Annotated in this window: 189 protein-coding genes, 4 tRNA genes, 1 other RNA gene, 1 riboswitch and 5 other annotated features (2 of these 200 only partly in view); of the genes, 30 read left to right on the top strand and 164 right to left on the bottom strand. The window is 34.5% G+C overall.

Annotated features, from left to right (window positions below):
- Positions 1-1527, bottom strand: the 5' portion of a protein-coding gene (locus BLS22_RS09845; protein ID WP_090553564.1) for a B12-binding domain-containing radical SAM protein. 243 nt of this gene lie to the left of the window's left edge; the window shows 1527 of its 1770 coding nt (coding positions 1-1527); it begins with the start codon at positions 1525-1527; its stop codon lies off the left edge, out of view.
- A gap of 245 nt (positions 1528-1772) precedes the next feature.
- Between BLS22_RS09845 and BLS22_RS09840 the strand changes: the two genes are divergently transcribed.
- Entirely contained in the window at positions 1773-2363 is a 591-nt protein-coding gene (locus tag BLS22_RS09840) for a zinc dependent phospholipase C family protein (protein ID WP_090553563.1), read from the top strand.
- 135 nt (positions 2364-2498) lie between these two features.
- Positions 2499-2699, top strand: coding sequence for a hypothetical protein (locus tag BLS22_RS09835; RefSeq protein ID WP_090553562.1), 201 nt, complete (start codon positions 2499-2501; stop codon positions 2697-2699).
- A gap of 16 nt (positions 2700-2715) precedes the next feature.
- Here the strand turns inward: BLS22_RS09835 and BLS22_RS09830 are convergent, their stop codons facing one another.
- The 5 genes from BLS22_RS09830 to BLS22_RS09810 form a co-directional block, all read right to left on the bottom strand.
- On the bottom strand, positions 2716-3870 hold the full coding sequence (locus BLS22_RS09830) for a hypothetical protein (protein WP_090553561.1): 1155 nt from the start codon (positions 3868-3870) through the stop codon (positions 2716-2718).
- A gap of 90 nt (positions 3871-3960) precedes the next feature.
- A complete protein-coding gene (gene argS / locus BLS22_RS09825) occupies positions 3961-5661 on the bottom strand; it encodes an arginine--tRNA ligase (protein ID WP_090553560.1) in 1701 nt (566 codons plus the stop codon).
- A gap of 56 nt (positions 5662-5717) precedes the next feature.
- Positions 5718-5929, bottom strand: a binding site (T-box leader).
- A 65-nt stretch (positions 5930-5994) separates the two neighbouring features.
- Positions 5995-6450: a 2-thiouracil desulfurase family protein gene (locus BLS22_RS09820; protein WP_090553559.1), complete on the bottom strand. Its 456-nt coding sequence runs from the start codon at positions 6448-6450 to the stop codon at positions 5995-5997.
- Positions 6451-6471: 21 nt separating this feature from the next.
- Positions 6472-8847 carry an endonuclease MutS2 gene (locus BLS22_RS09815; protein ID WP_090553558.1) on the bottom strand — a complete coding sequence of 792 codons (2376 nt, stop codon included), beginning with the start codon at positions 8845-8847 and terminating at the stop codon, positions 6472-6474.
- A 192-nt stretch (positions 8848-9039) separates the two neighbouring features.
- Positions 9040-9933: a L,D-transpeptidase family protein gene (locus BLS22_RS09810; protein ID WP_090553557.1), complete on the bottom strand. Its 894-nt coding sequence runs from the start codon at positions 9931-9933 to the stop codon at positions 9040-9042.
- A gap of 110 nt (positions 9934-10043) precedes the next feature.
- Here BLS22_RS09810 and BLS22_RS09805 point away from each other — a divergent pair, with 110 nt between their 5' ends.
- From BLS22_RS09805 to BLS22_RS09780, 6 genes are all read left to right on the top strand, one after another.
- Positions 10044-14936, top strand: coding sequence for a cytidyltransferase (locus BLS22_RS09805; RefSeq protein ID WP_090553556.1), 4893 nt, complete (start codon positions 10044-10046; stop codon positions 14934-14936).
- A gap of 14 nt (positions 14937-14950) precedes the next feature.
- Positions 14951-16192, top strand: coding sequence for a lactate/malate family dehydrogenase (locus tag BLS22_RS09800; RefSeq protein ID WP_090553555.1), 1242 nt, complete (start codon positions 14951-14953; stop codon positions 16190-16192).
- On the top strand, positions 16189-17232 hold the full coding sequence (locus BLS22_RS09795) for a flavodoxin family protein (protein WP_090553554.1): 1044 nt from the start codon (positions 16189-16191) through the stop codon (positions 17230-17232). Before BLS22_RS09800 ends, BLS22_RS09795 begins: the two co-directional genes overlap by 4 nt.
- Positions 17233-17459: 227 nt before the next feature.
- Positions 17460-17648 (top strand): CooT family nickel-binding protein, encoded by a 189-nt coding sequence (locus BLS22_RS09790; RefSeq protein ID WP_090553553.1) that lies wholly within the window; start codon positions 17460-17462, stop codon positions 17646-17648.
- Positions 17649-17744: 96 nt separating this feature from the next.
- Positions 17745-18164, top strand: coding sequence for a DUF3842 family protein (locus BLS22_RS09785; RefSeq protein WP_090553552.1), 420 nt, complete (start codon positions 17745-17747; stop codon positions 18162-18164).
- A 31-nt stretch (positions 18165-18195) separates the two neighbouring features.
- The gene (locus BLS22_RS09780) at positions 18196-18477 is read left to right on the top strand and encodes a DUF8180 domain-containing protein (RefSeq protein WP_090553551.1); all 282 of its coding nucleotides are present in this window, start codon (positions 18196-18198) and stop codon (positions 18475-18477) included.
- A 16-nt stretch (positions 18478-18493) separates the two neighbouring features.
- Here the strand turns inward: BLS22_RS09780 and BLS22_RS09775 are convergent, their stop codons facing one another.
- From BLS22_RS09775 to cooS, 18 genes are all read right to left on the bottom strand, one after another.
- Positions 18494-19183: a DUF3786 domain-containing protein gene (locus BLS22_RS09775; RefSeq protein WP_090553550.1), complete on the bottom strand. Its 690-nt coding sequence runs from the start codon at positions 19181-19183 to the stop codon at positions 18494-18496.
- 18 nt (positions 19184-19201) lie between these two features.
- Entirely contained in the window at positions 19202-20377 is a 1176-nt protein-coding gene (locus BLS22_RS09770; protein ID WP_176762126.1) for a SpoIIE family protein phosphatase, read from the bottom strand.
- Position 20378: 1 nt separating this feature from the next.
- On the bottom strand, positions 20379-22100 hold the full coding sequence (locus BLS22_RS09765; RefSeq protein ID WP_176762125.1) for a [Fe-Fe] hydrogenase large subunit C-terminal domain-containing protein: 1722 nt from the start codon (positions 22098-22100) through the stop codon (positions 20379-20381).
- Positions 22101-22280: 180 nt separating this feature from the next.
- Complete coding sequence (acsV, locus tag BLS22_RS09760; protein ID WP_090553547.1) at positions 22281-24236, bottom strand: corrinoid activation/regeneration protein AcsV; 1956 nt, start codon at positions 24234-24236, stop codon at positions 22281-22283.
- Positions 24237-24486: 250 nt separating this feature from the next.
- Positions 24487-24864, bottom strand: a complete 378-nt coding sequence (gene gcvH / locus BLS22_RS09755) for a glycine cleavage system protein GcvH (protein WP_334292620.1) — start codon at positions 24862-24864, stop codon at positions 24487-24489.
- A gap of 59 nt (positions 24865-24923) precedes the next feature.
- Entirely contained in the window at positions 24924-27050 is a 2127-nt protein-coding gene (acsB, locus tag BLS22_RS09750; RefSeq protein ID WP_090553545.1) for an acetyl-CoA decarbonylase/synthase complex subunit alpha/beta, read from the bottom strand.
- Between the two features lie 25 nt (positions 27051-27075).
- Positions 27076-27861 carry a carbon monoxide dehydrogenase/acetyl-CoA synthase methytransferase subunit gene (gene acsE, locus BLS22_RS09745; RefSeq protein ID WP_090553544.1) on the bottom strand — a complete coding sequence of 262 codons (786 nt, stop codon included), beginning with the start codon at positions 27859-27861 and terminating at the stop codon, positions 27076-27078.
- 84 nt (positions 27862-27945) lie between these two features.
- Positions 27946-29316 (bottom strand): acetyl-CoA decarbonylase/synthase complex subunit gamma, encoded by a 1371-nt coding sequence (acsC, locus tag BLS22_RS09740; protein ID WP_090553543.1) that lies wholly within the window; start codon positions 29314-29316, stop codon positions 27946-27948.
- A 50-nt stretch (positions 29317-29366) separates the two neighbouring features.
- A complete protein-coding gene (gene acsD / locus BLS22_RS09735) occupies positions 29367-30311 on the bottom strand; it encodes an acetyl-CoA decarbonylase/synthase complex subunit delta (RefSeq protein ID WP_090553542.1) in 945 nt (314 codons plus the stop codon).
- A gap of 23 nt (positions 30312-30334) precedes the next feature.
- A complete protein-coding gene (locus tag BLS22_RS09730; protein ID WP_090553541.1) occupies positions 30335-31108 on the bottom strand; it encodes an ATP-binding protein in 774 nt (257 codons plus the stop codon).
- Positions 31109-31184: 76 nt separating this feature from the next.
- The gene (gene lpdA / locus BLS22_RS09725) at positions 31185-32558 is read right to left on the bottom strand and encodes a dihydrolipoyl dehydrogenase (protein ID WP_090553540.1); all 1374 of its coding nucleotides are present in this window, start codon (positions 32556-32558) and stop codon (positions 31185-31187) included.
- Between the two features lie 21 nt (positions 32559-32579).
- Positions 32580-33461, bottom strand: coding sequence for a methylenetetrahydrofolate reductase (locus BLS22_RS09720; protein WP_090553539.1), 882 nt, complete (start codon positions 33459-33461; stop codon positions 32580-32582).
- 19 nt (positions 33462-33480) lie between these two features.
- Positions 33481-34152, bottom strand: a complete 672-nt coding sequence (locus BLS22_RS09715) for a methylenetetrahydrofolate reductase C-terminal domain-containing protein (protein WP_090553538.1) — start codon at positions 34150-34152, stop codon at positions 33481-33483.
- A gap of 92 nt (positions 34153-34244) precedes the next feature.
- Positions 34245-35099, bottom strand: a complete 855-nt coding sequence (locus BLS22_RS09710) for a bifunctional 5,10-methylenetetrahydrofolate dehydrogenase/5,10-methenyltetrahydrofolate cyclohydrolase (protein ID WP_090553537.1) — start codon at positions 35097-35099, stop codon at positions 34245-34247.
- Positions 35100-35212: 113 nt separating this feature from the next.
- Positions 35213-35842, bottom strand: coding sequence for a cyclodeaminase/cyclohydrolase family protein (locus BLS22_RS09705; RefSeq protein WP_090553536.1), 630 nt, complete (start codon positions 35840-35842; stop codon positions 35213-35215).
- Positions 35843-35866: 24 nt separating this feature from the next.
- Positions 35867-37543: a formate--tetrahydrofolate ligase gene (locus BLS22_RS09700; RefSeq protein WP_090553535.1), complete on the bottom strand. Its 1677-nt coding sequence runs from the start codon at positions 37541-37543 to the stop codon at positions 35867-35869.
- On the bottom strand, positions 37543-38322 hold the full coding sequence (locus tag BLS22_RS09695; RefSeq protein WP_330386504.1) for an ATP-binding protein: 780 nt from the start codon (positions 38320-38322) through the stop codon (positions 37543-37545). The genes BLS22_RS09700 and BLS22_RS09695 overlap by 1 nt, the downstream gene beginning before the upstream one ends.
- Positions 38323-38485: 163 nt before the next feature.
- Complete coding sequence (gene cooS, locus BLS22_RS09690) at positions 38486-40453, bottom strand: anaerobic carbon-monoxide dehydrogenase catalytic subunit (protein WP_090553534.1); 1968 nt, start codon at positions 40451-40453, stop codon at positions 38486-38488.
- A 1176-nt stretch (positions 40454-41629) separates the two neighbouring features.
- Between cooS and BLS22_RS09685 the strand changes: the two genes are divergently transcribed.
- On the top strand, positions 41630-42016 hold the full coding sequence (locus BLS22_RS09685) for a hypothetical protein (protein ID WP_090553533.1): 387 nt from the start codon (positions 41630-41632) through the stop codon (positions 42014-42016).
- Positions 42017-42145: 129 nt separating this feature from the next.
- Here BLS22_RS09685 and BLS22_RS09680 read toward each other — a convergent pair whose 3' ends face one another.
- The 5 genes from BLS22_RS09680 to BLS22_RS09660 form a co-directional block, all read right to left on the bottom strand.
- Entirely contained in the window at positions 42146-45073 is a 2928-nt protein-coding gene (locus BLS22_RS09680; RefSeq protein ID WP_090553532.1) for an insulinase family protein, read from the bottom strand.
- Positions 45074-45195: 122 nt separating this feature from the next.
- Entirely contained in the window at positions 45196-45945 is a 750-nt protein-coding gene (locus BLS22_RS09675) for a response regulator (RefSeq protein WP_090553531.1), read from the bottom strand.
- A gap of 59 nt (positions 45946-46004) precedes the next feature.
- Positions 46005-47807, bottom strand: a complete 1803-nt coding sequence (locus BLS22_RS09670) for a diguanylate cyclase domain-containing protein (RefSeq protein ID WP_090553530.1) — start codon at positions 47805-47807, stop codon at positions 46005-46007.
- A 411-nt stretch (positions 47808-48218) separates the two neighbouring features.
- A complete protein-coding gene (locus tag BLS22_RS09665; protein ID WP_090553529.1) occupies positions 48219-49001 on the bottom strand; it encodes an undecaprenyl phosphate translocase family protein in 783 nt (260 codons plus the stop codon).
- A gap of 30 nt (positions 49002-49031) precedes the next feature.
- Complete coding sequence (locus BLS22_RS09660) at positions 49032-50069, bottom strand: serine hydrolase domain-containing protein (protein ID WP_176762124.1); 1038 nt, start codon at positions 50067-50069, stop codon at positions 49032-49034.
- 484 nt (positions 50070-50553) lie between these two features.
- Between BLS22_RS09660 and BLS22_RS09655 the strand changes: the two genes are divergently transcribed.
- Together BLS22_RS09655 and BLS22_RS09650 are read left to right on the top strand one after the other, a co-directional pair.
- Positions 50554-51663 carry a TMEM165/GDT1 family protein gene (locus tag BLS22_RS09655; protein ID WP_090553527.1) on the top strand — a complete coding sequence of 370 codons (1110 nt, stop codon included), beginning with the start codon at positions 50554-50556 and terminating at the stop codon, positions 51661-51663.
- 193 nt (positions 51664-51856) lie between these two features.
- Positions 51857-52024: a CDIF630_02480 family spore surface protein gene (locus tag BLS22_RS09650; RefSeq protein WP_090553526.1), complete on the top strand. Its 168-nt coding sequence runs from the start codon at positions 51857-51859 to the stop codon at positions 52022-52024.
- An 87-nt stretch (positions 52025-52111) separates the two neighbouring features.
- Here BLS22_RS09650 and nifJ read toward each other — a convergent pair whose 3' ends face one another.
- The 9 genes from nifJ to BLS22_RS09605 all read right to left on the bottom strand — a co-directional run bounded on the left by nifJ (position 52112) and on the right by BLS22_RS09605 (position 64687).
- A complete protein-coding gene (nifJ, locus tag BLS22_RS09645; RefSeq protein ID WP_090553525.1) occupies positions 52112-55642 on the bottom strand; it encodes a pyruvate:ferredoxin (flavodoxin) oxidoreductase in 3531 nt (1176 codons plus the stop codon).
- Positions 55643-55757: 115 nt separating this feature from the next.
- Complete coding sequence (locus tag BLS22_RS09640) at positions 55758-56240, bottom strand: peroxiredoxin (protein ID WP_090553524.1); 483 nt, start codon at positions 56238-56240, stop codon at positions 55758-55760.
- A 168-nt stretch (positions 56241-56408) separates the two neighbouring features.
- Positions 56409-57635, bottom strand: coding sequence for a uracil-xanthine permease family protein (locus tag BLS22_RS09635; protein WP_334292619.1), 1227 nt, complete (start codon positions 57633-57635; stop codon positions 56409-56411).
- A 684-nt stretch (positions 57636-58319) separates the two neighbouring features.
- A complete protein-coding gene (locus BLS22_RS09630) occupies positions 58320-59258 on the bottom strand; it encodes a sulfurtransferase (protein ID WP_176762123.1) in 939 nt (312 codons plus the stop codon).
- A gap of 239 nt (positions 59259-59497) precedes the next feature.
- Complete coding sequence (locus BLS22_RS09625) at positions 59498-59965, bottom strand: C-GCAxxG-C-C family protein (RefSeq protein WP_090553521.1); 468 nt, start codon at positions 59963-59965, stop codon at positions 59498-59500.
- A 347-nt stretch (positions 59966-60312) separates the two neighbouring features.
- Complete coding sequence (locus BLS22_RS09620) at positions 60313-60993, bottom strand: TVP38/TMEM64 family protein (RefSeq protein ID WP_090553520.1); 681 nt, start codon at positions 60991-60993, stop codon at positions 60313-60315.
- A 19-nt stretch (positions 60994-61012) separates the two neighbouring features.
- Positions 61013-61798 (bottom strand): heterodisulfide reductase-related iron-sulfur binding cluster, encoded by a 786-nt coding sequence (locus BLS22_RS09615; RefSeq protein ID WP_208974691.1) that lies wholly within the window; start codon positions 61796-61798, stop codon positions 61013-61015.
- Positions 61798-63609 (bottom strand): FAD-dependent oxidoreductase, encoded by a 1812-nt coding sequence (locus BLS22_RS15515; protein ID WP_208974690.1) that lies wholly within the window; start codon positions 63607-63609, stop codon positions 61798-61800. Before BLS22_RS15515 ends, BLS22_RS09615 begins: the two co-directional genes overlap by 1 nt.
- A gap of 103 nt (positions 63610-63712) precedes the next feature.
- A complete protein-coding gene (locus BLS22_RS09605; protein WP_090553519.1) occupies positions 63713-64687 on the bottom strand; it encodes a sulfurtransferase in 975 nt (324 codons plus the stop codon).
- Positions 64688-65370: 683 nt separating this feature from the next.
- Here BLS22_RS09605 and BLS22_RS09600 point away from each other — a divergent pair.
- The gene (locus BLS22_RS09600) at positions 65371-66270 is read left to right on the top strand and encodes a LysR family transcriptional regulator (protein ID WP_090553518.1); all 900 of its coding nucleotides are present in this window, start codon (positions 65371-65373) and stop codon (positions 66268-66270) included.
- Between the two features lie 110 nt (positions 66271-66380).
- Here BLS22_RS09600 and BLS22_RS09595 read toward each other — a convergent pair whose 3' ends face one another.
- Genes BLS22_RS09595 through BLS22_RS09550 form a run of 10 tightly spaced genes read right to left on the bottom strand, consistent with a single transcriptional unit; the run spans position 66381 to position 74277 of the window.
- On the bottom strand, positions 66381-67388 hold the full coding sequence (locus tag BLS22_RS09595; protein WP_090553517.1) for a phosphotransferase: 1008 nt from the start codon (positions 67386-67388) through the stop codon (positions 66381-66383).
- Entirely contained in the window at positions 67363-68070 is a 708-nt protein-coding gene (locus tag BLS22_RS09590) for a TIGR04282 family arsenosugar biosynthesis glycosyltransferase (RefSeq protein ID WP_090553516.1), read from the bottom strand. The genes BLS22_RS09595 and BLS22_RS09590 overlap by 26 nt, the downstream gene beginning before the upstream one ends.
- A complete protein-coding gene (locus tag BLS22_RS09585; protein WP_090553515.1) occupies positions 68070-68744 on the bottom strand; it encodes a TIGR04283 family arsenosugar biosynthesis glycosyltransferase in 675 nt (224 codons plus the stop codon). The genes BLS22_RS09590 and BLS22_RS09585 overlap by 1 nt, the downstream gene beginning before the upstream one ends.
- Positions 68745-68755: 11 nt before the next feature.
- On the bottom strand, positions 68756-69781 hold the full coding sequence (locus tag BLS22_RS09580) for an ABC transporter ATP-binding protein (RefSeq protein WP_090553514.1): 1026 nt from the start codon (positions 69779-69781) through the stop codon (positions 68756-68758).
- Between the two features lie 45 nt (positions 69782-69826).
- Positions 69827-70636 (bottom strand): ABC transporter permease, encoded by an 810-nt coding sequence (locus BLS22_RS09575; RefSeq protein WP_090553513.1) that lies wholly within the window; start codon positions 70634-70636, stop codon positions 69827-69829.
- Between the two features lie 4 nt (positions 70637-70640).
- Positions 70641-71516: an ABC transporter permease gene (locus BLS22_RS09570; RefSeq protein WP_330386502.1), complete on the bottom strand. Its 876-nt coding sequence runs from the start codon at positions 71514-71516 to the stop codon at positions 70641-70643.
- Positions 71517-71519: 3 nt separating this feature from the next.
- A complete protein-coding gene (locus BLS22_RS09565; protein ID WP_090553512.1) occupies positions 71520-72749 on the bottom strand; it encodes an ABC transporter substrate-binding protein in 1230 nt (409 codons plus the stop codon).
- A 31-nt stretch (positions 72750-72780) separates the two neighbouring features.
- Positions 72781-73305, bottom strand: coding sequence for a YeeE/YedE thiosulfate transporter family protein (locus BLS22_RS09560; RefSeq protein ID WP_090553586.1), 525 nt, complete (start codon positions 73303-73305; stop codon positions 72781-72783).
- A gap of 32 nt (positions 73306-73337) precedes the next feature.
- On the bottom strand, positions 73338-73565 hold the full coding sequence (locus tag BLS22_RS09555) for a sulfurtransferase TusA family protein (protein WP_090553511.1): 228 nt from the start codon (positions 73563-73565) through the stop codon (positions 73338-73340).
- A 16-nt stretch (positions 73566-73581) separates the two neighbouring features.
- Positions 73582-74277: a YeeE/YedE thiosulfate transporter family protein gene (locus tag BLS22_RS09550; RefSeq protein ID WP_090553510.1), complete on the bottom strand. Its 696-nt coding sequence runs from the start codon at positions 74275-74277 to the stop codon at positions 73582-73584.
- 308 nt (positions 74278-74585) lie between these two features.
- Between BLS22_RS09550 and BLS22_RS09545 the strand changes: the two genes are divergently transcribed.
- Complete coding sequence (locus BLS22_RS09545) at positions 74586-75482, top strand: nucleoside hydrolase (RefSeq protein ID WP_090553509.1); 897 nt, start codon at positions 74586-74588, stop codon at positions 75480-75482.
- A 178-nt stretch (positions 75483-75660) separates the two neighbouring features.
- Here BLS22_RS09545 and BLS22_RS09540 read toward each other — a convergent pair whose 3' ends face one another.
- From BLS22_RS09540 to infC, 14 genes are all read right to left on the bottom strand, one after another.
- A complete protein-coding gene (locus tag BLS22_RS09540; RefSeq protein ID WP_090553508.1) occupies positions 75661-76971 on the bottom strand; it encodes a glycoside hydrolase family 3 protein in 1311 nt (436 codons plus the stop codon).
- A complete protein-coding gene (locus tag BLS22_RS09535) occupies positions 76964-78259 on the bottom strand; it encodes an HD-GYP domain-containing protein (protein WP_090553507.1) in 1296 nt (431 codons plus the stop codon). The genes BLS22_RS09540 and BLS22_RS09535 overlap by 8 nt, the downstream gene beginning before the upstream one ends.
- A gap of 164 nt (positions 78260-78423) precedes the next feature.
- On the bottom strand, positions 78424-79650 hold the full coding sequence (gene tyrS / locus BLS22_RS09530; protein WP_090553506.1) for a tyrosine--tRNA ligase: 1227 nt from the start codon (positions 79648-79650) through the stop codon (positions 78424-78426).
- Between the two features lie 50 nt (positions 79651-79700).
- Positions 79701-79912 (bottom strand) — a binding site (T-box leader).
- Between the two features lie 65 nt (positions 79913-79977).
- Positions 79978-82437, bottom strand: a complete 2460-nt coding sequence (locus tag BLS22_RS09520) for a U32 family peptidase (RefSeq protein WP_090553504.1) — start codon at positions 82435-82437, stop codon at positions 79978-79980.
- Positions 82438-82543: 106 nt separating this feature from the next.
- Positions 82544-83113 (bottom strand): cell division protein ZapA, encoded by a 570-nt coding sequence (gene zapA / locus BLS22_RS09515; RefSeq protein ID WP_090553503.1) that lies wholly within the window; start codon positions 83111-83113, stop codon positions 82544-82546.
- A 266-nt stretch (positions 83114-83379) separates the two neighbouring features.
- On the bottom strand, positions 83380-85773 hold the full coding sequence (gene pheT / locus BLS22_RS09510) for a phenylalanine--tRNA ligase subunit beta (protein ID WP_090553502.1): 2394 nt from the start codon (positions 85771-85773) through the stop codon (positions 83380-83382).
- 178 nt (positions 85774-85951) lie between these two features.
- Positions 85952-86971, bottom strand: a complete 1020-nt coding sequence (gene pheS / locus BLS22_RS09505) for a phenylalanine--tRNA ligase subunit alpha (RefSeq protein ID WP_090553585.1) — start codon at positions 86969-86971, stop codon at positions 85952-85954.
- A gap of 68 nt (positions 86972-87039) precedes the next feature.
- Positions 87040-87261 (bottom strand) — a binding site (T-box leader).
- Positions 87262-87271: 10 nt separating this feature from the next.
- The gene (locus tag BLS22_RS15635) at positions 87272-87364 is read right to left on the bottom strand and encodes a YqzL family protein (protein ID WP_090553501.1); all 93 of its coding nucleotides are present in this window, start codon (positions 87362-87364) and stop codon (positions 87272-87274) included.
- A gap of 115 nt (positions 87365-87479) precedes the next feature.
- A complete protein-coding gene (locus BLS22_RS09495; protein WP_090553500.1) occupies positions 87480-88283 on the bottom strand; it encodes a TrmH family RNA methyltransferase in 804 nt (267 codons plus the stop codon).
- A gap of 80 nt (positions 88284-88363) precedes the next feature.
- On the bottom strand, positions 88364-89008 hold the full coding sequence (locus tag BLS22_RS09490) for a potassium channel family protein (protein WP_090553499.1): 645 nt from the start codon (positions 89006-89008) through the stop codon (positions 88364-88366).
- Positions 89009-89020: 12 nt separating this feature from the next.
- Positions 89021-90370, bottom strand: a complete 1350-nt coding sequence (locus tag BLS22_RS09485) for a TrkH family potassium uptake protein (RefSeq protein ID WP_090553498.1) — start codon at positions 90368-90370, stop codon at positions 89021-89023.
- 176 nt (positions 90371-90546) lie between these two features.
- Complete coding sequence (rplT, locus tag BLS22_RS09480; protein ID WP_090553497.1) at positions 90547-90906, bottom strand: 50S ribosomal protein L20; 360 nt, start codon at positions 90904-90906, stop codon at positions 90547-90549.
- Between the two features lie 28 nt (positions 90907-90934).
- Positions 90935-91126 (bottom strand): 50S ribosomal protein L35, encoded by a 192-nt coding sequence (gene rpmI / locus BLS22_RS09475; RefSeq protein WP_090553496.1) that lies wholly within the window; start codon positions 91124-91126, stop codon positions 90935-90937.
- A gap of 20 nt (positions 91127-91146) precedes the next feature.
- Complete coding sequence (gene infC, locus BLS22_RS09470) at positions 91147-91605, bottom strand: translation initiation factor IF-3 (RefSeq protein WP_456298987.1); 459 nt, start codon at positions 91603-91605, stop codon at positions 91147-91149.
- A 540-nt stretch (positions 91606-92145) separates the two neighbouring features.
- Between infC and ftsH the strand changes: the two genes are divergently transcribed.
- Positions 92146-93594: an ATP-dependent zinc metalloprotease FtsH gene (gene ftsH, locus BLS22_RS09465; RefSeq protein ID WP_090553584.1), complete on the top strand. Its 1449-nt coding sequence runs from the start codon at positions 92146-92148 to the stop codon at positions 93592-93594.
- Between the two features lie 57 nt (positions 93595-93651).
- Here ftsH and thrS read toward each other — a convergent pair whose 3' ends face one another.
- The 4 genes from thrS to BLS22_RS09445 all read right to left on the bottom strand — a co-directional run bounded on the left by thrS (position 93652) and on the right by BLS22_RS09445 (position 98404).
- Entirely contained in the window at positions 93652-95565 is a 1914-nt protein-coding gene (gene thrS / locus BLS22_RS09460; RefSeq protein WP_090553494.1) for a threonine--tRNA ligase, read from the bottom strand.
- Between the two features lie 52 nt (positions 95566-95617).
- Positions 95618-95836: a binding site (T-box leader), on the bottom strand.
- A gap of 98 nt (positions 95837-95934) precedes the next feature.
- Positions 95935-96540, bottom strand: coding sequence for a DUF445 domain-containing protein (locus BLS22_RS09455; protein WP_090553493.1), 606 nt, complete (start codon positions 96538-96540; stop codon positions 95935-95937).
- Positions 96541-96647: 107 nt separating this feature from the next.
- Positions 96648-97559 (bottom strand): putative sporulation protein YtxC, encoded by a 912-nt coding sequence (gene ytxC, locus BLS22_RS09450; protein ID WP_090553492.1) that lies wholly within the window; start codon positions 97557-97559, stop codon positions 96648-96650.
- 83 nt (positions 97560-97642) lie between these two features.
- On the bottom strand, positions 97643-98404 hold the full coding sequence (locus BLS22_RS09445; RefSeq protein ID WP_090553491.1) for a DUF6873 family GME fold protein: 762 nt from the start codon (positions 98402-98404) through the stop codon (positions 97643-97645).
- Between the two features lie 216 nt (positions 98405-98620).
- Here BLS22_RS09445 and BLS22_RS09440 point away from each other — a divergent pair, with 216 nt between their 5' ends.
- Positions 98621-99034 (top strand): RrF2 family transcriptional regulator, encoded by a 414-nt coding sequence (locus BLS22_RS09440; protein ID WP_090553490.1) that lies wholly within the window; start codon positions 98621-98623, stop codon positions 99032-99034.
- Between the two features lie 58 nt (positions 99035-99092).
- On the opposite strand, the gene hcp is transcribed toward BLS22_RS09440, so the two are convergent.
- The 18 genes from hcp to BLS22_RS09350 all read right to left on the bottom strand — a co-directional run bounded on the left by hcp (position 99093) and on the right by BLS22_RS09350 (position 115290).
- The gene (hcp, locus tag BLS22_RS09435; protein ID WP_090553489.1) at positions 99093-100745 is read right to left on the bottom strand and encodes a hydroxylamine reductase; all 1653 of its coding nucleotides are present in this window, start codon (positions 100743-100745) and stop codon (positions 99093-99095) included.
- Between the two features lie 259 nt (positions 100746-101004).
- Positions 101005-102672, bottom strand: a complete 1668-nt coding sequence (gene ilvB / locus BLS22_RS09430; RefSeq protein WP_090553488.1) for a biosynthetic-type acetolactate synthase large subunit — start codon at positions 102670-102672, stop codon at positions 101005-101007.
- A 48-nt stretch (positions 102673-102720) separates the two neighbouring features.
- On the bottom strand, positions 102721-103797 hold the full coding sequence (gene leuB, locus BLS22_RS09425) for a 3-isopropylmalate dehydrogenase (protein WP_090553487.1): 1077 nt from the start codon (positions 103795-103797) through the stop codon (positions 102721-102723).
- Between the two features lie 20 nt (positions 103798-103817).
- Entirely contained in the window at positions 103818-104306 is a 489-nt protein-coding gene (leuD, locus tag BLS22_RS09420) for a 3-isopropylmalate dehydratase small subunit (protein ID WP_090553486.1), read from the bottom strand.
- A gap of 15 nt (positions 104307-104321) precedes the next feature.
- Complete coding sequence (leuC, locus tag BLS22_RS09415) at positions 104322-105584, bottom strand: 3-isopropylmalate dehydratase large subunit (protein ID WP_090553485.1); 1263 nt, start codon at positions 105582-105584, stop codon at positions 104322-104324.
- 22 nt (positions 105585-105606) lie between these two features.
- The gene (cimA, locus tag BLS22_RS09410; RefSeq protein ID WP_090553484.1) at positions 105607-107196 is read right to left on the bottom strand and encodes a citramalate synthase; all 1590 of its coding nucleotides are present in this window, start codon (positions 107194-107196) and stop codon (positions 105607-105609) included.
- 5 nt (positions 107197-107201) lie between these two features.
- Positions 107202-108725, bottom strand: coding sequence for a 2-isopropylmalate synthase (locus BLS22_RS09405; protein ID WP_090553483.1), 1524 nt, complete (start codon positions 108723-108725; stop codon positions 107202-107204).
- Positions 108726-108757: 32 nt separating this feature from the next.
- A complete protein-coding gene (gene ilvC / locus BLS22_RS09400; RefSeq protein WP_090553482.1) occupies positions 108758-109750 on the bottom strand; it encodes a ketol-acid reductoisomerase in 993 nt (330 codons plus the stop codon).
- Between the two features lie 33 nt (positions 109751-109783).
- Entirely contained in the window at positions 109784-110266 is a 483-nt protein-coding gene (gene ilvN, locus BLS22_RS09395) for an acetolactate synthase small subunit (RefSeq protein WP_090553481.1), read from the bottom strand.
- Between the two features lie 199 nt (positions 110267-110465).
- Positions 110466-110718: a binding site (T-box leader), on the bottom strand.
- 300 nt (positions 110719-111018) lie between these two features.
- A tRNA-Cys gene (locus BLS22_RS09390) sits at positions 111019-111093 on the bottom strand.
- 12 nt (positions 111094-111105) lie between these two features.
- Positions 111106-111180, bottom strand: a tRNA-Gly gene (locus tag BLS22_RS09385).
- Positions 111181-111185: 5 nt separating this feature from the next.
- A tRNA-Phe gene (locus BLS22_RS09380) sits at positions 111186-111261 on the bottom strand.
- Positions 111262-111337 (bottom strand) — tRNA-Val (locus BLS22_RS09375).
- A 139-nt stretch (positions 111338-111476) separates the two neighbouring features.
- Positions 111477-112355, bottom strand: coding sequence for an Hsp33 family molecular chaperone HslO (gene hslO / locus BLS22_RS09370; protein WP_090553480.1), 879 nt, complete (start codon positions 112353-112355; stop codon positions 111477-111479).
- 183 nt (positions 112356-112538) lie between these two features.
- Positions 112539-112739, bottom strand: coding sequence for a cold-shock protein (locus BLS22_RS09365; RefSeq protein ID WP_090553479.1), 201 nt, complete (start codon positions 112737-112739; stop codon positions 112539-112541).
- A gap of 121 nt (positions 112740-112860) precedes the next feature.
- A complete protein-coding gene (locus BLS22_RS09360; RefSeq protein WP_090553478.1) occupies positions 112861-113067 on the bottom strand; it encodes an alpha/beta-type small acid-soluble spore protein in 207 nt (68 codons plus the stop codon).
- 67 nt (positions 113068-113134) lie between these two features.
- Positions 113135-114106 carry a type II CAAX endopeptidase family protein gene (locus tag BLS22_RS09355; protein WP_090553477.1) on the bottom strand — a complete coding sequence of 324 codons (972 nt, stop codon included), beginning with the start codon at positions 114104-114106 and terminating at the stop codon, positions 113135-113137.
- Positions 114107-114123: 17 nt separating this feature from the next.
- Positions 114124-115290 carry a M20 metallopeptidase family protein gene (locus tag BLS22_RS09350; RefSeq protein WP_208974689.1) on the bottom strand — a complete coding sequence of 389 codons (1167 nt, stop codon included), beginning with the start codon at positions 115288-115290 and terminating at the stop codon, positions 114124-114126.
- Between the two features lie 295 nt (positions 115291-115585).
- Here BLS22_RS09350 and dapD point away from each other — a divergent pair, with 295 nt between their 5' ends.
- Positions 115586-116323 (top strand): 2,3,4,5-tetrahydropyridine-2,6-dicarboxylate N-acetyltransferase, encoded by a 738-nt coding sequence (dapD, locus tag BLS22_RS09345; protein ID WP_090553476.1) that lies wholly within the window; start codon positions 115586-115588, stop codon positions 116321-116323.
- A gap of 34 nt (positions 116324-116357) precedes the next feature.
- Here dapD and hpt read toward each other — a convergent pair whose 3' ends face one another.
- Both hpt and BLS22_RS15130 read right to left on the bottom strand, forming a co-directional pair.
- The gene (hpt, locus tag BLS22_RS09340) at positions 116358-116897 is read right to left on the bottom strand and encodes a hypoxanthine phosphoribosyltransferase (RefSeq protein ID WP_090553475.1); all 540 of its coding nucleotides are present in this window, start codon (positions 116895-116897) and stop codon (positions 116358-116360) included.
- Positions 116898-117078: 181 nt separating this feature from the next.
- Entirely contained in the window at positions 117079-117225 is a 147-nt protein-coding gene (locus BLS22_RS15130) for a hypothetical protein (protein WP_176762122.1), read from the bottom strand.
- Positions 117226-117524: 299 nt separating this feature from the next.
- Between BLS22_RS15130 and BLS22_RS09335 the strand changes: the two genes are divergently transcribed.
- A complete protein-coding gene (locus BLS22_RS09335) occupies positions 117525-118913 on the top strand; it encodes a hypothetical protein (RefSeq protein WP_090553474.1) in 1389 nt (462 codons plus the stop codon).
- 152 nt (positions 118914-119065) lie between these two features.
- On the opposite strand, the gene BLS22_RS09330 is transcribed toward BLS22_RS09335, so the two are convergent.
- The 6 genes from BLS22_RS09330 to BLS22_RS09305 form a co-directional block, all read right to left on the bottom strand.
- Positions 119066-120316, bottom strand: a complete 1251-nt coding sequence (locus tag BLS22_RS09330) for an HlyC/CorC family transporter (protein ID WP_280139567.1) — start codon at positions 120314-120316, stop codon at positions 119066-119068.
- Between the two features lie 255 nt (positions 120317-120571).
- Positions 120572-121372 carry an ATP-dependent sacrificial sulfur transferase LarE gene (gene larE / locus BLS22_RS09325; RefSeq protein ID WP_330386499.1) on the bottom strand — a complete coding sequence of 267 codons (801 nt, stop codon included), beginning with the start codon at positions 121370-121372 and terminating at the stop codon, positions 120572-120574.
- Between the two features lie 90 nt (positions 121373-121462).
- Entirely contained in the window at positions 121463-122407 is a 945-nt protein-coding gene (cysK, locus tag BLS22_RS09320; protein ID WP_090553471.1) for a cysteine synthase A, read from the bottom strand.
- A gap of 275 nt (positions 122408-122682) precedes the next feature.
- Positions 122683-123549 carry a tRNA 2-thiocytidine biosynthesis TtcA family protein gene (locus BLS22_RS09315; protein WP_090553470.1) on the bottom strand — a complete coding sequence of 289 codons (867 nt, stop codon included), beginning with the start codon at positions 123547-123549 and terminating at the stop codon, positions 122683-122685.
- A gap of 88 nt (positions 123550-123637) precedes the next feature.
- Positions 123638-125824 (bottom strand): DNA topoisomerase III, encoded by a 2187-nt coding sequence (locus tag BLS22_RS09310; RefSeq protein WP_090553469.1) that lies wholly within the window; start codon positions 125822-125824, stop codon positions 123638-123640.
- Between the two features lie 23 nt (positions 125825-125847).
- Entirely contained in the window at positions 125848-127767 is a 1920-nt protein-coding gene (locus tag BLS22_RS09305) for an ABC-F family ATP-binding cassette domain-containing protein (RefSeq protein WP_090553468.1), read from the bottom strand.
- Positions 127768-128061: 294 nt separating this feature from the next.
- On the opposite strand from BLS22_RS09305, the gene BLS22_RS09300 reads away from it, so the two are divergent.
- Together BLS22_RS09300 and BLS22_RS15570 are read left to right on the top strand one after the other, a co-directional pair.
- On the top strand, positions 128062-129651 hold the full coding sequence (locus BLS22_RS09300) for an ABC-F family ATP-binding cassette domain-containing protein (RefSeq protein WP_090553467.1): 1590 nt from the start codon (positions 128062-128064) through the stop codon (positions 129649-129651).
- Between the two features lie 295 nt (positions 129652-129946).
- Positions 129947-130657 carry a M15 family metallopeptidase gene (locus BLS22_RS15570; RefSeq protein WP_208974688.1) on the top strand — a complete coding sequence of 237 codons (711 nt, stop codon included), beginning with the start codon at positions 129947-129949 and terminating at the stop codon, positions 130655-130657.
- Positions 130658-130893: 236 nt separating this feature from the next.
- Here BLS22_RS15570 and BLS22_RS09290 read toward each other — a convergent pair whose 3' ends face one another.
- Positions 130894-131688 (bottom strand): PIG-L family deacetylase, encoded by a 795-nt coding sequence (locus BLS22_RS09290; protein ID WP_090553466.1) that lies wholly within the window; start codon positions 131686-131688, stop codon positions 130894-130896.
- A 492-nt stretch (positions 131689-132180) separates the two neighbouring features.
- Positions 132181-133611 (bottom strand): DEAD/DEAH box helicase, encoded by a 1431-nt coding sequence (locus BLS22_RS09285; protein ID WP_090553465.1) that lies wholly within the window; start codon positions 133609-133611, stop codon positions 132181-132183.
- Between the two features lie 455 nt (positions 133612-134066).
- On the opposite strand from BLS22_RS09285, the gene BLS22_RS09280 reads away from it, so the two are divergent.
- Complete coding sequence (locus BLS22_RS09280) at positions 134067-135251, top strand: RtcB family protein (RefSeq protein WP_090553464.1); 1185 nt, start codon at positions 134067-134069, stop codon at positions 135249-135251.
- Between the two features lie 135 nt (positions 135252-135386).
- Positions 135387-135683: a DUF1292 domain-containing protein gene (locus BLS22_RS09275; RefSeq protein WP_244269518.1), complete on the top strand. Its 297-nt coding sequence runs from the start codon at positions 135387-135389 to the stop codon at positions 135681-135683.
- Positions 135684-135828: 145 nt separating this feature from the next.
- Here BLS22_RS09275 and BLS22_RS09270 read toward each other — a convergent pair whose 3' ends face one another.
- The 9 genes from BLS22_RS09270 to buk form a co-directional block, all read right to left on the bottom strand.
- Positions 135829-136077: a hypothetical protein gene (locus tag BLS22_RS09270; protein WP_090553463.1), complete on the bottom strand. Its 249-nt coding sequence runs from the start codon at positions 136075-136077 to the stop codon at positions 135829-135831.
- Positions 136078-136080: 3 nt separating this feature from the next.
- Positions 136081-137631 carry an HAL/PAL/TAL family ammonia-lyase gene (locus BLS22_RS09265; RefSeq protein ID WP_330386498.1) on the bottom strand — a complete coding sequence of 517 codons (1551 nt, stop codon included), beginning with the start codon at positions 137629-137631 and terminating at the stop codon, positions 136081-136083.
- A gap of 130 nt (positions 137632-137761) precedes the next feature.
- Entirely contained in the window at positions 137762-139312 is a 1551-nt protein-coding gene (locus BLS22_RS09260) for a BCCT family transporter (RefSeq protein WP_090553462.1), read from the bottom strand.
- Between the two features lie 416 nt (positions 139313-139728).
- Positions 139729-141390: a sigma-54 interaction domain-containing protein gene (locus tag BLS22_RS09255; protein WP_090553461.1), complete on the bottom strand. Its 1662-nt coding sequence runs from the start codon at positions 141388-141390 to the stop codon at positions 139729-139731.
- Between the two features lie 444 nt (positions 141391-141834).
- Positions 141835-142368, bottom strand: a complete 534-nt coding sequence (locus BLS22_RS09250; RefSeq protein ID WP_090553460.1) for a 2-oxoacid:acceptor oxidoreductase family protein — start codon at positions 142366-142368, stop codon at positions 141835-141837.
- Entirely contained in the window at positions 142365-143117 is a 753-nt protein-coding gene (locus BLS22_RS09245) for a thiamine pyrophosphate-dependent enzyme (protein WP_090553459.1), read from the bottom strand. The genes BLS22_RS09250 and BLS22_RS09245 overlap by 4 nt, the downstream gene beginning before the upstream one ends.
- A gap of 3 nt (positions 143118-143120) precedes the next feature.
- Positions 143121-144191 carry a 3-methyl-2-oxobutanoate dehydrogenase subunit VorB gene (gene vorB / locus BLS22_RS09240; RefSeq protein ID WP_090553458.1) on the bottom strand — a complete coding sequence of 357 codons (1071 nt, stop codon included), beginning with the start codon at positions 144189-144191 and terminating at the stop codon, positions 143121-143123.
- Positions 144192-144218: 27 nt separating this feature from the next.
- The gene (locus tag BLS22_RS09235; protein ID WP_176762121.1) at positions 144219-144422 is read right to left on the bottom strand and encodes a 4Fe-4S dicluster domain-containing protein; all 204 of its coding nucleotides are present in this window, start codon (positions 144420-144422) and stop codon (positions 144219-144221) included.
- 28 nt (positions 144423-144450) lie between these two features.
- The gene (gene buk, locus BLS22_RS09230) at positions 144451-145527 is read right to left on the bottom strand and encodes a butyrate kinase (RefSeq protein WP_090553456.1); all 1077 of its coding nucleotides are present in this window, start codon (positions 145525-145527) and stop codon (positions 144451-144453) included.
- 309 nt (positions 145528-145836) lie between these two features.
- On the opposite strand from buk, the gene BLS22_RS09225 reads away from it, so the two are divergent.
- Positions 145837-146757, top strand: coding sequence for a LysR family transcriptional regulator (locus tag BLS22_RS09225; protein WP_090553455.1), 921 nt, complete (start codon positions 145837-145839; stop codon positions 146755-146757).
- A gap of 78 nt (positions 146758-146835) precedes the next feature.
- Positions 146836-147014, top strand: a riboswitch (cobalamin riboswitch).
- A gap of 334 nt (positions 147015-147348) precedes the next feature.
- Positions 147349-147492 (top strand): energy-coupling factor ABC transporter permease, encoded by a 144-nt coding sequence (locus BLS22_RS15630; RefSeq protein ID WP_244269516.1) that lies wholly within the window; start codon positions 147349-147351, stop codon positions 147490-147492.
- A 135-nt stretch (positions 147493-147627) separates the two neighbouring features.
- On the opposite strand, the gene BLS22_RS09215 is transcribed toward BLS22_RS15630, so the two are convergent.
- The 3 genes from BLS22_RS09215 to BLS22_RS09205 all read right to left on the bottom strand — a co-directional run bounded on the left by BLS22_RS09215 (position 147628) and on the right by BLS22_RS09205 (position 151100).
- Complete coding sequence (locus BLS22_RS09215) at positions 147628-148650, bottom strand: nucleoid-associated protein (protein ID WP_090553454.1); 1023 nt, start codon at positions 148648-148650, stop codon at positions 147628-147630.
- 202 nt (positions 148651-148852) lie between these two features.
- A complete protein-coding gene (locus BLS22_RS09210) occupies positions 148853-150361 on the bottom strand; it encodes a DUF1846 domain-containing protein (RefSeq protein WP_090553453.1) in 1509 nt (502 codons plus the stop codon).
- Between the two features lie 448 nt (positions 150362-150809).
- Positions 150810-151100, bottom strand: coding sequence for a DUF2089 domain-containing protein (locus BLS22_RS09205; protein WP_090553452.1), 291 nt, complete (start codon positions 151098-151100; stop codon positions 150810-150812).
- A gap of 479 nt (positions 151101-151579) precedes the next feature.
- Between BLS22_RS09205 and BLS22_RS09200 the strand changes: the two genes are divergently transcribed.
- A complete protein-coding gene (locus BLS22_RS09200) occupies positions 151580-151915 on the top strand; it encodes a hypothetical protein (RefSeq protein WP_090553451.1) in 336 nt (111 codons plus the stop codon).
- A gap of 119 nt (positions 151916-152034) precedes the next feature.
- On the opposite strand, the gene BLS22_RS09195 is transcribed toward BLS22_RS09200, so the two are convergent.
- The 7 genes from BLS22_RS09195 to BLS22_RS09165 all read right to left on the bottom strand — a co-directional run bounded on the left by BLS22_RS09195 (position 152035) and on the right by BLS22_RS09165 (position 161273).
- Positions 152035-153357, bottom strand: coding sequence for a YheC/YheD family endospore coat-associated protein (locus tag BLS22_RS09195; protein WP_176762120.1), 1323 nt, complete (start codon positions 153355-153357; stop codon positions 152035-152037).
- A gap of 10 nt (positions 153358-153367) precedes the next feature.
- Positions 153368-154696, bottom strand: a complete 1329-nt coding sequence (locus BLS22_RS09190; RefSeq protein ID WP_090553449.1) for a YheC/YheD family endospore coat-associated protein — start codon at positions 154694-154696, stop codon at positions 153368-153370.
- The gene (locus BLS22_RS09185; RefSeq protein ID WP_176762119.1) at positions 154693-156057 is read right to left on the bottom strand and encodes a YheC/YheD family endospore coat-associated protein; all 1365 of its coding nucleotides are present in this window, start codon (positions 156055-156057) and stop codon (positions 154693-154695) included. Before BLS22_RS09185 ends, BLS22_RS09190 begins: the two co-directional genes overlap by 4 nt.
- Positions 156047-157333: a YheC/YheD family protein gene (locus BLS22_RS09180; RefSeq protein ID WP_090553447.1), complete on the bottom strand. Its 1287-nt coding sequence runs from the start codon at positions 157331-157333 to the stop codon at positions 156047-156049. The genes BLS22_RS09185 and BLS22_RS09180 overlap by 11 nt, the downstream gene beginning before the upstream one ends.
- Positions 157334-158023: 690 nt before the next feature.
- Positions 158024-158221, bottom strand: coding sequence for a cold-shock protein (locus BLS22_RS09175; protein WP_090553446.1), 198 nt, complete (start codon positions 158219-158221; stop codon positions 158024-158026).
- A gap of 587 nt (positions 158222-158808) precedes the next feature.
- Positions 158809-160197 (bottom strand): Mur ligase family protein, encoded by a 1389-nt coding sequence (locus BLS22_RS09170; protein ID WP_090553445.1) that lies wholly within the window; start codon positions 160195-160197, stop codon positions 158809-158811.
- Positions 160198-160202: 5 nt separating this feature from the next.
- Positions 160203-161273, bottom strand: coding sequence for a YheC/YheD family endospore coat-associated protein (locus BLS22_RS09165; protein WP_176762118.1), 1071 nt, complete (start codon positions 161271-161273; stop codon positions 160203-160205).
- A 145-nt stretch (positions 161274-161418) separates the two neighbouring features.
- Here BLS22_RS09165 and BLS22_RS09160 point away from each other — a divergent pair, with 145 nt between their 5' ends.
- Both BLS22_RS09160 and BLS22_RS09155 read left to right on the top strand, forming a co-directional pair.
- Positions 161419-162210, top strand: coding sequence for a HipA domain-containing protein (locus BLS22_RS09160; RefSeq protein ID WP_176762117.1), 792 nt, complete (start codon positions 161419-161421; stop codon positions 162208-162210).
- A 32-nt stretch (positions 162211-162242) separates the two neighbouring features.
- Complete coding sequence (locus tag BLS22_RS09155) at positions 162243-162965, top strand: YheC/YheD family protein (RefSeq protein ID WP_176762116.1); 723 nt, start codon at positions 162243-162245, stop codon at positions 162963-162965.
- Between the two features lie 216 nt (positions 162966-163181).
- Here the strand turns inward: BLS22_RS09155 and BLS22_RS09150 are convergent, their stop codons facing one another.
- From BLS22_RS09150 to BLS22_RS15505, 13 genes are all read right to left on the bottom strand, one after another.
- Complete coding sequence (locus BLS22_RS09150) at positions 163182-163508, bottom strand: DUF1904 domain-containing protein (protein ID WP_090553441.1); 327 nt, start codon at positions 163506-163508, stop codon at positions 163182-163184.
- Positions 163509-163534: 26 nt separating this feature from the next.
- Positions 163535-164734: a DEAD/DEAH box helicase gene (locus BLS22_RS09145; RefSeq protein ID WP_090553440.1), complete on the bottom strand. Its 1200-nt coding sequence runs from the start codon at positions 164732-164734 to the stop codon at positions 163535-163537.
- Between the two features lie 301 nt (positions 164735-165035).
- Positions 165036-165527, bottom strand: a complete 492-nt coding sequence (locus tag BLS22_RS09140; RefSeq protein WP_143011272.1) for a YheC/YheD family protein — start codon at positions 165525-165527, stop codon at positions 165036-165038.
- A gap of 236 nt (positions 165528-165763) precedes the next feature.
- Positions 165764-165895 (bottom strand): alanine racemase, encoded by a 132-nt coding sequence (locus BLS22_RS14855; protein WP_143011271.1) that lies wholly within the window; start codon positions 165893-165895, stop codon positions 165764-165766.
- Positions 165896-165910: 15 nt separating this feature from the next.
- Positions 165911-167089 (bottom strand): M20 metallopeptidase family protein, encoded by a 1179-nt coding sequence (locus BLS22_RS09135; RefSeq protein WP_090553438.1) that lies wholly within the window; start codon positions 167087-167089, stop codon positions 165911-165913.
- Positions 167090-167481: 392 nt separating this feature from the next.
- Entirely contained in the window at positions 167482-168513 is a 1032-nt protein-coding gene (locus tag BLS22_RS09130; protein ID WP_090553437.1) for a 5-oxoprolinase subunit C family protein, read from the bottom strand.
- Positions 168500-169255: a 5-oxoprolinase subunit PxpB gene (gene pxpB, locus BLS22_RS09125; RefSeq protein WP_090553436.1), complete on the bottom strand. Its 756-nt coding sequence runs from the start codon at positions 169253-169255 to the stop codon at positions 168500-168502. The genes BLS22_RS09130 and pxpB overlap by 14 nt, the downstream gene beginning before the upstream one ends.
- A 94-nt stretch (positions 169256-169349) precedes the next feature.
- Positions 169350-170552 (bottom strand): NRAMP family divalent metal transporter, encoded by a 1203-nt coding sequence (locus BLS22_RS09120; RefSeq protein WP_090553435.1) that lies wholly within the window; start codon positions 170550-170552, stop codon positions 169350-169352.
- A gap of 17 nt (positions 170553-170569) precedes the next feature.
- Positions 170570-171340 carry a LamB/YcsF family protein gene (locus BLS22_RS09115; protein WP_090553434.1) on the bottom strand — a complete coding sequence of 257 codons (771 nt, stop codon included), beginning with the start codon at positions 171338-171340 and terminating at the stop codon, positions 170570-170572.
- 218 nt (positions 171341-171558) lie between these two features.
- Complete coding sequence (locus BLS22_RS09110; RefSeq protein ID WP_090553433.1) at positions 171559-172947, bottom strand: sigma-54-dependent transcriptional regulator; 1389 nt, start codon at positions 172945-172947, stop codon at positions 171559-171561.
- Positions 172948-172977: 30 nt separating this feature from the next.
- Positions 172978-174747 (bottom strand): sensor histidine kinase, encoded by a 1770-nt coding sequence (locus BLS22_RS09105; protein ID WP_090553432.1) that lies wholly within the window; start codon positions 174745-174747, stop codon positions 172978-172980.
- A 98-nt stretch (positions 174748-174845) separates the two neighbouring features.
- Entirely contained in the window at positions 174846-176315 is a 1470-nt protein-coding gene (locus tag BLS22_RS09100; RefSeq protein WP_090553431.1) for a sodium:solute symporter family protein, read from the bottom strand.
- 1 nt (position 176316) lies between these two features.
- The gene (locus BLS22_RS15505) at positions 176317-176445 is read right to left on the bottom strand and encodes a hypothetical protein (RefSeq protein WP_280139566.1); all 129 of its coding nucleotides are present in this window, start codon (positions 176443-176445) and stop codon (positions 176317-176319) included.
- 793 nt (positions 176446-177238) lie between these two features.
- Between BLS22_RS15505 and BLS22_RS09090 the strand changes: the two genes are divergently transcribed.
- Positions 177239-178786 (top strand): Na+/H+ antiporter NhaC family protein, encoded by a 1548-nt coding sequence (locus BLS22_RS09090; protein ID WP_090553429.1) that lies wholly within the window; start codon positions 177239-177241, stop codon positions 178784-178786.
- Positions 178787-179123: 337 nt separating this feature from the next.
- Here the strand turns inward: BLS22_RS09090 and BLS22_RS09085 are convergent, their stop codons facing one another.
- The 7 genes from BLS22_RS09085 to BLS22_RS09055 all read right to left on the bottom strand — a co-directional run bounded on the left by BLS22_RS09085 (position 179124) and on the right by BLS22_RS09055 (position 188395).
- A complete protein-coding gene (locus BLS22_RS09085; RefSeq protein ID WP_090553428.1) occupies positions 179124-180479 on the bottom strand; it encodes a hypothetical protein in 1356 nt (451 codons plus the stop codon).
- A complete protein-coding gene (locus tag BLS22_RS15685) occupies positions 180472-181779 on the bottom strand; it encodes a DUF58 domain-containing protein (protein ID WP_090553427.1) in 1308 nt (435 codons plus the stop codon). The genes BLS22_RS09085 and BLS22_RS15685 overlap by 8 nt, the downstream gene beginning before the upstream one ends.
- Positions 181776-182750, bottom strand: coding sequence for an AAA family ATPase (locus tag BLS22_RS09075; RefSeq protein WP_090553426.1), 975 nt, complete (start codon positions 182748-182750; stop codon positions 181776-181778). Before BLS22_RS09075 ends, BLS22_RS15685 begins: the two co-directional genes overlap by 4 nt.
- Before the next feature lie 458 nt (positions 182751-183208).
- Positions 183209-184456 carry an MFS transporter gene (locus BLS22_RS09070; protein WP_280139571.1) on the bottom strand — a complete coding sequence of 416 codons (1248 nt, stop codon included), beginning with the start codon at positions 184454-184456 and terminating at the stop codon, positions 183209-183211.
- Between the two features lie 55 nt (positions 184457-184511).
- A complete protein-coding gene (gene pepD / locus BLS22_RS09065; protein WP_090553424.1) occupies positions 184512-185930 on the bottom strand; it encodes a beta-Ala-His dipeptidase in 1419 nt (472 codons plus the stop codon).
- 26 nt (positions 185931-185956) lie between these two features.
- Positions 185957-187291: a purine-cytosine permease family protein gene (locus BLS22_RS09060; RefSeq protein ID WP_090553423.1), complete on the bottom strand. Its 1335-nt coding sequence runs from the start codon at positions 187289-187291 to the stop codon at positions 185957-185959.
- Between the two features lie 15 nt (positions 187292-187306).
- Positions 187307-188395: a DUF917 domain-containing protein gene (locus BLS22_RS09055; RefSeq protein WP_090553422.1), complete on the bottom strand. Its 1089-nt coding sequence runs from the start codon at positions 188393-188395 to the stop codon at positions 187307-187309.
- Positions 188396-188605: 210 nt separating this feature from the next.
- On the opposite strand from BLS22_RS09055, the gene BLS22_RS09050 reads away from it, so the two are divergent.
- Positions 188606-189742 (top strand): PucR family transcriptional regulator, encoded by a 1137-nt coding sequence (locus BLS22_RS09050; protein ID WP_090553421.1) that lies wholly within the window; start codon positions 188606-188608, stop codon positions 189740-189742.
- A gap of 337 nt (positions 189743-190079) precedes the next feature.
- Here the strand turns inward: BLS22_RS09050 and BLS22_RS09045 are convergent, their stop codons facing one another.
- The 4 genes from BLS22_RS09045 to smpB form a co-directional block, all read right to left on the bottom strand.
- Positions 190080-192275, bottom strand: a complete 2196-nt coding sequence (locus BLS22_RS09045) for a family 10 glycosylhydrolase (protein WP_090553420.1) — start codon at positions 192273-192275, stop codon at positions 190080-190082.
- Positions 192276-192744: 469 nt separating this feature from the next.
- On the bottom strand, positions 192745-193464 hold the full coding sequence (locus BLS22_RS09040) for a CPBP family intramembrane glutamic endopeptidase (protein WP_090553419.1): 720 nt from the start codon (positions 193462-193464) through the stop codon (positions 192745-192747).
- A 475-nt stretch (positions 193465-193939) separates the two neighbouring features.
- Positions 193940-194291: a transfer-messenger RNA gene (gene ssrA, locus BLS22_RS09035) on the bottom strand.
- A 15-nt stretch (positions 194292-194306) separates the two neighbouring features.
- Entirely contained in the window at positions 194307-194774 is a 468-nt protein-coding gene (smpB, locus tag BLS22_RS09030; RefSeq protein ID WP_090553418.1) for an SsrA-binding protein SmpB, read from the bottom strand.
- Between the two features lie 191 nt (positions 194775-194965).
- On the opposite strand from smpB, the gene BLS22_RS09025 reads away from it, so the two are divergent.
- A complete protein-coding gene (locus BLS22_RS09025; RefSeq protein ID WP_090553417.1) occupies positions 194966-195652 on the top strand; it encodes a TrkA C-terminal domain-containing protein in 687 nt (228 codons plus the stop codon).
- 27 nt (positions 195653-195679) lie between these two features.
- On the opposite strand, the gene rnr is transcribed toward BLS22_RS09025, so the two are convergent.
- The 16 genes from rnr to BLS22_RS08945 form a co-directional block, all read right to left on the bottom strand.
- Entirely contained in the window at positions 195680-197797 is a 2118-nt protein-coding gene (gene rnr / locus BLS22_RS09020) for a ribonuclease R (RefSeq protein WP_090553416.1), read from the bottom strand.
- 183 nt (positions 197798-197980) lie between these two features.
- Complete coding sequence (locus BLS22_RS09015) at positions 197981-198295, bottom strand: DUF1294 domain-containing protein (protein ID WP_090553415.1); 315 nt, start codon at positions 198293-198295, stop codon at positions 197981-197983.
- 139 nt (positions 198296-198434) lie between these two features.
- A complete protein-coding gene (locus tag BLS22_RS09010) occupies positions 198435-200447 on the bottom strand; it encodes a sodium-translocating pyrophosphatase (protein WP_090553414.1) in 2013 nt (670 codons plus the stop codon).
- 44 nt (positions 200448-200491) lie between these two features.
- Positions 200492-200719 carry a preprotein translocase subunit SecG gene (secG, locus tag BLS22_RS09005; RefSeq protein WP_208974687.1) on the bottom strand — a complete coding sequence of 76 codons (228 nt, stop codon included), beginning with the start codon at positions 200717-200719 and terminating at the stop codon, positions 200492-200494.
- Positions 200720-200917: 198 nt separating this feature from the next.
- Positions 200918-202210 (bottom strand): phosphopyruvate hydratase, encoded by a 1293-nt coding sequence (eno, locus tag BLS22_RS09000; RefSeq protein WP_090553413.1) that lies wholly within the window; start codon positions 202208-202210, stop codon positions 200918-200920.
- A gap of 146 nt (positions 202211-202356) precedes the next feature.
- Positions 202357-203892: a 2,3-bisphosphoglycerate-independent phosphoglycerate mutase gene (gene gpmI, locus BLS22_RS08995; protein ID WP_176762115.1), complete on the bottom strand. Its 1536-nt coding sequence runs from the start codon at positions 203890-203892 to the stop codon at positions 202357-202359.
- Between the two features lie 47 nt (positions 203893-203939).
- The gene (gene tpiA / locus BLS22_RS08990) at positions 203940-204686 is read right to left on the bottom strand and encodes a triose-phosphate isomerase (RefSeq protein ID WP_090553411.1); all 747 of its coding nucleotides are present in this window, start codon (positions 204684-204686) and stop codon (positions 203940-203942) included.
- Positions 204687-204701: 15 nt separating this feature from the next.
- Positions 204702-205901: a phosphoglycerate kinase gene (locus BLS22_RS08985; protein WP_090553410.1), complete on the bottom strand. Its 1200-nt coding sequence runs from the start codon at positions 205899-205901 to the stop codon at positions 204702-204704.
- Between the two features lie 145 nt (positions 205902-206046).
- Complete coding sequence (gene gap, locus BLS22_RS08980; RefSeq protein WP_090553409.1) at positions 206047-207057, bottom strand: type I glyceraldehyde-3-phosphate dehydrogenase; 1011 nt, start codon at positions 207055-207057, stop codon at positions 206047-206049.
- Between the two features lie 112 nt (positions 207058-207169).
- A complete protein-coding gene (locus tag BLS22_RS08975) occupies positions 207170-208192 on the bottom strand; it encodes a sugar-binding transcriptional regulator (protein ID WP_090553408.1) in 1023 nt (340 codons plus the stop codon).
- Positions 208193-208362: 170 nt separating this feature from the next.
- Positions 208363-209742, bottom strand: a complete 1380-nt coding sequence (gene rpoN / locus BLS22_RS08970; RefSeq protein WP_090553407.1) for an RNA polymerase factor sigma-54 — start codon at positions 209740-209742, stop codon at positions 208363-208365.
- 133 nt (positions 209743-209875) lie between these two features.
- Entirely contained in the window at positions 209876-210814 is a 939-nt protein-coding gene (locus tag BLS22_RS08965; protein WP_176762114.1) for an ABC transporter permease, read from the bottom strand.
- Positions 210804-211949, bottom strand: a complete 1146-nt coding sequence (locus tag BLS22_RS08960; RefSeq protein WP_176762113.1) for an ABC transporter permease — start codon at positions 211947-211949, stop codon at positions 210804-210806. The genes BLS22_RS08965 and BLS22_RS08960 overlap by 11 nt, the downstream gene beginning before the upstream one ends.
- Complete coding sequence (locus tag BLS22_RS08955) at positions 211939-213444, bottom strand: ABC transporter ATP-binding protein (RefSeq protein ID WP_090553578.1); 1506 nt, start codon at positions 213442-213444, stop codon at positions 211939-211941. The genes BLS22_RS08960 and BLS22_RS08955 overlap by 11 nt, the downstream gene beginning before the upstream one ends.
- Before the next feature lie 258 nt (positions 213445-213702).
- Positions 213703-214764 carry a BMP family lipoprotein gene (locus tag BLS22_RS08950; protein WP_090553405.1) on the bottom strand — a complete coding sequence of 354 codons (1062 nt, stop codon included), beginning with the start codon at positions 214762-214764 and terminating at the stop codon, positions 213703-213705.
- Positions 214765-215208: 444 nt separating this feature from the next.
- Complete coding sequence (locus tag BLS22_RS08945) at positions 215209-215904, bottom strand: AroM family protein (RefSeq protein ID WP_176762112.1); 696 nt, start codon at positions 215902-215904, stop codon at positions 215209-215211.
- A gap of 176 nt (positions 215905-216080) precedes the next feature.
- Here BLS22_RS08945 and BLS22_RS08940 point away from each other — a divergent pair, with 176 nt between their 5' ends.
- Positions 216081-217727 carry a PucR family transcriptional regulator gene (locus BLS22_RS08940; protein ID WP_090553403.1) on the top strand — a complete coding sequence of 549 codons (1647 nt, stop codon included), beginning with the start codon at positions 216081-216083 and terminating at the stop codon, positions 217725-217727.
- On the opposite strand, the gene BLS22_RS08935 is transcribed toward BLS22_RS08940, so the two are convergent.
- From BLS22_RS08935 to grdD, 11 genes are all read right to left on the bottom strand, one after another.
- Positions 217724-218869 carry an amidohydrolase family protein gene (locus BLS22_RS08935; RefSeq protein ID WP_090553402.1) on the bottom strand — a complete coding sequence of 382 codons (1146 nt, stop codon included), beginning with the start codon at positions 218867-218869 and terminating at the stop codon, positions 217724-217726. The genes BLS22_RS08940 and BLS22_RS08935 overlap by 4 nt on opposite strands.
- Before the next feature lie 12 nt (positions 218870-218881).
- The gene (locus BLS22_RS08930) at positions 218882-220042 is read right to left on the bottom strand and encodes an amidohydrolase (protein WP_090553401.1); all 1161 of its coding nucleotides are present in this window, start codon (positions 220040-220042) and stop codon (positions 218882-218884) included.
- A 43-nt stretch (positions 220043-220085) separates the two neighbouring features.
- Positions 220086-221351 (bottom strand): M20 family metallopeptidase, encoded by a 1266-nt coding sequence (locus BLS22_RS08925; protein WP_090553400.1) that lies wholly within the window; start codon positions 221349-221351, stop codon positions 220086-220088.
- Between the two features lie 27 nt (positions 221352-221378).
- Entirely contained in the window at positions 221379-222347 is a 969-nt protein-coding gene (locus BLS22_RS08920) for an ABC transporter ATP-binding protein (RefSeq protein ID WP_090553399.1), read from the bottom strand.
- A gap of 1 nt (position 222348) precedes the next feature.
- Positions 222349-223356, bottom strand: a complete 1008-nt coding sequence (locus tag BLS22_RS08915) for an ABC transporter ATP-binding protein (protein ID WP_090553398.1) — start codon at positions 223354-223356, stop codon at positions 222349-222351.
- Between the two features lie 17 nt (positions 223357-223373).
- Positions 223374-224558: a M20 family metallopeptidase gene (locus BLS22_RS08910; RefSeq protein WP_090553397.1), complete on the bottom strand. Its 1185-nt coding sequence runs from the start codon at positions 224556-224558 to the stop codon at positions 223374-223376.
- Positions 224559-224594: 36 nt separating this feature from the next.
- Entirely contained in the window at positions 224595-225494 is a 900-nt protein-coding gene (locus BLS22_RS08905; protein ID WP_208974686.1) for an ABC transporter permease, read from the bottom strand.
- Positions 225495-226457: an ABC transporter permease gene (locus tag BLS22_RS08900; RefSeq protein ID WP_090553396.1), complete on the bottom strand. Its 963-nt coding sequence runs from the start codon at positions 226455-226457 to the stop codon at positions 225495-225497.
- A gap of 123 nt (positions 226458-226580) precedes the next feature.
- Entirely contained in the window at positions 226581-228203 is a 1623-nt protein-coding gene (locus BLS22_RS08895) for an ABC transporter substrate-binding protein (protein WP_090553395.1), read from the bottom strand.
- Between the two features lie 190 nt (positions 228204-228393).
- Positions 228394-229329, bottom strand: coding sequence for a DUF1177 domain-containing protein (locus tag BLS22_RS08890; RefSeq protein ID WP_090553394.1), 936 nt, complete (start codon positions 229327-229329; stop codon positions 228394-228396).
- Positions 229330-229656: 327 nt separating this feature from the next.
- Positions 229657-230686, bottom strand: the 3' portion of a protein-coding gene (grdD, locus tag BLS22_RS08885) for a glycine/sarcosine/betaine reductase complex component C subunit alpha (RefSeq protein ID WP_090553393.1). Its footprint extends 158 nt past the window's final position; 1030 of the gene's 1188 nt are visible here — the last part of the coding sequence; its start codon lies beyond the right edge, outside the window — the gene reads right to left on this strand; it ends in the stop codon at positions 229657-229659.

The raw sequence follows: 230686 nt of genomic DNA, 5'->3' as shown, positions 1-230686 counted from the left end.
AAATTTATGACATTTGTTCTTGAAATCTTTACCTTCCATTATAGGAAGAAATTTAGGGAGGGAGGAGGTTTTGTTGTGTTTAATGTAGTCAAACTTCAATACTTCTCTAAACACATCTATTCTATCAAAATTTTTGTAAGAATAAAAATCTAATAGGATTTCATATAATTTATTTCTACTATGGAACTGATGGTGATACCCCTTTTCTTCCCAGTATCGCCATAAATCTTCAAAAAACCTAAAGGTATTGGCATAATAGTTGGCTAAGATTAATTCAATACTGCTGTTAAACATGTTATTGTTCCAATAGGTTTCTACCATCTCTTCTATACCCTTTAATGTCATAACCTCTCCATAGGTTATGGCATCATTTTCCAACACTTCATAGGGTGGCTTATCATCATAAATATACCCATATTTATTTGCATCTCTTGTAATTCCAGCTCCTTTTAATAATTTTAAAAATCCTACCTGCAACTTTTCAGGCCTTAAGGCAAAAACATCATCAAAGGATTTTCTGAAGCTAAAATAATCTTCATAGGGTAACCCCACAATTAAGTCCAAATGCTGATGGATATTTCTCCCCTCAGATATTGTTTCTACAACTTTCTTTAAACGGGGAAAATCCATTTTTCTTTGTATAGCTTTTAAGGTTTCAGGGTTAGTTGATTGTACCCCTATTTCGAACTGAAATAGCCCAGTGGGAACACCCTGTAAGAAGTTTAGTGTATCTTCATCTACTAAATCAGCTGTTATCTCAAAATGAAAGTTTGTTTTTCCCTGATTATGTTCTAGGATATACTTCATAATTTCCATAGCATAGTCCTTTTTTGCGTTAAAGGTTCTATCCACAAACTTTACTTGTTTAACTCCTTGGTCAATAAAATATTTCAATTCCTTTTTAACTACTTCGATTGGCCTAAACCTAACTCCTTGAAAGGATGAGGATAGGCAATACTGACAATTATAAGGACATCCTCTAGAGCTTTCGTAATATACGATTTTATCTTCTTCTAGCACCTCTCCTTCATAAGGAAAAGGAAGTTCCTCCATAGATAGTGGAGTTGAAGATAGGTTGTTAACAAAAACCTCTCCTTTGGCTCGAAAAGCCAGGGCAGGAATCTGAGAATAATCTTCATCTTTGCCAATAATAGATATCAGTTCTTTAAAGGTTTTTTCTCCTTCTCCTAATATAATCATATCAATAGCATCATTTGCTTCCATAATTTTAGATGCTTCAAAGGAAACTTCAGGTCCCCCCCAAATAATTGTAACGTGGGGCATTACCTTTTTAACTAGGTTACTTATCTGGTGAATCATTTCAACATTCCATATGTAGCAGGAAAAGCCAATAATATCTGGTTGTATTTTATAGATTTCATTGACTATATATTGTTGGCTATGGTTAATGGTAAATTCAGCTATATGAACATCCTCATCAAGATCCTTTATGCTTTGTTTTAAGTACCTAATAGCCAAGTTTCTATGTATATACTTTGCATTTAATGTTGTTAGCAACACCTTCATGTATTTTGCCTCTTTTCTTTATCATTGTCATCATAGTGCTTAAAACCTATGTACATTATAGCATAGTTAATAATATATTAAAGAATATATTAACTATCTTAATATTGTAACCATGTTTTAGAAAAGTTAAAAAATCCTGTTATTGAATAATTGTAAATAATATGTAAACCCTATTGTATTATAAATCTTAATTCAATATAATACTATTGTGTAGAAATAATTTTTAAAGAAAGGCGGTTCATTTTTTGTTACCTCAAAGCCATATCATTATTGCAACTCACCTTCATGAAGCTATTAAAGAAAAATTCCTTGTAGATCTTGATAGAAAGAATTTGATTTACGGCAGTATTAAGCCTGACATCCCCTTACATCTATCAGGCATCCGACATTTTAAACCCCAATCTTTTCAGTATATATGTGATAAAATCCAGAATTTATCTCAATATCCATTAACTAATAATAAAGAACATATCAAATTTTTATCAACTCAAATTGGAATTGTCACTCATTTTATCGCTGATTATTTTTGTGTGCCTCATAATGATAGAAAAACCTATAAAAATCATTTTATTAGTCATGTAGCCTATGAAAGCAACCTTCATCAGCAATACAAAAAATATAATGAAAAAATTAATATTGCTAAATCTTTGTTTAATATAGATAATAAAACGCCTCATTCAATAAAATCCTTGGTAGATGATCTCCACAATAAATACAGCAATAAAAGCGAAAGTTATAAAAACGACCTAATAAGTTCTATGGAGGCCTCTATGGTTGTAGGGTTATATATCGTCTATCATAATATAATGAACAATGAATATATAAATGCAGCATAAAACTAACCTAGCAAAGATAAAGGTTCTTTCAATAGTAAGGACCTTTTAAATTTATTGTAAAATTTTGAAGGTTTTTCTACATTTATGTAGAAATAAATACTATATCTCTCATGAAATCAGGAGGCGAATACTATTATGGATGAATTCTCTAAAATATCCGTTCAGGAAATTTCAAAGCATGATATGTTAATGATTATTAAAGCTCTTGAATATACAGGTGAAAATGCAAAATTACCCTCCTTTATAGAGTTGAAGGATGCAATCGTAAAGCAATTAAGCCTATTATCCAATACTACTGAAGAAGAGTTTATTCGGTATTTAGAAAAGAGTTATTAAAGACAAGGCAGGACAGTTACTGTCCTGCCTTGTCTTTAATAAAGGTATATAGCCCTGCCTTGGTTTCCACAACTAATTGTAAATAGTTAGGACTTTCCACCCTGTCTTTAATCTTTATAACATTTAATATAGGATGTTTTGTTATATCGCCTTTTTCCAATTGAAATAAATCTATGCTCTTTTCTTGTCGATTATAAAAAGGTCTCTTTAATTGATAATCTCTTAACCTACATAAATAGTTGGCCATGTCATTGATAAAGTCTTCATCCTTCAATGTCTTTAAATTTCCATAGCTCTCTTTGGTATTTATACCCCAAAGACCATAGCTAATAGCAATCATTTCTTTATAATCATGTCTAGGGAGATTCTTCAACTCCACTTGTTCCCCCTCCTGTAGTCTGTAGAAGTTATTTAAGCTGTTAAAAAACATAATCTTGCTATCCCAAGAAGATACCTCTGGTAATTCGCTTTTTTTATAACGGTCTAAATCCAACAGGTAAAGAATTCTTTCCTTTTCAAATTGAACAGCATAATTAGTAGGTAACTTCATTTTTATATTTCTATTTAACTCAGAGAATTGCATATGAATAATATAATCCTTTAATTCCTGTATTAATTCTTCTTTAGGCAGAAATCCTTTTTCTAATAAAACATAAGCTCCTCTAATCAAAAGTAACCCTGTCAAGATCACTTGAGGATGCCTATTTAAATAAATAATATTTTTATAGGTTTCTTTTTCAGCCGCAGCATAGTTTTTATTGGCCATTAGGATGGGAAAAATTCTACTAATTCCATAGGCTTTCTGTTCCTTCCAATAAACCTCACTGTCGTAATAGCCTTTACTGTTCCTTAATTTATAAAGAATATGGGAAGGGGCTCCATGGCGGTAATATGTCCATACTTTTAATTCCTCGTAGAAACGCGGATAATCTACTATAACTTCTAGCTTAGGTCCATCATCTACTAAAGACTTGATCATAGCAATAATTAATTCTGTTATATAGCTGTATTGACCCCTTTGTTTTTGTATAATAATGTCTTTATTTTCATACCTATATAGAAAACCTTTTAGTATATGGGTTGGTGTATCAATGTTTTCATTTAAAAATCCTAGGGCATCTCCGTAAACCATCCACAATAAACTATTTCTTATTTTATTCTGGGTTGTCAAATTATCCCCACCCTTCTTTACAACGATGGTTTGATTATAGTATTAAACCTCATTTATACAAAAATACAGCGATATCGCTGTATTTTTGTATTACATTTTTTCTGGTGTCTTTATTCCTAATAAATTTAACCCCGTCCCAATAACTTGTCTTGTTGCTTTAACAATAGCCAATCGCGCTTTCTTTAACTCTACTTCGTCCACCAATACTGGATTGTCATGGTAGAAACGATTAAAGGCTTGGGCTACATGTATAATATGTCTTGTTATAATAGATGGTTCATTTTTCCTTTGAGCATCCTGTATGATATCAGGGAACTGTTGTATTGCCTTAATAACTGTCATGGTAGCATCATCTGTTATCAATGTGGTATTAATCTCTCCCTTTACTTCTATATCTGCTTTCCTAAGGACACTACTGGCTCTAGCATAGGTATATTGAACATAGGGTCCAGTTTCCCCTTCGAAATTTAAGACTTTATCCCATGAAAAGGTATAGTCTTTAATACGATTATTAGATAGTTCTTGGAATACTACGGCTCCTACACCAACTTCTTCTGCTACTTGATCTAGGTTGTCAATATTTGGATTCTTCTCTAAAATAATTGATTTTGTCTGTTCTATAGCCTTGTTAAGAACGTCCTCTAAAAATACTACTCTACCCTTTCTGGTGGCAATCGTTCCTTCTTCTAATCTGACCAGGCCAAAGGGTACGTGGATACAATCCTGTGCCCACTCAAATCCCATTAATTCTATAATTTTTATCCATTGTTCAAAGTGTAGATTTTGTTGTGATGCAACCACGTAGATGTTTTTATAAAAATCATAGGTTTCTTTCCTATAAATAGCTGCTGTAATGTCTCGAGTAATGTATAGGGTTGAGCCATCCTTTTTTCTAATCAACGCTGGAGGTAAACCATGGGGCTCTAGGTTAACAATTTCTGCACCTTGAGATTTTTCTAAAATATTTTTTTCCTCCATCATCTCTAAAACCCTAGGCATCTTATCGGAATAGAAGCTTTCTCCTGCTAAAGAATCAAAGGTAATATTTAATTTGCTATATACTCGATTAAACTCCTTTAAACTTACATCTCTAAACCATTGCCATAGTCTTAGTGCTTCTTCGTCTCCATCCTCAAGTCTTTTAAACCACATTCTTCCTTCTTCTTCTAACGTAGCATCCTTTTCAGCTTCATCATGGAATTGAATATAAAGCTTTAGTAAGGTTGGTATGGGAGCGTTTTGTACTTCTTCTTCATTTCCCCACCTTTTATAGGCTACAATTAGTTTGCCAAATTGCGTTCCATAATCTCCTAAGTGGTTGATTGCCACAGTGTTAAAGCCCAAAAACTTATAAATTCTATTGATAGAGCTACCTATAACTGTGCTACGAATATGTCCTATATGAAAAGGCTTTGCTATGTTAGGGGAAGAAAACTCTACGATGACAGTTTTATCTTTACCTAAATCACTACTGCCATATAATTCTTGTTTTTCTAATACTTCCTTGAGGGTTTTTTCTACAAAGACTGCTTTATGTATAAAGAAGTTTACATATCCACCAGCCTGTTCTACTTTTTGAAAGGCTTTATTTCCTTCAAGAGCCTTTACAATTTCTGTGGCAATTAATGGGGGTGCTTTTCGAAAGGTTTTTGCTAATCTAAAGCAAGGAAAAGCATAGTCTCCCATATTGGTGTTGGGGGGTATTTCTATCATAGATAAAATCTCTGATACTTCTAGGTCAGGTATATACTGTTTTAGTGCCTCAGCTACCTCCTGTTTAAAATCAATCATTCTATAACCTCCTATTGTTTTTTAATATACAAAAATAAAAAACCCCCATCTCTAAATTTAGAGACGAGAGTTAAATCCCGTGTTACCACTCTGATTGACACGATACTGTGCCCACTCTTATTCCAAAATAACGGTGGATACCGCCTTGTCCTACTTATTTCAGACAGGACCTCCAAGGTGCGCTTCAATGGAAATATGTGTCAGACTTCCACCAACTCTGACTCGCTGCAACAATCTTTACATTTACTCTCCTCATCATAGGTATATAGCTATATTCAATTATCTTGTCAATTAATATATCATATATTTTAACAACAATCAATAAATTTATTCCTATATTTTCTCTGAAATACTTTCTTCTGTATAAACTTCTATACCATGTTTCTTTAGAAGTGCGGTTGTCACCCCTTCTCCCTTTGTTAACCTTCCTGAAAAAGAACCATCATAAATGTCACCAGCACCACAGGAGGGACTTCTTGCCTTTAATACTGCAAAGTGAACATCCATATTTTTAGCAAGCTTTACAGTCTCCTCAGCTCCTCTAATAAATTGTTCAGTGACATCTTCACCCTCCACATTTATTACCTTTGCCCTACCATCTAATACGTCTTTTCCTTCTCCCCCTTGTATCTCAGCCGGGAGTCGTGGTGTTGTTAGCCCTCCCAGCTCCTCAGGACAAACAGGTAAAAAGCCTTTTTCTTCTAGTAGCTTGATTAATCTAGGATTTTCATTGTTTTTTCCATTATATTTACAGTTTATTCCCAATAGACAAGCACTTACTAAAATCACTTTTTCACCTACCTACTCTATCTATTTTAACTCCACAACCGTCACGCCAGCCCCACCTTCTCCATATTTACCTTCTCTAAAGCTTTTTACATGCTTGTGTTTTCTTAACATCTGCTGTATCCCAGCTTTTAAAACACCGGTGCCAATACCGTGGATAATGGTGATCTCTGTTAAGCCGGCTAAATAAACGTCATCTAAATATTTGTCTACCTCCATAAAGGATTCTTCTAGGTTTTTGCCCCTGATATCCAGTTGACTTTTCATGGTATTAGCCTTTGCCTTTACAATTTTTCCGACACCTGTTTGTTTTCCATCCTTTTTCTCTTTTATTCTCTCAAGATTAGAAATGGGTACATTCATTTTCATTATACCTACTTGAATGTATACTTCTCCACTGCCATTAGCAGGCTCTAGGACATGCCCCACTTGATTTAGGGATAATATTTTAACTGTTTCACCTGCCTTCAGGTTTTCTGGCGGCTTTCTATTGGTTTTAGTAAACAATTTTTCTTCAAAGCCCTCCGATAAGTCACCAAGCTTAGCATCCATTTTCTTTTTTGCTTCCTCTATTTTTCTGTTAGCTTCTTTTTCTTCTATTTCTATCCTTAAATTTTTCAGGACTTCAATCACTTCTTCTGCTTCAGCTTTTGCTTCCTTTACAATTTTAAAGGCCTCTTTTTTGGCTTCCTTAATAGTTTTTTCCCTCTGATGCTCTAACCTTTCTTTCTTTTCTAAATAATTGTTCAAAATATTTTGTGCTTCTAATCTTAAAGCTGCAGCATTATTTCTTTCCTTTTCCGCTTCAATTCTATTTTTTTCAATGTTTTGTAAAAGGTCTTCAAATTCAATGTTTTCATTGGTTAAGAGAGATTTTGCCTCCTCTATGAGACCAGAAGATAATCCTAATTTCTTTGATATCTCAAAGGCGTTGGATTTTCCAGGCACCCCTATTAACAGCTTATAGGTGGGTCTTAGGGTTTCTACATCAAATTCTACTGATGCATTTTCAACCTCTTCCTTTATTAAAGCGTATTGCTTTAACTCACTATAATGGGTGGTGGCTATAACAGAGGTTTTTAATGTTCTTAAATAATTTAAAATAGCCATTGCTAAGGCTGCACCTTCTGTAGGATCAGTCCCTGCTCCTAGCTCATCTAATAACACTAAGGAGTTGGGGGTGACCTCATCTAATATTTTTACAATATTGGTCATATGGGAGGAGAAGGTACTTAAGCTTTGTTCGATACTTTGCTCATCTCCTATGTCAGCATAAATGTAATCATATACTGCTAGCTTTGTTCCATAATCGGCAGGAACATGAAGACCACTTTGGGCCATCAAACTTAAAAGTCCCACTGTTTTTAAAGTAACGGTTTTACCCCCAGTATTAGGCCCAGTAATTACTAAAATACGAAAGTCTTCCCCTATCCAAATGTTGGTAGGAACTACCTCATCAGGGTTTAGTAAGGGATGTCTACCATTTTTGATTCTTATTTTTCCTTCTTGATTTAAGCTGGGTTCTATAGCCTTCATGGATAGAGACAGCTTGCCTTTAGCAAAAATAAAGTCGATTTCCTGTAATATACTTTGGTTACTTTTTATTTCTTCTGCTTTCTCTGCTATCGTAGCGGATATCTCCATCAATATCCGTTCTATTTCTTTTTGTTCTTTTATTTTTAACTCCTTTAATTGATTATTTAATTCTACAATTGCCATTGGTTCAATAAATAGTGTGGCACCACTAGAGGATTGATCATGGATTAATCCTGGAAACTGACCTCGATATTCCTGTTTAACAGGCACAACATATCTATCCTGTCTAATGGTTACGATGGCATCCTGTAAATATTTTTGAGAAGTAGTAGAGTTAATAATGCTATTTAGCTTATTTCTTATGGCATCATTCTTAGAGTGAATCATTCTACGAATATTTTTTAACTCTGCTGAAGCATGATCTGATACTTCTGTTTCACTTAATATGCACAAATCAATTTTTTCTTCTATCTCCCTAACGGTATTTAAACTTTTTATTAATCCCTGTAAAATAGGGCAAGAAGTTTCTGTCCTATCATCCTCTTTAAAAAACTGTTTCAATTTTCTAGCTGCACCTAATGTATCCTTTAAGTATAAAAGTTGTCCTGGATCTAAATAGGAGCCTATTTCTGTCCTTCTAACTAGGTGTAGAATATTATGGATGCCTCCTAAGGGAATATTACCCCTTTTAATTAAAGTGCTTTGTGCTTCACTGGTCTCTTGCTGTAAAATCTGGATTTTAGCAAGATCCTCTATAGGCTTTAATTGCTGGGCTACATCTTTTCCTAGGGAGGATGTGCATTGTTCTACTAATTTTTCAATGATTTTTGTATATTCTAATACTCTTAAGCTTTTGTCGTTCATTTATCTTCACCTCTTAAAGCTTTTTGGCTATTATATAAATAATTATAGCATTACCTATTTATTGTACCATATTACTTTTTTTTCTTCCATTCAAGAGTTTTAAGGACTAAAAGTAGATGATCTAAAACCTATGATTTCGTAAAAGTAGCTTCCACAGGATACAATAAAAAAAAGATACGGTTATTCCGTATCTTAGTAAGCATAGCTCTTATTATGAACTCCCCATTGTTTCAATTTCTCATCTGTTCCAATCCATACAGGAGTCTTTGTATTTACCAATTCATATAATTCCTCAACATCGGAATTAATCATTCGAACGCATCCTAATGAAACGTTGGTTCCTATAGATGTAGGTGAGTTGTTTCCGTGAATACCATAGGAACCACCTCCCTTATGGGAAATTCCCATCCATCGATAACCCAGAGGATTTTGAGGAGATCCCCCCGCTACAGGAGCTGATATACCTGCGCCACCCCAAGCAGGATTGACCAGTTTATTTACTATAGTAAATTTTCCTTCTGGTGTAGCAGAAGGGTGTTTTCCTTGGGCTATAGGATATTTTTTTATGACCTCATTTCCATAATAGAGGGTTAGAATTCTTTTTGTTTTGTTTATTGCTATCCAATGCTTGTCAGTAGGGGTATTTGTAATTACATCACTATGCCGAAACTCCTTATCTTGCAGACGTTCTTGTAGAGCTTTCGTTGACCTTGGTCCAAATGACCCATCTACTACAAGATTGTGTTCACTTTGAAACCGTAGAACTGCATTTCTCATATTAATGTCTTTACTGGCATGATCTTCTTTATAATAACCTAGCTCTCTAAGAGCTATGGTATAATCAATTTCTTTTTTTTCAGTGGTGTTTTTTTCTCTATCTTCTTTCATATGTTCGTCAAATTCTTCTATCGGTATATGCTCTTCTAGTACAGTATCCTCCTCCATTCCCATATAATGATTTTCTGCTGCATCGCCAATTACTGGTACCAACATGGTAGCAGCAATACATAATGACAGAAATTGCGTTAATATGCTATCACCTCCCTGCTCAATAATTTTTATTACAGGCTTGATTGGTTTATTCATACTTTAGTTAAGTAAAAGGTAATTTTTGTAATATTTTTCTAATTTTTTCTTTATTTTCGTATAGAATAAGATATAATTATTAATAAGTATCCTGTAGGAGGGGAGAATATATGAAATCATTACAGTTACACAGAGTATACAATGAAATATATGATTGTTTATTGTCAAAAGATTTTTTGAAAACCCATCATATTAAAGAAGATTTTATAAAAAGTCATCTCCAGTCTTCATCCTTTATTGATTTTTTAGAAGAAATGTTAGAAACCAATAATTATAGCTGTAAAGCTGTTTTCATGCTTTGTAAAAACATTCTTATGGATTTATGGGAGAAGAAGATTCCCCAGGATCCTCTTCAATACATCTATCAATTTACACTTAGTCTGTCCTTCCCCAATTCTGTTGAATTAGATTTAAAAAATTTTCTAAACAATGGATGTTTTCTCTATTTAAAGGTATTAAGAGTTATATCTCAACACCAAAAACTCTATGATGATAGTATGCAAAGTAAATATCCCTTAGACCTCCTACCTATTGGAGAAACAAATAATCTTATGAATGTTTCTGAGTATAAAAGTTTTGTAGGTGCTTTTTATGATGATTATATTTATGAAATGATGAAGCTTAATCATGAAGTTACAGGTCATAATACATTGGATCATATATGTGGGGTCCATCACCTTGCTGTTTTTATTGCAGAGCAATTGTTGTCTAAAAATATTCCTTTGGATTTAGGAAGGGTTTCTGGAGGAGCTGCTGGACATGATATTGGTAAATTTGGCTGTAGAAGCTCTGAATCTAAAAGAGTAGCTTATCTTCATTATTATTATACAGACCAATGGTTTAAAAAACATAATATACCTAATATAGGTCATGTTGCGTTGAATCATTCTGTTTGGGATCTTGAACTTGAAAATTTATCTATAGAATCCCTTATCCTTATTTATAGTGATTTTAGGGTAAAAAACATATCGGTGGATAACAATAGACCATCAATGAAAATGATCGGCCTTGAAGATGCATTTGATATTATACTAGGGAAGTTAGATAATGTAGATAAAAACAAAGAAAATCGTTATAGACGTGTTTATATGAAATTAAAGGATTTTGAAGACTTTTTACTAAGTATAGATATAATTATTGACCCACATATCCTTGTACAAGAAAATGTTGAGATAAGGAAAACCTATTATGCTTTAATGGAAGGAAAAGGAATAACTGAGCATCTAAAATATATTGCTATTCATCACAATATCAATTTAATGTACAAATTTAGAGATGAGACTTCCCTTAATGAGATTATTGAAATTGCCAGAGCAGAGCAAGATCCAAAGGTGCTCAGAGAATATTTAGATTTATTTGAAGAGTATTCTACCTATCTAACACAAAAGCAAAAAATTATTGCTATAAAATTTCTATACGAAAAGATCATTCATCCCGAAGAGGATATCCGTAGACAATGTGCCTCTACTATTGGTAGCTTAATAGCTACCTTCGATGAGAACTATCGCAAAGAAATTCCTGAAGGTTTAAAACTGGAGAAACCAAAGATAACAAGTTATCAGCTGTTACATCAATACATGAAGAGTTATATTTATCCTGACCATAAAATTATCCCCCTCCATCGCAGATGGATACGATATAGCCTAGCTACATTTATTGATGCTTTATTCATTAAATGCAAAGCTCAACAGGAGGACATCTATAAAGAAATCATTCTAAAATACTATAAGGAGGAGGGTTTGGAAGAAGATATTTATATTGCTCTAATCCAAAGCTTGAAATATATACCATTAAACAATGCATCTGCTTTCTTTAAGTATGCTGTCCATTATGTAATATCCTTTCTGAAGCATAAAGATGATGACATTAGGATTTCTGCTTTAGACACCCTAGGTTATCTAGCACAGAATATTTCTAAGGAATGTGAAACCCATGAATTAATCCTTAACCAGTTAACTGAAGTAAAGTTGTCATCTATACCGGCTGAAAACTTTTTATATTTAAAAATAGCAGAGACATTATGTGTAGAGGATACTATAATAGATAATTTAAAGAGTTTTTATAATCAAGACGTCAACAAAATCTCCAGTATGTTTTTAAACAATCTAAAAACAGAAATCAATTGGGTTACAAAGAAATTTCATATTAAGCTCTTATTGGAACATGCTCTTAAAAATACTGTTATTAATAAACTTTATATAGCAATGCATTTTTCTAACCTGTTAAAGGTTAGTGCTGTGGAAAATGTGAGAAGTGAAGCAGGAGAGTCATTGGTAGAAGTGTTTCCTCATCTTCCCATGGAGCAAAGAAATGATCTTGCTATTGAATTGCTACGAACCCTTGAAATAGAAGGTGCACAATTTACAAAATATATACCAAATTATTTAGGACAAATCATTATTTATCTAAAGCCACTGGAATTAGATGAAATTATTGAAGATTTAATAGAAAAAATTAAACATGCCAACACCCATATCAATTCCTTATTATTAAAAACAATCGGTGTGTTTATCTCTAATTACCCTAAATACAAAGAAATATTTAAAGAAGAAGATGTCCATTATAATCGTCGTTTGACAAAAATGCTAGGGATTTTATTAAATGGCTTAGTGCATCATAATCCTCAAATTAAGCAAGTTTCCTTCAGTGTTATTGGAAAGGAAGTCTTTGGTTTAAGTTTATTAACCTTAGAAGAAAAATATTATATATTCCAATTGGTAGGAAAAAAAGTATTAACACTTTTAACTGATTCAGAGGAAAGCGAGTTATTATTTCTTACTAACTCTGCTGGATTAAATCATATTTATCGTTTTATCTCAAGCTACAAATTTGCCTTCAACGATATTTGTGTAAAAACGCCGGAAAAAGTAGCCTTTTTTCCAGGCTCCTTTGACCCTTTTACCCTTGGTCACAAAGAAATAGCTAAAGCTATTAGAGACTTAGGATTTGAGGTTTATCTAGCAGTTGATGAATTTTCTTGGTCAAAACGTACTCAGCCTAATCTTCAAAGAAAAAACATCATTAATATGTCAATCGCTGATGAAATGGATATCTATTTGTATCCTGAAGATTTTCCAGTAAATCTTGCTAATCCTGAAAACTTAAATGATTTAAAGAATAACTTTTGTCACTCTAAAGTATATATTGTAGTAGGTACAGATGTAATCTTAAATGCCTCTGCCTATAAAAGAGAACTGAGCCAAAGTACCATTACTGACTTTCCTCACATTATATTTGAAAGAAGAAGTGATGATTGCGATGGGGAAAAGGCTTATGACATGGAAAAGATTCTTATTACTTTTAAACAGCCAGTTATAAAACTAAATCTTCCCCCACAATACGAAGATATTAGTTCTACACAAATTAGAAATTATATTGATGAAAATAGAGATATATCAAAATTGATAGACCCTCTTTCCCAAAAATATATTTATACTAACAATTTATATAGAAGAGAGCCTCAATATAAGTCATTGGTTCAAACAATTTCTATTGATATTGATGTTAGAAATAGCTTTAATTATGAGATAATCAATACCATAGCATCCATCTTCCATCCCAAAGATTATCATAAAACCTTTAAAAATATTGAAGCTATTAGTCAAAAGAAAAATGCAACCTTGATTTTAATTCGGGATGCAAAGGAGCATTGTAGGATTCTTGCTTATTCTATTTTTCACTGGCTACCCTCAGATTTAATTTATCAAGAATTTCAAGATAGTCATCTTTCCCAGTGTGTCCGTGAAAATTATACAGGCAGAATTATATTGTTAGATGGTATTTTTGTTAGAGAAGACATTCCTTCCGATAATATTCGTCAGATTATTTTGACAGAAACCTTGGCTTATTGTGTGAAAAATGATTATGGTTATGGTATATTTACTAATAAAATAGATGACCGTACATCGAGGGAGCTATATAAAATACTAAAGCTCCATGGGTTTCAAGAGCTGTCCCACTCCCCAAGCCATCCTCCTGTCTTAGCAGTAAATATGACAAACCCCTGTAGTTTAAATCTTGATATTCAGACATTTATTAAAGAACCCTTTAGAAGTAATGAAAATGTAAAAACCATCATATCTGCTACTAGAAAAAGGCTACAGGAAGCTCTTACAAAGCTATACCCTGGTCACTTAGTTCTTTGTTTTGATAGAGATATAGTAGAAGAAACCCTCGTGAAGAAAATTTGTCGTGAAAATGAAGTTCCTCCACTTCCTGTATATCCTAAGAAGTTAGGATCTTCTATGTGTGTTCCTTTTGGTAATATTTTAAACAGAGCCATCGTGCCAAATACCGTGACTAAAACCCTCCATACAGAGAAAATGTTTAACCCTAATATGAAACACTTTATAATAGGAGCTTTTCCCTATTACCTAAGCTTAGAAAAGCAAATTAGAATAATACATGCCTTCAATAAACCTGTTATTCTAATAGATGATCTTTTAAATAAAGGGTACCGTATTAAAGCCCTTGACCCTATACTGAAAAAAGAAAATATCCATGTGAAAAAGATTGTTGTGGGAATGTTGTCGGGTCAAGGTAAGGAATTAATGGAAATTCAAAATAGAGAAGTTGATAGTGCTTATTTTATCCCTAAGCTTCGTCATTGGTTCAATGAAGGACTCTTATACCCCTTTATAGGTGGTGACACTTTATGGCGTGGAATATACCCCCAAAAAAACTTACTTCCCTCTATTAATTTAATTTTACCCTACACTTCACCCTCCTTTATAAAGGGAGTCTCCAATGAAAGTCTTTATAATTTATCTTTAGTATGTATTCAGAATGCTTTAGAAATTTTAAAAGTATTAGAAATGACTTATCAAAAGACAAATGAAAGAAAGCTCACCCTTTCTTTACTTGGGGAGGTGTTTTTATATCCTCGTTGTCCAGATCAAGGAAAAAATTCCTTCTATGACTTTAATGTTAATCCTTCTACTCACCTTAATAGAGATTTAGAACTGCTTAAACGATTGGAATACAACTTTATTAAAAGCTCTTAAAAGGAGGTATTAAGATGTTTTATTACAAATTCCGTAATAAGTATATGTTTTCATTAAATAATTACCCCCAGTTTGAAAGGGTAGAGGAAGTACTAATAAAAGAGCATAATGAAATCATCTACTACCTATGCTCTTTAGATCCCTTCATATCTAGAAAAACCTTCTCTATTACCCATCCTTCTCTACTGTTTATAAAGAAAGAGGGTCTCAATTTATTGCAGGTTGATGGTAATGAAGTTTATGATTTACCAAAGTGGATACTAGAAAAAATAGAAGATAGGAGAATTATGGCTATTAATACTACCTTTCCTAATTGGCAAAATAAATTACTGGAGAGGCATCCCGCAAAATGGAGAGTCCATATAGCTGGACTAGGGGATGTGGGCAGTACCCTGCTAATAGGTCTTCGCCTGTTGGGAGGAGACTGTATTGATTCTATAGGTATCTATGATAGAACACCTGATAAACTCCAGCGTTGGTCCTATGAAATAAATCAGGTCTATTGCCCTGGTAATGAAGGGTTTCCAGAGGTGTATCCTATTTCTGAAAGTGAATTTTTTAATTGTGATATGTTTGTCTTCTGTATTGCTAAAGGTGTCCCCCCCGTTGGTAAGGATGTGAAGGATGTTCGAATGATACAGTTCCAGGAAAATGCCAATATTATTGAGACCTTTGCCAAGAAGGCTAGAGCTGCCGATTTTAAGGGTATCTTTGCCGTAGTTTCTGATCCTGTAGATTTGCTTTGTAAGGTTGTTTTTAACAGTAGTAATAAAGATTCCCAAGGCAATTTCGATTTTAAGGGTCTAGCTCCAGAGCAGGTTAGGGGATATGGTTTAGGGGTAATGCATGCCCGTGCCGCTTATTATGCAAAGGAAAATCCTAAAACCCTACATTATTTAAAGGAAGGTAGAGCCTTTGGACCCCATGGGGAGGATCTTGTTATAGCAGACAGTATTGAAGATTACAATGAAATTCTTTCTATATATTTAACAAATAAAGCAAAGGCAGGTAATCTAGAGGTTAGAAAGACGGGTTTCAAGCCTTATATCGCCCCTGCTCTTTCCTCTGGAAGCCTCTCTATTATTGCCACCATTAGAGGTGATTGGCATTATAGTGCAACCTATATGGGAGGGGTCTATATGGGATCAAAAAACCGCTTGTCTTCCTCAGGTACAGAAGTTGAAAGGCTGGAGCTGCCGGAGTTATTATTGCAAAGACTTCAAAACACCTATGCCAAGTTGGAGAAAATGGTATGATCCATTTAATTATGTGTGGAGAACCCTCCCTCCAGCTATCTAATATGGTTGCAGCGGCTACCCAGGGTTATGAGGTTACTGTTATTAAAACTCCAGATAATATACCAAATATGCAAAATAAAAAAATTTTATTTGCTATTGAGGTGGATCCTGTTGGCTTTAACATGCCTTTGTTTAAAATATTATCTTCTTTAACCAAAAGGGGTAATGGTGCTTTGAATGGTTCAACTGGTGGTTTGTTAATCCATAGTCCTAGTAACTTATATACAAAAACTCTTGCTAAATCTGTGGTTTTTGCTGCTAATCAACTAGGTTGTAGTTTTATAGGTCATTCTTTAGTAGAGGCCACAAAAAATCTAAGCAATTTTCTTACTTGGCAAAAGAAATTTGATATGTCCCTTGAGGAAATATCTTATGAGTTATCTTTTCGCTTAGGAAAGAGGTTGGTAGAAGACAGGCCCCCAGTCTTAGATAAATCAAAGATTGTGGTTTTACATTCTAGTTCAAAACAAACTTCCAATACTTTAATGTTATGGCATATGATAAAATACAATTTAATCAATTGTGAAATAGATGAATTGCATGTGGAAAACGGTACCGTTCTAGATTGTATTGGATGTCCCTACCAAACCTGCAAGCATCTAGGGATGCAAAATAGTTGTTATTATGGAGGAATGATGGTTAAAGAAATTCTTCCAGCTATTGAAAGGGCCGATGCATTGATATGGATCTGTCCTAACTATAATGATTCTATTTCTGCGAATTTGATGGCAGTTATCAATAGATTAACGGCTCTTTATAGGAAAATGAAGTTCTATGACAAAGCTGTTTTTGCCGTCATCATATCTGCAAATTCTGGAAGCGATGCTGTTGCTGGGCAACTTATTGATGCGCTAAACATCAATAAAGGCTTTAGACTTCCACCTTATTTTTCTATTATGGAAATAGCTAATGATCCTGGTACAATTGTTGAAGTGGATGGTATTGAGGATAAAGCTAAGACTTTTGCCATAAATATGATGTCTCATATCCATAGATAATCCTGTATCTTTTTTACTATTATATTGCCTTAGACTTTCACACCTGAAGATTTTCATTAACCCTATTTTTCTTTAGAAAAAACATATGCCAGCTAAGGATTTCCTTGTATGGTTTTAAAAACATTCATTGACGCATCTTGTAAAATTATGATATAATTTTAACAAAGATACATAAAATAAAACTTAATTCACAAGTGTACTTCAATCTACTAAAGGAGGTTTTTTAAATGTGTGAATCAACTGCTTATTTAATTACAGATAAAGGTGAAGAAAAGATTATGGAAAATGTTGTCTATATGAAGCCAGAAAACGGAAAAATATATTTAGCTGATTTGTTAGGAGAACAAAAAATAGTTGAGGGTAAGGTAAAGGAAATAAAACTAATTGACCATAAAATCATCATTTCTGATAAATAAAATGAGTCTGTAATCCTTGATCTAATGCTTTGAATTAAGAAGCGGCAATTTTGTGATACAGCCAAGATAAAATTTATAACATCGGGGGATTAAAAGATGATTATTGCAGTAATAGATGGTATGGGAGGAGGAATAGGTGGTCAAATTGTTGCCCATTTGAGGCAGGAGCTCCCCTCATACTTTGAAGTATATGGTCTGGGTACTAATTCAACTGCTACTTCTGCTATGTTAAAAAATCATGCCAACAAAGGAGCAACGGGAGAAAATGCTATAGTGGTATCTACAAAGAAAGCCAATGTCATTATAGGACCCTTATCCATCGTTATTCCTAATTCTATGATGGGAGAAGTGACAGATAAAATCGCAACCGCAGTTGCTGAATCTGAAGCTGTAAAGATTTTACTTCCAATTGCACCAGATAATTTTCAACTAGTAGGCTTAGAAAATAAACCTTTAATGCTATTAATAAAAGATGCCATTGATGTATTAAAAAAGGAGTTTAATGTTAAAAAATAAATTCTATCAATAATTAGGGAGGGAAATTATTATGTGTTGCTGTAATAAGGAAAACCATAACCATAGTCACGATCACAGTCACAATCCCACTGAATCCATCGATGATCCTACTTTGAGTCATGATGAAAAAACTTTGAGGGTATTATTAGTCCATTGGATTAATCACAATAAATCCCATCAAGACAACTTTTTAGAATGGGTAGAAAAATCGAAGAAAATGGAAAAACCTGAAGTAGCTGACTATATTAAAAAAGCAGTTGACTTTATGGACAAGGCAAATGAAATGCTGATAGAAGCGAAAAAACACATGTAGCGGAGAGATATCTCCGCTAGTTTTTATTTTTAACAGTTTGTTGTTGTTTTTGATATAACCCCTTCCAATCCGGAAGGTTTCCATGCCTTTTAAATATAGCTAGCGCCAATTCTCCTACCACCGCTAAATCCTCTGCATCAAAATAATAGGAAGTGTTTAAATCAAATAATATATTGGCGGTGGGAGAAAATTCTTCGTCCCCCTTCCAAACAATGAAGGTTAAATAAACATTGTTCAAAAACTGAAAGCGATACCCAGCATCTCCTGTTTTAATGGGTTCTCCATTTATTTTTTCTCCAGCAACAATAAATTCCTCTAGTTTGTTACCATAAGTTTTTGCCAATTTTAATATTGTCCTAGTATAAAAGTTATGATAATAAACATGACCTCCAGGTATTTCCTTATATGTAATGCTTTTTCCCGTGAGGGGTATACCTTTTGCATTTGCAAGATATCTTAAAAATATGGTTTTAATAGCATAGGATTCTATCTCTACTCCATCATCCTTTTCAAATGCTTCTCCTGTAGGATATTTTACAATGTAATCTCTACCCATCAGCTTTATAATGAAGATATTTTCCCTACTATCATAGTAGGTGCCTGATAGTTCAGCCATCTTCTCTGGGTCACAATTCTTAAATATATTTCTAATATACTCATAAGGAACCTTCCCTTGACGATCTTCTTTTATTGCTTGGATATCCATATCTCTCCCCCTTTTCCCTTAAAAATAATAGATACTAACAATTTTTCCTAATTTTCTTAAGCTATTAATTATTTGTCCTACCATCTTAAACTTTCTTTGCAGGTTTTGAGGAAAACCTTCGTTCCGATAGGCAGCGTTTAAACAATGGCCTAAGTAAAAATTAATATGGGTGCATTCATAAAGTAGGGTATTTGCCAAGATAGTAGCACCATTTTGTTCTTCTAATTCCCTTATGGTTCTGGAGGATACAGTATTGTTTAAAAATTCTCTTAAGTAGTTTAATGTTTGTTCCATTGTTAATACACCCTCAGTTATTAAATAGATCCCTTCCATATGGCATATGGGTGGGATTTTTTCTGTAACTGTGTCTACATCCATAACTAAATCTCTTTGTAGTTCTCGGGCTACAATGTTGGCAGCTGTTCCTCCACATATAATTTTTTTTCCAGGACTATCCATAAACTTTTCTACTAACACTGGATCCTTTTCTTTGAGTAATGGTGGTCCAGTAAACAAATCAAAAACTTGAGGCTTTTTCATTTTCATGGCTACAACAGTAGCGTCATCCCCGGGTTTGTCATTGTATAAATCATTACAGATGTTTGTTAAGGACTTTGAAATCATCATAGCATTCTTGTTTAAGCATATTCCTTGTAAATATTTAGCTACATGCTCCCATTCCCAGCCATAGTTAAGGACTTCCCCTGCTCCTGCGTGGATTATCCCATCAGAAACAGCAATAATACTGTCGTTTTCCTTTAAGTGACATTGGGCTTCTAGAACAATCCTTCCATTGATTGTTATTGTATTATACTTTAATTTTGATACTATATTTTTTTCTTTATTGTAATAAAAAACAGAGGGGTTATCGAACTCAACTATATAGGTATCACCTGTTTTTTTTGTATAGATAATAGTCAGGGTAGAGTAGGCAATTTCTCTCTCTTTACAAACGGGTAATGTATTAATGATTGTGTCAATAACCTCCGATAGCTCTTCCCCATTTTTTAACATAGTAATGGCAATTTTAGAAGTGAGGGTAGCTAATATATTCGCCTTTATACCACTCCCTAGCCCATCTGACATCACAGCTATAACCCCATCATCTGTCCTAGCAATCTCTACTCGATCACCACATATTTCCTCATTTTTTTTTGTTAATTGACTATAGCCTACATCAATAAAGTTATCCATTTTACTCATCACCTGACTTTTCCATAGTAAGGTCTAAGAATTTTTTAAGAGCAACCTTTGTTTCGGCTGTTGTTTCCCCTAAAACACTACAAATTTGTTGGGCAATTACCATTTGTTTTGTAATGACTTTTTGTACCATCTCAGCAGTATTCTTTTTAACTTCTATTAATTCCTTTTCCTTTTCTTCAGTTTTTGTAACGTCATTTAATATAGCTAAGATGCTATCTTGCTTTTCTATATATAATAGGTTTTGAATGATGGTAAGATTATGATCCTCTAGTCTAATTTTTTTGCCATATATACTTTTCTTTGTTTCAAAAACCTCCATATAATCTGTATAATCTAATATGGTTGCTAAATGTAAATCGTCATGCTTTTTTTCAACATTTAAATGTTGTATCCCCGCTGGATTTATGCTTAAAATTTTCAAATCCTTGTTTACTAAAAAAATATAATTAGGTGAGTACTCAAAAATTAAATTAGACATGGTCTCACTTTTATTTCGTATATAAGGTAAACACATATTAGGTGTATCCATATGATTATAAATGGCTACCGCTTTATCCCGACACGTTTCATAACCGCATGTGCCACAGTTTAGCTCATCTTTTTTATTAAATTTACCCATTTTTTTTAAAATTTTTCTTAGTTCTATATTACTGGGCTGTAAATTAAGCACCCTTTTATCATTAAATTCCCTATAAAATTTTCCTTTGATCTCCTCAGCTAATTCAAATAAATTGTTTTCTATAGCTTTTTTATTAGCATAATCACTAACCTGCTTTTTTCTTGTAAAGAGATTCACTTGACTATTATAAAAGGTAGGGCCATTAATACATCCATTTAAGCAAAAATTTATTTCAATAAATTTAGCATCTAATTCCTCTTGTGCTATACTTTCTAATACCTGCCGAATATTTTCACCACCGTTTACCTGAAGAAAATCCTCTGCAGAAGTTATACGGTCTGTCATTGATTTTAGTCCATCTACTGGAAACTTTTTAGCAATAAATGTTCCTTCTTGATCAAAATCCTCTTCTTCTAATTCTTCTAAAACGATGTTTTTTGACGTCATCCAATCCTTTAATTCATCAAAGGTTATAACAGCATCTATGGAGCAATCCTCTAGTTGTGTGTCTGTACATTCTATTTTTGAGGCAATACAAGGAGTAAAATAGACAACTTTGATATCATCTCCATATTTTTTTCTTAATAGCTTCCCATGAACCATCATTGGTGGGAGAATTGGAATCATATATTTGTTTAGATGAGGGTAATATTTTTGTATCATTAAATTACATGCAGAACAGGTTGTGGTAATATAATAGTTTTGTTTTGTTTGGTTATAATAATTTTTGTATTCTTCTAATACCCGATCTATCCCTACAGCTGTTTCCTCAACATGATGAAAGCCTAATTTTTTTAGAGCAGTCACAATAGTCTTCTCACTTTTTGGAAAATAGGCTAAAAAAGTAGGGTCTATTGATGCTACTAGTTTATTATTATTATTAGCAAAAGATCTTACTCTAATTAGATGATATTGAGGAGCTTTATCGTTTTGTGGGCATACAATAAAACATTTCCCACAGGCGATACATCTGCTGGCATCTACTTCTGTTTTATTTTCTGTTATGGCTATTGCCTTTACAGGGCAATTTCTGATGCATTTATAACAATCTTTACATCCATTATCTGATAGTGTCAAGGTATGTTTAATGTCCACGCTTATCCCCCTCCAGTGTATTATGACTTGTTTATTATATATCAATATTATCATATTGTTGTATTAGTTCCTATATGGACAATCAATCTTAAACATGCCTTTTATTTAAAAAAGATTTCTTAAAAGCATTTCTATAGCTTTAAAGAAATCTTTAAGTAGCACGAAGATTGTTTACCCCGTTTAAATGGCCCTGTTTGTACTATATTCTTCTAATATCTTTTCCACAGTGGGAAACCTATTGATATCCGTATGAGGTAAAAAGCAGGCAGATATAAATTCGTCCATATATCCTGGATAAACACTTAACTCTATATAGGTCATTTCCTTAGAAAACTCCTCCATCTTTCGTCTAGCGTCTTCACTCATAAGGGTAAGATAGCATCCCATAAGGGAACTGTTCCCTATATGCATAAATTTATCAAATTCTATATCTGGAAATAACCCTATCTCGATGGCTTTATCAATGGATAGACTGCTTCCTATCCCTCCTGCAATATATATTTTATTAATCATATCAAAGTCCATCCCTAAACTGTCAAGGAGTGTAGCAATTCCTGAATAAACAGCGGCTTTGGCTTTGATGAAGTTATCAATATCAATTTCTGTAATTGTTATATCTTCTTCAATGCCCCACTCATCTTTAAAAGCTACTACGTATTCTCCAATATTATATTCATCAAACCGAATTCTATCGGTATTTAAATCTCTGTTAATTTTTCCTCTTCTATCGACTAAACCGGTTTTTAACATTTCAGCAATTAAATCTATTATACCTGAGCCGCATATACCTTTGGGCTTTTCATTGTGAATGATTGTAAATTTTGGTATATAGCTATTGTTGTCTATTTCTATCCTTTCAATAGCTCCACCAGCTGCCCTCATTCCACAGCTTATTTCTCCCCCTTCAAAAGCAGGTCCAGCTGAACAGGCACAGGTAACTAAAAAATCTTTGTTGCCAAACACAATCTCTCCATTTGTACCTAAATCAATTAACAAAATGTTTTCTTCAGAAGCCCATATTCCTGAAGCCAAAACCCCTGCTGTAATATCTCCACCAACATAGCTTGCTATAGATGGAAGGATATATAAAAATGTTTCAGGATTTGCTTCCAATTCCAGTTCTGAAGCCTTAATAAAAGGGGCACCTGAAAATGTAGGTATATAGGGTTCTCGCCTTAAATAGTCAGGATAAATTCCAAGTAACAAATGGGACATAGTTGTATTTCCTGCTGCCACAAAAGCTGTTACTTCATTTTTATCTACACCTGCATCTTGATACATTTTTTTAAGTAGAGGGTTAATTGTTTCATGAATAATAGCATGGGTTAACTTTTCTAAGCCATTATTCTTTGTAGCATAAATAATTCTATGAATAACATCAGCCCCATATTTCATTTGGGCGTTTCCAGAGGATGCTTTTGCCAATAGTTTGCCTTCGTAAAGATCCACTAGACAGGCAGCAACTGATGTTGTTCCAATATCTAAAGCTACACCATAAAGCCTATTGGTGGTATCTCCTATTTCCATATTTATAATAGTTGTTCTATTGTCTCCTCTAGGTATGTGGGTTATGGTTATTTTGAATTCACTTTCCCTTAAGAGGGATGGTATTTTTCTTAACATAGGTAGTCTGCAAAACACCATTGAATACCCTAGTTGGTTTCTCAAATGTCTTTTTATTCTATCCCAATCAGAAATATTATCATCTAGAGTAGGTAAATCGATTTCTAGATAGTCCTTTTTAATATAAGAACAAAATTTCATCCCATTGTTTAAAACTTGATCTCTCGCCCGCTGAAAAATTTTTTGATCTCGAGGACCAGATAAATCTTCGATCTTCATACCATTCATATAGGAGGATTCACCTGAAGGAACTTCAATAACAAGGTCCTCAATTACCTTTGTATTACATGCTAGAACATAGCCTGCCTTCAATTCCCCATCTTTTATATGATGGTTATTTCCATTGAAATCTACTACTCCTCTTATGATCCTTACCTTGCATTTTCCACAGGATAAGCCTCCATTGCAAGGTGCGTCTATAAATATTCCATTCCTTCTGGCAACCTCTAATAAATTTTCTCCTACTCCTGCCCGTACATTTATATCCATAGGTTGAAACTTTATATTGATCATTTTATATTATCCCTCCAATGATATCTCCTGAGATAAGGTGAGGAAATATGTTGCAACGCAAAATAACTTTCTATAAGATTAAACTCCTCTGTTTTCTAGGAAAACTTTAACCTATCATAAGAGTTCTATTCTGCAGAAGTAAAATCCTTCAACTTTTATATTTTTCTATTTGATCTTGGCTATAATACTTAATATAGGTTGTTCTACAATTGAGAGGGGGTAGAAACCCCCTCTTTAATTAAGTTACATATTATGCCAATGCACCTTGATAGTTTTCAGCATTTAAAAGACCTTCTAACTCTTCTGCATCTGCTATTTTAACCTTAACAATCCAAGCTTCATAGGGTGCCTCATTAACATGCTCTGGCTCATCCTCTAGCTTTTCATTAATTTCTAATACTTCTCCAGATATCGGAGCAATTAAATCAGATGCTACTTTTGATGATTCAACCACACCAAACTCTTGACCTGCTTGAATTTCATCCCCCACCTCTGGCATTTCTACAAATAATACTTCTCCCAATTGTTCTTGGGCATAATCACTTATGCCTATATAAGCTGTATCTCCTTCTACCTTTACCCAAGTATGTTCACTATGATATTTAAGATTTTCTGGATACATGGCTATTTCCCCCTTTTATCTTGATAGAATACTCCCACTTAAATAAGTGGGAGTATTCTATTTAATTACATTAATGGATCCATAGTTAATGCTGGGTGTCCTTTTTCTGTTAGGAAGTTTAATACTTCTTCTGAATCTGTTGCAATTGTTTCATCACAAATCATGTCTGTGAAATTATCAATTCCATACATTTCTTTTGCTGTTTCATTTAATTTATCACTTACATAATCCTTTAGTTCTTTTGGCATCCATACAATACGTCCTGGTCCACCTTCAGCAGAGATAAACTTCTTAGAAGAAATAAAGTATCTACCGTGTCCCATAAATCCAGGTGTTTGAACCCCACCACCGGTCATGGAAGCAAGTTCACCAAAGGTCATACCAACAGGTGTTGTTGCACCAAATTCTCTATTTACAATAACAATACCATTAGCTTCAGGCATAATTCCTGCAATACACTCAAAGCATCCACAGGATGTCATAGGATCTTCCATTAAACTATACAGCGTAATTCTTTCTACAGCGCCTTGAGATTTTTCAGCAATATGCTCATTAACAGCACTCCAAACTCCCTTTATTTCGTCTTCAACACCTTCTTTAGCAATTGGCTGACATGGACCTGCAGGATCTAGTTCCTTTGTAGCCTTAGCATCTAACCAGCTTACAGCTCCACAAAGTCCCAATCTTTCTGGTGTTACAACACATACATGGGCTGGTGCAAAGGATTGACATAATAAGCAGGAGTAGAAGGTATCTACACTTTCATCGGTTAAGGATGCAAGTCTTTCATCTCTTGCATTATATTTAGGATATGCGTCAGCCTCCTTCATGGTAGCAACCTTCTCAGGATCAGTGATAATGGTAACTTGACATTTATCTACTACAGAGTCAAATTCATCCCTCATCTTAGCATATAAAACTTCACCAATATGCTTTAATCTAAAGCCACTATTAAAGGTATCATTATTAATACGAATCCAAGTAGTATCCCTTTGTCCTACGTGCATAACCCCTTCTGTGTAGTTCATGAAGTAGTGAATACGTCTTTCTAAAACAGGTTCAAAATCTTCCTGCATGTTTTTACCCGCTACCTCTACTAATATCGCTAACGGAAGTCTCTTTGGTGTTCCTTCTACTTCATCAATGTCAGGACCTATTATTTCTATTTTATGATCTTCTATATCTGCTAGATCCCTACTTCTAACAAGCTCCCAACATTCGGTTTTAGAGCCTCCAAATTCAACATTAAGATCATCTTTTCTAACCCTTTCACCTTCAAATGCTGCCGCAAAGCCTACTGGAATTGGAATTTCTGTTACTTTAATCTTAATATTTCTAGCCTCTAAAGAAGTAGCTGGGATTTTATCATAATCTTTTTGTGTCAATAATAATGTTGGTACCTCTGGTACTACTTGATCTGTAATAACTGGGAATCCAAGGGCGATAGCTCCTGCTCCTGCAGATACTACTAACTCACTTAATGGTCCGAAGGCATTTACAAAGGCTGGTACCCTATTTTTAGTGTATTCCATATGTTCAGCCAATTTGCCAGGCTCAACCCCACCAAAGATAAGACTTGCTCTGATGGCTACAGATACAACATGGATTACAGAGGTAACGTCATAGCCTAAAGGAATAACCCTTAGCTCTAGACCCATTTTTACATTAGCTTCTATAGCTTGATCAATGATGTCTCCAACTAAGAAGGTAAGTAATCCCTTAGATTGATAGTCTTTGATTACCTTTGCAGCTGTTTCACTATCAGGACATTTTCCTAAAACAACGGCTACACCTGGAATATCTCCAGTTACTAGAGGAACCCCTAAGGAACGGATAGTTGCATCTGTGATATGACCTGCACAAGGTGCATCATAGGGCGTCTCATTTAAGGCATATTTGATGGCTTCGATAATTTCTGCTGAAACTGCTGTTGCAAGACCTGCATTTAAAGCTTGCTCTAAACGTGGTTCTTCAACAATTAAACTTTTTACTACACCAATGGCTCCTTCTAAATCTGCTAAGGTTGTCATTTTCAAGCCTGTTGCTGCATAAATAATTGGCAGTGAATAAGCTGTTTCAGGAAAAACCACCTTATGATCTCTGCCTTTTTCTTCAATAGCTTGCTTTAATAAACCTTCTGCTGCACTTAATGCTTGATTAGAACCAGCATAAATAACATTAAATAAATTCATGCTTTTACCCCCCTATAAACTTTTTTTATAAATCTAGATAAGAATCAGCATATAAAATATTGTTTTTTATTACATCACAGGTTTTGATGGTATCCATTAATTCTTTATCACATGGATTAATGATGGCTGAAGAAAGTCCACATTGCATCGCCATAGCTGCAAAGGCTGCGTCCATAATTGGTCTCACATGCTTAGGCGCACCATTGGAAATATTACTTAATCCTCCAGTAGTTTTTAATCCCATCTCTGTAATTTGTCTAATTGCTTCTAAAACCTCTGATTGTTTCTCCTGCATACCCTTTACTACTAAGAATAATGGGTCAAATAAGATGTCGCTAGGATCCATTCCTAGTTCCATTGCCTTTTCTAGCATTTCTGTACAATAGGCAATACGCTCTTCACAATCCCTTGGAATACCTTCTTTAGCACATAAACCAATAATTTTAGCATCATATTGAGCTGCTAAATCAAATAAATCAATTCTAGGCCCAGCATCTGCTGAGTTAATAATAGCCTTACCCTTTTCATTGTTATACACCTTTAACCCAGCCTCGATTGCCTTTCTGTTTACAGTATCCAGTGCTAGAGGAACGTTGTCAAACTCTGACTGAATTAATTGAACAGCCCAAGTCATCAATTCTTCTCCGTCTTTTTCAGCAGGCCCTATGTTAACATCTACATAGTCAGCTCCAGCTTCTATTTGTTCCTTTGCTCTTTTTAAGATTGGCTCTGGGTTTCTTTCTGCTAATGCTTTTCTTATGACTGGTGAAATACAATGTATTCTTTCACCAATTACCAGAAACTTTTCCATATCAATACCCCCTATTTTATGTTTTATTTATCATAGAGGAAAGGGAAACCTTTCCTCTATTACCTTGTTAATTACCAAACTCTTCTATGCAAGAGCAGCTTCTTCACTGGCCTTTAATTCCTTTAAAAATTTTGGAAGATGCATTGCTTCCTCTGTTCCTACGATAATCTCCCAGCCTGGCAGCTCATCTTCAATTTCTCCCTTAAGAACAGCAACTAGTCCAGGAATAATTAATTTTCTAGATTTTGTTTTATCAGCTATGCCACTTTCTTTAATGAATTTAGAGATGCTAGAACCACCAAATTTACCGGCAGCCCATGCAGTAAGTACAGAATAACCTCCAGCATCGGGAATTGCTAACCATACCGGCACCTTTGATCTTTCTATTTCACCGGCTACAATAAAGTAGGTTAGGGCAAAGTCCACAGTCACTAGCACTGGTGCGTTTTCATCAGCGCCATTGACACTATAAACATCTGGTTCTACCCTCATTGGTCTTTGAGGATCAGTAAATGCATTTTGTCTTAAAGCAAACAATGGTAATGCCTTGCTATAATCAATATCATCTAATACGATAATTGAACCATACTTTAATGTGAATAGAGATGCTAAGGCAATCTCCATATTTTTGTCTTTATTAGCTAATTCATTAACAAATACAACGGAAGGATAACCAAACTTTCTATCCTGCTCCTTTAAAGCTGTTCTTCTTATCTGAACAACATTTCTAAAGGTTTCCTTAACTGTTCCACCTTCTACTGCCAATAATAATTCTTTATAATCTAATCCCTGCACTTTTTCTGCTAAATCATAAAGCCCTTCTAGATTTTCAGCCTTTATACCCAATGGAAGCTTGCTTCCTTTTGCTAATTCCACCATAGCCTCGTAGTTATCTTTTGTAGCACCATAGATAGCAGGGTTTTCATCTTTTACTAATTCTAAAGCTTCTTTAAGTACGTCAACATCTTCACAAATCAGCATATAAGCTAGGTTAGCACCGCTATCCTTCACTTTTTTAATTAAGTTTATGTATTGCTCTTTATTGGAGGTGTACTTTAAAGCAGCTATCTCTACCCCCATGTTTTCACCAATTCGTACATAGTTTACCTTTTTAATATTGGCTAATTTTCCATCAATTTCTTCTTCTGTCATAGCATCAGTAAAGATTACTGCAAATCTATTTCTATTAACAAAGGTTTTCTCATGACGGAAAAGAACCGTTTCTCCGCCTAATGTATATTCATTATCACCCTTACCTATTTTTACAGCCCTCATTGGAGGTGCTGTTGCTTCAGATAATTTTTCTAATGATTCTGGACTCATATGCGGACATTTTTCTATCTCCATTGCCCCAGCTGCAACCTTCATGGAAAATGCTAAGCAAGTTGGAAATCCACAATCTTTACAGTTCTTTTTAGGTGTTAACTTAAATATATCTAATCCTGTCAAAGCCATTTTTCCTTCCCCCTTTAATAATCCTTTTCATAAGCTCTACTTGGTTAATATTATGCTAAAGCTTCTACAAAGCTCTTGATTGTCTCTAATGATTTTGGATGCCGTACAATTACAGCGTCAGCTCCTACAGCCATAATGCTGGCTGCTGTTGAAATTTCCATCCCAATACCTCTCTCTTCTCTATCGCCCCACTCTGGTGCATCCTCTACTTCTGCAATAGATTCCTTCACATTCCATGTCTCAAAGGATACCGGTGTAATAATTGGCATTTGGAGGGTTTTATCATTTTGTCCTAGTGCTGCTAAACGAATTCTATCTATTGTTGATATTAAATATTCAAATCCATATCCTACGGATGAACAACCGATGTGCATAATTACATCTTCATATTTTACACCTAATTGTCCTAGTAATACGTTTAGTTGTTTTGCAAGGTTAATATCAACTGAGGATTCTGCTCCAACCTTTTGACCATAGGCTAATCCAGCAGCAGCTCCTACCGCTTTATAGTTTTCTTCTGTAGCAGCCAAGATAAGACAATTATGTCCTTCTACGCTAGCCGCAACCTTCTCAAAAACTTTAGCATCCTTATCATGATTTCCTGTTCCAGCAATAACCAAAGGTACAGTAATTGCTTCTACCACAGCCTTGGCAATTTCTCCACACGCCTCTGGAGATTTATCTAATCCATTTGGATCAGCACCTAAAAACCTTAAACAAATAAAATCAGGATTAAATTCTTTTTCCACATATTTAGCCCATTCTACAGGATTGACTGCTACATCCTTATACAGTTCCTGTAAAGAAGGTATCCATTCCTCTGGTGCAATATCTAGAATTTCAATTCCAACCTTAGGTGCATTTCCTGTGTCCCCATCAAAATCATAAAAAGCCATGGTTCCTGTCCCACCTAATTTAAAGGCCTTTTCACCTTTTCCTACTTCTACTTCATTAATTTTTCCCTTATAATCCTGTACTGACATTTTAAATGCCACTTCAATCGCCCCCTTAAGTAAAATTACTTTTTAAACTGGATTTTTGAAAATATATTATTCAATGCCCTTTTTGATATGGAATCCTCTGGTAAGGTTACTGTCGGCATACCCTGAGCATCATATTCATATATTTGTTGATCCATAGGTACTACCCCAAGTAGATTTAGTCCTTGCTTTTCTATCTCTTCTATTGTATCTTCTTTTAACTGTCCATTAGGTACTCTATTTACAATTAGATAAATATTTGCTACATTTAATTCTAGTTCCTTCACCAGTTGATTAATTCTAGCCACCGCTTGAATTCCCCGCCTTGATGCATCACTAACCAATAGTAGGGTATCGATATATTTTGTTGTTTTTCTGCTTAAGTGTTCCATGCCAGCCTCATTATCAATAACTAAGTATTTATAGCTATCGGCAAGGGAATCAATTTGCTCCCTTAACATACCATTTACATAACAGTAACACCCCTGCCCTTCAGAACGACCCATTACCAACAAATCATAGCCTCTACCTTCTATCATCCCAGCATTCAAGCGATACTTTAGATATTGGGCTTTTGTCATTCCACCAGGAAAATTGTTTCCTGTATTTTCTCGTTTACTAACCTCTTCTCTTATTTCTCCAATGGTAACCTCTACCTCTTCCCCTAGCACTTCATTTAAATTGGCATTGGCATCGGCATCCACCGCTAAAATAGGCTTTTCACCATTCTTTACTAAGTAGTCTATTAAAAGCCCTGTCAATGTTGTTTTTCCTGTTCCACCTTTACCTGCTACAGCAATTGTGTATCCCATAGTGTATCTCCCTCCTGTTTGTTGTAGACAAAAGCCTTGCTTTGAGGGGACAGGACTTTTAAATAGGCCCTATCCTCTATACTGCATGCACACAAGCCTTATGTATGTCATGTAATGCCTCCATAATACCCTCCGATAAGGTAGGGTGAGGATGAATTACATCTCCTACCTTTTCAGCTGTTAACTGTAACTCAACAGCCAAACTAAGTTCAGCTAAAAGATCGGTAGCATGGGGCCCTACAATGGCAGCTCCAATGATGATATCTTCATCATCCACCAAGATCTTTACAAAACCTTGGAAGTGCCCTATAGCCTGAGCTTTACCTAATCCTCTGAAGTCAAATTTTCCTACATGATAGATCATACCTTTGGCTTCTGCTTCTTTTTCAGTTATACCAACAGCAGCTACTTCAGGTCCAGTATAAATACATCTAGGTACTGCTCTATAGCTAACTGTTTTGTCCCCACCTAAAGCATTTTCTGCTGCTATTAAACCTTCTTTAGATGCTACATGGGCTAAGAATGGTGTATCTACAATATCGCCTATAGCATAAATGCCCTCAATATTTGTTTCCATCTTTTTATTGACGACAACCTTGCCTTTTTCTGTATTGACACCTATATCTTCTAACCCCAGATTTTCTAGATAGGGTTTTCTACCTACAGAAACCAACATCACGTCAGCTTCTACAGTTTTGTCTCCCTCTAAATATGCAACGACTTTATTGTCCTGTACTTCACATTTGTTAATCTTTTGTCCTGTTAACATCTTTATTTTATCTTTTTTGAAGGATCTTTCCAACTGTTTTGCGACATCCTTATCCTCATGAGGTAATAATTGTTCTGCCATCTCAACGATAGTAACCGTTGTGCCCATTTTACTGAAGAATTGTCCGAACTCACATCCAATTACACCGCCACCAACAATAATCATGGACTGTGGTACTTCCTCTAAGAAAAGGGCCTCATCACTGGTGATGATTTTTTTGCCATCATAAGGAAAGATTGGGGGAACAATTGGCACAGAACCGGTTGCTAAAATAATTTTATCGGCTTCAACTTCTTCTTTAGATCCATCCTCTTTTGTAACCTCTATTTTATTTTTATCAATTAGTTTACCGAACCCATTGATTAGGTTGATACCCTTTTTATCAAATAAAAACTCTATTCCCTTCACCAGCTGCTCTACAATTTTATCTTTTCTCTTCATCATAGCTTGCATATCTGGTTCAATGTTGCCATCAATATTTATCCCGTAACTTTTGGCATCTCTTACAACTCCAAGTGTATCTGAAGAAGCTAATAACGATTTGGTAGGAATACAGCCTACATTTAAGCAGGTTCCTCCTACTCTTTTTTTCTCAATCAAAGTAACATCTGCTCCGAGCATTGCTGCCTTGATAGCAGCTACATATCCCCCTGGACCACCACCGATTACTGCTACCTTCACTTCTAAATACCCCCTTTCATTTTATAATCCTGCTGCATCTAATATGGCAGGTACATTTTCTTCAGCACCGATAGCCATAACATGTACACCATCGCATAGATTTTCTTCTCTAAGCTGTTGAATAAACTCTCCTGCAATTTTTATTCCTTCTGCAACCCGTTGTTCCTTTGGCGTGTTTTTCATTCTTTCAATCAGTTCCTCTGGCACATAAATTCCTGGAACGTTGTTGTTCATAAACTTCGCCATTGCAGCAGATTTAAGAGGTATTATACCTGCTAAAACTTTTGTATCTAGATGCTTTGTTTTTTCTCTAAATTCCCTCATGGTTTCTATATCAAACACTGCTTGAGTTTGGAAGAATTTAGCTCCTGCGTTGATTTTCTTTTCCATTTTTAATATTTGAGCTTCTACAGGATCAAACCTTGGTGTCACACATGCCCCCAAGAAAAATTCTGGAGTTCCCTGCAGATCATTTCCTACTAAGTCTTTCCCATCCATCATAATAGTTGCCGTCTGTAAAATCCCAACACTATCTAAATCATAAACGGGTTTTGCCTGAGGATGATCCCCAACTACTGTATGGTCTCCTGTAAGGGACAATACATTTTTAATACCGAAAACCCCCGCTGCTAAAAATTCCCCCTGAATAGCTATTCTGTTTCTATCCCTTCCGGTCATTTGTAAAACTGGCTCTAATCCTTCATCCTTTAATAACTTACATGTTACTAAAGAAGTAGCTCGCATAACAGCCGATTGAAAGTCAGTTACATTTACACCATGGACTCTACCCTTTATAGCTCTTGCACACTCCATTAAATGATTCAAGTCTATTCCCTTTGGTGGAGCCATTTCTGCAGTTACAGCAAATTCTCCTCTTTCTAATACCTCTTTTAATAAACTCATATGAATACCCCCTTATCCACTAAGCTTCTACAGTTTGTTTGTTTTGTTCTTTTAGATTTATTTTTCTAGGACTATTTGATTTTTGGAAATCTTTTGGTGCCCTCATTTCCATCATGTTAGCTAATTCTCCAGATTCCTTTAGTTTTTCATAAATCATGATCCAAGCACAGTCATTCTCTGTACCAACTTCACACTTTCTATCCCTAGCCCCACCGCATGGCCCATTGATTAATCCTTTAGCACATTTTGTTATAGGACAAATGGATGCGGTCCAGCCTAGTTCACACTCGCCACAGGCTTTACAGGCTTCTTCAAATTGTCCAATTCTCTCTATCTCCCCAATAAACATAGTATCTGTTCCTGGATAAACATGAATCTTAGCAGCTTTAGCTATGGTTTGAGTACCGTCACCACAGGATAAGGAAAGTATAGCATCAGCTTCCTTTATTTCTTCTTTAAATTGCTTTAAATCTTTTCTTGTATTTAAAAAGTTACAGGCACCATCTAACACAGTAGTTCCTAAAATTTCTTTTCCCTCTACTTCTAAACGCTCCTTCATTTCCTGTACTTCTTCTTCTCCCCCTACCTTACATACAGAAGCACATTCACTACATCCTGTAATAATAACCTTGGAACTTTTCTCTAAGAACTTTAAAATTTCTTCCATAGGTTTTTTTTGTGAAATAATCATTTTCTATTCCCCCTTTTAACCAAAGTTTCTTCAGAAGCTTACCAGTAAAAAAGTTTTTTGCTCTTTTACTGGTTAAATAAGCCCTATTGTCCCTATAAATTATTTTGCTGTTTGCAAGCCTTCACTACATGTTTAGCTAATATAGATGTGGTAACAGATCCTACTCCACCTGGTACTGGTGTAATCATGGAAGTTTTATCTTTCACACCATCGAAATCTACATCCCCACATAGATTACCTTCATCATCTACATTAATACCTACATCAATTACTACAGCACCTTCTGCAATCCAATTTTCTTTTACTAATCTAGGTACTCCTACCCCAACTACTACAATATCAGCTTGGCTAGCCACCTTAGCTGAATCCTTAGTAAAGATATGACAAACAGAAATTGTAGCATTTTCATTTAATAATAATAAGGCTGCAGGTTTACCTACCACCATGGAAGCCCCTATAATAGCACAATCTTTACCTTGTAGTTCTACACCATAATGCTTTAGTATTTCTACTACTGCCGTTGGTGTACAAGGAGGAAATCCTGTATTGTCTCCCTCTGTCATCTTCCCAACATTAATTGGACTTAAGCAATCAACATCCTTCTCTGGTGCAATAACATACTTGATAACACTTTCATCTAAGTGCTTTGGAAGTGGTCTGAAAATAAGTATTCCGTTTACAGCCTTATCTTCGTTTAGTCTTTTTAACTCTTCTATAAATTTATCTTGAGTAATATCTTCCGCTAGTTCTATAACTTCTGTTTCGACTCCCACCTTCTTACATCGACCTAAAGCTCCCTTTTCATAGGCAAGGTCATCTGGTCTAGCTCCTACTCTTACAATAGACAATTTAGGTTGTATCCCTTTACCTCTTAATCCTTCAATTTCTCGAACCAAGTCTTCACTGATTTTATCAGCAACTGGTTTGCCTTTAATAATCTCTCCCATGTTAATCCCCCATTCCATATTTTTTATCTATGCTGAAATGTTTTGCTATTTATGAGTAGCCTTCTCTATATTTATATCAACAGGCATTGTTTATTACCTAACATTATCACTGCTTACGAAAGGATTGCTTCTACCTTTTTATACACCTCATCAGCAATTTTTGTTCCTTCTGCTACTAGAGTGTCGGTTTCTTCTTTAACCCTTTTCACATAGTCATCGTCTTTAATCATGCTAATGTTAATAATAACATTTAGTTGACCACTTATTAAAGCTGACCTTAAGCACTGTACCCCTACACCTACATCACTTATAGCTAATTTAGAGGCTTTGTCCACCAATGCTTCGTGGAGTTTGATAGCTTCATAGGAGGTTCTTACAATTTTAATAGGTACTTCACAAGCAATCTTTAAGGCTTCTTGTAATACTCTTTCTTTTTCAGCCCTTTCTTCCTCAGTGTTTTTGGGGAGTCCATAGGCTTTCGAAAGAGGTAAAAAGTTTTCTGCATCTTCGTCTATCATCTTAAGTAAATCTTCTTGTAATTCTTCTGTTTTCCTTAAAATTTCTTTAACTTCTTCTTCATATTGTGCATATTTTTTCTTGCCTATGGTTAAGTTGCAAACCATTCCTCCTAAAGCAGCCCCCAGTCCTCCTACTAAAGCTGCTGCTCCTCCACCTCCAGGCACAGCAGCTTTAGAGGAGAGGACATTAGTAAATTCCCTACAGCTTTTATCTACTAATTTCATTGTCCTTCCTCCCAGCATTTATTTTTAGAATAATCCTGTGATTACCCCTTCTTCATCTACATCAATTCTTTCAGCAGCAGGTACCTTTGGTAATCCTGGCATCGTCATAATCTCTCCTGTAAGGGCTACAATAAAGCCTGCTCCCGCCGATACTTTTACTTGTCTTACAGTGATGTTGAAGCCTTCTGGTCTTCCCAATAAGCTTGGATTATCACTTAAGGAATATTGGGTTTTTGCCATACAGATAGGTAACTTATCAAATCCTAATTTTTCTAGTTTATCCATTTCCTTTAAGGCTGCAGGTGTGAAATCTACCCCATCAGCACCATAGATTTTTGTTGCAATTGCTTTAATCTTATCTGCAATTGGCATATCTGATGAATATGTATACTCTAAAGTAGATTCTTCCTCCGTCAGTCTTAATACTTCCTGTGCCAGTTCTTCTCCACCTTCTCCACCTTTTGCCCATACTTCTGATAAGGCTACATTTACCCCTAATTCTTTACATCTATTTCTTACTAACTCTAATTCCGCCTCAGTATCTAATGGGAATCTATTGATAGCCACTACAGCCGGTAACTTAAATACCTTTGTAATATTCTCTACGTGTTTTAATAGGTTTGGCAATCCCTTTTCTAGGGCTTCAAGGTTTTCTTGGTTTAACTGATCCTTGGCTACACCGCCGTTGTATTTTAGTGCTCTTACTGTTGCCACAATGATAACCGCATCTGGCTTTAAGTCAGCCATTCTACATTTGATATCTAGGAATTTTTCTGCTCCAAGATCCGCTCCAAAGCCTGCTTCTGTTACAACATAATCTGCAAAATGCATTGCCATTTTAGTTGCTATTACAGAGTTACAACCATGGGCGATATTTGCAAAAGGTCCACCATGTACAAAGGCTGGTGTTCCTTCTAATGTTTGTACTAGGTTAGGCTTAAGTGCATCCTTTAATAAAGCTGCCATGGCACCATGGGCATTTAGATCTTTAGCTGTAATAGGTCTATCATCTCTTGTGTAGGCTACGATGATGTTACCTAATCTTTCTTTTAAGTCAATGATATTATTAGCTAGACAGAAGGCAGCCATAACCTCAGATGCTACAGTAATGTCAAAGCCATCCTCTCTTACAACTCCATTACCTCTACCACCCATACCATCAATGATGTTTCTAAGCTGTCGATCATTCATATCCATTGCTCTACGCCATGTAACTTTTCTATTATCTATTCCCAATTGGTTGCCATGGTTAATATGATTATCTAACATAGCTGCCAATAGGTTATTTGCTGCTCCTATAGCATGGAAGTCCCCAGTAAAATGAAGGTTGATATCCTCCATTGGAACTACTTGAGCATAGCCACCACCGGCTGCACCACCCTTTACCCCAAACACTGGACCTAAGGACGGCTCCCTTAAGGCCACTATGGTCTTTTTCCCTAGTCTTGCTAATCCGTCGGACACACCAATTGTAGTTGTGGTTTTTCCTTCTCCTGCTGGAGTTGGATTAATAGCAGTTGTTAAAATAAGTTTTGCTTTTTTTCCACCGTTTCCTTTATTCAGAAGATTGTAGTCTACCTTTGCCTTATACTTCCCATAAAGCTCAATATCTTCTTCTGTTAGGTCAAGTTTCGCTGCTATTTCTCTTATATCCTGCAGCTTAGCCTCTTGGGCAATTTCAATATCGCTTTTAAAGCTCATTATATAACCCCCTTTAATTTATTTGAAATACTACGTACTTCCTCCTTTATCTTATCATTCGCATCATAGGGTGATAGATTGCTTCTATCGGACTCTACTATGCTGGGGTTGTAGCCTATAAAGCCTAAACAACAATCTGCCTCAACTTCCCCTAGTATAAAGTTTTTGTCTTCTTCATTTCTTACCTTATTTCCCACTACAAATATCTTTTCCACCCCTATATCAGTAGCTAATTGCTTAACCTTTCTATAGGTTTGTAAGCTTCTTTCTCCGGGTTCCACTACAACAATAAAGGCATCTACATTTTTTGCTGTTCCTCTGCCTAAGTGTTCAATACCTGCCTCCATATCCATCACGATAACATCTTTATTTCCTAAAATGAGATGAGAGGTTAAAGCTTTTAGCAAAACATGCTCTGGACATACACAGCCAGAACCACCGGTATCTACTGTCCCCATAGTTAGAACCTTTACACCATTGTATTGCTTGCAATATTTTTCAGGTATATCATTGACTTTAGGGTTCATTTTAAACATGGTGCCAAAGCTGCCAGGAGTAGATCCTGTGCGTTCTGCCACAAGATTTTTCATCTCTGAAATTGGCGTTATTTCATCGATTAATTCCTTTGGAAATCCCAATGCTAAGGCAAGATTTGCATCAGGATCTGCATCTACACTTAAAACATTGTATCCTTCTTCTGCATATAATCTACTAACCATCGCTGCAAATGTTGTTTTTCCTACTCCACCTTTACCTGTTATAGCTATCTTCATCTTCATCACCCGTATTCCTAATTTTTTGTCTATTTTTTATCTTTAAAATTTCATGTTTATCAATGTCAAAGTCTTTATATATTGTAGTTAACACAATTGTCACTAGCATTGTAGCATCAATTGTGTTAACTTAAGGATTGAAACTCATTTAGGAAGATGCATAATAGTGTTATGCAAGCTCTTTAACGCCTTCCTCTTCCTCCTCTGCTCTAGTTATGCCATACTCTATTTCTTTTCCTAATCTTGCTTCTAATTTTGCTCTTTTTTCTTCTATTCTATCTAACATCATAGCTGACAATTTATGAGGATCTGTATCTATAAAGAATTTAGCTCCCGTCATCTCCTCAAGCTTGTTAGTTAACATATCTACAACTGCAGCAGAGCCCATTACTGGAGGTTCTACACCTAAGAATACATCAATACCACTTGCTATTACATAGTTAGCTATTGCTACAGCTTTTTCTGACATCCATTCTGGAGCTACGCCAACTACTGGTAAATCACAGTTGTCTACCCCCATGTGCTTAGCTGTCTCACCTACTAATGTTAAAATACGGCTAATATCTACACAGGATCCCATATGAAGTACTGGTGGAATATCTACCAATTCACATACCGCTTGAAGCCCTTTACCAGCTAATTTGGCAGCATCTTTACTTGTTAAACCTGCTTTAGCAGCAGCTTGAGCGGCACAACCAGTTGTTACAACGATAACATCGTTTGCAATTAATTTTTTCATGATTTCTATATGACTATAATCATGTTTAACTTTTGGATTGTTACACCCAACAATACCTGCGGCTCCTCTTAATACCCCTGCCTTAATAACATCTGCCAACGGCTTTACAGTTCCTTGAGGATCGATGTTAGAATTTACAACTCTGTCTAATTGTTTTATAATTGCTTCTACAGAGTAGCCTAGTGTGGCTTGGTTCTTTGTTTGTGGTATAAATACTTTTTCTTTCTTTCTATTTTTAAAGTTTTCTATAGCTTCTCTCACGATGCTTTTGGCTGACTCTAATGCTTTTTCTTCATTAAATTCTATATGGGTAGCACCTGTGATCTTAGCCTTTGGCGATGTGGTGATAAACTTAGTATGGTAGCAGTCTGTTATTGGTGTTAGTGATGGGAAAATACATTGAACGTCTACAATAACAGCTTCAATTACTCCCGTTAATACTGCTAATTCTTGTTGGAAGAAGTTTCCAGCTATTTTAACCCCATGTCTCATGGTTACTTCGTTACCAGTACAACACATTCCTGCTAAGTTAATACCTTCAGCCCCTACCTCTTCAGCTAATTTGATTATCTGAGGATCTTGTGCTGCCATAACAATCATTTCTGATAGACTTGGTTCATGTCCATGAAGTATAATATTTACTTGTTTTTCCTCCAAAACACCTAGGTTAGCTTCTGTTTCCCTTGGCACTGGAGTTCCAAATAAAATATCACTAAACACTGTTCCTATCATGGAACCTCCCCACCCATCAGCAAGGGCTGTTCTCATACCAATTTTTAGCAAAGATTCAGCATCACTGGTACATCCCATATGGGTAGAGTGCATAATAGTAGCGATTTCTCTATCAATAGCTCTAGGCTCAATATCTAATTCTCTCCAAATTTTCTTTCTTGGTTCAGGAGCTCTTTCTAGAAACTTTAATGTGCCGAAGGGTTTACCGAATTCATTCAATGCGATTTCTGCCACTTCATGGGCTACATCATAGATATCTCTGCCCTCTGTGTTTACTTCCCATTCTTCAGCTAATGACAATAATTTCCTTTCATCTTTAATGGTATAATTTCCATCTCTACTAGCCATATGCATAACATGGGCTATATCTCTAGCATGGTCAGAGTGGGCTGATGTTCCTGCCGCTATCATTCTTGCAAGATTTCTAGCTACGATTGTGTCGGCCGTAGCACCACAGATACCTCTTTGAGCCCCCTTGCCCTCCACTGGACTTACTCTACAGGGTCCCATGGCACAAATTCTACAGCATACTCCCTTTTCCCCAAAGCCACAGGGTGCCTTCATAGCTTTTTTTCTGTCCCACATAGTCTCTACGCCTTCTGCTTCTGCTTTCTGGATTAATTGCTCATCCATTTCATCAAGAGAAACCATTTTTGTTTCACTCATTTTTAATTCCCCCTATAAAAAATATATTTTGATAACACATAAAAACTTTTCGTTAAAATTGAATGATTTTTTGTATTTTTTATGTATTACATGAAAACCAGCCAACCTCCATGTCTTTTGTTTATAACACAACATTTCAATGTCGTAATTTGCAGAATATTGAAATAATGGGATTTGCACGTGATCCCCCAGTGTTACGCTTTAAATAATTCTTTGTACATAAAGAAACCTACTTAAATAATGGGATCGAAAATGGATTTTTCAGTAATTAATTGTAATTAATAGTAGTTATTAGAAACATCTTTAATTAATAATCGTTATTAAAATCTAAGGTATTTGAGAGTAATTATCGTTAAAAATATAACACTTTTAATTAATAATTATTATTAAATTTAGAGCCAAATAATAATTGTTATTGTTTTGAGCAATTCCTTTTTTATTGACTTTTACTTGGTTTTGCTAATGTTTTTATTCTATCAGTATGTAATTTACAGGTTTGTGATAATTTATTAACAAAATTCACGAAAAAAATATTCTGTTATATTGTTAATAAAATATCAATAAAAGTCAAAAAAAATGCTATTTTTTGTCACAATTTTATTTTGAACTTTGACTTCAGTGTACCATAATTTAATTACCTTTGCAATAAATATTTTGTTTTTTTCTGAAAAAAGGCACGACAAATAGGCCCTCTCCTATAAACGTTAGGTATAGTTAAGGACTTATATGAATTTTAATTTTTAGAAATTTTAATTTTGAAAATAAAAACCATAAAAGCAGCCCTAACTCTTCACAGTTAAGTGCAAACCTTCATGGTTTATTGTCATTAATATATTAATCTTTAAAAGATAGGTTATCATAGGTTTTTGTTGATGTCAATAATTTTTTTAAAAAAGCTAATAATCTTTTAGTAGATAAACCTTCTCACCCATAAATCTACATAAATTATCCCATAATTTTTAGTGTTTTATTTTATTAACATCGCTTTTAATATAGTAGATAAAAATCAAATAAATTATTGAATTTTCATACTATTTATGTTAATTTATTAATATTACTAGTATGTTTATTATATATTTTAATAGGTAGGTATTTATAGTTGAATTTTTGCACTAAATTGTGAAATTGTCTGGTATCAATAAAGAAGTTTTTGCAAATTTTAGGGAGGTACTGTCTATGCGTAAACTTCAGTTTAGATATCCTATAATGGTTTTTTTAAAATGTTCTTGTAGTAATCAAATACCCATTACCGAAATCCAGATCCGTCGTGAGTTAAATACTAAGCTGTTTTTGAGTTATAGACTGGGCTGTTCTATTTGTCAACATGAAATTCGTCAGACCCTTTATTTAACAACCGAAGAAACTGATTTGACAGATTTTATGAATGTTTTTAAGGTCATTCCTTCCATCAAAGATGAGTTAGCAATTATTAAACTAGATTGTGTAAAGGGTAAAGTGAAGGATGGGAATCCATATTTTTATGGTAGCTACTCTCATCTAAGATTTTGGGATAAAGTTATTCAACGGGATATTATCAAAATACCTTACATTATAGAAGAGTAGGGGCCCTATGGATCCCTACTCTTCTATAATAGTTTAGTTGTTTAATAGATTTTTTCTATTTTTATAAGTAGTTCAATCTTCATGCCTTTAAGCTATTAACTCTTTTAATCCCATCCTAACGTTGATTATCTACTTAAATACCTCTACTAGATTTTTAAAAATATGTTTGTTAGCCTGTATTTTTCCTTCATTCCCTAATACACAGTAATAATTTTTTTCCATAACATCTTTGATTAATCTAGCTAGATTTTTTATATCTTCAGGCTTTGTCCTTAACACTTCATCTCTTTCTCTTTGTATATCCTCTTGACTAATTTGACTTATATAGTAAGCAGTAGCTTCTTGTCCCTTCATGGAAGCAGTTAAAGGTGCATCTATTTTGCTAATAGTACCGATAATATACTTAGTCATTTCCCGTTCATCAGTAGAAAATTCACTTATATATTTATGGGCTTCATCATATACCTTTAATGTTTTATCTAAGTTTGGATCTCTATAGGAGGTGAAATATATGTTTCCATTTCTACTAAAGCCCGCCATAGCCCCATAGGCTCCCCCTGTGATTCTTACTTTGTTCCATAGATAATTTAAGCTAATAATTGTCTTCAGAACTTGCAAATGACCTGTGTAATCATATCCAAGCTTTTGAAAGTTATAGGCTTTAGCTACATATTGTACTTTGCTGGAGGTTAATAACCCTTCATTTTTAGGACCATAATCAAACTGATATTGTTGTTTGTCTAGCTTTTCATTGCCCATATAATTTATAAGAGATTTAAAGGCTTCTTGAAACTTATTATAATCCTTTTCCTCTATTGTTACACTTACCAACAAGTTATCTTGATTAAAAATCATTTTAATTAGCTTTTCTAAATTACTTTGTATTTCTTGAAGCTTATTATCAAAGTTTCCTTCTAATTCTTCAATAAATTCATAGTATGCAATCCCTGTACACATCTCTTTATATTGTCCTATTGGAGAAAAATAGGAGGTGGCTCTCCTTGCTGCCACAATATGACCATCCTGTAAAATATTCATTTCTAATCTGGACTTTACTTCTTGAATTATTTCTTTTAACCGTTTTGTTTCGTTAAACTTTGTAGCTCCTATTAATTCACCAATAATATGAAATAGCTTTGGTAATTGTTTTACTAAAGCACTTGATTGAATCATCAGTTTAGGGAAGTAGGTTCCATCATCATTTTTTAAAGAATAGGCTTCAACCTTAAAATCTATGCCCCCAGTGTAAATATTAATTTCATTAGATAAATCTTCATAATGATAGGTTTCCGTACTAACTTTTCCTAATATAAAGCTTAATAAGCTAACGTAGGGTATAAGCTCTTTAGGTACAGTTGTAGTGTCAAACAATAAATTTACATATGCTATTTCATTTGTAAACATCGGATGTAACAGTATAGGTAGACCATTTTCCTTTTTCTCTATTAGTAGAAGCTTCTCTGCCTTTTCTTCAATATCTTTTAACGAAAGTAGCGGTATTTTTTCTAAATCCTTAGAATCATTAGGTTCTTCTTGGTATCTTTTTAGCATAGAGGTGTTTTCTATTAACTGGTTAATTTCTTCTTTAGATAATTTTGCTTTGTAATTTGCTAGTTTTTGTTTAACTTCTTCTTCTTTTTCTTGGACTAGACCCTTTTTAGGCGTTACAACTAACAAAGATTGATGTTGATTGTTTAGTAAGTATTTTTCTATCAGCTTTTCAAAATAATTAGTTGTTAGGGCAGTTTTAATTTTTCCTAAAGCACTTTCGTAGGTTAAGTGTAGAACTGGATCCTCATCATAAAGCCAGCTTTCCATACTCTTCATACAGTAAATTAATCCCTTTGGATATCTTCCGTAATCTGCTTCCCTAAGCTTAAACTCGTAGATGTTAATAGATGCTTCAATCAGCTTTTTATCAATACCTTTATCTACTAGTGCCTTTAATGTATCATAAACTACCTGCTTAAACCTTTCCTGCTCCTCCTCATTAGAATTTTTAACAATAACACTCAATACAGGTTGGAGAATGCTATGATCATAGGAGCCAAACACATCTTTTCCTAAATCAGCTTCTAGAAGAGCCTTTTTTAGAGGTGCTGCTGGAGTTTCTAGTAATAAATAGGTTAGAATGTCAAAGGCCAAATGAAGCTCTGGATTTGTAGATTTTCCAACAACAAAATTCAAACTTAAAAAGGTTTTATCCTGTTCCCTTTCATTGGCTGATATAGAGTATTCTACAAAAGAGGTTTTGGGTTCTTTATAGGGAGTCTGTAAAGTAATTTCAGAATCTACTTTTATTTTTTCAAAATTTTGTAGATACTCTTCATTAATAAATTTTAGGTGTTCCATAATGTCGCCATCGCCATATAAATAAATATAACTATTAGCAGGATGATAGAGCTTTTTATGGAAAGCTGTAAATTCTTCCTGTGTTAATTCTGGGATAGCTTCCGGATCTCCACCAGAATCATATTGGTAGGTTGTATCTGGAAACAAGGATTCCTGAATTTTTCTAAATAGCACCTGTTCAGGGGAAGAAAAAGCTCCCTTCATTTCATTATAAACTACACCCTTATAGGTTATTTCCTCCTCTGGATTATCTAATTCATAATGCCACCCCTCCTGCATAAGAATTTCAGGTTTTTTATAAATGTTGGGATAAAAAACTGCATCTAAATAAACATCCATTAGATTAAGAAAATCCTTATCATTTCTACTAGCAATAGGATACATGGTTTTATCAGAAAATGTCATGGCATTTAAAAAAGTATTTAATGAACCTTTAGCTAACTCCACAAAGGGGTCCTTTGCAGGAAACTTCCTAGACCCACACAATACAGCATGCTCTAAAATATGTGGCAGACCAGTGCTGTCTGTAGGAGGAGTTCTAAAGGTAATAGAAAATACTTTGTTATCATCATCATTTGCTATGTGTAGTAATCTTGCACCACTCTTCTCATGTTCAAATATTCTTGCCATAGAATTTATTTCTTTAACTTTTTTTTCTTCCAATAGTTTAAAACCGTTATAGCTTGTGTTTACTGTAAAATTCATGGTTAAATACTCCTTTCCAACAAAGTTAAAAACACGGCTTTTTATTGCATTTTGCCCAAATTATAGCTTTTACATTCTTTATCTATGGATTTTTTAAAATATATAGTAGGAATTTACAGCCTCTAATCCTCCCACCGATAGTTTTCTAAAGCATCTTTTGTTATTTGATATTCTTTCTTTAATGCTTCAAATATCTCTACTATACCTTCATTACTAAGGGCTTTTCCACACTGTTCTAATTTGTAGGCAATCTCATAAATACCTTGTATTTGAAGACAAGCAGCAGCACCCTTGAGTTTGTGAGCTTTTTTATATAGTTTATTATAATCCTTTTGATTAATAGCTTCTTCAATTTCCTTTAATAATAATATCGAATACTCTTCTTCAATAAAATCCTCTATCAGCTCCTTTAATAGATCTTTATCTCCTTCTAAGTTAGCTAAGACAGCTTCTATATCTATGGGGCATAAGGGTCTTTTATATTTTGATAATAAGGTTTCTATCGTTTGATAAAGTTCTTCCGCCCTCAAGGGCTTAAGTATATAACTATCCATTTCTACACCTACGAATTTTTCCTTATCTTTGGGTATATCACTGGCAGACATACCTATGATAGGGGTGTACCTTCCTTGGTGTCTCTCTATCCTACGAATTCTGTTAGTCACTTGAAAACCATTGAGTTTAGGCATATGGATATCTACTAAAATTACATCAAAATCTTCTTGGTTGAACTTTTCTATTCCCTCTTGGCCATCTAGGGCTGTGATAATCCTCCATCCTCTACTTTTCAATAGTGATTGTGCTACCTTTTGATTAATTTTTTCATCCTCTATCAGTAAAATGTTAACTGGTCTACTGTTTTTATCCTTCATAATTTTTCCTCCTATAGGAAAAGGCCTTAACCCCCATGTTTTGGTGATAAGTGCCTTTATTATATTACCGTGTTTACATCCATAATCTTAATGAAAATTTCTACAAACTCTGGATCAAACTGTTTATTGGCACAATTTTTAATTTCTCGAAGAGCTTCACAAGAGCTTAAAGGATTTTTATAGAGTCGGCCACGGGTCATGACATCATAAGCATCTGCAATGGCTAATAACCTAGCTGTGATGGGAATATCCTTTTGTTTTACTCCTAAGGGATAACCCGTACCATCCCACCATTCATGGTGAAACAAAATAGCCTCTGCAATTGGAATTAAATTTGTGGAGGATGATGCAATTCTATATCCTGTAACAGGATGCTGTTTAATAATATCCCATTCTTCTTTTGTCAGGGTTGTCGGTTTATTTAATATTTTTTTAGGTGTTGAAATTTTCCCTATGTCATGGAATTCTGCTAATAACATCAGCTCATTCTTAACTTTTATAGATAGCTTTAAATAGTCTGCCATTAACAACAGTTTTTCTTTAATATTATTCATATGCTCTATTGTTTCATGGGTTTTGATGGTTAAATTTAGTTTCAAAGAATTAATAATGTTTTCATGGGCTTTTTTGCTTTCTAATAATTTGTTTTTATACATTTTATTTTCTGCCTCTACTAAAAGCCCCAAAATATCTTCTTCATCACTCTTAGTAACAAAGCCTAACGCTATACTTGTGGGAATTAAACAATCATCCTCCAGCCTACAGGCTTCTCTTATTCTAGCACAAATATCTTTAACGGCTTCTTCATCAGCTTTAGGTAGCAAAATAACAAACTCATCTCCACCCCATCTTGCCACTAAATCTTCTGAGCGACAGCTTTTTTTCAGCTTTTGAGCTACGTTAATTAAAAGCTTGTCTCCCTCCTTATGACCAAACACATCATTTGCTAGCTTTAGCCCATTAATATCCCCAACAATCACACTTAATGGCAGCTGTCTTTTTGTGTCATATCTTTTTAGTTCTTCTTCAAAATAAGCACGGTTATAAAGTCCCGTTAGTTTATCATAGAATGTTAGATATTTAAGTTTTTCTTCTGAGGTTTTTCTTTCTGTTATATTTGTCAAAAGTATAGAGAGGTAACCCTTTTGTGGAATACTGATAGTAATAGAAATCCACTTTTGTACTTTTTTAAAATAGTGTTCATGAATATGTAAATTTTTTTCCTTTCCTATGGCCTCTTGAAGAATTCCCATTTCATCAATAAAACCATTATTTTCATTAGATTCAAATACTTCCCTTATACTTTTTCCTATGATTTTTTCTCTTTCCACCTCTAAAAGCTTCTCAAACGCATCATTTACTTCAAGAAAAATATAATCTACAGGAATATTATTTTCATCCAATACAACTTTATAATAGGCAAAACCCTCAAACATATTGTTAAAAATATTGCGATATTTCACTTCATTTTCTTTGGCCTTCCTTTTCATTTTATGGGCATAGGTAATCATCTCTATATTGGCATATAAATCCCTTTTTCTAAAAGGTTTTATTAAATAAGCAAATCCTCCTGTTGCTTTAGCTCGTGTTAGGGTATCTTCATCAGATAAGGCTGTTAAATAGATGATAGGAATATCAAAGGATAACCTTATCTTATCAGCTGCTTCAATCCCATTCATATTTCCTTCAATTTCGATATCCATTAAAATCAAATCCGGTTTATGCAAAAAACAAGCATTTACAGCGGCTTCTCCCGATGTAACTATTTCTACAACTTTATAGCCTAGGCTTAATAAGCTTTTTTGAATTGTTTTGGAAGTAATCTTACAATCTTCTACAACCAAAATCCGTATTTTTTCCATTGTCACACCTACTTCAGGAAAATTATTTTGTATAGTGACTATAATCCTACAATAAAATTATAATACTATTACATTATTTTATCACATTATTTTATCACATTATTTTGGTTTTTCCAACATATAGAAAAGCTTAGCTATGTAAAAAGATAGTAATCTTACTATTATCTATATCTCCTTTATTTTCACTTATTTGTTTTGAAAAAGTGAAGAAACCTCGCTTAAATGCGAGGTTACAGGGGTGATTTAATAGTTTTGTTTATTTCCTTCTATTCTCCATGCCTTTAAGTATTTTCGTAAATCCTTTATCTTTCCTGCAAATACAAATACCTTCACCTTTTGCACCTCCACCCAATATCCTAGAGCCTTTTTATTATTGTATTTGCTTGTTCATAAAAATATGACAACATTATTTTATGCTCCATCTTCTCTAAGTTTATCGGATGAGTATTCTTTTTTACCACTCCATATCCATACTAAGGCAAAACCGGCGATAAAAATCAGTACAATAGAAGGTTTAAAGGAATAGGGTAGAAGAGCCCTTGAAGAACCAGCTATTAAACCTGCAAAACAGTAGGAAATGTAACTTCTATACTTTTCATATATTTTATTAATAAGGTTCACTAAAAGGAACATTCCTAACAGACTTCCAATTCCAAAAAATAATAGGTTTACTATTGCTAGCTCTTTTATATAATACAGCATATTATCATAAAGTCCCAAAGCAATCAAAACGGAGCTACCAGGTATACCAGGAATAATCATGGCGGCACTGGATATAGCTCCTCCAACGATTAGGAGGACCCAACTTACTTCTTCTCGATTCATCATAATACCAATTGGCTCTCCACCTACATAATAGCCCATTAAAAGTCCAGTTACTAAAAAAAGAAATCTTTTCAAATTTAACTTTGGACAGGAATTTAACACGGCTCTAATAGATGCTATCAAGCATCCCATCAAAAAAATAGCAGTTTCATCTCTAAAGGATTCAAAGAATAGTGCAAAAACCATTCCACCCCCCAAAATACCCACAAGGGCCCCCCCTAATAAAGGAAGATAGGGCTTTACATTAAGCTTTACTAGATCCTTTAACATACTTTCATATATGCCAAAAATAACAAATACCGTTCCCCCACTCATGCCTGGTAATACAATAATAAATCCTAAAATAATTCCTTGGATAATTGAATGCATGGTTTCCTCCACTTACTTTCTATAGTTTTTTTACTCCACACCTAATATAATATCAAATGCGGCTCTCATGATTCTTCTAGTGGATACATTGTCCATATTGGCAAATACACCAATTCCTAGAGATTGTTCAGGTATTACTCCAAAGCTTGTTCTAAAGCCTATATCACTACCTTCATGACCCTTTATATCGTACTGTCCTTGCTTACTCAAAAACCAACCTAAGCCTATTTTCTGTTCTTCTCCTTTTATGTTCATCGTGGGGGACCACATAAGCCTATAGCTACTCTCTCCTAGTATCTTCTTTCCCTGGAATACACCTCTATTTAAGTTAACTATTGCCCATTTGCTCATATCTACTAGATTTGAAGTAAGGGTTGAACTAGGGGCATGTCTGCGATTATAGGGGAAAACTTGGGATAGAACCACTTTTTTGTCTTGATTCTTGCTATGGGGCTTTGCCATTTCATCACTTTGGCTTCTAGAAAGCAAGGTGCTATCCTCCATTTCCAAAGGCTCTATAATGTGCTTCTTTATGTAATCTTCAAAGGTCATATCAGAAACTACCTCAATCAAGTAACCAAGTATTTCATAGGCTATATTACTATAGTGAAATTCTTTACCAGGGTCACTAATTAAGTGTATATCCTTTAAACCAGTAATATAACGTTTTAGAGCTTCATCATCATATTCTGGTCTATCCCATCCATAATCTTCACAATCAGGGATGCCGGAGGTATGACTTAGCATTTGGAGAACAGTTATTTTTTTATATCTTTTATCTTCTATGGAAAAATGTGTAAGATAATGGGTCACTGGTTTATGAAGGTCTATTTTTTCTTTTTCCACCAGTTGCATAATAGCTGTAGCAACAAAAAGCTTTGTAATCGAAGCCATATGGAAGATTGTTTTCTCAGTTACAGGCTTTTTAGATAATATATCAGTGATACCAAATCCTTTACTGTATATAATTTTGTTTTTATCTGTAATGACCATAGCAACCCCTGGGATATCTTGATAAAACATAGTTTTTTCTATATAATCTTCTAATTGTTTTTCTCTATTCCCCATCTTTATAAACCCCTTTTTTATTATAGTATGTTTTATTTTCATTCTATCATATTTTGTTTTGTATCAGAAGTATTCCTATCATTAATTATAGTAATAGTTGAACTTTTAAATTCTTACCTTTTACAAAAGTCTTCGTATTACCATTGCATTTATATAGCCTGTATGTTTTATTTGTCTGCCTAATCCATTTATGCTATACTATTGATATTATGAAAAATTGTTAAAGCTTCTCTAATACTATTCAGCAAAATATATTTAAAAACAACGAGACTAGGGTATCCATGTAGGAATATCACTGTGTCGTTTTTTATCGACAATTAATTTCTTAACCTTAGTAAAAAACACAGGTTCCTGCGCCCCAGCCCCTAGATATGGGACTAGAAGTTATAATCCCTTTTTCTAAAGGCTATCACTTAGTATTTTTCATTAAGATTTATGTTTAATCATTTATAAAGAGAAAATTGACCTAATAGGAGGATTAGTTATGATTACCGAACTTATTTATGCCTGTTTTTTTATCTTCCTTGCTGAAATGGGGGATAAAACACAAATACTAGCCATGACCTTTGCTACTAAATACCCCGCTAAAAAGGTTTTATTAGGAGTATTATTTGGCTCTCTAGCCAATCATGCTTTGGCAGTTTTTATAGGTTTTTATCTATCGAAAACCATCTCTTTAACTCTTATTCAACTAATAGCCGGTTGTTCCTTTATTATCTTTGGTCTTTGGGGACTAGTAGAAGATACTGAAGAAGAAAACAAAAAATCAACAAATAAATATGGTCCTATTTTGACTGTAGCCACAGCTTTTTTTATTGGAGAGTTGGGAGATAAAACCCAATTAACTACAATTGCTCTAGCATCACAAGCCACTTATCCCCATTTTATATTGATAGGTACAGTATTGGGAATGGTTTTAACCAGCGGTATAGGTATATGGATAGGTAGTAAGATAGGTAAAAATATACCTGAAATAGCAATAAAACTAGCATCATCTGGTGTTTTCCTTCTATTTGGTATTATGAAATTATGGGAAACAATTCCTCGTCACTATGTTACCATTACAAATACTACCCTATTTTTTATGACTTTAACAGGAATTTTGTTATATCTACTAAAACCTATGGTTAAAAATAGAGGTCATAAAAATACTCGATTAAAAGAAACAGCCCAAGAACTTTATTTAAACACTTTAAAGATCCAAGAATCTCTTAATTTTGTTTGTTCACAAGGAGATGAATGTCAAGCTTGCCAAAATCAACAATGTTCTATCAGCTTAGTAAAAGCTATGCTGAAGGAAGCTAGACAAAAAAATCAATATGTACTACCAAATAAAATCCACATCCAAGCAGATGTTCAAACGATTGATTTGGATAGAGACCAGTTAAAGCAAAGCCTATTAGTAACAATAGAGACCTGTCTCCATTGTTCTAAGCATGAAGAAAGGTGTGTAGGGAATATCGCAAGAGAGACTTTAGAGCGTCAATACTTTGGAAAAAGTTTGCCCTTTACTGGTGATGCTGCTGCTTACTATAAAGAAGTTGAGACATTAGAACAAAACTTTTTTACCAATAAACCTTCTTTATCCCACTAAATGTATAGGATGACCACAGTTATGTGGTCTGTTTTTTTTGATTATTATGTAGTTTATATTGTAAAAAATATCGCCCTTCATCTTTAACATCGTTTATGTTGAAATCCTAAATTTTTCAGATAAATTTTATACAATAGATTTAATCATAGATTTAGCCTTCATTGTGAATAATAAGTATTAAGGAGGGATTTTTATGGCTAAAAATAAGTTTAAGGAAAATCATAGGGATCGAACTATTGAAAATCATCAAACAGCTGCATGGGCTAATATTAAAGATTTAAAGCCCCAATCAAGAGTTCCTATTCCTGATGAAATAGAAGTGCGAAATGCTAAGGAGTATGTTGATACAAATCAAAAGTAAAAGGATATTTGGTAATATTAACCAGTAAATTCAGTATTGAAATTTTAGAAAAGGGACTAGTTTGTTAGTCCCTTTTCTATTACAGCTTTACTGATACTGCATTTCAGCTAATCGTCGATAGGTATCATATTTATCTCTTGCATTTTTCTCTGCTGCATCGAACAACTCTTCTGCAATATCAGGGAAGATATTCATAATCTGGGAATATCTTATTTCTCCTTCTATAAAGGCTTTAAAGGATTCTTTTGGCTCCTTAGAATCCAACACAAATGGATTCTTGCCCTGTTCCCTTAGCTCTGGATTATAACGATATAGATGCCAGTATCCTGCTTCTACCGCCTTCTTTTCTTGAGCTACAGTTGTACCCATACCGGTTTTAATGCCATGACTAATACAAGGAGCGTAACAAATTACCAGTGATGGACCTTTATAGGATTCAGCTTCGTTAATGGCTTTAATAGTATGGTTCATATTAGCTCCCATGGAAACTTGAGTAACGTATACATACCCATAGCTCATAGCCATCATCCCTAAATCTTTTTTTCTAATTTTTTTGCCTGATGCAGCAAATTTTGCAACAGCAGCGGTTGGTGTAGCCTTTGAGGCCTGACCACCTGTGTTGGAGTAAATCTCGGTATCCATAACAAGTATGTTTACGTCATCCCCCATAGCTAAAACATGATCTAATCCACCATATCCTATGTCATAGCCCCAACCATCTCCACCAACAATCCAAACAGATCGTTTCACCAGATAATCCTGTTTATCTAAAATCTCTTTAATTATTGGATTGTCATGATGTCCATGGGTTTTTATTGAATTAATTAATCTGACACTAGCTGTTTTTGATTTCTCTCCATCATCCATTGCTTCTAACCATTCTTTACAAGCATTTTTGCAATCAGCATCTAAATCGCTGTTTATAGCCTGTAACATTAAGTCTGCCAGCCTTTGTCTGATTTGTTTCGAAGCTAAGTACATGCCATAACCAAATTCAGCATTGTCTTCAAATAAGGAGTTTGCCCATGCAGGTCCTCTTCCTTCTGCATTGGTGGTATAAGATGTCGATGGTGCACTGGCTCCCCAGATAGAGGAACATCCAGTAGCATTGGCAATCAGCATTCTATCACCATAAAGCTGTGTTAAAAGCTTTACATAGGCAGTTTCTCCACATCCTGCACAAGCTCCAGAAAACTCTAGTAATGGTTGGGCGAACTGACTGCCCTTTACAGATTTCTTGTCCATCAAATAATCCTTGTAGGTTACATTGTTATGGGCAAATTCCCAGTTGTCTTTTTGTCTTTCAACTTCCTTTTCTGCATCCACCATCACTAACGCTTTTTTAGGTGCTGGACATATATCTGCACAGTTAGCACATCCTGTACAATCTAATGGTGTAATTTGTATGCGATATTCTAATCCTTCTAATCCCTTTCCTATAGCCTGTTTTGTTTCAAAGGCTTCCGATTTGTTTTTCATTTCCTCTTCATTTAATAGGAAGGGGCGAATAACGGCATGGGGACAAATATAAGCACATTGATTACATTGAATACATTGCTCTGTCTGCCATTGAGGTATCATAACAGCAATGCCTCTTTTTTCATAGGCTGTTGTTCCAAGGGGAAATGTTCCATCCTCCATACCCTTAAAGGCACTGACTGGCAGTTCATCGCCTTCATGTCTTGCTATAGGTCTTTGAATATTTTTTACGAAATCAGGCTCTTCCTTGATAGGTATGTTTTCATCTTTAGCATTTATCCAGTTTGATGGTACATTAACTTTAACTAATCCTTCCACCCCCCTATCTACTGCCTTATAATTCATTTCAACAATTTTTTCTCCTTTTTTCCCGTAGGTATCTTCGATTGCTTCCTTTAAATATTTTGCCGCATCTTCTATAGGGATTACATTGGCCAGTTTAAAGAAAGCAGCCTGCATGATCATGTTAATTCTGCCCCCTAAGCCTATTTCTTGAGCAATATTTACAGCATCAATTATATAGAAGTTGATATTTTTTTCTGCTATAAATCTTTTAATAGATGCAGGAATTTTGTCATCCAACTCATTTTGAGGCCATGGACAATTCAACACAAAGGTTCCGTTCTTCTTTAACCCCTTTAATAAATCATAATGATGTAAATAGGATTTATTGTGACAAGCAATAAAATCAGCATTGTACACCAAATAAGGAGATTTAATAGGCTTATTACCAAAGCGTAGGTGAGAAATGGTTGTACCCCCTGATTTTTTACTATCATAGGAGAAATACCCTTGAGCATATAAATCAGTTTTATCTCCTATAATCTTTATAGCCGTTTTATTTGCTCCTACCGTTCCATCGGAGCCTAAACCCCAGAACTTACATCGAATTGTACCTTCTGGAGATGTTTCAACAATATCTTCTTCAGGTAAAGAAGTATTGGATACATCATCTACTATGCCTATTGTAAAATGATTCTTAGGATTATCTTTTTTAAGGTTGTTAAATACAGCTAAAATTTGGGACGGTGTTGTATCTTTTGACCCTAAACCATATCTTCCACCTACAATAATAGGATTTTCTGGTCTATCATAGAAAAGATTTCTTATATCTTCGTATAGAGGTTCCCCTAAGGCACCGGGTTCCTTGGTTCTATCCAAGACTGCAATCTTTTTAACGCTTTTAGGAAAAACATTGAAAAAATATTTAGGAGAAAAAGGTCTAAATAATCTTACCTTTATGACCCCCACTTTTTCCCCCTTTGTCCTTAGATAATCTATGGTTTCTTCAATAACGTCACATACTGAACCCATTGCTATAATAATATTTTCGGGATTTTCATCACCATAGTAATCAAAGGGATGATATTCTCTCCCTGTGATCTTTTTAATCTTTTGCATATAATTTTCTACAATATCAGGTACTGCATCATAATAAGGATTAGCAACCTCTCTACCTTGAAAATAAATATCTGGGTTTTGTGCTGTTCCTCTTATTACTGGTGTTTCAGGTTTTAAGGCTCTATTTCTAAATTCTTTAATTGCTTCATAGTCCACAAGTTTATCAAAATCTTCATATTCTATTACTTCCACCTTTTGATATTCATGGGAGGTTCTAAAACCATCAAAAAAGTGTAGGAAGGGTACTCTTGCTTTAATAGCTGCTAAGTGGGCGATTCCTCCTAAGTCTATCACCTCTTGGACACTACTGGATGCCAATAGAGCAAATCCTGTTTGTCTAGTAGCCATGACATCTTGATGATCACCAAATATGGATAGGGCGTGGGCGGCTATAGCCCTTGCACTAACATGAAACACACCAGGTAACAATTCACCAGCCATTTTATACATATTAGGAATCATCAATAATAAACCTTGAGATGCTGTATAGGTTGTGGTTAAAGCTCCACCCTGTAAGGAGCCATGGACGGCTCCAGCAGCACCAGCTTCTGATTGCATTTCTACTACTTTAACTGTTTGTCCAAATATATTTTTTTTACCATGGGCAGACCACTCATCTACTCCTTCCGCCATCGAAGAAGATGGTGTGATTGGATAAATAGCCGCCACTTCTGTGAATGCGTAGGATACATATGCAGCAGCTTCGTTCCCATCCATTGTTTTCATTTTTTTAACCATAAATTTCCTCCTTTGCCTATATAAATACTTTTTAGGATGTTGCTAATATTATTACTCAAATCTTATTATTTAACTTTTTGGAAATATCATACATAAAAAAAAGCGGTTAAACCGCTTATTCTACGTTATCTTTTATATATGCTAATATTTCATCTACATGTCCCTTTACTTTCACACCTCGATATTCTTTAACTAAAATGCCCCCTCTATTAATAATAAAGGTTGATCTTTCTGTACCGAAAACCTCTTTCCCAAACATTTTTTTAGGCTTTAGAACTCCATAAAGCTTAAGTACATTTTTTTCTTCATCGCTTAGTAATGGATAAGGAAGATTTTGCTTATCTCTAAATTTTGCATGGGATTTTACACTATCCTTACTTATTCCTAAAACCATTGTGTCTAATTGTTTAAATTCATTATAGCGATCTCTGAACTCAGAGACTTCTGTAGTTCATCCAGCAGTATGATCCTTTGGATAAAAAAATACAACAATATTTTTGCCCTTAAATTCATTTAAGGACATTTCCTCCCCTATATCTGATGGTAAAGTAAAATCTGGTGCTTTCTTTCCTATTTCTACTTTTGTCTTCTGCTCCATTTTATTCACCTCTTAACATGTTTATTTTCTTCCTCTAATTATTACCCAGTATCAACAGTGATAATCAGTTAGTAGTCTTCGATTTTTTTTCAATAAAAATCTCCCTAGCAAACTCCAAAGTCCATATCTTAGAGTATCTAGAGAGATTTTATATTTATTATTTTATTATTATCTATTTAATACTGCATTTAATACAACACCTACGATTGCAGCAAGGCTTAGGCCTTCTATTTTTACAAGTTCAGTTATTGGAATACCAATTGATATACCTAAATACGTTTCAATATATCCTGACCCTAAACCTAGTATTAGTATAGTGGCCATAATTACTATATTTTTTGCATTAAAGGTTACATCATTGTTTTTTATAGTTTTTACACCTACTAAAGCAATCATACTAAAGAGCATCAAACTTATACCACCCATAACTGGTACTGGAATTGTGCTTAGGAAACCGCCCACTTTAGCAACAAATCCTAGAATTATGGCCAATACCGCAGCAAGTCTTAGAATAGTTGGGTCATAGTTCTTTGTTATGGCTAGTACCCCAGTATTTTCACCATAGGTTGTATTTGCAGGGCCACCTATAAATCCTGCAAACAAGGTTGCTAATCCGTCTCCTAATAAAGTACGGTTTAATCCTGGTTCTTCTATAAAGTTTTTACCTACAACTTGTCCGTTTGTTGTTATATCTCCAATATGCTCCATGAATACTGCCAATACTACTGGTGCAATAATTGCTATTGCTCCTAACTCAAACTTAGGTAGTGTAAAGTTTGGCATTGCTAAAATTTTTGCTTCTCTTACTGCTTCTATATTTACTAAACCAATATTTAATGAAAGTATATATCCTACTACTACGGCTATTAAAATAGATAATTGTTTTGAAAACCCTCTTCCCTTTAGGGTAACGGTCACGGCTGTAACTAAGGTGATGGCCGCCACCACAAAGTGAGCTGATGCCATATCATAAGCTACAGGTACTAGGTTTAAACCGATAACCATAATCATAGGACCTACTACTTGAGCTGGTAAATATTTTTTGATTTTCTCTACACCAACCTTTTTAACTGCAAAGGACATCAATATATAAATCAATCCTGCTACCACGATGCCTCCTTGGGCATAGGTTAAATCCCCACCATAATTTTGACTAACAGTAAGAATTACTGGTATAAATGCAAAGGATGAACCTAAAAATACAGGAATCTTACCGTAGGTAACTAGATGGAATAATAAAGTTCCTACCCCTGCTGATAGTAGTGCAATAGAAGGATCTAACCCTGTTAAGATTGGTACTAAAACCGTTGCCCCAAACATAGCAATTAAATGCTGGACAGCTAGTACCACTTTTTTTGCGTTTTCTAAATTCGTTGTGTTTTCTTTTACTTGCATAGTTGTTTTTGTTAATGTGTTTTCTGCCATCATAAAAACCTCCTTTGATTTGTGTTAAAGGAGAAAAGTGTTGTTTTCTCCCTTTTCAACCTCACTGGGTTGATTTAAAGGTATTACTTTAGAAAAGTAGATGACCCAAATCTTTGATTTGGTGTCAGTCACTTTCACAGAGTGCAAATAAAAAACTTCCTGCCTACTGGCAAGAAGTCATAGTAATCTTGTAATAATTATTACTATATATTCCGGTATCTTGCCAGCCTCTCTGGACTGAATTAAAGACTTTTTATTTTCATCTTAGTAAGTATATCATTTTTTTTGCCTACATGCAATAGATTATCAAAAAATTATATTTTCTAATAACTATTTAGAAATATGTTTCCTCTACTTGAATCAAAAACAATAATACCATCTAATTCTATTCCACCCAGTTGTCTAAATCATGCTTTATTTTACCATATTTAACTTCTTGATTTTCTTTATATGCTGTTATAATAAATGTATATATCTCCTTAAACATAGTGGTTCCCTTTTTGTATTTGATTTTTCTATCAATGTGACCAGTGGAATTTTTTCTAATATTATTCTAGCATATTTATTTATAAGGTATAATGTAATTTCCAAAAAATTCAGCCCTTCCTGAAGGAAAGGGCTACTGATATCAAATTGTAGATTTAGTTGATCTATTTATTTTTCTATAGCTTCACCTGATTTTTCATATTCTATCCATGAGCCATCATAGTTTCTTACATTTTCATAGCCTAGTAATTCTGTTAAAACAAACATGGTATGGGCTGATCTTACAGCTGCTCTACAATGGGGCATGATAGCTTCTTTGTTTTCTGTAATGCCATTGGACTCATAAAGTTCTCTTAATTCATTAGCGTTTTTAAAAGTTCCATCAGCATTTAGTGCCTTGGTCCATTCAATCCATACCGCCCCTGGAACTCTTCCATCATTCCATTCTCCTTCACTTCGGGTATCTAGTACCACTAAGTTGTCATTATCAAAACTTTCTTTAATCATGGCTAAATCAGCAATCATAGTTGTATTTGCTTCTTTAGCCGTATAGGTTGTGGCCTCTAAAGAATCCGCTGTCATCTGGGTTCTAAAGCCCGCGTCCCTCCATGCATCAGAACCACCTTCTAATATTCTTACATCTTCATGGCCGTATACTTTCATGGTCCACCATAATCTTGCAGCCCATAATCCATTATCTCCATCATAAATTACAACAGTATCATCGTTAGAAATCCCTGCACCTCCTAATAACCTTTCGATTATTTCTTTATCAGGAAGCATATTTGCTACACCCTCTATCTCTGCAAATTGCTCACCTCTCCCAATTTTAATAGCTCCTGGTATGTAACCCCCTGGTAAGGTAGCATCTCTAAAGTCAACGATAATCACATTTTCCATATTGTTTAATTCCTCTGCACTGACTAAGCTTTCTGGTCTTGCATAACCTCTGTCCTCTACTACTAGTTCTTCTGTGATTTCCTCTGTTTGCTCTTCACTTTCTACAACTGGTTCTTGAGCTGTAGGTTCAGAAGTGCACCCAACGACTGAACCTACTAGAATAAGTACCATCAATAATGCTACAATACTTTTAAATAATTTTAACATATACATCCCCCTTAACTTATATGTTTGTTAAATATTTATCTTTTATCTTCATTTTATCATAGGTTTTTCCATATTTTACATAAGGATTTGTTATGTAGTCATAACAGTATGTTATGGTTGCATAATCATACTTTACCCATCGATTACTGTTTAGTTGCAAAATTTAATTAGTAAAAGAACTTAATATAAAATTTTATATTTAAATAGACTCTTGATATTTTTTGACAAAATTATACAAATTAAAGAATTTTTGACAGCAAATTCTGATTGTCAAGAATTAATTTCATAACAATTTCACAAACATCTCCTGTAACCTTAGTACATCTTTCTATATGCTCCTTAGAAGCAAACTTATAATCCTTAATAAGAACCCTACAACAAGTACTACCATATTTTTCACGGAAAATATCATGTAATTCTTTGGACAGTTTCATAATCTTTTTATTGCTCCCACCAGGCTTTTTTCTTCCGTAGACCAATCCTAGTGCCACCTGGCCACCTGTCACTGCACCACAACTACAGCCTGCTCCCCCCATTCCTACAGGAAAACCTGATACCATTTTCACATATTCTTCTGGCATACCACATTCTAATACTTCATTTACAGAGGCTAGGATAGCTTCAGAGCATAAATATTTTCCTTTACTATAATAGCTTTCTGCTAAATATCTAGCTTCTTTGATTAGCTTATCACTACTTTTTTTCATAAGGTCTTTCCTCCTTCTATCTTTATTAAAATAGAATTTCTATTATTGTGTAATAAATCATTTCACATCATGATATCTACTTACTTGAGTATATCATGTGTTATTATTATTTTATGATAGAGAGTTTCTATATTTTTATTGCAGATTATTTATAATGCTAATATTTATTAAAAACCGTCTAGAAATTTCTAGACGGTTTTTAATAGATATATAAAATTGGGGGAAATAAAGCCTTATATTTCTACCTTGTTCTTTATTTTAAAAACATTTGCATATTAAGATTTCTTTTCAAACAATAGAAATTGAAATGTTTTTATAAAAAACCTTCATAAAAAACCTTCTTGATTTTATTTATTGATTGTTTCCATATTAATTCCTTTTCTCTTTGCAAATATTTTTGGAACTTGAGAAGCACCAAATAATACAATCCCTGCTATAAGTAATTTAATAAAAAAGGAAGTTGTAATACCATTTTGTGCAATTTCTCCTGCCATATATGCATATACAAACGCACCAGGGGCCATGGTAATAAAGGTAATAATAGCATAGGTAAATAAGTTAATATTTGTAACACCATAGGCATAATTTTGAATATTATAGGGGAAAACAGGTACCAGTCGAGTTAAAATTAAGAAATCCTTCCCATTTTTTTCAACCCCTTCCTCTACCTTTTGAAACATTGCATTCTTACCAAATTTGTCTACAATAAATCCTCTGGCAATATATCGAGCTACTAAAAATGCTGCAACAGCACCGATGGTTGCCCCTAATAGTGCTAAAAGTGCACCAAGTACTGGACCAAATACAATACCACCGCTAATGGTAATTACACTTGCTGGCAAAGAAAATACCGCTGCCACAACAAATATTAAGATATAAATAACATAGCCAAGAGAACCTGCATCTTTAATTAAGGCTTGGAATTTGTCAAAATCCTTTAGAGTATCTATCAGTCCTATTGAATAAATGCCATAAAAAACTAGGGCTAAAACAGCGATCATAATAATTGTCTTTAACTTCTTATTCATTTTATTTCCTCCTATTAAGTTATTTAACTACTTTAGCTATACCAACCTTAGATTTATAACGGTTAATCCAGGATTTAATCGGTGATGCCAACACATCTACTGGTGGCTCATCATTAAGATGCACTACAGGTCCCCAAACTAGATCTAAAATATGCCAGGCCTTTGAACCCCCTTTCAGAATAGAAGATCTACAAGCAGAACAGTAGACAACTACATATTCACTGTCTAGGGTTTCTACACGACGTTTCATAACTCTTTCAGCAACTTCAGGATTTGCAGGCACTACCATTCCACCAAAGCCACAACACCTTGTCTTTTCCCGAGAGCACTTTGATTCCACATACTTATAACCAAGTTCTGTTAGTATCCATCGAACACCATCATGGAGTTTAGTCATATGTCGAGTTGAACAGGAATCATGTATGGTAAATACTACATCACTGCCCTTTGCCTTCCCTCTTAGTTCTTCTGGAAGACCAATCAAAGGAAGGATTTCCCATAGGGAATGGGTTGGTGTTGTGCTTGCTTCATCAAAGGTTAGTTTGCAGCTTTGACAAGCTACAATCATTTCTTCAATATTTACATCGTCCATGTCTTTTTGTAGATCTGCAAACCTTTCTTTAAATAGATCATATTGTCCCACTGCTTTAGTTGGCTTACCACAACATTTTTGAACTGCTGAAAATCGAGGAAATACAGAATCTAAATAGGCTGTTGTCTTTGTTACTGCCTCTGGACTATAGGATGGCAAACTACATCCGGGCATAAATCCATAACGTTTATTCTTGTCTATTTTTATTGTCATTATTTCTTACCTCCTCGAACTTTAGTAGTAAATATCTTGGAAAAACCAAGTAGTTGATGGACTTTAATAGCTCTATGACCTTTCATTGGTGATTCGCCCTTGTTAGCTTTAACAAAATCTTTACGGGAACCAATAAAAATGTCCTTCATTGGTAATTCATGGGGACATACAATTGTACAGTTGTCACATGCATTACATGAGTATGCTAATAAAGCCTCCATCCTACCTTCTTTTGTCAACCCTTCTACAATATCCTTTGGACAACTTCCAAAATCATTCATCATAACACATTCCTTCATACAAAGCTTACATTCACAAGCTAAACAACGAGAGGCCTCTTCAATTGCTTGTTCCTCAGTAAAACCAAGGTCTGACTGATCAAAGTCCTTCTTCCGTTCTTCTGCCTGGCGCATATTAGTGTATAATCTTTGTCTATCCTCAGTACCTTCTGGTAGAGGTATATCTAATTTTGTTTCGTAGAACCACTCAAACTTAAAGCTCCTATCAGCCTTAAGGTCCTGTTTCTTTAGATATCGGTCGATACTGATGGCTGCTTTCCTTCCTAACGCCATAGCCTCAACAACAATAAATCCACCAGCTGCATCTCCTGCTACAAATACATTCTCCATATTGGTAGCAAGGGTATCTTTATCTACTTCATATCTTCCACCCCTTGTTTGTGGGAGGACACCTTCTGTGATGTCTTCTACAACTTGACCTGTTGCCATAATAATAGTATCTACTTCTATGATTTTTGATTTCCCTTCATATTGAGGATTAAATCGCCCCTCTTCATCAAAGATAGACTTTACTTTTTCAAGCTTAATTCCTGTTACTTTACCCTCTTTCTCAAAAATTTCAGTTGGACCCCATCCAGCATTAAATATTACTCCTTCTTCTAATGCCTCATGGATTTCTTCTTGTGATGCAGGTAAATTTTCTAGATCCTCCAAAGAACACTGATAAACTACATCAGCCCCTATTCTCCATGATGAACGGGCACAGTCCATAGCAACATCTCCACCACCGATTACCATTACTCGTTTTCCACCTCTAGGAAACTGTCTTGTAAGACTTATTTCCTTTAAGTATTCGGTTGCAGGATATACCCCCTCTGCTTTATGACCTGGCATTGGTATAATATTTCCCTTGTGGGCACCATGGGCCAATAATACTGCATCAAAACTTTCTGTCAATCCTTTAAAGCTAATGTCCTTGCCTACTTCTACACCAAGTTTAAATTCAACCCCAAGCTTATTAAGGTAACTATATTCATAATCAATAATATGTCTAGGTAGTCTGTATTCAGGAATGCCGACCCTCATCATGCCCCCCACCACATTTAACTTATCAAAAATAGTTACGGTATGGCCTTTTTTTCTAAGATCTATGGCAGCTTGGGCCCCTGCAGGACCAGCCCCAATGATGGCAATTTTTTTTCCCGTTGCTTTTTCTGTTGTTATATCCCAAATAGCCTCATCATCTGCCTTTTCAGCTGCAAAACGCTTAAGAGCAGCTATGGCAATAGGTTGGTTAAATTCCACCCCTCTTCGACAGTCTTTTTCGCATGGATGGGCACAAATTCTACCCAAGGTATTTGGTAAAAATAGCTTTTCACGAATAACTTTAATTGCTTCATCATACTTTTTTTCAGCTATTAAATTAACATATTTTTTTGCTTCCGTACCCATTGGACATCTACTCTGACAATATGCATCTTCAAGTCCCATGCAGTCATTTACTATTTTTTCAGCATTTTTAATAATAACTTCGCTAAAAACTACATTGTTCATCACAGTACTCACCATCATCATCCTTCCACGTTTTGATATATGTCTTAATTGAATAAGTAAAGACAAGATTAATCTAATCACATAGCATGATTAGATTAAGTTATCTTGTTTCAGTTTTTACCTAGTTTCCATTTTCTACTTGAGCTAGAGGATTATTGTTTTCATAATGCTCATAGCTCCACTCAATCCAAGATCCATCGTAGTTCATTACATCTTCATAACCTAATACTTGGGTTAATACAAGTAATGTATGGGCACTACGTACACCAGATTGACAGTAGGTAATAACTTTTTTATCCTCTAAATCACCATATAATGCTTGAAGCTGATTTTTTGATTTTAACGTAGTATCTTCATTTAAAGCTTCCGTCCATTCAATCCACACAGCACCAGGAATTTTTCCAGGTCCAAAAGCACCACTTAGGGTTGTACTCCCATCTTCTTCTTCAGCACCTCGGGTGTCAATAATAACAGTATCTGTTCCTAATGCTGCAACAACATCATCAAAACTTGCTATTAACATTTCTGAAGGATTTGGTGCTTTATAGTTTGTTGCTTCTACCGTTGGATTTCCACCACCAGTTGGATATCCTGCCCCTACCCAAGCATTTAATCCACCATCTAAATATCTAACATCTTCGTGACCTAATAACTTAAACTGCCACCATAATCTTGCGGCATCATGATGAGCGTTAGATGCGTATACAACAATGGTTGTATCAGGGGTTACTCCATAGCCAGAAAGAATGGCTTCTGTTTCTTCAATGGTATTTCTCATACCTCCAAAATCGTAAACACCTTGTGCCGCTGAATAGTCTGGTCGCCACATTGTGAAAGAACCTGCAATTGGCGCATCACCTTTAATAGGGTCCAGTGCTCCAATTACAACAACGTCCTCTTGGTTATCTATTAATTCTTTTAATTGTAGTGGTGTAATAAAAGCACTTGGATTGGCATATTCAGATATTTTATCCATTTGCTCCGATGCAGCAACTACCACTTTTTTAACACCAAACATTTGTCTGTAGCCATAATACCCCCCACCAACAAGAACTACTACCGCCAATAAAATAATCCATAATTTATTTTTTTTCACACAAATTCCCCCTTATTCTTCATTTTAGTTTTAATTAAGTATTTCTGTGAAATAAGTAACCCTTAACTTTAACACGTTATTTTACTTGACTGACTACCCCCTTTTATTTTAAATTTCCATTGTTTTTGTTTAGAAATAGTTTGTTAATTTCTTTACAACTTCATTATATAATAAAAATTGTTTGTCAAATAATAAACATTATTTATAATGTATAAGGATAATTTATTACAAGTTAAACATTTAACAAGTATTTTGTAATTTTAATTACAAATCTTCTTTATTCCTAAATAAGGCACATCAAGAATGATAGTCCTTTTCAGTATAGGTACTAACGTAATATCGTTATATTTGTTTTTACACTTAGTAATGGAATTCTTTGTTAACAATGGGTTGTTGTTGGGGGTTACTTTATACTTCTACCTATTTAGCTCAACGATTTATATTCCATAACTCCTTTAAGAAAAACTCTATTTCATTATCTTCATCTAGACTAATTAAGACAAACTGACTATTTTATAAGGAATTAATACAGGGATAGATCTCTACAGAACTAATGGTATAGAAGGTTTATAAATGACTTTATGTAGTTATGAAGAAAGTATGTCTATGTATGATAAACCCTTATATGATATAATAAATTATTAGGAGTATTCTAGTAAAAATAATTATAAATAGGTGATAAAATGAATCTTCAGTATCTAAAGGCTTTTTATGTAACTGTAAAGGTAAATAGCATATCAAAGGCTGCAAAGGTTCTCCACTTGACACAACCTGGCTTAAGTATGCAGATACAGTCTCTTGAAAAAGATCTGCAGGTTAGTTTACTGAATCGTAGCAATAAAGGTGTAGAATTGACAGAAGCCGGTAAGATTGTGTTTGATTATGCCAACACAATTCTATCCCTTCAAGAAAACATTGAAAGGGATCTTTTGAACTTAAACAGTGATAAGAAACAGTTATTGATAGGGTCTTGTAAGGCTGTAGGAGAATATGCTCTACCCTGTAGTATCTATATTTATAAACAGGATAATAAAGATGTAAATATTCACTTGGAAATTAGTAATACAAAAGATGTTATTGAAAATCTTCTTGATAGAACAATTAATCTTGGTATTGTCCATGGATGCTACAATTGTATGAACACTAACCAATTGACTATTGAGAAAATTACCAATAATTCTTTGCTATTAGTAACTTCCCTTCCTTTAATGAAAAATACTATAACCCTTAAGGAGCTTGACCATATACCTCTTATCTTTAGGGAGGGGGGTTCAGGCACAAGGCAATGTATTTTAGATACCCTTGAAACCCATGGAATATCTGTGGATGATCTAAATATTATTTATGAGTTGAATTCAATGGAGGCCATCAAATCCTCTGTTATTGCAGGAAAAGGGATTTCCTTTATTCCAGAATTATCTATAAAAAGAGAATTAAAAGATGGTATTCTGAAAAAAATTGACGTTGAAGGCCTAGAGGTTATTTCTGACTTTTATGTAGTCTATAGAAAGGACCACGTCTTAAGTCCCCATGAAATGGAGTTTATTAAATTTATTAAATCCTCAAAGCGTGGATTTTGTTAATATTAATATGATAGATTATACTAATATACATAAGGTAATGTAATTTTAGAAATAACGAAGGAGCTTCAACAGGTTAAAGCCCATAGTTTAAGCACACCCCATAGGTGTGCTTATTTATATTCTCTAAGTAGATTTTCCATAAAGTTTATATCTAAATAGGATTTTATTTTTCTAAAGGTATCCATATTTTTAATATCTTTATCAGGGTTTTGATATTCAAGCCATGCATAGGCGCACCAGGATAAAGCTCTTAAATATAGATAGGGAGTATACAAGTGTACCCTTTCACGAATGTCTTTATCCCCTTCTTGTAGGTTTGCAATATAGGTTTTAAAGAAAATCTCCTTCTCTTCTTTACTTAATATGGTTTCTGTCTTCCACAGGGTGGTGGTGATGGCTAAAAATTGGGTCAAATCCTGACAAGGATCACTAATAACCGGTTTTTCCCAATCTATTAAATAACTTCTTTCCTCTCCTATAATGAAGTTATGGGAGTTAACCTCAGTATTGTTAATAACATGCCATTTGTTATCTATAAAATATTTTTCCTTGTAGCTATTTTTTTCAGCCCATTCTATAAATTTATTAAAGAAGGCTCTTAGTTCTTTATCAACAATTGGAGATTGTAGATAATTCTTCAATAATCTTTTGCCCTCTACTATTCTATCGGAAAAAATATTTTCTTCTAAAATAAAAGGGTTATTTTTTACACTATTTGTAGTAAGAGAATGGATTCTACCAAAAATCTTAGCAGCTTTATTTAAATCCTTTTGATACTCCAATGGCCTTCCTTCAAGAAACTCCATTATTAAAACACCGTAGTCCAAGTAGTTTTTACTATCATCCACATAATATACTTTTGGGGTTACACCACTGATCTCCAGTGCCTTTAGCGCATTGTACTCATATTGGATTTGATTTTCTAGCTCCAATTGGCTACTGGTATTCACACGAAAAACATATTTTTTGTTACCCATTTTTATGGTGAAATTAATATTGTACTCCCCTTGGGCCAAAAAATCTACTTCCAGCTTATTATTTTGTTGAAATTTTTTTATTGGGGTATTATGGGCTAATAAATATTCTTGTATTTTAGACTTTAGCTTGTTTTTTAGCATAGTTTTCATCACTCCAGCAATTTTTAATAAATTGTATTGTATGTTGAGGAGCTATTTTATTCTGAAAAACCCCTAAATTAATTTTTTTAGTCAAGGCTGCTAAATCCTCCTTTGTATCTATATCTCTGTGTTTTTCTATCAAGCCCACCTGTAGCCCCAATCCATTAATAATATCTATTGTTCCCTCTAAAACCGATTTATTCCCCCACTTTAAGCTATCATTAAATATTTCCCTATGAATTTTCTTCATTCCAACAAGGTAATATCCTCCATCGAAGGTGGGGCCTAGGCATATATCATTGTTTTCTAAGACACTATAAGCTTCTTGGATATGTTGTGGCTGTATTTCAGGTATATCAGACCCCATAAGAAGAACTTTTTTATAGCCTTTTCTTAATAATTCTTCTATAGCATTTGCCATTTTTTCCCCTAATTTTGTACCTTTTTGGGGAAAACAGGCTATATCTTTAGGCAGAATATTGTCGATAATTTGAATAGCGTCATCAGGAGTATAGGTTAAAAATATATCAATATCCTTTTCTAGCATAGAAAAAACATAAAATAAATCCAAGAGAAAACATCTATGGATATCGGCACATTGTTTTCCTGATAAAATTTCCATTAATCGGGTTTTCGTCTTTCCAGGAATAGGTATTCTTGTCATCAAAATAAGTGCCTTCATTATCTAGCCTCCCTATATATTTTCACTAGCTTAGCAGGGGCCACCCCTAAAGTATACAACACTTTGATTTTATGCATCAATAGAAGGGTTTTTAATTGCCCCCCCTGCTTAAATCTTCTGCCAGAAGTTCCTATGGGGCTTTGTAGCATCTTCATTTTCCCAATTTCCCTTAATTTTTTTCCTATCTCCCAATCCTCCATAATGGCAATTTCAGGATATCCTCCTATATGGTGAAAAACCTCTTTTTTAATAAATATTCCTTGATCCCCATAATATAAGCCTAAATATTTAGCTCGCCAATTTGAAGTAATGGATACAAATTTCATAAAAGCAGTGGGGTAGTCATGAAAATACAGAGAAAATCCTCCACCGATATAGCCTTCCTTAATAGTATTTTCGATCTGCTGGATGGCGTCACCGACTATAACACTATCTGAATGAAGAAACCACAACCCCTCTCCCCTAGCTATACTGGCCCCTTTATTCATTTGGAGTCCTCTTCCTTTACCACTGGAAATAACCGTAGCATACTTTGAGGCAATCTCCCTTGTTTGATCTTCACTACCCCCATCTGCAACAATTATTTCCTTATCCCCCTTTAAAGTGTGCAGTTCCTTTAGAAGGTGATAAATATTTTTTTCTTCATTTAACACCGGTATAATAATGGATATCATCTTTATCACCTTCATCCTTCATAAAATACGATGTTATTCCCATTAATATTTAATGAAACCTCTTGACCTATATGAAAAATCTCCTTTGTCGCGGCAATACACTTTAATTCTATATCCTTTAATAAAATTCTATAGTGTACCCTATCCCCTGCATATCTTTTTTTAATGACTGTACCCTTAATGCCTGTCTTATACATTTGGGAAGAAATTTCAATTTTCTCCGGACGAATCATAGCTCTAACAGAGCTATGGTGGTTTATGTGGGTTTGAAATTTTCCTATGCTACTATTAAAGTATCCCTTTTCTATGGTGCCGGTAAGATAATTGGCCTCTCCAAAGAAATTTGCCACTTCCTCTGAAACAGGATTTTCATAGAGGTCTACTGGACTTCCAAATTGTTTGATTTCTCCCTCCAACATGACTGCAATTTTATCAGAGATCATCAATGCCTCTTCTTTATCATGGGTAACTAAAATTGTAGTAATATTTAATTTTTTTTGGAGACTACAAATAAATTCCCTCATCGTTTCCCTTAACCTTAAATCAAGATTAGAAAAGGGCTCATCTAACAAGAGTACCTTGGGCTCTACTGCCAAGGCCCTAGCAAGGGCAACTCTTTGTTTCTGTCCTCCAGATAATTGATTAGGATATTTTTCTTCTTGACCCTTCAGTTCCATTAGGTCAAGCATTTCCTGTACTTTATCTTCCCTATAATTCTTATCTGCCTTTGCCATTTTTAAGCCAAAGCCTATATTCTGCCTTATGGTTAAATGAGGAAAAAGCAAATAATCTTGAAATACAATAACTGTGCCTCTTTTTTCAATAGGTGTGCTTAATATGGATTGACCCTTCATTAAGATATCTCCCCCATCTGGCTCAATTAATCCAGCAATGACTTTAAGGGTAGTGGTTTTTCCACATCCAGAAGGGCCTAATAGGGAAATCATTTGTCCCTCCTGTACAGATAAATTAATTCCCTTTAGCACTTTTTTATTATTAAAATCCTTGGATATTCCACTTAATAAGATTTCTGACATTCTTTATATCTCCTTTTATGGATTCTACTGTTTTTTATGACTCATTTATAAGTAAAAATAATTTTTTGCTCCATAGTAGGATTTAATTACCTTCTCCATAAGGATTAATACAACTAATGTAGCTGCAACAAATACTAAACTATAGACGGATGCCATCATGCGATCACCACTTTGTATATAGGGAAACATCATCATAGCAAAGGTAATCACTCTCCCCCCTCCAATAAGAAAGGTCAAGAAGTATTGACTAAAGGAGACAATAAATACAAGACTCCCTGCCGATACTAAACCTGGAGCAATCAAGGGAAGAGTAACATAAGTAAAGGTCTGCCATGGGGTAGCGCCTAGAACTCTAGCCTGCATTTCCATTGATTCTCCAATGATTTCAAAGACATTGGTAAGAATTCTAATACCATAGGGCAAGCAGGGTATAAGGTGAACTAAAACAACTCCCCAAAAGGTATTGGCTAGTCCTAACCGAATAAAAGTTAAATGGATTCCCAAAGCTACTGCAACAGGTGGTACAATAATTGGTGCTAATATAAGGATTTTAAAGAATTCTTTTCCTCTAAACTTATATACCCCTAGAGCTTTTGCAGCAGGTATACTTAAAAGCAATGTAATTATTGTTACTACCATAGATAAATATATGCTGAATAGAAGATTTTTCAAAGCCCTGCTGGAGGGTCCCAGAAGGTGGAGTATACCTCTTAGCCCTAGTTCTTGAGGTAGCAAATAGGGCCAAGGCCAATTTTTAGCAAAGCTCCATATCACTAGGTTTAGTAGGGGAAACACTAATAAAAAGATAATACTATACATCATAATATCAAAAAATATGTTTGTAGTTTTTTTCATTTTCTCACCCATCATACTTAGAAATATATTTAACTGTTTTATGATAAATCCAAATAAACAAAAGAGATAGTGCTGTTAAAATCATGTTGATGGTCATGGTATAAGGACGATTAGTCCAATCAGGATGTGTATACTCTATAAAGGCTTTTACTGGTAAAGCCCTTGGATTTGTAGGACCTAATAAATAAGGCACTTCAAATGCTCCAAAGGAAAAGGCAAATATAATAATAAAGGAGGATAAAACAGAAGGCATGATTAAGGGTAATAATACATGCAAAAATACTTGCCTCTTATTTGCTCCTAAGTTCATAGCTACATCCTGCAATTTTTCATTAATATTGCTCAATACTGTATACACTACCATTGCAATAAATGGAGTTCCCTTCCATACATAAGCAAAAATAATCCCGATGCCGTTTCTATCAAATAAAAGGGCTGGAAACTGAAACTGCTCTTGAATAATGCCTACGCTATATAAAAATCTTGGCAAAATTCCACTTTGAGACAACAAAGTATAGATCAGTAACGCTGCCACAGCATGGGGAACAATGATAGGTAATTTATAAACTATTTCCTCTAATCCTTTTTTATATTTACTGACAACAATAGAGTAAGCTAATAGCACACCTATAACCACCGAAAGAAGCGAGGACATAAACGCAATCCATAGACTGAATTTTAAGGAGGATAAAAATCCTTCATCCATAATAACTTCTTTATAGTACTTTAATGTAATCTCCCGTAGACCTACTGCTGGAAAATAGCCTAAGCTTTGGAGCAGACCTAGGGTAAGACCAGCTACAAATATCCCTAAAATAATAATCATAGCTGGCATTAGCATAAGATATGGTTTAAGTTTATGATTCAATTTTTTCTTCACCCTTTATCTTCCTAATACATTTTCTTCCCAAATCTCTTCAATAATAGGCACAAAATTGGCTGGCATTTCTGGAACCCTGTGGTTAAGAAGTATGTCTTGTGGTAAAGCTCCAGGAGCTAAGTCAATGGCATCAAAGGTTTTTCTTTCCTCATTATTCAACTTGCTATTATCTAACACTGGAAGATCTCCCCAATTTTTCGGATCATACTTTGAGGCCTGAGCTTCTACACTTAAGATAAAATCAATAACAGCTAATGCTCCAGCCTTATTGGGAGCATTGAAGGGAATAGCTAGAAAGTGAGTGTTTCCTATAGTTCCCTTATCAAATACAAAGGTATTGGTGGTTGAAGGAAACTCACCTGTCAAAATTTTCCCTCCCGCTGAATTAGGATGGTAGCTTACACTCATAAATACTTCTTGATCAGCAAACATATTATCTAGCTGAGCAATGGTTGCAGGGTAAGTTTCTCCCCCTCTCCATAAATAAGGTTTTAACTCTACTAAATAGTCCATCGCCGGTTGAATTGCGTTAGAAATAATTTCCTTATCTGCCTCCATCGTGACAAACTGTTCATATCCTACAATATCGTAAATAATATTTCGAACAAAAGCACTCCCAGTAAAATCCGGGGGGGCTGGATAAGTAAATTGTGCGGGATTATTTTTTATTAATTCCATCAGTTCCTCATGGTTTCTAGGTACAAACTCTACCCTTGCTTTGTCATAAATCATAACCAATTGAGCCTTTCCATAAGGAGCTTCATATCCTTCTACAGGAAATCCAAAATCATATTTTACTTCTATGGACTCTGTATCAACATATTTTTCAAAGTTTGGTAGTTTTTCTACAAAAGGTCCGTATAATAGCTCATTGGTTTTCGCTGTATAAAAATTTTCGCCATTAATCCAAACAACATCAATGGTTCCTGAGGTATTTAATTGTTTTTCCCCCAACAGCTTATTTAAAATCTCATCAATGTTCATTGGTACTCTATTTAAAGTGATATCGTATTTTTCTTTTAACTGTACAGCTAAATATTGATCAATCCAATCATTGGTCATTTGACTCCCACCCCATCCGTAGAAGCTCACCTCCGTGCCTTTGATCTCTTCTAAAATCGCTTCCCAGCTTGATTCTAAAACATCTTCTCCTGCTACCGGGTTGCTTTGACCACAGCCTGTTAAATTTAATATAAGAATGAAAACAATAACTAATACCATCGTTTTTTTCATGTTTTTCCTCCTTAGTTAATTGATTTTTTCACTAATCTAAAATGTATTTTATTAATATTTTAGAACCTATCCAAGCACCTATAAACATAAAAATTGCAAATATCCATCCATGCAGGGAAAGTGAAGGTATGGCACTGAAGTAGCCTCCAATATTACAGCCAAAGCTTAGTCTAGTAGCATAACCCATCATAATGCCACCCATGAGGGCAAAAGAAAGTTGTTTTTTATTTTTTATTCTTTTCCATTTAAATTCCGATGCCAATAGGGTGGATATTAAAGCCCCTAGAATAATAGCTGTATTTAATAAAATATATGGGTTGGTTAAAAAGGTTTCACCATCTTTAAAATCTATACTTCTATAAACACTAAAATAATACCACTCAGATGGTTGAAATCCTAAAGTTTCCAATATATATGCACCAATAGATACGATTCCATTTGTTACCCTCCACATTCTTCCTGTTAGGAAAAACAAAAGGCTATTTAATAACGCTAGAACAACACCACCCGTTATATAAGGCCAAGGCTTTTTAAAAACTTTTTCATAAAGCTTCACCATGTTCTCCTCCAAACATTATTTTTAAAAACTTACTTTACCTTCTCAATAAAAATCTCCCATTCTCCTTCATTGATCTCAATATAATCCACATGATGACCTTGTTTTTTCACCCAATCCACTACGTTTTTTATAGAACAATTATGGTCTGTTTCTAAAATCAATACATCTCCCACCTTCATTTGCTGTAATTTTTTATGGGCTTTTAACAATGGGATGGGACATGCCTCGTATAAACAGTCCAGTCTAAATTCTGCCATTTTTCTTCCTCCTATGCTACATAGACATAATATTGTTTTTTTTATCATACCAATCAGCTAAAAAATATAAAAGTAGTAGTATTGCTATTTGTCCAACTACTGCAACAGGAAACCCTACATAATCTGGTATAAAAATCGTAGGAGATTTCGAAATCAAAGCTTTATCCCAAAATTCAAATTGCCATGTTCCCAAAAGAGCACCTACAAGAAATCCAAATAATACTACCAATTGTAATAGAAAACCTTCTCCTATTCTCATAAGAAATCCACTGGCGCATCCCCCAGCTATAACCATACCTACGCCGAATAAAATTGCTCCTATAGCTGTGTGTATGCCTACTGGGTATACCTGTCCCATAGTTTTAATTTTATCCAAGTCCCCACTATCTCCAACGGTTCCATACTCAATAGCAACAAAGCCTATGGTGGAAACAATCAGAGCTATCAATATTGCTTTTAAAATGTTGGTGCTTCCAACCAATACAGGATCCCTAAAGCTAGCAGCAAAACAAAGTCTTGATCTTTGCAAGGTGATACCTAATAATATACCTATAATCCAAAAAATACTCTGATTAGAATTGTTTTGTAAAAAAATACTGTATATTGCAACAGCTGCAATTATACAAATTATTCCATAGGACACTTGACTATTTTTCTTTTTAAATTTACCCTGCCTTTTTTGCTTCAATTCTTGTATAGCCTTACTTGTCATTTTCTCACTCCTTAGAGGAACGTTAATGTTAAAAAATAGTCAAACTCTACCTACTATTATTATATAATAGTTTTTCTTATTTTCTTATAGAGTAGCTTTATAGTGGATAACAATATTTTATACTTATTAAACCGATGTCATAAACCTAGGTTTTTCAAGTGTCCTATTCATTGTTTCAAATTTATCATTTTTTTATCTATTTCATCATAGCAATTTTTTTGTTACAATGTAACTGGAATTTTATATAAAGCGAAAAAAACTATAGGTATATAAGGATATAATAAAATTTTTCTATAGGAGCTGAAGACATGAAAAAGGTAATATTTGATTGTGATAATACAATGGGTGTGCCCAATAGAGATGTAGATGATGGATTGACCCTACTATATCTCCTAGGTAGAAAAGATATAAATATTTTGGGAGTTACTACTACTTTTGGTAACAGTACGATTGATATTGTTCATAGCAATACAATAGAAATGTTTCAAGAGTTAAATCTACAGCATATTCCCCTTCATAAAGGTGCTGCATCTCCAAGGAATCGCCAAAGTGATGCTTCAATCTTTTTATTAGAGACCGTTAAAAATAATCCTGGTGAGATAACATTACTGGCTACAGGATCCCTTACAAATTTATATGGTGCCTATCAATTAGATAATAAGTTTTTTAGCTATGTTAAGGAAATTGTATTAATGGGAGGAATTACAGAACCCCTCGTTATTAATGGAAAAAATTTAGATGAATTAAACTTTGCCTCTGATCCGGAAGCCTCCTATCATGTTTTAAGTTCTGGTGCCAAAGTTACTGTCTTAACAGGGCATATTTGTCTACAGGCCTTTTTTGGAAGAGATGAATATAAAAGATTAATGGAAAACCCCTCTATTAAAATTTATCAATATATTAAAGAAAAAACATTACCTTGGTTTGAATTTATTATGGAGGAGTTTGGTATAGAAGGATTTTATAATTGGGATGTTGTAGCAGCTGTCTATATAAATCATCCAGAAATTTTTGTTGAAAATTCTCTTCCTATTATCTCGTTGCCGCAGGATTTAAAAAGAGGTTTTTTAAAAGTAGATACTCTAGCTTCTAATAGCTACAGGGTTAATGTTCCTACTAAAATTCAAGATATAAACATCTTTAATGAAGTGGTTTTTAACAGCTGGGAAAATGCAGATATCTTTTTGAATACTGATAGGGGATAAGAAAAAATTCTATCCCTACTCTTATTTATTGATGACTTTATCGTTTTCCCTTCATAATGGTTACTATCAGTGGAGGTATGATAAATTTATTTTATGTGCTTAAATAAGCTTTGTTGGTTGACAGCGTAAAAAAGGATGCTAATAATATTATTTGCAGTTAATCCATAGGGAGTAACTGTTACTTACTGTCCTTAATTTGTTTAATAAGCTCTTGATGCTCCTGAGAACCTAATACCTTCTCCGGTATTAATTCTCTATCTACAGCCTCTAAAACACCCCGTTCATGTTTTACTGTTAAAATCCGCTTTATGGAGGCATTTAATCTTTCCTCTGTAATTCTTCCCTGCCCTACGGCATTTAATAGTGCTCCATAGGCCTCCTCTAGGGATTCTGGCATCAATAGTATATCAGCCCCTGCTTCAAATGCCAGGACAGCTGCTTCTCCAGGAGACCAATACCTTGCTATAGCCGCCATTTCTAAAGCATCTGTAATAATCAGTTTTTCGTGTTGCAGATCCTCCCTCAATATATCTGTTACTATTTCCTTTGAAAGGGTGGCGGGCAAAGGTTTTGAAGTAAGGTGGGGCACTTTAATATGTGCTAACATAACACCGTCTACATCCTCTTTAATGCTTCTTTTAAAAGGAAGAAATTCAACACTTTCTAACCTATCTCTATCATGGTGAAGGGTAACAGCCCTCTCATGGGTGTCAAAGGAAGTATCTCCATGACCTGGAAAATGTTTGACTACTGCACTAATGTTTTCCTCCTGTATTCCCCTTGCCATATTGGCCACCATTTCCCCCACCTTATAGGGATCCCTGCCAAAGGAACGGTTTCCTATAACAGGATTTTTAGGATTGGTGTTTACATCTGCAACGGGAGCTAAATTCATATTAAAACCTAATGAAGCTAATTCACGACCCAACAGTCTACCAATTTTATAAGCCAGCTCTACATCTCCCGTATCTCCTAATGCCTTGTTGCCAGGTAATCTTGTAGCAGGCATATTGGGACTGCTATTCAACCGACTTACTAGTCCTCCCTCCTCATCAATAGCTATAAATAATGGAATTTTACTTATCTCCTGCATAGCCCGAATTAGGTTTTGAGTTTGCTCTATTGTATCAATATTTTCTGCAAAAAAGATAATGCCACCAAGTTGATAGGTTTCAAGAGTTACTATAACCTCCTTATCTAAAGATGTAATTGGTTTATTATTTTTATTGTAGCGAAAAGCCTCCATGAACACTTGACCAATCTTTTCTTCCACAGTCATTTCTTGTATATATTTTTCAATAAGTATCTTTTTTTTGTCTTCCTCGTTAATATCTTCTTCTCTATCAACTAATTCTTTTTGTTTATATTGTTGGTATTTCTCCAAATGTGTTTCTATAGTAGGGGCTTTTTCTGCAGCGATATTACTACAGCCTACTAAATCTAAAAGGATAAAGATAAATAATAGCATATAAATGTATTTTTTATTCATAATATTGACTCCTTACCTTAGCAATTTCCGATGTAAAGTTTTGATATTGATAGAAGGCCTCCTGTTGGGCTAATAACCTCTTCTCATTTATTTGATAGTAGTGCTCCTTAAGTATAGATACTATATTGGCATCTAGTACTTCTTCTTTCCCCATCTTTTCTAAAACTTCTATTGCCCTTTTGGAGGTCATTCCTCTTCTATAGGGTCTATTTTCTGTAATAGCTGTAAAAACATCTGCAACCCCCATGATTCTAGCCCCCTCCGATAAAGCCTGTCCTGTAATATGAAAAGGATAACCTTGCCCATTTATTCTTTCATGATGGAAGGACGCATATTCATTAATTTCTTTTAATCCTTCAACATTATTTAATAAATGATAGCTATAATAGGTATGGGTTTTCATAATATTAAATTCTTCTTCTGTAAGTTTATCAGGTTTTTCTAATATTTCTTTGGGAATAGCTAGTTTGCCTATATCATGTAAATAGCCTGCAATCTTTAGTTTTGTGGACTCTTCTTCTGTCCAATGAAGGGTTTTTGCTAATGCTTCAGCAACTATTGCCACGCCACTACTATGTACAGAAGTAAACCTACTTCTAAAATCAATAATATGTGCAAAAACTTGGGTAACCTCCAGCAATTTTTCTAAGTCCAATATCCAACTATCTTCTTTTCCCATACACCTAAGTTTATTTTCAATATTAGAAGAGATAATATCTAGCCAAAAACTTTCTTTTATTTTTAGTCTTCTAAAGGCTTCTAGTATTTCTGGATGAAACATATTATGGTATTTATCTTCAACAAGAGCACTGATTGTTTTTGCTTGGGTTATAATTCCTGGATTCTTTTTTATTGAAACAGCGATTCGATCCCCTAAATGAATAATATGACTTTCCATGGGTACTGTTTCCCCCTGAAATTCCTTTCCCTTTCCATTTTCCCACGGTAAGTGATGATACTTAATTATTTTTGCAACTTCTTGAAACTCTTCGAGATTTCTTAACAAAAGATAACCAATTTCAGCATGTCTATAGGGATTCTGAGCTTCAAAGGCTAATGCTTCCAGTCTATCTTTAAGGGTCAATCCTCCAACATCATGTAATAAACCAGCTATGATTAAATTATTAGTGTTGATGGAGGGTAGGTTTAATTCCTTTCCTATACAAGAAGCTATGTAGGCCACTTGTTTTTGATGATTGTATAAGTCAGGGCTAATTAAGTCCACTGCATTTGATAGGGTTAAGGCCAAGTCAAAAAAAGATATTTTGTTAAAAATTTTATCCGTCATCTTTTCACCTCAAGAAAGTTTTAGTTTGCTATTTTTCTATATATGTCCAAATATTACAATAGTATTATACCATAAAAAAGATCCATCCAAAATATGGATAGATCTTTTCCCAAAAACCTTTAAGCTTTATATACTATAAAATCAGTTGCTCATTAGTAAGGGAACTAAGTAAGCTTTACTTGATGATACACCTTTTTACCTTTTTTAATAATAATATTATCATTTTCAAACTCCTTTGTTGTAACCACATAATTTAAGTCTTGTACTTTATTATCCTCAATAGAGATTCCCCCCTGTTGTACAAGACGTCTTCCTTCAGATTTAGAGGATACTAGACCCGTCTCTACTAATAATGTTAGAATATCCAATCCTTCTTCAAATCGTCTCCTGTCCATCTCTGTGGTAGGCATTGCTTCTGCCGAAGTACCTCCACTAAATAAGGCACGGGCTGCTTCTTGAGCCTTTTTCGCTTCCTCCTCTCCATGAACCAGCTTTGTTACTTCAAAGGCTAATATCTCCTTAGCCCTGTTGATTTCAGCACCCTCTAATGCACCTAATCTTTTTACCTCATCCATAGGTATAAAGGTAAGTAGTGATAGACATTTTTCTACATCTCTATCATCTACATTTCTCCAGTATTGGAAAAATTCAAAGGGGGATGTTTTTTCTGCATCTAACCATATGGCTCCTGACTGGGTTTTACCCATTTTTTTACCTTCGCTGGTGGTCAATAGAGTAAAGGTCATACCATAAGCGGCTTCACCTTCAACTCTACGGACAAGATCAGCTCCAGCGATAATATTGGACCATTGATCATCCCCCCCAAGCTGCAACCTACAACCATGTCTTCTAAATAGTTCTAAAAAGTCATAGGATTGCATAATCATGTAGTTAAACTCTAAAAAAGATAGCCCCTTTTCCATACGACTTTTGAAGCACTCTGCCGATAACATTCTATTAACAGAGAAGTGTTTGCCTATTTCCCTTAAGAAAGGTATATATTGTAAGTCCATTAACCAATCTGCGTTATTTACTAATATACCCTTATCCTCAGAAAAATCTAAGAATCCTTTGGTTTGCTCTATGAACCTATTTCCATTATGCATAATATCATCCTGAGTTAGCATTTGACGCATATCAGTTCTACCAGAAGGATCTCCTACCATAGCGGTACCTCCACCAACTAAAAAAATTGGTTTATGACCAGCTCTTTGCATATGGGCCATAGCTATTACTTGAAGAAAATGTCCTACGTGTAGGCTGTCGGCAGTAGGATCAAAGCCTATATAAAAAGTGACGGACTCTTTTCCTAAAAGCTCTCTTATTTCATTTTCATGGGTTGCCTGTTGTATAAAACCCCGTTCCTTTAAAATATCAAATACATTTTCCATAATAAAACCTCCTAATAATTTTTTCAAAAAATAAAAGAGTCTACTCATCACATAAGGACGAAGAAGACCCGTGGTACCACCTTAATTTACATCTAACCCAGTTAGATGTCTCTTAGTCAAAATATCGGTTGACAGCCGCAATAGTTTCCCATTGAAACTCCAGAGTGTAATTCACCCCTTTATGTACTACAGACTTTTCACCTGCCAGTCTGCTCTCTGAATTGTAACCATAAAGTGTTACTGACTCTTTCATCGTTAACAACAAAATATTATTTTTACCTATATTATTATAATGTCCTATATCTGTCAAGGACTACAATAAAAAAATTATTCTACCCCTCGATAATAATGACCCCTGGTAAAACCTTCTGACTTTGAAGGAGGTTTTACTAAATCTCCTCCTTGTAAAAGGACTTCTATGCTTTTTCTATACTCCTTAATAATCCTAATGACATCTTTGGGCTTTTCATCAGTAAATTCTAGTCTGTAGGAAGTAAGCCTAATATCCATTAAATCGTTAATTTTATCCATCATATACAAAGGCTTGGCATTGACTATAATTGTTTTACCTAAATAATCTTTAGTAAAGGGAAAAATAATGCCCTTCTCATCCTTCAAACCCCACTTATAGTGATACACTTCTTCTTTACACTTTTCACAATGATGATGACACTGATTAACACTAACCAATGGACAGGTTTCTGTTATCATTACTAATAACTTTCCGTAAACAACAATCTCTACTTCTAAGCTTCTATGGACCTTCAATTCCTTTATATTTTTTAAATCTAACTCTGTTGAAAGAGTAACTCCATTTGCCCCTAATTCTTGCAAAAAACCTATAGTGTTACTATTCAGCGTATTTAATGAAGTATCAGCTATGACAGTTTTACCTAAAGTGTTTTTAGTAAAATCTATCATCCCCAACTCTCCAGCCAAAATCCCATCTATCCTATGATTTTGTAGGACTTCTTGGATTCCTTCGTTTTCCTCATCCTTAATGATAGAAGGACTTCTGAAAAATATTTCTACTTCTTTAGCTCTACATAGTTCTATGGCTTCTTGAAGAGCTTCTATGTTTCCATAATACACCCTATCTATCTTTTCTTCAAGTGCTGCCTTTAATTGTTCTAATGTATCTACTTTTATTGATAGTTTTGGTATAGTAACTTGATCATTTTTTTCCCTCTTTAATTTTAAAAATGTAGGACAAAATATTTCTTTTTTGTTCGATATATATTTTCTTTTCCCTTTGTTTTTTCTAAGATTGATTAGTTCTTCTATTGCATCCCGTCGAACCTTATTGATGATGGAAAGAGATAGGGCAGTGTTATCCTCTAAGTCAACCTTCATATCCATTAACTCAAAGGGGGTGTTACCTAGTTTTCCTAAGCTTTCTCTAATTTTTTCTTTTGTTAAGGCTACCTTTTGAGCTTTTTCTACGGGTTCTAGACTTTCCTTATAGATATTATTCCCCTCTTCATCCCAAATATAGAGCTTTAATGGCATGCCATAATATAGCTTTACTTGTCCATAGAGTTTTACTTTTCTATTTTCTACATTTTTATTGTAGGATTTTTCTAAAGTCTTCATTAGCTGTAGATCTAATGTTTTATATACCTCATCACCTTTTTTGATATTACCCTCCAGCTGAATTTCTACTACTTCCCCTGCCTTTGCTTCATGGGTTAGCTTATTGTATAAAAACAGCTTATTGATAATCCCTCCAGTTCTATCTCTTATATCACCCCAAATCTCAATACCATCTCCCTGCCTAATGTCCTCAGCCAGTTTCAGTCGCATCCTCATTTTTCTACTATCATATTCCTCTACCTTCCCCAGAAATAAGCCCCTATTATTTGGCTTGTCTATATTCAATTTTTCTTTTTTAAAAGGATTTAAGATATATCCCTCAGTAAATTTACGATTAAACACCTGAGTTATCTGTTTTTCTATTTCTTTATCCTTTAACTTTTCTTTATAAAGTAGATAAGCATCTATTGCCCTTCTGTAAGCATTTACAATAGATACCACATATTGAGGTTTTTTCATTCTTCCTTCTATCTTAAAAGATGTAACACCACTTTCGATTATTTCTCCAACCTTCCCTAAAGTATTTAAATCCCTCATACTTAAATAATATAGGGCTGATCCTCTACTGTTGTTTTTATCTAATGACAAAATCTCATAGGGTTTTCTACAGGGTTGTGCACATCGTCCCCGATTGCCACTACGACCTCCTATAAAACTACTCATAAGACATTGCCCTGAATAACTATAGCATAGGGCACCATGGATAAATACCTCCAATTCCACGGGAGAGTTCCTATGAATTCTTTGTATATCTCCTAAAGACAGCTCCCTAGCTAAAACTACTCGTTTTACCCCCATCTCGTATAGTAGTTGGATACCCAAACTATTGTGTAGCGTCATTTGGGTGCTACAATGGATTTCTAGGTGTGGAAAATAATCCCTTAGGATTTTTACTACACCTAAATCCTGTACAATAACAGCATCTACCCCGATTTGATATAAGCTAGATACATATTGTAATAGTTCTTTCATCTCCGTATCCTTGATCAGTGTATTGATAGTAACATAAACCTTCACGCCTCGAATATGGGCATATTCTATCGCTTCCTCTAAAGCAGGAATATCAAAGTTTGAAGCATAGGCCCTAGCACTAAAAACCCTTCCCCCCAAATAAACTGCATCTGCCCCATTTTGCACCGCTGCCACAAAAGCCTCATAGGAGCCTGCAGGTGCCAACAATTCTACTTTCTTCATAAATCATAACAACCTTTCCTATTTATGTTTATAAAAATAAATATCTTTTGCAAAATAAAAAGTAGCAATATTATTATATCACTACTTTTAAAAAAATTTCATTTTCTTACTTATGCTTGTGGCTTTTTATTTTGGAAGTAACCTCTGTAGTGTTTACATATTCCTCTAAATCCTTCCGCAGTTGAACCAGCTTGATTTGGTTTTCAAAGAGCTTATTTTGAAGGTCATTGATAATTGTCTCAGCTTTAGACAAGTCTTCTTCTTTACTTATTAATTTTTCTTCAAGGTCTATTCTTTCTGCCTCTAGCCTTTCTTTGTAGCTAATCAACTCTTCTACTTGATTTTGTAAAAACTGTAGACCTTCCTTTTTTTCTTCTAACTCCCTTGCAACAAAAGTATATTGGTCTTTTAATTCTTCTAATTCGTTTAAGGGGTCAGTGTGCTCTCTTTTTACTGTATCAACATGGGCTTGTAGCTTCAAAAACTGATCTGCTATATTAATGGAGGTTAATACCGCAATCATAGATGTGCTTAATTTGTTATTGTGCTTTGCTACTTCATCCATTTGTTCATCAACAAAGCTTCCAACCTTTAATAAATAATCCTTAGGCTCTGCCCCTGCAATAGGATAATCTTGTCCATTTATTTTAACTGTAACCTTATTCTTTTTCTCCATAGTAAATCAACCCCTTACTGGACTTATGCAATTAAGTATTATATATGATTTCTGTATAAAAGAACAATATCCTTCAAGAAATTATAAGAAAAATATATTTTTTATTATAAAACAGTGTTTTAAAAAGATTTACCTTTCAAAGAACGTCTATGTTGAAACAAATAATTGAATTTATAAATTCTACAAAATTCCATAAATTTTATAATGGCTATTGATTAAAAAAGACAAACTATGGAATATTATGACTCCATAGTTTGCATTTTCTATTAATCTCTTAAGGTTCCCCCTAGGATTTCTTTGATGTTTACTAAAATCTTCTCATGTACTGTATTTACTTCTTCATCCTTCAAGGTTCGGTTCTTATGTCTATAGGTTAATGTATAAGCTACACTCTTATAGCCTTCAGCCACTTGGTTTCCTTGATAAACATCAAAGAGTTTATAGCTTTCTAACATTTCTCCACCATTTTTCAGGATAATATCTTCTATCTCCTGTACCAAGGTATCTTCCTTCACTACTACAGCAAAATCTCTAGTAATAGCAGGGTATTTAGGTAGTGGTTCATACATAGTATCCAATCTAGTTAATTGTAAAAGTAATTCAAAATCTAATTCAGCACAATAACACTTTTTGTTTATTCCATAGTTTTCCATAACCTCTGGATGAATTTCTCCCAAAATTCCAATCATCTGTTCACCGTAAATTATGTTTCCACATCTACCTGGATGGAAGGTCGGATGATGTTTTTCTACTTGATAGCTATGGCCTTTGATTCCTAGTCTTTCTAACAAACCCTCTACTACACCCTTTAAGGTAAAGAAATCTTCTTCCCCATACATACCAATTACTACATTTAATAACTCATGAGGTAATTTTTTGGAACCATCTGGTTTAGAAATAAAAATTCTTCCTAATTCAAATCCTCTAAATCCTTCTACCTTTCTATTAAAGTTCCTTGCCATAACCTCCAGCAAATTTGGGAGTAAGCTAGTTCTCATAACACTTGTCTCATCTCCAAGAGGGTTTAACAGTGTGATGAAGTTTCGCTTAATACTATTCTCCCCTAATCTAATTTTATCAGCACTTTTAGGGCTAATAAAGGAATAGGTTAATACTTCATTTAGTCCCATAGCATTTAATGCTTCTTTTGTAATATCTTCGATAATTTGACCATTTGTTTTTCTTCCAGCAACAATACTACCCTTTGCCATCGTTGCAGGGATGCGGTCATACCCAAATATTCGTCCTATTTCTTCTACAAAATCTGCTTCTTGATCTAGGTCAATACGATAAGTAGGAACTGTCACTACTAATGTATTCCCTTTATCCTCTGCTGTTATTTCTAAGGTTTTCAAAATATTTATCATTTCTTCATTGGTAAGCTCAGTGCCTAATAGATCATTAATTCGTTGAGGTCGAATATTTCTTTCAATAGCCTTTTTTCCCACTGGATAAACATCTACAGCCCCTCTTAAAATCTTTCCTGCCCCTAATTCTTCTATCAATTGGCAAGCCCTATCAGCAGCTAATCTTGCAATGTTAGGGTCCTGACCCTTTTCAAATCGTGCAGAAGCCTCTGTTCTCAGACCCAGCTGTTTTGATGTTAATCGTGTTGCTTCTGGATTAAAATAAGCTGATTCTAATAAAATATTTTTTGTATCATTTGTAATCTCTGATTCTTCACCACCCATTACCCCAGCAATTGCTAAAGTTTTGTTTGTATCACATATCATGGTCATAGAATCCTTTAATTTTCTTTCAATACCATCTAAGGTTTTAAAAGTTTCATCATTAGTGGCTTTTTTTACAACAATTGTATTGTTATCAACATAGTCCATATCAAAGGCATGGAGAGGTTGACCATATTCCAGCATAACATAATTTGTTATATCTACAATATTATTAATAGGTCTTATTCCTGCTTTTGCTAACCTTTTCTGCATCCATTGGGGAGATGGTTTTATAACAACATCTTCTATCACTCTAGCAACATATCTCTGACAACCCTCAGTGTCTTCTATAATAACCTTAGCTTTTGCTGATGCCTCTTCTTGGACTTCCGACACATTAACTTCAGGATATCTTAATGTTGAACCAATGGTGGCAGCCACTTCTCTAGCTATACCAATCATACTTAAGCAATCTGGTCTATTGGAGGTTATTTCAAACTCTATTATTTCATCTTCCAGGTTAATAGCCTTTACAAAATTTTCTCCTAAGGGATATTGCTGATCTAATATCCAAATACCATCCTTCATATCTTCAGGTATTACAGATTTAGATATTCCTAGTTCATCTTGAGAAATAAGCATTCCTTCAGAAGCCTCTCCTCTAAGCTTACCCCTCTTTATTTTTACACCTCCAGGAAGGTTAGCGCCATTTAAAGCTACAGGCACATAATCTCCTACAGTTATATTGGTGGCTCCTGTTACAATTTGTAGTTTTTCATTGCCAACATTTACTTTCGTAACAACTAGCTTATCAGCATTGGGATGGGGGGCAATTTCCTCGATCACACCAATTACAACCCCTTTAATACCAATACCTATTTTTTTAACTTCTTCCACCTTTGAACCAGACATCGTCATTCTATCACAAAGTTCTTTTGTTTCCATATTTATATTAACATACTGTTTTAGCCATTCTATGGGTACCAACATAAGTAAAATCCTCCTTCTTTCTTCTATGCTATTTTTTATTAAATCTCTGTTAAACGCTATTGTTGATTTTCACATTCTATGAATTCTTGACTTCTGTCAGCTCAGAGTGACAATCCCTCAATATCTTGCCATAGTTTTATTTATACAATATGAACATCTATCTTTAACATAGCCTTTATTAAAATTGATTTAAAAATCTCATATCATTTTCAAAGAACAATCGAATATCATCTATACCGTATTTCAACATAGTCAAACGGTCAATCCCCATCCCAAAGGCAAATCCACTATATATTTCTGGATCTATCCCACAATTTCTAAGAACATTTGGGTGTACCATCCCAGCACCTAATAGTTCAATCCAACCACTGCCCTTACAAAATCCACATCCATCCCCACCACATTTAAAGCAGGAGGCATCCACCTCAGCACTGGGCTCTGTAAAGGGAAAATAATGGGGTCTAAATTTAATTTCTGTATGACTTCCAAGAAATGCTTTAGCAAATACCTCTAAAGTTCCCTTTAAATCTCCTAATGTGATTCCCTTGTCTATTACTAAGCCCTCCAGTTGATGAAACATAGGGGAGTGGGTAGCATCTGGGGTATCATTTCTGAAACACCTTCCTGGAGAAATAATTCGAATAGGTGGTTTAATTTTTTCCATAACCCTTACTTGTACAGGAGATGTCTGGGTTCTTAAAATAACATCTTCATTGATATAGAAGGTATCTGTCATATCCCTTGAGGGATGATTGGCTGGTGCATTTAACGCATCAAAGTTATAATAAACAGTTTCTACCTCTGGGCCTTCTGCAATCTTGAAGCCCATACCAATGAAAATATTTTTCAACTCATCCAGTCCCTGGGTTAAGGGATGCTTCTTGCCCAGTTTAATCTCTTTACCCGGCATAGTAATATCAATTGCTTCGGCTGCCAATTGTCTTTCTAAATCTTTTGTCTTTAAAAGACTTTTAGCTTCTTCTAGTAAAGCTTCTATCGTTTCCCTTACTTCATTAGCTACTTTTCCTATTTTAGGTCTTTCTTCTGGAGATAAGCTTCCCATCCCCCTAAGTACTTCTGTTAATTCACCTTTTTTTCCTAAATATTTTACCCTAGCTTTTTCTAAGGCCTCCATTGAATTTGCAGCAGCAATTTCATTTTTAGCAGTTTCCTGCAGTCCTTTAAGCTTATTTTCCATCATAATACTCCTTCCTAATTATTATTTATTATTGTAGTATGCAAAAAAATAAAAACCTTCATCCCACAAAAAGGGACGAAGGTTTGCTCCGCGGTACCACCCTAGTAGTATCCTTTTGGATACCTCTCTAAAAGACATTAACGGTGTCTTGCCGATAAAGCCTACTGTTTTCCTTCAGCTCTATAGCTCTGGAGGGAACTTCTGCTATAGGTTTCGAAGTGCTTTCAGCCTGCGGCAGCTTCTCTCTTGTAAATATTGTATAGCATACTTTACTCCATCTTAGCTAATTTTATTATATATTTATTGATTCATCCTAAGTTTTTTATACATCATATAGGCTTTTATGGAGCCAGTTAGTTCAAATATTCTCCAAAAGGTATCTGCTGTCTTCAACGAACCACACCCTTCCCTAAGCCATTTATTGTAGATTTATTATAGCATAGGTTTTGTGTGGAAACAAGGGTAAATAGGTGAAATGTAGATCATTTTTTGAAATCTCTATCAATTTCTAGAGCCCCTTTGCTTCTACCACCTTATAGATTAAAATAGCAGCAGCTACTGATGCATTTAAGGACTCTATTTTCCCTAGAATAGGTATTTTTACAAGTTCATCTGCCTTTTCCAGTAAAGTCTCATCAATACCGTTGGCTTCATTGCCAATAATGATAGCAATCTTATTTTTATAATCCACATCTAAGTAGGTTTTTGGGGTGTCTAAATCACTGGCTATCAATTTCACACTATTATCTTTTAATATGTTAATCCATTCCTCATTACTATTTGTTTCAATAACTGGAATATGCAATAAAGCTCCCATTGTAGCTCTAATCGTTTTACTGTTATAGGGGTCTACACAACCCTTTGTTAAGATGATTCCATCTGCTCCTGCAGCCTCAGCTGTCCGAAGAATAGTACCCATATTTCCAGGGTCTTGGACTCTATCCAATATAACAAAAAAAGCATCTTCTGAAATTTTTATGGATTGCAAGTTATTTTCTGGCATAGAAACAACAGCTATGATTCCCTGGGGATTTTCAGTGTCTGATATTTTAAGTAATAACTCTCTAGTTATTTCATAGGATCTGTAATCTTTCTTTACCTTTTCAAGCAACGCCCCTCCACCCTGTAGTTTTACCAAGTCCTCTGTATAAAACACATAATGTATGGGAATTTGGTGTAGAAGACATTCCTCCAGTACCCGAATACCTTCTATTACAAATTGTTTATGAAGCCTTCTATTCTTTTTAGCCTGTAATCCCTTTACATGCTTAATTATCTTATTTTGTTGACTAGTAATTTTATCCCGTTCCATTAAATCTCACCTAATTTTGTATTTATTTTTCAGGTTGTTGAAAAAGCTTTAAGCTTATATAATTTTTCAACAGTCTCATTTTATTTTTGTAGTCTTTTTAAATCATTATTATGGCCAATTACTACCAAAACATCACCCTTATGGATATTGTCATAGGCTGTGGGAGACACATTAATATGGTTACCATGTTTGATTGCCATAATATTAATGCCGTATTTTGAACGAATGTTCAAATCTAGTAAGGTTTTTTCATGCCATTCCTCCAAGGCCGTTATCTCCATAATACTATATTCTGGAGCCAACTCGATGTAATCTAATATATTGGTGGAAATAAGATTGTGGGCAACCCTCATCCCCATATCTCTTTCAGGGAAAACAACTCTATCGGCACCAATTTTGTATAATACCTTGGCATGAATTTCACTTTGAGCCTTGGCCACCACGTATTTTACACCTAAATCCTTTACAATTAAAGTAGCCATAATTGAAGACTGTATATCAGATCCTATCGTGATAACCGCCACATCAAAATTTCTTATACCTAAGGAACGGAGGGCATTTTCATCAGTTGCATCCGCTTCAACAGCATGGGTCACTTTATCAGATATACTTTGCACTGTTTCCTCGTTTTCATCTATGGCCAATACATCATTTCCTAATTTATAAAGATTTTCTGCAACACTTCTACCAAATCGTCCACAGCCAATGATTACATATTGTTTCATTTTTCCACCTTCCTAACCTACCAATATTTTCCCTTCTGGGTATTTTATTATTCCTCTATTTTTTCTTTGTTGTCTTGCCAATGCATAGGCAATGGTTAAGGGACCTACTCTCCCGGCAAACATCATAAATATAATAACTAATCGTCCCATATTACTTAATTGTGACGTAATACCTAGAGATAAGCCTACCGTTCCAAAGGCAGAAGTAGTTTCAAACAATATTTCTTCAAAAGTAAATCCTGCTTCTGTTATCATCAAGATCATAGTAATAACGGTAATCAAGGTTAATCCTATGACCGCCACCGTAATAGACCGATTAACAATATCTCTAGAAATCCTTCTATTAAATACTTCTGTGTCTTCTTTACCCCTTATGACAGAGACAACCGAGAATAGAATCACCCCTAAGGTTGCAGTTTTAATACCCCCTGCTGTGGATGCAGGAGAACCTCCTATATACATCAGTATAATTGTAAGCATTTTGGATGCATTGGTCATTTCATCTAATACTATTGTATTGAAGCCAGCTGTTCTGGTGGTCATAGATTGAAAAAATCCTGCCAGCAATTTTCCTCCAAAGTTTAGATTCCCTAGGGTTTCAGGATTGTTCCACTCTAACAATAAAAATAGTCCAAACCCTAATGCCAGTAACAATACAGTTACAAATAACACCATTTTCGTATGCAGTGACAATCGTTTTAAACTTTTTTGATTCGTTAAATCTACTAAAACAGAAAAGCCTATTCCTCCAATAATAACCAATGACCCTATACTAAAGTTCACAATAGGATCTGTCACATAGGGTGTAAGCCCTCGTCCTTCTCCAATCAAGTCAAATCCTGCGTTGCAGAAGGCAGAAATAGCATGAAATATTGAATAGGCTATCCCTTGAATCCATCCATATTCCGGAACAAAACGAAAGGATAAAAATAAAGCACCAATACCTTCTATAATAAAAGTACCCATAATAATGTATTTCGTAAATCTAACAATACCTGCCAAAGAGTATTGATTAAGGGCTTCCTGGATAATCAACCTCTCCCTTAGAGAAATCTTTTTGCCTAGAAGAACAAAAACCATTGTAGCCATTGTCATGAAACCTAGACCACCAATTTGTATCAATATTAAAATGACAGTTTTTCCAAAGGTACTCCAATAGGTTCCTGTATCTACTACTGCTAACCCCGTAACACATACAGCAGATGTGGCAGTAAATAAAGCATTGATAAACCCCACCCGTTCTCCCACTTCAGAAGCAATGGGTGTATTCAATAGTATAGCTCCTATCATAATTACCGATGCAAATCCCATCACTAAAATCTGGGTCGGATCTAGGTGAATACTGCCTATTTTGCTCTTCATTGTATAACACCGCCTAATATTTACAAGAATTATGTATATTTGTCTATATTATAGTCGTTTTATCCTAATAATTCCAGTTAAACTTTATTTCTACTTAGCTATTATAAATATAGCAATCAAAAAATATACTTGTATAAAATCATTTAAAGAGTCCTCATACAAGGACTCTTAAGTTCTTAAGCATTTAATTTTTCTTTAGCTACATTTACTAATTGAGCAAAACCTTCTTTATCATAAATCGCCATTTCAGCTAATACTTTTCTGTTCATTTGAATGCCCGCTGTTTTTAATCCATTCATAAATCTTGAGTAAGATAATCCATTTGCTCTAGCAGCAGCATTTATTCTTGTAATCCATAGCTTTCTAAAATCTCTTTTTCTTAGCTTTCTACCAACATAAGCATGCTTTAAAGCCTTCATTACAAACTGATTTGCTGGTCTAAATAATTTACTTCTTGCTCCTCTAAAACCTTTTGCAAGCTTCAATATTTTTTTATGTTTCTTTTTGGCATTAACCGCCTTTTTTACTCTAGCCATTATTTACTACCTCCCTTTACGATATCTACTATGCTAAAATTTGTGCTAATGTCTTGGCTTCACCTTTAAATACCAGTGTAGCTTTACGTAGGTTTCTTTTTCTCTTAGCAGATTTTTTAGTTAAGATATGGCTTTTGAAAGCCTTCATTCGCTTAATTTTACCTGTTTTTGTCTTTTTAAATCTTTTTGAAGCACCTCTATGACTTTTCATTTTTGGCATTGTTGTTTCCTCCTTCTAATCTATAAATTCTTGGGAGTCAAAACCATAATCATTTGTTTCCCTTCTAGTTTTGCTTCTTTTTCAACTTGACTAATTTCACTTAGCAAATTTTTAAACTCATCAATTACTTTCTTACCTATACTTATATTACTAAGTTCTCTTCCTCTAAAACGTAAAGTTACCTTCACTTTATCGCCATTTTTTAAGAACTTAATAGCTTGATTTGCCTTTACCTCAATATCATGCTTTTCAATATTGGGACTAAGTCTAATTTCTTTAATCGTAATAACCTTTTGATTCTTTTTGGCTTCTTTTTCCTTTTTGGCCAGCTCGTATTTGTACTTTCCATAGTCCATAATTCTACAAACCGGGGGCTTAGCCTGTGGTGCAATTTTAACTAAATCTAAGTTCTTACTGTTAGCTAGCTTTTGTGCATCCTTAGCCGTCATAATACCTAATTGTTCACTATTGGAATCAATTAGTCTAACTTCCTTATCCCTAATTTCTTCATTGATCTGAAGTTCATTAATATCTCTAATAACTTGACACCTCCCATAATAATTTACAACAAAAAAACGAATAGTATTTTACTATCCGCTTCTATTACAATAACATAACAATCTCTAGTTTATTTGGATTCCGTTAGTTATTAACCTTAACAACCTCTGTTGTAAGGTGAGAAGCGGTACCTTCTGCTTTGTTTTCTATATCATAATATCAATCATTTAATAATCTGTCAAGTTTTTTTATTGTCTATTTTTATTTTTTATTTTTACTATATGTCGATTCATTGAAAAAATACAATTATTTTCCTTGATTTTTATGCTACATCTCTATCATTTTTAATGATGGTTTTGGGTATGCTAAATTTAAAGACAGTATAAGGTGGTGATTCAGTGAAGAAGAAAAAAATAATACTTACATTTTTCTTGATTTTTCTTGGTTTAACTATTATCTCAAGTTTTTCATTGTTTTCAGGAGATGAAATAAATCATGGTTTTAGCAGTAAAAATCGTTTAATGCTTATTGGAATTACAGGTTTCTTGTTTGTCTATTATATTAAATTAGATAAACCCTTTCAATATGCTCATGCAACTATAAACAATGACAAAAAAGAAAGTGACCAAAAAGATAATGAGTTTTTTACAAAGCCTAAAGTAACTTTTGAGGATGTAGCAGGCTTGGATGAAGTAAAGGAAGAGTTAATCGAAGTTATTGACTTCATTAATCAATCAGAGAAATACAAAAAAATGGGTGCAAAAATTCCTAAAGGAATTTTATTTCATGGACCCCCTGGCACTGGTAAAACTTTACTAGCCTCAGCTGTTGCAGGAGAAACAAAATCATCTTTTTTTACTGCCAGTGGCTCAGAGTTTGTAGAAAAATATGTAGGTGTTGGAGCAAAAAGAGTTCGTACCTTATTTGAAAAGGCAAAAAAAGAAGCCCCCAGTGTTATCTTTATTGATGAAATTGATGCTATCGGTGCTAAAAGACATATGGATAGTAACAATGAAAAGGATCAAACCCTTAACCAGCTATTGGTAGAATTAGACGGCTTCAATACTGATCAAACTGTTGTTGTTATTGGAGCTACTAATCGAATGGATTTGCTGGATGAAGCCCTACTTCGCCCAGGGCGTTTTGATCGCCATATGTATATTGGTAACCCCAATGTTAGAGCACGAGAAGAGATATTGAAGGTTCATACAAAAAATAAACCCTTGGCTTCAGATGTAAAGATTGATGATTTAGCTAAAAAAACCCATGGTATGAGTGGTGCCCATCTATCCAATATTGCCAATGAGGCAGCCATCATTGCTGTTAGGGAAAACCAAACTATTATTTCCATAAAGCATTTTGAGCAGGCTATAGAAAGGGTTATTGCAGGATTACAGGTTAAAAACCCTACAGTCCTTTTAAAAGAAAAGCAAATTGTATCTTATCACGAGGCTGGCCATGCCTTAATTGGCAAGATTTTAAATACCGATGTGGTACAAAAGGTATCAATTATCCCTAGAGGACAGGCTTTAGGCTATGTTCTTCATATGCCTCAGGATGACCGATACATTATGACGAAGGAAGAGCTCTGCAATAAAATTATGGTTATGTTAGGAGGCAGAGCTGCTGAAGAATTGATTTTTGGTCACCTTTCCACCGGTGCAAAGGATGACCTAAAAAAGGTAACAGAGATAGCTATGCAAATGGTATGTGAGTATGGTATGAGTGACTTAGGCTATATGTCTAATAACCCCACCATGATGCAGGTTTTGGGCAAACAAATTAATAAAGAAATGAATAAAATTATTGACGAGTGCTATGATCATACAAAGCAGCAATTAAAGGTCTATCAGGAGGAATTAGAAAAAATAGCTTCAACATTGATGGAGCGTGAAACATTGAATGGTGATGAATTAACTGCCCTCTTAGGAGACTTTAAAAGAAAAGATGAGACATTGGAAGCAGTATAAAAACAGACTACAATAGAAATGGGGAGAACTTATCTCCCCATTTCTTTATTTTATATCTTATATGGATTTACTTACTATTTCTTTTAAAATATCTTGAATAAAGTCATTGGATTTTACTACCCCAAGCTCACCCTTATCTCTAGATCTTACTGCTACAGATTCTGTTTCTACTTCCTTATCCCCTATAACTAGCATATAAGGCACTCTAGAAAGCTGGGCTTCTCGGATTTTAAAGCCGATTTTTTCATTTCTATTATCTACTTCTACTCTAATACCCTCCTCAGCCATTTTATCCCTAAGATTTAGAGCATATTCACGATGACTATCGGTAATAGGTAGGATTTTTACCTGAACTGGAGCTAACCATGTTGGGAATTTACCAGCATAATGCTCAATGAGAATACCGATAAACCTTTCAATACTACCAAAGATAACCCTATGAATCATAATAGGTCGATGTTTTTCACCATCTGTTCCTACATAATGGATATCAAATCTTTGGGGCATTTGAAAATCTAATTGAATAGTACCACATTGCCATGTTCTTCCTATACAATCTTCTAAATGAAAATCTATTTTAGGACCGTAGAAGGCACCATCTCCTTCATTAATTTTATAAGTTAATCCTTTTTCATCTAAAGCTTTCTTTAAGGAACTAATAGCTAATTCCCATTCTTCATCGGTTCCCATAGAGTTTTCTGGTCTAGTAGACAATTCTATATGATACTTAAATCCAAAAATGTTATAGAAATAATCTACAAAATCAATAACCCCTATAATTTCGTCTTTAATTTGTTCGGGTAGCATAAAGATATGGGCATCGTCCTGAGTAAAGCATCTTACCCTCATTAATCCATGGAGGGCTCCAGATAATTCATGGCGATGTACTAATCCAAGCTCTCCCATTCTTATAGGAAGATCCCTATAGCTATGCATTTTTCTCTTATACATCAAAATAGAACCTGGACAGTTCATGGGCTTTACTGCATAATCCTGTTCATCTATATTGGTAAAATACATATTTTCTTTATAGTGATCCCAGTGCCCGGATTGATGCCATAAAGCTTCATTTAGAATAATAGGAGTTTTGATTTCTTCATAATTTCTCTTTACATGCTCTCTTCTCCAAAAATCCTCCAATTGATTTCTCAATACCATACCCTTTGGATGGAAGAAGGGGAACCCTGGTCCTTCATCCTGAAGACTAAATAAATCTAATTCTTTTCCAATTTTTCTATGATCCCTTTTTTTAGCTTCCTCTAATCTATGCAGATAATCTTCTAAATCCTTTTTCTTTTCAAAGGAGGTTCCGTAAATTCTTTGAAGCATCTTGTTTTTCTCGTCTCCCCGCCAATAGGCCCCTGCTATACTCAATAGTTTAAAAGCCTTTACCTTATCGGTGGATATAACATGGGGGCCGGCACAAAGGTCCACAAATTCCCCTTGTCTATAAAAGGAAATAGTTTCATCCGCTGGTAAATCTTCAATTAATTCTACTTTATAATCTTCCCCTTGTTCCTTCATCAATTGAAGAGCTTCTTCTCTGGAAAGTTCAAAACGTTCTAAAGATAACTTTTCTTTAACGATTTTTTTCATCTCGGCTTCAATTTTTTCTAAATCCTCTGGAGTAAATTTATGCTCTGAATCAAAGTCATAATAAAATCCGTTGTCTATAGCAGGACCTATAGCTAATTTTGTATTAGGATATAATCTTTTTACCGCTTGAGCCATAATATGGGCACTAGTATGTCTTAAGAAACCCTTACCGTCTTCATCTTCAAATCTTAAAATATTTAAATTGCAATTTTCCTCTACTTTATAGGTTAAATCCACCGCCTCATCATTTACTTCAGCTCCTATTGCCACCCTAGCTAACCCTTCACTAATATCCTTAGCAATATCATGAATAGATGTTCCTTTATCTACTTCTTTAACAGTACCATCCTTTAATGTTACTTTTACCTTTGCCATTTTTCTTCCTCCTCTTTGTAATATAAATAAAAAATCCCTCATCCTACTAAAACAATAGGACGAGAGACTTATTTTCCCGCGGTTCCACCTAAATTGATACAAATCCACCTTCATTGACTATAACGTTGTCACCGGTTTTCCTTTCACACTGGCTAATCAGAAACAGCTCAAGGATAGTTTTCAGTTAATCATATACAAAAACACTTTCAGCCTTAGGTGTTTTCTCTCTTAGTATTGGGGTTAACCTACTCTTCCTCTTCATCGCTAAAATAGTATTTTTTTAATAATTATATTTATCAAAAAACTTTTTGTCAAGAGAATATAGATTATTTTTTGTAATAGATAGAAAATTATTCAAGAAATTTATAATTATTGAAGAAAGATTATAAGAATACCTTGTAAAAGTCCAATAACAAACCCCAAAACACCACCTAGAATTTCGATGTGTTTTAATTCTTTTTTAGCAATATCTAAAACAACCTGCTCTAGCTTATCCATAGGAAATTCATTGATTTTTTCTTCTATCATTGTTGATAGCTGTATGGTGGAGGTTCCTTTTTCTATAATAGCTTCCATAATTTCGGTAATAATTTTTTCTCCCTCTTGATCAATAATATCTTCAATATAACTTTGTATCATACCTTTAAAAGGAGAAGGTATGATTGCCGGAAGGCGTTCCCCAATAATTCGATTGATTTTACTTTTTATCACCAAAAAAATTTCTTCTTTATTTTGACTATTTGATAACTTAGATATAATTTCCTCTATTGATAATAAATCCTGTTCTATTGTTTTTCCAATACTTACAGCAATTTCACTTCTTCTCTTAGGTATAAGTCCCTGTAGCTGTATGTTAAGTATGGGTAAATGAAAAGGTTCATAGGGTTTGAATAATAGCTTTACAGCTAGGAGATTTGTTATCCACCCAATGACTGCTCCTATAGTAGCTAGAATTAATAGAATAATTAAGTTCATTTTTCCACCTTCTTCTTATGTATATTCGACAAACTACATAAATGATTATATCATTTTTTGTTTTCATTGCAAGAAGAAAAAACAGCTCTATATTGACAGAAGCTGCTTTACTCTTTTTCAGCATTAGCCTTTACTCTACACCAATCACAATCTCTGCATACCTTTACTTTATTGGCAAACACCTGAGAAATGGTTTTAATCATATCTGGGTTTTCTAATTTAGAAATATTGTGGATAAAAACTTTATTGGGCGCAATCGTTATTAATGAACTTATGAGCAAATCTTCATAATTAATATCCTTATCTCCCATCTCACTGGCAATTACTTTTAAGTACTCATTATTTACTAAATTTCCATACTGGTCATATAATTTATATTTACCCTCATCTTCTAAAAGTATATGAATCAAATCAATTTTAGCCTCTTGAATATCTACAAAGTATTTTAGCAATTTAATAAATTCATTATACTCTTTATCCATTAGAAAATCCTCTACTGCCCTCTCTACTATATCTTGGAGTTCTAAAATGTAATCCTTTAATCTAAAGGTAATGAAACCTTTTATATTGATTTCATCATGGAGTTTAAAGTAATCCATAAACCTTTGAATAATAGTAAACTTTCTATGGCTTTCTTCGCTATTTACTTCGACAGCTTTATTATTTTCTTTTTCTATATTGGTTCGAATAATATTTTGGATCTCCATCCGCTCTTTTATGTTAAAATAATAGTACTCGCAATCTATAATTTTATTGATTAAGTGAGGTTCTTCATAAGCTTTTATATACTCAAATAGGGCATTTGCCCCACAATATTTGAAAATATTAATAAAATCACTTATGGAGTAATTCTTCACACTTTCAATTTCAACACTGTAGTTCAAAATATAAAAGGAATCATCCTGTATAATTTTTTCTTCTATTAAAATTCCTTCATTTTCAAAGACATTGATTTGTTTGTTTAGTTTTTGTTGAAGCTTTTCTACATTTTTGTCAGTAATGATAGACAGCAGATTCATTTTGCATCACTCCTTTCGCTGTATTAGTAGTATATGTTTAAAATATTTTCATATTCTATGTGGTTTATTACATATCATTGAATTTAATCCATTTCTGTTAAAGGAATCAAAGTCCCATAATCCTGCAAAGCTTTTTCATTTATAGCAATAAGACTTTTACCATATTTTTCTGCAAATTTTGAAATTTTTTCATAGTTTTTGTAATCTTGAATTTTACCAAAAAAAGCTAAATAGTTGCTATCTAAATAACCACAAGTCCCACCTATAAAACCGTAATTCAAACCCGGTAATAGAATATTTCCTTCATCAATCATCAGGGAATCTATTCCAAATTTTGTAACTTCTCTATGTATACCAGCATCGGCAGTGATAATAGCTTCTTCATTTATTACTGCAATTGAACATTTAGAGTATCCTTGTGAAACATGGATTTTTATATAGGAGGGTCTGCTGTAATAATTCAAAAGTATTTCATCAGTATATTTAAAGTTATGAATAAGAAAATTACCTACTCTACAAATATTATATGCAATATTTTCTGGGTAGTTCCTTGTTAATAAAGTCTTTCCTTCTATAATATGAAAACCTAAAGGTTCAAGTTTATCTTTATAATAGGAAAATACATTTGGAGCTACAATGATATCCTGTCCACCTAAAGGATGTAAAACCATATCCGGGTGACCTTCTACTGCTTCATAGAGATCATGACAAGGAAGGGTTTTTATGATATTTATTCCTCTTAGTTGCAAATTGTTTAGGGTTTTATCATCCACCCTATAATCCACTAATACCCACTGCACCTTTTTTTCAGGCAAGTATGGGGTTTTAATAAAATTATTTTTCATCATTATCACCTTATCCATAAAGTAACTATATTTATATTTTAAAAACATATTATACAATAAAATTCAAAAAGAAAAGTAGTATTTTACTACTTAACATAAGAATTATTCTTTTTTATTCTGTTCATACTAATATTTAACCCCCTATGGGTGAACTTTCATTTTATATTGACTTTTCAGCATTAAATTACTAAAATGTTATGTTAAGAGGTGAAATTAATGTCTAGTATTATACATATTTCTGAAATGGTTTCCATAGCCCTTCATAGCATGGTTGTCATTGCCAATGCTAATAAGGAGTTGCTTAATGTAAAAAAAATAGCACAAACAACAGGGGCCTCTGAATCCCATTTATCCAAGGTTTTACAAAGGTTGGTAAAGGCTAATTTTATTCGTTCAGTTCGAGGACCTAAAGGTGGTTTTACTCTATCAAAACCTCCTAATAAAATTACTTTTTTAGATATCTACGAAGTTATGGAGGGTTCCTTAACCACCACCCAATGTCCCACCAATTGTGAAGCCTGTAGCTTTGAATCCTGTATTTTTGGAGGCGTCCCAGAAAAATTAAATCAGGAATTTATAGAATATCTCCGAAATAAAAAATTAAGCGACTTTATAGCATCCTTAGGCTAAAAATCGCTTAATTTCATTTATATAAAGAGATACTTTCTTGCAAGAAAAAGACTAATTTTTATGCTAACGCTTCTCCCATGAACATTTTAATATCACTTTCTACGTCAGTTACGCCACCGATACCAAAATTGTCTACTAAAACCTTTGCTACATTTGGTGATAAGAAGGCAGGTAATGTTGGTCCTAAGTGGATATTTTTAACGCCTAAATGCAGTAGGGCTAATAATACAATTACAGCTTTCTGCTCATACCATGCAATGTTATAGGAGATTGGAAGTTCATTGATATCCTCTAACTCAAATACTTCTTTAAGCTTTAGAGCAATTACTGCCAATGAGTAGGAATCATTACATTGTCCTGCATCTAATACTCTTGGTATCCCCCCAATATCCCCCAATTCAAGCTTATTATATCTATACTTAGCACAACCAGCTGTTAAAATCACAGTATCCTTTGGTAGCTTTTCAGCAAACTCAGTATAGTAATCTCTTGATTTCATTCTTCCGTCACAACCAGCCATTACAAAGAAACGTTTGATTGCTCCAGTTTTTACAGCTTCCACTACTTTATCAGCTAAACTTAATACAGTACTATGGGCAAATCCACCAACAATTTCTCCTCTTTCGATTTCTACTGGAGACTGACATTGTTTAGCATGCTCTATAATTTGAGAAAAATCTTTTTTGCCATTTACTTCATCAATATGCTTTAATCCTTCAAATCCTACTACGCTTGTAGTATATACCCGCTCCTTATAGGATGCTTTAGGAGGTACAAGACAGTTAGTTGTCATTAGGATTGGTCCATTAAAGGATTCAAACTCCTTATCCTGCTTCCACCAAGCATTTCCATAATTACCTACGAAGTGATCATATTTTTTAAAGGCTGGGTAATAGTTTGCTGGTAACATTTCACTATGGGTATATACATCAACACCTGTTCCTTGAGTTTGTTGTAATAAAGCTTCCATATCCTTTAGGTCATGACCACTAATAAGTATGGCTGGATTATTTCTTACACCTATATTTACCTTTGAAATTTCTGGGTTGCCATAGGTTGTGGTATTGGCTTTATCTAATAATGCCATAACATCTACACCATATTTCCCTGTTTCCATTGTTAATGCTACTAAATCATCAGCATTTAAAGTCTCATTTAGTGTAGCTACTAAAGCTTTTTGTATAAATTCAAAGATACTTTCATCTTTATAATTTAAAACATAAGCATGCTTGGCATAAGCAGCCATACCTTTTAGTCCATAAACAATAAGCTCCCTTAAGGATCTTACATCTTCATTTTCTGTTGATAAAACTCCTACTGTTGCTGCTTTTGTTGTAAATGCTTCTACAGTCTCTGCTGTCCAAGTAGCTGCATCATGAAGATTGTCTTCAAGTTTACCTCCAGCCTTCAGTAATTCATTTTTAACTTCTTCTCTTAAAACCAGTGCTTTTCTAATTTTATCTATAAATACCTTTTGATCAAAGTTTGCATTGGTGATAGTGGCAAATAATCCTTCCATAATAAACTTATCTACTTCTTCGTTATTTACACCAAGTTTTTTAGCCTCTACATTGTAGATTGAGATTCCTTTTAAGGTATAAATTAATAAATCCTGCAGATTGGCAACATCATTAGTTTTTCCACATACACCTCTTACAGTACATCCAGTGCCTTTTGCTGCTTCCTGACATTGATAACAAAACATACTCATTAAAAATCCCTCCATTTACTTTTTATAATTTGTTTTATTAAAAACTCACTTTCTATAATATTATTTTAGTACTTAAATACCTAAATGTCAATAATTTAACCCTGTGATATTTGTCACAAAGCTTTATGTCTCAAGGATTTTATCACCTCTATCCTACATTTAGGCGGCCAAAATACTATTTTAACTTATAAATACAAAAACAACTAGAAAATCATTTTCTCTAGTTGTTTTTTCAAGCATATTTCATTTATTCCTCCACTCATCCTTCAGTAATTACATCTTCAATCGCTGTTCCAGGAGCAACAATAGGAAATACATTATCATCTTTACCAATGACACAGTTTATAACAACAGGTTTCTTTGAAGCTAAGGCTTTTTTGAAGATTTCGTCAAATTCTTCCTCTACTAGAACATCGTAGCCTTCTGCCCCAAAAGCCTCTGCTAGCTTTGAAAAGTTAGTGGGCTGTTCTAATGTTGTTTGCGAATATCGTTTGTCATAAAATAGCTTTTGCCACTGTCTAACCATACCTAGGACACCATTATTTAATATAACAACAATAATAGGTAAATTGTATTTTACTGCTGTGGCTAATTCGTTACAGTTCATTTGAAAACAACCATCTCCGGCAATATTAATAACCTGCTTTTCAGGTTTGCCCATTTGCGCTCCTATACAAGCTCCTAAACCATAGCCCATTGTTCCTAAACCACCGGACGTAAGTAATGTCCGGGACTTTTGAAATTTATAATACTGGGCAGCCCATATCTGATTTTGTCCAACCTCTGTTGTAATAACAGCATCTCCATCGGTCAATTCATAGATTCTTTCTATCACATACTGGGGCTTTAAGTTTCCATCCTTAGCATACCCAAGAGGGAATTTTGTTTTCCAATCCTTTATCTGTTCTATCCATTCTTTATTTTGCTGCTGAGTAAGTTCTTTGTTTAGTCTCTTTAATACTTCCTTTACGTCTCCGATGATATGGTGATGGGTGGGAATGTTCTTATTAATTTCTGCTGGGTCTATATCAATATGAAGAATTTGTGCATTTGGAGCAAAACCCTCCATTTTACTAACTACTCTATCACTAAATCTTGCACCTATGGCAATTAACAAATCACATTTAGTGGCAGCTAAGTTTGATGTTTTTGTTCCATGCATCCCAATCATTCCAGTAAAAAATTCATGGTTTGCCGGGAATCCACCTAAACCCATTAAACTTGAACATACAGGTGCATCTACTCTTTCAGCAAAAACTACTAAATCTCCATTGGCGTCAGCATGATTAACACCACCACCTATATAAATTAAAGGTTTTTCACAATTCTGTAAAAGGTTTAGAGCGTTTTTTATATCCTCTTCTGTTATGTATTGTGTTACCTTTTGTACTTTTCTTGGCTCCTCTGATATATATTCTGTTAAGTGAGCAGTTACATCCTTTGGTATATCCACCAATACTGGCCCAGGTCTACCTTCTTGAGCAATATAAAAAGCTCTTCTTATGGTTTTTGCTAAATCTCTAACATCTTTTACAATGAAATTATGTTTTGTTATGGGCATTGTTACTCCTGTTATATCCACTTCTTGAAAGCTGTCTTTTCCTAGTAAAGCTAGAGGAACATTGCCTGTAATGGCCACCATAGGAACAGAATCCATATAGGCTGTGGCTATACCAGTAACTAGATTTGTTGCTCCTGGACCAGAGGTTGCTAAGCAAACACCTACCTTGCCAGTTGCCCTAGCATAGCCATCAGCTGCATGAGCAGCCCCCTGTTCGTGGGAGGTGAGGATGTGTTTAATATCATCTTGATATTTGTATAGAGCATCATAAATATTTAACACAGCACCTCCAGGATAACCAAAAATAGTATTAACACCTTGTTCCTTTAAGCATTCTATCAGTATTTCTGCACCTGTCAGTTGCATTTTATCTTTCCCTCCTTTATTATTAATAATTTAATAAACTCTGTTGGCCTACACCAACTCTTCCAAAACTAATTCACCCATTTCCTTGGTTCCTATTAGTTTCATACCATCACTCATAATGTCTGCCGTTCGATAATCTTTACCTAGAACTTTTGTTACAGCATCCTCTATGGCTTTTGCTTCTTGCTCTAATCCAAAAGAAAATCGTAGCATCATAGCAGTTGATAAAATTGTTGCTATAGGATTAGCTTTGTTTTCCCCGGCAATATCAGGTGCTGAACCATGGATTGGTTCATACATACCTAGAGTCCCTTCCCCTAAACTGGCAGAAGGAAGCATTCCAATTGAACCTGTAATCATACTAGCCTCATCCGACAGTATATCTCCAAACATATTGGTTGTGACAAGGACATCAAATTGTTGAGGTCTTCTAATTAACTGCATTGCTGCATTATCTACGTACATATGCTCCAAGGTTACCTCTGGATACTCCTTTGCCACTTCCTCTACTACAGAACGCCATAATCTGGAACTCTCTAAAACATTGGCTTTGTCTACATTGGTAACCTTGTTGTTTCTTTGTTTTGCTATCTCAAAGGCGGTACGGGCGATCCTCTCTACTTCTCCTACACTATAGGCTTCTGTATCATAGGCTTCGACTCCCAGTTTGCCATTTTCTCTTCTACCTCTGTCACCAAAATAAATGCCTCCTGTTAATTCTCGAACAACACATATATCGATGCCGTCTCCAAGGATATCACTTCTTAAAGGCGAAGCGTTCTTCAGCGCATCATGTAAAACCGCTGGTCGAATATTAGCATACAAGCCCAATGCTCCCCTTAATCCTAATAGGGCTTTCTCAGGTCTCTTATCCCCTGTAAGACTATCCCACTTAGGTCCTCCTACAGCACCCAACAAAACAGCATCACTTTTTTTGCAAATCTCTATTGTTTCCAATGGTAGGGGTTCTCCGGTTTTATCAATGGCAACTCCTCCTGCTAAAACCTCCTGAAAACTAAATTCATGACCAAAAACTTCCCCGATTCTTTTTAATATCTTCATACTTTCTTCTATTACTTCTGGACCTATCCCATCTCCAGGAATGGTTGCTATGTTAAATTTCATGTCTATTCCCCCATTATTTTCTATAGGCTTGTTTTAATATATTGAATTAATCCATCAGCTTCTATAATCTTCTGCATAAACTCTGGAAAGCCTTGAGCTTGATAGGCTTGTTGTTTTGTTAAGTTAACAATCTTTCCTGTCTTAAAATCCACTTCAATTTGATCGCCACTTTCTATGGCTTTTGCTGCTTCTTCACATTCTAAGATAGGTAGACCTATATTAATAGCATTTCTATAAAAAATTCTTGCAAAAGTCGTAGCTATTACACAGGATACTCCTGCAGCCTTTATGGCCAGAGGGGCATGTTCCCTTGAGGAGCCACAACCAAAATTCTTCTCGGCTACAATAATATCTCCCGCCTCGACCTTCTTAACAAAATCCCTATCAATATCCTCCATACAGTGGGTTGCTAACTCCTGTGGATCTGAAGTGTTTAAATATCTTGCAGGAATAATAACATCCGTATCAACATTGCTTCCGTACTTAAAAACCCTTCCTTTTGCCTTCATTATATTTTGCCCCCTTTATGCTACGTCTTCTGGATTTGTAATTTTACCTGTTAAAGCTGAAGCAGCCGCTACTGCTGGACTTGCTAAGTAAACTTCTGATTCCGGATGCCCCATCCGTCCCACAAAGTTTCTGTTAGTAGTAGCTATAGCTCTTTCTCCTTTAGCTAAAATACCCATATGCCCTCCAAGACAAGGTCCACATGTAGGGGTACTCACCACCACATTAGCCTTTATAAAGGTTTCAATTAATCCCTCCTGTAGGGCTTGTAAATATACCTTTTGGGTAACAGGAAACACGATTACCCTCACCCCTTTTGCTACTTTCTTATCCTTTAAAATCTCAGCAGCTACTCTGAGATCCTCTATTCTGCCATTTGTACAGGACCCAATGACCACCTGATCAATCTTTACATCTCCTACCACATCAATACTCCTAGTATTGTCAGGTAAATGAGGAAATGCAACAGTAGGACGAATGGTGGCTAAATCAATCTCATAGGTCTCATCATATACAGCATCTTCATCAGCTGTATAAATAGTATACTCTTTACTAGAATGTTGTTTTACATATTCTAATGTCTTGTCATCCACCATAAAGATACCATTTTTTCCTCCAGCCTCTATAGCCATATTGGCCATGGAAAACCTATCATCCATTGAAAGATTTTTCACACCCTCCCCTACAAACTCCATCGATTTATAGAGGGCCCCATCTACACCAATCATCCCAATAATATGGAGGATAATATCCTTACCACTAACCCACTTAGATGGCTTCCCCTTTAATACAAACTTCAAAGCAGAGGGTACTTTAAACCAACATTTCCCAGTAGCCATTCCTGCCGCCATGTCAGTGCTGCCAATTCCAGTGGAAAATGCTCCTAAGGCTCCATAGGTACAGGTATGGGAATCTGCCCCAATGGCAACATCTCCTGGTACTACTAATCCCTTTTCGGGAATAAGACCATGCTCTATTCCCATTTCTCCTATTTCAAAATAATTTTCAACCTCTTTTTCATGGGCAAACTCTCGGATCATTTTACACTGCTCTGCTGTTTTGATGTCTTTATTAGGAGTAAAATGATCTGGTACAATAGCCACCTTACTCTTATCAAATACTTCTTTAACTCCGATTCTAGTAAATTCCTTTACTGCCACTGGCGTGGTAATATCATTCCCCAAAACTAAATCTAAATTGGCTTCGATCAATTGTCCTGCCTTTACAGTATCTAATCCTGCATGGGCAGCCAAAATCTTTTGTGTCATTGTCATTCCCATTGTTATTCATCCTCCCGTCGAATCAAATGTATGCCCGTACTTTTTCTTCTATATCTTTAATTAGTTTATATTCAATGGAATCTACTAAAGCAATCCAACTGGCTTCAATAATATCAGTTGAAACACCAACTGTCGTCCACAGATTATATCCATCAGTAGATTCAATTAGTACCCTTACTTTTGCATCAGTGGTCTCAGTTGTATCTAATACCCTCACCTTATAATCTGTTAAATAAACCTCTGTTAGCTGTGGATAAAAGGTTTCCAACGCTTTTCTCAGAGCTTTGTCTAAAGCATTAACCGGGCCTACCCCTTCTGCCACTGTCATTTCATCTTTACCATCCACATTGATTTTTACTAATGCCGAAGATGTGTTTTCTCCACGAGCATGATTTTCTTCAATAATTTTGTAATATTTTAATTCAAAAAAGGGTTTATACTTACCAAGATGTTTACGAATAATTAGTTCAAAAGTGCTTTCAGCCCCTTCAAACTGATAACCCTCGTACTCTAATTCCTTTAATCGCTCAATAAGCTTTTGAGTTTCTGGAGAATTTTTCTTTATATTTGGATTCACCTTCTGAATTTTAGATAACACTGTAGATTTTCCAGAAACTTCTGACATTAATATCCGCCTTTTGTTACCAACCCTTCTAGGATCAATATGTTCAAAGGAATGAGGAGCTTTAGTAACACCATCTATATGCATGCCCCCCTTATGGGCAAAGGCACTATTGCCAATGTAGGGTTCTCTTTCATTCATGCTTACATTAGATATTTCAGCCACCATTCTAGCAGTTGAAGCAAGATTTACCAACTGATCTTCTAGAATACACTGTTTTTCTCGTTTAAGCTGAAGATTAGCAATAACAGTAGTTAAGTTTACATTTCCGCAGCGTTCTCCAAATCCTATATAGGTTCCCTGTACCTGTGTAGCTCCTGCTTCTACTGCCATAATCGTATTTGCCACTGCCATCCCACCGTCGTTGTGACAATGAATCCCCACTTTAACCCCAAGCTTTTCGCAAACTTTCTTTGTAATATTGTACACTTCATCAGGAAAAGCCCCCCCATTGGTTTCACAGAGAACAAGCCAATCAGCTCCTCCCAATTTTGCAGCTTCTAGAGTTGCTAAAGCATAGTCAGGATTGTTTTTGTATCCATCAAAAAAGTGTTCTGCATCATAGATAACTTCCTTGCCCCTTTGTTTTAAAAAGGCAATCGTATCTTTAATCATAGCTAAGTTTTCATCCAAGGTAGTTTTTATAATATCTGTAACATGAAAATCCCAACTTTTCCCGAATATTGCTACTGTCGGTGTATTAGCCTCCAGTAAAGATTGAACATTGCTATCCTCTTCCACCTGTGTATCAGGTCTTCTGGTGCTTCCAAAAGCAGTTAGTTTTCCATGTTTTAGTTTTTCATTCTTCATACGAAGGAAAAATTCTAAATCCTTAGGGTTAGAGCCAGGGTTGCCAGCTTCTATATAGCTGACACCCAAAGCATCTAATGCTCTTACTATTTTTATCTTATCTTCTACCGAAAAAGAGATGCCCTCTGCCTGTGCTCCATCTCTTAGTGTGGAGTCAAATATTTCTATTTTTTTATTCATTTATTTCACTCCTCCTGCCATGCTAATTCGTTCAACATTTTATTAATGGCATTGATGTAGGCCTTAATACTGGCCTCTACTACATCGGTACTAATACCTCTACCATTATAGATGTCTTCATCTAATTTAATCTTGACAACCGCCTCACCTTGGGCATCTTCTCCTTCAGTAACGGAATTTAATGCGTAGTCTTCTAAAGTAAATCCATTACCTACAATTTTATCAATAGCCTTAAAGGCAGCATCCACTGGTCCATGGCCGGTAGCCACTTTTTCTACTTCTTCCTCATTATTCCATAACTTTACGATAGCCGTTGATGTAATTGTGTTCCCACTGTTAATTACAAACTGTCCTAATTTATAGATTTCCTTTGTATTTACAGATTTTTCTTCTACCAATGCCTCTAAGTCCTTATCGTAAACAACCTTCTTTTTGTCCGCCAAGTTTTTAAATTCCTGAAAGGTTTTATTTAATTCTTCCTTACTCAAATGATAGCCTAAAGATTTTAACCGTTCTTCAAAAGCGTGGCGCCCAGAATGCTTTCCTAATATTAGTTTGTTTTTGGTAAGACCAACAGACTCTGGTGTCATAATTTCATAGGTGCTTTTATGGGCCAAGACCCCATGTTGATGTATACCAGACTCATGGGCAAAGGCATTATCTCCTACAATTGCCTTATTATGCTGTATCCTCATCCCAGTTAGTTTGCTCACTAAACGGCTAGCAGGGTAAATTTCTGTTGTTTCAATACCAGTAGTAAAACCATAAACATCTTTTCTTGTATTTAATGCCATAACAATTTCTTCTAGAGCTGCGTTTCCAGCCCTTTCTCCAATACCATTAATGGTACATTCTAGTTGGGTAGCTCCAGCTTTAGCAGCTGCTACGGTGTTGGCAACTGCCAATCCTAAATCATTATGACAGTGAACAGATATCTCTGCTAGATCTATATTAGGTACATTATTCTTAATATTTAGGATAAGATTATAAAACTCATCTGGGGTTGTATAACCTACTGTGTCAGGAATATTGATTACTGTAGCTCCTGCCTTAATAACGGCTTCAAAGATTTCGTATAAAAAGGCCACTTCACTTCTAGAAGCATCTTCTGCTGAAAACTCTATATCACTACAATATTTCTTTGCATACTTTACCATACTGACAGCCCGTTCTAAAACCTCTTCCTTGCTGGCCTTTAACTTGTATTTCATATGTATGTCTGATGTAGCTATAAAGGTATGGATTCTAGGAGCTTCAGCATACTTTACCGCCTCGTAGGCCCTATCAATATCCTCAGGTAGTGCCCTAGCTAAGCTTGCCACTCTACAATTTTTAACAGCTTGTGCAACAGCCTGCACCGCTGCAAAATCTCCAGGAGATGCAATAGCAAAACCTGCTTCAATTACATCCACCTTTAATCTTTCCAGTTGTTTAGCCACCTGTAATTTTTCTTGAAGATTCATGCTGCAACCCGGTGATTGTTCCCCATCCCTTAATGTGGTATCAAATATCTTTATATGGCTTGCCATTTACACCCCTCCCTTTCTTGTATGTGAATCTATTATTTTTTAAGCCAAGTCATCATTTTTCTCAATTCTTTTCCTACTACTTCAATTGGATGATTTTGTTCCATTCTTCTCTTTGCACTGAAGGCTGGGCGATTTGCTTGGTTTTCTAAAATCCAATTCTTTGCAAAGCTGCCGTCCTGTACCTCTTCTAGTATCTTTTTCATTTCTTTTCTTGTATCCTCTGTTACAATACGCTTTCCTGCTGTGTAATCACCATATTCTGCTGTATCGCTTACAGAATATCGCATATAACTAAGACCACCTTGGTTGATCATATCAACAATCAGTTTCATTTCATGTAAACATTCAAAGTATGCTACCTCTGGTTGATAACCTGCTTCTACCAATGTGTCGAACCCAGCTTTGATTAATTCTGTAACACCACCACATAGTACAGCTTGCTCTCCAAATAAATCAGTTTCTGTTTCTTCCTCAAAGGTGGTTTCAATAATCCCTGCCCTAGCTCCCCCAAGGCCTGCTGCGTAAGCTAATGCAACATCCTTTGTGTTTCCTGTAACATCCTGATAAACTGCTACCAAGCAAGGTACCCCTCTACCTTTTTCATATTGACTTCTTACAGTATGTCCTGGCCCTTTAGGTGCAACCATAAATACATTTACATCCTCTGGTGGTACAATCTGACCAAAGTGTACATTAAAGCCATGGGCAAAGGCTAAATAATTCCCTGCCTTTAAGTTTGGTTCTACGCTTTCTCTATATAATTTAGCTTGTTTTTCATCATTTACCAGCATCATAACAACATCTGCTGCTGCTACTGCCTCTGCTGCTATAGCAACCTTCAATCCTGCTTCCTCTGCTAAGCTCCAGGACTTACTTCCTTCGTACAACCCTACTATTACATCTACACCAGATTCATGTAGATTAAGAGCATGAGCATGGCCTTGACTACCATAGCCTATAACCGCCACTGTTTTTCCTTCTAATAATCCTAAGTTACAATCATTTTCATAATACATTTTTGTCATTGTCAATTCCCCCTTGAGTTTTTATAATTATTATTAATTACTCCATCTTCCTAAAGCTGTTAAACCAGTACGGACAATTTCCTTAACACCGTAACTTTTCATCATATCAATAAAGGCCAATACCTTATCATGATCTCCTGTCATCTCCACTGTTAAATGTTCATTGGCAATATCGATAACCTTACCTCTAAAAATATCTACTACCTCCAAAATTGAAGCTCTAGTAGCTTCATCTGCCTTAACCTTTACAAGAGCAAGTTCCCTATAGACTGCCTCATGGGGCTTTAGCTCTACAATTTGTACTACATCAATAAGTTTATTTAACTGTTTCTTAATTTGGTCTAAAGATTGAACGTCTCCCTTTAGCACAATAGTCATTCTACTTAATTTATCATTTTCTGTTTCTCCAACCGTTAAACTATCGATATTATAGCATCTTCTGCTAAACAAGCCTGCCACTCGACTTAATACTCCTGGTTGATTTTCTACCAATACAGAAAGTACATACTTATCCATAACGCAACCTCCTCTATTTAATTATTAATTAAATATTTAAACATATTATTTAAATATTTTAGAATATTTTTGAAAAAAATGCAAGCTTTTTTTAAATAAATAATTAATTTTTGTTAATTTTTTTAAATTATTATTAAATCCCATCCCCTCTATTACAAAATAAAAAAACCTCATCTCTATATAATTATAAATATAACTATACAGGGACGAGGATCTATTCCACGTGTTACCACCCTAATTGAATCTACCTCACAGTAGAAACCACTCTCTAGGTTCTATCAAACCCTTGCCTATAACGGGGCTTACCGTTTACCTCTTACTGGAGTATAAAGCATCGTTTCAGAGGAACTGCTTAGGAGGGATTTGTACTTCACAACAGTATCGGTTTCCAGCAACCACCGACTCTCTAAAACTGCTTAATGTAAAATACCGTTCTCCTTCATCGCATTTCTTAGGAGCTATAATTTAATTTTATTTATTGTATTGTAACAACATATGAAATCATTGTCAATACATTTTTATAATTTTTTAAAAATTTTAAACTTTATATTTCTTTAATTTTACAATATTTTGAAAATAACCACTTGTAACTCTGTATATTTTTCCTTCATTAATTGTTTTACAAGCCGAGGACATGCCAATCTACATTGATGAATTTTTTGAGATTGTGGATAAATATAAATTTGTATAAACAAAAAAGATGTGCTTTGAAAGCACATCTTAATCTATGTAGATAATCTACTATTTACTTGTGGAGGCGGCACCCAGATTTGAACTGGGGAATAAAGGTTTTGCAGACCTCTGCCTTACCACTTGGCTATGCCGCCAAACCCTAAAATTGGAGCGGAAGACGGGACTCGAACCCGCGACCCTCGCCTTGGCAAGGCGATGCTCTACCACTGAGCCACTTCCGCATTAATGGTGCCCAGAGGCGGAATCGAACCACCGACACGGGGATTTTCAGTCCCCTGCTCTACCGACTGAGCTATCTGGGCTGGTGGGCGCAACAGGACTTGAACCTGTGACCCCCTGCTTGTAAGGCAGGTGCTCTCCCAGCTGAGCTATGCGCCCTTAACGATGACAAAATCTAGTATACGTCATTTCACCAATTATATCAAGGCTTTAATTCTCTTGTTTAAGACGTTTATTATAGGTTTTTATGAATTTATATCGTAATATCTTCTTTTTTTGATATCTTTCATCCTGTCATCTAAATTTCATCCAATAAACTTTGTAATTCCTCTTTATTAAAATAGTGTTTTTTATTGCAAAAATGACAAACTAGCTCAGCACCTTCATCTTCCTCAATAATTTCTTTTAAATCTTTTTTACCAATACTAATTAATGCTTTTTCAAATCTATCCTTACTACAATCACAAACAAAATCCACCTCATATTTATCTAATATCCGAGGTGACATATCTCCTAAAATATAGTGTAAAATATCTTCTTCCTTCATTCCTCTATCCATTAAACTAGTTATAGGTTCTAGGGAAATAATTTTTTCTTCTAATTTTGCTAATGTTTCCTCTGCTATATGGGGTAATACTTGAATAATAAATCCCCCAGCAGCCTTAATCCTGTAGTCTTTTTCTATCAATACCCCTAATGCCACTGCCGATGGTTGTTGCTCTGAATTCACAAAATAAGACGCTAAATCCTCTCCTATTTCTCCCGATACCAAAGGGCTTGTGCCTATATAGGGGTCTTTTAAGCCCAAATCCTTAATAATGGTAATATCACCCTTTACCCCTACAGCTTTACCTACATTTAATTTTCCAGGCTTTATATAGTCACCCTCTACTAGTGGATTGCCAACGTACCCCTTCACATTACCATGACTGTTACCCACTACTACGATAGGTCCCAACTCTCCACTACCATTAATTTTAACAGTTAATTTGTGATTTTCACTTTTCAACATTAATCCCATAATAGAAGCTGCCGTCATAGTTCTACCCAAAGCAGCTATGGCCACTGGTGAGGCTTGATGAGTTTGCCTTGCTTTTTCCACCATATTTGTGGTGTTTGCTATAAAAGCACGAACACTATTATCAGCAGTAATAGCTCTGATCACTGTACTTTTCATAAATATACCTTCTTTCTTTCTGTTCTATATTTAGTATGCCATAATTGGAAAATTAATTTACATAAAAAGTTTTTAGCATGAAAAAAAACAAGTTGGTATACCAACCTGTTTTAAATTTACGGTAAATCCTTATATAATTAATCCCTATAGGATTTGACTACAAGATTAACCTTCGTACCTTAATTATGCTCTAGATACGTTTGTGGCTTGAGGTCCTTTGTCTCCTTGAACAATTTCAAATTGAACTGTTTGACCTTCTTCTAATGTTTTGAATCCATCCATAGTAATTGCTGAAAAGTGTACGAATACATCGTCTCCATTTTCTCTTGAAATAAATCCATAACCTTTCTCAGCGTTAAACCATTTAACTGTACCTTTTTCCATTTAAAAATTCCTCCTAAAACTTAATTTAAATTAAACAAAGACACTATGTATCCCTATTCCACATTAGTTTATCATACCCAAATATTGCTGTCAACTTTTTTTTAAAAATATATACCCTATTCTATAGGCTATTTTGCTGTTCTTCCGATGATTTTTTCATCTGCTTTTTTCTTACTGTCATTAAACCACCGATTCTTCCAGTCTCTTTAGCTGTTAAACCACCCCAGCCCATATTCTTTACTTTATCGATGAGTCCTAGTTCTTCTGCTATTTCATATTTCATCATCAAATCCTGAGTAAATTCTTCTTTGGGTTTGTTTTTTGTCATGCTAATCCCTCCCTATTTTTATTGTTGTATAAAAATAGGAAAAATATACAAGTTTTTAAATTTTTTTCTAGCCTAAACCAATAATTTCTTTAACTTGTATAAAGGCCACTAGGAAAAACAAGGGTACCACCAGCAATAAAGGGATATAATCCCTTAAGGATACAGATAGTATCTCTTCTTCATATTTTTCTTCATCTTGCAAAAAGTTATTCTCTTCTGTTGATTTTTTTTGTTCATCCATATCTTTTTTTATAATACCTGCTAGCTTAAGGGCAATCATTCCACTAATAATAGCAATAATTCCAAAAAATACTATACTCATTAGAAGGGCTGTGGTAGTAGATACCTCAGCGGCGGCCTCTTGATTTTCTTCCACAAAGTGGGATAACCTATTGAGAATATATCCTAAAGTAACAGCAAATCCGTTGTTGATAATATGTCCTATAATACCAGCATAAATTGAATTGGTTAAAATCACTAAATAGGAAAATACTAAACCCAAAACAATGGGTCCAAATAAATTATATACATTAAAGTGAAAGATTCCAAATAGAATTGAGGAAAAAACAATTGCTTTTCTCTTCCCCAGTTGCTCATAACCTGGAAGTATAAACCCTCTAAAAAACACTTCTTCACAAATACCAGCAGATATAGAAATAATAAAAATCAACAATATATATTCTGTTGCATTCGTAGCCGTTGGTATCTCAGGAATATTTAAATTCCCTAGGAAGCTTAACACAGCCATAAATATGGCATTGACTAAAACAGCCGTAGGGTACATGAGCAGTGTTATACATATTACTAAAAAACTATGTTTTGGTCTAATTTTATTGAATCGCATTGTTCTTTTTATAGGTATTTTATTTATTGTTAAATAAACAATTGGGGGCAAAAGAATTAGAACATATTGGGTTATAATCAAACCTAGATTTAAGTTTAAATGTTGAAAATAAAATCCAATTGTAAAAAAAAGTATTGCTCCAATTAAATATAAAATATTTGCATCTACTACCTTTAGTTTCCTTCCTTGCTCCATTAATTGACCTCCTCGGATCATATTTTCAATGAACCTCTATATTCTAATAAATTTATAAAGCTTTGTAACCCATCACCTAACACCTTTTCATCAAAATTAAACTGACCATTATGGAGGGGGTGAACAAAGCCTTTTTCTTCATTTTTAGTTCCTAAAAAGAAAAAAACTCCAGGAATTTCTTTTTGGTAAAAAGCAAAATCCTCTGCTAACATAATTGGATCAATGATTTCTATTGCACTTTTTTCTTGAGCTACAATAAATTTTTCTGTTAGTATTTCATCATTATATACAGTAGGGTACATGTCTCTAAAAATCATTTCAATTTCACATTGATAACTTGCTTCCAATCCCCTTTTAAAATCCATCATCCTGTTTTTTATCCTATCATATTCTTCTTGACTAAAGGTGCGAATCGTTCCTTCTAAAATCCCTTTCTTTGCAATGATATTTCTCTTTTCTCCAGCCTCAAGCCTTCCAATGGTTAGTACTGCTGGACTAATGGGGTTAATGCTTCTACTAATAATAGACTGCATCCCCAAAACCATTTCACTGACAATGATAATGCTATCTACACCAATATGAGGCATTGCACCATGGGCGCTTTGTCCTTTAACAAGGATATCAAATTCACCGTTTTGAGACATCATAGATCCTGGTCGAATTCCTATTTTTCCCTCATCTATCCCAGGAAAAAGATGCAAACCATAGATTTCCTCCACTCCATATTTTTTTAGAAACCCCTCTTTTAGTATAGGTTCAGCTCCTCCTGGACCTTCTTCGGCAGGTTGAAATAGTAAAACTATATTATCATTGAGCCTCTCCATGTGTTTTGATAAGAACTTAGCAAAGCCTAATAAAATTGCCATATGGCCATCATGACCACAGCCATGCATTTTACAGGAATGTATTGATTTGAATTGTATATCATTTTGTTCTTCCATGCCTAAAGCATCCATATCAGCACGAAAACAATAGGTTCTTTGGGGATTTTTTCCTTTAAAATAGGCAATAACACCTGTTTTTAAAACTTGTGCCTCATAATTCACATCTAAGCTTTGTAAATAGTTTGCAATGTATTGAGAGGTTTTATATTCTTCAAACCCCAATTCAGGAATTCTATGTAAATCTCTGCGAATACTTTTTAATTCTTCTAATAACTCTTTCACTCCTATGGATAAGACCAATACTATTCTCCTCCTCAATCTTTTTTACTTATTCTATTTTATAGCTTTTGTATCTCTAAAACAACTTATTTAATTATTCTAAAATATATTTTGTCGTTTTTCAGGGCAGAAGCCTTCCTGCTATTTTTGTGTTCTAAATAGAACTATTCTTCCATTTTATCATAGTATATAAAGAAGGGAATTTTTTAGTATTAATAATAATATACATATACAAGAACAGTAATAGAAATTATACTAAGTTTAATTATAAAAGTCTTATGGTTAGAGAAGGGAAGAAGGAAAGGAATGATCACCAATGAGTAATGAATTTCATAACTTACCGAAGTACCTTAATCTCACGGAAGCAGAGGCAATAGCAGAATTTATAAAACAGTCAAAAAAAACTACTCCCGTTAAAGCTTATGTTCAAGGTAAACTTCAATTCACTGGGTCAAAAGATGTTAAAATTTTTGGCCAAGAAAACTTCTGGGTAATCATTGGAGAATTTGAAGAGGTTAGAAACATTCTAGACAACAACAGGAAAAATATTCAACATTACCATCTAGAAAATGATAGGCGAAACTCTGCAATTCCCCTTATGGATCTTTTCCATCTTCAGGCCCGTATTGAACCTGGTGCCATCATCCGTGAAGGTGTAGAAATCGGTAAAAATGCTGTTATTATGATGGGAGCAGTATTAAATATAGGTGCTAAAATTGGTGAGAATACCATGATTGATATGAACTGTGTCATTGGGGCAAGAGGAATTATTGGAAAAAATGTTCATGTAGGGGCGGGAACAGTCATAGCTGGTGTTTTAGAACCTCCCAGTAAAGAGCCTGTTATTATTGAAGACGAGGTTTTTATAGGAGCAAATGCCGTGGTATTGGAGGGTATTAGGGTAGGAAAAGGAGCTGTTATTGCTGCAGGTTCAGTTGTCACCAAGGATGTACCAGCCAATACAGTAGTGGCTGGTATGCCAGCAAAGGTAATTAAAGTAAAGGATGCTAAGACGGTTGACAAAGTAAAGCTTTTAGAGGGTTTAAGGGGATAAAACCAAATAAAAAGTGTCTCAAAGGAGACACTTTTTATCGTTCTTGATCAGTTACTACAAAAACATAGGGAATGTTACGATAGTAGTCTCCAAAGTTCAAACCATAACCTACGACAAATTTATCAGGAATAGTAAATCCTACATAATCAGGTGCAAATTCTACCTTTCTTCTTTCAGGCTTATCCAATAACACACAGCTTTTAATGCTGGCAGGTCTTTTCTTTTCAAGATGCTTTACCACACTATCCATTGTTAATGCAGAATCTGTAATATCATCCACCACTAAAACATCATACCCAGTTAAATCTTCAGTTATATCTTCTAGAATTTCTACATAGCCACTACTTTCTACGTCATGCCCATAACTAGAGGTGGTGATAAAGTTTATTTTTACTGGAACCGTTAGTTCTCTTACTAAATCCGCTGTAAAAATGAAACTACCTTTTAATAGGGATATAATATATAAATTTCTATTTTTATAGTCTTCAGATAACTGCTTTCCTAATTCCTTTAGCCTTGTTTTTATGTCTTCCTCTGAACAGAGAACTTCCCAGACTTTTTTTTCTATGTCCATTCTATTTTCCCTCCATTATTAAGTTGTAATATATAATGTTAAAAACTATTCTAATGTAAATGAAACCTTATGTCAAACTATTTGCCACTATAGTAAACAACCTCTGACTATATCCCTATTTTGTTATAAAATAAAATTATTTATTTGTAAATTTTATTTATTTATTTTTGATAAGTAAATATTATTTGTAATTATTGTTGTTCATTTTCAACAAAATTTCTTTTATTTCCTTTAGTAGTACGATAACTTTATTAATAGAATATTGTATGGATATTAAGATAATTAGCAAAATAATACCAGCCACAATATAGTTTCCGTAATTAACCATCTTACCCCTCCCATAAGTAGTCTCTAGGTAACAATTTCTTAGGTTTTTTCAGTGAATTTTTTTATTATATCACATTATATCACAATTTCTGTAAATGTTGGTAATAGAATAAACACTTCCATCATGTAGTGAAACCCTCCTTGTAAAAAAGCTTTCAATTCAAATCCTCTAGTATAAGTCTAAAGGATTTGAAAAAGTTGAGTCCTTTTAAATCCCTATACCCTTATGCACCATTTTCCTTTTTTTACATACTATGAAAAAAGGTTGTTTTTTTAATTTAAAAGAAGGAGGGGTTATATATGGTGGAACTAACTTTAGTTCATTGGATTTATGTTGCTATGGTTCTAGTTATATTAGGGATTTTAATGCTACGAAAAGATATTGTAATACCTTGTGTCTTGGGTGTATTTTTAATAGGTTTAGCTTCTCAAAAGGGTATTGTCGGCTCTACAGGATCAATTTTTCAATCTTTAATGGTTTCTGCCAACACTCTGCTTAATATCATTATGGTTATTTCTGTTATTGTGGCCATGTCAAAGTTATTGGAAAAACTCCATGCTACAGAACTTATGGTGAGGCCTATAACAAGGTTTATTAAAACACCCAACCAGGCTTTTTGGTTTATCGGTATCATCATGTTTGTGGTTTCATGGTTTTTCTGGCCCTCACCTGCCACACCCTTAATTGGTGCAGTATTGCTACCTATTGCCTACAAGGTTGGTTTACCTGCCATGGGTGCTGCTGTGGCTATCAACCTTTTTGGCCATGGAGTAGCCTTATCCAGCGACTTTATTATCCAAGGTGCTCCAGCATTAACCGCCAATTCAGCTGGAGTAGACATTAACGATGTAATGTTTCAAGCTGGTCCTTTATATTTAGTCATGGCGGTTGTGACTATTACTGTTGCTTTTATTATGCTAAAACGGGATATGAAAAATGGTAACCTACCATCACCAAAGGATATCAGTCCTAGGGTTGAAAAAAGTTTAAAGGAATTTAAAACATCTGCTAAAATAGCAGCTGTTTTGGTACCAGCAGCTTTCTTATTAAATATTGTAGCTATGTTTTCTTTAGGTCTTCGAGGTGGAGGAGCCACTGCCCTTATAGGTGGTACCGCTACTTTGGTCTTAATTGTCTTATCTTTTGTTGAATATAAGCAAAACGCCTTAAGCGAAATTACGAAGTTTATTCGAGAAGGCTTTATTTTTGGTATGAAAATCTTTGGCCCAATTATTCCCATTGCCGCATTTTTCTTTATGGGAGATATGGGAGCCTTTGCTAAGGTAATGGGTGAAGGGGTGTTACCCGAAGCTTCTCAAGGAATTTTGGCGGATCTTGGTAGTCAAATGGCTAACATTGTCACTATGAATAAACCTGCAGCAGCAATTATGGAGGCCATCATCGGAGGGATAACAGGATTAGATGGGTCTGGTTTTTCAGGCATTGCTTTATCGGGTTCTTTGGCTAGAGTATTTGGAACTGCTGTTAATGGTAGCATTGCTACCATTGGTGCCTTAGGTCAGATTAGTGCTATTTGGATAGGTGGAGGTACCGTTATACCTTGGTCAGGACTTATAGCAGTTGCCGCTATTTGTGAGGTTTCTCCTATGGAACTGGCTAGAAGAAATCTAATTCCTGTTATGATAGGCTTAGCTGTTACAACAATCCTTGCAATGTTTTTGATCTAAATAATTATTCATTTTCTTTATATAGTCAATTTATTGAATATCTATTTTAAATAATTGTGGGGATTGTTTTATTTAGGCTTTATAAATTTTAAAATGAGTTGTATGTTTTGTTTTGGTAGGCTATTACAGGGGTTATTAAACCCCTGAGGCCTTCAATCGTTTTTAATCATTTTAACCTTCTGTACTCTATTTTTATATACATCTTCAACAATGAATTTCATGTTGTTATACTTCACTTCATCACCGATTTGTGGAATCTTTCCTAATTGTTCAATGATAAATCCCCCTATGGAATCAAAATCATCCGACTTTATCTTCACGCCAATCGTATGATTAATTAAATAGAGCTTAACACTACCATTAATAATATATTCCTTATCAGTAATTATCTCTATTTCATTTTCTATTTCATCATACTCATCCTGAATATCTCCCACAATTTCTTCAATCAAGTCTTCTATTGTTATAATACCTACTGTGCCACCATATTCATCTAATACAATAGCTATGTGGGTTCTGTTTTTTTTCATTTCTTGAAACACCTTAGTTATTCTATTGAATTCGAAGGTAAAGTAAGGCTCACGTATATATTTTTTAATATCAAAATCCTTTATTTCACTATCTAAAAAAATTAAATCCTTTACATTTAAAATTCCAATGATATTATCAATATCCTGACTATAAATAGGATATCGTGAATATTGTTCATCTTTAACAACACCCATTATTTCTTCATAGCTCAAATCTATATTTAATGCTATCATATCTGTTCTTGGAACCATCACATCCTTAATTTGCAAATCTCCAAAGGCAACTACATTATGAATCATTTCCCTTTCGTTGCCTTCTAAAACTCCTTCTTCATGACTAACATTTACAATGGTCATCAATTCTTCTTCTGTAATTATAGGTTGTTGTTGTTCTATTTTCCCCCCCAACATCTTTATAAGGTTATTGGTTATTTTAATTAAGATGACAACGATAGGATTCAATAAGGATACAGTAAAAGAGATGGTTTTCCCAACCTTTAGGGATACTTGTTCTGAGTTTCTAGCTGCTAAAGATTTTGGCGTTATTTCTCCAAAGATTAATACCAATATGGTCATAGTAATGGTGGCCACCGCCACACCATTATTAGGATAAAATTCTAATGCTAGAGAAGTGGCTAATGCAGATGCTCCTATGTTTATAGCATTATTAGCTACTAGTATAGATCCCAGTAGTTTGTTTGGATTTTGTGTTAACTTTTCTACCAAAATAGCTCCCTTTATTTTTTCTTCCACCATATGTCTAACCCTTATTTTTCCTAGTGCCATCAATGCAGTTTCTGATGCGGAAAAAAAAGCAGAAAAACACAGCAGTACTATTAATACAAAGAATCTTATTATAATATTTGTGTTCAAATCCCTTCTCCCTCCTATCATTCAGACCCTTTTATATAAAAATATATCTATTTTTCATCTCTTTAAAAATTTACTTGTATTTCCATTTAGTATGACCTGCTGAATATAAAAAATACAATCAGTAATAAAATTCAAGGAAATGTATACAATAAGGACCGTACTGTTCATAGTACGGTCCTTATTGTTGAAAAAGTTTTACACTTATTATCTATATAGTTTTTAACAACCTCAATCCTACTTACTTTATAGTAGGACTTACAGTGTTTCATTCATGCTCCCAGTACGATAACCCTCCATATCAAAGCATACATAGGTAAAGCCTATAGCTTTTAGCTCTTTAGCTATCTTTTTTACTAATGAGGGCTGTAAAAACTTTTGAAATTCCTTTTCACCTATTTCTATTCTAGCCAATTCTCCATGATGTCGAACTCTTAGCTGTCGAAATCCTAAATCCATAAGGAAGTTTTCTGCCCTATCTACCATGGATAGCTTCTCTATTGTGATTTCATGACCATAGGGAAACCTTGAGGATAAACAGGCAAATGCAGGTTTATCCCATGTTGGAAGATCCAAATCCTTTGAAAGATTTCGTATGTCCTCCTTAGTTAGCTCTACATGCTTTAGAGGACTTACTACCTTTAATTCTTTAGCAGCCTCCATCCCTGGTCTGTAGTCCTTTAAATCGTCCTGATTACTACCATCAGCTACAAACTCAATGTTTAACTTCTTTGCTACTTCCTGTACTTTTTGGAATAATTCTTTTTTGCAGTAATAGCATCTATTAACTGGATTAGTGGAAAACCCCTCAATATCCAGTTCCTCTGATTCAATAACTATGTGCTTTGCACCAATAGTTTTGATATAGTCCACTGCCTCTCGAAATTCCCTTTCTGGATAAGTAGAAGATCGAGCGGTTACAGCAACTGCCTTCTCCCCTAAAACATCATAGGCAACCTTAATTAAAAAAGTGCTATCCACACCACCAGAATAGGCAATAGCTAAGCTTCCTAAATCTTTTATGTATTCCTTTAGATTCTGAAATTTTTGTTGTAGCATCATTCATTCCCCTTATATATTACAATTTTATAATATTAATATTCTACCATAAAATGAGGGGGGTTCCCCTCATTTTTCTGTTGCATAGTCTTAATTATTGTCATTTGATTGGAACAAAGCGGTTGATAAATATCTTTCCCCTGTATCAGGAAGTAAAACAACAATTGTTTTACCTTTATTTTCTGGTCGTTTAGCTATTTCTGTAGCTGCATAAGCTGCTGCACCAGATGATATACCTACTAACAACCCTTCCGTATTTGCAAGGGTTCTTGTAGCTTCAAAGGCTTCTTCCTGTTTGACTTGATAGATTTCATCAATAACATCTGTGTTTAAAATCTTTGGAACAAAACCTGCACCTATTCCTTGAATTTTATGGGGACCTGGTTTGCCTCCTGATAAGACTGGTGAATCACTGGGTTCAACAGCTATAATCTTTATATTAGCATTCTTTTTCTTTAAAATCTCCCCTACACCAGTAATAGTACCGCCTGTTCCTACACCACCAACAAATATATCAATTTTACCATCGATATCTCTCCATATTTCCTCAGCTGTTGTTTTTCTATGGGTTTCAGGATTAGCAGGGTTGTTAAATTGCTGAGGAACAAAGGAATTTGGTGTATTGGCTGCCAATTCCTCTGCTTTATTAATAGCCCCCTTCATTCCTGCTGCTCCTGATGTTAACACCAGCTCTGCTCCTAATGCCTTTAGCAAATTTCTTCTTTCAATACTCATTGTATCTGGCATAGTTAGTATAAGCTTATAGCCTTTTGCAGCTGCCACAAAGGCCAGGGCTATACCTGTATTACCACTTGTGGGCTCAATAATAACCGTGTCTTTATTGATCAAGCCTTTCTCTTCTCCATCCTTAATCATAGCATATCCTATTCTATCCTTTACACTTCCCCCCGGATTAAAGTATTCTAGTTTCCCAATTAATGTAGCCTCTAACCCATTATATCTCCCATAGCTTTCTAGTTCCAGCATAGGTGTATTCCCTATTAACTCTATTAAACTCTTTGCTATTTTTGCCATTGTATTCCCTCCTATAAATTTGTTTTTTATTTATTATCATTTATATTTTCCATAAGTAAGTCTATAATAAATTATTTCTGTAATATATTTGCAAATTTCTGTAGGTATGGAGCTTATTGAAGGAGATTATTTCCGAGTATTCTTATATGAATTTATGTAAATGATACTATAGGATAACCTTGGCTGTCAATAGGCTTTGGCAGTTTTTATTATTCATGTTTTCCTTTATCACTTATATGCTTACAATAAAACCCTACTGCCATAGTAGGGTTTTATTACTTCTCATCATATTCATCTAAATAAAAATACTTTTGTCCATCTTTCTTCCAACCTAAAATTGTATTCATATTAACATTTTGTGTAGCTCTTAAGATAGATTTGTCTACATCTTTAAAATTTTCCTTTAGTTGTTTGATTAGTTCTTTAACTTCGTATCTTTTTGTACCAGTTTTTTTTGCTGCCACCATACAAGCACAATTTAAAGGCCAAATGCCATTATTCTCTGTAAAATCAATAATAGCAGCTTCTTCAATATGATAAAGGGGCCTAATTAACTGTAGTCCTTTATAATTAGAGGCTTTTAGTTTTGGTAGCATGGTGCTAAAATTTCCTGTATATAACAGGTTCATCATGACGGTTTCAATAACATCGTTAAAATGATGCCCTAGGGCCAGCTTATTGCACCCCAGTTCCTGAGCTTTTTTATATAACGCACCTCGACGCATTTTAGCACACATAAAACAGGGATACTCCTGGGCAATGTCATCTACAATTTTAAAAATACCCGATTCAAAAATGTGAATAGGAATATCTAGGTGCCGACAGTTATCTATCAACAGTTTTTTTACGCTCTCATGATAGCCAGGATCCATAGCAATAAACTCTAACTGGAAATTATCTTTTCCATGACGCTTTAATTCTTGGAAGAGCTTTGCCATTAAAAGGCTGTCTTTCCCACCAGATATGGCAATGGCTATTCTATCTCCATCTTTTATGAGTTCATATTCTTTTATAGCTTTTATAAACTTTCCCCATATAGTTTTCCTATATTTTGTAATAATACTATGTTCTATTTCCTGAAGGGATTTTATATCATTGAAGGGTATTAACTGTTCACAGCCCTCCCCTGAGATTTTGGTCATTTTATCACCTCAACCAGCTATTATACTGTTTTTATCATCTTTTTCTTTAGGCTGTCACAGGAAAACATGGCGTTTTTATCTATTGATTCTATAGCTTTAGCTTTGATAGGGCATCTGCTAAAGCCGTGTTTATTGGTTTATCCTTCTCTTTTTCCTGTTGCTTTAAATATTTGGATACTTCCTTTTTAGAAACCTTGCTGCCCTGCTGTTTCTTTCTTTCTTGAAAAGCAGAAAGTCTTTCCCTATGACCACAGCTACATACAAATATTTGTCCTTCTCCCTGTCCCTTGAGTTCTAGCTTTTTATGGCAATTTGGACATCGAGTATTGGTTAGTTTAGCCACAGTTTTTCTATGGCCACACTCTCTATCTTGACATATCAACATTTTACCTTTTTTCCCATTGACCTCTAACATAAGCTTTCCACAATCGGGGCATCTATTACCTGTTAGATTATCGTGCTTAAATACTGCATTGTTATTTTTTATTTCATGAACAACTGATTTTGTATAGTTTTTCATTTCATAAATAAAATTATCTTTTTTCAATACCCCTTTAGATATAGCTCCTAGTTTTTGTTCCCATTCTGCTGTTAATGCAGGGGATCTAAGGTCCTCTGGAACTAGTTGTAATAATTGTTTCCCCTTTGATGTAATAAAGATGTCCTTACCTCTTTTTTCAATTAAGAAGCTATTAAAAAGTTTTTCAATGATATCAGCTCTTGTGGCTACTGTTCCAATACCACCAGTTTCACCTATAGTTTTGATTAAATCTTTACTCTCATTAACCATATATTTTGCAGGATTTTCCATGGCTGATAGTAGGGTTCCTTCATTAAAGGGTGCTGGAGGTCTTGTCTCCCCTCTAGTTTGAGAAATGGTAGAAATTTTTAGGTCCTCTCCTTTATTTACCTTTGGCAGCAATTGCTCTCCTAAGGCATCTTGAGAATCCTCCTCATCAAAGTTATTTTCGTAGATTGCCTTCCAGCCTTGGGCAATCACAACTTTACCCTTAGCAATAAAAGTTTCATCCCCTATAACAGCGGTAATAGTTGTTTGTTCATATTCAAATGGAGGATATAAAACAGCAAAGAACCGTTTAATCACTAAATCATAAATTTTTCTTTCCTTATCGCTCAATACTCCTAAATAAGCAGGCTCCTCCGTAGGAATGATAGCATGGTGATCTGAAACCTTGCTATTATCTACAAAGTGCTTGTTAGCTACAATTGATTTTTTAAGGATATTGGAAGCTAATGTCGTATAGGGTCCAACACCACAGGCCTTTACTCTATCCTTTAGGGTTTCTACAATATCTGTAGAAATATATCTAGAATCTGTTCGAGGATAAGTCAATAGCTTATGATTTTCATAGAGTTTTTGCATGATAGAAAGGGTTTCCTTTGCCGAATAATCAAAAATTCTATTGGCATCCCTCTGTAGCTCTGTTAAGTCGTAGAGCTGGGGGGAAGGCTTTTTCTTGTAGGCCTTATTTACTTCTAAAACCTTAGCATCCTTTTTTTCTAATTTACCTAAGATTTTATCGGCTTTTTCTTTATCAAAGGTCCTTATATCCTTCGTTTGACCATCCTGCCAAGTAAGTTTTAATCCATTGGCTACAGCTGTAATGCCGTAAAAAGTTTTAGATTTAAAATTTTGAATTTCTTCTTCTCTTTTAGCAATCATGGCAAGGGTTGGAGTTTGTACCCTACCACAGGATAATTGGGCGTTATATTTACAGGTTAAGGCACGGGTAGCATTGATACCCACCATCCAATCAGCTTCTGCACGGGCAACAGCAGAGGCATATAGATTTTCAAAGGCCTTACCCTCCTTTAGGTTGTTAAAGCCCTCTTTTATAGCCTTGTCGGTAACAGAGGAAATCCAAAGACGCTTAATTGGTTTCTTTACTTGAACTTTTTCAATAATCCATCTTGCCACCAGTTCACCTTCTCGGCCAGCATCGGTGGCAATAACGATATCTTTAACATCTTTTCTCGTCATCTGCTGTTTAACAGCGTTAAATTGTTTGCCGCTTTGTTTGATAACGATTAGTTTTAAATGGGAAGGCAGCATTGGTAAATCCTCTATTCTCCATGACTTATATCTTTGATCATAGGCCTCTGGATCTGCTAAGGTAACCAAGTGACCTAAGGCCCAGGTTACGATATATTTTTCTCCCTCCAAATAACCATTTCCTTTTTTATTGCAGTTTAAAACTCTAGCTAAATCCCTTCCTACTGAAGGCTTTTCCGCTAATACTAATGTCTTTTTCATATAAACAATCCCTTCAAAACCCTTTATTCTTTCTGCTTTGCAATTTTCTCTGCTAAATCATTAAGGTATATCCATCTTTCCATCTTTTCATCTAATTGTTTTTCTAGTATCTCTTTCTCAGCCAATAGCTGCTGTAGGAGGTCATAGTCACTGGAGGCTTCACTGATTTGATTTTCTACTGTTTCTATTTTTTCCTCAAGCGTAGCAATTACAGCATCTATTTCTTCATACTCCTTCTGTTCATTAAAGGAGAACTTTAATTTTCGTTCTTTTCTTTTACCTATATCCCTCTTATCCGGGGTATCATTAGCTTTTTCTGAGGCCTTTCTTGCTAATTTATCAGAAATTTCTTGACCTTCATGGACATGAATGCTTCTTTCTTTAAAATCCGAATAATTCCCTGTATATTCTACTATTTTGCCATTGCCTTCAAAGGCAAAAATCTTTTCTGCCACTCTATCCAAAAAATATCTATCATGGGAAACAACAATCACTGCTCCTTTAAAGTCCTCTAGATAATCTTCTAAGATTGTTAAGGTTTGTATATCCAAATCGTTGGTAGGCTCATCTAAAAAAAGAACATTAGGTGACTCCATCAAAACCCGAAGAAGATACAGTCTTCTTTTTTCTCCTCCAGAAAGCTTCCCTATAGGAGTCCACTGAAGGGTGGAGGTGAACAAAAACCTCTCCATCATTTGAGCTGCAGTTATTTTATATCCTTCTGCTGTAGTTAGGTATTCTCCTCCCTCTTTGATGTATTCTATTGCCCTTAAATCATCCTCCATATGTTGGGTTTCTTGGGAGTAGACACCAATCTTTACCGTTTCACCAATCTCTATTTTTCCCCTATCTAGCTTTAATTGTCCAGCCATAATATTAAGAAGGGTGGATTTTCCTCTACCATTGGCTCCTACTATGCCTATTCTATCATCCCTTAACACAATGTAATTAAAATCCTCTATGACCTTATTATCATCAAAGGACTTGTTTATATCCTCTAATTCAATTACTTTTTTACCCAGACGGGTAGAACCCACAGATATTTCTACTTTTTCCTCTAAATCAGGTCCAGTTTCTTGACTCAGCTTCTCAAAGCGATCTATTCTAGCCTTTTGTTTTGTGGTTCTTGCTTTAGCTCCTCTTTTTATCCAGGCCAGCTCTTTTTTTAGCAAACTCTGTCTTTTTTTCTCGCTGCTTGTTTCAATTTCTTCTCTTTCCAATTTCCCCTCTAAAAAGCTACTATAATTTCCTTTATATAAATAAAGATTACCCCGATCCAACTCAATAATCTCATTGACCACCCTATCCAAAAAATATCTATCATGGGTAATCATTAGGAGGGCTCCTTTTCTTTTGTTAAGATATTGTTCTAGCCAATCAATGGTATCATTATCTAAATGATTGGTTGGCTCATCTAAAATAAGTAGGTCAGATGGATTGATTAGAGCAGTAGCTAAAGCTATTCTCTTTCTCTGGCCCCCTGATAAGGTGCCTATTTTTCCATGAAAATCTGTAATTCCCAGCCTTGTTAAAATTGTCTTTGCTTCGCTCTCTAAGTTCCAGGCATCCATTACATCCATTTTTTCCGTAAGCTTCATAATTTTTTCACTGGATGTATTGGGACTTTGCAGCGCCAATTGATACTCTCTTATTAAGGTCATAGCAGGTGAGCTACCTTTAAAAATCTGCTCCAGCACAGAGGCTTCAGAATCAAAATAGGGATTTTGAGAAAGATATTCTACCCTAATAGTGTTTCCTTTAATCACCCTTCCACCATCAGGCTCCTCTACCCCAGCAATGATTTTTAATAGGGTGCTTTTACCTGTACCGTTAATACCGATTACCCCTATTTTATCTCCCTCATTTATTCCAAGACTTATGTTATCCAATAGTTGTTTTTCACTATAGCTTTTTGATAGGTTTTCTGCACTTAAAAGATTCATAGTATTTCCTTTCTCTATAACGATTTATTATAATCCTCTTTATTTATCCTGGGCTTTAGTCCAACTAACCCTATAGAACTTTTAATGGGATCTATGGTATAGGGTCATCAAAATATTAATTGAGACTTTCCTCCATTGTTAGCATCCTTTTTTCTTAAGTTTATACCTATTATCATAGCAGATTTTTCCCCTTTATAAAAGAATCTTAGTCTTTTAACCTTTAAAAGTGAAATTATAGTGGATTTATGATATAATGGTGAGGTTGTTAAAATATATATAAAGGAAGGTAATGACGTGATTACAGTTACAAATGTAAGCTTAAGATATGGTGAACAAAAACTTTTTGAAGATGTTAATATAAAATTCACTCCAGGTAATTGCTACGGTGTTATCGGTGCTAATGGTGCTGGTAAAAGTACATTTTTGAAAATATTATCAGGAGAAGTAGATCCCAATACAGGTGATATCAGCATTCCCCGTGATATTCGTATGTCTGTTTTAAAGCAGGATCATTACCAATATGATAACAATCAGGTGTTGGAAGCAGTTATTATGGGTAACGCAAGACTTTATGAGATTATGAAGGAAAAAGATGCTATTTATTCAAAGGAAGAATTCACCGATGAAGATGGTATTAAGGCTTCAGAATTAGAGGGTGAATTTGCGGAGTTGAATGGATGGGAAGCAGAGGCAGAAGCATCGGCTCTTCTTCAGGGCTTAGGAATTAAAACTGAGCTTCATGATAAGCAGGTGAGGGAGCTTTCAGGGTCTGAAAAGGTAAAGGTGTTATTGGCCCAAGCCCTTTTTGGTAAACCAGGAATTTTAATTTTAGATGAGCCCACTAACCATTTAGACATTAAATCCATCAACTGGCTAGAAGAATTTTTAATTAATTTTGATGGTACTGTCATTGTTGTATCCCACGATAGACATTTTTTGAATAAGGTTTGTACCCATATTACTGATGTTGACTACGGCCAGATAAAGCTGTATGTTGGAAATTATGATTTTTGGTATGAGTCTAGTCAGTTAGCCCTACAAATGATGAAGGATCAAAATAAAAAAAAGGAAGAAAAAATTAAGGAATTACAGGAATTTATTGCCCGATTTAGTGCTAACGCTTCTAAATCTAAGCAAGCTACCTCCCGTAAAAAGCTTCTAGAGAAAATATCTATAGATGATATTCAACCCTCTACTAGAAGATATCCTTATGTGGCCTTTACCCCAAATCGAGAAGTAGGAAATGAAATACTGACAGTAGAAAATCTAACAAAAACCATAGATGGCAAAAAGGTATTGAACAATGTCAGCTTTAGAGTTTCTAAAGGAGATAAAATTGCCTTTGTAGGTGACAATGAGCTTGTTAATAGTACATTGTTTAAAATATTGGCTGGAGAAATGGAGCCAGACAGTGGTGAATATAAATGGGGGGTTACTATTACTAAAGCCTATTTCCCTAAGGATAACTCAGAGTATTTTAATGATGTAAACTTAAATCTAGTGGATTGGCTTAGACAGTTTTCTGAGGAGAAGTCTGAAAGCTATTTGCGTGGTTTCTTAGGACGAATGCTTTTTTCTGGGGAGGAATCCTTAAAACAAGCTCAGGTCTTGTCAGGAGGAGAAAGGGTAAGATGTATGCTTTCAAGGATGATGTTAAGTAGTGCAAATGTTTTACTTCTGGATCAACCTACTAACCATCTAGACCTTGAATCTATTACTGCATTGAACAATGGATTAAGGGACTATAAGAGTAATCTTCTCTTCACCTCCCACGACCATCAATTTATTCAAACCATAGCCAATAGAATCATTGCCATTACACCATCAGGTATGATCGACAAACAAATGACCTATGATGAATATTTAGAAACGCTGAATAATTAAAGAGAAAGAGACTGTCTCAAAAGGATTTAATAAATCTTTGAAAGAGATAGTCTCTCTTTTATTTTTTGCCAAATGGCCAAATTTGAAATTTGCTTTAAAAGCTTATTATTTTTTCCAGTACAAAAGAGTAAATTTTACAATTTAAAGTATTCTTATATTATTAAAAAAAGAATTGAATTTTTCATTTTTACCATTTATCTTTCGACAAATTTCGACAAATATGTTATAATTTTATTCATGAATTATAGTATGTTCATCACTTAATCACTAGATAAATGCTAAAGGATGAGATATTATGACAGCTAAGGGTAAACAAACTAGGAGAAGAATAAATAAAAAACGACTACTTTTAACTATAATGCTATTATCTATAAGTATATGTGTTGTCTTTGTATTAACAGATAAGCTATCTATCTATATTGACAGGGTTACAGCTATAGACATGCCAGAAAAAACCGAGGATAGCATAGATAAGGATATTCCTTCTGATAAAAATGAAGAAGATAGTGTTATTGAAGAAGGTAATATAAATAGTGGAAGCGATAGTAAAAAACTTATTGAGAATACTGATGATATTTTAGTTCTTGTAAATAAGAAAAGATATTTACCTTCAAATTACAAGCCTTCTGATTTAGTAGTTCCTAATGTAAAGTTTTCATTTGATGGAGAATATGAAAAAAAGTATATGAGGCGTGAAGGAGCTAGTGCCTTGGAAGAGCTTTTTAATCAAGCTAGAGAAGAAGGAATATATTTATATGCAGTTTCTGGATATCGGTCCTATAGTACACAAGAGCGTCTTTTCAATAATCGTGCAAATAGAGTTGGGGAAGAAGAAGCTAATAAGCTAAGTGCTAGGCCAGGCGAAAGCGAACATCAAACAGGACTAGCAATGGATATATCTAGTCAAAGTGCTGGGTTTGATTTAACAGAGGAATTTGGAAACACTGTTGAAGGTAAATGGGTAAGAGATAATGCTCATAAATTTGGGTTTATTATAAGATATTAAAAGGAAAAAATTGATATTACAGGCTATAATTATGAGCCATGGCATATAAGGTACGTAGGAAAAGATGTTGCACAAAAGATATATCATGACAGAATTACATTAGAAGAGTATTTTGAATTTTAAATAGGTAGGGTAGTGTAAAATAATCTGTGGGTTCATTTTGAACCCTCACTTTTTTATCTAAAAATAGAAGGACCGTCTCCCCCTAGAAATTATTTTCTATTTTGAGACAGTCCCTAATGGTTCGTTAATATTGATGTAAGTTTGTCATCTTTAAGTAAATTTTTAAAATAGTTAGGAGAAGATTTATAGCCTATTCCATACAACCCGTTTGATTCATCTATGTCCTTATAACTCATACATGCATTTAAAACCACATCATGCTCTTTTTTGTTATCAGCTGTAAAATATAATTTATCTTCATTGGGTATTTCTTTAGAGTACCAAGGTTTTATAAAAAACATAGCGTGTTTAACTTGTCCTTTTTCTGTTAATTCTTTAAGAATTTCTCCACCTTTTCTATGCATTGCATGATCATCATATTTGTAGTGGTGACCTATTTGAGTAACCTCTCCATTAAACTTTTTTTCAAAATCTAATATTGTTTTTTTCAATTCATCAAAGTATGTTTCTCCATGGATAACTCTATCTGCTAAAAATATTATATTTTCAGGCTTAACACCTAAAGCTTTTAAGGATTTCTTAAATTCATTATTTCTAAATTGTTGTTTTTCTTCCTTTGTTAAATTTTTAAATCCCTCATCTGTTTTATATATATTCACTCCTATGCCATCAGATATAAGAGCAACATAAACATGGTCTGCTCCACGCTGTTTTATTGCATCAACTATTGCACTCCCTGCCCATAATACTTCATCATCTTGGTGCTGAGGATAAAAAACTACATTAGATTGAAAAATTGAATCGTTTGAATTTTGATTAGCAGAGGCTTTTATATTTGATAAAGCTGCAGAGCCCAATATTAAGACTATACTTACAAGTATAATTGCTTTAAAAATCTTTTCTTTCATCTAAACAATCCTTCCAAAATATGTTTTAAATTAATATTGATAATTAATCTATAGAATTTTCCCCAATCCCATGATTTTCATTGTTTAAAGAAGGTCCTATAAACATAATTACACTTAAACTAAGTAAAAAAAATATACTAATAGTTTTTTCTTAACTTAAATCTTCTCGTATATACTTATTAGACGTTTTATTCCCCTAAAAGTTCCTAATAATAACATAAGATTATTAATTTACTATATTGCATATAATTTATAGAATATAATTCCAGGAAACATACTGATTTTGTTGTATTTAAATGAATATGAACTATCTTATTTTAAATTTTTTAATCATAGTATAGTTATTGGATTCATTTGAACCCCTTTTTTATTCAAACATAAAAGGGCCGTCTCCCCTAGAAAATTACTTTCTATTTTGAGACAGTCCTTTTTATTTGCACTCTGTATAAGTGACTGCCACGAAATCAAAGATTTCGGGCATCTACTTTATATCTATCTTTTACGATTGTTTTTGTTGCTGAATTTTCCAGGGGAATCCTTCTTACTAAAACTCCTATTTTTTCCATCCCTACTTGTATGCTTTTCTTTGGAAGACTTATATCCTCCATCTCTTTTGCTGTTCTTGTCTGCTGATTTCCTTGTATCTTTATCCTTTTTAAAATCAGACTCTTTCGTTGCTGACTTCCTTGTATCCTTGTGGTTTTTAAAAGTAGATTCTTTGCCTTTTCTGTTGCCTTTAAATTCATCTCTACCTCTTCTAGAAGGCTTTTTAGAAGTATCTCCTAGGGTCTCATCCTGAAGAATTCTTTCCTTTAAAGTCTTTTGTCTAGGGAGTTTCATTTTGATTTGTTTTTCAATAATATTTAAGGCGTTTTGGTCCTTGGGAGTAGCAAAAGTAACGGCCATTCCTGTCTCTCCAGCCCTTCCCGTTCGTCCTATCCTGTGGATATAGCTTTCACTGTCCTGAGGGATATCATAATTAAATACATGGGTGATGCCTTCTATATCTAGACCACGGGCTGCCACATCTGTTGCTACTAGAAATTGTATTTTTGCCTCCCTCAATGCCTTAATAACCCTCTCCCGCTTAGCTTGACTCAAGTCACCATGTAATTCATCGGAGTTGTACCCACCACTTTGTAATGCCTCGTTTAGAGCTTTTGCACGACGTTTAGTCCGACAAAAAATCATTGCTATAAATGGATTATACTCATTGATAGCTTGCAATAATGCCTCCTGCTTACCTCTATCGGTGGTTTCAATGACAATCTGTTTTATTTCATCTAACGTTATGTTTTTGCTATGAACTCTTATACGGGCAGGCTTTTTCATATGCTTAGCAGCTATAGATTGGATCTCCTCTGGTATAGTGGCAGAAAAGCACATAGTTTGTCTTTCTTTGGATGTTTGCTCTATAATTTCCTTAACCTCCTGCAAAAATCCCATATGTAGCATTTGATCAGCTTCATCCAGCACCAATATTTTTAACTGACGAAAATCAATGGTCCCTCTTCTGAGATGATCTAACAATCGTCCCGGTGTACCGATGACCATATGAATATCACCCTTTAGCTTATGAATTTGTTTCTCTACATCCTGTCCCCCATAGGCCGCTAGGATATTCATATCCTTGGCAGGAGCTAGTTTTTTAGCTTCTTGGGTAATTTGAAGGGCTAATTCTCGGGTAGGGGTGATAATTAGAGCCTGTACAAAGTCTTTTGTCGTATCTATCCTTTCCATGATAGGAAGGACAAAGGCTAAGGTTTTACCTGTGCCTGTTTGAGCTTGGGCAATGACATCTCTACCCTCTAGCAGCAGTGGTATGGTCTGGAGCTGAATAGAGGTAGGCTCTACTATGCCATTTTCATTTAAAATACCTACTAGTTTTCTATCAATTCCTAAAGTCATAAAAGTATTTTTCATATTCATTACCTTTCTTGTTTTGGTTTTGGTTTAGTATTTGTCTTCATGATTCAATTCATTCTATCATAAATGAATTTTAAAGGGCAATTAATTCGAAAGCTATTTAATCAATCTTAATACCCCCCCCTTTTCTTTCCTTCTTCCATGGCTTCATCAAATGTCTTTTCCTTAGTCATTAAGATATAGATACTTTTCTATAAATCTGATAAAATATGGATTATATCAACTGATACTTATCATTTGGCTATGTTAAATTTCATTGTTGATTTTAGACTGAATTGTGATTTTAGTATAAGTGTTAGAGACTTGTTATCCTGAAGGCAGTGAAGGATCTAGCCCCTTTAAAAACTAAGATCCTTCGTTATCACTGAGGATGACTGCACCCCAGCACCTCTGTATTTTTCAAATATCAACATTTATTATTAACAGCGCCTATCATTTAAAGGAGAATACCCATGGTTTTAATTAAAGGAAAATATAATGAAGCAAAGGTATTTACTAGCAATCTTGAAAAGGAAACAGCTGCTCAAATAGAGGAATTATGTAATCAAGAATTTGTAAAGGATAGCAAAATAAGAGTTATGCCCGATACCCATGCCGGAAAGGGGTGTACCATAGGTACCACCATGACTATCCAAGATAAAGTTGTACCTAATCTAGTGGGGGTGGATATAGGCTGTGGTCTAGAGGTTATTAAAATCAAAGAAAGAGAATTAAATTTAAAATTCCTAGATAAGACTATTTATGATTTAATCCCAGTTGGGTTTAACATACGAAAAACTCCTCATCCCTATAGTCAATATATTAGTTTCCAGGACCTAAAATGTAAAAAACATGTAGATATTAGTAGAGCTGTTCTTAGTGTTGGTACCTTAGGGGGAGGAAATCACTTTATCGAGGCAAATAAAGACGAGAAAGGTAATATTTACATTGTTGTCCATTCCGGAAGTAGAAATTTAGGCAAGCAAGTAGCAGAATACTATCAACAAAGGGCTTATGAGGAGTTAGCAAATATTGATGCTATAAAGCAAGAGATAATTACTAAATTAAAAGCAGAATGTCGAGAGAAGGAAATAAAGAAGGAACTAAAGAAGCTTAAAATATCTGGAGTTGATAAAGCATTAGCCTACTTACAAAAGGATGGCTTTCATGATTACCTTCATGACATGAAAATTGTTCAGCAGTATGCAGTTTATAACAGAAAAGCTATCTTAGATGAAATTGTTAATAGAATGAATGTAACAGTAGTTGATCAGTTTACAACTATTCATAACTACATTGATTTAGAAACCATGATATTAAGAAAGGGAGCTATCTCTGCCAAGTTGGGAGAAAAGGTTATCATCCCAATGAACATGCGGGATGGTAGCTTGATTTGTATGGGTAAAGGTAACCCTGATTGGAATTGTTCAGCGCCCCATGGTGCGGGCAGATTAATGAGTCGTACAAGAGCAAAGGAAGTCATCACATTAGAGAAATTTAAAGAATCTATGGAGGGTATCTACACTACCTCTGTAAAAAAATCCACCATCGATGAAGCAGCCATGGCCTATAAGCCAATGGATGAAATCATTAATAATATTAAAAATACAGTAGATATTCTCCATATTATTAAACCAATCTATAACTTTAAGGCATAATTATTCTGAACTTGAAAACCCTTTTTGCTAGACAAAGGTTGTTTTATAAAATAAAAAAATCATCGTATCTTTATAAATTTTCCTATATATGGTCATAATTTAATAATAATCATTAAATAAAAGGAGGATATAACTATGAAAAATTTTATGAATGACTGTGGTTGTAATCATGAAAGCCATAAACATCATGATCACCAGCAAAAGAAAATCTATTTAACCTTAATGGATAATACCCAATTGGAATGTGATGTTCTAAATATCTTTGAGGCTGGTGGCAAAAACTATATTGCTGTATTACCAAAGGACTCAGAATCTGCCCTCCTATATGGGTTTGAAGAAGGGAATGAGGGACCTCAATTAAGCAATATTGAAACAGATGAAGAATATGAAACAGCATCTAAAGCCTTCTTGGAGTTAAATAACCATCCATAAGGCAGATGTGGAACATCTCTGATTTCTAATTACAGTAATTTCATTGGAATTTGCAACTTTACAGCCTTCAAGCATCTCTATTCCCTTAAAATAAAGAGCCTAGCTTCATTAGATAAAGCAGGCTCTTTCCACATTTTCTATAAATCTAGTTAGCTTTTTTGGAAAAATCTTTTTTTCTAAAAATAGATCTTAAAAGTACAATCCAGCTCCATGATATGGACATGGCGGGTATTGCCGCTGTAAATACAGCCTCGATGGGTTCCATCGTTGAAAATCTTAATGGACCAAAAAACACCATAAAAGTAACCACTAGCATAAGAAATAATGAGATGCGTTCAAACATTGTTGATGGAGGTGTTAAAAAGATTTTAGCAATATCCATTTTTACTTTCATATTTTACACCAGCCTTCCAACCTCTTCTTCCACCAATTCAATTATTCTACCGGAATGTATTAAATCCTTTAATGTGTTAATATGGAGATACAAATACATATCGTCTTCCATTATAGGTACTGTCTTCCCTATTTCTTCTAAAATCCTTTGGCATGCAGTGGCTGCTAACAAATTGTTCTCCATAAATTGATGGGCTTGAAATATGGATAAAAGTTCAATAGCTAAAATATATTCTAATTTATCTACAATCTGTCTGGCTTTTTTAGAGGCATTATAGCCCATCGCCACATAATCCTCTTGATTGCTAGAGGTTGGGATACTGTCTACCATTGCTGGGTGGGATAATATCTTCATATCATTTAATAAACCCGCCTGTGTATATTGGGGTATCATCAATCCTGAATTCAGTCCCGGCTTTTTAATAAGAAAGGATGGATATCCAGAAAGATTACTGTCAATTAATCGATTATTTCTCCGTTCCGACATTTTTCCTATCATGGTAGCAGCGATACTTGCTGAGTCCATCTCTAAGCCTATATAAGAGGAATCAGGGTTACCTCCAGAGATAGCTTCTCCATCCCCTCCTTCTGGCCAGATAATTGGATTGTCACAACAAGAATTCATTTCTATTTCAATGGTTTTTAAAGCATCCTTCAACGTCTTTTTTACGGCTCCATGAAGTTGTGGTATGCACCGAATTGACAATGCATCCTGTAGTCGATAATTTCTAAATTCCTTTGTGATCTCTGAATCATCTAATATTCTTCTTATATTTTCAGCAGTATTCCGTTGATCTTCATGGGGACGAATCTCCATTAGACGATCATCAAGGGCTCGTACTGTCCCTTTTATCACTTCTAGGTTCATGCCACCAATAACGTCTGCAGTTTTTGCCGCCTGCAGCATATCATAAAGGGCTAGAGCGCCAATAGCAGTAGTACTTGTTGTCCCATTTGTTAATACTAAGCCTTCTTTAGAAGCTAAAACAATTGTCTCAAGTCCCCTTCTCTTCAGGGCTTCTTTGCTAGATAATAATTCACCGTCTAAATATGCCTTTCCTTCTCCAATTAACACCAATGCCATATGAGCTTCAGGTGAAAGATAGCCTACAGATCCCTCCTTAGGTGCAAAGGGGGTAATACCACAGTTTAAAAATTGTCGGTAAAGTTCCATCGTTTCAATACGAATTCCACTAAACCCTTGACCACCGTTTTGTAATATCATCAGCATTGTTCCTCGGACTGCTTCTATAGATAGGGGTTCTCCTACAGAAGTAGCATGGGACAATATAATATTCCTCTGTAATTGTTGTGTCTCCTCTTGGGGTATAGCTTCTGTACAAAGGGAGCCAAATCCAGTAGTGATACCATACATAATTCGACCTTCTTTAATCCACTTTTCCACCAGTGCTCTCGATTTTTTAAGTCGCTGTATATATTTATCGGAAAACTCCACTTCAGCACCAAATCGTGCTACTGCTACAAATTCTTCAATGGTTATTTGATCTCCTAGTATAACCTTTTTAATTTCTTTTGGGTGTTTTTTCTTCTGCAATTTTTGCACCTCCTATTGTATGAACATCAAGGATTTTATTGAAAAATACTAGATATTAATTGTCTTTAATAAATAGAATAGAGGTTGAGAAAGGAGGGTTATCCCCCCTTTTCTCATAATTATCTATTAATTATTCTTCAATCTTATCTATAAAAAACATCTTAAAGGCTGAAATTACCTGCAACACAAATACAAACAATACCGCCGTACCTCCAGCAGCAGCTAGGTATTTAACTCCATCAACCCCCTGGGCCCCACCAGCATAAGCTACCATAACAAAAGAAATAACACCAATTGTAAGACCCCAAGTCAACTTCTGCCAAGCAGCAGGCTCCTCATCATGCTTTATATTTTCAGTACATAAAGAAGCAATTGTTCTAGTCATAGAGTCGGCATTCGTTGAAAACGAAAGCATTAATGCTATCATTACAACAGGTATGAATATAAATCCTAATGGTAGATTAGCTAGAAATGCCCATAGTCCAGCAACAGCACCATGCTGAGAAATTGTACCAATTAAATCTACCACCCCTTCTTGCTGCCAATATAGAGCAGTGGATCCAAATACACCAAACCAAATAACGCTAAATACAGAAGGTAGAATCCAGTTAATAACCATGAATTCACGGATTGTTCTTCCGTAGGAAATAATTGCTAAAAACAGTCCCATAAGAGGTGCATAGGCAATCCATATGGCCCAATCGTATAATGTCCACCACATAACCAATGCCTCTCCACCTATATCAATGGGATCTAAACCCCATATCCAGAAATTTTGAAGCCAATATGCCATCCCGGCTGTAGATGTTCTAAAGATATACAACCCTGGACCTATAATAAACAATAGTGCTAAAAGAACATAAAAGACTTTTGCATTTAAATCTGAAAACCATTTAATTCCTTTATCGATTCCAAGTAATGATGAAAAGATAAAAGTTGCTGTTATTATAAGTACTAAAATTAACCAAACTATTGGGCCTTGTTTAATGCCATAGGTCATCTCTATACCAGAGCCTACTAATGCCAAACCTGCCCCAAGAGAGGAAGCTAAACCCAGTGCTATGGCTAAAAGAGCTAAAGTATCGATAACGTTTGCCCAAATACCCTTTGTAACTTTTTCTCCAAATAATGGTATCAAAGTGGCTGTTACAGATAGAGCTTGTTTACGATTAAAGTACATATATGCAACAATTAGACCACATAAGGAATACATGGCATAGGGTACAAATGTCCAGTTATAAAAACAACGACCCATAGCAAAAAGTAGTGCTGTGGAACTACCGGGTTCGATGCCAGTTTGCCCCAACTCCCCGTAGATGTTGCCAAAATAAATCAATGGTTCGTTAACACCATAGGTGATAACCCCTGTAGCAATTCCTCCAGTTAAGGCCATTGCAAACCAAGTTAAAAAGGAATATTTGGGTTTTGCATCTGCTCCTCCAAAACGAATCTTGCCTAATTTAGAAAAAGTGATGATAGTCACAAGAACTAAAGCTACAATTGATATAATTTGATACAACCACCCAAAGCTTCTTAGGGAAAACAGAAAAGTATTCATAGCTACTTCGGTTAACATAGTATTATTAATAATTCCTAAAAGAGCGGCACCACCAACTACAAAAAAAGATGGTAGGAATACTCCATTTCGAATTTTGTGTTTTGCTACGCTTTTTTCTACCATTTCATCTCCTCCTTATGCTGTATAAATTAACTTCAAAGTAAATTCCCTTACATTATCTATTATCTACACCTCCTGTCTTTAAGCTATTTATGAGGAATAATATATCATATCCTAGCTCTGCTAGTCATGAAACTTAAAGTTCCTCCCATAAAATAATGCAAGTTGAAGACTATTTATTGCAAATTTCATGCCATTTATTTAGATGTAGAATATATTGTAGTGTTATTATTGAAATTTTAGTCTTTTAGCTCCTAATCTTATTTTTTATCTGTCAATGTAGTTTGAAATTTTTAAACATTTAATTTTCAAATGTGCAAAATTTTTTTGCTATTTTTTTGAACTTCTGCTAAACTTAAGGCTTTTTAACGATAAAGATAACGCCAAAAAATTTGGCTCTATAGCAAATTTTTTTGGCGTTACATGTTAGAAATCCCTAGTTTTTTCATCCTATACTGTAGACTTTGTCTGCTCATACCTAGTGTTTTTGCACTTTGTGTAATGTTTCCTTTATATAATATAAGACTATCTATTATAATCCTTCGTTCATACAGTTCCATCTGTTCTTGAAAGTTCTTTGGATTTGTATCAGTGACTTCTGAAACAAACTCCTTAGGCAACTGAGCTGTTTTATGGGTATAGCTTTTAGAGGATTGAATATAGTCTGGCAGGTGTTGAAATTCTAGGATTTCTGTTTCTTCTGAAGCTCGATTAAATCCGTATTCTATCACATGCTGAAGCTCCCTTACATTTCCTGGCCAACTATATTCCAGTAACGCAGTCAATGCCTGAGGTGCAATAATAATTTCTCTCCTATTATACTGATTGCACAGGTTCTTTAAAAAATATTCTGCTAAAATTGGTATATCCTCTCTTCTTTCTTGCAAGGGAGGTATATTGATTTTAATTGTAGAAATTCTATAATAAAAATCTTGCCTAACTTTTTGTTCCTCCATCAACTGAAAAAAATCTTCATTTGAAGCAGCAATAATCCTAACATCGCATTGAATGTACTTAGTACCACCAATTCGTTGAAAACGTTTTTCCTGTAGTACTCGCAATAATTTAGCCTGCATTTCCATACTAATAGAATTGATCTCATCTAGGAAAATTGTTCCTCCATCTGCCATTTCAAAGAAACCCTTCTTCGTAACACTTCCAGTAAAGGCACCTTTTTCTGTTCCAAAAAACATACTTTCAAATAGGTTATAGGGCACTGCACCACAATTCACATCTATAAAAGGCTTATGTCTTCTGGGACTAAAGGAGTGTATACTTTGGGCAATCAGTTCTTTGCCAGTTCCAGTTGCTCCCACAACGAGAACACTAGAATCTGTTAATGAAACCTTTTTACCGAAATAAATAATATCCTTCATACCCTTAGAGGTGTGGACAATATCGTCAAAGGTGTACAGAGAATCATCTGATGGAGACTGATTGCTTTCTACATAATTCTCTAGGTTAAATGTACGTTTCTTAATCTGTTTTAATACCGATAAATCACTTTCAAAAACAACAGCCCCGTAAATTCTGTCTTTTATCTTTAGGGGATACCCTGAGTTTATAGTTGTTAGTGTCTTTCCATTCTTTACCTTAAAACGATCACAACGACTAGCAACAGGATTTTGGGTTCTTAAAACCGTTAAAATTGTACTATATTCTTCCCTAAGATCATAAAGCTCTAATACATGCTTACCTTTAAAATCCTCATTTTTGTATTGTTCTAATTTTTCACTTGCTGGATTGCCATATATAAAATAGCCATTTTTATCAAAAATCTGAATTCCTTCAGCCACTTGTTTTATAGTTTGTTCATAGAGATCAAGCAACACTCCATCACGACTTAAATATAAAGTCCCTCCATTTTTTTCTTCTATCCACTGATATTTAAAAAATTTATTTTCAATTTCTATAATTCCACCGTCAGATGTAATGGAAGTACCTATAATATAATCAAGCTTCTCCCCAATTGCTCTATACAAAGTTTTATCACTAAACCATTTCTTACTTTCTCCCATATAAATTATTTCCTTTAATCGAAGCTCGTGGTCCACTTTTAATATGATATCAACTATAGCCATTCCACACACCCCTACTTAATTTACTTTACCTTCTATTATAGCATAAAATTTCGACATTTTTTTTGTTGTTCGGCTCTGTTTTTTTGTAATAATAACTAAAATTCCTTAGTCAGACTTACTTATTTCATCTGCAACATAATAATTTTATCAATTATCTGTTGGAAATGTCCTATAATAACAACTCCACTGCTTCTTAAAGCATCTCTATCTGTTAAAGTAGACAAAAAAACATTCTGCATAGTTCAACAACTCTATGCAGAATGTTATCATATTTTGCAATATATTTTCATTTGGAAATTATTCTAGGATTCAATCTCTCTTATGTTGTTTAATGTAAAATAATTTTAGTCCTGTTACTTATATTAAATCCATATCTACACTGAATATGTCTTTGTTTGATTTTTGTAAAACCACTGAAAATAAATTGTAAACATATTCTGTTTTTTATTGGGTATGAGATATTCCTTTATGGATAGCTGTTAGATTACTTTTAAATAACTCCGGTCTTTTATGGGTTAAATTCTCCATAGCTTTTTGTATCTTTTCTAAGTCAACTAATTTTAAATGGGGTAGTAGTGCTCCTAAACACACCATATTGGCAATATTTGAATTGCCAATTTCATTTGCAATGTCTGTAGCTGGTATCTTAATGATAGTTATATCATCCCTAACCTCCTCTAGCTCGGCTAAAGATGTATTCACCACTAATACACCCCCCGGCTTAATCCTAGGAGAAAATTTATCATAGGCTGGCTTATTTAATACAATAGCACCATCGGCATAATCAATAACAGGAGAATAAATTTCTTCATCTGATAATATTACCGAACAATTGGCAGTACCACCGCGCATCTCAGGTCCATAGGAGGGAATCCAACAAAGTTCTAAATCTGCTCCCATTCCTGCGTAGGCTAAAACCTTACCTAAAAACATTACACCTTGGCCACCAAACCCAGCAAATATTACTCTATCCATCATAGGGCTTCAACCTCCTTTGTTACCTTTATTTCACCCATTTCATAAATAGGCATCATATTTTCTCTTAACCATTTTAAACTATCTACAGGTGTCATATTCCAATTGGTGGGACAGGTGGACAATACGCTGACTAGAGCAAATCCAAGACCCGCCTGCTGAACCTTAAATGCCTTTTTAATGGCTTCCTTTGCCTTTTTAATGTTTTTTGGTGAATCTACAGAAACAGAAGCTACATATACCGCACCTTGAAGATTTGCAATGACCTTAGGAAAGTCCATAGGTGCTCCATCAAGAATATGATCCCTACCATAAGGACTGGTGGATGTCTTCATCCCCTCTAGTGTAGTAGGGGCCATTTGTCCTCCCGTCATCCCATAGATGGCATTGTTAACCATGATGGATGTGATTTTTTCACCTCTAGCTGCAGCATGAATAGCATGTTGTGTTCCAATGGCTGCAATATCACCGTCCCCCTGATAAGTGAATACTGTTCTTTCTGGTAGGGCTCTTTTTACCCCTATTCCTACGGCTTGGGCTCTACCATGGGGAGCGCCTACAAAGTCACAGCTGAAAAAATCTTGACAAAATCCTGCACAACCTACAGGAGAAATCCCAATTGTATCTTCAATAATATCTAACTCTTCAAGTACCTCAGCTATTAATCTCATAATCGTTCCGTGGGTACATCCTGGACAGAAGGAAAAAGGAACCTCTGTCAAACCTTTACTTCTAGTAAACACTTTTTCCATGGTTTACACCCCCTCCACTGCTAGTAAACTAAATTGTTCTTCAACAAAATCTAATATTTCATCCTCTGTTGGCAGCATACCGCCCTGTCTTCTATAAAGATGAACCGGCATTTTGCAATCAACAGCAAGCTTTACATCTTCAATCATCTGTCCTGTGTTTAACTCCACAGTTACAATTCCTTTTACTTTGTCTTTATAAGGAGTAAATGCCTTTTCAGGATAGGGCCATAAAGTAATGGGACGGATTAAACCTAGTTTGATTCCTTTTTTTCTAGCATTGATAACAGTACTCTTACATATCCTACCAGTAGTTCCGTAGCTTACTAGTAAATATTCTGCGTCTTCTGCATAGAATTCTTCCCAGTGTTGTTGTTGCTCTTGTATATTGTTATACTTGGCCTCCCAACGGAGATTGTTGGCTTCACCAATTTCATTGGTTAGGGAGTAGCTTGCTAATATGCGTTTTTTTCTACCTTTGGCCCCATCAACTACCCAACTTCTATCAAATTCAGGGATTTCGGGTCTGTTTTTTAAAACAACTGGCTCCATTGTTTGACCTAAAAATCCGTCTGCTAAAATCATTACTGGATTACGATATTGATCAGCTAAATCAAAGGCCTTCATGGTAAAATCATAAAGCTCTTGGGCTGTAGAAGGTGCTAAGACAATTAATCGATAATCACCGTGTCCACCACCCTTTACAGCCTGGAAATAATCGGATTGAGCTGGACCCAACCCTCCTAATCCTGGACCACATCGGTTGATGTTGACAATCACCATAGGAAGCTCTACAGCTGCACTGTAGGAAAGTCCTTCTTGCTTTAAGCTGACTCCTGGGCTAGAAGATGCTGTCATAACCCTAGAGCCTGTACAGGCAGCACCATAGCACATGTTGATGGCGCCAATCTCATCCTCTGCCTGTAATACTGTACCACCCTTTGGTGGTAGATGCTTAGATAAATATTCTATAACTTCTGTTGAAGGTGTGATAGGATATCCAAAAAACAATTTGCAACCTGAACGAATAGCAGCTTCACCAATGATTTCATTCCCCTTCATTAGCACTCTTTCCATTAAATATTTCAGCTCCTTTCCCCACTTTTATTTATAAACCTCTATTGCTACATCCGGACAAACAGTTGCGCATAAAGCACAGCTTATACATTTTTCTTGGTCATTGCAAATAACTATAAAATACCCCTTTTTATTCGTTTTATTTCCAATAGCTAAAATTTTTTTAGGACAAACATCAATACAGAGACTACAACTCTTGCAATACTCAGTTAATACCTTTATCTTTTCCAAGCTAATCCCTCCTTTATTTATCCTTATATTAACTATACAATGAGGCTTCCTCTTCCCCCCTAATGACCCTTAAGGCACCTAAGGCTAAGGATTGCAATTCTTTCTCCCCAGCAACAACTTCTATAGGAGCTATAAACTTAACACGTTTTATAATATCATTCACAATTCTCTGAGAGTAAGCAATGCCTCCGGTTAAGATGATTCTATCCACCTCTCCCATTAATACCGCCGCCATAGCACCTATTTCCTTTGCAACCTGATATGCTAAGGCATCCAACACAATATTCGCCTCTTCATTGCCTTTTTCAGCCAGAGCCTCTACCTCACGGACATCCATCGTACCGAAGTAAGAATAAAGACCTCCCTTTCTAATCAGTTTTTCTTTTAATTCTTCATAGGTATACTTTCCTGAGAAACATAGCTTCACTAGTTGATCTGCTGGCAGTCCCCCACATCGATCTGGAGAAAAGGGACCTTCAGCCATGGCATTGTTTACATCTATCATCTTTCCTTTTTTATGGGGTGTTACGGAAACCCCTGTTCCTAAATGGGCCACCACAAAGTTTACTTCTTCATATTTTTTATCCATTTCTTTAGCTACCTTACGGGCAACAGCCTTCATATTTAAAGCATGGGATAAGCTGATTCTTCTTAAATCCGACAGCCCAGAAATTCTTGCTACTGGCTCCATTTCATCAACAGAAACAGGATCTACGATAAAGGCTGGAATGTTTAATTGATTAGCTAAATTCCAAGCCATAACAGCCCCTAAGTTTGAAGCATGTTCCCCTTGCTCTGCCCTTTTTAAGTCATCCACCATCTTTTCATTGACTCCATAAGTTCCCCCCAGCAATGGTTTAAGCAATCCCCCACGCCCTACTATTGCAGTTAAGGTGTTAAGTTCAGTACTTTCCTCTTTAAGGGCTTCTAGCACTAAATTTAGGCGATATTCATATTGACCAAATATACTGGAAAACTCTTTTAAATCCTTTACTGAATGCTCTACAATTTTTTTAAATAATAGGGTCTCTTCTTCATATATAGCTATTTTAGTTGAAGTTGCACCAGGATTAATTGCTAATATCCTGTTTTTTGAACATGACATAGAGATACCTCCTTTATAAATTAGTTATTGATAAGGTTTTTATTTATAAGTGAAATTTTATTTAAATAATACTCTATACTAAAATTTTATAATTATTGATGTTCAAGGAATACTCTATTGATTTCAACAAAAATTAGAAATAATAAAATTTATTCCTAATATTAGAATACAGAATATTAACTTCATTGTGAAATATCATAATTGTATATCAGTGATAAGTCAAAGTGATTTATATTGATAATCATAGAGGTACATGTTATTATTTTGGTATATAACTTATTCTGCATAAAAAATGAGGGGGGGATAATTATGGATATCCGACAATTACGCTATTTCATTGCTGTTGCAGAAAACTTAAATTTTACCGAAGCAGCTAAACAGCTATTTGTAGCACAATCCGCTGTAAGTCAACAAATTGCAGATTTGGAGAAAAAAATAGGTGTACAGTTATTCATTCGAAATAAACGTTCAGTAAAACTGACCAATGCTGGAGCTGTACTTTTAAAGGAAGCTATTAGCCTTGTAAACAAGTCTGTAGAAGCAATGGAAAAAACTCGTCAAGCAGAATTAGGTATAATCGGTAATTTAAATCTTGGTTTTCTAGGTTATACCGAAAAGAACTTTTTACCCCATTTAATTAGACAATTCCGTAGAAATTATCCAAAGATAAACTTACATTTAAACCAATTTAATCATGGTATGCTGATAGAATCCTTAAATAATGATGAATTAGACATTGGTTTTACCTTTGCATTTAGTCTAGATAATATTGGAGGCCTAGAAAAAAACAGGATTTTCACTGAAACCCTCTCAATAGTAATGCATTGTGAGCATCCCCTTGCAAATAAAACTAGTATACATGTTGGTGATTTAAGGGATGAACGTTTTATTGCCCTTCATAGAAAAGAATCACCTCAAGGTTTTAATCAAACGCTCATGATTTGTTCAAATAATGGTTTTGCTCCAAACATAGTTAGTGAACCTAAACTTCTTAACACTGTATTATTATTGGTGGACTCAGGTATGGGGATAGCCATTCTACCAAAGAGTCTTAAACTCCATTCAAGTCCTAGTCTTCGTTTTATTGACATCGAAGGTGAAAAGATTGAGTATGAGTTGGTGGTTGCTTGGAAAAAAGCCAATGAAAATCCTTCAATTCCTTTATTTCTTAAGGAACTAGAGTTTGTAAAATCTCAATATTATAAAGATTTTTCAACCATTACATCATAATAGTACTCCTATTATGATGTACATATCCTAAATTTTGGGTTGCTTTTGTTTCTATAGCATGTTATACTTTAAGCAAATTGAATATAGTGTTAAACAAGTTCATTTATGAATTTAAAGGGAAGTTTGGTGCAAATCCAACGCGGTCCCGCCACTGTAATGGGGAGCTGCTTTACATATATGCCACTGGATATTATCTGGGAAGGCGTAAAACAGCAATGATCCTAAGCCAGGATACCTACTTGTATAACTACGCCACATACAAATTCACGGTGTATGGATTTGGGATTAATTGTCATGACTATAACCAACTAAACTTAGTTTGTTATAAGTCATAGCTGTTCAAATAACTTGACAAGTTTTTATCCTAATAACCTATGCCTTTAAGTCTAGGTTTTTTTTTAATTTCACTTTATTTAAGGAATTACATCAAAATCAGAGATATCCTGTATGTGCTCGACATTAATCGTCGCCCCCTTCAGCAAAATAAAAGCAAAATAAGCCATTTGCTCCCCTATTATTTTGCTGGAGATTGATTACTTTACTTCAGGTGCAGAACTGCACCTGAAGTAAAATTTTAATTCTATTAATCTTATGACAGCAGCTTTTTCTTTAATCAGCATCCCGGTTGCTCCAAGTTCAATTCATCCCTTATTAGGTGGATTGCTGGGAATTATTGTAGGGAAGCGTAATACTATTGCTGTCTTTATAGGTCTTTTATTACAGTCTGTTTTTTAAACATGGTGGCTTAACTGCTTTAGGCGCAAACATGCTAAAGCCTCTTAATATTCTATCCTTTGCATTTTAAACACATGTAAAAAAAGCTGTAGACATCCTATACTCTCCATCTAGGTATATAGGATATCTACAGCTTTATTTGTTATGTATTTTAGTAATATTTTTTATTAATATAGAAATTGTTCCATCTGGATTGTTTATGAACTCAACAACATCATTATTATTATAATAGCCAGAAGGTAAATTAATTTCAATGCCACTGTCGGTCTTTAGCCTATGGGTTTTAAGTTTTTTATTTACTACATTTGATGGTTGTAGGTTTACGATATTTTCCTTTAAACCTTCTTTCTTTATCTCATCAATATATTCATTTTGTATTTCATGATTACCTTGAAAGACTTCAGCAGCAATATTACTTATTTGAATTTCATCACATTCCCCCATGCTATCGGCTAAAGCTTCGTGTAATTTTGCTGTTTTCTTAAAATCCTCGTCAAAATATTTTTTGTTCAATTTCTTAGTTACTTTAGTAAGTATTTTAAATTTTTCATCATTAGATAGATCAAATGTACACTTCATAAATAATTTGGATAAATAGAAATCCTTATCTCCATTAATCTCATATTGTTTTTCTAATAATTTTATGTGATAATCTGATAAAGAAATTATTATACACTCATCTAGTTTTTGTGCATAACTGGGCAACGTAGTAGTTTGTTTAATTAACTTATTTACGTTTCCTTCATCAGTGCTCATCACATAATGTATATAGCTTGATTTGTAATTAAATTTCATTATTGCCATATAACTACTATTGTCCTGTTGAAAAACACAAAACACAACATCTCCTGGAGATATATCAGGATTTTTTGTCATGATTTCAAATAGATTGGTGGCTAATTCTGCAGTAATGGAAGTAAACTCCTCAGAATTAGATGCTATTTTTTCACATAGCTTATAAATAGTATTATCTGTATTTTCAAAAATTCCTTCCTTAACTTGCCCACTATTTATTACTTTTGAGATATGATTTTCAAGAAATTTAATTATATCTTCTTCTAATTCTATTTCTTTTGTTGAAATAATAGGGATTTGCACACTATTATCTAGGATATGTAGAATTGCCCTGACTATTACTATAGGAGACTCTTCCTGCATGTCATTACCTCCCTTGACTAAATTAATATTCTTTTTGTATTTTGTTCATAGAATCGATTGATAAAAGTGCTTTTGCTTTAATCATTATAACAATATGATTAGTAGGATAAAGGAACTTGGTTTTATTAAAATGTGTTTTGTGAAAACGAGAAAGAAAATAGGGAAGAAACTTTTAAAAGCCGCCTATAATGCGGCTTTTAAGTTAATCGTTATAATAAAGACTTTCAGAAGGGTATTCAGGGTCAGATGTTAAATCTATTCCAAGTTCTCTAAAAACCTGCTCATCACTTCTACTTAGAATTGTTGTTGCATGAGCTTGGCATCCCTTTAACATTGATAGCTTTTCCATAGCTACTTGGGCTGTTGGATTTGTAGCGGCACATATACTCAGAGCAATCAATATTTCTTCGCAATTTAAAGCTGTGCTTTTACCACCTAATGTTTTAGACTTTAAACTTCTAATGGGTTCAAGTATAACTGGAGAAATGAGATGAATTTCATCGGATATATTAGCAAAATATTTTACAGCATTTAAAATTACAGCCGCTGGTGCATCCATTACATCAGATCTTTTACCAGTGAGTATTTTCCCATCATTAAGTTCTAGGGCTACAGCAGAACAGACTTCGGTTTTATTGCACTCTTCTTTTAATCTAGTTGCACGTTCTCTTGCAGGAACAACAACCTTCCTGTCTTCTTCTTTTAAATTTAGCTCCTCCATTATAAGCTTTACTCTTTCAAAGACTTCTTTATCTACATACCCTTTTTTGTACTCACATTCTGTTTTAAAGTATCTTCTAATAATTTCTTGGTTAGCTGCCTCTTTGACAACCTCATCATCAATTATGCCAAAACCTATTCTATTAACCCCCATATCCGTTGGAGATTTATAAACACACTCTTCCCCTGTTATCTTTTCTATAATCCTTCTAAGTACAGGAAATGTTTCAATATCACGATTATAATTTACAGCTATTTGATTATAGGCATCAAAATGGAATGAATCAATCATATTTACATCTTTAAGATCCACTGTTGCTGCTTCATAGGCTATATTTAAAGGGTGCTTTAAAGGAACATTCCATACAGGAAATGTTTCAAACTTTGAATAACCTGCCACTCTTCCTTGTTTATATTCATGATAAAGCTGACTAAAACAAGTAGCTTGTTTACCGCTTCCTGGTCCTGGGGCCGTCACAACAACTATAGGTTTTGTTGTCTCAATATATGGATTCTTACCATATCCCTCGTCACTTACAATTGTATCTACATCTGTAGGATACCCTTTTGTAGCCTTATGAATATATACTTTGATACCTCTACGCTCAAGTTTATTGATAAAAACTGTTGTAGCAGGTTGTCCCTCATATCTTGTTATCACAACACTATTTACATCAAGATCATATTCCCTTAAATCATCAATTAACCGCAATGTATCCATATCGTAGGTGATACCAAAATCACCCCTTATCTTGTTTCTTTCGATATCTCCTGCATATACACAAATAATAACTTCAACCTTTTCTTTCAATTTACACAACAGTTCAACTTTGGCATTTGCATCAAAGCCAGGTAAAACCCTTTTCGCATGTAGATCAAATAACAGCTTACCGCCAAATTCTAGGTATAACTTTTCAAAATTATTAACTCGTTCTAAAATATACTTTGATTGTTCTTCTAAATACTTCTCATGATCAAACCCTATTTTCATTTTCTATTCCTCGCTTTATAAAAGTAATTAAATAATTATATTATTAAATTTTTTTATACTCAATGTTCATCATAACAGTAACTCTACGACTCTTAATTATCACATAATTTAAGCTTAAAGTAAATAGCATTATCTTCAATTATTCTACCTAGAATTCCATCTTTTTATTATTTCTAGTAGGCTTTCTTTGGCAAATTAATTCCTTAAAAAACAAAACCCCATGACATGGGATTTAAGCCTGTTAAAAGAAATATATTGTTTTATTTTAAAACTTTTATTACCAAAGATATTATCTTCTGTATTCACCTGTATCTAGACTCCCATGTAGCCATTTCTAATCTCCAGCCTTTCCTGAAGGCATCCCATAGCCAATATCATGAAATCTGTAATTCCATCTATAATAATATCTATAGTATATCTTATTGATTTATTCTATTGTATAGCTTGATCAGCATGATCCTTCCCCTTTATCGATGCTATATCCTAAGGCTTGTATTACACCTTCAAGTCGATTGCGAACTGTAGGATATGAAATACCTAATTCCTTTTCAACATCTTTAATATTTCCTCTGCATTTAATAAAAACCTCTATAAATTCAAGCTGCTCCTCAGGAAGCTTACAGAATTTGCAACCAGTGAACTGACCCTCCAGATTGGTCTTGCATGTCATACAACCCATTCTAGTAATATGTAATTCGTCTTGACAGATAGGACATTGACTAGGAGCCTTATAGTTCATTACTTTCACCTCTATTTTACTTTTAATTATATTTTAATAGTTTTAATTATACATCTCATTATTAGTCAGGTCAATATTTTTGTTAATATTATTAATTTAGTTATTAATAATATTAATTTAGAAATTAATATTATTAATAACTAAATGATTGTTATAGTTTTTATTACAATACAATGGTTAAATTTTAAAACAATGAATTTTAAAAAATTAGAAACTAATAGACATATAACTCAAAATATAATATTGATTCTATTATCCTAACATATGTCTAAATTGACATAGAAGTCCTGTAGAGGTGGAAATTAAAGATTCAAAATCTAAACTTCCCATGTTTTTTTGTTTTCATATACCTAAAGTGGTACATACTAAATGTAGGATATATATTTAAAGTAATTTATAAAATCAAATATAGTATGTTGATCTTTATATAATTTGCAAAATCATACTCCTCTATAATGTCAAAAGAAAGGGGTAATCAAATGCCAGGAAAAATAATTTCTATGAATGAAGTTATGAGTGCTATTGCATGTCTTAGAGCAGCCCATAGTTATTTAGATGACTTGCCCTATCATACCCTATTTATTTATGAAACTTTAGGTGTACACGGCTTTGACAGGGCAAATGAATTAGTCATTCAAATTTTAAAGGAATATGAAACTATTAGTTCTAAAATGAAATCCATTGAACACTTAGATATATGTCCTGAATCTAATCACGAAGCTTCCATCATCCTGCATGGTGCTAAAAAAAATATAGATTATTTACTAGATATTTTGAATCAAATAAAAAATGCCGAAAAAGAGTTTTTGAAATAATATAAATGCCACAGGAGTAGGTTCTCTTGTGGTATTTTACCTTTAGTAAAATGAAATCAATGATAGAAAGTTATAATTTATCCAGGGATTAGATATGTTCATAATTTCCTATAGGTTTATTAGTTAAATCCTGCCAATGCATTAGCATATTTCAGGGGCTTCGATGCTATATCATAATACATTTGTCTATCCTTTAAAGCATATATCGGATAGGGATGATAGTGTAACTTGTTGATTTCTAAAATCCAAATTTTTTGATTTTCATCTATTACGACATCTATACCTAGGTCACCATAATGACCTATAGATTGATCTAGGGTCTCACAGGCTGTTTTACATATATTTATGATCTCTTGTTGCTTTAAAAACACCTCTTTTTCATTCATGTCAAAAACTTTCTTAATAGCATCCTTTCCTAGCATGGCAAATCCGTCTAATCCTATGTTGGATGCAACACCTCCAGACCCTCCAAATCTAGCAATCATTGATGTTAATCCCCACCCTTTACTTTCATCTTTTTGTAGTACAACCCTTAAATCAAAGCTGCGGTTTTCAAAGTTTTTGATTTTAATAGCCTGCTGTATTAAATAACTTCCATTTTGTTTTTTTATTTTTTTTATAAATTTATTTACTTCTTCTAGATTGCAAAGTATCTTCTCTTTTTTGCCTCTATCGATAAAGTGGTAACCTTTTTCTGATTTATGGACCTTATAAATACCTCTTGATTTTTGTCCAGATATTCTCTTTAAATAAACTGTACCATATGAGCTAAGGACTTTATCCAATACACCTACATCTGTCAATACCTCTGTATAGGGTAAATGCTGCCTTGTTTGCTTATAGGGGTAAAGACATTCCCATAACTCCCACTTATTGAAAAAGTAAGTGTTGAAGATTTTATCCCCCATATGTTTTATCAAATCATCATACTTTGCACCACTAATCCCAATCCTTCTGTATAGTGAATCGGGATAAGGAAATGTCCCTTCCACCCAATTCACATTGCCATTGGGTTTATAGTAATATCCCTTCATAGTCTGATTTTCTCTATTAATCCCTTCACTACTGGCTATAAATACCAAGCCATTTATATCATTATAATAGGTTAGATAGGGCTTATATTTATCTAAAAACTCTAGTGTTAATATCCTATGCTTACTTACTATAAGGAGTCCAATAATAGGACCTATATATATATTTCTACCTTCAAATCGTACTTTATAAGCAAGGTCTGTGGGTAATATGAAATTTTTCGTGAGTTTTTCCGATAACCCAATGGTATCACTTGGGAAATTTTCTATATACTCTACCGTGACTTCTTTTTTCCAACAGCCTAAGTGTAATACTATATTCTTATAAATAATCTCCTTGCTTTCTAACGACTGCTTTGATAAAAAAATTCTATCATTTTTATTGCTTTCTATATATTGAATATACATCATACCCTCCCCTTTAAAATCCAGCAAGTCTTTTAGCATATAGCATATTAGCCCGTTTTATCCCATAAAACATTTGTCTATCCTTTGCATCTAAAGCAATGGTATGATTAGGATCCTTATTATTCACTTCTATAATCCATATATTACCCTTTTCATCTATTCCCATATCAATTCCTAGGTTGCCACAATTTATTCCACAGGCATCAATTGCCTCCCCCACCCTAGTGGCTATAGTGGATATTTCTTTTCTTAATTGATAAGCCCTATCCTCCGAAAGCTTTAAAGTATTTTTTAAAAATACTTCTCCTAATTCAGCACTGCCCCCACCAGATATATTGCTTATGATACTTCCCTCTACACCATATCTTGCGATCATACCATAATCTTCCCATATCCCTTTATTGTTTTTTATAATCAAAAGTCGAAAATCATTTTTCCGTCCATTGGTGTGAACAAGGTCTATTCCTCTTTGGACTATAAACTTTCCTTTTCTCAAAAAGGATTCTATATAATCCCACATATTATTTTCCTGTGTAAATTGCTTTTTGTTGGTTTGCCCATCCTTTATATAACCAACAATAAATTCTTCGTTGTCTTTAACTACTTCTATAATCCCAATACCTTGGCTTCCATCAATAGGTTTAATATAAACTTTATTATACAACTTAAGATATATCTTTAAATCCCCTTTGTTATTATATATCCTACTGTCTGGTAAGTATGGTTTTATTTCTGCAAAATTACTTAACCAATCATAGGTCTCCCATTTATTGAGGATATATTCATTAAAAATGGCATCTCCAATAACCCTATGGATATGGTTTCTCATGGTTTTTCCCATTCCTGTCCTCTTAAAAACTGCTGCCGGGTAAGGATAAATCCCTTTTTCCCATTTTTGGGTTTGAGGGTTAAAGATATACCCCCTTATCTTATCACATTTCATTTGTATACCCTCTACCGAAAAAGCTAATATAACCCCACCAATTGCTTCATAATCATATAAATAATTACTATAAACATTTATATTTTTATCTAATGTCTCTTCCTTCTTATGAACTAAAATACCGATATAGGGTCCTATAACTATTTCATAAGGCTTTATTTTGATTTCGTAGCTTGCAAACAACGGAATCTTTAGATTTTCGATGATTTGATTATCTAAACTGACTTCCCCAGGAGCTGCTTCCATAGATAAAATAATTTTAACTTCTACACAGTTAACGCCGAATCGTAAATATGTTAACTTTCTATATTCTATTCCTAATTTTTTAGCTGTAGTTGGATGGATTAATAGGCATTGTTGATGTCTTAAATTTGGAATGATTCTATATTTTGTTGTCATCTTTCCTCCCTCCTATTTTTAAAACCTGCAAGTAAAACAGCGTATCTAACAGTGGTATAGCATATCTCATAGTATGTTTCATAATCGATTAATTTAAATCCCTTAAAGGCTGGCCTAAAGTTCCCCTCAATAAACCAATAGCCACCATGGACATCCATAGCTAAGTCTAAGCCATACTCAGCAAACAGCCCGTTATTTCCATCCATTATATTACAAAATTCCTTGCTTATGGCTATGATATCCTTTTCCACCTGTTCCGGATTAAGTTTTCCTCTATAGGCTCTATTAACGGTATCTTCAATGGTTAAGGCCTTTCCTCCTCTGGAAATATTTGTAAGTTGGTTTCCATCACCAGCAACTCTACATTCAATACCACTACATTGCCATTTTGCTTCTGCATCTTTCTGCATCATAATCCGGATATCAAAAACATTTCCATCTATATTCCCTAACTCTAGATAGGGTTGAATAAGATAATCCCTCATTACAAACTTATTATTTATTAAAAATTTAAGGATTTCAGTATCCTTTATCCTATAAACCTTTTTCTTTTGTTCGTCTCTGTAATCATATATTTTGAATAAATCTTTATCTATTGCTTCAATAATACAAATCCCCCTACCCCTTGATAATCCGTTGGGCTTTAAAATAATCTTTTGATTTTTTTTGATGAAATTATAAAATATTTGAATTGATTTTAGTTTTTCAGTAGGAGGAAGATACTTAGCAAAAGATATGTTCATTTTTAATTTTTCATATACTTGAAATTTATCTAGCTTAAAGGTATTAAACATCTTTCCTTTTGTCATTTTTTTTAATTTCTCTATATCTTTGTCTTCCCTATGCAAGGTCCTTCTGAATATCACTGATGGAAATGGTAATTTGCTATATTTCCATCGTTTTTCTTTAAATTCATAATAAAGACCATAAAGATATCCCTTATTCCAGTTAATTCCTGAGGTTTTAAATGCAATAAATAATCCTCCTACTTCTTCATAAATTCTCATGGCATCCTTTAAATCCTGTAAAAATCGATTGTGATAGTAATAATGCTGTTCCCCCATCATAAAGCCAATTACTGGACCTATATGGATACCATCTTCTTTGATTAACAATTGATAGGTTAGTGTATCCAAAATCATTAACGCATCTAATATTGTTTTATCACATTTTATTATGAAGGGATTATTAAACTCCCCTGTATTTTTCAATTCATTGTCGAATATACAATTTACCTTTAGCTTTTTAAGTCCATAATGTATATCTATCTCATCCTTAGTTTTTTCAGCTATTTTAATCGGTAAATAAATTATTTTTGTTTCTTTATCTATTCTACTGAACTTAATCCATTTATTCACCATCATAAATCACCTTACTATTCCTTAGATGAATTAAATAGTCTATAGCATTTTTAAAGTATCTCCCCCAAGAACTTTTGTTTTCTAATTTCAACATAAAATCTTTATCTTCCCATCCCCCAAAGTAAATGAGATGATTATGGCCTTCTTCAGTAATAATAAAATCTAGAATACAGCTACCAATATTGTTTAAATAAAATTCTAAATAGGAGGATATATTTAAAGCATCTTCCTTTAAATTATTTTCTACTTCTTTTGATTTTTGGGGGATAAGCATAGATAAGACTTCATCTAATTGATAAGAAACGTCTTGATAAATAGAATCTTCATAAAACCATTGACATTTTGCAAGCATTTCTGTAACTTCCCAATTGCCATTCTTATTTTTTTGAACATAAACTCTTGTTTCTAGAGGTGTGTTCTTAATCTTTATAGCTTTAGGAGCTTTCATGATAAAATATTTTTTGTTTTGAATTACTTTTAAAACATACTCATATAGGTTCTTGGCTATAAAAATTTTTTTATTAGCTCCAATAACTACACTGTAGCCATGTTGTTTTTTCTGTATTATAATTGTTTTCCTTCTATCAATCATTTTTTCTGGGAATAGATATATGGAATTATACTTCTCTAAATAATTATATAAATTAGGTTGACTAAACATTGTATAAGGCAACAATACCGATGTCTCTTTATATAAGGCTGAAATTATGTCAAAAATAATGTACTGATTAAATCTATTAATGGGATTAATTACATTAATATTTTTTCCCCTTCTTAATTGTTTCATCTTTTTAATATTGCTGGATTTTGTATAATAACCCATATTGTATATCAGTGGAGGGATCTTTGAAATTGTATCTTTTATATCTTTGCTAGAGATAAAAATCCCTTTTACCAAATGATTTTCTATATCAATGTCGCTTAGTCTAAAACAGATAATATTGACTTTATATTCTTCAGCTATGGTTTTAAAAATCTGTAGGATTTTAAACAAGGATTTTTTTTCCTTTACCCCATATAAAACCCCTAGTTCCACACTAGTTTCTTCTATATACTGCCGTTTAATATTTAAAATATTTTTATGAATTTCCCTTCTGGCAACTCTAACTTCATTATTAAATCTTTCTATCATCTCTAATTTTTCTTTAAAAAGACTGGTAATGTTTCTATCTAAAGAAATTTCTTTTAACAGTTCTTCTTCATATAATAAAGAAGTATTTATCTGTGTACTATTGTCTTTTAAACGTTCAAGCTTATTAAAAACGTTATCTTCCATGTCCCTTTACCTCCTTTATGCATCTATGATGCTATACTAATGCTGATAATTTTGCTTTTGTTATATTAATAGCAAATTTTTTACTTTAAACTTCTTTGACTTTAGTGGTAATATATTTTATGTTTTTATCATTACATGGTGCACATTAAAGATTGTATTGTAATATATGTATCCCTATAAAATTCAACCTTTAGGTAAAGTTATGGGTTTATTAGAAAATTGTCCACTAGATTAAATTTTTCAACCACAATAAAGGTGCTCTACAATTGATTTAGAGCACCTTTATTGTGCCAAGATAACTACAGAATTTCCAGCGGCTACTAATTCTGTCTCTTGATATCAATATAATAAATGTAATGCATTAAATTTAAAGTATTCCCTTATTATATATCTAACTATTATAGGTGAAAAATAAAAAACCATCTATCCAATAGATGACTACTCAATTATAATTTGTGGATATCAAAGGAATGAAACCACTATGGGTACCTCTCTATCTTGTTTATCTTATCAATAGTTACTGTTAGCTTTTTGCCTTTTCTTTTAAAATACTTTACTTCCTTTTGAATTCAAATCTGTTTTGCAAATTTTATATATATCAATACTTTTATGTTGTTCTACAGTCTAATTGCAGATAATTAAAAAACCCCTTAAATAGGATAACTATTTAAGGGGTAAAATATTTATTAATTAAATAATAGTAATATTTTCTGCTTGAGGTCCTTTTGGTCCTTGAACAACATCAAAAGAAACTTTTTGACCTTCATCAAGTGTTTTATAACCACCTGAATTAATTTGAGAAAAATGTGCAAAAACATCTTTTCCATCTTCTCCTGTAATAAATCCAAATCCTTTTTCTGCATTAAACCATTTTACTGTACCAGTCATATAATTTATACCTCCGAAATTTTATTCTTAAATTCATTGTAATAATTCACTAATAAAATTTCGACATGAGGATACTTATACTTATCAAGCACTAATGGAAATATATTGATGTGACATTATTTACTATTAATTTAAGTTCTTATTAAGTATAACATAGTTTATTATATAAAGCAAATTATTTTTTATATTAAAATTAAATTTAGTGACTTTGGTGATTTTCTATATCTTCAGGGAGATAAGCATGATCTGGTGGTCTATAGGTCTGACCTGTATTTAGAAATTTTTACCAAAATGCTCGTTTTGCTGTAACATTGATATTAGCATCCTTGTCTATAATAACAGGGCTTTTTCCTCCAAATCAGCTGGTATAATAGGTAATATTAACGGATTTGATTTTAATGTGATTTATTTTATGTTTTTATCATTATATGATGCCATTAAAGATTGATTTCAAATATATGTGTTTATCTAAAGTGCAATCCTTTAATAAAGTTGTCCATCTATTAGAAGGTTGTATTTTTTAGGTCTTATAATAAAAATAAAGTCCTTAATCCTGATGGATTCTGGTGTTCTAGACATTATGAATTTCACTCCTTGCATATTTTTTGTAGAAGTTTACGATAAGATGGATTCATCTTATCAAGAGACATTTTGAATAATGCAATAGTATTTTTATTTAAAAGATAGGAAAGAATTTTCTCTACCTCCTCTGCTGAATATGCAAATAATACATTTGAAATATCCATACCTTTCTCTAGGGCTACTTGCCCCATTAATTCTGCTTCCTTCTCCACTGTTATTAAAATATCTATTCCTGACATAGCGAGATATTCTCCCATTTTCACATACTCTGCTTCTTCCTGCTTTCCCAGTCTTTGTAATTTACCAAGGATAGCAATGGTTCTTTTACCATTGGCTATTTCCTTTAATACTTTTAATGCTGCATAGGCTGAGGTAGGGTTTGAATTCCAAGTATCATCAATGATGGTCGCCTCATGTAATCCTGTATAAATGGTATTATGACGTTCCAAATGCTTAAAGCTTCTTAACCTATTAAGAATTACCTGGATTTCTATTCCCAAAGAATGGGCAGCTGCAATGGCTGCTAGTGCATTATATACATTGTGGTATCCAAGACCTGATATGAACGCAGAATAGGTATCATCTTCACAATGAAGCTGGAATTCCAATCCCCTATCGCAATACTGAATGTTACATGCCCGGTAGTGACATGCCGCTCCTTGACCAAAGTAGATAACATCTCCTTGAAAAGAAGATAAATCAATTAGTTTAATATTATCATCATCGGCATTTAATATTAATTTACCCCCGTAGGATAAAGCTTGTAGCATTTCTGCTTTTGCTTGAAGATAAGCTTCAAATGTCTTACAGCCTTCTAGATGGGCAATGCCTATATTTGTAATAATACCTATTTGGGGTTTAAAAATCTTTCCTGTGTTTCTAAGGTTTCCAGGATAAGAAACACCCATTTCTATAACAGCTGCTTCTGTTTCATCATCAATTCCTAATAAATATTGATCATTTAATGCCACTGCATTCAAGCTTCTTTTAGTGGATTGAACCTTTCTATCGATGGACAAAATGTGGGTTAGCATTTCTTTGGTTGTTGTCTTGCCAGCAGTTCCTGTTATCCCCACTACAGGAATGTTAAACAGACTTCGATAATAATCAAGAAATTTCTCATAGGACTCTTTAATGTTCTCTACTTTAACCAACATTCCAGTATTACCTAGTTCTTCATCATCAAAGGTTTGTTCTGAAACTATTACAATAGATTGTTTATTTAGATTAAATTCAGAAGTGATTGGATGCCTTTTATGAAAGTGAAAATATAGGGTGCCTTTTTTAAAAACTTTGGGTCTTTTTTTAACACTCTTTATTATAAACTTCTCATCCCCAAATATCAGCTCTCCTTCGATTGCTTTGAGTATATCTCCTAACACTAATGTCTTCATATAACTCACCCCCTATCCATTAAAAACTTGCCATATCCAATAGGAGTGGCATAGGTGTTTTTCCAGATATCATGCATATTTGCATTTCTAAAGCTATACCTCAAATCCCTTCCATTACATTCAATAAACTTTGGAATACCTTCTGTTGTAATTCCTAAATCCAAGCCAATATCTGCTAACCCAGAAAAATGCTCTTCTAATATTTTAGAAATTTTTAAGGAAACCTGTTCAATTCTAGCTGTCACTTTTTTTTCGTCTAATAGTGTATGATGTAATAATTCACCTAGTTGGTATACCGTTCCTCCCTTTGCGACATTTGTTATAAAACTCTCATCCTTAGCAACTTTCCCTACAACACCAGTCATCTGCCACTCTCCTAAATGATTTTTTTGACATGATACCCTCATATCAAAGGGATTCCCTTTATAGAGGACTAGTGGAATATATTCTTGCACAATATAATTACCAGAAGAAATACGTTTTTTTAACATTTCAGGTAAATCTTTTGTAAAGGGTATCCTTAACCAATTCTTTTCCCTATGGCTAAAAATTGTTAATAGTTTTTTATGATCATAATCCTCTATTTTCATTAAGCCGTTCCCCAAACTCCCACTATCCGGCTTTAAAATTAATTTTGAATATTTATTTTCCATTAAACGAATGTTATCCTTCGTAGCTTTTCGAGTTTCGGGCAGATTTTCTGTTAGTTCATCATACTTGGTCAATGTATGATATATCTCCAGTTTTCTATAGCGATTCCATTGATTAAATAGGATAAATCCTTTTTTGACTAATGATTGAAGGTGACTTTGATGTTTTTTTGAAAAATAAAGTCCGCGGTTGTGAATCACTCTTGGTATAGGTATATTTTTTTTCTTATAACTTCCCAAATCGTCTCTTACATAAGCTTTTATTTCATTCATGTCAGGTGTAATATCTTTTAATGTAAAAAAACATGGTATCAATCCATACAACTTTGCTGCGTCTTCATAAAATGAAAGGTTTTCATAGCCTGTTTTTCCATAGGGTATTCCCCTATATACAATATTATCTAATAATATCCCTATATACTTCATACTATAGTCCCTCCCCATTGTTTTCATCTTCCCCGCTAGTATAATATGAACATAAGTAATAGGTGGTGAATATAATTTTACAGAGAATATAATATTGCTCATGAAATATAGGGCTAAATATATTGACAAGGTGGTTATTATCTACATGTTAAATAAATGGAACTTAATTTCATGTATCTCTACAAGTAGAAAAGTTGGAAAGGTGTGGGTCGTTTCAAATGAAAATAACCAATCAATCGTTGGTTATTTTAAACACCCTACCCAAACTAGCATTGGCTTTAGCGGGCCCTTAGTAGCAAATGAATATTTATCTTATCTATTAGGTAAAGAGCTTTCTCTACCGATGGCAGAAACCATACTAGCAGAGATTAATACTATACAGGGCATTATCTCATTAAAAAAAACACAAAATAAAAAGCTCTATAATTGGAACAAAATAAAAAATGAATCAAATCCTTTTGCTCATATTCTTCATAGTAAAGAACTTATTAAAATGTTTGTATTTGATGTTTGGATTGTAAATATCGATAGAAATAATCGCAATATTATCTTATATAAAACCGATGATAAAGATCTGTATGATTATTATCTTATTGATCATGGTCTCAGTTTGCTGGGAGCTTTTACATGGAAGGGTAAAGATTGGAATAATCAATACTGGGATGATGTATATAAATATAACAGGCGATATTTAAAGGGGCTTCCAGTATTTATAGTTAATCACCAAGATATACTTTATAGCTATGTACAAGAAGTGCAAGCTTTACATGATAACAGGGTTGAGGAAATTATCGAAGATCTACCCTTCCACTTATTAACTGCTTCTCATAGGGATATTTTAAAAAAATTCTTAATTGAAAGAAAAAAACACCTTCATAGAATTATAGAAAACTGGTTAAAGAATTATCAACAGCACCTTTCCAATTTTACAACATAAGTTTTAATTTATAATGATGGGAGAGTGTAATGATGAATAAATTATCAAACAAATTATTCATGTTTTCTATCCTGAAGGAAGATAAAGCTATTATAAAATATCTTCCTATAACAGAACCCTATTCAAGAAAGAACTGCTTGAAATTTCTAAAAAAACATGGTGTTGCTATACTAAAACCAGAAAAGGGCTCAAGTGGCAGGGGTATAATAAAGGTAAGCTTAAAGGATAAATACTATACTATCGCTACAAAGTCAAAAACCATTACCCTAGACAGGAATGAAGATCTCTTGCCCTATTTAGAAAAACAAATGAATAATAAACCCTATATTATTCAACAGTATATCGATCGGGTAAAAATTAATGACCGCTTCTTTGACATAAGAGTCCTGCTTCAGAAAAAAAATAACTCTAATTGGAAGTTAACAGGATGGTTTGGTCAACTCAGTAGTAAAGCATCTTTCTTGAGTAATATATCAGCTGGCGGTTCAATTGTCCCTTTTGATGAAAGTCTTAAAAATCAATTAAAAGAACTCACGTCAAAGGAGATTATAATAGAATTACAGAGGGTTGCTTTATCAATTGTAGAACATTTGGGTAAACAGTTTCCTAAGAAGCATTTATGGGGATTTGATTTAGGAATCAATAATAAAGGACAAATATTATTAATAGAAGTTAGCACTAAACCAAACCTATCAAAGTTTAAGAACAAAAAATTAGATGCTGAAATGTTTAAGAATATTAATTCTTATCTATAACGATAAATTTTCCTAATAGTACCCATATCATTTATGCTAAGGTTCAACACTCATAATTCTGATTTTATCAATGTGAAAACCACGATATTTCTATCGTGGTTATAATTTGTTTTTTCTTGCTTGTAGATTTATATTTTCTTGACTCTTAATTAGGTGTATAAAGCAATTCTGGGACAGAGAGCCTGTCCCTGTTTTTTTAACTCTATAAGCTATTTTTTAAAAATGCTCTCCATTTTCATAATAATTATTTTTTTCAAAGTATATAAAAGCAATATCCAAATTTTTTATTCCGATTTGTTGAACAAAGTCATATATAGTCTTTGCAACTTGATCTTGTATTTCTTGCCCTCTGTCAAACCACGCTACTTCAATGAAAGGATACACTTCATCTATTTTGCCATTTCTTATGGCAACAGATTGAATATATTCAATTTCAAAATAGTCTCTAGGACAACCGACAATTTCTGTTAATTTATCTACCATAGGAAGATCAATTTTGCATAACTCTTCAGGAGCTATTCCTCTAACTTTAATCTGTGGCATTTTTATCCCTCCAAATTTATATATATTTATCTCCTCACATCTGTCCTAGGATTTTTTGTGTTTTTTAATGTTTTTTTGCCATGTATAATTTCTTCAACGGCTGTAATCTTTCCATTCAATATACTAACTGGTTTCACCTCTATATTTAAACCCTTCATCATTTTATACATTATGAACTTTTCTCGATCCCTCACAATATTGTACACTACACCCTCTTTATCAATCCTACCTGTACGACCAGCCCTATGGAGGTAATCTGTGGAATTTAGAGGTAAATCCATATTGAATATATGGGATACATTTCTGAAATCCATTCCTCTAGTAAATAGATCTGTTGTAACTAAAGTCTTAAGCTCACCCTTATTAAAAGTAGCTAAAATATGTTGACGATCCTGATTTTTAGTCCTGGTTTGTATACCTTCAACAGATAACCCAAAGGATTTTAATTCCTTTACAAATCTATCTACATTTTCATTTTTATTGATAAAAACCAATGACTTAGGTGACTTCAATACCTCCATAAGCTCTGCTAGAGTTTCCGTTTTCTTTGATGCCTTACTTACTATATATAAGTGTTTAATTTTTGATGGGACCGGCTTAGCATTATCTAAAGATATGTATTGAGGCTTTTTCATTAATGACTGAAGAATACTTAAAGCCTCCTTTGAAAGGGTAGCAGAAAAGCTTACCAACTGTCTATCCTTCAGTGTAGTATTAATCACTGCATGTACTTTTTCCTGTAGTCCTTGCTCCAGCATTTGATCAACTTCGTCTAAGGCTATCATCTTTACCCCATGCATCTTTATCTTTTTTAATCCGATAATATGCACTAATCTTCCAGGTGTGGCTATAATAAGCTGAGGCTTGTTTTTTAATTTGTCTAGCTGCCGATTAATATCCATTCCTTCAACCAATGGCATTGCAGTAATATTTGTATTTTTAACAACGCCCTCTGCTTCTCTATGAATTTGAAGGCTAAGCTCTCTACTGGGAGCCAATACAAGCATTTGAAGTTCTTTCTTCTCAGGGATGATTTTTTCTATCATTGGTATTAAATAGGCCAAGGTTTTTCCTGTTCCTGTTTTAGCTTTACCTACCACATCCTTATCCTCTAGAATATGGGGAATAGAATTAGCTTGTATCTCGGTAGGGTTGTTAATACCCTCCGTCTCAAGATTTTCTACTATAAATTGTTTAAGGTTAAATTCTTCAAATTTTTTGCTCACAATTAAAATTCTCCTTTTAACAGGTCTACTAACCCATTGCTTTTTTGTATTATCTCCTTACCCCATAGGTGAAACTCTATAGGGCTAAAGTTAATCGATTTTTATATACTGTACAAATTCTTTCGTCTACTTAATATATATTATCATAAATTATACTAAATAAGACTATTGCCATCTAATAATCTTAATAATTGTTTAATAATAACATAAAACTGGCTTTAGAACATTTAATTCCTTAATCTCCTTTAATTATTAAATTATTTTCATTTTCCCCAACTCTTTTACTAAGAATTCTTCTTATTTATATTTTTTTATCTTTCATCCTTTCATACATTGATCCATCTTCCAATCTACTCAAAAGAGAAATGTTTGGATCTAAATTAACTTCAATAATCCACACTTCTCCACCATTATCTATTCCCCTATCAATTGCCATAGAGTAGAACTTGCGATAGTACTCCTCCAAATATACTGCTGTTAATAGGGCTAGTCTATCGATTTTAACTGCTATATCTTGTTGCAATACCTTTGCCAATATAGAAGCTTCAATAGCCTTCTCTACAGACAATACTTCTTTAATGGCATTGGTAATACAAAATTCCTTAGCAGCTACTCCAGCAATTTTGCCAGTTACCTGCCACAAAGATGAATTTATTTCTCTTTGTACCATAACCCGCAAATCAAAGGGATGATTATCAATAGTAGCTAATTGAATTTTTCGTTGGAGAATATGATGTCCCCTTGTCTGGCATCGTTCCAACTCTAGATAAAGATTGTAACTAACTGAAAACACTATAAATTTAGATGATTATATGGTAAGGAGGTATCTATATGGGTGTTCGTGATGGCTGCACCTTCACTTATAAAGCACACTAAAAATACTTGGATGTTTTAACGGAGTTATAGGGGGGAAACTACACCAAATATATATAGGACTTGCTTTGCCCCAAAGCTCTAGCATTCTTAAAATTTTCTACCCTGCAAAAAATAGAATATCCCAAAATTATAGAAATTAAAAGTCTATATTTTTTAAACTTGATTTGTTTTTACTACAGCTGCTACAGCCACATTTTTACCTACCATTTCCCTGATTTTTGTGACATTATGTGCAATTCTATCTAAATCTATTTCTATAATTGTATCCCTCAATATTGGCTCCATTTACACACCTCCTATTTATCTTTCTAAAAGCTTTAATACACTCATTACTTCCAAGGCAATTCCGTATTTCATGCAGGTTTCATCTGGAAGAAACTGATCATTATGAAGCGGTGGATTTTCCTCCCCTTTAAAACCACATCCCAAATGGAAAAAAGCACCTTTTGCCACTTCATTAAAGAATGAAAAGTCTTCTACTCCAAGACTTGGATATTCCTTATACTGAATACGTTCCTCCCCTATAAGATCTTCTGCGGAGGAAATAATAACATCCAGAACATCATCATCATTAATGAGGAATGCATAGCCATCTTCAATACGTACTTCTACCGATGCACCGTATGCCTTTGCTGTGTTTTCACAAATTTCTTGGATTCTATCCTTTGTCTGCTGTCTTGTAAGAGGATCTAAAGTTCTAAATATACCAGAAAAAGTGGCCTCTCCTGGTATAATGTTGTTACAGGTACCTGCATTGAATTTTCCAACAGATAGGACAACGGAATTCAGTGGCGAAGTATTTCTGCTAACAATGGTCTGAAGAGCATTTACTATGTTGCAGGCAGTCAAAAGACTGTCTACAGATTTTTCAGGATATGCTCCATGGCTAGAAACACCTTTTACCTTAACATAAAATTCATTAGATGCAGCATTCAGTTTTCCACGACGTACTTCAATCCATCCAGTAGGCATATAGGGCATCACATGAAGGCCTATGATATAGTCCACATCTGGATTTTTCATACAACCCTCCTCTACCATTGGTTTTGCCCCCCCTACGGTTTCTTCAGCTGGTTGAAAAAAAAACTTTACATTCCCTTTAAGCTGAGATTCCATAGACTTTAGTAGTTTTGCCGCTCCCAGGAGAATACTAGCATGTAGATCGTGACCACAGGCATGCATTACCCCCTCATTTACTGACTTATAAGGTATATCATTATTTTCAGTAACAGGTAGAGCATCTATATCTGCACGAATCGCCACAGTTTTGCCAGGTTTTGCTCCCCGAATAATTCCTACAACCCCTGTTTGGGCAATACCCTTCTCATATTCTATTCCGAAGGATTCAAGATGCTCACAGATCTTCTGGGATGTTCTGATTTCCTGTTCACTAAGCTCAGGATATCGATGAAAATCTCTCCTTATTTCTACAATTTCCTTGAATACCTCATCCACCATATTTATAATGCCTTCTCTCATCCTACATCTTCCTCCAATCTATATATGATTCATTGATTTATGTTGACTCCCTTAATTGTATTTGCAATCATTATGTCAACCATTAAATAACATTTGATCCTCCTTTATGATATAATGTTAGTACGCTCAATGACACAAGTATTTTATATAATAATAAAATTAGGTGATCTAAATGGACATAAAACATATTCTTATTCTAACAATCAATCCAAAAGTTAGTAATTTATATAAAAATATATTATTTCAACTTTTTACAACCGATACTATTGACATGGTTGTGGATAAACAGTCTCGTCCTCATCAGCTTTGACGCCGATTTCGATTTAAAACTGACTAAGTGTTGTATAAAACCAAAAGATCCTATGATTAGGATCTTTTGGTTTTATACATTATTATGATTTTATTTCATCAACCATTACGTCATAGGCCTTTCCGTTTATTTTTAGATGAAATTCTCTTGTTTTGATGACTTCTCTCCCTATCGACTGCCGTTTATATTGAGCAATTTTTTCCTCTACTTCTTTTAACAAACTGTGGGCCTCCTCAACGGCGACCTTTTTAAATATAATTTTATCCCCCGGCTTGGCTTGAGCAATTTTAGGGAAGTCTACAGTAATAACATTGGCTATTTTCGTATATCCTCCTGTTGTTTGGCGATCTGCCATCATAATAATCGGCATACCATGTCCGGGAACCTGAATAGCCCCCATGGCAATACCATCGGATATAATATCGCTACCCTCTTTATGCTGAATCCCTTTACCCGACAGCCTATAGCCCATCCGATCACATTCATTGGTTACAGTATATTCAGTGTTATAAAAGGTTGCTATTCCTTCCTGAGTAAATGCATCCTCCTGTGGGCCTGCCACTACCCTTACCTCCACAGTATTGGTGTAGCTATATAGTTCCTGTTGGATCCATTTGCCTACCAGTTCCTTTAAGGGTTTGTGGGGGCTAGCTAAAGTGATTACATCCCCTACCTTTAACCCTCGACCTTCATAGCCCCCTATATTGCCACGGGTATAGGTTGACTTACTGCCCATAATAGCAGGTACATCAATGCCGCCAGCAAATGCAATGTAACTTCTACAACCTGCTTTAATAGCTTTGAAATCTAGCCTATCTCCTGATTTGACAAAAACACTTTTTCCCATAGGTATAGGCTTTCCATTCACTTCAGGAGATAAGTTTCCACCGGTAATTGCAATAACCCCTTCATCAAGAAATTCAATACCTGGACCCACAAGGGTTGCTTCTATTACAGCTGCTTCCTCATGATTTCCCACCAAAATATTGGCAATTCTATAAGCAAAATTATCCATTACCCCAGACACAGGTACTCCATATTGCTGGTATCCGTTTCTACCTTGATCCTGAACCAGTGTCAATAAACCAGCTTTAAAAACTTTAATTTTGCCCAATATTTCCACCCCCTTGCCCTTTAGGATAGGATTTGCATTCATAGGTTCTGTCCTTTATAGAGGGTTCAATCCGGCGATATTCCTCTTCATCTATCTCCTTAAACTTGATATAATTTCCTGCCTTTAACAAAATAGGTTTTTCTGCATTTTCATCGTAAAGCTTTACAGGCGTCCAACCTATTAACTGCCATCCCCCTGGGCTGTCAATGGAGTAAATACCCGTCTGACTGCCGGCTATGCCAACAGAACCACCCTTGATCTTAGTTCTAGGAGATTCCAGTCTAGGAGTTGCAATTTTTGTGTCCATTCCTCCTAAATAAGGAAAGCCTGGGGTAAATCCCAACATATAAATCAGGTACTCTCCTGATGTGTGGATTCGAACCACTTCTTCAACAGTCAATTCATTATGTTTTGCCACCGTATCAATATCTGGTCCGTAATCTCCCCCGTAAAGGGTAGGAATTTCTATAACTCGAGGTGCCGGCAGTTCAATACTTTTCAATTCTTCCTCCAGTGCCTGCATTGTCCTCAATAACACAGTATATTCTATAGTCAAAGGATTATAATGAATCATCAAAGATCTATAGGTAGGAACTACTTCTACAATACCTTTAATATTTTTCATTTCTATAGCTATCGTCATAGCTCTAATTTTTTCATTTATTTCTTCTGATATGCAATTGCCAAACTCCATAACTAAAGCTCTATCTCCTGCTATGAGATACTTTATTTTATCATACATAAAGGATTCCTCCATCATTTAAGAATACTTCAATTTAAGTCCTTCTAGAGTTCTTCATCTGTATTGCTTTCTTCAATAGTTTAAAAAATATATATTAAAAAAGATTTTTAATATTTTGCAGGGAATTAATTCCCGCATAGGCTGAAAGGATAACTGTAAGAATACCAAAGACAATTAACCAAGTAGGATGCTTATAATCCCCTATAATATCTTTCCGTCTGGAAGCCAAAAGAACAGTTCCCAAGGTAATAGGTAAAATCAATCCATTTAACGAACCTGCTAATATAAGAAGTCTTGCTGGTCTTCCCACAAAGGCCATAATAATAGTAGATACAGTAATAAACCCGATAATAAAATATTTTTCATACTTTACAATTGTTGTATTTAAGGTTTTTAAAAAGGAAACCGATGTATAGGCTGCACCAATTACAGAAGTTAAACCAGCAGCCAGTAGTACAAAACCAAAGAATTTATAGCCTATTTGCCCTGCACCATGTAAGAAAGCAGAAGCTGCTGGATTTGAAGGATCTAGTTGTATACCTCTTGCCACTACGCCTAAAATAGCTAAGAAAAAAAAGATCCGCATAATTGAAGCAATACCAACACCCATAACTGAACTTTTTGTGATTTGATCCAAATTTTCTTTACCCGTTACACCAGCATCTATCAGTCTATGGGCACCCGCAAACGTAATGTACCCTCCTACTGTACCACCTAGTAGTGTAATAATTGGGAATATTAATATTCCATAATTATCAGGTGCAACGCTTTTTATAATGGTTTCCTGTACAGGGGGATTGCTGGTAATTGCAACATAAGCAACCATTGCTATCATAATTCCACCCAACACCTTTGTAACACGATCTATCATGGATCCCGCATCCTTTGAGACAAATATAAGAACCCCAAAGATTCCCGCAATAATTGTACCAAACTTAATATCTAATCCTGTTAAAACGTTTAAACCTAAAGCAGCCCCTCCAACATTTCCGATATTAAATGCTAGACCCCCTAAGGCAACCAGCCCAGCTAGCAAATACCCCATACCAGGTACTATTTTATTGGCAATATCCTGTCCCCGCATACCAGAAACACAAATTATTCTCCATACATTCACCTGAACAATAATATTCAGTATAATCGATACTAAAACAACAAAAGCAAAATTTGCTGCGTGATCCTGAGTAAATTGTGCTGTTTGTGTTAAGAATCCTGGCCCTATGGCTGATGTAGCCATAATAAAGGCAGCCCCCAGTAACACACCAATATTTTTGTTCTTTTCTTGTTTTATCGCCATTTTTGTTAACCCCCTCTTTATCTAATAAAGTTTCTCATAGATTCTACTTTAATCTCTTCCTTCAACAAAGCTTCTTTAATTTTATTTACAAATTCTAATGCATGTTGGTTGTCACCATGAACACAGATGGTATGGGCTTTGATTTCTACATCCTCACCGTTAATCGCCTCTACTTTTCCTTCCTTCACCATCCTTACTACCCTTGCTACCGCCCTGTCAGTATCATGAATTACTGCTCCCGGATTACTTCTAGCCACAAGGGAACCATCTGGGTTATATGCCCTATCAGCAAAGACTTCATGGGCTACCTTAAGACCCTTCTCTTCTCCAGCTTCTGTCAACCTGCTATTGGCTAGTCCAACAAGAATGATGTTTTTATCCACCTGCCAAATTGCTTCCGCAATAGCACCCGCTAAAGCAGCATCCTTGGCCGCCATATTGTATAGTGCTCCATGGGGTTTAACATGCTGTAGTTCTAGCCCCCGTGCCTTTGCAAAGGCCCATAATGCTCCCAACTGATAAATCGTATAGCTCTTCGCTTCTTGGGGAGTAATCACCATATTTCTTCTACCAAATCCCATTAAATCAGGAAATCCTGGGTGGGCACCTATAGCCACATTATTTTCTGCTGCTGCCTCCACCGTTTTTTCCATCACAAGGGGGTCCCCTGCGTGCCATCCACAGGCAATGTTGGCAGAAGTGATATACTCAACAACCTCTTCATCCATCCCTAGCTTGTAGGCACCATAGCTTTCACCAATATCACTATTTAGATCTACTTTATACATAACCTTCACCTCCAAATTTTTTGTCCCAAAATTCCACAATCCAATTACAATTGATTATAGGATTTCTTCTAATATGATATAAAGCAAGAACGAGTCCAATATTTCCTAAAATAATTTTGTGTATTTTCCAAGTTTTCTATTATTTCCACAAAAAATATGATCGTTTTCGCACAAACAAAAGAGCGATTTCGCTCTAAAACTGCAATTTCGCTCTCCTTTTATTCATGAAAATATTTTTCTATTTTTCGTTTTAAGGCAAATCGACTTATGCCCAATAATTCTGCCGCTTTGGAATGATTTTTATTGCTAATCTCTAGAGCTGCTTTAATGTACTTTTTTTCTACCCTTTTGACAAGGCCTTCTAAGGAAAATCCTTCAGGAATAAGCTGAGATCCATCCTCTTGCCTATATCCTTCACCATCATAGGATCTTTTTTCTTCACCTCTGATTTCAGAGGGTATATGATGACATCGAATATAAGTATCATCAATCAATATGACCATTCTTTCGATAACATTGATCAACTCCCTAACATTCCCTTTCCAAGGGTAGGTCATAAGCTTTTCCTTGGCTTCTTCTGTAAAGTCTAAAATGCTTTTATTGAATTTTTTACTATAGATCTTTAAGTAATGATTTGCTAAAAGAAGAATATCCTCTCCCCTCTCCCTCAAAGGCGGCAACTCTACAGGTACTACATTTAACCGATAGTATAAATCTTCTCTAAATTCCTTCTGTTTAATAGCCTCTTCAAGATTTTTATTGGTGGCAGCAATTATTCTAATATCTACTTCAATATCCTCAAGTCCACCTACTCTTTTGAATTTTCGTTCTTCAAGAAAACGTAAAAGCTTCGTCTGCATATCATAATGCAATTCTCCAATTTCATCTAAGAAAATAGTCCCACCATCGGCGATTTCCACTAAACCCTTTTTTCTAGCTATCGCACCAGTAAAGGCATTTTTTTCATGTCCAAACAGTTCACTCTCCATCAGTTGAGTCGGTATGGCAGCACAATTGATTTTTAACATGGGAGCATCTTTGCGACAACTGTTTTCATGGATTGCTGAAGCTACTACCTCTTTTCCTGTCCCAGTCTCTCCCCGTATTAGCACAGTTACATCATCACTGTCGGATAAAATGGCTACCTTTCTTAAAACCTCCTGTATGGACTGATGGTCTCCTAAAATAGCATGATTTTTAGATAATTTTTCTTTTTCTAGCAAATAAATTTTCTTCTGTAATGTGAGGTTATCAAACAAGCGGATTAAAATAATATTCATTTCTTCTAAATCAAAGGGTTTATGGATATAATCAAAAGCACCACTTTTTATGGATGTAACCGCCGTCTTTACATCTCCGTAGGCAGTCATAATCACCACCTCTACATCCTTATCTACTTCTTTAATAGACTTTATTAGTTGCAGACCATTTATATCCGGTAAACGAATATCAAGGAATATGGCATGGGGTTTAAATCCGTCTACCTTCCCTAATCCCTCTTGGCCATCCTTTGCAGTATCCACTTCATAGCCTAGATCCATCAGGCCTTCTTTAAGAGAAATTCTAATCATTTCTTCATCATCTATAATCAATATTTTCTTTCTCATTTTTTAGCCTCCTCCTAAGGGGAATTTTGATTAGATAGCTTCATTTATTTGGTGTAGAGGAAAAGTTAGCTTAAACTCAGTCCCCTTATTAACGCGACTACTTACTTGAATAATCCCCTTGTTTTCTTTAACGAGCTCATAGACAACCGAAAGTCCTAGTCCCGTTCCTTGAGGATTCGTAGTATAGAAGGGATCAAATATTCTCTCAATATTTTCAGGTGAAATACCACAACCATCGTCTTGAAATTTTATTGCTGCAAATTCTTTATGGTTTTCTTGACACCCCTCTAATATAATTGTTAATGTTCCTTTATCAGCTAAGGCATTGATGGCATTTTTAACAATGTTTAAAAAGATCTGCTGAATTTGATCTCCATCTACAAAACACAATAATTCTTCTGAGTAATCTACGATATCTATCTTGATATTTTTCTTTATTTCTCCTTTATTGTTTAAATCTAAAGATCGCTCCAATATGTCCTTTATATTGACTACTTCATAGCGGGGTCTCTTGGGTTTAGCAAAGTTAAGCAAATCAGTAATAAGTTGATTTATTCTATCAATTTCAAATAATAGACCATCGAATAATTTTTTGTTTGAAGCTTCATTTTCATTCAGTAGTCTTTTTTGTAAAACCTGTACACTGGTCTTCATGCCAGCTAAAGGATTTCGAATCTCATGGGCCATTCCAGCTGCCAATTGGCCCATAGATGTAAGCCTATCTAGCGTTTCCATGTTGTTTTCAATACGTTTTCGCTCAGTAATATCTCTAAAATTACAAATAGCACCACTTATCTTTCCCGTCTCCCCCTTAAGCAAAGATGTCATCACATCCACATATATTTTGCTACCTTCTGTATCATCTTCAAAGACATGAATATGATTGATGCTTTTTCCTGATGTTAGTGTCTCCCCAATCTGACGCTGAAGCCTCTCCCTTAGTGCTAGGTTCTGGGTTTCTTCCCTTTGAACACTATTAAAAATCCCTTCTGCTGCCGGGTTTAATGAGGTAATAGTTCCTTCCTGATCAGTAGTAATAATACCTGTAGAAATATTTCTAAGAATATCTTCATTCAGTTTTGTCATCTCTATCAATTTAGCAGTATTTAGTTGAAGCTTATCCATCATATTGTTAAAAGCTTGGGCTAACATACCAATTTCATCATTTCTTTTAATTGTTATTTTCTCCTGTGGAGTTCCTAAGCTAATTTTGTCACATAAATCTGCCAGAAGCTTTATAGGCTTTGAAATATTGTGGGCAATGAAAATAGCCGCCTGTATTGAGAACATTAAAGAAACAATCGATAGTAAAATCATATATTTTTGTGTCTCCAAAACCTCCTGTGAAAATAAATCCTTCCGCATACCGTAGCCAATTATCCAGTCCCACTCCTGATTGATGTGATATACAAAGACACTATTTTCAAATTGGATAGGTTCATTTTTATTTGACACTGTCATCGTTAACAGTATTTCATCCCATCCCTCTTCAATGTTAAATTGATCTAACAGTATTTCATCCCCTCTAGCAATAAATAATCCTTCTCTCGTTGTCTGACTATAAAACTGAATTACTTTTAATTTGGCTTCTCCAAGACTTAGCCTTCCTTCAAGGACTTGCAAATGAATGTCCTCAATATGTAGAATAATTTCCTCTAGGTGATAGTATCGATTTTGAATTTCATTGGTCAATAACAATTGATAACCATTCCAATAGGAAACCATTCCCAAGGTAACAATGGAGAGAACTAATACAATCATAAATGGAATTAGGATTTTGTTTTCTATATCAAATCTCACGATAATTTCTCCTCTTGTTTTTTTAGAAGTTATTGATCCGAGGTGATTTGTAAACCTTCTCTATATTTTAATACGTGTTCATAAACAGAGGGCTTTAACTATTCCTTTGATGTATAGTAGAAATATCTACTGACAGTGTAAAAAATTGCTGTGGCCCCCACCACCCCAGGCAAAGCTGGGTGTATTAATGTATCGCTGGTACTAAAAAATACATGATTTCTTACCATGAAAACTATTAGTATGATCAACCCCCCAATAAAGGACCAGATTGCCCCTTCCTTCGTTGCTTTTTCCCAGAACAGTCCTCCATAAAGAGGTAATAGAAAGGTTACTGAAAAAACACCCCAAATATAGCCGCCATAAATCAGCAGACTAGCTGGAGGATTTAAAGACATCACCAATGAAATGGTTCCTGCAACAAAAATAAAAATTCGGTTCATGGTCAAAAGCTTATCATCCTCTACATTGGGATTGATCAGGTTTTTATAGATATCAAAACTAAAACCACTGGCCGCCACCAACAATTGAGAATTTGCAGTAGAGATTGCGGCTGCCATAATGGAAATTAATATAATCCCACTAAAGGGAGAGTATATGACATTGTTAATCAAGTAGGGAAATACCTCATCTACTGAATAAATAGAATCAATGGTTGGTATTAAAACCCGTCCTCCAATCCCAATAATAATTAGTCCTAAATATAAAAAAGCAAGAATTAGCACAGAATAACAGATCATTTTAATAGCAGTCCCTTTATCTTTAGCAGATGTAATTCGTATTGCATACTGGGGGTTTGTGGCTAATCCTAATCCCCAACCAAAAAAAGATGCAAAGATAAAAAAAGGAGGCAGGGCACCCTTTGAAAAAGGATCTAACAAGGCACCTTTTGCAGTTACATGGGGAAAGGATGGAAAAGGTCGCGTGTTAACAACAATAGCTTCATGATGCATAAATGCAAGACCATTCACACCCTTTAGAACAAGCATTGCTGCTAATATCGTACCCGTAATAATTAAAATGAAGTTAAAGGCATCGGTCTTAGCCACCGAAAATAAACCTCCAAAGGTAGTATAGATTACAAATAAATATACTAACACAATAGCAAAGGTATAATTGATATCTAGAAATTCAGAAATAACAATTCCAAAGCCACGGACTTGAATAATCATATAGAGTATATATGTAATCACAATAACAAACCCACCCATGGCCTGTAGCCACTTACTATCATATCGGATTTTAAAATATTGTGGCACAGTGATAATATCATAGTTTTTAAGTCTCGTAGCTAACAGCACAAGAAAGGTTGCCCCAACAAACCAAGGTACAACTGCATATAAAATAATACTATATCCGTAAGCATATACTGAACCCGTAAGCCCCTGCATGGATGCCGCGCTAAACCAGGTTGCACTAAAGGTAAAAATACTAGCCGACAAACCCAAGCTGTTTACCGCTATGAAAAAGTCTCGTGTGTTTTTTGTCCTTTTAAATCCACCCTTCCCAAAGAAAAGTAAAATAATGCTGTATAGGGTAAAATTAATTAAATAAATAATGGATTTATTCATCCTACCACACCTTCTTATATTTCAATAGAATAGCCAAAATAGAAGGTGCCAAAGCAGATATAACAAAAAGCCCTCCTACAATCCCTACCGTTTTTAATGGTAATCCTATTACACCCAAAACCAAGTTCATCCGGCCATCCTCCTTCATTTTCTAGTTCCACAATATTTCTTATTTCTTTATTTTTAATATTCTACAAACTTTGACACGTTTCCTTCTTTATTTGTAGATCTGTGGTTTGCTTAGCTTTTAAAATCATTGGGTATTCCAAGGGGCAGACAAATAGTTAAAAACTATATCAACCCCAAAAGAATTGCAGCAATTCACCTACCCTATAAAGAACTAGACCGTTATGGGTGGATAAACTCAACAAAAAAGAGCTATAGAAAGGTAGAGAGTACCTTTGTTGAAGTAGTATTTTTAGAGGAAATAGGAGACTTTATAAACCTGTAGAGATAGTTAAAAGCAAAATTCCTCCTTCTATAAGGGTAAAAAATTTTGCTTTTATTGTTGTTACTATCTATTATCTTCTTAAAGCTCCCACCAGTGGTACAGATGATACCGATATAGCTGGATATACACCAAATAACAATCTTGAGCCTAAGGCTACCATTACGGATATCTTAATGGCTTCAAAACTAATGACTGTTTCAAATCCATAGTTTTAAAAAAGATTTAGTCCCTATTAGACTTACAACAGATATCACCCTTTGCTGCTCTCCACTGGATAGTTGGGGGCGTTTATGCTTTAAGCTATCTCCCAAGCCAACTTCGTCCACCGGTTATCCCTTGGTAAATTATTGGTGACAGTCATCAGATCTAATTAAATATTTATAAAAAAATGTTGCATAATTATTTGTGTTATTGTATGATTATAACGGTATTCATTTATATAGATTCTATTTATAAAAGGGGGAATTGCATTATGGAACACATGGGAATTTTATCATTATTACCACCCATACTGGCAATTGCATTATCTATCATTACAAAAAATGTTATAGTTTCGCTTTTTCTTGGGGGGTTAGCCGGTATCTTGGTATTAGTAGGTGGAAACCCTATTACAGGAATTACTACCATGGTACAAGACTACTTATTTGTTCAACTGACGGACAGCTATAATGCAGGCGTACTGGTTTTATTAGTGTTTATTGGAGGGTTTGTCACCTTGATTGAATCCTCAGGTGGAGCTGTGGCATTTGCTAAAAGTGTATCTAAGTACATTAACACAAGGGCAAAAGCTCAGTTATCAGCTTGGCTAGGGGGAATTGGTATATTCTTTTCAGATTTAGGAACACCTCTTATTATAGGACCTATATTTGAACCTATTACGGATAAAATTAGAATATCTAGAGAAAAGCTGGCTTGGATTATAGATTCTACAGCATCTCCTGTATGTGTATTGGTACCTTTCATAGGTTGGGGAGTATATGTTATGGGATTGATACAAAGAGAATATGAAGTTTTAAATATCCTTGAATCTGATTGGACTGCATTTGTTCGTGCCATACCCTTTCAGTTCTATCCAATACTAGCTATACTCATGGTACCCTTGGTGGCTTTTACGGGTATAGAATTTGGACCAATGGCAAAGGCAGAAAAAAGAACCCAGGAAACAGGGGAGACCTTCTGGCCAGGAGCAAAGCTTTTACGTCAATCAGATTCAAGGATAGAAGTCCATCATAATAGTAAAGCTGTCTTAGTTTGGCTACCTATATTGGTTCTATTGGTTACATTGTTTGGTCTTTTAATCCCTAAAGGATTTCCACTTCAACCGGTACCAGGAGGGGTATTTAGAACAGCACTGACTACTGGTTATTTTTTAGCAGCACTGGTTCTGATGGGGATGATGGTATATTACAAAGTCAAGAAAGTTGATGAGGCTTTTGATACTTATATTAAAGGCATGCAGAAAATGATGACAGTTGCTATTATATTAGTTCTAGCGTGGTCCTTAAGTTCCGTTATTAAAGGAATGGGTACTGCAAATTATATTGTAGAAATCTCACAAAACACCATACCTTCTTGGGCAATACCTAGTATAATATTTATTGCTGGAGCAATCATGTCCTTTTCTACTGGATCATCATGGGGAACCTTTGCAATATTAATCCCCATCGCCATACCAATGGCTCATTCCTTAGGAGCTCCTATGTATGCCAGTATTGGAGCTGTACTTTCCGGTGGATTGTTTGGAGATCATTGTTCTCCTATATCCGATACAACTATTTTAGCTTCAACCGGTGCAGGATGTGATCATGTTGACCACGTCAAAACACAAGTGCCCTATGCCCTAATAAATGCTGCTGCTAGTTTAATGGCCTACGCTATAGCTGGTTTAACCGGTAGTGTAGCTACTCTACTTTTTGCTATAGGACTTATGGTAGTTATTTTAATGGTTGCTTCCAAGATAAGTGGAACAAAAATACCCAACTTAACTTTAGAGGAAATATCAAAATCTAAAGGGGTATAAATAACTTGGTGCTTTAAGGAAAAGAATGATTCCATTCTGACAAGAAATAATGCTAAAAAATTTAAAAGATGTATAAATTTCCTCCTGCTATCATTTCTCTTAATACTTCTCTTGGTAATCCACCCATAAAAATCCCCCTTTCTAATTAGAATTATTTACTAATCTAGAAAGGGGGATTTATTTTTACTTAAGCACAGATTGTTTTACACTACCGTTAACCCCAACTTTATAAACACATCATATTGCTTGAAAATATTGGTTTTATTTAGTATAAAGCACTATAAAATAACAATCCTTTTTTGGGAGGCCTGCCCTCCAGTTCCTTCTGGTTCCTTCACTACAGATCTTTTCCTTTAAGACAAATACCCTGTAGGTGATTTATTAAAAGCTTATACTCTGGTTTTGGAGACATTTCTACTTTTGAACCATAGTAAGTAGCCTGATAATCTCTATTTAGCCCCTCCAACAGTTGGGATAAATGATAGCTTTGCCCCTTATGACTAAAGTTTTTTTCTTTTTCAGGTATATGTGCTATTATTTTTTTTACATATTCTTGAGAGGTTTCTGATTTCATCTTTTGGAGACCCTTCTTTTTCCCCCATTTTAATACTTGATGATAATTCCAATAGATAATATGGTGGTAATAACAAGAAAAACTCATGCACCATTTCAATTTTAAGTGTTGTAAATAGGTTTTCAAAGTCCTTTTAAGTTTTATCCACCAGGGTTCTTTGCTAATGATTATATCCTTTGGTTTTATACTCTTTGGGAGTTTCCTGTTTATGTTTAATTTTGTAAAAAACCACATGGCAATTACAATTGATAAAATTGCGCCTATCCCTATAATCCATATGTAAGGTATGGAAATAAGGGAATCTTCCACAGGATCAGATGGCATCGCTATTGGTTCAAGGGGCATCTGGGGTGTTGCTTCCATTTGGGGATCAGGTAATAGACTAAATAACCAACCTAAAAATCTACCGATTTTAAGAGCTATCCACTTTAAACCTTCCAAAACACCCATCCCAAAGGTAGATAGTGTCCTATTTATTGATGGTAGTAGTAAAGTCAATGAAAGAAGTGGTATAGAAATTAATAGAAGACTTACCACTCCTGCAAACCACCCTGATTGTCCAACTTTTATTATTTGGGTTTTTTGATTACCTTCAACATCTTCGTGATTCTGCAATGTTAATACCATTCCCATTAAACTACCGATGATTGCTAATGTAAAAAAAAGATGAAATATATTGTTGCTCCACTTATTTGTAGTAAATATCAGTGCAAAAATAATATAATAAATAACACTTCCTTCAAAACGACGTAATATTTCTAGACGTGTAGGTAGTCGATAGACCAATCTAGTACTTCTAATAAAAATAAAGCTAACCCCTATACTTACCACAAGTCCAAATATCCAAAATCCTTCCGGAACTACACTTTTCCAGTTCTGTATCATTATCAATCCTACGACCAAAACATTTCCTAAAAATAAAAGTATGTGATTGCTTCTCTTTGCTAACAAAACGTTTAAAGTATATCCCATTATTCCGGCTATTACAAACCATGTTGCATTAAAAAAAGCCGGCTCATTCCACTCAATACTAGTAAACATAACAATTGTATAATAGATCCATATGACTTCACTAAACATCATGATAAAGGATTTATATAATTCTTTTACCTTATGCATAATTAGACTCCTTTCCAGATGAATCCAAGGATGAAAGAAATGTATCTATTGGTTTTACTATGGGGGCTAATTTTTTAGTGTATTCTGTTTCATGATTATAATAGAAACGTACCTCTGAAAGCTTATGTTTATGTTGTTGATATCTACTATAATGATCTTCAGTAACATGATGACAAAAAATATATAAAGGAATACACATCCGCCCCTTATGGAGAAGTTCATCTAATGGTTTCATTTTTTTAACTCCTACCCTTTGGGTAATTTGAGCTAGTTGATCTAAGAATAGAGCTAAATCTATACTGGGTGGAATGCTGGACATTTTTTCCCCCCTATAGTTGAGACCATTGCTGGTAAAACCAATTGAAATTCCTTGTTCCTTATACTTCACAGCCACAGAGGCAATAATCGAAAGAAATCTTTCAAAGGCTTCCCTTTTCTTAGATACATATGCTCTTTGCTCAATTGGATCTTCATATGCTTTTTCATCAATCCCAAAGCCTTCAACATCGATATAAATAATCAGTTGTTCTATAACGATGGGCTGATATATATTCACCTGTAGTTTTCCAGTTCTTGAGGTGGCCCTCCAATTAAATCTTCTTAGCTCATCTCCTGCTTGGTATTCCCTGATTCCATTAACTAAAAGAGGATCTTCTATAAATCCACCTTGCTTCCCTTTTACACCCCACTGCATTGAAGAACGATAACTAGGTACCCATACGGATAATAATTTGGGATATACATATAACTTTTTATCTAAGTTATGTAGTTCTTCTATCTCACCAAAACGAAATCCATCTCCTGAGCGGAGTATAACTTGTCCAATATCGTAAACCCCTCTACGAAGAGCTTTACCCTTTAATGTCCATTTAACTTTTTGAAACCAAAGTAACCATAAAAAACGAATAGTATATGACTCCTCGTCATCATGGCCTAAACAAATCCCTTCATTTTTTAAAAAACTCCATTCAATCCATATTAATGGCAGCCATTTATCATTATAAAGGGACCCATCTATTACAAATTCCTCATCAGTAAATACTCTTGATTTTGACAGCTGTAAAGTTGGCTTCATACCCATCAGCGACCTATTTTTCCATGCTGTGATAATAATAAATAAAAGCCCTAAAAATATGCTTACAACAGCTAATGGTAGGAATCTATACCATATAGCTATTAATAAAAATCCCACCAACACCCAAATGCCATGGCGTTCAAACAATATGCTAGTTTCTAAAGATTGTGGTTTTTCTTCGTCGTCTTCATAATTATTTTTTAGTGATAGTTCTTCTTTGCTCATAGACAAACTACCTTTTCACGGGGTACATCAGTTTTTTTCAGAATCTCCTCTAGAATATCTTCTGATTCAATATTATTCATATGTGCTTCTGTTTTTAGAATTAACCGATGATTCCACACAGGTTTAACCATTTCTTTTACATCATCTGGAATGACATAATCCCGATTATTTAATAGTGCCCATGCTTTAATAACTTTATAGAGGGCTTTACTTGCTCTAGGGCTTACTCCAATGGAAATAAGAGGATGGATCCGGGTTTCATTGGCTAACACTGTGATATATTCTAGGATAGAAGAATGGATATTAACATCCTTACATTGTTTTTGCAGTTGTTGAATTTTCTCAGGGTTAAACTTGCTATTTATATCTTCGTAGGGAATTTCATCCCCCACCCGTTCCAGTATTTGAGTTTCTTCTTCCTGAGTTGGATATCCTAACTTCAATTTCATCAAAAATCTGTCCAACTGAGCTTCAGGAAGTGAGAAAGTACCTTCCATTTCTATAGGATTTTGTGTAGCTAATACAATAAAGGGACTAGATAGCATATGGGTTTTTCCTTCAATAGAAACTTGTCTTTCCTCCATACATTCTAATAAACTTGATTGAGTACGGGGTAATGTTCGGTTGATTTCATCAACTAATAATATATTTGTAAAAACCGGCCCTTTTCTTAAATGAAATTCATTGGTTTTAGGGTTAAATATTGAAGCACCTAAAACATCCGAAGGGAGTAAATCTGGTGTACACTGAATTCGTGAAAACAAACAATCCAGTCCTTTGGAAAATGCTTTGACCATTGTGGTTTTCCCTGTTCCTGGAAGATCCTCTAACAAAACATGTCCTTCACTTAGCAAAGCGGCTAATATTAGTTTCAATTCTTTTTTTCTTCCAACTATAACCTTCCCCATTTCCTCCCATAATTCATCTAGTTGGTAACTTAATACATTCTGGTTATTATCATTTCTATTCATTTATCTTCCTCCTATAGTATTGTCATTGGCATTATTCTATCTTATTGTTTATAAATATCTATATAACGACAAAAACTAAATTGTTTTCCTCCCGTAGCTTTAGATACTTTTTTATTATATCACACCCATATATTTCTTTTATATTAACAATTCAAAATCTTTTACTTAGTATTCATAATATGATTTTATTGTAAGACATTAAATAAATGACCTCTTCAGCATGCTTCCTACTGACTTCTATTATTTACCCATAAAAATACTCCTTTATGATTTTGAATTATTTTCTAATTCTCGTCAGAAAGGAGCTTTATTTTTACTTAAGCACAGATTGTTTTACACTACCTTAGAAAAGGGAGAATTGTGTTAATTCTCCCTTTTCTCAAAACCTATGGAGGCTATAAATATGCTCTATTTAAAGATAACGTTTTCAGTAAGTTTTGTATGATTACCACTATCTATTACTGTTCAGACCCACTGGTCAGTAACTCTTCACTTTGAATTGTATGTTTTTTAGTATATCTTAAAACAACAAATGACAATATAGCGGCTAAAATACCTGTTATAGCTAAAAATCCAAAAATCATATTGTATCCTGCGCTTTGATACTTATCCATCCAGTTTCCAAACATCATGGAATATATTGCATCCGGCATATATCCAACTATGGAAACAATACCAATTGCTGTACCAGTCATAGCCTTTGGAATTCCTACTTCTGGAATGATAGAAGAAATAACTCCATATGTCATCATGGCCACCGCCCCAGGAATCAATGTATAAATACTAATCAATGTTGAATTAATGTTTGCTGGTAAAATTAGCACCATCCCAAATAAACCGGCTAAAATAATGAATGCTGTACAAAGCCATTTACTCGTAGATTTGAAGCATTTATCTGCTATTAATCCTCCAACTGGAGCTAATAATAAAAGAAGGTAAGTTCTTACTGCTGAAAGAAATCCAGAGTCAACAACAGAAATTCCATATACTTCCGTTAAATATGGATTAAAATAAGATGTACTCATATAATAGCCGTATCCACAAAACATGATTATAGATATAATCCATACTATTGGAGTTTTTAATAATTTGGTTAAATCACTAACACGAAACTTGGGTTCATTGTCATCGACTGAGCTATTGCAATCTTCTTCTTTTAGTACAATCATTAGTATAGCTGCTACTATAATAGGTACTAATCCACCAAAAATACATGCGCGAAAATATCCTGTTTTCATATCTCCACCCGTCTGATAAACTAATACTGCAAGTACATTTACAACCGCCGCTGCAATTCCATTACAAGCATAATAAAGGCCATATAAGAATCCCTGTTCCTGTTCCGTTCCAATAATTCTTACCGTTTTTAACAATGCAGACCATACAACAAATCCGGTACTAAATGCAAGACCCATCCAAATAAGTATTGATACCGTAAAATTCTCCATACTGAATGCATATAAAAATACCAATGCAGCAGTTCCCAGGCATGAATATACAAGTGCTTTTCTAGGAGAAACCTTATCCGCCAAAATTCCTCCTGGAATATATAAAATCATATTGCCAATTGTATATATAGTCATTAAAAGTCCTGACTGAGTATTGTTAATATTCATAGAGAATATATGTGCATCATAAAAAACATATTTTATATATGGTAAGAAATAAATAGACCCCCCTGCTAAACCAAGTGCTATTATAATCATGTATTTTTTGAATTTTGTATTCATAATGATCTCCTTTCGCACCGCTTATATTTGATTAATTTTTCATTACATTGATTTTCTGCAAAACTTTATCTAACAAAGCATATACTTTATTTACAGATTCTATATCTAGTGTTTCAAATACAGTATGGGCATTTAAAATAGTAGGACCTATTGATATAGCATCCTTCACTGAAGGACAATTTCTCATGATAATGCCACATTCTAGCCCAGCATGGACATTCTCACATTCAGCTTCTTCACCATACAGTTCATCATAGGTATCTAAAAATATCTTTGTAAGCCCCGAATCTTTCTTATACATCCAAGCAGGGTATTCATCCTTTTCCTCTGACTCTCCCCCAAAATACTCAATCAACCTGTCAATCTTTTTTACTTCATCCCTATACCATGATTCATAAGAAGAACGTAAAGAAAGTTCTATTGTAATATGCTTTTCAATTTCTCTAACAATAGCTAAATTTACTGAAGAACATACAAAATCTTCGGTTCTACTATAGACACCATGGGGAAGATTTTCTAAAATGAAAAGTAATCTTTCCTTGAACCCGTCCTCATACACAACACAACTGTACTCCATCTGTTTTATTGATATGGATAGCTTTTTTTCCTCATTACACCATTCATTTTCACAGGTTTTCATAAAATCTGTTATTTGTTTTTCTAATATTTCTACTGAATCCGTATTGACAACTGCAGTTGCCCATTCTGGAATAGCATTAGAGCGGCTGCCTCCTTCAATAGATTTCAGTTCAAAGGAATCTTTAGATAAAGTTCTAAGCAAACGTACCAATATTTTGATTGCATTTTCATGTTTTCTGTTAATCTCTAAACCCGAGTGTCCTCCAATACAACCTGTTACCATTATTGTAACTGTTTTATACTTTGTAGAATTCTTACTCTGCACCGGCAACTTGCAGAGGGAAGAAATACCACCAGCTGATCCTATTGTAAAAACTCCTTCTTTCTCACTATCTAGATTAATCATATATTTACCAGTTACATTTTCTTTCCTAATAGCAAGGGCTCCCCCCATGGTTTCCTCTTCATTTGCAGTAAATATAGCCTCTAAAGCAGGATAGTTTTTTTGGTTGCTTTCTAGAAGGGCCAGCATCAAAGCAACTCCAATCCCATCATCCGCTCCAAGCGTTGTTCCATCGGCACACATTTTCCCATTTTTTATATGAATATTGTATGGTATTTTTTCTAGAGTTTTCTCTGGATTTTCTGATTGCCATACCATATCTGTATGTGCCTGTAAAACAACAACAGGACTATCTATTCTATTTGCTGGTTTTTTTAAGATTACATTATTCTCTTTGTCCCGAATAACTTCAAGCCCCATTCTTTCCCCTTGCTCCACTAAATAATCAGCTATTTTCTTTTCTTCAAAAGACACTCTTGGTATTTTAGATATTTCATTAAAATAATAAAATGCTCTTTCTGCGTCCATATAGCCTCCTATATCTTCCTATTTTTTTATACGGTTCTTTTTACTTTCTGACCAGCAATGTAAAACACAATAGCTACAACGATACAAATAATAGGAACTGGAATGATATTACCAAAATCCACAAACCATCCAAAACCAATAGGTTTTGTAGTCATGGTAAGACCCACAAAAGAAGAAATTATCCATGCTATTATTGCATCCCACTTGATACCGGAATGAACTGTAGACCAATCTTCATCATAGCTCTTTCTGTTACAGATATAAAAATCTGCAATTAAAACACCTGCAATAGGTGTAATGAATACACCCAGTATTGATAAAAAGTTTACAAAATATTTATATACTCCGAATGCTGCAATTGCTGTGCTGATAGCACCTAAAATCAATGTCAACTTCATTCTTGGTATGCTTGAAACGCCGTCTAGAGTGTTCATTAATCCCAACACACTTCCATAGAGATTATTATCATTTGTAGTCCACTGACCAATAACAAGTACAAGTGCACCAAATACTCCAAGTCCTAATGTAAGCACCATAACTTCAACTACATTCCAATTTTTAAATGCATATGTGAAAAAAGCACCACACATCATAACTGGAATATATCCCCAAAAATATCCTAAACTAATACCAATGGCACAATCTTTACGGGTTTTACAAAAGCGGCTAAAATCACCCATCATTGCAATACCGACTGCAAAAGAGCTTATAACTATTGTTATTCCTGAGGAGATACTGATTGGGGAACCGATGGGCCCAGAACTTACTATATCTCCTACAGGAACTATTGCACCGGTTTTTACAACAGCAGTAATACAAAGAATAAATAGTAGCGGTACTCCAACTTCACTTAGTATTTTAATTGCTTTAAACCCAAACACCGCCGTCATAGACATTGCCAAACCCCCAATAATAGTAAAAATGACTGGGGGAATTATACTCCCACTTAATTGTTCCACTACGAATGATATTGTATTTCCAAACAAGTCCGCTTGAAATGCATACCACCCAAAATTACAGATGCAAAATATAATACCTATAATCTTGGCCCCTATAGTTCCAAACGATCTACGGCAATTAAAAGATGTTGGAAGATGTGTGTGAGTACTTACAAAAGCACATATTGTAGCTAGTAAAAAAACAATAAAAGATCCTATAACACTTACAATGCACATATCTTTAAAAGATAAGCCATTTGCCAACACACCACCTACTGCAAGACCACTTAAGCCAAAGCCTTCTCCTAGCCAAACCATACCTTGCTCAATCCATGTTTTCCTAGCATGTTCTGGAACTGGTGTTTTTTCGTAATCATTATATTTTTCTTCTAATGATCCCTTCTCTTTTAAAGTTTTTTCCATGCTTTTGCCCCCCTGCTAGTCTTCTAAGAAGACGCAATCATGATCAAACCCAAAAAATCTTGGATTTAAAATTTCTAGAGCTTTTTCAGTTTTCCATAAATCATGGCAGTGGAATCCTAGTACACAAAGTTCCATTCCTTCTTTACAATTTGGATTTGTAATCGGTGTTCCAGTAACACGATCTACTACACAGATCAAATCTGGACAAGTTAAACGCAACTCATCATCCACCCACATCATCATGTTTTCATTCTTATACCAAACCCTTGCATTTTGGTTTTCATTTTCTTTTATTCCTTCTAAATATATATTACCAAATGTAAAACCATCTTTATTTTCCCAATTAGTTTCTGCCGTAGCACGTCCTGTAAATAATAATTTACCATTTGCAGCTTCTAAAATTGCATCAATTGGATTTTTTCCCGCCTCTTCTGCCTGCCTTCTTGCCTGTCCTACTTTCTGTGCATATGAAAGGGCTCCTGGAATAACTGATTTTTTTAGATTTTTCCCTTGAATTGGATGATCCGTCATACCTACTGCTCCTTTTGTTGCAACTGCCATAAACCTTGCAAGCGCCTCCGCTCTTGAATCATCTTTTACAGTCGGAATAATTGCTACATCTCCATAGATTGTTCCAATTGCCAACGGAGTAATAGGTTGTCCAGTCACATAATAAGTTGAGAACTGAAGTTCTGGAACAGCTCTTCCCGCAGCATCTGCATCTACGATATATTTACCAGTCTTTGCAGCAATTGCCATAACCTCTCCTGTATTTCCTGCACCATATTCAATTGATACAACTCCATGGAAATTAGTTTCCATGTATTTCTCTAATGCTTCTAAAGACAATGCAATATCTGTTCCATCAAAAATCTCTTCCTCTACTTCTTCTTCTTCTGGTACCATGCATCCACAATAATATGGGTTTGCATAGTATAATTCATCTTCAATTTCATCAAAATCAAGCATTTTAAACTCTTTACCAGCATTCCATGCCCTTTCAACAGCCGATAACCCTTCTGCCAGCGAACCACCCCCGCCAGTTCCTAAGATTGCGCATCCCATCATAATGTCTTTTAATTCTTGCAAATCAAGTTTTCTCATGCTTATCTCCCCTTCGCAGCTAATTTATATATTTTTATTATATATATATTTTTATTATAAACCGATGCCCATATCAATTCATTGTAGGTTTACACAATAAAAAAATTTTTATATTGTATAATTCTACAATGACATCTCTTTACATTGTTAGTTTATTACCTTATAATAAATATATATTTGCTTGAAATTTACACCTTGAAAGGAGTTAGCATGAATATTACGGTAAAAGATATCTTGCAACTTGATGTTTTAAAAAATGCAAAGCTAGTAGCTGGGGAGAAAGGACTCAATAGAGAAATTTTACGAGTTAATTTTACAGATTGTCCTCTAGATCCGTACGACCCTGGGTACACCTTAGTTTCAAAAGGAGACTTATATATACATAGTTTTTATACAGCCCAAAATAATGAAGACCTTGTTTTTGACATAATTCAATTTTATATACAAACAGAAAGCTCCTGCTGTATTGGTTTAAAATCATATGTTAATGAAATTCCAGAAAAAGTGCTACACTTAGCAAATAAAAATAACTATCCTATTATTATGATTGATGCTGATGTGCCATATGGGCAACTTATCAAAGATATTTCTGAACTAATTCTAACAGAGCAGTTGGATGCAAACTCTGAAAATAAGATAAACCAGCTTTTGTATGACAAATTAAATAATGAAGAACGTAATAATATCATCCAATACCTAGCTCCAGATTTGCCCTTAAAATATCTATGTATTTATATTTCATATCCGGAGCTTTCGTCTTTACGTTTTAAGTTTTTGAAAAATGATTTATCTTCACAATTTAAGTTGCATTTTCTTAGATATCATAAAGGGGGATTTTTAATTCTTAATCTCATTACACATTTAGATTTTCCCCGTACAATAAATTCTCTAACCCACCTTTTATCCTACTATGGAAAAACATTTTATATTGGTGTTAGCAATAAATGTGAAGAATCCAGTGATTTCGTTCGTAGCTTAAACGAAGCTTATTCCGCCCATAAAATTGCTCAATTAACAGAAAATAGGGTAACCTATTATAATGATTTATCAATATATAGTCTGCTACTTCCTTTACGCAATCATGAAATTTTAAATGAATTTTGCAAAAAAATACTTGGACCTCTGAAGGAATACGAAAGTAGATATTCCACGAATCTCCTAGAAACTATTCGAATTTATTTGGAAAATAACGGAGATTACAAAAAAACAGCGTATTTTCTCGACACCCATGAAAATACGATACGTTTTCGAATTGGAAAAGCCAAGAGTATCCTTGGATTGGAAGATAATCCTTATGCCTTTATAGAATATGTTTCTATTGCATTAAAGGCACAACGATTATTATAATATCAAAACTATTTATCATGTAGTTTTATTTTAATTTTTAATCAATAGAAAATCCCCAGGAGAACTCTCTCCGGGGATTTTCTTACACTTGAGGACAATGTATACTAGGTACTATATTAATATTTATATTGGTAAGGGCCAAACTAACTTTAAATTCATCACCATACCTATTGTGGATAGGTTATAGTTAATTAGACAGTAAAATTAAGTAGATATACTAGTGGAATTGAATGTATCAAAATAATAATATTTTTACTACCCTTACATCTAAAAAATTTTTTAAAATTATTACCTTGAATTGTGCAATTCTAAAATATGGAATATTCCAAAATTCAAGTTATTTTATATATATATTGTAAAGCACCTGTGCTGTTTCTGCTCTTGTGGCAGTCTTTCTAGGCATGAGCTTATTGCCATTTCCCTGAACAACACCTGTCTTAACAAAAAACCTCATCACATCTGTTGCATAACTAGAAATTTCACCTATATCATTGAATTCTTCAAAAGGTTTGCCTGCATTGCTCATGGTAGGAAGTTCTCCCAACTTATTCAACACATGATAGAGGATTACAAGCATATCTTGACGTGTTATTGGAGTTTCAGGTGAATAAAGGTTATTACCGACACCTGATACAAGTCCAAGTCTTTTAGCGGTTCCAAGATATTTAGTATAATACTTATTACCTGCATCAGAAAAATTGTCAGTGATATGAGAGTCAAGTTCTATGCCATAGGAATTCATTGCCATGATCAGAAAATCAGCACGGGTTATATTGTTTCCTGGAGCAAATCTTCCAGCTGCTACTCCACTTATAACACCTCTTGCATGAAGGTTGTCAATAGCGTTTATGGCCCAGGAGTGTTGATTATTAACATCATAAAAGTAGCTAGATTGATTTGTGCCAATTATTAGCTCACTACTTTCATTGTGAAGTCTGTCAAGGGCAGTAACAGCATAAACTACTTTATCAAGGTTATAGCTTTCCTTGTCGATAAATTCTTGAGCATCCTTATCGGTTTTCCTTACAGTTCCTATAAGCTGCATGGCACTTCTATTAGAATTAATATCTATACTGCTACCCTTATTAATTCGGTATATTGCATAATAAGCTGTATTTCTATCCTTATCAACCCAAGACAGCTTAGTCTGATTAGAAAGAGCCTCTATTTTCCCCTGAACAGGAGTACTAGGAGACTTCCCTCCCTTCCAATCCATAACGGGAACTAGAGCTTTTGTTGCCCACAGATCTTCCCTCATAACATTTACAACCTGCTGTTTATTAGAATCAGTGAGATTTCCAAACCTAAACATAATACTCCCCATAATTTCTGGTTTCACAACATTAAATTTGTGCTGTCGAACAAATTCTTCCACTGCATTTTCCTTTAGGAAATATTGGTCAGAATCACTATTCACCTTATACAGAGCCTGACCTATATACAGGTGTACGTTCTTGTCTCTTGTAATTTCTGACCACCAGCTGACAGCTTCACCGTAGGGAACATGAGGATTAGCAAACGTAAAATAAACCTGAGGAGCAATATAGTCTATAATCTCCTCTTCTACCCATTTCTTTGTATCAGCAAAACTTTTATCATAGTTGGGTATTCCAGCATTAGTATTTGAGCCACTAGGATGTCCATCCTTTTTATTTCCCCAGACAGCAGTTGGACTTATACCAAATTTCACCCAGGGCTTTGTTGATCTTATTTTGTTAGAAAGCTCTTTAACAAGTAAATAGGTATTGTTTCTTCTCCAATCTCCTTTATTAGAAATTTTATGTGGATTATATTGCATAAAAGTATCTTGATCTTCTAATTCTCCTTCGCGACTTTCGTAGTAAAAGTAATCATCAAAATGTATTCCATCTATATCGTAGTTATTTACTACCTCCATTACCCTTTTTATTACCCATTCTCTCGCTTCAGGAATGCCAGGATCTACAACAAACCTGGACATGGCAGTCCTTATCCATTCAGGATGCTCCTTATAAACACTTTTGCTTACATTAAGGGATTGTATTGTAGAATTATTGGTATTCATGGATATCCTGTAGGGATTAAACCACGCATGAAGTTCAAGGTTCCGTTTATGAGCTTCTTCTATGGCAAATGCTAATGGGTCAAAACCTGGATCTTTGCCAAAGGTTCCTGTAAGATAGCGGGACCAAGGTACAATATTAGATCTATAAAGAGCATCCCCCTCGGGACTCACCTGAAAAAAAACAACATTCATATTCATCTCAACTGATTTATCTAAAATTGCAATAAGCTCATCCTTAGTTCTTCGTATTCGTTCTTTATCATTTTCTATATTTCTAGTATCTATAGATGGCCAGTCTAGATTTATTACGGTTGAAATCCAAGCACCTCTTAGGTGTCTTTTTACTACGGGTGCTTCATTGGGTATAAATTGTTTATATGGATCCCAAGGTTTTGGTGTTGCAAAACTATGAGTGGACAAGGTAGCTACTATTAGTAGCGTCGCAATGCAAAAAACAATGAGTTTATTAAAGTGATTTTTACCTAACATTTTTTTCCCCCTTTAGATACAGGCTTGACCAAGTTGTTCATCTTGAGAAACCCTTCTGTCTACATATTCCTAACAAAGTTTAATCTCTTATTATTTATTTGTTTTGTTAGTGCTTAAGATTAGCCAAATACAATTATATCAAATCTTTATACGGATTTATACATATTATACATTGCCAAATATCTAACATTTTAGCATATACACTAAATATTACATTTTGTTCCAAAAAACCTATTAATAATCTAAATCTAATTCTTTCTATCTTAAATAAATAAAAGATAACAATCCATTAATTATCACCCCCCCTTCAAATAAAAAACTACTATTTGATATATAGAGGACATAAATATATACCGTTTTATCTTATAAATGGATAGATTACACTATGAGTCGCAGGAAAGCACTCCTTTAATTTATATAATCTTCAGAGTTTAAGCAGTTTAAACTCTTATGTATTCATTTGTGATTTTCATATAATCAATGATAGGATGATGGTAACACCTACCATCACAACATTGCTTATACTATGCATCATCATTGGATAAAGCATACTATTAGTTTTCTCGTAACAATCTCCATAAAACAACCCTAGTATAATTGCATACATAATTTGAAATAGATTATATCTGATTTCAAATGGTGTAAATGAAAAATTAACATGTGCTAACCCAAAAATTACTGCACCAATGATATTTGCAATACTTACCTTTCCATTAAAAACTCTATCCTTAATTATAAGTGCCAACATTGTTATTGCAAATCCTCTAAAAATAAGCTCTTCTGATGAACCTGACAATAAAAGCTGGAAACCCATTTGTCCAATGATGTTAACAGCCGTTAAAGGATATGAAAACTGCTGAAATGATTTGGTTAAAATCACTGTTAGAAATGCTCCTGCTGTATATATACTGAAAAAGAGTGAAAATAAAATAACATATTTTTTACCTACCTCTTTATCTCCCCATCCAAACCCATACTCCAGCGATTTAAATTTATTTAGAAAGGTCATAATCATTATAAAGATGAATGCCTGAACAATATGATGCACAGATATCCAAGCATATGCTCCATCAGGGTCAATATATTGATAATCAAAAGTACTAGCAATTATACCGGATAGCTTAGGAACACCTAATAGTAAAACAGTTAAAAATAAAACTCCTATAATACACTTAAACACTTTGATCATAGATACTCCTTATTCAATGTTTTTTTGCTGCTTCAATGGATATTTTATCATGGTAAGATGGATTTTTCTATATTTATCTATAAAAAGATGCTTGATGATTATAAAAAAACTATAATAGGATTGAAATAATAACGGGCACAAGGTTGCCAATTCTAACCTCCTTTGGTCTTTTACTAAAGGGTTAGGAACTATGGAAGTCTTCTGAGGTCTGTATATGTAAAATTCAGCTACAATTCATATTATAATTAAATCACCAAAAGAACTTTATAAAGTCATTATTTAAAAAGGATCTTTACATAAATATATATAAAGTAGTATTTCAGTTACCTAATCGATTCTATTAAACACTTTGTGGCGGTTCGTAGATTATATAGACAAAAATAAAAAAAACATGCTGTGTTTGGCACTACCACCTATGCAGCATGTTTTGCTCTTCACCATTTTTATTCTATTATGATTCAATTGCTTAAATTATTGGTGGAGGCGAGGGGAATCGAACCCCTGTCCGAAGGCCCTTTACCTTCAGCTTCTACGAGCGTAGTTACTGTTTTAAATCTCGTCTCCTCTGTCGTCCAGCAACATACTACAGACTCGACCAGCCCTAATTGTACAACTTAAGGTCAAGGCATCCCTTAAGACGTTCCCCGCTAATATGACGTTTCTATCTAGGCTGCGGGACACCTAGTAGAAACGAGCAGCTATATTAAGCCGCTAAAGCGTAATTATCGTTTGCGTTTATATTTATTGCCCAGTTTTTGACGTGCTACCAAGCAAAACACGGCTCGCTACTAAAGACTCCAAACCCCCGTCGAAACCTGTACGCCCCCATATATTAATATGGTTTATTGCCTTTGTCTATCTCTTAACTCTTTTTGAATTCTTCTATCGGCGTCTTTTTTAGCAATGGTCTGACGTTTGTCGTATTGTGCTTTCCCTCTAGCAACACCTAATTCTATTTTTACTCTTCCATTACTTAAATATGCACTTAGAGGTACTAAAGTTAATCCTTTTTGTTGTATATATCCTATCAATTTCCTTATTTCACTCTTATGAAGTAAAAGCTTTCTTATCCTAAGGGGGTCCACGTTAAAGATGTTTCCCTTTTCATATGGGCTGATATGAACATTATACAGGAAGACTTCACTGTTTTCAACCCTGGCATAACCATCCTTAATATTCATTTTACCTAATCGAATGGATTTTACCTCAGTACCCTTCAGCTCTATTCCTGCTTCATAGGATTCCTCAATAAAATAATCATGCCTTGCTTTTTTATTTGTAGCCAAAACTTTTCGCCCTTCCTTGCCCATTTACCTTCACCTTCTTATAGACTAAAATAAAATACAGCAGTGCTGAACTAAAATTGTATCATAATATTATTCCAAATACAATAGGTTTTTTGTGTAAAAATAGTTAATTTATGTTGATAAGGTGTTTTAAAAGTTATATTATAGATGCTAAGGATATATACTAAGTAAAGAAACTTTTGGAGGTAGTCCTCATGTCTATTACTTATGGTTTTATTATTCTCATTATACTAGCTTTTATTGTAGAATTTCTATCGATTGCTTTAAAAGTAACCGGCCTTGATATAGAAAAAGCTCGATTTCAAGTGATATCTATTATCACCCATACGGGTTTTACAACCAGGGAATCAGAAATGATTACCCAACACCCCACCAGAAGAAAAATCGCTATGAGCCTTATGTTGATTAGTTATGTGGGTGTTGCTATTCTTATTAGTATTATTGTCAATGCCTTTCAGGCTCAACAAACTTTTTTATATCTTATTCTTTATATTTCTCTAGCTTTATTGCTTTTAAGGTTCCTTCTTCGCAGGAGATATCTTTTAAATAAGTTTGAGACCTTCTTAGAAAAGCTCCTACGTCATCGCATGAAGGCTTACTCTAAGCATAAAAGCGTAGAAGAGGTATTAAGGTTAAACGATGAATATGGTGTAGTGGATTTCCTCATTGATGAAGGTCATGTGTTGCTGGGAGTCACCCTTGCTAAATCAAAGCTAAAAGAGAATTATATACAGGTCTTGAATATTGATAGAGGCTCTCATATTATACATTTTCCTAAAAATGATTTTATCTTTGCAGTGGGTGACAAAGTTTTAGTTTATGGTCAAATCGATAAAATACATCAATTTATACTAAATCAAAAGTTAGATACTATCAATTAATATAGGCCACTTCTCAGTGGCCTAAAATTATTCTACTAAATTAAAATCTATCTCTCTTTGCTTTATATCCACCTTTGCTACTTGAATATTCACAATCTCTCCTATTCTAAATATCCGTTTTCTTCGCTCACCAATTAAAATATGCTTTTCACTGTCATAGATATAATAGTCATCCACTAAGGAGCTTAGGCGAATCATGCCTTCTATGGTGTTGTCTAGCTCTACAAACATTCCAAAGGAGGTTACACTTGAAATGATACCTTCAAATACTTCTCCAATTCGCTGTGCCATATATTCCGCCTTCTTTAAATCTTCAGTTTCCCTTTCGGCTTCATCAGCTACTCCTTCTCTCAGAGAGGATTGTTCTGCAATATAGCCAACAGCTCCCTTTAGTTTTTGCTGACGGGCATCATCTAGCTTTCCTTGTAAATACTCTTTGATGATGCGATGAATAGCTAGGTCTGGATACCTCCTTATAGGTGAAGTAAAGTGACAGTAGTACTTGGCTGCTAAACCAAAATGACCTAAGTTATCAGAAGTATACCTCGCCTTTTTCAATGAACGAAGCATTAAGGTGCTAATTACAGTTTCTTCCTTCTGCCCCTGTATTTTTTTCAATAGCTCCTGTAGCATTTTAGGATGGACCTCATTGGTCATTCCCTTTAAATGATAACCAAAGTTATGAATAAATTTATTGAATTCCTCTAGTTTTTCTACATTAGGCTCTTCATGGACTCGATAAACAAAGGGTGCATTCATCCAGTAAAAGTTTTCAGCTACTGTTTCATTACAAACTAACATGAATTCTTCTATAATTCGATTGGCAATTCTTCTTTCGTATTTCTTTACATCAATAGGTCTTCCTTTATTATCTAAGACCACCTTTGCCTCATCGAAGTCAAAGTCAATAGCACCTCGGGTTTCTCTTCTATTCCTTAAAATTTTACTAAGTTCTTCCATATTCTTGAAATGCTGGATTAATGGCTTATATTTATGTATAAGGTCCTGATCTTGGTGTTCTAGAATATCCGATACATCTTCATAAATCATTCTTTCGTTGATATTAATAACACTTTCCATAATTTCATGACTAACAACCTTACCCCTTTTATCTATCTCCATAAATACCGACATAGCCAATCTATCTACTTGGGGGTTTAAGCTGCATATTCCATTGGATAGTTTTTTAGGTAGCATAGGAATTACCCGATCCACAAGATATACACTGGTGGCTCTTTTTAATGCCTCATTATCTAATTCTGTTCCTTCCCTAACATAATGGGCAACGTCTGCAATATGAACCCCAAGTTTATAGTTGCCGTTTGGTAGTTCCTCTAGAGATACAGCATCATCTAAATCCTTTGCATCGGCACCATCGATGGTAATCATTATAACATCTCTTAAATCCCTTCTTTTAGCTACGTCTTCTTCCTCTACAGTTTCTGAAATGCCTTCTATCTCTTTTTCTACTTCATAGGGGAACTCAGGGGTCAGCTTAAATTTCCGCATAATAGCCAAAATATCTGTTCCTGTATCGTTGCGATGGCCTAGCACTTCTGTAATTTTTCCCTCTGGATTTCTTCTTTGATCAGGCCATTCTACAATTTCGCATACTACTTTGTCTCCATGGTTTGCTCCATTTCTATCGGCCTTTGGAATAAATACATCTACATTGATTTTGTTATCATCGGGAACAACAAATCCAAAATTTCTACTATCTTCATAGGTACCTACGATCTCTTTATTTGCTCTTTCTAATATTCTTATGATTTCCCCTTCAGCCCTTTTAGTGCTGGTGTTCACCTGATTAATTCTAGCTATTACTCGATCCCGGTGCATCCCACCATTCATAAGGTTAGAGGGTATGAATACATCCTCTACATCAATGGTATCAGAGATGATAAAGCCAAAGCCTTTAGCATGTCCTTGTAAATAACCTACAATGAGACCCATCCTCTCTGGAACACCATATCTTTTTTTTCTTGTTTTTATAATAAGACCTTCTGCCACCATGTCATCCAGCAGCTTAAAAAATACAGTTTTTTCTTTTTGGTCTACTTCTAGAGCCTCCATCAACTCCTCCTCCAGCATAGGATTGTAGGCTGCTGTCCTCATAAACTCAACTATTCTCTCTTTTATTGTCAAAATTACCCCTCCTAACGACAAAGTTAGTAAATTATTTAAGTATCTTTTTTATAATTATTTATTCCTGTTTATAAGACTCTCCATATTTAGCTGGAAATTTAATTGAAAGTCTATTCTATACAAGATACTTCATGTGCATATATTTATTATTATCTATTTTTTCCATAAATATAAAATTATTTATTATCTAAGCCAATAATCATAGATAATGATGTTAATAATTTTGTTCATTATATATAATAATGGTACCCCTGCATAAAATTTCTTTTTGTTTTGTTTATGATGAAAAAATACCATTCCTATTAAAACACCTACTGCTCCCCCTAACAACCCTATGCTTAATAGGGTAATTTCTTTAATTCGCCATTGATTCTTTTTAGCTCTTTTTTTATCTATCCCCATCAGTAATATAGCTACTATGTTGATTCCAAGTATGTAAAGGCTATAAAAGTTTACGATAGTGGGGTATTCACCATAAATTTCTCTTGCAAAGCCCATGACATATCCCCCTTTTTTTACTTTTGGATAAAACGCCCTAAAAATTCATAAGCTAATGACTTCAATCTTTGATTTGATGGCAGTCCCTTATACAAGGTAAAAAAACTCTTAATCCTAGGATTAAGAGTTTTTGTGTAGTCTATTCAAAGAATCTAAGCAGTAATCCACCCATTTGAACAAACAATGGAGCGAATACAACAGATACAATTGTCATTAACTTAATTAGGATATTGATGGATGGTCCAGATGTATCCTTGAAGGGGTCCCCTACAGTATCACCAACAACTGCAGCTTTATGGGGTTCGCTTCCCTTACCGCCATGGTGTCCTTCTTCAATATATTTCTTAGCATTATCCCAAGCACCACCAGCATTAGCCATCATGATGGCCATTAAAACACCAGCAACTAGTGCTCCAGCTAATAACCCTCCTACTGCCTCTGGTCCTAATAATAAGCCAGTTAATATAGGTGCCGCAACTGCCAGTATTCCTGGGATTACCATTTCTCTTAATGCAGCAGCTGTGCTAATATCAACGCATTTAGCATATTCAGGTTTTGCCGTTCCTTCCATAATCCCTGGTATATCTCTAAATTGTCTTCTAACCTCTTCAATCATCTCAAAGGCAGCCTTACCTACAGCTTCCATTGTTAAAGCTGAGAATAAAAACGGTAGCATACCACCAATCAACATACCAGCGATAACATTTGGACTGGTAATATCAATAACAGATAACCCTACTGCTGCTGTATAGGTAGCAAATAATGCTAGGGCTGTTAAGGCGGCAGAACCGATAGCAAAGCCTTTTCCTATAGCAGCTGTTGTATTACCAACAGCATCTAGTTTATCGGTGATTTTTCTAACTTCTTTTGGTAGCTCACACATTTCTGCAATACCACCTGCATTGTCAGCAATTGGACCATAAGCATCTACGGCAATTGTCATTCCTGCTGTAGCCAGCATTCCTACAGCAGCTAAAGCTATTCCATATAGACCTGCAACACCGAATGCAATTAGAATTCCTAGTGCAATAATTAATATAGGCCATGCAGTTGATGCCATTCCTACAGCTAGTCCACTAATAATGGTTGTAGCCGGGCCAGTTTCAGATTGCTCTGCAATTTTCTTTACATGAGCAAACTCACTAGAAGTATATCTTTCTGTAATGTTAGCTATTAATAAACCTACGATTAGACCTGTTATAATTGCTAAAAATCCAGATATATTACCTAATAAGTATCTACTTAAAATAAATGCTACTACCACTGTAACTATACCACTTACATAGGTACCCATGTGTAAAGCTTTTGCTGGGTCTGTACCCTCGTCTCCCTTTACAAAGAAGGTTCCTACAATAGAAGCAAGGATACCTACCGCTGCCAATAGTAATGGAAATAATGCTCCTGGTACTCCATAAACCCCTAATCCTAAAGCAATAGCAGCTATAATAGAACCTACATAGGATTCAAATAAGTCCGCTCCCATACCAGCAACGTCACCTACATTATCTCCTACGTTGTCGGCAATAACAGCAGGGTTTCTTGGGTCATCCTCTGGAATCCCAGCCTCTACCTTTCCAACTAAGTCGGCTCCTACGTCAGCTGCCTTTGTATAAATACCGCCACCAACACGGCCAAATAATGCAATTGAAGATGCTCCTAAAGCAAATCCTGTTATAATTTCTGCAGCTTCTACCGCTGGTCTAATGCCAGACATTACAATGAATAGTCCTCCTACCCCTAAGAGACCTAATCCAACAACTGACATACCCATTACGGCACCACCTGAAAACGCAACACTAAGGGCTTTATTCATACCCCCTTCTTTAGCTGCATTAGCTGTTCTTACATTGGCTTTTGTAGCTACTTGCATTCCAAAAAAACCAGCTAAGCCAGAGAATAAAGCCCCTATAACAAAGCTGATAGCTGTTAAAACATTAATTGCTATAGCCAATACAACTGTTAGAGCTATAACAAAAATAGCTAAAGTTTTATATTCTCTAGTTAAAAAAGCCATTGATCCTTCCTGAATATATGAAGATATCTCCTTCATTCTTTCATTACCAACATCAACATTATTAATCTTGTTAGCAAGTACATAAGCAAAAATTAGTGCAACTAGTCCTACAATTGGTGCTAAAACAAATAAACCCATTTTCTGTGCTCCTCCTTTTATTCAGTTTTATAATTAATGTATAATTACTGTAGTGCGACTAATAAAATAGCAACAATAATAAATAATCCAGCAGCAACAGCTGTAACCTTACTTAGCATGCCTTCATATCCTCTACCTTGCTTTCCCCATAATTGTTCTGCTCCACCTGTAATTGATCCCGACAGTCCAGCGCTTTTGCCAGATTGTAATAATATGCTACCGATAAGTATGATGCTAGCTATTAATTGAATAACCATAAGTACTATTTTCATTATCTTTTCCACCTCCTATACTTCTAATTAACATAGTTATTTTAACACAGCACCTATGTAAAATCAACCAAATTCTTTACATAAAAAAGCAAATGACCCGAATCTTTGGTTCAGTATCAGTCACTTTCACAGAGTAAAAGGAATAAGGATGATATATCATCCTTATTCCCATTATTGGCATTTTTTGTATTTTTATACTTACTTTTTTAAATTATAGAATACTTCTTCCCCTAAGTATTGGGCAGTGGCTCCTAAAATATCTTCAATTCTTAAAAGCTGGTTGTATTTAGCAACACGGTCAGTTCTGGCTGGAGCCCCAGTTTTGATTTGTCCTGCATTTACAGCTACAGCAACGTCTGCAATAGTAGCATCCTCACTCTCTCCAGAACGATGGGAGATAACAGCTGTGTACCCAGCTCGTTTAGCCATTTCGATTGCATCTAATGTCTCTGTAATGGTACCAATTTGATTTAATTTGATTAAAATAGCATTAGCTGTTTTTGTTTGGATACCCTTTTTCAATCTTTCTGTATTGGTTACAAATAAATCGTCTCCAACGATTTGAATTCTGTCACCCAATCTTTCCGTCATGAGCTTCCAACCATCCCAATCATCTTCACTTAACCCATCTTCAATAGAGATAATTGGATATTTATTGATTAGATCTTCATAAAAGTCCACCATTTCTTCAGAGGTTTTTGTTACGCCTTCGCCCTCTAATTTATATATTTTCTCTTTTTCATCGTAGATCTCTGTTGCAGCTACGTCTAAAGCTAATTTAATTTCATCTCCTGGTTTGTATCCAGCAGCTTCAATGGCTTCAATAATTATTTGTAAAGCTTCTTCATTAGATGATAGATTCGGTGCAAACCCACCCTCATCACCTACTCCAGTAGCTAGACCTTTTTTCTTTAAAACTGCTTTAAGGTTGTGATAAATTTCAACACACATTCTCATACCCTCACTATAGGTTTCAGCACCTACAGGCATAATCATAAACTCTTGAATATCTACATTGTTATCAGCATGGGCTCCACCGTTTAAAATGTTCATCATTGGAACTGGTAACTGCTTTGCATTTACTCCCCCTAAATACTGGAATAAAGGCATACCCAACTCTTCTGCTGCAGCCTTAGCTACTGCCATAGAAACAGCTAAAATAGCATTAGCCCCTAATTTTCCTTTGTTTTCTGTTCCATCTAATTCAAGCATAATTTCATCAATAGCCACTTGATCCATAGCATCTAAACCTACTAACTCTGGTGCAATGGTTTCATTTACATTTTCAACTGCCTTTAAAACACCTTTTCCTAAAAATCTACTCTTGTCTCCATCCCTTAGTTCTACTGCTTCAAATGCTCCAGTAGATGCACCGGAGGGCACGATGGCGCTACCCATTACACCACTTTCTAAATATACTTCTACCTCTATTGTTGGATTACCTCTTGAATCAAGTACCTCTCTTGCATAAACATCACTAATAATTGTCATGTTTTTCTCTCCTTCCAATTTTAAGTTTAGTTTGTCCTTTAGTATACTCCTTTTATCCTATTACTTCCATGACGACAAAACAAGGATGACATCAAGTAACTTACATTACAGTTCAGTAGCAGACAAAACTTACTAGGCATTAAATTTTACTTTATTATTAAGCTGCTTCCTGTCATTTCATCTGGTTTTTCTAAGCCCATTAATTCTAATAGGGTTGGTGCTATATCACATAGCTTTCCATTGTCTCTTAATTCTACACCCCTCTGTCCTACTACTATCAATGGCACAGGGTTTGTAGTATGGGCGGTAATAGGACCTCCAGTTATTTCATCAATGAGTTCTTCAGAATTTCCATGATCAGATGTAACAATGGCCTTTCCGCCTTTTTGTAAAAGTTTTTCTATAACCCTACCTAAACAGCTATCTACTTTTTCCAATGCCTTTATTGCAGCCTCCATTACTCCTGTATGCCCTACCATATCTGGATTAGCATAATTTAGTACAATAAAATCATATTTATCTTTATCTAACTCCCCTAAAAGAGCTTCAGTTACTTCCTCTGCGCTCATTTCAGGTTGTAGATCATAGGTAGCTACTTGAGGTGAAGGAATTAACTTTCTATCCTCTCCTGGATTAGCTATTTCTACTCCACCATTGAAAAAATATGTGACGTGGGCATACTTTTCTGTTTCAGCAATCCTAAATTGCCTTAATCCTTTTTTGCCTATATACTGGCCTAATGTATTGCTTAAGCTTTGAGGTTCATAGGCTATATTGAGGTTTGTAATGGTTTTATCATATAGTGTCATAGTTACATAGTGAAGGGGTAAAGAGCCTTTTTCCCTCTCAAATCCATCAAAATCAATATCTATTAAAGCCCTAGTCATTTGTCTTGCTCTATCTGGACGGAAATTAAAGAAAATAACACCATCATTGGCATCAACTGTATCAACATTTCCTTTAGCATTGGGAATAACAGTGGGCAAGACAAACTCATCATTTTCTCCTAAATCATAGGCCATTTCCACTGCACCTAGAGGATCCTGTGCCAATCTACCTTTTCCCATAACTAATGTATCATAGGCTAGTTTTATTCTTTCCCACCGCTGATCACGATCCATAGCATAGTATCTGCCACAAATAGTAGATACTCTACCTATACCTAACTGTTGGATTTTTTCTACTAAACTACCAACATATTGTTTCGCACTTTGTGGGGGAGTATCTCTACCGTCTAGAAAGCAGTGGATATACACCTCTTGTAATTCATGTTCCTTTGCCATTTCTAACAAAGCAAATAAATGTTCTAGATGACTATGGACACCACCATCAGAAACTAAGCCCATCAAATGTAGCTTTGTGTTGTTGTTTTTAACATGGGAAATTACATCTAAAAATTTTTGATTTTTATAAAAATCTGCATCTTTTATTGCCTTAGAAATCCTTGTTAATTCTTGATAAACAATTCTTCCAGCACCAATATTTAGATGTCCCACCTCCGAATTCCCCATTTGTCCTTCCGGTAGTCCTACCGCCATACCACTGGCCTCCACTTGGGTATAGGGATAGGTATTTATTAGTTTATTGTAATTAGGCAAATCAGCTGATTTAATTGCATTGCCTAAATCCTTTTCTCTAATGCCAAAGCCATCTAAAATGATAAGCGCTACAGGTTTTTTCATAATAATCTTCCTTTCACCATCAGAGCCAATGCCACTCCTTCAGGGGGTTAAAAGTTTACAATTCCTAAAAACTCTTCTGCCTTCAGGCTGGCTCCCCCTACTAAAGCTCCATCGATGTCTTCTTGGTTCATAATCTCCGTTGCATTAGCTGCCTTCACACTGCCGCCATATTGAATAGGAACAATTTCTGAAATCTCTTCACCGTATTTTTCCTTGATTACTTGGCGGATGTAGGCAATAACTGCATTAGCATCCTCTGGAGAGGCTGTTTTGCCTGTTCCGATGGCCCATACTGGTTCATAGGCTACTACTATTTTTTTCACTTCTTCTTCATCTACATTTTCAAGAGCCTTTAATATCTGACCCTTTACAACTTCATAGGTTTTATCAGTTTCTCTTTCCTCTAGGGTTTCTCCTACACACAGGATTGGAATTAAATCCTTTTCTAGAGCTTTTATGACTTTTCTATTAACGGTTTCATCGGTTTCATTAAAATATTGTCTTCGTTCAGAATGTCCAATAATAACATAGTCTACTCCATGATCCTTTAGCATAGCTGCTGATATTTCTCCCGTATAGGCTCCACTATCCTCCCAGTGGATATTTTGTGCTCCTAATTTTATATTAGAGTCTACTATAGCCTTCTTTACCTCCCCCAATACTGTAAAGGGACAGCAAATGACCACCCTAACATCCGTCTTATCAACTTCTTTCTTTAATTCATTGACTAGTTGAAGAGCTTCTTCAACAGTATTATGCATTTTCCAGTTTCCTGCAATAATAGGTATTCTCATGGAATGATCTCCTCTCTATTTGTTCTCTAATACATCAATTCCCGGCAGAACCTTTCCTTCTAGAAATTCTAAGGAAGCCCCACCACCAGTGGATATATGGGTCATCTTATCAGCAAAGCCTAATTGCTCTACAGCTGCTGCACTATCTCCACCCCCGATAATGGTTGTAGCATCGCTTTCAGCCATAGCTCTAGCAACCTCCTTTGTCCCTACTGCAAAGGCTGGCATTTCAAAGACACCCATTGGTCCATTCCATATTATTGTTTTAGCTTGTTTTATTTTTTCACTAAACAGTGATATGGTTTCTATCCCAATATCTAACCCCATAGCATCTGAAGGTACATTACCTGCTTTTACAGTTGTATGTTCAGCATCAGCTTTAAACTCCTTAGCTACCACCGTGTCCATAGGTAAAAGAAGTTCTATATTTTTATCCTTGGCTTTTTTTATAAGGTCTAAAGCTAGTTGAATTTTATCCTCTTCTAACAGTGATTGGCCAATTTCATAGCCTTGTGCCTTTTGAAAGGTATAGGCCATTCCACCCCCAATAATTAGAGCGTCTACCTTGTCCATTAAGTTTTCTATGACACCAATCTTATCAGATACTTTAGCTCCTCCTAAAATGGCTACGAAAGGTCTTTCAGGGTTTTCTAAAGCTTTACCCATAAAATTCACTTCTTTTTCTATTAAGTAACCCATAGCCGAGGGTAAAAACTCTGCAACCCCAGCAGTGGAGCTATGGGCTCGGTGGGCAGTGCCAAAAGCATCATTTACAAACAAATCTCCTAGGGCAGCTAACTCTTTAGAAAACTCTGGATTGTTTTTTTCTTCTTCTTTCCTATAACGAACATTTTGCAATAGCATAACTTCTCCAGCCTTTAAACCCTTAGCCAATGCTTTCGTCTTTTCTCCTACCACCATATCATCATCAGCAAAAATAATCTCTTGATTAATTAATTCACTAATTCTTTTGGCTACTGGAGCTAAAGAATACTTAGGATCAGCCTCACCTTTAGGTCTTCCTAAATGGGACATAAGAATTACTGCTGCATTATTTTTCACTAGATATTGGATAGTAGGTAATGCTGCTCTAATTCTTATATCATCAGTAATTTCACCCTGGCTATTCATAGGCACATTAAAGTCACATCTTACCAATACCCTTTTGTTTTCAACAGCTAAATCCTCTACCGTTTTTTTGTTTAGCAATGACATAAATAACCCCTCCTGTTATTTGTTTAATTTGAGGCTTAGTGTATTTCTATTACCTATAAAATCGTTTTACAGGATGTAACAACTACTGGTCACATCCTGTATAGGCTTGTCTTCAAAATTTTTATCCTGTTTAATACCTGCTGTTTTATATTCCTTTACTCACCATATAGGAAACAAGATCTACTACCCTTACAGAATATCCCCACTCGTTGTCATACCATGATACAACCTTCACTAGATTTCCATCCATTACAATTGTAGATAACCCATCAATAATAGAGGAATTAGGGTCCTGTCTATAATCAATAGAAACCAATGGTTCCTCAGAAAAATCTAGAATTCCTTTTAATTCTCCAGCTGCAGCTTCTTTTAATACTCTATTTACTTCTTCAGCAGTAGTGCTTTTGTCAAGCTCAGCAACTAAATCTACTACGGAAACTGTTGGTGTTGGCACCCGCATAGCCATACCACTTAATTTGCCTTTTAATTGTGGTAATACTAAGGCCACCGCTTCAGCAGCTCCTGTTGTCGTTGGTATGATGGATTCAGCCGCCGCCCTTGCACGTCTTAAGTCCTCATGGGGTAAATCAAGGATCTGTTGATCATTGGTATAAGCATGGATTGTTGTCATTAATCCTTTTTTAATACCAAAATTTTCATCTAATATTTTTGCAAATGGTGCCAAACAGTTAGTAGTACAAGATGCATTGGAAACAATATGATGATTTGCTGGATCATATTTTTCTTCGTTTACACCCATAACAATGGTAATATCTTCTTTTTTAGCTGGTGCTGAAATAACAACCTTTTTGGCTCCAGCTGTAATATGTTTTTGAGCTTTATCTTTGCTTCTAAAAATACCTGTAGACTCTATTACAATATCTACCCCCAAGTCCCCCCAGGGTAACTGTTCTGGATCTCTTTCTGCAAAGATTTTTACTTCTTTACCATTTACAATAATTGCATCTTCCTTTACTTCAATCGTACCATTAAATTTACCATATAAACTGTCATATCTCAATAAATGAGCTAGGGTTTTAGGGTCTGTTAAATCATTAATAGCTACAATCTCCCAGTCCCTTTTTTCCTCTAGGGCCGCCTTAAATACATTTCTACCAATTCTTCCAAAACCATTAATTGCTACTTTTACACTCATGTTATTCCCTCCTAATATATATTTATAAATAAAATTATATTGCTATCAACATTACTATCAACTTTAATTATTTGATTTTTAAATCAATATTATTACTTCTTCTCTATTTATTTCAGTACTTCAATAATATTTCTATAGCAGCTGCTTCATCAGTAACCAACGTCATGGATTTTTTTAAGTTGGATATAGCCATGATTGCTTCTGCTTTGTTGGCCCCTCCAGCTACACCTATAACAGTAGAGATTTTTTCAAAATCCTTAAAACTGATACCTATAGTCTGCATCTCATATACAATTTCTCCACCCCTAGTGAAGTAATAGCCGAAGGCCTCTGCTACAGCCTTTAAGTCTTCTAACTTATCCATGATAGCAGGTGAAAGTTCTCTTCTTTTCGCCATTTTATCAGCCCTGCCTATGCCAAAAACCAATAAATTAACAGACTTTATTATACTGGTCACCTTTTGAATTTCAGGATCTTTTAAAATACTTTCCATGGCCTGTACGCCTAACATATCTGAGGCATGGAGTAGCTGATATTGACATTTTAACCTCCTAGCCATGTCTGCTGCAATGATATTAGACTGGTTTTCTACTTCTCTACCTATACCTCCACGGGCGGGAACCACAGTTACATTGCTGTATTTAGTAGGTTTTGTTATGCCCTTTGCAACTGCTGCCATGGTGGTACCTCCTGTAACACCAACAATCGTATTATAATAGATTGAACTTTCTATACAGGCTGCAGTGGCCTTCCCTATATCATCCAACACATAGTCATCTTCTTCAATATTTCCTGGTACAATAATAACATTATCTATAGCTAGTTTCTTTTTAAGCTTATCCTCTAGGTGTTTTATACCCCTAATCTTATATATGTATTCCTGTAGACCTTCAATAATTTGTTGTCCTTCTGATGTTACCACCATACCTGCTGCCGTTATTTCTACTAACCCCTGGTTTTTTAGAATTTCCACCTCACTTCTAATAATTCGTTCACCTATGGCCAGTTTGTTTGCCAAGCTTCTTCTTCCTATAGGTTGCATACCATAGATATTTCTTAGAATGTTAAAGCGTTTTTCCATAATCGTTAAAACCTCTGGAGCAATCTTTTTTTGCAGGTCTATAATATCATGCATAATTTTCCTTCTTTCTAGGACTTTTTTTGTCCCCCTAAATCATATTATGTCCCTATTGTGGCAAAAAAATAAAACCATCTATAAATAAATTATATAGCATTTTTTACTATTAATCAATATTTTTTTTATTTTTCTTATTTCAAAAAACCTAGGCGTTTCCTAGGTTTTTATTAGTATCTCTTTCGTTTAGATGAGGATGAGATATTTAAATCATCTCGATACTTGGCTACCGTTCTTCTTGAAACATTAATACCTCGAAGGGTTAATTGCTTGCATATTTTTTCATCGCTTAATGGTTTATGGGGATTTTCTAGTTCTACAATCTCTTTAATATAATTTTTTATGCTTTCAGCTGAAATTCCTTCTCCATCAGAGCCCTCTACCCCACTGGAGAAAAAGTATTTTAATTCAAATACACCTATAGGGGTATCAACATATTTTCCATTTGTAGCTCTACTTACAGTAGATTCATGGACTTGAATTTCTTCAGCAATTTCTTTAAGGGTCATGGGCTTAAGGTGTTTTTTTCCATATTCAAAAAAGTTTCTTTGCTTTTTTACAATCATTTCTACTACCTTGTAAATTGTTTGTCTTCTTTGTTCAATACTCCTAATAAGCCAAATAGCAGAATTTAATTTGTCATTTAAAAACTTTACAGTGTCAGAATTTTCATTTTCATTGGTTAATAATTTCCTATAATCATCTCTAATGGTTAGCCTTGGAGCATTTCTATCATTTAGTATAACTAAATATTCCCTACCTATTTTTTTTATTACAGCATCTGGAACTAAGTAGTTGTTGTTAATGGATGCAAATCTTCTCCCTGGTTTTGGCTCTAAAGTCCTTATAAAATCACATATATCCTGAACTTCCTTTGTAGTAATATCCATTTTTTTTGCAATAAGAGGGTATTTATTTTCTGCTACTTCCTCTAAATGGTTTTCTACAAGTTTGTAAACGTTGTCACTAATTCCGTGTAATTGTTCTAATTGTATCAATAAACATTCCTTAAGATTTCGGGCCGCTACACCTGGAGGGTCGAAGGTTTGTATGATTTTCAAAATATTTTCCACAGTACTAGGTTCTTCTTGAAGTTCTTTAGCGATTTCCTCAACAGATATGGTTAAGTAGCCGTTTTCGTTGAGATTATTAATAATGTATTCTCCAATTTCATTGTATTTATAATCTAGGAGGGTTATATGATATTGAAATAAAAGGTGCTCCTGGAGGGTAGTTTCTTTAGAAACAATATTCTCATAGTTAAATTGTTCATCTTCATTGTATGGTTTTTTAGCATACTCATAGTTATCAAAGTCTTCTACATATTCCTTCCAATTGATTTTTTCTTCTACTGGTCCTTCCGTTTCGTTTCCTGGTAATTCAGGAGTATCTTGGTTTATTTCTAAAATGGGATTGGTTTCCACTTGTTGTTCAATATATTGATCTAACTCAATACTAGCCAACTGAAGAATTTTTATCGCTTGTTTCAATTGTGGTGTCATAACTAGTTTTTGCGATTGTTCTAGATGTAAATTATATCCCATTTTCATGGTAACCACCCCTTCATTTCAGTCTATATATTTATTATAACATTTAATAATATAAAAATCAAAGGTATATGAATTTTATTGGCATAAAAATTGCATAAGACCCCCAGCATAAAGCTGAGGGCTTTTACATGATTTACCTCTCTCCTTTTTCATAGGGAGTTCCAACAGCAGCTGGTGCATTTGCCCTCCCCACAAAGCCCATTAACACGATTAAGGTTAAAACATAAGGAAGCATAGATAAAATTTGTACAGATATTTCAAATGGTGCATCGGCCCTGCCTAAATAAACCACCAAACCATTGGAAACACCAAATAAAAGGCAGGCCCACATAGCACCTTGGGGTTTCCATTTTCCAAAAATCATGGCTGCCAATGCTATAAAACCATGTCCTGAGATAAGTGTAGGTCGAAAGTTGGATACGATGGCTAAGCTCATAGATGCACCCCCAAAACCTGCTAAAGCACCAGATAAAATTACACATAAATATCGTATGTTATATATGTTTACTCCTAATGTATCAACTGCCCTAGGGTGTTCTCCAACTGCTCTTATTCTTAGACCTAGCTTTGTCTTATATAATAAGTACCATATAATAAAAACTAGTAAAAAAGCCATGTAAACTGTAGCATACTGATTAAAAACTAAATCAAAGAAGGAATTTCGAGGGAATACACCATTTAAAGGTCTAGGCATTTTGTTATCTAAAGGAATGGCTTTTGTCATGGTGGCACCTTCAAAGAAAAGTCTACTTAAAAATAATGCCAAACCTGGTCCTAAAAAGTTGATTGCTATCCCGGATACCACTTGATCAGCATCAAAGGTTACACAAGCAATAGCATGTAATAAAGCAAGGCCTCCCCCCGCCAGTCCTGCAGCTAAAAATGCCAACCAAGGATTACCATAATAAAAGCCAACCGTAGCTCCTGCCAAAGCACCTATGGTCATCATTCCCTCTAATCCAATATTTACTACCCCAGAGTTTTCTGATACAACACCTCCTAGGGCCGCATAAATCAAGGGTGTAGAATACATTAATGTGGTTCCTATGATAAATCCTAAACTATCCAGCATTTTTAGCACCCCTTTTCTTCTTTAAGCTTTGTAGAGTATATTTTATTAATTTAGGCATCGCAATAAAAAATACGATGGTTCCTATCATAATCTGAATAACCTCTGAAGGAGCCCCTAGGGCCGGTTGAATTTTAGAGCCACCATACTGTAAAGCACTAAATAACAATCCAGCAAGAACAACACCGATGGAAGTGTTTCCACCAATTAGGGCGACAGCAATACCGTTAAATCCAAAGCCTTCCATAGCTGATAAACTAGCAATACTTTTTGAAATTCCCATAACATGTAATCCCCCAGCAGCTCCTGCTAACCCCCCAGCAATAACCATCGATCTAAACATACTTTTGGAAACATTGATGCCACCATACTCAGCAGCATGCTTGTTATACCCCACTGCCTTTAATTCATAGCCTAGGGTTGTCTTATTTAATATAAACCATACAAGAACTGCTAAAAGAATAGCTATGACAAATCCCCAGTTTAAGGGGGTTCTTAAGGCATCTCCTAAGAAATCATGACCTTTTAACCATTCTCTTCCTTCCGGAGATCTTTTCCATTGTTCTAACAAAACAGTGCTGGCAGATCTTTGTATCTCATGGGTTCTCTGGGAAGTAGCCCTTCTAAACCCTTCTAGTAATACAATATAATTGTTTAAGTAAAGAGCTATCCAGTTTAACATGATAGTGGAAATAACTTCATGTACACCAAATTTTGCCTTTAAAAATCCAGCTATTCCTCCCCATACTCCAGCAGCAACTATGGCTGATAGCAATACCAGTGGGATATGGATAATGGCAGGCAGTTCTACAATATAACCAACAATGGCAGCAGCGATAGCACCTATTATAAATTGGCCTTCAGCACCTATATTAAATAGCCCGGTTTTAAAGGCAAAGGCTATGGATAATCCTGTAATAATAATAGGGGTAGAACCAATAATGGTCCATGCCACATAACTAGGTCGACTAAATACCCCTCGAATCATAACACTATAGGCTTCTGTTGGACTAAATCCAGCTAGGGCTAAAATTACAGCCCCTATAATAAAACCTAATAATATAGATATAATACTGAAGCTAAAACTCCCTTTTGAAATAAACGCCAATAATTTTTCACCAATTGATTTATTTTTCACCTTTATTACCTCCTCCCGCCATCATAAGGCCAAGGGTGTTTTCATCTGCGTCCTTTGCATCTATGATACCTACAATATTCCCTTCATAGATTACTGCAATACGATCTGAAACGTTCATAACTTCATCCAGCTCAAGAGATACCAATAACACAGCTTTATTTTTATCCCGTTGCTCCACCAAAGACTTGTGAACAAACTCTATTGCCCCTACATCCAAACCTCTAGTTGGCTGTGCTGCTATAAGGATGTCAGGATCATTGGTTACTTCCCTAGCTATGATTACCTTTTGTTGATTTCCTCCTGAAAGAGTTCTAGCCTTAATAGTTTCATCCTCTGGCCGGATATCAAATTTTTTAACTAATTTCTTTGCAAACCCATTGATTGCATTTTTATTTAAAATACCTTTTTTAGCAAAGGGATTCTTTTGATAATTTTCCAAAATCATATTTTCAGCGACAGTATAGTCCAAAACTAGACCACGTTTTTGCCGGTCTTCTGGGATAGAAGACATTTTGTTGGTAATAATTTCTCGAGGAGATTTATTGCTTATGTCTATGCCATTCACTGTAACTTTTCCAGACTCTATAGCCCTAAGTCCCGTCAGTGCTTCAATCAATTCAGTCTGTCCATTCCCGTCTACTCCAGCAATTCCTAGAATCTCCCCTGCATAAACCTCTAATGACAGTCCTCTGACAGCTTCTATATTTCTATTATCCTTTACAATTAAATCTTCAATTTTTAAAACAACTTCTCCTTTTTCTTTATCTTCCTTATTTACTTTAAAGCTTACTTCTCTGCCTACCATTTTTGCTGCCAGTTCTGTTTCTGTTGTATCTTCTACCTTTATAGTATCAATATGTTTTCCCCGTCTAATAATGGTGCAGTAATCAGCAGCTTCCTTTATTTCCTTTAGTTTATGGGTAATAATAATGATTGTTTTCCCCTGTTCAGTAAGATTTCTCATGATTCCAATAAGCTCTTTTATTTCCTGAGGTGTCAGTACAGCAGTAGGCTCGTCTAAAATAAGAATTTCAGCACCTCTATACAATGCCTTTAATATTTCCACCCTCTGCTGCATACCAACAGAAATATCATAGATTTTGTCATTGGGATTTACATGCAAGCCATATTTTTTTGATATTTCTTCAACGTCTGCCACAGCCTTTTTCATGTCCATTTTCCCCATAAAAACCGTTGGTTCCATGCCCAGGACGATATTTTCTGCTACGGTAAAAGGTTCCACAAGCATAAAATGCTGATGTACCATCCCTATACCCTTTTTAATAGCTATATTGGGATCAGTAATATTGGCCCTTTCACCCTTTATATGTATTTCTCCTGATGTTGGATGATACAATCCATAAAGTATATTCATCAATGTGGACTTTCCTGCACCATTCTCACCTAATAAAGCATGAATTTCTCCTTTATGGACCGTAAGGTTAATATTATCATTTGCTACAAATTCACCGAATTTCTTTGTTATATTTTTCATTTCTATTACCCTACAGTCAAAATCGATATTCCTCAACCAATTCCCCTCCGTTTCTCTCAGTAATTACAAACCTTTATTCCATAAATAATATTATACTATATACTATTTTAATAGTATATATATGGAAATATCAATATAAAGCTAAATATATTTTAAAGCAAAACCTTCTTTTACAAGAAGGAAAACAACAATAAAGATAAAAGCTCAGGATATAACCTGAGCTTTTATCTTTATTGTTCCTATATTGCTGACTACTTATTAATAGTTTTCATCATAGTCTTCTTTGTTGTTTGGTACAAAGATTTCTCCAGCGATGATTTGCTTTTCTATTTCGGCAACCTCTTCTAGTATTTCCGCAGGTACATGTTTATCAGAAGTAGGAGCAATTCCTACACCACCATCTTCTAAACCGTACACTATTGTTTGTCCACCTAGGAATTTACCATCCTTTAATTGTTCAGCAATCATAAAGATAGCATTGTCTACACGTTTCATGGCAGATGTAATTACATGATCAGGTGCCAAATGGTTTTGATCCATATCTACACCAATAGCATATTTATCTTGCTCTCTTGCAGCTTCAATAACCCCGTCACCTGTTCCACCAGCAGCATGGAATACAATGTCAGCTCCTTGTTGGTACATTTGGTTAGCTATAGCTTTACCTCTAGCTGCATCAACAAAGGAGTCAGCGTATTGCACTAACACTTCTGCATCTGGATTAGCATGCTTTACCCCTGCCATAAATCCATAGTGGAAACCATGGATTACCGGGAAGTCCATACCACCGACAAATCCTACTTTGTTGGTCTCTGTCATTTTACCAGCAATGTATCCTACTAGGAAGGATGCTTGCTCATCTTTAAATAATACCCCTACTAGATTATCTGGTGTTTCATCCCCATAATCATAGTCGATGATGGCATACTTTTGATCTGGGTTAAATTCTGCAGCCGCTAAAAGGGCATCTCCCATCATAAAACCAATGCCCCAAATCAAGTCATTACCTGCATCTAGTAAAGTCTCAAGGTTTCTTTCATAATCAGCATCTTGCTCTGACTCTACATAGCTAACATTGAAGCCTAGTTCTGCTTCGGCTTTTTTGTGACCTTCCCATGCAGATTCATTGAAGGATTGGTCATTTACTCCACCTACATCTGTTACCATAGCCATGTTAAATTGTTCTGCATCAGCTGCTGGTTCTTCTGTTTCTGTCGGTTCTTCAGGTGCTGGGTCTTGTGTAGCTCCACCCCCACAGCCTACTAATGCAGTCCCCATAAGCAGTAGTACCAACATTAAAGCTAATAACCTTTTAAACATAAAAAACTACCTCCCTTTTTCTCTTTTAAATGTACTTAATTCCCCCTATTTTTATAACCAATAGGAAATTATAAAAAATCCATTCTTTAGATAAGTTATAATTTCCTGTTGATTCAAAAAAGTTATCCTTTAAATTTTCAAAGGAATGCTTTTTTTATAGGTACAAAGTATTAATTCTATACAAATTAGTATTTTCCTTCCAGTTAAATAAAAATTTGCATCTTTAAAACTTTATTAAATCCCTCTATTTTTCTACAAAATATTATCTATATGTATTTTAAAAACTATTATTTCTTAATATGAGGGTAAATGAAGTAGTACATTCTCTTTTTCCATATTGGGATTATACCATTTGTCTAAATACCTACATAACAAAAGCCCTTTAAAGAATCCTTTCTATTAAAAGGCTTTTTTATAATTAAAAATCATTGTTATGATGGAACCTTAACTAAATAATTCATTTATAATACGGGCTGCTAGAGTTCTAGGTAATAATACGGGTTTTCCTGAAGTCCGGTGTACATCTTGTTTCATCTTTACAGAATATCCCATACAATCCATAAAGATAAGAGATATATCCTTATCACGAAACCCTTCTGCTGCCTTTATAATATTATTCCCCTCTTCATAAGGAGATGCCACTTGTACTTCGATTTCTACACCGTGGTGATTCCACCAATATTTAATCATCTCCACTTGATCCTTATCTGGTACTATCACACCCACCTTATTTCCATCGCTTAGTTTTTGTGTTATATTATGAAACATTTCTTGGGGTTTGATCAATAAGACATCATGAGAAAACTTGGGAAAAGGACCAGTACACAGCATTAGTATAGCCTTACAATGTCTTTCCTCTAAGTTTTGGATACACTCCTGCAATAGAGGTATAATTTTTTCTTCTGCTAATTTTACTTGTCTTCCGTCCCGCATTCTACTAACCAACACAGTGGAATCTGGATGGGGATAAAAGTTGTTTTGTACCTCATTATAATCAAAAGAATCTAGTGCACCTTTTTCAATTATTTCAAACTTGGCTCCTAATATACCTCTAATATCCTCCATGATATCATTTCGTGGTGATTGTCCAATTGTAATAACTCCTATCTTTACTTTTTCTTCTTGTATGTCTGTATCCAATTTGTTCACCCTCTTATTACATATATTTATAAATAAATTTATGTTTTTAGTAAAATTGCTATTGCTATTATGATGGATTACTTTTAAACTAATATAATAATAAAATCTTTTATACATATTTGTACATTTTTTGACATTTTTTATTCTGAACATTATAAACGCTAGAGGTGGTATATATGAAACTCCATTGTTTTGCAAAAACAAACCATTTAACTTTGCTTTGTCATCCAAGTGATTCCAATATTTTTCAACAGGATATCCGTCGTATCTCTGTTGTTACTTTTCCTGGAAATCTTTTTTGGGTGAAAGAGAATGACTTAGTATTTATTGTCTTAGATCTTCTCTCCAATGAAGATAGAATAAAAGTATTTAAAAGTCTTATTGCAAAAAATATTACTGCATGCTGCATACTCCCTTACCAAAACAAGATTTCTATGGATAAAGAAATTATAAAGATATGTGAGGAAAACAAATTACCCTTATTTCATTTTTTAAAAAATGATGCTTATCAAGCCTTTTTGTTTCAAGTTTTATGTGAAATTATGAATAAGGATAATATTTTGGCATTCATCAAGCAACAACTGAGAAATAATATTGTATCCTTAATGAATACCAACTATTTTCATGCTGAAAACTTGATACATCTTGTAAGTCTTTTTCTTCAGCGAGAATGCTATTTATTATCTAAACAGTTTAATTTACTATATCATTGTAGCCCTCAACAAAAGAAGTTATCCTTTGATTTACCATTGAAAAAATGGTCCCAGGAACTATCAGATTGGTATATAGATCATCCTTATGCTCTAGACCCTATTATTTTTGATCATGAGGAACAAGAATACTATTGTTTTCCACTAAAAACAGAAAAACAAGTTATTGGTTATTTATGTATAGAAAAAATCCATAGACAATTTGGAGATTTGGATCCTTATTTTATTATTGAAATACTCTCTAATTTTATATTATCTATGATTAATACTTCTAAGAACGATCTAATCCATCAAAAATCTATAGATGAATATTTACAAAATGTTTTATATGGTTTATTCACCGATGAAACTACCCTTAAAAGAGAAACAAATTATTATCATTTTGATTATTATTTAAATCGATATGTCTGGATTCTACAAATTCAACAGTTAAATAAAAAAATGCAATCCTTTGAAAATCAAGTGCCTAATACCATTTTGTCTAAAATAAAGGATCTAGCAGAGGAAACTTTCTATCAAAATAGTTTCTTAATAGAAAAATCACAAATTATTTCGATTCATGTCAAAGATGAAATGCCTAATGAAAAAATATTAACCAAGCTTCAAATGTTATTAAACAATCTTGAAATACAGTTTCCAGAATATAATTTTTCTATTGGGATAAGTAGATCTTATAGGGATATGTATAGTTTAAAATATGCTTACCAAGATGCTACATTTAGCTTAATTATGGGGAAAATATTATTCTCCACTACAAAGAAAATTTTTAGCTATGATGATTTGCTAATCCACCATTTTTTATATCAGCAAATCGATAATCCCATTCTCGACAGACTTTATATGAATACAATTCAAAAAATAAAAATACATGATATGGAGAAACAGGATCATTTATATGAAACACTCAATGAAATCATTTATTGCGATTTTAACCTAACACAAGCCCATGATAATTTATACATTCATAGAAATACCCTTTATCAACGGATAAAAAAAATTGAAAAAATCATTGGTTTATCTATGAAAAGCTCTGAAACCAAGCTACTACTTCAAATAGGACTTAAATTAGATCATATATATAATGTTATCAATCAATCTACAATGGCCCACTAACTTTTATACACAATTTCACCATTAATCAAAGTCATTGTAACTTTAGACATACTCTTTAGGGGATCACCGTCAAATACAACGATGTCTGCATCCTTACCTACTTTAATACTACCTATTCGGTTATCCAAGCCTAAAGCTTTTGCTGGGTTAATTGTGATGGATTTTAATGCTTCTTTATAAACCATTCCTTCTTTAACTGCAATAGCTGCAGAAAGTGTAAGCAATTCTACTGATACATCAGGATGATGGGTTGTAATACAGGTGCAAAGTCCCCTAGATGACAACAGATGTCCACTATCAGCACGCCTATTCTGCAGCTCCAAACTTGATTGATCTGTTAGGCAAGAACCTAAAAACACAGGAATGTTGGCTCTCTCCAGTTCATTTAATACCATATATCCCTCTGTACCGTAATCGACAAGGATATTTATATTAAACTCTTGTTTAATTCTAATTGCAATCAAAATATCTTGGGCTTTGTGGGCTGTAATCTTTAAAGGACATTTTCCCTCTATCACCTTTTCAAGAGCTTCATATTTTAAACTATAATTAGTGAAATCAATTTTCCCAGCTTTTTTCTTCTTAATATATATTTGTGTGTCTAATAATGTCTTTCTAAGAAGGTGGACAATCCCCATACGAGATAGAGGTGTTTCCTGCTTATTTTGGTTCCATTTTTTTGTTGAGTCCCCTAAGTTTGCTTGTATATATACAAAAGGATTAATAATTCTTTTCTCTAATATATCTCTCTTAGTCTTCACTGCACAGCTTTGACTGCCTATTACATTGTCATGTCCTGAATTCACTACAACAGTGGTTACCCCGTTTCTCAATGCATTATCAAAACATTCATCCCATGGATATATGCCATCCCTTGTATTTAAGTGAGGGGTTATTGGTATGTGCTTTTCACTAACATCATCCCCCTCAAACTTCTTGCCTGATTCAATTAATCCTAAATGAGTGCTACCATCAATAAGTCCTGGCAACACAATTTGATGATGTAGATCAATAGTTTCGATATCTGATGCCTGAATATTATGACCTATATGAACAATTCGTCCATTATCTATTAATATATCACCATAACAAATGATTTCGTCCTCCATGGTGAATATTTTGCCATTTTTTAATAATAACATGCTAATTGCACCTTACCTTTCACCAATATACTGTGAATCTATACTATGGGCAATTTTTCCATTAATTATTGTCATACAGATTCTTGTTTGTACTTCCAAAGGATCTCCATCACATAAAACAATATCTGCATCTTTACCTTCTTTAATACTGCCAATTTGATCATCAACCTCTAATGCTCTTGCAGGATTTATTGTGACCATTCGTATTGCTTCTGCATAATCTAAACCTTCCTTCACTAAAAATCCTGCCATTGCTAACAAATATTTACCATTGGTAAAAGGATGATCTGATATAAGGGATACATTACAACCAGCATTCGATAAAATTTGAGCTGTCTTTGAAGAAGCATTTTTTAATTCTGTTTTTGATTTAAACATAAATAAAGGGCCTAGTAAGATAGGTTTATTTTTTTTCTTGAGCTCGTCTACAATCAAGTATCCCTCTGTACAATGATCCAATGTATATCTCAAATTATATTTTTCTGCAATTCTGATAGCAGTTAGAATATCATCTGCTCTATGGGCATGAATTTTCAAAGGAATTTCTCTTTTAAAAACAGGTGAAAATACCTCCCAGCGATAATCCTCTTCTATGTTTTTATTGTGTCTTTCATTAAAATACATTTTAGCTTTTATAAAATTTTCTTCTAGTAGGGCAGCTGTCGCCATGCGGGTGGAAGGAGTTTTGCCAATGTTATGATATACAGTTTTGGGATTTTCTCCCAAAGCTATTTTTAAAGCTGCGTATTCCTTTATTATTGCTTCTGACATGGTTGTGCCATGGGTTTTTAATATAGCAGCCATTCCTCCAATCACATTTCCGCTGCCAGGAGTAGCCATAACTGTAGTTATCCCAGATTCTACAGCTTCTTGGAAACAGGGATCCTTTGAATTTATTCCATCAATAGCTCGCATTTCAGGAGTTACTGGGTCTACACATTCGTTAGCATCATTCCCATTATGAGTATAGGTCCACATCCCGATATGACTATGGGCATCAATAAACCCTGGAAAAATATTTTTACCGTAACCATCAATAACTTGATTAATTTTTACATCATTAATAGTGTGGCCCACCTTTTCAATTTTGCTGCCATTGATTAATATGTCACCCTCAATATAATAGCCTTTTTCTACATCAAATATATTACCGCCTTTAATAAGTGTATACATTCTCCTCATCCACCTTATGTTTATGTAGTGATATAAATAAATACTACTGTATATCTAATAAATCCGTCATAATCCCTAAATATACCTTTGTTGCATTTATTACATCCTCTATATCTACCGTTTCATTATAGGCATGTATTCCTTCTATATTGGCAGGTCCATACTGAATTGTAGGAATTCCTGCATATCGATAGTATCTTGCATCGCTTGATGCCCATTGATAGGCTGGAACTACTTCTTTATTCCATATCTTTTGTGCATTTGTTACAGCAGACTGCACGATTTCTGTATTCGTATCAGTATAATTAGCCTCTGAATTCCAATTATATTCATATTCTATATCCACAATTCCTAGTCTTTCTACAATGTTTTCAAACTTATCCACAACATCTTGTATCTTTATACCGATCGGCACACGAATATCAACTGTTGCTTCACAATAGTCTGCTACCATATTTGTTTTTGTTCCTCCATGAATTGTGCCAATGTTTACTGTAACATGATCAATAACATTTTCTACACCATCGACCTCCAATACCTCCTTAGCGATACGCTTTGAATCTTCTAATACTTTCTTTTGATCTTCATTATAAATGCCTTTTAGTGTTCTAATCTCTTCCATAGCATTCAAAATTTTAGTAAGCTTTAGAATAGCATTGTCTCCCACGTAGTTTCCAATACTTCCATGGGCTGACTTACCATAGGATTTAATATGCAGCCAAAGTGATCCCTTTTGTCCTACTTCACAGTTGTTATAGGAAGTGGGCTCCGCAATAAGACATGCATCTCCACCATCTGCATATCCATTTTCCACCAACCATTTTGTGCCCATTTCTCCACTGGTCTCTTCATCTGGCACCACATGTAATACAATTTTTCCATTGATTTCTACTTCTTCATCTGCCAACACCTTCATGGCAAATATTAAAGCCCCTAATCCCGCCTTCATATCAGAGGTTCCCCTTCCAAGAATCTTACCATCGATAATCTTCCCACAAAAAGGATCAAAATCCCATTTGGATCTATCTCCTGCCGGAACCACATCACTATGTCCATTTAATAGTAAAGTCTTTTCTCCGCCTTTCCCCAAAGTAGCCACGATATTAGGTTTATCTTCTTGAGGTCTGATTACCTCATGTACTATATTAGATCTGTTGAGTTCATTGCATATTAACCTTGTGATATCTTCCATATCCCCCGGTGGATTTTCACTGGGGATTTGAATCATTTCAGAACACAAACACAGCAAATCTTCTTTTTTATCATCTACTACTTTCCATAATCTTTGTTTTAGTATTTCGTTTTTCATACTCCTGCCTCCTCTTTTATATATGCCTTACCTATGTAACAAACAAGCAACTTTATGGCCTTCCTTTACATCCTTCAATTCCGGAAGGATCTCCTTACATTCTTTCATGTAGTTTGGACACCTACCCGAAAATGGACAGCCGCTTGGTAGATTTAAAGGACTTGGTATTTCCCCCTTAAGCTTTATTTTTTCTTTTTTATCCATTGGATTTTCTGGAGGAATCGCAGAAAATAATGCCCTTGTATAAGGATGTAAAGGATTTTTATAAATCTCTTGAGAATCCCCCATCTCTACAATTCTTCCTAAATACATAATAGCAATTCTATCACTGATATATTTTACAACACTTAAATCATGGGAGATAAACACATAGGTTAAATCCAGTTTTTGTTGTAATGTCTTTAAAAGGTTTAGTACTTGAGCTTGAACAGATACATCTAATGCTGAAACAGGTTCATCACATACAATAAGCTTTGGATTCAATGCTAATGCCCTAGCTACATTGATTCTTTGTCTTTGCCCCCCACTAAATTCATGGGGATAGCGAATCCCATGATATTCATCCAATCCAACCATTTGTAATAACTCACTTACCCGCTCTTTACGTTCTTTTGGTGTTCCAATATTATGAATCTTCATTGGTTCTTCAATAAGACTACCTACGGTTTTCCTCGGATCTAACGATGAATATGGATCTTGAAAAATAATTTGTATATCTTTCCTCATATTTTTCATTTCCTTTTCCGATAACTCTGAAAGTAAAATATCTTCGTATCTTACTTTACCTGAGCTAGGGTGGATCAAGCGAAGTATACTTTTTCCCAATGTGGATTTACCACATCCAGACTCACCAATAATTCCTAGTGTTTCCCCTTTATACACCTCAAAAGAAACATTATTTACTGCCTTTAAATACTTTGGGGGGGTAAATAGCTTATTGCTTTGGATCTTAAATGTTTTTGTCAAATTTTCTACTGCCATAATGGTATCCTTCATACTATACCTTCTCCCCCTTTATCTTTAAGCTCTTTGTTTCTGTTTGAAAGTGACACGCAACAAAATGATTTTCATTAACCTCTAGTAGTTGAGGGTCCTTTTCCTGACAAATATCTTGGGCATAGGCACATCGGTTATAAAAATTACAAGCGTTGCCTGTTAACTTTAAATCTGGGGGGCCTCCAGGAATAACCGTTAATGGCTTATCAGGATCATCGCTTAATTTAGGCATGGAATTAAGTAACCCCAATGTGTATGGATGCCTAGGATTGCTATACAAGGTTCTCGCATCTGCATACTCCACTGTTTTACCTGCGTACATAACCATTACCTTATCACAAATATCCCAGACAACTCCTAAGTTATGGGTTATCATAAGAATAGATGTTCCTAACTGTCTTTGAAGGTCCTTTAATAAATCCAGCACTTGAGCTTGTACAGTAACATCTAATGCTGTAGTAGGTTCGTCAGCAATAATCATTTTAGGCTTACAAACAATAGCCATGGCAATAATTACCCTTTGTCTCATTCCACCAGAAAATTCATGGGGATAAGAATTTAGCCGTTTTTCTGCTTCAGGAATCCCAACCATGTTAAGAGCTTCAACAGCTATTTTTTTTACTTCTTTATCTGATACATTTTGATGAATCTTAATAACTTCCATAATTTGTTGTCCAATGGTAAATACCGGATCCAATGAGGTCATAGGATCTTGAAAAATCATAGATATCTCTTTTCCTCGTATGCTTAACATTTCTTTTTCTTTTAACTTTAATAAGTCTTTGCCTTCAAATAAAATCTCTCCATCCACAATTCTACCAATAGGATTTGCTACTAACCGCATAATAGAAGAAGCAGTAACACTTTTTCCCGAACCCGACTCACCGACAATTCCTAGGGTTTCCCCTTCGTTGATTCGAAAACTGACTCCGTCTACTGCCTTTACGATACCGGTGGAAAGATAAAAATATGTTTTTAAATTATTTACTTTGATAATTTCTTTGCTCATATTTCCACCTCCATTTATTAAAATCTTTGTTTCATCTTTTGAAATGCTTCTTTTACTTCCCTCATATTGTCTTTAGAAGCTAATAGGTCAATAGTCGTCATACCCATAGCTTTTGCCCCTTTCAATAGGGCATTTCTTCCTCTATCATCTCCTGCTGCCTCTAAAAACTCAGGTGTATGTCCTCGTGTTCCCTCTGCAATCTGTATATAGGATTGCAATCCCGGAATTTCATGGGTTACGTTTCCCATGTCGGTACAACCAATCCCTAATTCTCTTTCCCTGGGACAAATAGTTTCACCTAATAAAATTAAATTCTTCGCCAATAAATCTTCTAATTTTTCATTGTTTCTTATGTCTTCATAGGGTAAACCTATATATTTATATTTGAAAGTTGTTTTTGTTGCCTTTGCAACAGCTTTGCAAATTTCCAAAAACCTCTCTACTAATTCCTCTTTATACTTCATTTTAAATGAACGGATAGTAAATTTGGCTTGAGTATGATCTGGTACATATATTGGATCTTCTCCACCCTTGCTAATTATTCCAATGATTTTTCCCTTCTCAAGCACTTCTAACCCCATGCCGTTTACCATATTAAACAATTGTATAACAGCATTCAATGCTGAAATTCCTTCTTCAGGAAAGGTAGCTGCATGGGCAGTCTTGCCATAGAAGTTCACTTCTATATCAGTTCTAGAATAGGAGATGTCGTTCACAACAGTATCACTGGCAGGATGCAAAATCATGGCGGCATCTATTCCATCAAATACGTTATTTTCTAACATGATAATCTTACCACCCCCACCTTCTTCTGCCGGCGTTCCAAATACACTCACTTTTCCACCAATCTCATCTATCACAGACTTTACTGCAATACCGGCTCCTAATGCAGTTGCTGCCATAATGTTATGTCCACATGCATGCCCCATTCCCTTGACAGCATCATATTCGCCAAACAACCCAATATGATTCCCTGGTTTTCCAGTATCATAGGTAGCCACAAAAGCTGTATCTAATCCTCCTAAACCCTTTTGTACTTTAAAGCCACTATTTTCTAAGTAACCTATTATTTTTTTAGTAGCAAGGTACTCCTCAAAACAATATTCTGGATGATTATATATATAATCAGAAACTTCAAACAGATCTTTGGATATTTCGTCAACTTTCCTAATAACCCTCTCTTTATACTGATCTATATCCATTGTATTTCCCCCTTTTTACACCTATAGTCACCATCACTACCGTTTCATCTTAGGGTCCAACACATCACGAATACCATCACCTAATAGATTGAATCCCAGTACTGTAACCAAAATAGCTAAACCTGAGTAAGTAGCAATATGGGAAGCTGTGTTAAGATAATCTTTTCCTGATCGTAGAATTGTTCCCCATGATGCAGTTGGAGGTCGAATTCCTAATCCTAGAAAACTCAATGCTGCTTCAGAAATAATTGCTCCTGCCACATTTAATGTAGCATACACAATAATGGGTGAAATACTATTGGGGAGAATATGGGCAAATAACAACCTTATATCAGAAGCCCCCAATGCTCGGATGGCTTGGCAGTATTCTTCATTCTTTACTATGTGAACTTGGCCTCGTACAATTCGTGCAAATCCTGGAATATTGGCAATACCAATAGCCAATATAACATTCTGCAATCCATCTCCTAAAACTGTCATTAAAACAATAGCCAATAATACAAAGGGAAAAGCAAACATACCATCCATCAAACGCATAATAATCGTATCCACGATTCCTCCCTTAAAACCAGCAACTAGCCCTAAAAGAATTCCAATAATGCCTCCAAATAGCATTCCTCCAACGGCTACAATAATAGAGATTCTAGCACCGTATATAATTCTGCTTAATAAATCCCGTCCAAATTCATCAGTTCCCAAAATATGTCCATTTTGTCCAGGCTTTAAATAACTATTACCTAAATCCATAAGATTTGGATCTTGAGGAGCTAAAAAGGGAGAAAAGATTGCTATCATTACCATAACTATTACAATTACAAGGCCTATCATTGCCGTTTTATTTCTCTTTAATTTGTTCCAAGCATTATTAGACTTTCTTTCTTTTAATATCATTTCCTGCTGTGTCACTATGTCCACTGTAATTCCTTTGCTGTCCATCTAGTCCCCTCCTTTCCCTGATTCAAATGAAACCTTGGGATTTATATAGAGATATACAATATCCACCAATAGATTCATGAATACATAAATAAAAGCGATAAATAATACTGTACTTTGAATTAATGCATAGTCTCTGTTTCCTATGGCATCAACAATTAATTTTCCCATTCCAGGCCAACTAAATATGGTTTCTGTCAAAATAGCCCCTGATAATAGAGATGACATTTGAAGTCCTAATACCGTAATGATAGGAGGCAGAGCATTTTTTAAGGCATGTTTCCAAACAACAACTTTTTCCTTTAAACCTTTTGCCCGCAATGCCTTAATATAATCCTGTTTGATAATTTCCAGCATGCTAGAACGGGTAATTCGAGCAAATGTAGCGGCAGGAATCGTAGCTAGACATATGCTTGGCAAAATGAAATGACTAATCACATTCCATAATCCTTTATCTAAACTTCCCATTCCTATAGATGGAAGCCACCCTAAATTCACGCTAAATATTAATACCATCATTAGGCCCAGCCAAAATATAGGCATAGATACACCAACTAAGGCAATCACCATAGAAATATAATCAAACATAGAATATTGTTTTGTTGCAGAAATAATTCCCACAGGCACACCCACAAGTAAGGCAATAATAATACTTACCAAACTCAAATATAACGTATTAGGAAATGTTTCCATAATCATTTTTGTTACCGGTTCATTATAGTAATAGGACTTGCCCAAATCCCCCCTGATTACACCTTTTAGATATCCCGTAAACTGTTCACCAATACTTTTATTTAATCCTAGTTCTTCGCTTAATGCCTCCACTGCTTCTACTGGTGCTTGAGGACCCAGCATTACACTAGCAGGATTACCCGGTATCATACGAGTGATTACAAAAATGATGGTAACAACAATAAATAAGATAGGAATGAGTTGTAAAATTCTTTTTAATATGACCTTTAGCATGTTTTCACTCCCTAGTTTTTAGTTGAATTGAAGAAAAAACTCCATACAATAATGGCTATCATATAGAGTCTTTCTTCACGATCCTATAAGGACCTTAAGATTTTTACAAGCATTTTAAAGTCTTTATTTTCGTAACCAAACATTTACCTCTGGTGAAACAAAGATTTTTTGATTATCTGCTCTCATTTCAAATCCCTGTACTCTGCTTGTTAATCCATAGATTACTTTCTCATTAGAATAATTTACACGTGAATATTCTTCTGTAATACTCTTTAACGCTTTTTTGTAAAGTTCAGCTCTTTCCTCCTGGTTCGATACCCTTGCTGCTTCATCCAGTAATTCATCTACTTCTGGTTTGTTAAAGCCTTGTCCATTTCCTAATGCCCCTATTTGGGAACTATGGAACATCTGATTTAAAAAGAAGTAAGGATCTGGGTACCATGTCCAAGACATCCCGTAAATAGGTGCCTTTCCTTTAGATGCGATATCACTAAAGGTACCCCACTCAGCAGTTTTGATATCTAAATCTATATTTAAATTTTGTTTTAAGAACTGTTGTATAATAGTAGCCATTTTTACTCTAGCTGGTTGATCTGCTACATATATTTCTGTTTTAAATCCATCAGGATACCCCGCCTCAGTCAATAGCTCTTTTGCCTTTTCGGGATCATATGATGGAATTAAGCTTTCTAAATCTGGGTCATATCCCCATGATCCTGGAGGCAATGGTAAATAGGCTCTTTGGGCTTCATCATATTGATAAATTCCTTTTACCATCTGATCGATATCGATGGCACGAATAATAGCTTCTCGTACTCTCTTATCGGTTGTTGGACCTTCTATCAAGTTCATGTAGAAATAAGCTACGTGTAATCCAGGTATTTCACTTAATACAAGATTCGGATCATCATTCACAATTTTTACACTCTCACCTGTAAGGCCTGTTGCAATATCAATTTCACCTGTTCTTAATGCATTTGTCATCATATTTTGATCTGCAATAAATTTAAATGTTACACCATCCAGATAAGGTTTTGGCCCCCAATAATTTTCGTTTCTCTCTAAGATTACACTATCATCTCTTTTCCATTCTACTACCTTGAAGGGGCCTGTTCCTACTAGGTTAAATCCAAAGGCATCTCCCCATCCTTCTACTTCTTCTTGTGGTACAATAACATTACCAGCATCAGTAAGTACGGTTAAAAAAGAAGAATTTGCATCTTTTAAATAACAATTAACCTCAAAATCATTTACTACTTCCACATAATCCAACATACTTAATCGATTCATGGCTGATTCTTTAGCAGACCGTTCTAAAGAGTATTTTATATCATCTGCCTTCATCTGCCTTCCATCTTGATATTTTCCTTTTTGGAAATATACATCATCTCTTAGCTTAAAGTTATATACCTTTCCATCTTCTGAAACAGACCATTCAGTCGCTAAGTTTGCTACTACCTCACTTAAATCCTGCTTGTATCTCACTAATGTATTACCAACATTTACGATAATGTCCCCTTCATATACACCTGTGTACTTTACTGGATCTATAGTTTTTGGTGTTGCTGAAAGAGCAATAGTAACTACTCCTCCTTCTTTACTCTGTTCAGATACTTCTCCAGATGTTACATCTGTTGCAGTTGACTCCTGCTGATTGTCACTCTTTTTAGATCCACAACCTACTAACATAGTTAAACTAAGTACTAAAATTAAGATGATACTAATTGGCTTTAATATTTTTTTCATGCTTTTTCCTCCTTATATTATTATTTATTAGCTCATTGCAGAATGCTACAACTGGCTTAAACACAGAATTTCAACATACTTAAATAGCAATTTCCTATGCTAATTCTTTTTAATGTATTTTTATGAATATCTTTAATTTCTAATTAATTTGAGAGTTATGTCTTGGACATAATTTCATTTTTAAAACTTACTATTCTCTTCCTGGTGTTTGTAAGTATTTAGATTCTCCATAAAGTTCAATCAATTTCTGATAATTTTCTGGACAATAGAAACTACATTTTCCTTCACTGTAATCCTTGGCTACTTCAATAGCATAACGCCCTGCCATTTCTATATCTATGACATGAGATGCACCTGTGGCACACCCTGCTACAGCTACTTCTGTTGTAATAGCTACCCCTACAACAGGAGCTGATGTAGCTACAGCTGGTTGTAAGATACTATTGATATGAGGTAATTTATTAGAGTAAGGTGTAATATCTTGAGTTGATAAGGCAAATACATTAGGTAATCTTCCTGTTACTCTTTTCATAATCTGTAATAAGTCATAACTAACAGGTAGTATATATCCTTCTTTAACAGTTGGTGAAATTGCAAAGCCCTTATGGTTAATAATTTCATTTCCTTTTGTTGTATCTATAGATAAAATTGCATCCATTTCTGTTAACACTTCTATTTCATTCATCTGATCCATATCTACTGGGGAACCCATGAATGGAACAGGATAATGTTCTTCTGTAGGTGCATCTGGACATATATGGGTTGTTACGATAACATCTCCCCTCAATACATCTCCCCTGTTTTGCATTTCTACTAATTTTAGAGCAACAGACATAGCTGCCACAGCACCATCTCCATCTGAAACATATCCGATCACCTCTGGTCTAGCACCGAGACCACCTAAACGGCCTATAATACCTAAAGTAGGTGCATCGCCTCCCTTTAATTTCCCATGCTTTCCTGCAATAACAACTTTAATAAAATCTGTTGAACCCTGTTTTCCCAATATTTTTGTAACAGTAATATCTGTCGCTCCCTTAGATTCAAAAAAAGCCTTTAGTTTTTCTCCCGAAGCATCGGCTCTGTCTATTAACTCATAAATTTCTAGTACCTGCTTTAAAATCATTTTATCCTCTCCATTCTATTTCCATAATATTGACCATTGTTTAATTTGTCATTATTTTGTATAAATATTTAATTATATTATTTTACTTTAAATATTTAGTGATTTCTATATACATTTGTACATAAATAGCCACAATTTTATATTCATTTGCACAATCATCTCTAATATGCTGTTCTATATATCCCTACTTTCTTCCAATAAATAATACCTTTTGTCTTAATACAACAAAAGGTAGTACCATCTATAATGAATATATTAATGAATTAAGATCTATATATTTTATATTCTGTCAATAAAAAAAACAAAGGGAACTATATCCCTTTGTTTTTAACAATCTGGTGTTTCACCAGCTACAAAGCCAGATTCTTTTAATACTGCCATTGCTGTATTTAATTTACCTTCATTTACCATAAGAATTGGTCCTGTACAACCCATACCACTTTCTGCATAGATTCCTTTTTTCCACAATATTTTTACCGCATCTTCTAGGTCCATAATGTCTATGCCTGATATAGATCCTGTCACCACTTCCGTTGGTGGTGCTGTTACTTCTTCTTCATCTTGATTTGCTTTTTTTGTATCTTTTGTCAAGGATTTTAGAATATCATCTAGTTTTGCTTTTTTAGCTTTTTGGAATTCTTCTTTTACCACTTCTTTTAAATTTCCTTTTACTAAATCAGCTGCATAAGCAATAGCGTTGGCGATTACTGGAACACCAGAGGCTCTAGATAAAATTAAAATGGTTCTTTCTTGTCCTTCACCTATTCCTGGCCCATAACCGTAGCCTATAGATTCATAATCCCCACCCGTCGTAAAAGCGGAGAAGACTTTCATAAAGACGTTACCTGTTAATGTATCCTGAACCATAATGTCTGGTGTACCTGCTAGAAGGTCGTTGCCCCTCATGATACAACCTCCATCACTTCTCATGGACTCTGTTAGGTTTATGTCATAGCCATTGGCTTTTAGTTCTTTTAACGCTTTTTCTACCTGACGGGCTCCGTCTACATTCAGGATTCCTACAGTTGGTCTTTTAATTCCACTGGCTTTTGCTGCCATAATCCCATAGAGGGCATTTTTTACCATGGCTTCTACTCTATGGGGGGAGGAGGTTCCTGTTGTGGTTGCGATAAACATTTCTTTACCCTTCCCTGGGGTGATGACCTTTCCTACCGTAGATACCCCTATTGGAAAATTGTAGTGTAGGGTTACTGCACCGTCTATTTCTCCGCTATCCAATAGTTTTTCCATAGTTTTATGCATTTCTTCTTCTGTAGTAGCTTCGTGGATGGTTAGATCTGTTTGAGTCTTTGGACCGATCAACACCACTTTGTAGCTACTGGATCTATTTTGGGCA

Source organism: Natronincola ferrireducens (genome assembly GCF_900100845.1).
Classification (GTDB): domain Bacteria; phylum Bacillota; class Clostridia; order Peptostreptococcales; family Natronincolaceae; genus Natronincola_B; species Natronincola_B ferrireducens.
This window is presented reverse-complemented; position numbering and strand designations above follow the sequence as displayed.

Excerpts from the sequence above, each read along its gene's own strand:
- BLS22_RS09835 (WP_090553562.1), top strand. The coding sequence starts at position 2,499 with ATGGATGAATTCTCTAAAATATCCGTTCAGGAAATTTCAAAGCATGAT.
- argS (WP_090553560.1), bottom strand. The coding sequence starts at position 5,661 with ATGATTGATTTTAAACAGGAGGTAGCTGAGGCACTAAAACAGTATATA.
- BLS22_RS09815 (WP_090553558.1), bottom strand. The coding sequence starts at position 8,847 with ATGAACGACAAAAGCTTAAGAGTATTAGAATATACAAAAATCATTGAA.
- BLS22_RS09810 (WP_090553557.1), bottom strand. The coding sequence starts at position 9,933 with ATGAATAAACCAATCAAGCCTGTAATAAAAATTATTGAGCAGGGAGGT.
- BLS22_RS09805 (WP_090553556.1), top strand. The coding sequence starts at position 10,044 with ATGAAATCATTACAGTTACACAGAGTATACAATGAAATATATGATTGT.
- BLS22_RS09800 (WP_090553555.1), top strand. The coding sequence starts at position 14,951 with ATGTTTTATTACAAATTCCGTAATAAGTATATGTTTTCATTAAATAAT.
- BLS22_RS09795 (WP_090553554.1), top strand. The coding sequence starts at position 16,189 with ATGATCCATTTAATTATGTGTGGAGAACCCTCCCTCCAGCTATCTAAT.
- BLS22_RS09790 (WP_090553553.1), top strand. The coding sequence starts at position 17,460 with ATGTGTGAATCAACTGCTTATTTAATTACAGATAAAGGTGAAGAAAAG.
- BLS22_RS09785 (WP_090553552.1), top strand. The coding sequence starts at position 17,745 with ATGATTATTGCAGTAATAGATGGTATGGGAGGAGGAATAGGTGGTCAA.
- BLS22_RS09780 (WP_090553551.1), top strand. The coding sequence starts at position 18,196 with ATGTGTTGCTGTAATAAGGAAAACCATAACCATAGTCACGATCACAGT.
- BLS22_RS09775 (WP_090553550.1), bottom strand. The coding sequence starts at position 19,183 with ATGGATATCCAAGCAATAAAAGAAGATCGTCAAGGGAAGGTTCCTTAT.
- BLS22_RS09770 (WP_176762126.1), bottom strand. The coding sequence starts at position 20,377 with ATGGATAACTTTATTGATGTAGGCTATAGTCAATTAACAAAAAAAAAT.
- acsV (WP_090553547.1), bottom strand. The coding sequence starts at position 24,236 with ATGATCAATATAAAGTTTCAACCTATGGATATAAATGTACGGGCAGGA.
- acsB (WP_090553545.1), bottom strand. The coding sequence starts at position 27,050 with ATGAATTTATTTAATGTTATTTATGCTGGTTCTAATCAAGCATTAAGT.
- acsE (WP_090553544.1), bottom strand. The coding sequence starts at position 27,861 with ATGGAAAAGTTTCTGGTAATTGGTGAAAGAATACATTGTATTTCACCA.
- acsC (WP_090553543.1), bottom strand. The coding sequence starts at position 29,316 with ATGGCTTTGACAGGATTAGATATATTTAAGTTAACACCTAAAAAGAAC.
- BLS22_RS09730 (WP_090553541.1), bottom strand. The coding sequence starts at position 31,108 with ATGGGATACACAATTGCTGTAGCAGGTAAAGGTGGAACAGGAAAAACA.
- BLS22_RS09720 (WP_090553539.1), bottom strand. The coding sequence starts at position 33,461 with ATGAGTTTATTAAAAGAGGTATTAGAAAGAGGAGAATTTGCTGTAACT.
- BLS22_RS09715 (WP_090553538.1), bottom strand. The coding sequence starts at position 34,152 with ATGATTATTTCACAAAAAAAACCTATGGAAGAAATTTTAAAGTTCTTA.
- BLS22_RS09710 (WP_090553537.1), bottom strand. The coding sequence starts at position 35,099 with ATGGGAGAGATTATTAAAGGCAAACCAGTTGCTGATAAAATCAGTGAA.
- BLS22_RS09705 (WP_090553536.1), bottom strand. The coding sequence starts at position 35,842 with ATGAAATTAGTAGATAAAAGCTGTAGGGAATTTACTAATGTCCTCTCC.
- BLS22_RS09700 (WP_090553535.1), bottom strand. The coding sequence starts at position 37,543 with ATGAGCTTTAAAAGCGATATTGAAATTGCCCAAGAGGCTAAGCTGCAG.
- BLS22_RS09695 (WP_330386504.1), bottom strand. The coding sequence starts at position 38,322 with ATGAAGATGAAGATAGCTATAACAGGTAAAGGTGGAGTAGGAAAAACA.
- cooS (WP_090553534.1), bottom strand. The coding sequence starts at position 40,453 with ATGAGTGAAACAAAAATGGTTTCTCTTGATGAAATGGATGAGCAATTA.
- BLS22_RS09685 (WP_090553533.1), top strand. The coding sequence starts at position 41,630 with ATGCGTAAACTTCAGTTTAGATATCCTATAATGGTTTTTTTAAAATGT.
- BLS22_RS09680 (WP_090553532.1), bottom strand. The coding sequence starts at position 45,073 with ATGAATTTTACAGTAAACACAAGCTATAACGGTTTTAAACTATTGGAA.
- BLS22_RS09675 (WP_090553531.1), bottom strand. The coding sequence starts at position 45,945 with ATGAAGGATAAAAACAGTAGACCAGTTAACATTTTACTGATAGAGGAT.
- BLS22_RS09670 (WP_090553530.1), bottom strand. The coding sequence starts at position 47,807 with ATGGAAAAAATACGGATTTTGGTTGTAGAAGATTGTAAGATTACTTCC.
- BLS22_RS09665 (WP_090553529.1), bottom strand. The coding sequence starts at position 49,001 with ATGCATTCAATTATCCAAGGAATTATTTTAGGATTTATTATTGTATTA.
- BLS22_RS09660 (WP_176762124.1), bottom strand. The coding sequence starts at position 50,069 with ATGGGGAATAGAGAAAAACAATTAGAAGATTATATAGAAAAAACTATG.
- BLS22_RS09655 (WP_090553527.1), top strand. The coding sequence starts at position 50,554 with ATGATTACCGAACTTATTTATGCCTGTTTTTTTATCTTCCTTGCTGAA.
- BLS22_RS09650 (WP_090553526.1), top strand. The coding sequence starts at position 51,857 with ATGGCTAAAAATAAGTTTAAGGAAAATCATAGGGATCGAACTATTGAA.
- nifJ (WP_090553525.1), bottom strand. The coding sequence starts at position 55,642 with ATGGTTAAAAAAATGAAAACAATGGATGGGAACGAAGCTGCTGCATAT.
- BLS22_RS09635 (WP_334292619.1), bottom strand. The coding sequence starts at position 57,635 with ATGCAAGTAAAAGAAAACACAACGAATTTAGAAAACGCAAAAAAAGTG.
- BLS22_RS09630 (WP_176762123.1), bottom strand. The coding sequence starts at position 59,258 with ATGTTAAAATTATTTAAAAGTATTGTAGCATTATTGATGGTACTTATT.
- BLS22_RS09625 (WP_090553521.1), bottom strand. The coding sequence starts at position 59,965 with ATGAAAAAAAGTAGTGATAAGCTAATCAAAGAAGCTAGATATTTAGCA.
- BLS22_RS09620 (WP_090553520.1), bottom strand. The coding sequence starts at position 60,993 with ATGAATAAGAAGTTAAAGACAATTATTATGATCGCTGTTTTAGCCCTA.
- BLS22_RS09615 (WP_208974691.1), bottom strand. The coding sequence starts at position 61,798 with ATGACAATAAAAATAGACAAGAATAAACGTTATGGATTTATGCCCGGA.
- BLS22_RS15515 (WP_208974690.1), bottom strand. The coding sequence starts at position 63,609 with ATGATGGTGAGTACTGTGATGAACAATGTAGTTTTTAGCGAAGTTATT.
- BLS22_RS09600 (WP_090553518.1), top strand. The coding sequence starts at position 65,371 with ATGAATCTTCAGTATCTAAAGGCTTTTTATGTAACTGTAAAGGTAAAT.
- BLS22_RS09595 (WP_090553517.1), bottom strand. The coding sequence starts at position 67,388 with ATGCTAAAAAACAAGCTAAAGTCTAAAATACAAGAATATTTATTAGCC.
- BLS22_RS09590 (WP_090553516.1), bottom strand. The coding sequence starts at position 68,070 with ATGAAGGCACTTATTTTGATGACAAGAATACCTATTCCTGGAAAGACG.
- BLS22_RS09585 (WP_090553515.1), bottom strand. The coding sequence starts at position 68,744 with ATGATATCCATTATTATACCGGTGTTAAATGAAGAAAAAAATATTTAT.
- BLS22_RS09580 (WP_090553514.1), bottom strand. The coding sequence starts at position 69,781 with ATGTCAGAAATCTTATTAAGTGGAATATCCAAGGATTTTAATAATAAA.
- BLS22_RS09575 (WP_090553513.1), bottom strand. The coding sequence starts at position 70,636 with ATGAAAAAAACTACAAACATATTTTTTGATATTATGATGTATAGTATT.
- BLS22_RS09565 (WP_090553512.1), bottom strand. The coding sequence starts at position 72,749 with ATGAAAAAAACGATGGTATTAGTTATTGTTTTCATTCTTATATTAAAT.
- BLS22_RS09555 (WP_090553511.1), bottom strand. The coding sequence starts at position 73,565 with ATGGCAGAATTTAGACTGGACTGTTTATACGAGGCATGTCCCATCCCA.
- BLS22_RS09550 (WP_090553510.1), bottom strand. The coding sequence starts at position 74,277 with ATGACAAGTAAGGCTATACAAGAATTGAAGCAAAAAAGGCAGGGTAAA.
- BLS22_RS09545 (WP_090553509.1), top strand. The coding sequence starts at position 74,586 with ATGAAAAAGGTAATATTTGATTGTGATAATACAATGGGTGTGCCCAAT.
- BLS22_RS09540 (WP_090553508.1), bottom strand. The coding sequence starts at position 76,971 with ATGAATAAAAAATACATTTATATGCTATTATTTATCTTTATCCTTTTA.
- BLS22_RS09535 (WP_090553507.1), bottom strand. The coding sequence starts at position 78,259 with ATGACGGATAAAATTTTTAACAAAATATCTTTTTTTGACTTGGCCTTA.
- tyrS (WP_090553506.1), bottom strand. The coding sequence starts at position 79,650 with ATGGAAAATGTATTTGATATTTTAAAGGAACGGGGTTTTATACAACAG.
- BLS22_RS09520 (WP_090553504.1), bottom strand. The coding sequence starts at position 82,437 with ATGAAGAAAGTAGAATTGTTGGCACCTGCAGGCTCCTATGAGGCTTTT.
- zapA (WP_090553503.1), bottom strand. The coding sequence starts at position 83,113 with ATGGAGAAAAAGAATAAGGTTACAGTTAAAATAAATGGACAAGATTAT.
- pheT (WP_090553502.1), bottom strand. The coding sequence starts at position 85,773 with ATGTTGGTACCCATAGAATGGCTAAAACAGTATGTTAATATAAATATG.
- pheS (WP_090553585.1), bottom strand. The coding sequence starts at position 86,971 with ATGGAAAATAAGCTTAAAGGACTGCAGGAAACTGCTAAAAATGAAATT.
- BLS22_RS09495 (WP_090553500.1), bottom strand. The coding sequence starts at position 88,283 with ATGGAACGGGATAAAATTACTAGTCAACAAAATAAGATAATTAAGCAT.
- BLS22_RS09490 (WP_090553499.1), bottom strand. The coding sequence starts at position 89,008 with ATGAAACAATATGTAATCATTGGCTGTGGACGATTTGGTAGAAGTGTT.
- BLS22_RS09485 (WP_090553498.1), bottom strand. The coding sequence starts at position 90,370 with ATGAAGAGCAAAATAGGCAGTATTCACCTAGATCCGACCCAGATTTTA.
- rplT (WP_090553497.1), bottom strand. The coding sequence starts at position 90,906 with ATGGCTAGAGTAAAAAAGGCGGTTAATGCCAAAAAGAAACATAAAAAA.
- rpmI (WP_090553496.1), bottom strand. The coding sequence starts at position 91,126 with ATGCCAAAAATGAAAAGTCATAGAGGTGCTTCAAAAAGATTTAAAAAG.
- ftsH (WP_090553584.1), top strand. The coding sequence starts at position 92,146 with ATGCTTATTGGAATTACAGGTTTCTTGTTTGTCTATTATATTAAATTA.
- thrS (WP_090553494.1), bottom strand. The coding sequence starts at position 95,565 with ATGGCAAAGGTAAAAGTAACATTAAAGGATGGTACTGTTAAAGAAGTA.
- BLS22_RS09455 (WP_090553493.1), bottom strand. The coding sequence starts at position 96,540 with ATGAACTTAATTATTCTATTAATTCTAGCTACTATAGGAGCAGTCATT.
- ytxC (WP_090553492.1), bottom strand. The coding sequence starts at position 97,559 with ATGAATCTGCTGTCTATCATTACTGACAAAAATGTAGAAAAGCTTCAA.
- BLS22_RS09445 (WP_090553491.1), bottom strand. The coding sequence starts at position 98,404 with ATGAAAAATAATTTTATTAAAACCCCATACTTGCCTGAAAAAAAGGTG.
- BLS22_RS09440 (WP_090553490.1), top strand. The coding sequence starts at position 98,621 with ATGTCTAGTATTATACATATTTCTGAAATGGTTTCCATAGCCCTTCAT.
- hcp (WP_090553489.1), bottom strand. The coding sequence starts at position 100,745 with ATGAGTATGTTTTGTTATCAATGTCAGGAAGCAGCAAAAGGCACTGGA.
- ilvB (WP_090553488.1), bottom strand. The coding sequence starts at position 102,672 with ATGCAACTGACAGGTGCAGAAATACTGATAGAATGCTTAAAGGAACAA.
- leuB (WP_090553487.1), bottom strand. The coding sequence starts at position 103,797 with ATGAAATTTAACATAGCAACCATTCCTGGAGATGGGATAGGTCCAGAA.
- leuD (WP_090553486.1), bottom strand. The coding sequence starts at position 104,306 with ATGAAGGCAAAAGGAAGGGTTTTTAAGTACGGAAGCAATGTTGATACG.
- leuC (WP_090553485.1), bottom strand. The coding sequence starts at position 105,584 with ATGGGAATGACAATGACACAAAAGATTTTGGCTGCCCATGCAGGATTA.
- cimA (WP_090553484.1), bottom strand. The coding sequence starts at position 107,196 with ATGAATAAAAAAATAGAAATATTTGACTCCACACTAAGAGATGGAGCA.
- BLS22_RS09405 (WP_090553483.1), bottom strand. The coding sequence starts at position 108,725 with ATGGCAAGCCATATAAAGATATTTGATACCACATTAAGGGATGGGGAA.
- ilvC (WP_090553482.1), bottom strand. The coding sequence starts at position 109,750 with ATGACAAAAATGTATTATGAAAATGATTGTAACTTAGGATTATTAGAA.
- ilvN (WP_090553481.1), bottom strand. The coding sequence starts at position 110,266 with ATGGATAAGTATGTACTTTCTGTATTGGTAGAAAATCAACCAGGAGTA.
- hslO (WP_090553480.1), bottom strand. The coding sequence starts at position 112,355 with ATGAAAAGTACAGTGATCAGAGCTATTACTGCTGATAATAGTGTTCGT.
- BLS22_RS09365 (WP_090553479.1), bottom strand. The coding sequence starts at position 112,739 with ATGGAAAAAGGTACAGTTAAATGGTTTAACGCTGAGAAAGGTTATGGA.
- BLS22_RS09360 (WP_090553478.1), bottom strand. The coding sequence starts at position 113,067 with ATGACAAAAAACAAACCCAAAGAAGAATTTACTCAGGATTTGATGATG.
- BLS22_RS09355 (WP_090553477.1), bottom strand. The coding sequence starts at position 114,106 with ATGGAGCAAGGAAGGAAACTAAAGGTAGTAGATGCAAATATTTTATAT.
- dapD (WP_090553476.1), top strand. The coding sequence starts at position 115,586 with ATGAGTAATGAATTTCATAACTTACCGAAGTACCTTAATCTCACGGAA.
- hpt (WP_090553475.1), bottom strand. The coding sequence starts at position 116,897 with ATGGACATAGAAAAAAAAGTCTGGGAAGTTCTCTGTTCAGAGGAAGAC.
- BLS22_RS15130 (WP_176762122.1), bottom strand. The coding sequence starts at position 117,225 with ATGGTTAATTACGGAAACTATATTGTGGCTGGTATTATTTTGCTAATT.
- BLS22_RS09335 (WP_090553474.1), top strand. The coding sequence starts at position 117,525 with ATGGTGGAACTAACTTTAGTTCATTGGATTTATGTTGCTATGGTTCTA.
- larE (WP_330386499.1), bottom strand. The coding sequence starts at position 121,372 with ATGCTACAACAAAAATTTCAGAATCTAAAGGAATACATAAAAGATTTA.
- cysK (WP_090553471.1), bottom strand. The coding sequence starts at position 122,407 with ATGGCAAAAATAGCAAAGAGTTTAATAGAGTTAATAGGGAATACACCT.
- BLS22_RS09315 (WP_090553470.1), bottom strand. The coding sequence starts at position 123,549 with ATGACCAAAATCTCAGGGGAGGGCTGTGAACAGTTAATACCCTTCAAT.
- BLS22_RS09310 (WP_090553469.1), bottom strand. The coding sequence starts at position 125,824 with ATGAAAAAGACATTAGTATTAGCGGAAAAGCCTTCAGTAGGAAGGGAT.
- BLS22_RS09305 (WP_090553468.1), bottom strand. The coding sequence starts at position 127,767 with ATGAATCTTTTAAGTGCAGAAAACCTATCAAAAAGCTATAGTGAAAAA.
- BLS22_RS15570 (WP_208974688.1), top strand. The coding sequence starts at position 129,947 with ATGACAGCTAAGGGTAAACAAACTAGGAGAAGAATAAATAAAAAACGA.
- BLS22_RS09290 (WP_090553466.1), bottom strand. The coding sequence starts at position 131,688 with ATGAAAGAAAAGATTTTTAAAGCAATTATACTTGTAAGTATAGTCTTA.
- BLS22_RS09285 (WP_090553465.1), bottom strand. The coding sequence starts at position 133,611 with ATGAAAAATACTTTTATGACTTTAGGAATTGATAGAAAACTAGTAGGT.
- BLS22_RS09280 (WP_090553464.1), top strand. The coding sequence starts at position 134,067 with ATGGTTTTAATTAAAGGAAAATATAATGAAGCAAAGGTATTTACTAGC.
- BLS22_RS09275 (WP_244269518.1), top strand. The coding sequence starts at position 135,387 with ATGAAAAATTTTATGAATGACTGTGGTTGTAATCATGAAAGCCATAAA.
- BLS22_RS09270 (WP_090553463.1), bottom strand. The coding sequence starts at position 136,077 with ATGAAAGTAAAAATGGATATTGCTAAAATCTTTTTAACACCTCCATCA.
- BLS22_RS09260 (WP_090553462.1), bottom strand. The coding sequence starts at position 139,312 with ATGGTAGAAAAAAGCGTAGCAAAACACAAAATTCGAAATGGAGTATTC.
- BLS22_RS09255 (WP_090553461.1), bottom strand. The coding sequence starts at position 141,390 with ATGGCTATAGTTGATATCATATTAAAAGTGGACCACGAGCTTCGATTA.
- BLS22_RS09250 (WP_090553460.1), bottom strand. The coding sequence starts at position 142,368 with ATGATGGATAGAGTAATATTTGCTGGGTTTGGTGGCCAAGGTGTAATG.
- BLS22_RS09245 (WP_090553459.1), bottom strand. The coding sequence starts at position 143,117 with ATGGAAAAAGTGTTTACTAGAAGTAAAGGTTTGACAGAGGTTCCTTTT.
- vorB (WP_090553458.1), bottom strand. The coding sequence starts at position 144,191 with ATGGAAAGAGTGCTAATGAAGGGGAATGAAATCATTGGTGAAGCTGCT.
- buk (WP_090553456.1), bottom strand. The coding sequence starts at position 145,527 with ATGTCATGTTCAAAAAACAGGATATTAGCAATTAATCCTGGTGCAACT.
- BLS22_RS09225 (WP_090553455.1), top strand. The coding sequence starts at position 145,837 with ATGGATATCCGACAATTACGCTATTTCATTGCTGTTGCAGAAAACTTA.
- BLS22_RS15630 (WP_244269516.1), top strand. The coding sequence starts at position 147,349 with ATGACAGCAGCTTTTTCTTTAATCAGCATCCCGGTTGCTCCAAGTTCA.
- BLS22_RS09215 (WP_090553454.1), bottom strand. The coding sequence starts at position 148,650 with ATGCAGGAAGAGTCTCCTATAGTAATAGTCAGGGCAATTCTACATATC.
- BLS22_RS09210 (WP_090553453.1), bottom strand. The coding sequence starts at position 150,361 with ATGAAAATAGGGTTTGATCATGAGAAGTATTTAGAAGAACAATCAAAG.
- BLS22_RS09205 (WP_090553452.1), bottom strand. The coding sequence starts at position 151,100 with ATGAACTATAAGGCTCCTAGTCAATGTCCTATCTGTCAAGACGAATTA.
- BLS22_RS09200 (WP_090553451.1), top strand. The coding sequence starts at position 151,580 with ATGCCAGGAAAAATAATTTCTATGAATGAAGTTATGAGTGCTATTGCA.
- BLS22_RS09195 (WP_176762120.1), bottom strand. The coding sequence starts at position 153,357 with ATGATGTATATTCAATATATAGAAAGCAATAAAAATGATAGAATTTTT.
- BLS22_RS09190 (WP_090553449.1), bottom strand. The coding sequence starts at position 154,696 with ATGACAACAAAATATAGAATCATTCCAAATTTAAGACATCAACAATGC.
- BLS22_RS09185 (WP_176762119.1), bottom strand. The coding sequence starts at position 156,057 with ATGGTGAATAAATGGATTAAGTTCAGTAGAATAGATAAAGAAACAAAA.
- BLS22_RS09180 (WP_090553447.1), bottom strand. The coding sequence starts at position 157,333 with ATGGAAGATAACGTTTTTAATAAGCTTGAACGTTTAAAAGACAATAGT.
- BLS22_RS09175 (WP_090553446.1), bottom strand. The coding sequence starts at position 158,221 with ATGACTGGTACAGTAAAATGGTTTAATGCAGAAAAAGGATTTGGATTT.
- BLS22_RS09170 (WP_090553445.1), bottom strand. The coding sequence starts at position 160,197 with ATGAAGACATTAGTGTTAGGAGATATACTCAAAGCAATCGAAGGAGAG.
- BLS22_RS09165 (WP_176762118.1), bottom strand. The coding sequence starts at position 161,273 with ATGAAGTATATAGGGATATTATTAGATAATATTGTATATAGGGGAATA.
- BLS22_RS09160 (WP_176762117.1), top strand. The coding sequence starts at position 161,419 with ATGTTAAATAAATGGAACTTAATTTCATGTATCTCTACAAGTAGAAAA.
- BLS22_RS09155 (WP_176762116.1), top strand. The coding sequence starts at position 162,243 with ATGAATAAATTATCAAACAAATTATTCATGTTTTCTATCCTGAAGGAA.
- BLS22_RS09150 (WP_090553441.1), bottom strand. The coding sequence starts at position 163,508 with ATGCCACAGATTAAAGTTAGAGGAATAGCTCCTGAAGAGTTATGCAAA.
- BLS22_RS14855 (WP_143011271.1), bottom strand. The coding sequence starts at position 165,895 with ATGGAGCCAATATTGAGGGATACAATTATAGAAATAGATTTAGATAGA.
- BLS22_RS09135 (WP_090553438.1), bottom strand. The coding sequence starts at position 167,089 with ATGAGAGAAGGCATTATAAATATGGTGGATGAGGTATTCAAGGAAATT.
- pxpB (WP_090553436.1), bottom strand. The coding sequence starts at position 169,255 with ATGTATGATAAAATAAAGTATCTCATAGCAGGAGATAGAGCTTTAGTT.
- BLS22_RS09120 (WP_090553435.1), bottom strand. The coding sequence starts at position 170,552 with ATGGCGATAAAACAAGAAAAGAACAAAAATATTGGTGTGTTACTGGGG.
- BLS22_RS09115 (WP_090553434.1), bottom strand. The coding sequence starts at position 171,340 with ATGTATAAAGTAGATCTAAATAGTGATATTGGTGAAAGCTATGGTGCC.
- BLS22_RS09110 (WP_090553433.1), bottom strand. The coding sequence starts at position 172,947 with ATGAGAAAGAAAATATTGATTATAGATGATGAAGAAATGATTAGAATT.
- BLS22_RS09100 (WP_090553431.1), bottom strand. The coding sequence starts at position 176,315 with ATGAATAAATCCATTATTTATTTAATTAATTTTACCCTATACAGCATT.
- BLS22_RS15505 (WP_280139566.1), bottom strand. The coding sequence starts at position 176,445 with ATGAACTTGGTTTTGGGTGTAATAGGATTACCATTAAAAACGGTAGGG.
- BLS22_RS09090 (WP_090553429.1), top strand. The coding sequence starts at position 177,239 with ATGGAACACATGGGAATTTTATCATTATTACCACCCATACTGGCAATT.
- BLS22_RS09085 (WP_090553428.1), bottom strand. The coding sequence starts at position 180,479 with ATGCATAAGGTAAAAGAATTATATAAATCCTTTATCATGATGTTTAGT.
- BLS22_RS15685 (WP_090553427.1), bottom strand. The coding sequence starts at position 181,779 with ATGAGCAAAGAAGAACTATCACTAAAAAATAATTATGAAGACGACGAA.
- BLS22_RS09075 (WP_090553426.1), bottom strand. The coding sequence starts at position 182,750 with ATGAATAGAAATGATAATAACCAGAATGTATTAAGTTACCAACTAGAT.
- BLS22_RS09070 (WP_280139571.1), bottom strand. The coding sequence starts at position 184,456 with ATGATTATAATAGCACTTGGTTTAGCAGGGGGGTCTATTTATTTCTTA.
- pepD (WP_090553424.1), bottom strand. The coding sequence starts at position 185,930 with ATGGACGCAGAAAGAGCATTTTATTATTTTAATGAAATATCTAAAATA.
- BLS22_RS09060 (WP_090553423.1), bottom strand. The coding sequence starts at position 187,291 with ATGGAAAAAACTTTAAAAGAGAAGGGATCATTAGAAGAAAAATATAAT.
- BLS22_RS09055 (WP_090553422.1), bottom strand. The coding sequence starts at position 188,395 with ATGAGAAAACTTGATTTGCAAGAATTAAAAGACATTATGATGGGATGC.
- BLS22_RS09050 (WP_090553421.1), top strand. The coding sequence starts at position 188,606 with ATGAATATTACGGTAAAAGATATCTTGCAACTTGATGTTTTAAAAAAT.
- BLS22_RS09045 (WP_090553420.1), bottom strand. The coding sequence starts at position 192,275 with ATGTTAGGTAAAAATCACTTTAATAAACTCATTGTTTTTTGCATTGCG.
- BLS22_RS09040 (WP_090553419.1), bottom strand. The coding sequence starts at position 193,464 with ATGATCAAAGTGTTTAAGTGTATTATAGGAGTTTTATTTTTAACTGTT.
- smpB (WP_090553418.1), bottom strand. The coding sequence starts at position 194,774 with ATGGGCAAGGAAGGGCGAAAAGTTTTGGCTACAAATAAAAAAGCAAGG.
- BLS22_RS09025 (WP_090553417.1), top strand. The coding sequence starts at position 194,966 with ATGTCTATTACTTATGGTTTTATTATTCTCATTATACTAGCTTTTATT.
- BLS22_RS09015 (WP_090553415.1), bottom strand. The coding sequence starts at position 198,295 with ATGGGCTTTGCAAGAGAAATTTATGGTGAATACCCCACTATCGTAAAC.
- BLS22_RS09010 (WP_090553414.1), bottom strand. The coding sequence starts at position 200,447 with ATGGGTTTATTTGTTTTAGCACCAATTGTAGGACTAGTTGCACTAATT.
- secG (WP_208974687.1), bottom strand. The coding sequence starts at position 200,719 with ATGAAAATAGTACTTATGGTTATTCAATTAATAGCTAGCATCATACTT.
- eno (WP_090553413.1), bottom strand. The coding sequence starts at position 202,210 with ATGACAATTATTAGTGATGTTTATGCAAGAGAGGTACTTGATTCAAGA.
- gpmI (WP_176762115.1), bottom strand. The coding sequence starts at position 203,892 with ATGAAAAAACCTGTAGCGCTTATCATTTTAGATGGCTTTGGCATTAGA.
- tpiA (WP_090553411.1), bottom strand. The coding sequence starts at position 204,686 with ATGAGAATACCTATTATTGCAGGAAACTGGAAAATGCATAATACTGTT.
- BLS22_RS08985 (WP_090553410.1), bottom strand. The coding sequence starts at position 205,901 with ATGTCATTGCTAAACAAAAAAACGGTAGAGGATTTAGCTGTTGAAAAC.
- gap (WP_090553409.1), bottom strand. The coding sequence starts at position 207,057 with ATGAGTGTAAAAGTAGCAATTAATGGTTTTGGAAGAATTGGTAGAAAT.
- BLS22_RS08975 (WP_090553408.1), bottom strand. The coding sequence starts at position 208,192 with ATGCATGATATTATAGACCTGCAAAAAAAGATTGCTCCAGAGGTTTTA.
- rpoN (WP_090553407.1), bottom strand. The coding sequence starts at position 209,742 with ATGAAAATGGGATATAATTTACATCTAGAACAATCGCAAAAACTAGTT.
- BLS22_RS08965 (WP_176762114.1), bottom strand. The coding sequence starts at position 210,814 with ATGCTGGATAGTTTAGGATTTATCATAGGAACCACATTAATGTATTCT.
- BLS22_RS08955 (WP_090553578.1), bottom strand. The coding sequence starts at position 213,444 with ATGAAAAATATAACAAAGAAATTCGGTGAATTTGTAGCAAATGATAAT.
- BLS22_RS08950 (WP_090553405.1), bottom strand. The coding sequence starts at position 214,764 with ATGTTTAAAAGGTTATTAGCTTTAATGTTGGTACTACTGCTTATGGGG.
- BLS22_RS08940 (WP_090553403.1), top strand. The coding sequence starts at position 216,081 with ATGAAACTCCATTGTTTTGCAAAAACAAACCATTTAACTTTGCTTTGT.
- BLS22_RS08935 (WP_090553402.1), bottom strand. The coding sequence starts at position 218,869 with ATGTTATTATTAAAAAATGGCAAAATATTCACCATGGAGGACGAAATC.
- BLS22_RS08930 (WP_090553401.1), bottom strand. The coding sequence starts at position 220,042 with ATGTATACACTTATTAAAGGCGGTAATATATTTGATGTAGAAAAAGGC.
- BLS22_RS08925 (WP_090553400.1), bottom strand. The coding sequence starts at position 221,351 with ATGAAAAACGAAATACTAAAACAAAGATTATGGAAAGTAGTAGATGAT.
- BLS22_RS08920 (WP_090553399.1), bottom strand. The coding sequence starts at position 222,347 with ATGAAGGATACCATTATGGCAGTAGAAAATTTGACAAAAACATTTAAG.
- BLS22_RS08915 (WP_090553398.1), bottom strand. The coding sequence starts at position 223,356 with ATGAGCAAAGAAATTATCAAAGTAAATAATTTAAAAACATATTTTTAT.
- BLS22_RS08910 (WP_090553397.1), bottom strand. The coding sequence starts at position 224,558 with ATGGATATAGATCAGTATAAAGAGAGGGTTATTAGGAAAGTTGACGAA.
- BLS22_RS08905 (WP_208974686.1), bottom strand. The coding sequence starts at position 225,494 with ATGGACAGCAAAGGAATTACAGTGGACATAGTGACACAGCAGGAAATG.
- BLS22_RS08900 (WP_090553396.1), bottom strand. The coding sequence starts at position 226,457 with ATGCTAAAGGTCATATTAAAAAGAATTTTACAACTCATTCCTATCTTA.
- BLS22_RS08895 (WP_090553395.1), bottom strand. The coding sequence starts at position 228,203 with ATGAAAAAAATATTAAAGCCAATTAGTATCATCTTAATTTTAGTACTT.
- BLS22_RS08890 (WP_090553394.1), bottom strand. The coding sequence starts at position 229,329 with ATGATTTTAAAGCAGGTACTAGAAATTTATGAGTTAATAGACAGAGCC.